The following is a 229,208-nucleotide window of genomic DNA, read 5'->3' as shown; positions in this document are numbered from 1 at the left end:
ATTACGCAACTGCTTCAGCGTATGAATACTGGCGGCGTTCGCGTAGGTAATTACCAAGTCTCGATTGGCGACCAGGATATTGATCGGAGAATTGTCGCTCACCGCCTTCGCAAGAGCCAGTTCACGCTGAAGTTGCTCTCCGGCGACTGGTTTGTTGACGTTGGATTTATTGCGAGGATTCGTAGCTGCCATCACGATTGCTCTCTTGTGCGATTCGGTTGTGTGCGTTGGATTTCAACTTGCATTTAGGCTTGGCGGACCTTCGTCGTTCAAACCAAATTTTTCAACACTTGCGCTACGGCGGCAGAACGCAAATCGCAGAACTAAATCGAGTCGACAATTACGCTTTCGCTGCTGGTCAGGATCTTGTCCATATCCAGCAAAATTAGAAGCCGTTTATCAAGTTTGACCAGGCCGGTCAGATAGTCTCGGCCCAAACCGGCCACCGTCGGCGGAGGCGGAGCAATTTGATCATTTGAGATGCGTAAAACTTCACTCACCGCGTCGACGATGATTCCAATCGTCTTTCCGCCGACGTTCATCACCATGATGCGAGTTTCGTCGCTGCACTTTTCTTCTGGCAACCCAAATCGTCGTCGTAGATCAACAATCGGAATGACCGTATTTCGAAGATTGATCAAGCCTTTGATGAAATCAGGCGTTTGCGGAACCCGCGTGATCTCGCCCATTAGAATGATTTCTTGAACGCGGGTAATCGCGATTCCGTATTCTTCTTGAGCCAGACGGAAGCTAACCAACTGAATCGAGTTGGCGCTTTCGCCGCGTGCTCCGCTCGTAATACGTTCCGAGCTGATGTCTTGAATCGTGGCGGACAAGATTCGTTTCCTTGCATGTTGTTGAAAACTAGCCCTGAAGCGATCGCCACTTGCTCGACTTGAATCATCGGCCGCGCTCGCTCCCTTCGTATTGCCCCTGAAGGCAACCCGTTCGTTGAAGGATTCGGCTTTAGGACTCGCTACAAATTAGCCAAGACAAATACTTTTCCCAGCTTTCGTATTCCCCCGTTGGCCCATGCTAGGCAATCGTCACAACCGGACTTTTCTCGCCCGATGACGCCGGAAATACCAATTACGGCCATTGCGCCACGGACCTGCAAAAAAACCTCATTTTCCGGCTTCTCGGCTCCGCGTCGCTTGACGTGCTGTCGGCGCGACCTATCGTTCGGTAGTCCAAGGTAGGTGGACTGAGACGAGTGCCTGAAAACGCACCCGTTCTAATACACAATTCACGGGTTGAGACTCAGGAGTCACCAGATCTATGTCTACTCGAGTTCTTGTCGCTGACGACTCAAGCACGATGCGTAAAATCATTCTCCGCTCACTTCAAGCGGTAGGCGTACCTAACGCGACCGAAGCGGCGGATGGCGACGAAGCGTTGAAGATTTTCAAGCCGGGCGATTTCGATCTGGTTTTGACCGACTGGAACATGCCGGGCAAGAACGGCCTTGAAGTCGTTCAGGAAATTCGCAAGATCGACAAAGACGTCAAGATCATGATGGTCACGACCGAAGCCGAAAAAACGCGAGTTTTAGAAGCGATTCAAGCCGGCGTTTCCGACTATCTCGTGAAACCTTTCACGGCTGATACGCTCCGCGAAAAATTAGAAAAGCACGGCTGCTAAGCCGATGCTTGCTTGCTGATCCGCCGCCCGATTACGTCGCCAGACGACGTTCGGGCGTTTTTATTTGTTGTTCCGCGTAATCGTTAGCTGTTTGTCTTGCAGCTCAAAACGCAACGGCGTCTCGGCAATCGCAGCTTGCAGCAATTCCACCAAACTGGCGTTCTCGACCGAGAACGAGACGCGCTGTTGCAATGCCGCTTGGGCATCGTCCGCCGTCGTAACATTCAGCGAGAGTGATTTTTCTAAGCTGCTTAACACCGCGCCAAACGGCTGATCTTTCACTGTCAGCGTATAGACCTTTTGGCCTGGGGTTACGCTGGTGCGCCGAACCGTCTCCCCGCGCAACATCCTGCCGGCCAGATCGACCTCTTCAAATCGGCCAGTCACCGTGAGTCCCCCGGTTTGCTTCTCGATCGCGAGCTCTGGAGCAATGGCGTGGATTTTTTTTGCCGCTTCCTCAATATCGCCGCGAAACGGAAAACGCCGCGTAAGCTGCGGATTTTCGGGAAGCGGAGTCAACTGCAATTGCGGCTTGCCCGTAGCATCTTTTGCAAAGCGATAGGTCGCGCCGAAACCGGCCAGCAACAAGGTCAGCGATTCGGCTGTTGACTGCTTGGGAAACTCGCCGGCCCTCCACAAATCGTGCGGCACGGCCATTTCCAAATTGCTGAAAGTCAGCTTGTGCGTTTTCGCCAGATTCGTCAGCAACGTACGCGGCTCGGCCAGTTCGGGCCAAGCAAGAGTGTCCGCTTCAAACAATTCATGAACCGCCGGATCCCGCGATTGGCGGGCAAAGTCGGCCTGAACCGCCGCGATTGTCGCCAGATTATCGGCCGTATCGGTAGGACCGATATAAACGACCGATCCCACATAGCAACTGCCGGCGCCAGCCTTGCGGGCCAATAACTGCACGACCACTCCCAACGGGGTCGCGGCAGCGTTAATCGAAATGGTTTGATCGGGATCGACGCGACGATCGAGAAAAATGGCTATTTCTTGCGATTTAGACATTTGATCGAGCGCTCGGCGTAGCGGAACGTCTTCCCAATTCAGATCCACCTCGGCTTCTAGCTGCTTCTCAAACGCAACGCCGGTCTTCCACGGGGCGGCGGAAACGCAGGATACGAGCAGCCCAGCCATGAGAGGTAGGCAAAATAACTGCCGGAAGTCCATCATTTTCTGCTCCAATCGTCTGGCGACGTTCCTGGGAGAACAGTTTGCCGTTTAGCGTTCGCCCAATTACACTCGAATCTTGTTCGGCGAGCGCGTCAAGTCTCCCCTCGCCGCTATCCTGTTGATGGTAATCCCCCTGTGACTGACCAACCGGAACGTGCGCCCGTCTTATTGAAGGCCTATCGCCAGTATTTGCAGCGAGAAAACACCGCCGTATTTATTCGGGATGTCGCCAATCAGTACCAGATCGGCACCCTAGAGCGTCTAGCCGAAAACACCTCTCCCGAGGTGCGCCGCGCCGCGCTGCTATCGCTCTGTTTTTTGGCCGATTTCTCCGCGAACGCCACGGTGGGTCGCGCCTTGAATGACATCGACCGCGGCGTTCGGCTGATTGCCGAAAATGGCATTCGTAACCTGTGGGTGCGCGCCGGTTCTACTCTCCAACGCCGCCAGCTAGAGCGAGTCGCCGGACACTTGCGTGCGACCTCTTGGCATGACGCTGTGATTGACGCGACCACGCTGATTCACCATGCTCCTTGGTATGCCGAAGCGCACTACTTTCGGGGAGAAGCCTATTTCCGCCGTCAGGTCTGGGAACTTGCCGCTCGAGACAACCACCAGGCTCTCGAAATCAACCCGTACCATTTTCCGGCGGCGATCTGCTTGGCCCAATGCAATCTTCACCAGGGGGAAATCATATTGGCCCTGGAAAACTTCCGTAGAGCGCTTCGATTGAATCCTAACCTGGATGTCGTCCGTAGCCAGGTTGGCTACCTGGAACGTCAGCTCGAAGAAAATTAACCCGCCCCACGACGTGGAGATGCAATGGCGATGGATCGCTTCAAAGTCGGACCAATCGTGGTGCTGGGCGCCGGTATCAATGGCGCCGCGATCGCCCGCGAATTAAGCTTGCAAGGCGCCGAAGTCTTGCTGGTCGACGCCGAGGATCTGGCCGGCGGCACAACCAGCTATTCGTCTCGTCTTATCCATGGCGGCTTACGATATCTGGAATATGCCGAGATCTCGCTGGTTCGCGAATCATTAGCCGAACGTGATCGACTTTTGCGTCTGGCGCCAGAGTTGGTCCAGCCGCTGGAATTAGCGATCCCAGTTGGCAATCGTTTCTCAGGGCTGATCAGCGGCGCCCAGCGATTTTTTTTGAAGTCTGGCGCTGCTCCCAAAAATGGTCGCGGCTCGCTCGTCGTCCGACTTGGCTTGACGCTTTACGATCGATTCGCCAGCGGAGCCGTTCCTGCGCATCGTCGTCTCACTTCAGCTCAGTTCGCAAAGTCAGGCCTGAACTCGCAGAAATTTTTCACCGCGTTCAGTTACTTTGACGGACAGCTCACCTTTCCTGAGCAGTTCGTGTTGGCGCTGGTGCAAGATGCCGAAGCTGCCGCAAAAGAGCAGGGGGGCGCATTTTCTCTGCGAACCTATCAGCATGTCCGCCGCGAAGCCGAGACTCTTTTCTTTTCTTCGATCCATCCCAACCAAACGACCGCCGGCAATGAAGTCGCGATTACGCCGGCCGCGGTAATCAACGCCGCCGGACCATGGGTCGACGCCGCATTGGCCGGGCTGAATGTCCCTTCGCACAAGTTAATCGGCGGCACCAAGGGAAGCCATCTGATCTCGCGTTGCCCCGATTTGCGGAAGGCCTTGGGGCCTCGCGGCGTCTATGCCGAAGCATCCGACGGGCGCCCCATCTTTATTCTCCCTTGGAACAACGCCTGTTTGATCGGCACGACCGACATTCGCTATGACGGCGATCCGGCCGAAGCAGTCGCTGATGATCAAGAGATTGATTATTTGATCGAAGCGACCAATACGATCTTTCCTGATGTCGGCTTCACGCGGGATGACGTACAGCAACATTACTGCGGCGTTCGACCGCTGCCGGCAGTCGGGCAAGGCTCGACCTCCTCGATTACGCGCAGCCATCTCGTGCACCGTCACGACGGCGCGCCATTTCCGCTCTATTCAATCATCGGCGGCAAGCTGACGACCTGTCGCTCGCTGGCCGAAGATACCGTTAAAGTCGTACTACCCGACTTGGGTCAGAATGTTATCCGCAACTCCCGCGACCGCCGTTTGCCTGCACCCTATTTTGGTGAAACGCCGGTCGACGGCAAATTGCTTCCTGACGTGAATCTTCCGGTTGCTCAGGCGGCTTACGTGATTGAGCATCTGTCTGCCAAAACGCTCGCCGACTTGGTCGAACGCAGACTCATGCTGGTCTTCGATCCGAATTTGTCTCGTCAATGCTTGCAGACGCTGGGCGAGCTTTTGGCGACAGCCGGCTGGCTTGAACAATCGCAGATTCATGACGAGGTGGATCACTACGTCGTTCGCCTCCAAAAACGTTTCGGCAAACGAGTATCCTAACGCCCCGACCGAGATACCCCTGTGCAGCAATACATCCTCGCCTTCGATCAAGGCACCACCTCGAGCCGTTCGATCGTCTTTGATCATCATGGCAAAGTGATTGGTCAGAATCAGCAAGAGTTTCGCCAGATTCTTCCCTCGCCGGGACATGTCGAACATGACCCTGAAGAGATCTGGAGCACCCAGCTCGCAACCGCCAAAGCCGCGATCGTCGCTGCGGAGATTGAAATTGAGCAAATCGCCGCAATCGGCGTCACCAATCAACGCGAAACAACCTTGCTGTGGGAGCGCGCTACCGGCAAGCCGGTCGCCAATGCGATTGTCTGGCAAAGTCGCATCACCACGCCAATTTGCCATCAACTAGCGCATGACGGATATGGGGCGACCATCCGCGACAAATCAGGACTGATTATCGATCCTTACTTCTCCGGCACCAAAATCCAGTATCTGCTCGACTCCGAACCCTCGCTCCGCCGTCGCGCCGAAGCAGGAGAGCTGTGCTTTGGAACCGTCGACTCGTTCCTTCTTTGGCGGATGACTGGCGGCAAGCTGCATATTACCGACGTCAGCAACGCGAGTCGCACGATGCTGATGAACCTGCACACGCTGGATTGGGATCCAGATTTGCTGGAAATCTTAAAAATTCCCGCTGCAATCTTGCCTGAGATTCGTAGTTCGAGCGAAGTTTACGGCATGACCGATGCGTCACTGTTGGGACGCGAAATCCCAATCGCCGGCATCGCTGGCGATCAACAGGCCGCCACGTTTGGGCAGACCTGCTTTGACGCCGGCAGCGCGAAAAACACTTACGGCACCGGCGCGTTTTTGCTGATGAACGTCGGTCAGAAACCGGTAGCGTCCGACAACAATTTATTGTCGACCGTCGGTTGGAAAATCGGCGATCAAACCACCTACTGCCTAGAAGGTTCGGTATTTGTCGCCGGAGCCGTCGTGCAATGGTTGCGCGATGGGCTGGGGATTATCGAAACATCCACTGCGATCGAGCCGTTGGCTTCGTCGGTTGCCGATAACGGCGGCGTCTACTTTGTGCCGGCATTTGTCGGCTTGGGCGCTCCGTACTGGGACCCCAATGCGCGCGGCGCGATCTTGGGTTTAACTCGCGGCACGACCGCCGGCCACATCGCCAGAGCAGCGCTAGAGTCGATGGCCTATCAGACGCGAGATCTTGTCGAAGCGATGCAGCGTGACGCTGGCGTGCCGCTTGCGCAACTGCAAGTCGATGGCGGCGCCGCGGTTAACGATGAACTAATGCAATTTCAGGCCGATCTCCTGGGTACAAAAGTCCGCCGCCCTGAAGTTTTTGAAACCACCGCTTTGGGCGCAGCCTATCTTGCCGGCCTAGCAGTCGGCTACTGGGAGGATCTGGCGGCATTGAAACGAAACTGGCTGCTTGGTCGCGAGTTTACTCCCAACGCTGAAGCAGCCCAAGTCAAGCATTTGTATGGTCAGTGGCTCCGTGCGGTTGGACGCAGCCGTGACTGGGCGCAAGCAGAGTAGCGAAACCAGGGGAAATGTCATGCCGTTGCAGCCAAGTCCGGTGATGTTTGCGATTGCGGCGACGATCGGCGTCAGCGCCATTTGGGCGGCTTGGGCCAATCATGACGATGCGTTTGCGCTGCGCAAAGTCGCCTGGGTCGAACAGCGGTGGGGACGACAAACTTCGCGCAGCGTGGTGGCGGCGATCGGCATCTTGATGCTGGTTCTGGCCATCAGCTTTTTAGTCTATCCCTAAATAGCGAACTTCGCCGGACCGCATCGGTTTGATTCGGGCTGCAATCGCTCTTATGCTACCTAGAACGTAGTTTCATTTTTGAGCGAGCGATTTCCGCGCATGATAATTCCCTATTCCACGGACGCTCCTCTATATCATGCGCCGATCGCGACCACATCTTTGATCGTGGTCAACATCCTGATCTTCTTTCTGTGGCCGGTGCATGTGCCCGATCAAAACTATCTAGCCGCTGCAATGTGGGACGAAGCCCAACAAGCTCGTGACGCCGGCGCTATCAGCGACGAAGAGTGGCAAGAATTTACCGAATTGCTAGGCGATTTGCCCGCAGACCAGGTCGAAAACGTAACGGCCGCTGACTTTGACTGGCGCACGCTGCATTACGGCGCCGGAATCAAACCCTGGCAATGGTTGACCGGCAACTTTATGCATGCCGACTTTTGGCAATTGCTGGGCAATACGCTGATCCTTTGGCCGTTTGGGGCGCTGATAGAAGGAAAGCTTGGTTGGAAAAAATTCCTCTTGCTGTATATCGGGATCGGCGTATTTCTCTCGGCAATCGGACAGTTTCTCTTTTTGTTTCTAGAAACGTCCAGTTATTCGCTGGGAGCGACGGGGATCATCTTTGGCCTGATCGCGATCGCGCTGATTTGGGCGCCGATCAACGAAGTAAACTGCTTCTTAATCCTTGGATTTCGCCCGCTTGAGTTCGCGCTGCCGATTTCGGTTTACTGCGCCTTTAGCATTGTCATAGAGCTGTTCGTGACATACTTCACCTCCTCGCCAGACGAAGGAGGCCTGATCAGCAGCAGCTTCCATCTGTTTGGCGCCGTGATTGGCCTGGGAGTCGGCACTCTGATGGTTCGCCGCCAGTGGGTTGATTGCGAAAACTACGACTTTTTCACGGTCTACTTTGGCAACCCCGATGCGCCGCAAAAAGCAGACATTGACACGGCCAGTCTAGATTCCGCCCAGCGGCGATCGACCCAGCTTGGCTTGCAGCAGATTCGCCAAATCCTACAAGAGCAAGGTGATCCCGCCCTGGCGTATCGTGCGCACCAAAAGCTTGGCCACTCAAACACCAACTGGCATCTGCCCGAAGCTGACCTGCTAGAAATCATCCAAGCCTATCTAAAACAAAAGCGCAGCGCTGACGCGCTGCCGGCGATGATTGAATACGTTCGCCGCGGCGGGAGTCGCCAGTTCGCCGTTCGCTTACGCATCGCGCATGTGTTGATCGAAACCGACTCGCGTCCCGGCCAGGCGCTGCAAGTTCTGGCCAAGATTAAACCGGACCAACTCAACTCGCAGGATCGACAGCGCTATGAAACGCTGCGGAAGCAAGCCCAAGAAATGCGAGCCGCCGGTGTGATCGAGCCGACGGCGGAAGAGATCTAATTGGTCAAATTCGCCGAACAAACAACTGCGCAAGGTTAAAAAAACGAATCCTTTGAAAGCCCATACGACCAAGCGGGCATGCTGCGAATCCTCCTCCAGCCCAAAAATGCAGAATTGAGCCGAAGATCTCTTGCCCAAAAAGCAAGGTAATTGAATCTTTGCTTTCACGAGCAGCCCACAGATCTTGCTGGTTTGTACGCCGAGCGGTTTGCAATAACGGGCTAATCTCCTCATCGCTTTCAATCGCCTCCCCATTGCATACTATTCTTGCGCTGCCCCCCCGAGCGTTAATCCGCCCTTACAACCACTAAATCGCAACTAAACGTATTGAAATCGATGTCGGTTTACCGCTGCGCAGCACAATAGAGACCATCATCAAGCTCCAGCACGAACTCTGCATCACATGTTTGATCCATCAGCAGTGACTCATCCATGCGAGTCAGTTTGCACCGATCTCGTCGTAAGGAAGTGATCTTGAAGGGCATCGTCTTTACGGAATTCCTGGAAATGGTCGAGTCCCAATTCGGGCTCGAGATGGTGGATCGGATTATCGACCAATCCTGTCTAGCGACGGATGGCGCCTATACAGCAGTCGGAACTTACGATCATAGCGAGTTGTTGCAACTCGTGAGCAGGCTAAGCGAGCAGACCAACACGCCTGCCTCGGATCTCGTTCGTGAGCTTGGCAAGCACCTCTTTCCTCGCTTTATCCAGCGATATCCTGATTGCCATGGCGGCGAAAACTTGACGTTCGCCTTTCTCTTGAGCGTCGATCGACTTATTCATATCGAAGTGCGCAAGCTTTATCCGGATGCAGAACTCCCGATCTTCACCTACGAGACCAATGAACCTGGTCGAATGACGATCATTTATCGCTCTGCGCGGCCATTCGCCGATCTGGCCGAAGGTTTAATTCTCGCTAGCATTCAATATTTCGGCGAGGAACTTGATATGAAACGAGAGGACCTGGAAGAATGTGATGGCAGAGCCGCTTGCTTCCTGATCTCGCTGCAGGACGGAGGCGCGTAATGACGGATTTAGAAATCCTGACTCGTCAAATTGAACGCGAACGCCGTTCCCGTAAAGAGACGGAAACTCTCTTAGAGCAAAAAAGCTTGGAATTGTATTATGCGCACGAAGAGCTTCGCGCATTTACGAAGCGCCTGCAAGGGCAAGCGGATAAAACGCAAGCGATCATGGATAACGTCGCCGAAGGAATTGTTACGATCGATCAGTATGGCGTGATCGAAGCGTTCAATCCTGCTGCGCAAAAAATCTTTCAATATTCGGCGGAAGACGCGATTGGAAAAAACGTGAATTTGCTCTTCTCCCAATTCGATGAAGTTGACGGACTAGCGCCAACAGGTGAAGACGATTTAGTCTATCCCTTACGCCAATCCCGTGAAATGCTGGGCCGTCGCAGCAATGGCGCGTACTTCCCGCTCGATGTTACATTCAGTGAAGTTCGGTTTGATAATCGGCGCATTTATACCGGTTTGATTCGCGACCTCTCGGTGCGCAAACAACTTGAGTTACAACTCGCCCACGCCCAAAAGATGGAATCGGTCGGTCATCTGGCCGCTGGCATCGCACACGAAATAAATACGCCAATTCAGTACGTTTGCGACAATTCGCGATTTCTGGATCAAGCGCTGCAAGGGCTGAACGATTTCTTAGACAAAGCGGAAGAGTTAGTGGAAAGCTGCCGGCACGGATCGCCATCATCTGACTTGGTTGAACAAGCCATGCAGATCGCGAGTGATGCGGATTTAAATTTTTTAAGAACCGAAGCTCCACAAGCAGTGAAGCAAGTCATAGAAGGCGCCGACCGTGTCGCCAAGATTGTGCGCGCCATGAAGTCGTTTTCACATCCAGGAATGATGACGAAAGCAGCCGTCAACCTCAATCAGGAGATCGAAAACACGATCGTTATTTCACGAAACGAGTGGAGATATGTCGCCGACATGGAGACCGACTTTGATTCCTCGTTACCACTTATCTCCTGCTTTGCCGGAGAGCTTAATCAAGCGATTCTCAATCTAATCGTCAACGCGGCACACGCGATTGGCGACTCTATCAAAGACAAGCCGAACACGAAGGGGATGATTTCCGTTAGTACCCGACATGCGGGTGAATGGGCGGAAATCAAAGTTCGAGATACAGGGCTCGGAATTCCTGCGGATATTCGTTCCAAAATCTTCGACCCATTTTTCACGACCAAAGAAGTGGGAAAAGGGTCCGGGCAAGGCCTTACCATTGCGAGCTCGATAGTAGTGGGAAAACATCGCGGAACGATCGACCATGTATCCTGCCTGGGACATGGTGCGACTTTTATCGTGCGACTCCCTATTAACGAGTGTTCTGCTACTTAATTTGAAGGCCTCCGATGCAAGTTTTGATTGCGGATGACAGTAAGCTTGTGCGCACAATGCTGCAAAACACGCTGGAAGACGCGGGTTACGACGTGATTGCCTGCGAGGATGGAACTCAGGCTTGGGACGCGATCTCTCGTGGAGAATCTCGACTTGCCGTCCTCGACTGGATGATGCCGGGCCTCAGCGGGCTCGATATTTGTCAACGTCTGCACGAGAAAAAAACAACAAACTGGGTCTATGCCATTCTCCTGACTGCTATGGATCGGCCAGAAGATATCGTCCGAGCGTTTCAGGCCGGCGCTAGTGATCACGTCTGCAAACCATTTCGCGAAGCGGAACTGCTGGCTCGCTTGGCGGTCGGTGCTCGCATGATCAATCTGCAAATGGAGCTCGCCCAAGCGCAAAAGCTAGAGTCCGTGGGACAACTTGCGGCCGGCATCGCCCACGAGATCAATACGCCTACACAGTATGTCGGCGACAACACCAGATTCCTCAAAGACGCCTTCAAGGACATCAATGCAGTCTTGGAACAATTCGACCAACTCTTCGATGCAGTCAAGCAAAGTAATGTCAGTCCCGAGCAGTTGAAGAAAGTCGAAGCGGCGCTTCAACAAGCGGACCTCGGATATCTCCGCGAAGAAATCCCTTTGGCGATTGATCAATCATTAAAAGGAGTTGAACAAGTTGCGAAAATTGTTCGAGCGATGAAGGACTTTTCGCATCCCGGCGGAGAAGAAAAAACATGCGTCAATCTCAAAGACACCATTGAAACCACGATTTCTGTTGCGCGCAACGAGTGGAAATACGTGGCCGAGATGACGACCCAATTTTCCCCCGATCTGCAGCAAGTTTTTTGCTTGCCAGGCGAGCTAAACCAAGTCCTACTGAATCTGATCGTGAATGCAGCTCATGCGATCGGCGAGAAGATCGGCGATCAACCGACGATCCTTGGTAAGATTTCAGTGGAGACGCGGCGCGAACAGGACTGGGCGGTAATCTCGGTTCAAGACAATGGCAACGGAATCCCTGAGCACTCGCGACGCAAGATCTTTGATCCCTTTTTTACCACGAAACCGCTGGGAAAAGGGACCGGACAGGGACTGGCGATTTCTTACGCCGTCGTGGTTGAAAAACATGGCGGAACGATAGATTTCGTTTCTGAAGTAGGCGTTGGCACTACCTTCTTTATTCGCTTACCAATCAACCCGACTTGCAATGAAAAACGATGAAAAAACGCATCCTCTTTATCGACGACGAAATCAACGTGCTTGATAGCTATCGGCGCTGGTCACGCAGCTATCAAAACGAATGGGACATTAACTTTTTTGATTGCCCTGCTGCCGCATGGGACCATATTCAGCGTGAATCTTGCGATGCGATAGTTACGGACCTCTACATGCCGAGAATGACCGGTCTCAATCTTCTGAGTCGGATCAAACAGTACAGCGCTACGTGTGACATTCCTGTGATCTTAGTCACGGGTTGCGAAAATGAACGTCTCAAGCGTTTGGCGCTCGATCAAGAAGCGGCCGATGTGCTGAAAAAGCCGGTCGACTTGCATGATTTACGGGCGAGAATCTGCAACTCGCTACGTCAAAAACAGGCGTACGAAAGTATTAAGTTTGAAAATGATGTCCTCGAACTTCTCGTGCAAGCACGAACAGCGGAACTCGCCGCTTCGCGTCTCGACATTGTCTGGCGTCTCGGGAAAGCGGCGGAGTTTCGCGACGAAGAAACTGGTGAGCATGTGATTCGCGTCGGCTGTTACAGTCGCGCAATCGCCATGGCCCTGAAGATGGAAAAGAAGTTTGTCGATACCCTGTTCCTGGCTGCGCCGTTGCACGATCTCGGAAAAATTGGAATTCCGGATTCCATTCTGTTAAATCCGAGAAAACTAAACGCGGAAGAAAGATTGCGAATGCAGCAACATTGCGAAATTGGAGCCGCGATCCTAGCGAACAACTCAAAGTACTTCGATTTCGCGCGTGAATATGGCGTTTCGAGTATCCCAGATCTAGACGCATCTTCCGCTAATCCGCTCCTGGAAATGGCCTCCGATATCGCCCGCTTTCATCATGAAAAATGGGATGGAAGCGGCTATCCATCCGGCCTGTCGGGAGATCAAATTCCCATCTCCGCGCGGATAACGGCGGTCGCGGACGTGTATGACGCGCTTCGCAGCGCAAGACCCTATAAGCAGCCGTTTAGCCTTGAGAAGTCACTGGAAATTATGGAGAGCGAATCAGGTCGGCACTTCGATCCCGCCATTATTGACGCATTTTTCAGCTCACTAGACACCATCCTTGCCATCGAAGAGAAGTTTTCCCGTAGGCCCCACCAAGCCGATTGCCCCAGCGACGACTTAACTCTAGCGTCCACGCTAGGAATGCCGGCTCCGTCGGCAGGAGAAATCCATGCCTAGAATTTTGTTCGTTGACGACCAGGCCAATGTGTTGTCTGCGTTGCGCCGAATGTTGCATGGATTCCGCCAGGAATGGGACATGGAATTTGCGACGAGTGGACACGAAGCGCTTTATCTGTTGGGGGAAAGAAAGTTCGACATCGTGGTTACCGACATGCGCATGCCGTTTATCGATGGAGCCGAACTTCTCAATCGCGTTCGAGATCGCTGGCCTTCGGTCGCAAGAATCGTGCTCTCTGGCCAGTCGGAACTAGAGCGAATATTTCGAGCGATTGGCCCCACTCATATCTATCTTTCCAAGCCATGCGACGCCGCGCGGATCACCGCGACGGTTTCACAATCTTGCGCCTTGCGAGATCGCTTGCCGAATGATGAACTGAAACAAATGGTCTCTAAAATTGACGCTGCTCCTTGCCGATCCGCTTTGCTAAAGCAACTGATCGCTGAACTAGATTCGCCCCATGCAGACATCAATCGAATCGGAAAGATTATCGCTGCGGACATTGGAATGACGGCCAAGATATTGCAATTGGTCAGTTCCTCATTTTTTGGACAGCCCCAGCGAGTCAGCTCGGCATCGCAAGCCGCGTCTATGATTGGGCTCGATATTTTGCGTGAGTTGGTGCTATCCGTCGGCATTTTTCGTCCAATCCTATTAGAAACCATAGGGGACTTCTCGCTTGAAAAGCTGACGCAACATTCGCTTGCGGTCGCCGATTGCGCACGGCAAATCGCCGAGCTTGAGTCGAACGACCCTCAAGTAATCAACGACGCATGGCTGGCTGGAATGTTGCATGACGTGGGCAAGCTGATCTTGGTTGGCTGCTTTCCTGAAGAATACCGAAAAGCCGTGATGCTCGCCAAAGCGAAACAGGTGACCTTGTGGCAAGCCGAAATGGAGACGTTTGGCGCCACTCATGCCGAAGTGGGGAGCTACCTTCTCTGTTTATGGGGCCTGCCGCAACCGATTACCGAAGCGGTGGCCTACTATCGCATGCCGAGCCAATGTCCGCGTGATGACTTTCGTCCCCTGACTGCCGTTCACGGCGCCAATTTATTGCACCGCGAGCAAACCGCTTCGCTCAACTACACCGTTCCGATCGTTTACGCGTCAGAATGCATGAGTGATCCAAATTTCGCGGCAAGTTTTCATCGCTGGTGCGATGCGATTCAATTCCCTACTCATTTGGGAGCGTCGATATGACCAAGCAAATCCTCCTGGTTGATGACGAACCCAACATTCTCAACGGCTACAAACGTCATCTTCGCAAAAACTTTGACGTCGTGTTGGCTGAAGGAGGTCCCAATGCGATCGAATCGATGAAAAACGCTGGGCCTTTCGCTGTGGTTGTTTCGGACATGCAGATGCCCGATGTGAATGGCATGCAGGTGCTGGCGCATGTGGCCAATGAATATCCTGATACCGTTCGCATTATGTTGACAGGAAACGCGGATCAAAAAACGGCCGTCGACGCCGTGAACGAAGGACGCATCTTCCGTTTTCTCAACAAGCCTTGTTTGCCAGAGACATTATCCCAGGCTCTGGATGCCGGACTGCGACAATATCAATTGATCCGAGCAGAGCACGACCTGTTGACCAAAACGCTTGGCGGCAGCGTTAGTCTGATGACCGAAGTTCTCTCACTGGTAAACCCAACGGCATTTGGTCGCGCTGCCCGCGTCCGATCTTTGACCCGCCAAATATGCGTCAAACTCGCTGTCCCCAATGCGTGGGAAGTGGAGATCGCAGCGATGCTTTCGCAAATCGGCTGTGTCTCTATCCCTTCTGCGACGCTAGAAAAGTTATACAGCTCACAAAAATTGACGTCTGAAGAGCAAGCGATGATCAGCGGGCATCCACAGATCGGCGCTGGGCTGGTCCGTAAGATTCCTCGCTTACAGGGAGCAGCCGATATCATCTTAATGCAAAACTGTTGCTTCGATGAAAAGCATACGAGCGGCGTTCCATCCCACGAGATCCCCTTGGGAGCGAGGATTCTTAAAGCAGTGATCGACTACGACAGCCTGCTTTTGGTCTCACCTGCCGACGAGGCCATTTCGATCATCTCGCGGGTTCAGACCGATTGGTACGACCCGCAGGTGCTTCAAGCATTGATAGAAATTGTGGGCGTGGGCTACGTCATCAAATCACTGAAAGTGAACGAACTGGCCTTCGGAATGATCTTCGATGAGCCCGTGGTGACGCTCGAGGGAAGCATCTTGGTCGCCAAAGGACAGGAAGTGAATGAAACGCTCATACGGCGTTTACAAAACTTCGTGAGATCGCCTCAAGGGGTGCAACAACCGATACGAGTTCGCGAACGCACATTACCAACAAACAGTGAAAGCCTCTCCAACCAATTGGCTGCCGTTGTCTAACCAAACAACGGCTCTACTCTGCTTGAGCTCGGCAGCCCAATCACCCATTGGTTAACGCACTTGCTGCGAGTTTCGCAGCATCGCTTGCTGGACTTGAGCGGCGTATCGCTGCGGCGAGTTCCAGAACGTCCTTAAGCTCTCTTCGCTTGAGAAGAGATAAAGCATGCCGTTATAGGTCACTCCAAAAGAACGATTTCCCTCGACCAGACGTCCCTGCTCTAAGTAAGCGACGGGATCGTTGCCGGACAAGACCGGGCTAAAGCGATCAGGCGACGCCAGAAACTGCCGTTGCTGTTCGTCCGAAGCAAACAGATAGACGCGTCCCTGGTGGACGGCGCCCCAACGTGCATCTCCCTTTTGCCATTCCACGCGTTCCGCCAACGTGACCGGGCAATAGCCGTCCAGGGCAAACTGCGGCTGCTGGGGAGCTGGTTGCGCTTGCGAAGCATTCGCCTGATTCGGCTGCGGCATCATCGCCGACTGCGGATTAGCTTGCGGAGCGGATTGACTCTGGCGCATCACAGGCGATTGCTGCGATGCAAAGCGATCTTGCGCCGGCAGAGCTGGTTGAGTCGGCGGTTGATTGCCTTGCGGGGGCGCCGCGCCATACGAAGCTCCACTTGGCTGTGCAGCAAAGCGAGACTGGGCAGGCGCCGAGTTGGCCGCGTATCCGCTCTGATCAGCGGCGGCGAAACTGCTCGGCTGCTGCGGCATGGGTGATTGCGGCAAAGCGGATTGCGACGGCTGCATATTAGTCGGTGCAGCGGCTGTTGCATTGCTTGGCTGACTGTAAGGAGTCGAGAAGCGAGACTGCGGCGCGGTTGCTGCCGGAGCTGCCGTATTCTCTTGAGCGTACGAACCAACCGGAGGCTGGGCTGCAAACCGAGATTGCGGAGCGGCGGCCGTTTCCGTTGGGGTAGGCCCAGCAGCGCCAAATCGCGAGTAGCTGGCGCTGGGAGCAGCAGATTCCCCTGGGTACGATACCGGTTGCGAATCAGGACCGCCGGTCGCAGCAAGTTGCCCCATCCCGGCTGTCTTTGTGGCAACGCCTTGCAACACGGCCAAGTATTGGTCTTTCTCTTTTTCTTGCTTGCTGACCATGCGATAGACCATCTGACCACTGGGCAAAATGATCACATCTTGAGGCCAACGATCAACGCCATATTGACTGGCGAGCGCCGTCTCTTCGGCAGCGTTTACTTTGACGGGTACAAAGTTTTGCGATACCTGGGCGGCGAAGTCTGGATCGCGAAACAAGGTCGCGTCCAACATTCGACAGGGAGGACAATTGGGCGCCCAAAAATGGATCATTACCAATTGATTCTTCTGCGCAGCAAGCTGCTTGGCGGCATCCAAGTTGGCGGCCCAAGGCATTGCTTCCTGGGCGCTCGCAACCGAGCCGATCAACAGCAGAAGAATAACGGTATAAATAGAGCAATGCGCTCTCATTTCGGCGCCTTTCGCTAGCAAGCGTGGTCCAGCCATACTCAACAATCCCTTCTGGTATCGGACATCGACTTTAACGACCGCAGGAAAAAGTTCGATTTTTCCTGTAATTCCCAATTTGCGAGCTGCGGGTTTTGTCCCAAGTGCTTGCAATGCCAAGAAATTGAACAATTTTGCGCTTTCGCCCAAATGGAGCGGCGATGATAGCTTGACATGCCCGATAGAATGTGGATAAGATGCCGAAGGTTTAAGAACGCCAATTCGGCAAAACCCTCACGCCCAATCGTCTAAGATGTCTGCGGGCGAAGTTCGGCGACGCAGTCGCGAGTCTTCAAGCTTAACAGTTGATTTCTCATTGCGCGTATGCGTCCGACGAACCATAGACGCTCTTGAGGTTCGGTTTAGCAACCGTCGTCTCGCTATTACAGCAGCGACTGACGCCAAGCCAGCTTCAAGAAACCTTCCCCCGGCGGCGTTATCGCCAAACAGGGCGGAAGTTTTGATTGGGCGGAAAGGACCTCGGTCTCTGGCTTTATGAACGAGCCAGACTGGACCGTGTGAGTTATCCATCACCGGAAACGGTACGATTATTCGGTGCAGTTAACCTAACTGCCTGAGACGGTCTTTACCGTATGCCATGTGCATCACTACCGACGAGACCAGCGACGATGGCGGACAACATATCCGCAGCGACGTTTGAGCTCTGATGCAATTCGATTCTCCCTGAGAGTGACGCCTAGTTCATCCCTGAACTTCGCATCCTCTCAAACCTAGTTTCAGGAATGCCGCCGAGTCGGCTGGCTCTGTTACTTTCGGTTTCCTACGATCTTCGTTGATTCAAACCAAACGGAAGCGGCGTAAACGATAACGGAATGCCAATCGTTTGCTTCGCATAACTTAGGCGGCGCTGTTCAGCGCTCCACTCTCTACTATCTCGAAGTGCTTCGCGCAACTTAGGTGATTTCGATGGCGAAAAAGAGGCAGGCCCGCTCTCGCTCAGGCGGCGGGCGGCGTCGAGGAGGCCAAAACGACGGCCAACAACAACAAGGCGGCGGCGGTGGCGGCGGACGCTCACGCGGACGCAACCAAGGCGGCGGCGCCAACCACCGTCGCGCTACAGCCCCTAGTTCCAATGTTCCTCGGAACAATCTGGAGCAAGAAGAATTTGAACCAGGCGAGCCGATTCCGTTGGAACCCGGTTATGGCTTGCTCGAAATGCATCCCAACGGCTACGGCTTCCTCCGCAGCCCCGAAAACAATTACGCTCGGGAGCGTACCGATCCATTCGTCCCTGGCACGATGATCGAAAAGTACCAACTGCGCGAAGGTCTGATGCTTCGCGGCATGGTGCAACGTTTTCGCCGCGGCCAAGGCCCGCGACTACGTGAGTTATCTGACGTCGACGGCATGCTGCCCGAGAAATACGCCGTTACTTCACCCTTCGACAAGCTGACGCCGATCAATCCCCGAGAGCACCTAAAGCTCGAACTGGACGGGGGTCCGCTCACTAACCGCATTGTCGACCTGCTGACTCCGCTTGGCAAAGGACAACGCGCCCTGGTCGTCGCTCCGCCGCGAACCGGCAAGACGATGCTGATCCAAAATCTCAGCAAAGGGATCGCGGCAAACTATCCCGGCGTCAAATTGATCGTACTTCTGATCGACGAACGGCCGGAAGAAGTCACCGACATGCAGCGCAACATCAACGGCGAAGTGATTGCAAGCAGCCTGGATCGTGATGTCGAAAGTCACGTCCGTCTGTCGCAGCTGGTCATTGAGCGTTGCAAGCGTCTGTCAGAAATGGGACACGACGTCTTTCTGTTGCTCGACTCGATCACGCGACTAGCGCGTGCGTTTAACAAATGGGTCGGCGACAGCGGCGGCACCATGTCTGGCGGCGTGAATATCAAAGCGCTCGACATTCCCAAAAAGCTGTTCGCCACCGCCCGCGCCTTTGAAGAAGGGGGCTCGCTCACGATCGTCGGCACCGCGCTGATCGATACAGGCAGCCGCATGGACGAGCTCATCTTCCAAGAGTTCAAAGGGACCGGCAACATGGAGCTGGTGCTCGATCGCAAACTGGCCGACCGTCGCGTCTGGCCCGCGATTGATATCTCGCAGTCTGGTACGCGCCGCGAAGAACTGCTGCTCGACGAAGGGACCCTCGGGGCCGTGATCGCGCTGCGTCGCACGCTGACCTCGATGCATCATATCGAAGCGATGGAGCAGCTAACGCGTCAGCTTGGCAAATACAAAACCAACCTAGAATTTGTCAGTCTGATCGCCGGCACGCAAAGCCGCTCTTAACGGCGACTCGCAAGTTGATTTAATCTGCAGCCGCGTCCGCTGGACGCGGCTCTTTTTGTGCGCTCTCTGAATTCAGGATCGCTTGATCACGTCGCCAGAGCCAAACAAAGATAATCGCCAATCCGATCGCTCCCCACTGATATCCTGTCAAACCGACAAACAGCCGTGGTTCGGGGCGAATTAGTTCGGTCAAAAATCGATACCCGAGATAGGTCAAAATATAAAGCTTCATCAGCTGCCCGCGAAACCAACCTTTGCTCCCTAGCCACAGCAGCACGCAGCCCATCGTCAGGTGAAACAGGCTCTCATAGATCTGCGTTGGATGTCGCAGCGCCAGCGGATCATCAATGGCCGTTGGAAATGCGACGCCCCACAGCAAGCTGGTCGGCGTGCCGAAACAACAGCCGCCAAAAAAACATCCCCAGCGGCCGATCGCGATCGAGAACGCCACCGGCGCGGCGAAGGAGTCGCCGGTCTTGAGCCGGATGTTCATCACCCACTTGGCGATCTCCACCCCTAAATAACCGCCCGCTAATCCGCAGACAATTGTCTTGCCGTGCGCAAACCAAGCGCCGCCGCTCCACAGTCCCTCAAGATCGTATAGCACAAACGGCAATTTGGCGCCGATCATCGCGCCGCAAAAGCCCCCTAGTCCCAGCCCAAACTTTTCCTCCGTCGTCAGCGGCAATTTCTGCTGCGAGCGCCGCACTAGCAAACTGCACAGCACGATCGCCGTCGCCATGATCACGATATAGGTCGGGTTGATCATCATCAGGCGAAGACTCTCTGGCAAAAAAGTTGGGAAGCTGTATTCTCTGGCGATTCACGAATAATTGAACACGGATACCACGGAAAGAGCACGGATTTACACGGTAAGAAAGAAAATCCGTAGGGGTACTCTCCCCGTTTCAAATTGCCTTTAATGATGAATCGATCCGGATTTTCCTTTGCCTGCAGACTCATTCTCTTACCGTGTTTATCCGTGCTCTTCCCGTGGTATCCGCGTTCTATTTCTGTTGAACTCACAATAATGCCTGACTTCAAAACGGACGGAGCAGGCTCGTGTCCCAATTAACTCTTCACAGCAACACGATCCAGCGGCGGTAGCGGCACGTGTCCATCGCGATACAGCACGTTATAGGCGCAAAACGGAATCAAATGTCCGCTGGGCAACACATGGTGGATGCAGCACTTCATCACGCGACGAACGTCAAAGTTATAGGCGTCCAAAAACGAAGTCACCATCACGCGAAACACATCCCCTGCGCCCAACTCTTGCCGCATCGCTTTCGTAAAAAAGTCGACCGCAGCGGCGCCGATCTCGGGATCGGTAAACATCTCCGGCGACAGCGCCAACTCCTTCGGCTGACATTCGACCGGATCAAGGATCGCAAATGGATCGTCGCTCGCCGCCGGAGTCGCAGGCCCGCAGCTTCCGCTGCTACAGCAACCTTGCCGCGCTAGATACCGTTCCAGCAGATCACGCACCGCCGGTCGTGTGAAGGAAATTCCGCTCGCCAGCAAATCAATGTGCTGCGTCGCGTCGATAAATCGCATCAGCGGGATCAGCTTCCCTTGATACCGATAGGCGTAGCTCATCTGATGACAGTTGGGATGGGCGCACGGTAGCGGCATGAAATCGCTTTGGCGGAAGCGGCCCGCCGTCTGCTCGTCAATCCCTCGAATCACATCCGGAAAGGTGATCCGCCGCTCCAAGACTTCCGGCAGTACATGCCGCCCGCTATAAGTCGCAGGCTGCAAACTGAGCCCCGTGATCCACGGCTTATCCACGCAAAAGTCGACCAGTGCGCCCAGCTGATCCTGATTGACGTCGGTTTGCAAGGTTGCAACCAGATTGACGTGCAGACCTGCTTCGCCGCAGCGCTCGACCGCTTGGCGTTTGGTTTCGACCAGCGATTCACCCCGTAGCAGCAGCGAAGCTTCGTCACTGAACCCGTCAAATTGCAGATAGATTTCGATCCGATCTCGGTGCTGGGCCAATCGCTCGACTAACTGCGGATCGCGAGCCAAACGAATTCCGTTGGTGTTGATCATCACGTAATCAATCGGCTGCGACAGCGCATAGGCCAAGATCGTTTCAAACTCGGGATGGATCGTCGGCTCGCCGCCCGACAGCTGCAGCACCTCGGGTCGACCTTCAACTTCAACCAGTCGATCGATCGCCGCCTGACACTGGGCCACGCTCAAATGTTTGCCGCCGGGTCCGCTGCCGGCGTAACACATCGGACACTCCAGATTACAGCTCGACGTGATCTCGAGCAGGCCGATGCAGCTATGCTGCTCATGCTCGGTGCACAGCCCGCAGTCCAACGGACACCCTTTCTCAGGCGTCACCCCAAACGCATGCGGCACCTTGCCCGGCACGCTGTATTGCAGCTGATCGTACTGCGAGACGTCCGAACAAACAAAGTCATCGCGCTCACCATGTTGCGGACAACGTTTGCGAAAGTAGACGCGATTCCCCTTGGTGATAATCTTGGCCGGCACAACCGCCAAACACTGGGGGCAAAGACTTTGGGTCACCCCTAGGACGATATAGTCGCGTCGCGTTAATTCGTGTGATTTAAGCATGGGTGGGATGCATTTCAAAAGAAGTACAGACGGTGAATAAGAAAATGAGTCCGCACACGGCGATCAATAGGAAGGTCGCTACAATCGCCATCAACACCAAACCCAGAGAGGCCATAAGGCTACCGCCCACGTGCGTCTCATGAGCGGATCGAGTCCATTTATCTCGAATCGTGATTGCGATCACCAACATCGGCAAGCTGACAAACACGAGGTAGGGGAGAAGAAAGTCCGAATTGAGACGCTCGATACCGAGTCCCATAAGAACCAGCACCGGCATCAATAAAAACAGCGGCAAACTTGTGAGCCACTTCGCTCGGGGACGCGCAAAATCAGGCGACTTCTTCCGCGTACCAGCCGATCGTAGCGCCCCCTGGCAAATCCAACACTTCGTTGCATACTCGGGATTTTCGGCGCCGCACTCCAAACAATCGACCAACATAATTCCATACGATTTTGCTGCTCGTGGTAGTCGCTCTGTGGGTTCATTCATCAATGAAATCTCGTTACCTGAACATCTGCAGACAAAGAGTAAAACACAAAATCCCCACCGAGATCCCCAGCAATCCCGCGACGCTCACAATTACCAGCAGAACGGTTAATCCGCTGGTCGCCGTTGGCTTATCCTTCGCCGCCATAATCTGACGAAGTGAGATCCCGACAGCTAAACAAGGCAGGCAGACCAGGATGCCGTAAAAGATCAAGAGCACCGGATTAATAATCGCGAATCCAGCGCCGACTATCAGCAGCGCAAAAAAGGTCAACAGCAGCAGCACATTGCCTGTCTTAGTATGGATGCCGGCGACGAACCGAGGAGGATCATTCGGAAGCGTTTGCACCAGTTCGGACTCATCCACAAGCGAACGCTGACAGATCCAGCATTTCGCTGCAAACGCGTTATTGTCAGCGCCGCACTCAGGGCAATTCACCAGCGGGATCGCCTGCGGATTTCGCTGGCGATCTCGAGATTCGCCGGTTGGTTTGTTCAATGCCATTTCGGTGCTTCCCCCATGGTCAGACACAGCACCACAAAAGCAACGATAATCGCCAAGAACGCCAGAACCACAACCAGAAAAAGCACCATGGCTGTATAGATCACTCCCCACACCAACTGGATCGTGGACTTATTCTTGTTATGTGGTGTGAAAGCCGATATCGAGCACGCCGCCACAATAATTGTCAGCCCTATCAAAATCAAAAAAAACGGCAACGCGCGAACTTCGAGCCCAACCGCCCCTAGCGTGACGATCACCTGCGCCACCAGGGCGAGAACCCAATAGAGGGTTCGATGGGACTTGCCGACAAAGGTTGGCGATTTGATTGGCGCCGTACTATTCAGCAGATCCTTATCGCTCAGCTTCCGCTGACAATTCCAACAGCTTGCATCCTGCCGGGGACTTACAGCGCCGCAATTTGGACAACGCCGCAAGCAGTTCTCCTGCGATTTCGTTTCTTCTGGTCTTTGTTCTGCAGGATCTTTCATCAATGCCATGTTTGAGGTCCCATGGCTACTGCACACAACGCGAACAGCGCAATAAATATTGAAATCGCGCCTAGCGCACACGCGATGATCATGCCCAAAGTAGAAAGCAAGCTCTTGGCAGTGATCGGATCGGTCTGTGCTTTTTCAGGATTGCGCTGTCGCGATATCCAATAAATGCAGGGGGGAATGGCAATGACCCCAAACCGTACTAACAACAGCGGATCGATCAGCGCTATTCCGATCGCTAAGACAACGATCCCCAGCACCGCTAGGATCAGGATTGGCTTCCCTTCTGGCTGAAAGAGCTTATCGATATAGGACGAGGGTTTGTGCAGATCCATCGCCGGCAACTCAACATTACTCTCCAGCGGCTTACGACAGACCCAGCAGGCCACAGCCGATGCGTTATTATCAGCGCCGCAGTCAGGGCATCTTGTTTGAGAAATCTCGTGCGTCAAGTTGCGTCTCCTCGGTCCAGTCGCTCCGCATACGCGACGGCCAAATCTTTAGCGCGACGTACGATCTGACCGACGACGATCCCGGCGCCTCCCAGACTGACCAGCGTGATCCCCTGACTGATCACCGGCACGGAATGCTCGGCGTCGAACCACTTCTTATCAACCGCGCCGACGCTCGCCATAAATCCAACCATGCAGGCCAACGCAGCAAACCAGACCAGCGGCAGATCAAACCGCAGTCCCGCGAGAATGATAATGAAAAAGTAAAACGTATCGAGCTGCGTCGCTGTGGGACCGCCTGACGCGGCGATCAACGCGGTCAGAAAGGCGATATCGACCGCGGTGCTCACGTAGCTCAGCGCCGGCGGAAACCACTTACGCAGTAAGACAACCCACACGGCAAGCGACAGAAATAACCAGCCGCAAGCGAGCAAGGTCGCCTGCTTGTGGAAATCGGCGTTGGCTGCCCGGCCGGCGTCATCCAGCAAGCCAAAGTGATGCCATAACTGCAGGCCGTAGCAAACGACAATCGCCGCCATCCGCAGCGCGACAACACGCATCTCGGCGACGTACGACTGCCAACGGCGAACGATAAACCAATCACGATCAGGTGCGTTCACTCGATTTGCTTCCTTGGTCAGATAAGGGGGGCGAATTCTGCTGATGAAACTGCTGCCGTAGTTTATCGACCTTAGCAGGCCCCTGGAAATACAAAGTCGTTAAACCCACAGCAAGGCTCACGGCTCCGTCGGCCCAAATCGCTTCAAAGGGACTGAAGACCGTGTGCAGAACGGGCAAATACCAGTAAATCACTGCCGACGGGTAACCCACCGCAAAAAAAGTCAACACGCCGCAGCAGGTCGCAACGACGACCCAAAAGCTAGACCTCACCAAAATCCAACTCGCGGCGCCCCAATTCAATCTCCAGCCGGCCTGCTGCTTGCGAGCAAGTTCGCACCATGCCCGCACCACCACACAACTTGCCAAGCCAGTTCCCACAATACCAGCAACGTCGCCGAGTCGAAACAAACTCAAGCTTGCCGCAATCAGGGCAAAAACGCCAAGCAGAAACTCATTCTCGGCACGGGGATCGGCCGGCGCAATGCAGATGGTATCTGTGGGGGACTGATACGGGTTTTCGTCGCGCCCCTCATTCATGGTTTTCGATTTCCTCTGCCGGCGGAGTCGCCTGCTTTCTCGCTGGATTCGCCGCTTTTAAGTTTTCCAAGGACTCCGGTCTCGAAAACCATGTGATCATGCCCAAAACGGCTAATCCGATGACGCCTGCGATCGAAACAATCACCCTCATTTGGCCCGCGAACTCTCGGGCCATTTCCTCGGGCACTAACCAAAATGGCGTTTTCGTGACGACCGCCAGACTAAGACAACTCATGAAAAAAGCGATAAAACTGGCGACAAAAGCGGCTGATAGCAGAAAGAACGAAGCGGCGATGGCGTGGAACTGAGTTCCAGGCCGGATCGGCCAACCTGCCTGAAATTTGCGATGCAGGACGACTGCCGATCGGCAGCTAACCGCCAACGCACCCATCACCAACATAGCGCCGAAATAAGCATCCACGTACATCCGCGACAACGCGATCGCGACCAATACCAAAGACCCTCCCCACCAAACGCGCCACTTGCGCCACGGCGCCGCGACTTCCGCAGCTGGCGGCGATTGAAACGGGTTTTCATGATCAGAGTCACTCATCGTGTTCTGTTCTCGCCGGTCGCGATTTGAGTTCGCCGATCGCTTCGTTTTTCTTCCGTAAGCCTTCTAGCGTAGGAGGTCCCAGCAGCCATACCAACGCGCCAAAGGTGATGACCATCACGACGTAAGCAGTTCCCCAAACAAGTTGCCACCGAAGTTGGCCATCCGCCATCTCCGCTTCTGTTCCATGCACGGCCAGCGGCACATTGATCACGATCGCCATGCCGGTGCAACTGAGACAAAAAGCGATGAAGCTGCCGATCCCAGCCATCAGCACAATCAGCAGCGATTTGCCGAGCGAAGCAAACTGCGTGAGCGCGGTAATCGTCCAGTCTGCCTGGTGCTTGCGATACAGGTCGAGGATCGAGCGAAGACAGATCCCCAAGGCGGCGAAAAACAACAGCCCGCCTGACCAGCGATCACTAATCAGCACCGGCAGCACCAGCGCAAGCAGCAAGGCCGAAGTTCCCCACCACACGCGCCACCGGCGCCAAGGCGCAGCGATCGCCGATTCGTGGGGGGATTCAAACGGGTTCTCCGTATCTTCCACAGTCATGCCTACGATTTCCTGTCGGCCGCGTCGCGTTGAGTCGACTGCGGGTGACGCTCCCTGTGGCTTTTCAATTGATCGACCCTCCGCGGCCCCAACAGATAGAAGAGCCCCATGACAGCGCCCATACCTATCAGTACGCTGACGCCAAGCAGAACCAACGCGCCGTCGTAGCCAATTTTCAAGGTATCGGCGGCCGCAACACCAGCAAAACAGACCGTTCCCCCTGCGATGCCGCCTGATAACAGGGTGACGCTGGTCAGGAACAGCGAAGTAGCAAAGGACTTCAATTGCACGCTCGCGTCGAGAACCCAACCGGCGGACTGTTTGCGTCCCAAATCAAAGATCGTGCGAAACAAACCAGGAACGCCGACCAACGGAATCAGGAATGTGAAAAGGACCAGCGAATCTGAGAACGCACAGGCCACCGCCAGCACCGCCAGCAGACCAGTCACCGTCCACAGCGCCCACCAAGGACGCTGGTCAATGCCTACCACGGGCGTAATCGGCGACTCAAACGGATTCGCTTCTTCTGGATCGAGGTCCATGGACTTGGCTCGCAGGTTTTGAACTTGCTCAGTTCGGGGAAGCGAAGGATGGAACGTGGTCAAGCAACGGATGATGAACGGTTAAACAGTATTAGGAACGAAGTCAAAAACCTTCACACTAGCCCGCAGCGCCAGCGAGGGAATACGCTTGGTGATGCTAACCCGGCATGAAGTAATGGCCGTATTCCCTCGCTGGCGCTGCGGGCTAGTGTCCAAGTGGTTCGAAATAGTTGCTTGCGCGTCAAGCAGTCATTTTGAAATTGTCTTGGTTAGTAAACAGATTTGACGGTGATGGGAAATTGCAAATCTCCCCTCTAACCGTGTAATTCCGTGATTTAGCCGCGGCATCCTTGTTCCATTCTTGCTTCGTCCTCCAATAGCGCAATTTCACAACTCGTAGGCAACAGCGGAAAGGGCCAAGCTCAGGCGACGATTCTATCCGCAGCAACACCCACTACGCGAGGAATGCTCGCTTGCGGGACAGAAAAAAATTCCCGACGAGAAAAAAAGAGCAGGTCGGGGAGGAGACTAATTGTCGACCGGCGTGATCTCGGTCGCCCAGTTCCACTCAATGCTGTAATCTTCGTCGTCCATGTGCAGGACGCAAATTAGCCGGCGGAATTGGTGGTCTAAACGCAAGAATGTTGCTTCCAACTCGTATTGGGATTGGCCGACGTCCACAAAAAAGCGGTAGCGCTTTCCCTCAATCAGTTGATCAGGATGTTCAATCGTCGTCATAGCGTCCGGTTGCAAATCATCAAAAAACCTCCAGCACGAGATCCGGAAGGGCAACTCCGCTGCGCAGATTACCTATCCAGCCGCTATTTTATATTCAAATTGCACGATGGCAAACCTTGCCGGCAAATTCCTCGACTGCACGTCGGCGTTCGCAGTTCACCGGTCGAGCGCAAAAAAAAGCGGGGCAGCCGCAACTGTCCCGCTTTCAATAAGGCTTGATTCGCCAAGTTCTCAATTATTTGGCGACTTCGATCTCGAAATCAATTGGATTGTCGCCGGAAGTCACTTCGACAATTTGCGTCGTCTCCGAGTTATACTCTTTCGGCAGTTTCTCTTTCATCCCGGGATCGACGACGCGCCCATTATCATCTCGTAGTGCGCCCCGCTCGGTGACCAGCCGCACCTGGTGCTTACCCAAGAGGGCGCCATCGGCGTTTCCTTTATACCGCAGGACGTATCGGCCGTCAGCGTCGGTCATCGCGGTCGAGCTTCGGCCGCCGGCCACCGGTTCAAACATCACCTGACAACCCTCAAGGGGCTCTCCGTTCAACTTGACCTGACCATAAACTTCTCCGACCGGCGGCATATCTCCGTTGCCGCAACCGACTAGGGCGGCGAATAGCATTGTCAGAGCCAACCAATTGCTGGCGTGCGTGATTTGATTCATTTTATTCTCCTGGTGGATTCTATCCTTGTCGAATGCAGCGCAAGCAAAAGGATCTTACGCCGCAGATCGATCCGTGAAATTAGAATTGCCCAACCGGCTGACCGTCGTAGCGATTCATCAATCGCTCATAGGTCGAATCGGTGCCGCCGCCCAGGTTATCGTCGATGTTCTCACTCACAAAATGAACCGAACCGTCACCCAACAAAAACTGCGCTCCGCCGGGATGCATGCTAGAAAAACCTTGGCGACCATCGTTGTCGTTGCATCCTGATCCGCAAGTTTCGATCGTATTCAGGTGCGGCTTGCCACCCCCGACAACCGTGATAAAACCATTCGCGTAATCTGCGTTGTTTTCAATATCTGAGTTCCCGTTGTGACCAAAGACCACGGCGGCGCCGATTTCGACCCCGTTTTGCATCCACGCGCGCTCACCCACCATCGCCGTGTTGCTGGTGCCATCCAAAATGTCACGCATCGCAACTACCCAACGCTTGTTTCCTTGCACGTTGGTGCCTGGCACAAAGATGCCGTTGTGGGTGGTGGCTCGATCAATATCGCCGGCGCTGTTGACGCCGATGTAGTTGGCGGTCGCCAACTCTTTGCGGTTGCCGGCCGTTCCTGATCCGTCGTTGATCTTGTAGTGCGAATTCAGTGCTGGCGCGGTATCCGAAGGGCAGCGCCACGAGGTCAACGGAGTCTGCAGAACTTGCAGTTTGGCCGTATTGGTCACCGCTTCGTGCAAACGATTGGGGCGACTGGGCGCCAAGATATCGTAGGCGGCTCCTTGCTCAATTTGCGGCAGGATCAACGTTCCCCAACTCCAACTGGCATGCCGGGCTTCGTCGCCGCCGTTCACTTCGTGATCGTAGCTGATCGCCGGAAACGCGCCGTAAGTGTCGTGATAGTTGTGCAGCGCTAGACCAAGTTGCTTCATGTGGTTGGTGCACTGCATCCGCCGAGCCGCTTCGCGGGCTTGCTGCACCGCCGGCAACAGCAGCGCGATTAATACGCCGATGATTGCGATCACCACCAGCAGTTCCACCAGCGTGAAACCATGTTTTCGAGATTGAAACATTCAACAAACTTTCTAAACGAATGAAGAGAAAGATGAAAAGGATTGCTGACCCACGAAATGCTGTTACAGGGGACGCGCCACGATACTCGGCACGACCCAGCCTCTGCTCTTGCTTCCGATAGGACCTATCTTCAGTTCGCCCCCTTGCGGGAGATTGGTCTTCCAAACTCGCATGACCTCGTCAATCGAATTGCCTGGCCCGGTCGCTTGCTTTTTTTTGTAATTCAACCCGGTCCGCACGCAGTGGTGATCTCCTTCATCCAGCCCAACCTGCATGCCGGTCTTGGCGAAGTTGCGTCGCAGCCAGATCGGGGGCGTAATCCGCTCATCCACAAGCAGATAAACGACCGCAGGCTGGCCAAAGGTAACGGTCATCTCTAGATCGTCACGCTCATTGATTTGCTCGTCAAACTTCCAATCGTTGACCAGTCGCACATAGTCCAAGCCGATCAGCTCGGCCGGCAATCCGCTGGCATCGACGCCGTTCCATTGATGCCGTCGATCGACGTAAGCCAGCGCCTCTTCGCGAAAGCCGCCGCGAATAATCTGGCATGTGCCAAACGAGACCCGGCTGTTGTTCTGCACGTTACTGATCAGCGTAGAACCCATAGCCTCGCCCGGCTCTTCAAATCGCGACGGATCGATGATCGACAAGTGATCTAATCGCCCCAGTTCGCTGACCGTAAATCCATCGCCCAGCACTAGCGAGCGCTGGGTCTTGCCCGAAGCCAGATCGACGCTTCCTTCAAACACGGTAACGCTGGTGACGCCTGTCGCGTCTACGATCACGCCAAACTCGGTTCCCAAATCGACGATCTCGGCATTTTCGGTCAGCACCGTAAAGCCTTTGGCCGAAGGTGGCGCGTGGACAATCAGCTTGCCGGCAAGCAAGCGCCAAGTCAGATGATCTTCAATTCGAAATCGTACCGGCCCCGCCAGCTTGATCGTCGCTCCTACCGAGGTAGTCGCTTCATACTTGCCGCTGGGCAACTCGATCAGTTGAGCGGCGAATAGTTCACGTTCCACAAAGGGCGCTTCCGCTCCCACACCCGCTTCGACTAGGCGTATCACAGCGGTCGGCGGCACCGGACCGCTGGCCGCGATCGGACGATGATCGAGCGTCGTCGGAACATGCAGGTACCCAATCACTATTGCGCAGGTAATCAGTACGACAGCGACGCCGCAGATCAACGTAGTCAGCGCTTCGGTACTTACGCGGATCAGCGACTGCCGCTCAGGGCGCGGCGACTCGATCCGCTTCACTGGCTCTTGTTCAATCTGTCCGAAAACGCCGTGGTCGTCCTCTTCGCCCAGTTGCAACAAGCTGATCAGTCGCGCGTTAGCCATCGACTGAGCGGCGAAACATGCTCGAACATCCTCGCGATCCACGATCAACTTGCTCAGCCGTAGCCACTGGTCAGGCGTCGCCTGATCGCTGATACAAGCATCGATCAAGTCGCAGATCTCGACATCGGCCACCATCTCGCCGTAGGGCGCTTTCCCAGGACTCATGATTGATCTCCTGCAGGCGAAAGCTGGCGATCAATACAACGATGCAGCAGTTCTCGAATTTTGCGAACTCGTTTGTAAACCGCGTTCGGCGTCATTCCAAAGCTTGCGGCCGCCTGATCAATCGATGCGTTCTTTTGGTACAAAGCTCGCAGCAGCGCTCGGTTGGCCACTTGCAACTTGTTGACGCAATGCTCCAGTGCTGACAACCGTTCATCGATCGCATCACTGTGCTGAATGATCGCGCCGTCCAGCGCTTCCATCGCGGCGTCGCTTAACATTTGTTGGCGACGTCCTTTTTCGGACAGGTATCGCTTCGCTTCGATCCGAGCAACGCCAAACGCCCACGGCAGAAATCCGCGGGCCGCGTCAAACGTCTCCCATTTTCGCCACAGACAGAGACTGGTCCGCTGAAACACCTCTTCGGCGTCGCTCCAGTTGGTCACCAGAGAACTGACGTACCCCCGCAACCGTTCTTGATGAACGATGTACTGTTCGGCAAAGCTGGAATGCTTGCCGGCGTCGTTACCGTCGAGCGATGGAAGCATAAGAATAAGCCGGGACAATAAATTCGGTGCAGCGCGAGGATTGTCAACGTTTCTGAGAAGCACTCGCACGCTAAGCCATAATTTTGGCCTGAATTTTCTTTACTTTTTGACGATTCCCCCTATTTCGCGGATATCCACCCCCAAAAACATTCGTTTGAGGCCCCTCGAACCCCACAAAGGACCTGCGTGTCTGGGAGAAACCGACGCTCTTCGCCAAAAACAAGGCTCCGTTGTCGTATCGCAGATGGCCCGCTAGAATGGGCGACAAGATTTGCCCTTTGGCAAGATCGTGGAGCGGGCAAGTCCCGCTCGCGAGCCTTAGGAGGGTAAGCGAATGGTTAGCGGCTTCATTGGAAATGAAGTGCCCCGTAAGGGGTTGCGAGTTCGAATCTCGTGCCCTCCGCTACCAGAAGCCCTTGGTTTGACTTTTTGTTGAACCAAGGGCTTTTTCGTGCGCGGTTCGATCTTACGTGTAGGTCGGCGGGGTCAACGCATCTTCGATTTTGGATGGGTCCAGCTTTTTGACCTTGGGTTCGCGTTGTTTCCGCGTTTTGATCGGCACCAAGGACTTCATCGATTCGCGTTTGCCGAAGCAGAGCAAGCGGTCGCCTGGTTCAAGTACGCGGGTCGATTTCGGATTGGGGATGACCGATTTGCCGCGGTAGAGGGTCAGGATGTTGATGTCTTGATCGTGGAACGCAGCGTCGGCAATCGACATTCCAATAAAATGGGAGCCTTCCGGAATCACCAGTTCGCAAACGCCGTATCCGCGGCTGACGGTAAGTCGCTGCCGAATATCCATTTCCGGAAAATCGACATGCGCAGCGCAGTAGTCAATGATCGCGCCGGCAATGTCCTGGCCGGTCGCACGTTCGATCCCTTCCAGCCCCGGCGAACTGTTGACCTCCATCACCTGAGGCCCATCGTTCCCCTCTAGCATATCGACGCCGGCGACTTGCAATCCCATGATTTGAGCCGCCCGCACTGCCGTCTCACTATACTTTTCATCCAGTTCCACGCGTTCTACCAAACCGCCGCGATGGACGTTGCTGCGGAACTCGTCTCCCTGGGCGACGCGGCGCATCGCACCAATCACACGATCGCCCACCACAAAGGCGCGGATATCCCGTCCTTTGCTTTCGGCGACAAAACTTTGCAGCAAAACGTTTTGTTTGGCCGTTTGCAGCGTCTCAATGATCGCTTCGGCGACCTTAATGTTTTCGGCCAAGATGACGCCAACCCCTTGCGTCCCCTCGAGCAGCTTAATAATCACCGGCGCTCCGCCCAGCCGCTGGATCGAGGGAATTAGGTCGGCCCGATCGCGGACAAAGGTGGTCTTGGGCATGCCGATATGGTGCCTACTAAGAATCTGCATGCTGCGCAGTTTGTCACGACTATTGGAGATTCCGCCCGAAGAATTCGCGACAAAGACATTCATTTGCTCTAACTGGCGCACAACCGCGGTGCCAAAGTAGGTCACGCTGGCTCCGATTCGCGGGATCATCGCGTCGTAATCGGCAAGTGGTTTCCCCTTGTAATACAGATCGGGTTTGCCCGATTGCAAATCGATCGAACACTTCAGCGTATTGATCACCGAGGCCTTAAATCCACGGTCCTTGGCCGCAGTAACCAGGCGGCGCGTACTGTAGCAGCGGGGAGCGGTGGACAAAATCCCGAGTTTCATCGTGTCATCCGTGTGGGGTATGTATCTTGATTTTTTGAACGGGGCGATCGGCGTTTGAATTGTAGCAACTGTTGCGACTTGTTTCGCTAGATCGTCCGCTTTTGGCGCTTCATCAGACCGAGGCCTGACCTAGCTATACCGTCCATTGCTCTAACCAAGCTCGAATCACCGCTGGAGCCCCCGCCGCGGCGATCGTCGCGTCGGGACGGATCAACAGGCCAGAATTGCTGTGCAAACCAACCGCTTGGCTGAAATGCCGCTGCGGATCTTGAAAATCTTCCCCATATCCAACCACCTGCAGTTGGGGAGATGTTGGCCAAACTTCCCGTTTTGTCTCGCTCATCAAGATTAACGTATATACCGCTTCTGGATTTTGCGGACGCAGCAATCGGATCGAACTACAAAGCTGCCCCGCGATCTCTATCGGTACGTCGGGCAACGTCATCCCCGGCTTCACCTTTCCTTCGCTCTCGCCGGTCAGCGAACTGTGGAGGTAGGCGACATCATCTTCGGCCAGAATCGACGTCACCATCTTACGCACCGCCGGGATGTGGGTGACGATCGCTTGAATAACATCCTGCACGCCGCGCGTCAGACGATTGGTCGACATTGTCATTCGCATCGCGCGGCCGCTCACCTTCAACACGCGCTCGGCTACTGGATGCCGTTCTTCCTGATAGGTTTCTAGCAATGACGGTTCAGCTGCCCCCTTCAAAACCATCGCCACTTTCCATGCCAAATTCACGGCATCCTGAATACCGGTGTTCATCCCTTGGCCACCGGCCGGGCTATGAACATGCGCGGCGTCGCCGGCCAAACAGACCCGACCATGAACGTACTGAGAAACCTGACGTTCATTAATCCGAAAATCGGCCAGCCAATGCGACTGGGTGATCTTCCACTGCAATCGCGTCCTCTCAATGAGTGCGGTTTGCAGATCTTGGATCGTGGGATCTTGCCGCGGCGTAGCGGGATCGGCGACGCCTGCTTCAACAAAGATCCGATAACGGGTATCGGAAATCGGAAACAGCTGCAAACTCCCTTGATCCGAGTTGGTCGAATAGAGCCAACCATGGTCCAAAGTCCGTTCGAAATCGGACTTTGGCGTGTGAGGGTTCACGCCGTCGACAACTTCTACTTCGATATCGCCCAGCAACCACCGGTAGGCGATCGAATCACCAGAAAAAACAACGCCCAGACCATGCCGCACCGTCGAATGCGCGCCATCGCAACCGAACAAATACGCCGTTTCCAACACTTCCGCTCCGTGGGGCGTTTGCAACTGACAAACAACGCGATCTTGCTGTTGAACGAACGACTCTAAACGTGTCTGACGCTCGACCGTGACGCCGCGCTGCTGCAATGCATCAATCAAAGTGGCTTCGATCCGGGACTGTGGAATGAGCAACCCCGGCGGCAAAACGTGCCCACCGTTTTCCAGCGTCATCGTCGCCTGATAAGCGCCTTGGTCGAAAAAACGCAGACCTTGAGGGACTAATCCAAGCTGCCGCCAATATTCGTAAGGGATGACCGGATCCAAGTTAATCATCGATCGCCGCCATAGCACCAACGCCTTCGAGAGGGTCGTTGGCGCCGAGCTGGTGTCGATAATCCGCAGCGGAATATGAAACCGCGCCAGCGAAAGAGCCGCAGCCAACCCAACCGGGCCTGCTCCAACGATCAGGAGGGGAGATTGCATCAAGCGCTCTAGCCTAAGGGAATGCGACGAAATCAGCCGCCGAGCGAAACAAGGCTGCCAAGAGCTGAATTCTACTGCCCGCGGATGAATCTAGAAACGTCGATCTGGGAGCAAATACTCCAGCGCCACTAACTTTGGTTTCACGATGTCGCTTGACCCTAAAAAAAGACGCGGCCAAAACCGCGTCTTGTCTCGATGAAGCCAACTTCTCAATCGTTTAGGGGAAAATCGCTCTCAGCGTGTTCCGGATCGGCTGTCCCGGCACTCGGACTTCGGCTCCTCCATAGGTCGAATAGAACGGATAGGTCGGTCGACCGTACACATAAGGCGCTGCACTATAAGGACTGTAAGCACTGACCGTAGTTGGCGCGTAATAGCTGGTGCGTCCCACGGTCACCGGGCTAGTCGTCCCATACGGCGCGGGGCTGTAATAAGCAGTCTGCGCCGAGTTGTAATACACGGTCGGCGTAGCGCTGTAATAAGGGGTCGGCGCACCGTAGTAATAGGTCGTCACCTGTTGCGCCATGGCCGACGCCGGCAACGCAAGCAGGCCGACTGTGATCAACGTGAGGATGCTGTATCGCATTTTTCGTCTCCAGTACTTTTTTATGGGCAGCGCCGCATTCGCATGCGGCGACAATCATGAGGATCGTCTAGCTTCTCTCAATCAAAGCAAACGACATGCCGTTGGCGGCTTCGCGGGCTCTCCGTCGGCGCCGCCTGGTCAAAATCTCCCCAATCTCTAGGTAGATCCTCAGCCTAGATCACACTTTGCAGCAGCGGAGAACGCTGGAAGCTCGGTTCGTGAACGTTGCTCTGCAAACGAATGTAGCGATTGCAAATCAATCACGTTGATTGAATTGCCGCCACACATTTTTTGGTTTCGCATCTGCCGTTGTCGATTGGATCTGAGAAAGAATTACCGACCATCAAAATCGCAAAAACAGCGTCTGCTCTTATTTTCTTGCGTGATGACTCCCCCGAAACGGCCTGTCCATCTCTACCGCTTGCTCGGTTTCCGTCGTTGTGGCACGCAAATCGCTTTATCTTCTCTTGTAGATTCAAAGCCAACCATCAAGCACCGCAGGGACAACTTGCGAGATACGCGAAGGAGAACCGAAGAATGGACGTTCTAACACGATTATGGAACGATGAAGAAGGTTTCATCATCACCGTCGAATTGATGCTGATTGCAACGATTCTGGTGATCGGAATCTTAGTCGGACTTGTCGCGATTCGTGATTCAATCACCGGCGAACTTTCTGATGTTGGCAGCGCGATCAACGACATGAATCAGTCGTACACGATCTATGGACTTTCTGGACCATCAGCAGCCGTTTCTGGCAGCAGCTTTGGTGATAACAGCGACTCCAATGACACGCCCGGCGATCCGCCAGGCATGATTGATAACTGTATCGTCGTCTCACCCACCTACACCAACGAGTCAGGCGTAGCTCCCGTGCCCAACGGCTAACGCAAGCGCACTTTAAAAGAGGGACAAGTTGGCGATTGGCCAACTTGTCCCTCTTTTTTTTCTTGCTGTTCGCGCACGACTACTTCGCGACCACTCCCCAATCGGGAGCTTCGGCCAACACGGCGTCGTACTTAGCTTGAAGTAGTTTCGCCAACCGCGCAACAACCTGGGGTTGCTCTGCGGAAAGATCATGGGACTCGGCCAAGTCATCCGACAAATTGTAAAGCTCCAGCGTTGACAAGTTCGCTTGCTTGATCATTTGCGACAGCTCCGCCTTAAAATATCCGCCAGCTTTCTTGTCCTCTAGTTTGATATGCGCCACTAGCTTCCAATCGCCATCACGGAGTGCAACTTTGGCAGGCCCAATCGCATTAAAATAATGCCAAAAGAGCGGGGCAGGGCGCGGCACTTTAGCTCCTTGCAGCGACTGCGCAAAACTGGCCCCGTCCAGCGCACGATCGGTCGGCGCGGCGACTCCAGCCAATTCGCACAGCGTCGGCAAGATGTCGAGACCGCAGATCGGCTCGGCGCTTTCGCTGCCTGCGCGGGTATGTCCCGGGAACCGTACGATCCCCGGCACACGAATCCCTCCTTCATAGATATGCAGCTTCATCCCCCGCAGCGGCCCCGGCGAGCCATGCGAACGCCATGCGTTAGGATATCGATCCAGCGTCTCCGGTCCGTTGTCGCTGCTGAAATAAACCAACGTGTTGTCTGACAGCTGCAATTGATCAAGCGCCGCCAGCAATCGACCGACCGCGCTGTCCATGTTCTCGACGTTGGCATAGTAGAGGGCTTCTCCCTTCAGCTTTGCGTCACCGTAGTGAGCGACCATCTCCGACGGCGAAGCGATCGGCTCATGCGGTTCATGAAAGCAGACGAACTGAAAGAACGGCTTGTCAGCGTCACGGCCTGACTTCAGCCAAGCGATCGCTTCCTCCGCGACCACCTGGCACGAGTAGCCAGCTTGCTTGCCAACTGCCTGACCGTTGCGAACAAAGTTGGTCGGATTTGCGTGCGTCGGCGCGGCATTGTTTTGCGTGCTAAACCAATGCGCAAAACCTTGATCGCCGGGCTGCGGTTGCTGGTCGCTATTGAACTTGCCATTCAAATGCCATTTGCCGACGTGACACGTATCGTAGCCAGCCTTTTGCAGTAGTGATGCGATGGTTACTTCGCTGGCTCGCAAGTGCATCACATTGCCGTCCGGGATCCAATCATAGACGCCAACACGACTCGGCGTGCGACCTGTCATAAGTCCCGCACGGGACGAAGAGCAAACCGGCGCCGACGCATAGCAGGCCGTCAGCCGCATCCCTTGCTTGGCCAACGCGTCCAAGCTAGGCGTTTTGATCGTGGGATGGCCGTAACATGCCAAATCGCCATAGCCCAAATCATCGCACAAGATGACCAGAAAATTAGGGAGAGCTGCTTTCTCTGCGGCCCAAGCCGAGGATGCATCCCAAGCCAAACATGCCAACAACAGGGGCAAACTTCTAAGGAACGTACGCATTAGTTCGCTCCTTTTGCGTTTTTTTGTTTCGCTTTCGGTTGCTTGGGTTTCGGCTGCTTCGGTTGCGGAAACTTCCACGTCTCACTGGGCGTGTAAGCCGCGACCATCAACTTGACCAGCTCGGCCACCTTTGCGGGTTGTTCAGCGGCCAGATCGTGCTCTTCTCCCAGATCCTGTTTTAAGTTGTACAGTCGCACCGGCGCGTTGATTGGCTGTTGAATGGCTTTCCAATCCCCTTGGCGAATTGCCTGAGCGCCGCCATGTTCGTAGAAGGCCCAATACAGATAATCGTGCTGCGCTTGCTCTCCCTTGCCGGTGAGGGTTGGCAATAGAGAGATTCCATCGATATCCTCAGGCAAATCCTGGGGATTGCCGGCCACTGCGGCTAATGTCGGCATTATATCCCAAAATGCGGCCGCGAAATCAGACTCGCTCCCCGCTTGCACATGGCCCGGCCAACGGACAATCGTCGGCACCCGAATTCCCCCTTCGTGCAGACTACGTTTGATCCCTTGCAACGACCCGTTGGAATTATTGAAGTCAGGATCGTTCCCGCCTTCTTTGTGCGGGCCATTGTCCGAAGTGAAGATGACCAGCGTGTTGTCATCAATCCCGTCGGCCTTCAGTTTGGAGAACAACGTCCCCAGATCGCGATCCATCCGCGAAATCATGGCGGCATGTCCCTTTTGCGGTTCGGGCCAATCTTTATCGGCGTACTGGCCATAGTCGGGGACCTCCATCCCGGCTTTGCCAGCTTCGTTGTTGGCATGCGGAATGGTCAGCGAGAGATAGAGAAAAAATGGCGAGTCTTGTTTCGCTGCACGATCCACAAACGCAAGCGCCTCTTGCACGCACAAGTCATGCGAATAGTCGATCTTCTCTTTGGCGATCCCATTGCCGTGCGGACCTTCGGAAAGCGGCACGTTCTTCAGCGGCACGCGCTGTTCGTTCCGCATCAGAAAAGTTGGGTAATAGTTGTGGGCATGCGTTTGATCGAGATAGCCAAAAAAGTAGTCAAACCCTTGCCGTGTCGGCACGCCATTGGATCCTTCATGCCCAAGTCCCCATTTGCCGATCAGCGCCGTTTGATAGCCGGCCTGCTTTAAGACTTCGGCGACGGTGACATCGCTGGGGCGCAAATTGTCTTTGGCGTTGCCGCGAATCAAACAATGCCCGGTGTGCAGCCCCGTCATCAAAACGCAGCGTGACGGAGCACAGACGGTGCACCCAGCATAAAAGTTGGTGAGCCGCATCCCTTCGTGCGCCATCTGATCCAGATGGGGAGTCGCGATCCGCTGTTGTCCAAAACAACCGAGATCGCCATAGCCCAGATCGTCGGCCATCACAAAGATAATGTTGGGTTTGTCCGCAGCAACGGCCAACGAGCCGCTGCCCAGCAGCAGCAAGGCGCACAGCGCAGGGATTCTCAATCGGTGCATGCTTCGACTCTCCAAATCGTCGACAAGGGAGGGTAATCGGTGGGTACTACCAAAATAGTCGAAGTTTGAGCCACTTTTTAGTGCCCAAGCAGGATTTCCCCCAGCTTTCGCCCTCTCAAAAAAACCACCCAGACAAGCATTTCCCCGCGCTCGCGCGTGTTGCAGATGCTATATGGCAATTCATGAAGAATGGAACACCGATGCCACGGAAAGGAGAACTGAAAACAGGGTAAGAAGGCGACGTTGGGATTCATTGACTCCGATCAAGCAAACTTTCGATCCAATTTAGAAGGGAAATTTGCAACGCTCATAGATCAATACTTTCTTGCCATGCTCTCCGTGATTTATCCGCGGCATCCCTGGCCGATTTCTTACGGTCCCACCAAATAGCGCAACCTCAAACCTAGTGAGTAGGGCAACAAAGATACGATAGTCCGCTTTCCGCTCAACCCTTTTTTCGGGTCCAATGAATTCGCGCCACATCCGCCATGTAGCTGTTGACGGCTCCTTGGGCTGCAGCTTGCAGCTGTTGGCTGGCCGCTTGTTTCAAATAGGGTTTCGCTTTTTCGTTGTCGCCGGTCGCTTCGAAGTAGAGACCCAGATAGAGTGCTGCGTAGAACCTGCGACCGGCTCTTTCGGTCTCGGTGATTTCGCCGGCTTCGACTTCGATCAAGACTTGCTGCTCGGTTGCTTGACCTTGATAAAAACGATAGAGGGTCATCATGGGGATGCGGCCATCGCCAGTGATCGGCAGCAGTTCGGCTTTGGCTTTGTCGACGCCGTCGGCTTGCGCCATACAGAGAAACCGCCAAGCGGCGTTCTCGACATCGTTGCTGAGATACTTTTGGTACAGCGCAAACTGCTCGGCCCCCTCCTGAAAGCGTCCCGCATAATAGAGGGTAATGCCACGATCCCACAGCTTGGGCTTTTCGGCAGGCTGTGATTTCGCGTATTGGTCAAAGTCGGCGGCGGACTCGGCGATCTTGCCCAAGCGAAACTGCTCTCGTGCCCGAAGGTAGAGCATGCGATCCAGCTGCGGATCCGCTTTCAGGGCGGCCGTCGCGAACTCGACCGCGCGTGCACTTTCGCCGCGCGATGCGGCGAGCTGAGCCTGATAAGCCAACTCGGCTGCCGAATCGTCGGCAGCCATGGCTGGGGAAGTAAACGCGATGCACGCCAGCAAAAGCAACCAACAGAGTTTTCTACGCATCGAACGATTCCAACCAGAAACAGAGAGGGATTAGATTAGGCCCTCGTTTTTTCTAGTTTTCGGACGGCGTTGTCAATCAAGCGCTGAATCGGCTTGCGCCGAACTCGTAGATGCGCTTCGTAGGGTAGGCACCAGCGACGGCGATACTGTGAGCTTTTCCCCCAAACGGCATATTCAACATCGACACGTAATAAAAAGGCATGAATCAGACCAGGCTCTTCATTGCGTGAAGTAGGAAAGGAATCGATCGGATCAGGAAACCGAAACGAACATGCCAAACCGAGATCCTGCGAGCATGCGTGCAGCAGAGCCTCGATATTTCCCTGTACATCGGGGGTCGCATGAAAGCCCCAGCGAGCCCCATTGGAGTTAGAGCTGAGACAAAACAGAGGCCCCCGATTCGTCAGACGAAAAGGGATTCCGCATAGAAAAACTTGCTTCTTAGGCATTCCATCCTTTGGGGCGAAAGAAGAAGAACTCGATTGGTGAGTGATCCTAATTGAGTAGCCCATACCACCCTGTGAGGTTCCCCTCTGAAATAGTAATACCTAAACGGTTGTTTCTACAAGCAGGTGGTCAATTTTCCAGCAGATCCACCTTTTGCCCCCAATTACTCAACCTGCCCTACCTCAACAGGCAAGTTCGCCTAGCGGCATAATCAGTTGCGTAAAAGCGATCCAGAAAGAGGCAATTTTTTTTGAGATTTTCTCAAGTTCGGCTGGCCAAAGCTTCTCACAATGAAGAGCCCGTCTCAGATTGAGACGCCAACACGCCAAGAAATCGGCCGCTTCCGCAATGCTAGCGGACAGAAAAAGTATTCCACAAACCCTTAATTCACAATGACTTGCAAACAAGCGAAGTCTTGGGTTTGAAAATCTTTCTCACTTTGGCCTACCGGTTGCATTCACCTTATGCCAGGTCACCGCAACATGTCGCTTTCTGACCGTTGCGAACCTACTCCCCCTGAATTTGCGATGAACGCACTTATCCAGCGAGACCTGGAAGGAACCCAGACATGTTAATCCTCAGTCGAAAAATTGGCGAAACCATCCATGTAGGCGACAACGTTACGATCGTGATCAATCGGATCTCAGGCAACCGTGTGACTGTGGGGATCGAAGCCCCCAATCAGGTGCGCATCTTACGAGGTGAAGTCCTCGACTCGAACGAGTTGCAACTGGAAGCAACCCATGACTGCCTTTCGGCCCATGACATGCTAACCGGGACGCCCGCGATTAGCGCCGTGGCCCGCTAGATCCGCGATTGACTGGATGGTCTGCGCCACCTGATCTTCGCTGGCTAGTAAGATCGGATGATGCAGTGTGATGGTCCCTTCGGCCGCGCGACGAGCCTGGGCCAAATCGCCCACTTTACGGCACCAGGTCGCAGGCCTTCGGGCAAAGCCGCGAAAGCCTGCGCTGACGGCGATGCCTGCTTGTTGCAGTTGAGCACACGTCGCAGCCCGCGTGGCGGGATCCGCCAACAACCAACCGACTTTGTAATAAACAGGATTTCCTTCGCATGGCGCGGGAGCGATCCACCTGCTAGAACCGGCGGTCGCTGCTCGCAGTCGTGCAACCACCTCGGCCCGCTGCCGATTTCGTGCAGCCAATTTGGCCAACTGCGGAATCAACACAGCCGCTTGCAGTTCGCTAAGCGGAAATGCGTGGTTGCCGCGCTCGCAGTAGGTTTTGGCTCGCTGGTAAATATCCGCACGCGAGGTGATCACGGCGCCGCCGCGACCAGCGGTAAGCAGCTTGCTGCCGCCAAAGCTGAGCGTGCCGACATCGCCCCAGGTTCCGGCCGTGCGATCCCCGATCATCGCACCCGGCGACTGACACGCATCCTCGACAACTTGCAAGCCATGGCGCTGGGCGAACTCCATGATTTGCGGCATCTCGGCCAAATCGCCATGCAAATGCGAAACGAGGATGGCTTTGGTCGCTGGAGTGATCGCCGCCGGCAGTTGAGCGACGTCGATTCGCCAACTATCGGGCGCTAAATCAACCAATACCGGGCGCAATCCGGCGGCTTGGATCGCACGAAAGTTCCCGGCAAAATCATATGCCGCCAGCAACACTTCTGCGCTATCGGGCAAGTTTAACGCACGCAGCGCGATCTCGACCGCGATCGTTCCTGAGGCGCATGAGAGTGCATGCGGCGCCGCGTGATACGCGGCCAATTCCGCCTCCCAACGAGGAACATTCGCTCCATGGTACTTTCCCCAACTACCGTCAACGTACGCGGCCAATAAAGCAGCGCGTACGTCGTCATCGGCTAAGGGCCATAGCAAGGAGGCTGGAGAATCCGCGTCACTCACTGCACCGGCCACCAAGCGTCTAGTTTCGCCTGCAAGCGTTTCACCACTTCTGGCTCTTGTGCGGCCAGTTCGGCTTCTTCCAAGGGATCCTCCACAACGTTGAACAACTCAATCTTGGCTTTCGGCTCGTTAGGAGCGTAGGGGACGATCAACTTCCAAGGCCCGTCGATCACCCAGCGAAAGCGGAGACTAGCGACCGGATCGTCCATCGCGCGGATGTCATGCTCCAGAATCTCGCCGTAGATCGCCTGGCGTGCGGCGACCGCTTGGGCGTCCAGCAGATTGATCCCTTGCATCTCTGGCAGTTTTTTGATTCCGGCGGCCGCCAACACGGTCGGCACAATGTCAATCGAACTGGCCAGATTGGTCGAGTCGATCGCTGGAGTTGCATGATCAGGCCACCGGACCATGATCGGCGTGCGCGTGCCGCCGTCGTATTGCGAACGTTTGGAGCGCGGCGCGTAATGGCTCGAATCTTCGAGATTGATCCAGCCGTTGTCGCAAACGTAAATCAAAATCGTGTTGTCTGCGACCTTTTCGGCTTCTAGAAAGTCAACCAGTTGCCCGCAGGTTTCATCAAACCATTCACACATCGCCCAATACTTGGCGATCGGCAGACTGGGCGTTTTATCGCGATACTTGGCCAACAGCCGCTCTGGCGGCGTATGCGGCGCATGCGGCAAGAAGGGGGCGTACCAAACAAAGAACGGTTTGTTGTCTGCTTTGGCCTGACGCACAAAGTTGTAGATCGGCTCCATTCCTTGTCGACCAATCGTAAGCCCCACGTCGCCGTGACGTCCACCGCGCTTGATGTCGCCGTGAGTCATCCCTTGATCAAAGCCGCCGCGAGAGAAGTTCCCTTCCCACCACTTGCCTGACTGGAAAGAAACATATCCCTTTTCACGTCGCAGAATCTCGCCCAACTTCGGCATCTGATCAACATGCTGCAAATAGTCATTACGCGTGCCGGTTTGATAGCGTTTGTCGCCGCCAGCGGTGCTATCACCTGGGACTTGGCGGGGTGGATCATTTCCCACGATCCCATGCTGGTGCGGATAAAGACCAGAAATAATGGTCGCCAGCGAAGGGCGACATAAACTGTCAGGCACATACCCGCGAGTAAAGGTCAGCGACTCGCGCGCCAAACGATCGAGACTCGGCGTCTGGATGGCTGGATGCCCCATAAAACCATAGTCAGTCCAGGCCTGATCGTCGGACAGAATCAAGACCACATTCGGCGGAGCATCGGCCGCAAGCGACCAGCCGCCCATGCAGATAGCCAACAGCAGCGCTCGATAGCAGTGATAGAAGTGCATGAAAAATCCTCATCGGGGTGGGGAGTTTGCCTTGACGTAGGGCGGGAAGAATTCGTATTGTCCCTCGATAAAAGTGGCGAGTCCAGTTATCTCCTGGAAATTTCGCGATTGCAGGGGGTTGGCAAATCGATGCCAAGACAGAAGCAAACAGCACCATTCATTCGCTTTTCAATCGCATTCAGCCTGGTCGCGGCGCTGCTGCTGTCGACCGGCTGCGCTGGCGATGCGTGGAAATCCGTGCGCAAAACTCCGCGGAATCCGCTCGCCGGTCAACTGCAACTTCTCTCTCGTCAGGGGCCGCAAGCGACCGAACGGACCAAGCAATTACTGCGGCAATATGATCTCGAAAAATATGCCGAAGGCGATCATCGCAAGGCGCTCGAAGAACTTGAGAAAGAACTAGAGCAAGAGCCGACAGCCGAAAAAACCTACGCCTACGCCGAGCTATCCTACATTGCCGGCACGCGTGCTGATGCGCTCGGAAAAAAAGCGACCGCGCTCGAATTGTTCGCAGCCAGCGCCGCCCACTCGTACTTCTATCTGTTTGATCCAAAATTTGCACGACAAGATCACGTCTTCGATCCCCAGTTCCGTGGGGCATGCGACCTGTACAACGGTTCGCTCGAAGCGGCCCTGCGGATCGTCCGCGCCCAAGGCAAGCTAACGCCGGGCTCGGTCTATCGCATCACGACGCCGCGGCAAGAGTTCCAAGTTGCGTTGCAAATCTCGGGACGCTGGGATGCTGATGACTTTGATCACTTTGAGTTTGCATCGGATTACGAAGTCAATGGACTCCGCAACCAGCATCGCCAGTATGGGCTGGGCGTGCCGTTGATCGCGATCTGCAAAGGGGCGAAGACCGGTAGGGCGGAAGACAAATATCTGCCGCCGGGATTGGCCTATCCGCTGACCGCATTCCTCGAGGTAACCCCGCAAAAGCAAGCCGAAGGTTCTTCGGTCCATTTCTGTAAGATTGAGCTTTACGATCCTCTCATGCAAGGCGAGGTGAAGATCGGCAAGCGGACCACTCCGCTCGAAGCCGATATCAGCACGCCGCTGGCCTACTACTTGGATCAGCCGCAGTTTCGCGATACCGATCTAGCGACCTGGGGTTTGCTGCTGCCTGGAAATAGCGAAGCAGTCCAGGGGCTCTACATGCTCGAACCGTACGATCCCCATAAAATCCCGGTCGTCATGGTGCATGGCCTCTGGTCTAGTCCGATCACTTGGATGGAAATGTTCAACGATCTCCGCGCTCAGCCAGAGATCCGTGACAATTACCAATTTTGGTTCTATCTCTATCCAACCGGCGCGCCGTTTTGGATTAGTGCGACGCAGTTTCGCCGCGATCTGCATAATGCGCGAGAAGATCTAGATCCCAATCATCAAGCGCTGGCGCTCGATCAGTCCGTACTGATTGGGCACAGCATGGGCGGCCTCGTCTCGCGGATGCAAACGATCGACAGCCAACAAGATTTTTGGTCTTTGGTCACCGATCAATTGCCAGACAAGCTCCAAGGATCAGAACAAGACAAGCAGCAGTTGATGAGCATGCTCTTTTTTGAGCCTAGCCCGTCGGTCCGCCAAGTGATTACGCTCGGAACCCCACACCGGGGCAGCGATTTCGCGAACTCGGCGACCAAATGGCTGGGGCGACACTTGATCGCGCTGCCCAAGACGCTGGTCAACGCCGAAGAACGGTTGAAAGCAGCCAACCCAGATTACTTCCGTAACGAAATGTTAGCCGTCGCGACCAGCGTTGACTCACTGGCTCCGGACTCTCCGGTTCTGCCCAAGATATTGGAAGCCCCGAAAGCTCCCTGGGTCAAATACCACACCGTGATCGGCGTGATTGATCAAAACACTTGGCTCGGCACGTTCGCCGGCCAAAGCGATGGAGTCGTCGAGTATCAAAGCGCTCACTTAGAGGAAGCGGCGTCAGAGTTGGTCGTTACCTCGGATCACAACAATGTTCACCGACATCCACGTAGCATCTTACGAGTCCGCAACATTCTACGAGATCATGTCGAAGGACTGCGTCAGGAGTATGTCGCTGCAATGCAACAAGGCGCTCCCCTTCATCCAGCGTTTCCAACATCCACCGTGATGCAAGCTGAGCATGTAGCTCCGCTTCAATCCGCTGCCCCACCTGGTGGGATTTACGCACCGCCGTTGCCCGAAACATTCCCGTTGACTCCGTCCAACCAGAACTAGAAATTAGTAAATAGAAAGCAGGGGGACGCCTGGCAAGCTTCGCCAGGCGTCAGCATCGCCGACTAGCGATTCGCCATAAATTCACGCATCGTCTGCATCCGAGCGAGCGGACGCTCAAACTGCTTCGGCTCTTGCTTCGGCTCTTCGGCCGAGATCCGAAACGACAGAACGCGATAATCGTCCGAGTCTTGATGGCTGCTCAGAAAGGGAGAAATGCCGCTTTGGCTATCCTCACTCCTTGGCGAAGCAGGCGACTGTCGCTCAGCAGCCGATTGCTGCGTCGCTGCGGCCTGTTCATGGTCGGCAGTTACCGTGTTGGGTAATTCTCCGCGAATCACTCGCACATCTTTCGGCGCTTCGATCCCAACGCGAATCGAGTTGCCTTTCACCTTCAAAATGGTGATGACAATATCGTCGCCAATCTGAATCTTCTCTTGCTGCTTGCGGGTGAGGACCAACATCGTAAACACTCCTTTGTTTGAAACATATCCGAAGGGAAGCGACTGCGAGAAACATTCTTTGCACTTGCCATGCCAAAAACCATCCACCTTTTCGCAAATAGCGACAAATCATTACCAGATAATCACTTACGCCAATTCCACCCACGATCGCATTCTGGACAGCTGGTGTACAAACTTACAATTTGGCTTGCAGGATTTACCGAATACCTGCTTTTTGGCGTTCAAAATGGCAGTCGAACCGAAGCTAGAAATACATCTAACCGGCCCTCCTTCGATCGAAAATAAACCCACCGCGCATCGTTCCAAAAAACGCCCCGAAAGTGCCACTATCTTCGTCATTAATTTAGAAGTCTAGTAGTCTAGTAGGGTGGGTGCAGCAAGCGATTAGCGGCATCCAATGTCAAACAACATCCCCGCTTGCGTAACCCACCTTTGCCGCCGGATCGTTCGGCGGGGCCGGTGGGTTGCGCAAAACCGGTTACGTTGATTTTTGATGGTGGGATTGGTTTCGGTTTTGCTGCACCCACCCTACGATTGCTATGTTATCGCCGTCGCTTGTTCCGCACTTTCGGTCGTCGTTTTTGTGACTGGCGGGGCGGCTGGACTGGACTCGGCTGCGAATTTTTTTCGAGTGGACTCTCGCCGAACATTTTTTCTGGCGGCTGGACTGGACTCGCAGGCGTTTCTTTTTCGGCGTAGGCGATTAGTTCGGCGGTGGTGAAGGTGGGGAAGACGGTGTCGAGCGGGTCGAACTTTGGCGCATCCGGATCGTTCAATTCCGCCAGATCGACCAAGCGATACCGGGCCTCGCCCTGGCCCCGGAAGGCTTCCGTTTTCGAGACCAGGCGAATTTCTCCGGCGTCGACCATGCGCTGCCAGGCCAAGCCAAAATTGCTTCCGCTCATCCCGCTTTGCTCGCGGATTTTCAGCTTGGTCGCTTTCTCCGGATCGATCTGCGAGATCACGCCGCGCAGCTTCCAGCGCAAGCGTTCGGCCTGTGATTTGGCCGCCAGTTGGGCATTTTCTTCAACGATGGAAGGCTCGTCGCGCAGCTGCACTTCCCATTTGCCGCCGGCGTCCTCTTCGTATTGCCCTTCGTCAATGTCCAGGCCCCATTGGCTGCTTCTCCGCGCGCCGCCGCCGCCGACTGTTAGCCATAACTGATGGCGCCCGGTTCCTGGTTCGAATGTTTGGCGGCGATTCACCAAGAGCCATTGGCGGGCAATGCCGCTACACGCCGAACCGCCCAGATCAGCGGCGGTCATGGCTCGCGGGGACAACTCTCTGCGCGTCGGGCAACAGATGATCGGCGTGGCCCCGGCTTTTTGACAACAGCGAACCAAATCGCGCAGCTGTTTGGCCTGGGCCCGCGGCGTCGCCTCCGCCAAATCGGCGACGTCAATGCATACCACTTCTAACTGATGCTGCTCGATCCAAGCAGTCAGCCGCTGCAAATTGACCGGACTGCCAGGGTCGCCCATGTTCAGGCTCCAGATCAGTCGATCCAGAGTAAGCAAATCGACCTGGGCCGCAGCGCTCCAGCGCGGCGCCAGATCGGCGATTGTTGGCTCAACCTCTTCGCTGCCCACAAAGCCGACGCGAAATGCCCGCTCGGCCGCGAACTGCCCCAAAAATTTGCCCCCGCTGGCCAGCGCGCCGCACAAGTCAACCGCCAGCGAAGTTTTCAGGCATTTCGAAGGCCCCAAAATCACCGCCGCCTGATGCCGGGCGAGTACTCCCGGCAATAGCCAAGCCTGCGGCGTTTGCCGCGCCAACAATTGGACCGTGCTTAGACCCTCCAAAGGTTCATCAGGCCGCAGTTGCCCCAGGTCCAACCGCTGGAAAACAGCCGCTGTCTTCGCAGAATCGGAACGCAACAAACTCGAAAGCTCTGCGGCCGATTCCGCATGGTGGATTGGATTAGCAATAGCCTCAAAAGAAGCAGACTCCATCATGGCCGTTGACATGAAAATTTCTCCCCCAAAGGCTCACACAGGCGCAGCAGAAAAACCTCGCCGAACCAGCGATCACCCGATGCAAACGCCCAGCCCGATCCCCCGGCCAAACGCCCCAAAAACAGCCCCCAACGCATCCCGCAGGCGCCCGATATTATGTAGATAGGCAGAATCAAACCGCAGCTCGATTACCTGTACATACTTATACTAAAAAGCGGCGGCAAGTCAACCTTGTTTTGGAAAGATTGGTGCGGCCGCGGCGGGAAGGTTTTGGCGGCAAAGAGGCAGCACTGGCGCCATGCGAAAAAGAGCCCCGATTTAGCGCTGGGGCTGCAGTTACTTTCGGACGCGTGGTGCTGGTTTGCGACCGGATGGCGCGGCATCTTGTTGCTGTAGACGTCACTCTGCATGAGACATTCGATATTAGAAATTAGTCATTTCCCCATCTTTGTTTTCAACGGACTTCAGCTTTGCTTCGAGTTCTGCGATGCGGCTTTGCAATTGCTCCATCACCGGCGCTATCTGCTGTTGGGAGAAACGCTTGTGAATATGTTGCGGGCAATTTACATCCCACGCTTCGACTTCAAACAGAATGGCCCGCTCGACTTTTCCTGGATAAGACGGATCTCGCAAACTGTCGAGCAGCGCCGGATCATCCTCGACGACCCGCGCGCGGCCCCATAGTTTGATGCGGCTGCTCCGCGCGTAGTCCATCAGAAAGAGGAACGCTTGAGAGTTCTCTGACAAATTACCAAGCGTGATGTACTGCCGATTGCCACCAAAGTCTGCAAAGGCCAAGGTCTTGTCATCCACCGGTTTCAAAAACCCAGGAGGACCTCCCCGGTACTGAATGTAGGGTTGCCCGGCGGCGTTGGCTGTTCCCAGATAAAACATATCGAGCTCTGCGAGCACCGCAGCCAGCTGTGGGGTGACGCTTGTTTCCCAACTGCCTCCCATCTCCATCCGTGCATAGCTAGGTCGAGAGCCTTTTTCGGCTTGAATGCCTTTTACAGCTGGAGTAAACGCGATGTCACTAGAAAACTGACGCATGAAAGTCTCCCTCCGCTCTTGGATTCTATTTCTGGATGTTAGGCGCCGGCTTTAACTTTTCACTTGTTACGACGTGCAGAGCTCATTGGATAGCAGGGATCCCGACGTCATCGGCAGGTCGTGGCCCGGGAGCTGTCCAATGGAACCGGCGCTGTTGTTGGGTGATTGAATAGTCATTGATGCTCGCTTCTCGACGCCGCATTAGTCCTTCGTCATCAAACTCCCAAAGTTCATTGCCGTAGGCGCGGTACCACTGACCGTGGAGATCGTGGTATTCATACTGAAATCGGACGGCGATCCGATTGTCGGTGAAGCTCCATAACGATTTGGTCAGCCGGTAGTCGAGTTCGCGTTCCCATTTGCTGGTCAAAAAGGCTTGAATCTGGTCTCGGCCCTGGACAAACTGATCGCGGTTGCGCCAATGCGAGTCTGCTGTGTAAGCAAGCGATACGCGCACTGGATCACGACTGTTCCACGCATCTTCGGCGGCTCGTACTTTGGCGGTCGCTGTTTCTAAGGTGTATGGCGGTCGAATAACGGTCATCGCAGTTTCCTATTTTAAGGGGGTGATCAAGTAACAACCGGATGCCGGGATCAAACCAAGCATCCGGTGCGAACTTTGAAAGGTCCAAATACCAATCGCAACGCGTCTACTTGGTCTGTTGCTTATCCAAGAAGGCATGGATCCGCGCTGCAATTTCGGCTCCGTCTTCTTCGAGGGCAAAATGGCCTGTGTCGAACAGGTGGAATTCCAAATTCTTCAGGTCACGCTTGTACGGAAACGCACCGTCCGCCGGAAAGATCTGATCGTTCTTGCCCCAGACGATCAGCGTCGGCGGCTGATGCTTGCGGAAGTAGGCTTGCCACTGGGGATAAAGCGGCGGGTTGCTACCGTAGCTATAAAACATGGCGAGTTGAATCTCTTGATTGCCGGGACGATCCAACAACGGTTGCACATGCTCCCACGTATCAGGGCTGATCGTTTCTAGATTGCGGACACCGGTCGTGTACTGCCACTTGGTTCCCGCTAGCGTCAATAGCTTGCGCAGCGAGTCTCCATTTGCGGGGCTGCGATCCTTCCAGTACTCCTTCACCGGTTTCCAAAAACCGTTGTCGAGACCTTCCTCGTAGGCATTGCCATTTTGCACGATTAGCGTGTCGACTCGATCCGGGTGCTTTGCAGCGAGCCGGTAACCGATCGGAGCGCCATAGTCCATCAGGTAGAGCGAATACTGCTTGAGGCCGAGTTGTTCAGTGAACTTCTCGATCACGCTGGCCAAGTTGTCAAAAGTGTAGTCAAACTCGTTCACGGACGGAGCCGAACTATAGCCGTAGCCGGGATAATCGGGAGCAACCACGTGGTACTTGTCGGCCAACGCAGGGATCAGGTTGCGGAACATGTGCGACGAAGTGGGGAACCCGTGCAGCAGCAGAACGGTGGGAGCATCCTTGGGACCAGCTTCGCGGTAAAAAACATCGAGCCCGTCGATATTCACCGTGCGGTAAAAGACCTGCGGAGCAGACGTTTGCGGCTCGGCCGCGGTCGCATCGATTGCGGCCGAGACCAGCAGGACGACAGCCAGGGCAATTTGTTTGTTTCTCAGCGTGTTCACGAATCCAGCTCCTTGATTGAGGTAGTTGACTAATACATACAGACAGGTCTGTCTATTCATCTACAAAAAAATGTTTAACCCGGTCGCTTCCGCTGGGCCTTGGCTGTTTTTTTGGGTTGAGCCATCAACGCCAACGCTGCGTCTCGCGCTACGTCCGCCGGATCAGACGACTGCGTCATCATCGCGGTGATAATTGCCCCTTCGACTAGCAATCCAATCGCTGGGGCCTTGGTTTTCGCCAACTTTGCGCCGCTCGATTCGGCGATGATCGTTTGAATTAACTGGTGAAATCGTTGCTTGTGGCAAGCGGAGAACTGCGAGGCCGGGTGCGCTACGTCAGCCAGTTCGACTCGGGCATTGATAAACATGCAGCCTCGGAACCCGGGTGAATCGAACCAATCTTTGAGTGCGGCGAAAAACGCATTCAGAGGACCCGTGCCTTGGGAGAGATGGTGGTCCATCCACTGCGTAAACATGCCGCCAAAATTCTCCTCCCGATACTGAAGCACCGCAAGGATTAAATCGTCTTTGGAGGGAAAATGGTTGTAAAGCGACATCTTGGCTACTTTCGCCTCGGCGATGATGCGGTCAATCCCCACCGTGCGCACCCCTTCGGCATAAAACAGCCGCTCTGCAGTCTGCACAATCCGCTGGCGGACCTCCGATTTTTGAGTTGGCGTCTTGTTCATGCCTTAAGCATACAGACCTGTCTACTTAATGCAAGCGTCCCAAAAAAAGTAGACGCCATGGCTGTTTGAAGTTGGGCTATTTGGCAGTTCATGATGATGAACACGGAATCCACGAAAGGAGCAAAGGAAAAGGTGATGGTAGCGGAGATGCGGCGATGACGATTGGGCTGTTGCTGGAGCATGCAGGGGATTGGATCGCGACTTGCTTAATGCTTATGGCCAATCTATTTTAGGACCGAGGGTGGCGGAATGCGTTAAGCAGGTTGCGCCTTGCCTTGGTGCTGGACGCGCCTCTCTGGGGTTACCCCAGGGGATCGTGAATGGTTCGACATTCCTTCGCGTGAGCGCCGGTTGCAATGCATGCAAAATGGCTCACGCTAGACCAGACTCGTTGGCGCATTCCGTCACCCGTTTTTCGAATCATGATCACCCACAAATCCATTGCCTGCAGTCTGGCGTCTGCCTTTGTCGCCGGCAGCTTTGACGTCGAAGGACTTGTCAGTCGCGGCAGTCGGTTGTTGGGGAAACGATGGCGCTGGCTGCATCCTTTGGCTAGCCGCGCCGTCCAACATCATGCAAGCCACATCCGCCCGCGCCACTCCTTGGTTGAGCAGTTCCTACTTGGCGATCGCGGCTTTTGGCGAGCCTGCCGGAAGCATGATTTGCAACTGGCTAATCTTGTCGGCCTTCGCCCGCAAATGGCGCCCATCGCAGCGGCGAGCGGTTGGTATGCGAAACGGATCATCGCCACGACCGGCGAACTGGCCGAATGGCTAGACATCAGTGCTGCCCAGCTGGATTGGCTGGCCGATCTGCACCGACTGACAACTCGGCAAACTAATCCCAAGCTGCAACACTATCGCTATCGAGTGCTGGCGAAAAAGTTGGGCCAGTTGCGTTTGATCGAAGCTCCCAAGCCACGCTTGAAAGCCATTCAGCGCAAGATACTGACCGAGATCCTGGATCACATCCCGCCGCATGAAGCCGCACATGGTTTTCGACTGGGTCGCTCGATCGTAACCTTCGCACAGCCACATGTTGGTCAGGCGGTGGTGATCAAGCTGGACCTGCAAGATTTCTTTCCGTCGATCCGTGTGGCGCAAATCCAGGCGATGTTTCGGGCGCTCGGCTATCCCGAAACAGTGGCCGATCTGCTAGCCGGACTCTGCACCACGTCAACACCGGCAGACGTACTGGCCGAACCAACTTGGGCAGCGCAAAGTCAGCAGACGCAGCAGCAAAAACGAAGATACGACCAGCGGCATCTTCCGCAAGGCGCACCAACCTCGCCGGCGATCGCTAATCTGTGCGCCTATCGGATGGATTGTCGCTTGGCCGGTCTGGCCGCAGCATCTGGCGCAACCTACACGCGGTACGCCGACGATCTAGCCTTCTCAGGCGACGCCAACTTTCAACGCGCCGCAAAGCGATTTTCAGCGCACGCCGCCGCGATCATTCTGGAAGAAGGTTATGCCGTGCACCACCGCAAAACGCGCATCATGCGACAAGCAGTGCGCCAGCGAATCGCCGGGATGGTCGTCAATCAGCATCTGAATTTGCCAAGGGCAGATTTTGATCGCATGAAGGCGATCCTCACCAATTGCATCCGCCAAGGAGCGGAGTCGCAAAACCGCGATCGACACGAGAATTTTCGCAGCCATCTAGAAGGGAGAGTCTCGTTTTTTGAGATGGTGACGCCAGCGAAGGGGCGGCGGTTGCGTGAGTTGTTGGAACAAGTAGTCTGGCAATGATTGCGGTCGGCGAGTCGATAGAATTGAAATCCATTTTCAAACCAACTTTACGCGTCCGGTTTGATAACACAAAATCCGATGACGAACTCACGCACATTCGTTGCCACGAAGTGGTGGCAACGGACTTTGTGCTATTTAAGGAGCATCGAATGTCAAAAACACGCTGTAGGTGTGGACATGTCATTATTGACATTGAGGATCCGTGCACAGATTTGCATTGGGTAGTCCAGGACGAAAAAATGTGGAATCTAGTAAAGCAGTTCTCGAGGGCACCGGAGTCAGCGCATCCGACTGATGATATATCTGCTGCTCTCGTCGTTAACGCATCCACTTTTTACAAATGCCCAGAATGCGATCGGTTGCTTTTCTTTTGGAACCCCGAAAACCCCAAGTACATCGCCTATCGCCTCGAGACAGAATAGATTAAACGGCGCCCGTGCTTCGCGAACCGAGTGTCCGTCTCACGGTCCCGGAAAGGCGCCGAGCTGCATCATTAGCCCCAGGGCGTCCATGATGATGCGGGTCTCTTTGATCTTCCCGGCTTCGAACCGGTCGATGACCATGCCCCAGACTTTGACCGATCGGCCGGTGGCTGGCACGCCGAAAAATTCGGCTTGGTGGGTGCCTGTCCACTCGAACCGGGTTACGACTTTGTCGCCTTCGGCAACTTGCTCGGCTGGCTGTCTCGGTGCAGAATGTGTTTGCTGGAGTGTTTTTACATTTGCGACCGGATGACGCCTCGGCAGGTTATCCGGATTTATTTTTAACAAACAATAGTTCTGTTAAACAATGAAACGTTCCTACATTGTCGCCATCGTTGTCCTTGTTGGTTTCGGCGTTATCGTTATCACTAAACGGCCTCAATCGCGTTTGACAATTCTCATCAATGGAGCCCCGGCGGCAAATCGGACCGTGACAGACTTGCAGACCATGAAGCCGCGTAAATTGGACGCGACCGGGTCTGTCATTTATGACTCCAATTCTTTGAAACAAAACGCCATCTTCTTCCCAACAAAGAGCGGAACCCAACAGATGGTTTCGTTACCCGATCGCGGACATCGAACTGTTGATTTGAAAGGGCGGCTGATCGTCTCGAAAACTGTGATGTACAACTTTGGGTTCATTCGAAGTGAGGAAACGAGCGAGCAGTATCACCTAACTGACGCCGAGGTTGCGGCGATGGAAGCTGGCGAAATTACTCTTTCCGAAGTACAGCAATCCATTCAAAATGAATCGGAACCCAGCAATGTACCTGAGTCGTGAAGTCGGGCGTTTTCACAATGGCGAATCTCTCGTAGCGACCGAGTTATGCCAGACGTTCGCTGATGGTACCAAGTAATCCCAACGAACCGGTGTCGGTTGCTTCATGGAAACTGAATTCATGCATGACTCATCATCTGAATTCCAATGCAGCACTTCCGTGCCGAATCGGCTGGTGTTGGGTTTCGTACTTATCACCATCGCGGCGGTACTTTGGTTTGTGGCATTTTACCTGTTTTACTCCATTTCACAGCAGGATCCGTGGGTCGCACACACGGTATGGCGTTGGCGTTTGCTCGTTGGAGCATCGGCAACACTTTCAATCGTAATCGCAGCGATCATTCTGTGGCGCCGTTTACTTCTTGGTCGTCCGCTATCGGCACTTGTAATTGCGATCATCTTTTCGACACTGATTCTTCCGTCAACATCCATGAGCAACCGACGGCGACGTGAAATCGTTTCAGAAGAACCCCTTCACGGTTTCGTTGACACGACAAAACAGTACATTGCTTTCTGCAGTACGCTTATCATCGGATGCGTAGTCGCGTCCGATCGAAAGCGAAGAGTAATCAGCGAACAAGAGGTGCAACCGAGTTGCGATAGCTCCGGTTTTCGTAATGGCAGATCAACCACGTCCCCCCGGCTATCGCCGCCGTTATCCGACTGAAGATAGTCCACTCGAAATGACATCTCGACCACCACAGATCGTTGACGTCAAGCGTGGGTTTGGACGACAAATCCGCGGCTATGTGGTTTCGCGAAACTCCCATTTGATTGTCGTGCGTGAATTCGATGGATTTACGCCAGCCGGTTTTACTGCGTTGCCTGCGTCGACCGTTGCCGAGCTAGTCATCAACGAAGCGTGGACAGAGATGATCGCTTCGGAAGGTCACGCGGAGCTTGCGTCCATCGCTCCTTGGTTTTCCAATCATGGCGTAAGGTTAGCGCTGACGTCGATTTATCGTCGCAACATCAACATCAAGCTGGAATGCGAGAACTGTCCGGGCGCTGAAGAATCTGGATTGCACATTGGACATGTCGCGGCGTTGGGCGACTCTAACCTAGATTTTGTCTTTTTTGACTCTGCCGGCCGTTGGCTGCCAACGCCGTATGCAGTCCCCTACGCTTCAATTACGCAGATTGTGGTTGACGACCCGTATGTCACAACGTTTTCGAGGTACGTGGGGCCATGTCCTTGTACGACCGAGGACGACGAGTAAACTGGGCAGCACACCAAGTCGCAATTCCGGCCCCCGCCGACGCTGTGCGTGCAATTTGCACAAGCGTGCTATTGGATGATGACGCCTGAAAAATGGCTGGAGTCTGGCGGTCCGCATGCAGAGTCCGTCTCATTGCCCCGGAAAGGCGCCGAGCTGCATCATCAGCCCCAGGGTATCCATGATGATGCGAGTCTCTTTGATCTTCCCGGCTTCGAACCGGTCGATGACCATGCCCCAGACTTTGACCGATCGGCCGGTGGCTGGCACGCCGAAAAATTCGGCTTGGTGGGTGCCTGTCCACTCGAACCGGGTGACGACTTTGTCGCCTTCGGCAACTTGCTCTTCGGCGGTCCATTGCATGTCAGGAAATGCGGTCCGCATGCTGCGCAGGACATCTTTGAGACCGGCCAAGCCTGGTCCTTGGCCAGGCAGAGGAACGTGCTCTACTAGATCTTCCCAGAAGAACTGGCCGGCAGCTTCGATCTCTCCTTGGCTGAGGACCGTCTCTAAGAAGTTTTTGACAGTAGTGCAGTTGTCTTGCATCGCGTGGCGCCTTCGACAGACCCTTGATTGCTTTTCCAAGTCATGCAGACGATAGAGACTTGGGATGGGAGCGTCAATCACCAAGCGTCGGATCTGTAGTCCTGCATAAGCCAGCAGCGCTAAGTTTGAACTGGCATCAGCTTCCGCTAGATCGGCTCGACCAAGCGTCCTGCGTGTTCGCCGCGCGGGTCGTAGGTCTCATACTCGGCGACGAGCCACTTGCCGTCGGTCTCTTTGACCAGATCCAGCACCATAAATGCAGCGAAACGCTCGCCGCCGCCGTAGCCACCCTCTTTGAGTCGACCGATGACGACGATGTTGAACTTGGCGTGGCAATGCGTTTGCTGGGGGTCGAAGAAGATCACTTCGATCGGGTTTTTAACGCTGACACTATCGAGCTCGACCAGATCAAGGATATAGCTGGCGCGGCGTTTCATTTCGGGGCGAATGTCGGAGATGACATCCAGCACTTTATCTTTGTCGCCGCTTTGCAATGCGCTGGCGAAGTATTGAACCGAGTCTCGGACGTTTTCGGTCGGCGTCACGACCGACATTTCGATCAGCGACGCGCCGGCAATCAGCGCTACCCAGAGAAAGAAGCCCGGTATGAACACCTTCTTGCCGGTTTGCACCAGACAGCCGGCGATGATCGCGGCGCCGATCAGCCCGATCACCAGAATCGTCGTTTGTTGCTCAAACAGGATGCTCATGCGACGCTCCTTTTTGCTGAGTCAGCGTTTTTGATGTTGCCACCCACCGCGTCCACCACAATCTCGCCCAGCCGATGCTCACCAATACCAACAGCACCAAGTAGACCGGACGAAGATCAATCAGCGTATTGTCGGCGCTCGAAATTTCTCCTGTCGGCGTCACCCCTAGGCGGATCTGCTCGGCCCGCTGGCGAGCCTGATACTGCTTTTCGAGCGTGGCTTGGCGCACCCCGTACTTCGGCGCCATCACCAGTCCGCCGGCCAAGGCGGCCATCGCAAAGAGATAGAGCCAAAACCAGGGCGAATCGGCGATCGGGGACAGCTGTTTTTCCATAAGGGTTGATTATACACGGGTGTGGGGATATTGCGGTGAAATTGCAGGTAATGCTGGCAGGCCCAATCGGCGCTGACGTCGCCAGCCAAATTGCCTACGCTTTCCGCTTCTGCGAAATCCCACCAATCTTGTAGGAACCGCACGATGCGTCCACTGCCGATCGCTGCATGTCTCTTGGCAATACTTGTTATTCCCAGTTTTCTGCTCGCCCAGTCGCCGCAGAAGTACATGATCACGACAAAGTTCTACGATCATGGGTCCGATGGAAATAAATCGAAGGTGCGGGAGGGGCCTACTGTGACCGGCGTCGAAGTCGTCGCCGGCCAGATCATTCGCCTTCGGATGCCGGTTCCACAAGAGAAGTGGAAAACGATCCAACTGGGACGCGATCGTCTGATGGAGATTCAGGTAGTACCTGTGACTTTGGCAGAGCCGCTGTACGAAAAATAGACTTGAGCTCCGAGTCACGCACGTTTTGCATTCACAAGGATATCCTGATCGTTCATTCATGGTTGTTGCGAGTGGCTTTCTTTTGCATGCTGCTGCCAGCAGTTCAGGCCGAAGCCCAGACCACTCCCGACTTCTTCACCCTGGAAGTGAAACTGCTCGAGATACCGCCGTCGCCTGCGAAGCCGATGGTGTTGTCCCAACCCGGTATCGGCTCGATCGTCGGCAAGAAATTCGATATTGTTGTAGGGGGACAAATACCGCCGGACGAGCAATTCGGCGGCGAGCCGATCCAGCTTGGCATGCGACTCGAGGGTATCTTTCTACGCAGTCCCGGCGGCCAGTTTCAATTGCAGATGACCTTGGACGTCGCTCACGAACTTGCGAGCGAGGACACAGATCTCACGATCGTCCATCACGATGTCATCGAAGTGAGGATGAACCTGCCGCAGAAGAAGGTGCAGGTTATTCCGATCTCATCGCAGCGGTATTTGGAACTACGGGTGGAGACGTTGTCCGAGCTGGAAGCCCGTGAGCGAAATGCCGACGGTCTTCGCTGAGGAAAAATCTCCGCGCAGTTCTGCCGCCCAGGGGGACGAAATACTCAACTTGAATATGCTTCTTTGCGACCAGCTTAGATTAATTAATAACTCTCTTCTAATTTTAATTGACTCAACAGCTGCACACGGTCTAAGTTGAAGCGACGCGATAACGATCAGCGATCCCTAGGGATTTCTGACGGAACTCAATCGCAAGCAAGTAATTCGCTCGTTAGCTTTCCTGATTCTCTTCTTATCGACTGCTCGGATGGAGAACGTGTGCATGTCTAAACGACGCATCTTCGCTTGGCGAACCTTCATCAGTATGTCGGTACTGCTTAGCGGCTGCCAAAGTGAAATCCCCTTGCCTCCGGGGATGCCGACGCTACATCCGGTGAAGCTGACCGTTCTTCAAGAGGGGAAACCGCTGCCGTACGCGTCGATTCGCTTAATCCCCGAAGAGAGTAAAAGTTCTTGGAATTCTGGCGGCAGTACCGATGAAGCAGGTGTCGCGGTCATCCGGACGCATGGAAAGTTTGAAGGAGTGCCGGCTGGCAACTATAAGGTCACCGTTTCTAAGATCGAGACAGCACCCCCGGCAAAGACAGACGCCGGTCCGCTGGATCAACCGTCAACCAACAATGACTCAGCTTACGATCTTGTTGCTCCGCGCTACGCCTATCCCAATCAAACGCCGCTGTCACTGGAAGTGATCGCCGGAGATAATCGCCAAGAGTTGGATCTCGGACCAGCTGTTCGCATCAAGCGCAAAGGGCCGCCATCCTAATTCGCTGTACAACCTATTTGACGGTGCGACTCTGTCCATTTCGATCCTACATTCTTATCCAGCAATTCTTATTCATTCAGTCGGAGACTCGGCTATGCGCGCGAGAAAAGTCCCAGGCTTCACCTTGGTGGAGTTGCTGGTAGTAATCGCAATTATCGGCGTTTTAATTGCATTGTTGCTTCCGGCCGTTCAACAAGCCCGCGAGGCGGCTCGGCGAATGCAATGCACCAACAATGTCAAGCAAATCGTGCTGGGGCTGCACATGCACCACGACACCTACAATAATTTTCCGGCAAGTGGTGACGGATTCGCCGGCCGGTTTGATAATCCTGACGGCGCAAATGGAGGCCGTTGCGGTACGATTGTCCATCTACTCCCCTTTATCGAGCAGATGCCGCTCTACAACGCCATCCAAAGCGTGACGCCTTTGTCATTGGGCGCTCCCTGGAATGTTGACGCCGTGTTTACTACGGATCTAGGCAATGTCAAATGCCCTTCCAACTCGGGGACAACGCGACATACGGACGCAACATTTGGCGGCAGAACGGCTCCGCTCAATAACTACGTTTTTTCTCTGGGAGACGGACTCTGGACTCAGGGGCATTTGCCGACAGGCGGTGGGCAACATCGCGAGTCCACTTCGCGCGGCATGTTCTATCGCGAGAAGAAGAACTTTCGGGACTGCACCGACGGCACCAGCAACACCGCCGCCGTCAGCGAATGTCTGTCGCCGGACGTGCGCGATGGTACCGATGTTCGCAGCAATGTCGCGCGTTATGACGGCATTTGGGATGGAACTCCTCATGGAGCTCCCTTTAATTGCACCAACGGTTTGCCGATGGCGTCAGGCAGCATTCGCAACTTCGCGGACTCGCAAAAATCTCCGACTTGGCGAGGAGTTTTATTCACCAGCGGTTGGTCAGCGGTCAACGGCTTCACCACCATGACTCCCCCCAATTCACCAATGTGCCATTACGGGGGCAATCCCAATAACGACTGGGCGGTTCTGCCACCGGTCAGCAATCATCCAGGCGGAGTGAATGTTGGTTTTATGGATGGTTCAGTGCGATTTATTCCTGATACGATTGACTGCGGAAACACCAACGCGCATGCGGTTGGTTCTGGCCCAAGTCCGTTTGGCGTTTGGGGCGCGCTTGGTTCGCCACAAGGTGGCGAAGCGGTTCAGCTGTAGCCGTCTGATGCATAATGCCGTCGCTGCATTTTGCAACTTCGTACTAAACTCTAAGCGGAGTTATCTTGGCAGTGATTGTCGAGTTTGCTTGGGAGCTATGAAAAAAGGCGCCGATCGAATGACCGGCGCCTTTCAATTGTTGATTCGCTGCGAACTTTGCTGCCTGACAGACACGGCCTGCCCAACATGGCGGCTGCCCTACTTGTTGGCAGTTTTACTTGTTCTTCAGCGTCGGGAAGATCGGCCCGCCGTACAGGGCGTTTTCGCCCAGTTCGTTTTCGATCCGGAGCAGTTGGTTGTACTTGGCCATGCGATCGCTGCGTGAGGCCGAGCCGGTTTTGATCTGACCGCAACCCAAAGCAACCGCCAGGTCGGCGATGAACGAGTCTTCGGTTTCGCCGCTGCGATGGCTGGAAATGCTGGTGTAGCCATTGCTATGGGCCATGGTGATTGCGTTGATCGTTTCGGTCAGCGTACCAATCTGGTTGACCTTGATCAGAATGCTATTGGCGATCCCTTCTTGGATACCACGCGCCAGTCGCTCGGTGTTGGTGACAAACAAGTCGTCGCCGACCAGTTGGACCTTGTCGCCGATCTTTTCGGTCAGCATCTTCCAGCCGTCCCAATCATCTTCGTCCAGGCCGTCTTCGATCGAGACGATCGGGTACTTCGCGGCCCAGTCAGCCAAAAAGTCAACCATCGCGGCCGAGTCAAGCTCTTTGCCGTCGATCGTGTACTTCTTGGTTTCTTTGCTATAGAACTCGCTGGAAGCAGCGTCCAGCGCGATGTAGATCTGCTCGCCCGGCTTGTAGCCAGCCTTTTCGATCGATTCCATGATCAGATCCAAGGCTTCGATGTTGCTGCCCAAGTTGGGAGCAAAACCACCTTCGTCGCCGACCGCAGTGTTTAGTCCTTTGCCTTTGAGGACGCTCTTGAGGCTATGGAAGACTTCGACGCCGCAACGCAAAGCGTCACTGAACGTATCAAAGCCTAGCGGCATCACCATAAACTCTTGGACGTCGACGTTGTTGTCGGCGTGCGAACCGCCGTTGAGAATGTTCATCATCGGGGCCGGCAGCATGCGAGCGCCGACGCCGCCCAAGTAACGGTAGAGCGGCAAGCCAGAGCTTTGTGCGGCCGCTTTGGCCGTGGCCAGCGAAACGCCCAAGATCGCGTTAGCGCCCAGCTTGCTTTTGTTCGGCGTGCCGTCCAATTCGATCATCTTGCGATCGAGTTCGGACTGGTTCAGCGCGTCTTCGCCCAACAGTACTTCGGCCAGGACGGTATTGACGTTTTCGACCGCTTTGGACACCCCTTTGCCGCCGTAGACGCTCTTGTCGCCGTCACGCAGTTCGTTCGCTTCGTGGGCGCCGGTGCTGGCTCCGCTGGGCACGGCGGCGCGGCCAATCGCCCCGTCATCCAGGGTCACTTCGACTTCAACCGTCGGGTTGCCGCGGCTGTCGAGCACTTGCAGGCCACGAATGTCAACAATAAAGCTCATGGTTCTCTCTCGTTCTACTGGGGTTGTCGCTAGGAGTGCACTGGCACAGTCGGCCGTAGCAATCGCCGCACATTTTGGGGCCCGGGGACGAAAATGCCCCCGGATGGTTTACGATAGTTCGATTCGAGCCAACATTTTGCCGCGCATAAATCGCATTGACTAGGCAGCCGAGGCTTGGTTGAGGAAAAAATTAACTCGGGATACATTAAATAACCACGAAGCGACGCTCCGCGAGCTGTGACTCTCGCCGCTGCGCTGTGATTGCGGCGCTGTTTTTCCACCTTGATCCCTGGAAGGCGATTGCTCATGTTTACCGGACTTGTCGAAACGCTTGGCTCAATCGTCGCTGTGACGAAGCAGGGCCCCGGCGTTTTGATGCTGCTGGAGTGCGGACCGGTCGCCGAAGGCGCCGCGATCGGCGACAGCGTCGCGATCAACGGTTGCTGCCTAACGGTGATTGAGATCTCGGGATCGCAGTTGGCATTTGAGGCCGGTGAAGAAACGCTGAGCAAAACCAATCTGGGGCAACTCTCAGGCGGTGATCCGGTGAATCTCGAGCGTGCACTACGAGCCGGCGATCGACTCGGCGGACATTACGTCACCGGGCACGTTGACGGAGTAGGGCGGGTCGACCAGCGGCAGGACGACGCCGAGTGGTCCAAGTTTTGGTTCCGCGTATCGCCAGAGCAGGCGTTGCAGATGGCGGCCAAAGGATCGGTCGCCGTGGACGGAGTCAGCTTGACACTGGTCGATGTCGAGGAAGACCGGTTTAGCGTGGCGCTAATCCCACATACGCTGGCGGTCACAACGCTGGGGGGGCGCCAAGTAGGAGATGCTGTAAATATCGAGACCGATTTGCTCGCCAAATATGTCGAGCGACAACTGCGCGGCGCCGCCGCTGGTTAATTAGACGCTACTTTTACTCGGCGGAGATTCCGCCTTATGCATGCCTAAATTTCAGAATCAGACGATCTCGTTTTTGACCAAGCGGTTTCGTGAAGTCGGTCTACGGCCGGTTTCGAAGCATGGTCAAAACTTTTTGATCGACATGAACCTGCTCGACATGATCGTGCGCTCGGCCGAACTGGGGCCGCAAGATGTCGTGCTTGAGATCGGGACCGGCACCGGATCGTTGACCACTCGCATGGCGGCCGAAGCAGGCCACGTGATCACGGTCGAGATCGACGAGCATCTCTACACGCTGGCGTCGGAAGAATTGTTTGAGTTTGAGAACGTCACGATGTTGCAGTTTGACGTCCTGAAAAACAAAAACGCGTTTCGCCCAGAAGTGATGGAGACGATCAAACAGAAGCTGGCCGAAATCCCCGGCAGCCGTCTGAAACTTGCGGCGAATTTGCCGTACAACGTCGCGACGCCGATCATCTCGAACTTGCTTCGTAGCGAGATCACGCCCGTTTCGATGACGGTGACGATTCAAAAAGAAGTCGCCGAGCGGATCATCGCCGTCCCCAGCACCAAGGACTACGGCGCGCTAAGCATCTGGATGCAGTCGCAGTGCCGCTGCGAGATCGTCCGCATTCTCGGGCCAGGCGTCTTTTGGCCGCGCCCCAAGATTGACTCAGCCATCATGCATCTGCAGGTCGACGAAGAGCTGCGCAATCGGATCCCCGATCGAGAATTTTTCCATCAGTTTACCCGCGCGATCTTCTTCCACCGCCGCAAGTTTTTGCGCAGCGTGCTGATTAGTGCGTTCAAAGATCAGCTCGACAAAACTCAGGTCGACGAAGTGATCGAAGCCAACGGCTTGCTCCCAGACGCTCGCGCCGAACAGTTCACGCCGGACGAAGTGCTGGCGATGAGCGAGATGTTCCGGCAGAAGTTGCAAGCGCTCGGAAAATTAGAGAAGTAGTCGGTCACAGCAAAATTATCAAGCGGCAAAACGCTCTGATTGATTAGGGTGGAGTAAGCGCAGACTCTTGCGCGAAACCACCTTTGATTCCACGCTTTAGCCCCGCCTCCTCCGCTCGCCGTCACTTCCCTTGCAGCCAGTAGTAAACATGACATTCAACAATCCTTCTCGACGTTCGTTCCTGGCCTACACCATCGTGATGGCCGGCGCCAGCCAAATGACGGGGCAATTATTTGCCGCGGAAGGCGCCAATGCCGAGCGACCGCTGATCGCTTATGTCGGCACGTTCAGCTCGCCACTGAAGGATGTCTTAGAGACGCAAGTTGATCTTCCCCCCGGCAACGGCCGCGGCATCCATGCCTTTAAGGTGAACCGCACAACGGGAGCGTTGACAGCATCAACTGTGCACGAGATGGGGACGAGCCCTAGTTGTTTAACCATCAATGCTGCCGGGACTCGGCTTTACTCGTCTAACGAAACTGATCGCGTTGGCGACACGCCTGAGGGTACGATTAGTTCGTTCGCCATTGATCCGGCTACTGGCGATTTAAAGCTCCTCAATACGGTTCGATCAGGCGGCGCCGGCCCGACCTATCTAAGCATTCATCCCGCAGGCAAACATCTGTTTGTCGCGAACTACTTTGGCGGCTCGATCGCCGTGTTGCCAATTTTGGAAGATGGGCGACTCGGCAGTCCGACCGATGTGAAGCGTGACAGGGGAAAGATTGGCCCCACGAAAGCGCCGCATGCGCCTCCTGGGAGTTTCGCGATTAGCGGGCACGACACCGCACATGCCCACATGATTCAGGCCGATCCGGCAGGTCGATATGTACTGCATGTCGACTTGGGATTGGATCAGATTTATATCTGGAAGTTTGACGCTTCCACTGGCAAACTAACCGCAAATGATCCTGCGACGGTTTCGTTGCCGCCGGGAGATGGCCCGCGGCATTTTCATTTTCATCCCAACGGTCGCTGGTTCTACTCGATTCAGGAAGAGGGCTCGACCATCGTCTTGTTTGATTACGACGCGAAAGCTGGCCGCTTGTCGCAGCGGCAAACCATTTCGACGTTGCCGCCAAAATTCGCTGGCAGCAACTTTTGCTCAGAGATTCTCGTCTCGGCCGATGGTCGCTTTGTCTACGCCGGCAATCGACTGCACGACAGTATTGGGATCTTTGCGATAGGCCCTGACGGAGAGTTGACTCACCTCGGCGACGAGTGGACGCGCGGCGACTACCCCCGCAGTTTCAACTTTGATCCGACCGGTGACTTTTTGTATTGCTGCAATCAGCGGGCCGATCATGTGACCGTCTTTCAAGTGAATCGCGACACCGGTCTGCTCCAATTTACCGGGCATTACGCGCCGGTCGGAAATCCCTCTAGTATCGTGTTTTTAGAGCTTCCCAATCCAAAGTAAGGGCAGGCCGCTGCGGAGCTTGTAGAAATCAATACAGCAGCCTCTTCGACTTGCCTTTGACGATCGTTACAGTAACGCTGCAACTCTCGTTTCGCCTCGAAAACAGGCGATTTAAGCGATGGCCCCAAGTACTTCCCTCCGCGATCCTTAGTCTGACGGGGAATTTTTATACTGATTCAAGCCGAATCCGTATCTACCAACGGACAAGAATAGATGGCTTCACTTATTAAGCGGTTATTGGATTCCCCAGTCAATCCGCACGCCGAATGGCAAGGCGGAGTTTTTGATTTCAGCGATCTCGCAGGCGAAGCGATCGGTAATACGCCGTTATCAGAAGCGAAAATGATCTTGTGGGTCTCGTGCGAGCGTGACGTTATCCATGGAAATGCGTCGACTGGCAGTACGACGCTAGAGATGTTGATCTTGGAACTGCTTGAATTCATCGAATTGCATCAGTTCGGATATCGGCCGTCATGTATCTATGTAACAGATCAAGCCTTGGCGAGCGAATTGAATCAGCTCTTCGCAGGATCAGGAACCACCGTTACGTGGGACGCAAAACCAGAGTTCTGGTGTTTTATCCAAGCGGACATGATCAAGCACATGCGCAATCAGATCGCGTCAGAGGTTCCGACCCTGGCTGATTCGGGTTGTTCACTGTTGCAAATCCGGGCCTTCGCAGAAGCGTGCGCAGCTTTTTATCGTGCACGCCCTTGGCAGCACATTGGCGACGTTGACTTGCTTCAAATTCAAACTCCCAAGCCGCCCAAGTATTTGAAATATGCGACGATTCTAGGCGCCGGACGGTGTGAATTTGGGCTTGGGTTTCATGAATCAGCGGATTCGCACTGGGATATGCGTGCGCAGCGATTAGATATGGACCTAGTCGAAGTCTTCAGCTTGACCTTCAACCCCATCAGCGAAGCAATCCAAGGTGATTTAAAACTTTGGAAGGAGCACGACCTGCCGTTGGCGACAGGAGACGCATTTCCACAGTTTCTGTTTTACGCGCGCAATAACACACGTGCTCCCAAGCCCAGTGAACTTGAATTTGTCACGGTTCTCTTAGCCGCGCTGGCCGAGACAACCGAAGCCGATTATGACTCTGGCGAATGGTCCAAGCAGGTCTTCGTCCAAGGCAAGAAGAAGCGGTTTAAGATTTCGATCCCCGACTTGCTCGATCCTCCCACCAGAAAAGTATGGCTAGATCGAGGATTGCTCCCCGATCTGCGAGGCAACGAACGACATTTACGGTTGATTCAATCCATCGCCGAGCAGAATGAAGGAATGGAACTAGATCAGCTCAATGCGTTGATAACCAACCAACTTTCTGGTTCCATTGACGATATTTTATATCCCTCGGAAACACCATTTGATCGGGCCGAAAACCTGTGCTACGCGGCAATCGACTCCTTCGGCCGCCGTAGAATTCAACTGGCTCGACAAGCATTACAGGAAGACCCAACCCACCTCGAAGCCCAAGTATTACTGGCGGAAGCGGTTCACGACACGACGCAAAAAATCGCCCTGTTCAGAAAAGCCGTCGAAATTGGAGAGACGCAACACGCCGATCTCTTGAAAACCCAAATCGGTCATTTTTGGGAAATTTCTGAGACGCGACCTTGGATAAGAGCCAAGCAGGGGCTCGCCATCTCTCTGAAGGAAGAGGGTCAAGTCAATGAATCCATAACGCAGATGCTAGATATCCTGCGGCTGAACAGTAACGATAATTTGGGGATCCGCTACGAGATCATCCCTCTGCTACTCAGCCAAAATCGAGAGCAAGCCGCGATTGAGATTCTGGACCGCTATCCAGAAGAAACTGCGAATTGGCTTTACCTTAACGCCCAAATCCAGTTTCGCCGTGAGGGGGAAAATGGTCGTTCAGCAAACAGCGCAATAACCGTCGCGATTCGATCCAATCCCCACGTGATCGAACTGTTGATGGCCGGCAAACCACCCCTGGCGCCGGATTCTTATTTACTGGGAAGCCCAGAAGAAGCAGCGATCGTAATCGAAGAACAACTGGACTCGTGGATAGAAACCGACGGCTTTATCGATTGGATGTTCGAGAGCTTTGCAATCTGGAAACGTAATTCAGACAAACAGAATCGCATTAAACAGCGAAAACGCAAACAGCGCTGACACAAGAGGGCTGACAAAACCGTGACGATCAAACGCCTAACCGCAGCCAGGGCTATATCTTTTCGCATCTGAATGAGATGATGGATGTGCTGCGGAAGTAGAATAAGGGTGGCCAAGATGGTTGCGCAAGAGACGAAGCGATGAAACGGAGCAGGGTGCCGAAGCTGGTCGAGTCTCTGGGGGACTACGATCTCAAAACGTTCTCATCGGACTTGATCGCAGGTCTGACGGTTGGACTTGTCGCCCTACCGCTGGCGATGGCTTTCGCTATTTCGTCCGGCGTCCCGCCGCAAGCAGGGTTGTACAGTGCAGTCGTCGCCGGGTTCCTAATATCGGCTTTGGGTGGTTCCAAGACCCAGATCGGTGGGCCAACCGGGGCGTTCGTGGTCATCGTTTTTGGAATTGTCGCCGAGCACGGGTTGAATGGCTTGCTCGTCTGTACCGTCATGGCTGGCGTTATTCTTGTCGTTTTGGGACTAACCGGCCTCGGCGCGGCGGTGCAGTTCATCCCTCGTCCAGTTGTCGTGGGATTCACCAACGGCATCGCGGTTCTCATCGCCAGCACACAAATCAAGGATTTCTTCGGGCTACAAATCGAGAACATTCCAGGCGACTTCGTGGGTCGGATGAACGCCATCGCAACCCACTTCTACTCCATCGACCTGACCACGACCCTGCTGGCGGTCGGGGCATTGTCCTTAGTGATCATCTGCAGGGTATTCATCAAGCAGGTTCCTGGCGCCATTGCCGCTCTACTGCTGGGCACGGTCGTCGTGACGGCGTTCGGCATCCCGACAGAAACGATCGGCACTCGGTTTGGCGGTATCCCCAGCGGCCTTCCCGCCATCTCTGTACCGCAGTTCCAGCCGGAAATGATGCTGGCCTTACTCTCCCCCGCCTTGACAGTCGCATTGCTGGGAGCCATTGAGTCATTGATGTCAGCCGTGGTCGCAGACCGGATGAGCGGCGACAAACACAACCCGAATGTGGAACTGGTCGCTCAAGGGATTGCCAACATCGCCGTACCATTCTTTGGTGGCATCCCCGCAACCGGAGCCATCGCCCGCACTGCTACGAATATTCGGTCGGGAGCCAAGACGCCGGTAGCTGGCTTGATTCACGCCCTGACCCTGCTTGTTATCCTGCTGTTCGCCGCTCCACTCGCTCGTCACATCCCACTCGCCGTTTTATCGGCAATCTTGATGGTAGTCGCCTACAACATGGGCGAGTGGCGAGAAATCCCCAAGCTGATAAAGATGCCGTGGGCTACGATCGCGGTCTGGTTCGCCACCTTCGCCCTCACCGTCTTCGCTGATCTGACCGTGGCCGTGCAAGTCGGGATCGTGCTCGCTGCGTTGCTGTTCATCCGAGAAGTAGCCAATACAACAACCGTCTCGCGAGTGACCAAGGAGGACGTCGAAGGTGGCCGGCTTCACATCCTCCAAGACAAGTACATCCCCGAATACGTGACCGTGATTCGTATCCACGGCCCCTTCTTGTTCGGAACCACGGAAAAACTGTCACAAGCGACCGAACGCATCGACGAATTTACTCCCGTGGTCATCGTGCGTCTACGAAACATGACGGCCATTGATGCGACAGGACTACTCGCTTTGGAAGACTTCGCAGACAGACTTCACGCGACAGGACGCATCCTGATTCTGTGTGGCGCAAGACCCCAACCTGCCGAGCTCATGCGGCAAGCCGACATCGAGCTACATATCGGCAAGGGAAATCTATGCGCCGATATTGATGCGGCCCTAGCGCGAGCCGTTTTATCCTACAACTCCCTTAACCTTGCGAGCCAGGGAACCATTGACAAGGCGCGGCCCAATGAAATCATGACCGAATAGCAAGCATGTTTTGCTGGCCAGGACCGCTTGCATCGTCCCCAAGCTGAGGGCGAGCACCGCCAATTCGCCCACTACCGGCTATCTCCAATCGCTTCAAGCTGAGGTGTCCGAGTCTGGTTCAGACACCTTCGACGATGAGGCCGCGATAGACAGCGCCGCGATGACGATGCTGGGCGGCCTGCTGATAGGCGGGACTGTCGTACCAATCGCGGGCTTCTTCCAAGGTTGGGAACTCGGCGATCACAACGCCTTCAACGTTTGGCCCTTCCAGCGTGAGATGCTTCCCATAGGCGGCTAGCACCTGAATCGGGCGGCCCTCCAGCGATTCTTTTACTGTTTCCCAATAGGCTTCCAATTCGGATTGGTCAATTGTCTTTTCCCGCATGAACACGACATAGGCTGGCATGGTTTCTTCCTATTGAAGTTTAAGAAAATCAAAGTTAGCGTAATCCGCCAGAAGCGAGAATCACTTCGCCAGTCAACCAGCCGGAATCCTCAGAGGCGAGAAAAGCGACCACTTTGGCGATATCTTCTGGTGTGCCCATTCGTCCCAAGGGAGTTATGGCTACAAGTTGTTTTTCGAGGTCACTGCCGACGCCGTACAGGCCTGCTGTTTTCGTCCCATCGCTGAGCGTGGCGCCGGGGTTTACAGAATTGACCCGAATCTTTCGTGGTGCGAGTTCCTTCGCCAGCACGCCGGTAATCGCATCCAGCCCCGCTTTGCTGGCGGAGTAGATCGAGTAGCCTGGCGGATGCGAACGCGAAGCTCCGGAGCCAATATTGATAATACTGCCGCCATCTGGCCTGAAGTGTCTGAGCGATTCCCGAATAACCAGCAACGGCCCAAGCAGGTTGACATTGAGCTCACGGTGAAACTCTGACTCGGTCAGTTCCGCAATCGGCATCGCCTGAAAGACGCCTGCATTATTGACGAGAATATCAAGCGTGCCGAAGGCTGCTTTTGCCTGCTCGAATAACCGAGCGACATCGGCCGCCAGTGAGACATCCGCTTGAATCGCGGCAGCACGGCTACCAGCGGCGATAATCGCTTCGACGACTGCTTCGGCGGCGGTTCGGTCGCTCGCATAGTTCACCACGACTGCCGCCCCGGCGGCGGCCAGCTCTTTGACAATTCCCGCACCGATGCCTTTGGATGCCCCTGTCACAAGTGCGACTTTGTCTTGTAATTTCGACATAATTTGTCCTCCTGTTTCCCTAGACACCGGAGAAAGGAGGCTGTGACAAGTCTTTTCAATATTTTTCAGTCCAGGCGCAGGGCCTTCCCAAAATCGCCTTTGTTGAGCAATTGCCGCAACCAGCCGATCTGGCACTTTGGCTCGAGAAAAGGATGCTCACGGAAGATCGCCGCGTATTGCTCGTCGACGGTATTCTCGATGGTCTGCACGGCGCCTTCCGCCGCCTCGGTGATACGCAGCAAATGCAACGGAACGAATTGCAGGTGATCCGGATCGACATGCCCAGCGTTGATGAAGCCTTTGGTCTTTTTCGCGCAGCGACAAGGGTTGTTGGCGTTGACCAGACCGCATTGGCCGTGCATGAACTGGTAAAGATCGCGACGAGCGCGAGAGAGGCTTTGTCGGAAGTTGTCGGCCGACATTTCCAGGATTTCGCTGCCGACAGTATCGCTGGCCCCGAAGATTTCGCCGAGCGTGAAAATCAGCCGTTGCTTGCGGTCAAGGCAGAGCAGCATCCCTGTAGTACAGGCGATTTTGGCTTCCTCCACAAGCAGCGGCACATCGACCGGCACGCTCTTTGGATCGGGCAAATCCAGATCCGGCGTCTCGTTAATCGCGTCGGCATAGCTGGAGAAGGTCTGGGTTTCAGTTTCCCCGCCGCGACGCTTCATGTTCAGCACATGGTTGGTCGTGATGCGGTAGAGCCAGGTCCGAAACTGGCTATTTCCCTGGAAAGTACTGAGCCGCGTGATGGCCTTGATCAGCACTTCTTGCGTGACTTCCTCGGCATCCTGCGCGTGAAAGACCATGCGGAGGGCGATGTTGTAGATCCAAGCCTGATGCCTTAGGACCAGCTTTTCCAACGCCTCACGACTGCCGTGCTTCGCTTGTTCGATCAGGCCGCTGTCAGCCGATCCATCGATTACTTCGGTAAAGGGATTGTGCATCGCCGCGTTCCTCGTTCAGAACAGCCCATTCTACTCGATTTATCCGAATGGATATCAGTTCCTTAGACACGCGAAACCAAGGAGTGTGACAGTCGCGTCTCCTTGCACGGCATTTCGTCACTCAGTTCGGCCCTAAGCCGTTGGCTCGTGACGCGATTCGCACTGGCGCACCGTTCTCCGAAGCGACCGGCGGACATCGGGGGAGATCGTCCGGCGAACGGCCCGGCTGCCAGGGCCGGAATTTTGAAGGGTCAGGTTGCGTTTGCCTTAAAGGGCAGTCTTCAACTTTTTAAGATCGAATTCGGGCGGTGGAGGACAAGCGGGATTTACCCACTGAATCACGACAGCCCAACCGGCGCTGTCCGCATCATGTTGCAAGTAACCGTGAATCGGCTTTACCACCGTCCAGCCATCTTTGAGATGGATGCTCAGCACGGGATCAAACTGAGTGCCAGCCATTACAGCAGCTACATAATCTTCGACGCTCGTCTCCAAGCTGTGTTTGCCATAGCCGGGCAAGCGACTGGCTCCCACCATTCGCCAAAGACCTTCGGCTTGCACGAGAAAACGAGCCTGATCCGTCAATGCGTGGGCTAGCCCATGATGTTGATGAGTTGGATGGACCATGATGTCGGCGCCGTAGAGAGTCGGCCCTTCTGCATTATGGTCCAGGAATGATCCGCCCGAGGTGAGAATATCCCACGAGTCATCCAAGTGAAAATCCAGCATCCGTAGTCGAAGCGTAAAGTGGACTCCAGCGACTTCATCACGACCATTTTCGACCGCTACGAACTGTCCTTGCGGGTAGAGCTGCCGATGATCTTCTAGCTCTTCGGCCGTGTAAGGAGTCTCCGAGGGATAAACCAGCTTGCAAATCTCAATGATGGCTTCGTAATCCGCAGGGACAACGTGACGAATGCTGTAGTTGGAAGGAAGCATAGAACGATGTACCCCGAAGGTTTATAAAAGCTCAAAACCGTGGTCGCGTTGGATCAGCGAAACGAATTTCTGCTCGGAATTTTTTTGATTGCAACCAGCATGGCGGCTTCGAAGTCTGCGATAGGTTTTCAGAGCAAGCAAGTCAGAAAAGCGACCTTCTCTAAAGCTGACCATGCGATTAATCCCTACAACCAATCCTAACGTCATTGCAATGCCGCAAGCCGAAGCGACAAAACCGCGATTGAATGCTTCAAGCGTCAGCGGTCACGCGGGATAGCAACGTGCGACTGTCGCTTGAAGTGCATTATTCTCGGCTGCTGCCGGCGTCACACAAGATGACGGTTGAGAGCGTCATCGGCCAACTGCTTTAACGCCACCCGATCCACTTTGCCAACCGCATTGGTTGGCATCTGGCCTAATAGGATGATCTCTTCGGGAGCTTTGTATCCAACACGAGCGCGTGCAAACTGGATGAGCTCGAAGTTGGTGGGGCGTTCGACTTCGGGCCTAAATACGACGTAGGCGCGTACAGTCTCGCCATGGATCAGATCGTAGATGCCGACGATGCCTGCACTCTCGACAGCTGGATGCTCCAACAGCGAGTCCTCGACTTCCTGCGGACAGATATTCGAGCCATCGTGAATAATGATCTGCTTCTTCCGCCCCTGGAACCGGAGATAGTTCTGTTCGTCTACGCTCACAAGATCGCCGGTGTCGAGCCAGCCGTCAACAATTGTTTCTACCGTCGCTTCAGGTCGATCCCAATATCCGATCATGTTGCTAAAAGATTTGATCCATAACCGACCGGTCGTTCCCAAAGTGACTTCGACGCCAACATCATCACGTATCGTCGCTTGAAACCCCGGCGCGAGTTGGCCCATACAGCCAATCCTATTTCCCGCTGCTGTGGGGCTGATGATGGACGTGCCCGACTCGGTCATTCCGTAGATTTCTTCAATGGCAATCCCCGTTAGGTCAACAAACTCGCGTTCTAGTTCTGCCGAAATTTTGTCGCCGCCCGAAATACACCGCCGCAGCGAAGCGAAGTCATCGCGTGACGCTCCATGGTCGCGTACCAAGGCAAACAGCGGCGCCGGCAGCATGCACAATAGGGATGGTCGGGTGCTGCGCAGCAGCGGCAGTAGTTCGTCTCCGTCAAAAGATCGCGCGATCGCAACCTTGGCGCCGACCGCCAGCGCTGCAAACGAAAGCGAAGTGGCCGCCACGTGCGACGCGGATGTCGCCGGTAGAAAAACATCCTCGGCCGTCAACTCAAGGCCAGCAGCGGCGCTAGCCACCAGCCAGCCAAAAGTGCGATGGGAATGCGTCACTCCTTTGGGCTTGCCGGTGCTGCCTGAGGTGAAAAAGATAAACGCTGGCTGGTCGGGCTGCGGCTTTGGTAACTCGCGCGGCGAAGAGTCTACTTGGATGAGATCTTCCAAGTTGCGATCCGTACCGTTCGCGGCGCCATAACGGACGCGGCCCAACCGCAGACGAGCTATCTCTTCGCACGCGGCGATCACCTCATCCCGTTCGGCATGCGCTACCAGCATAGACGCACCACTGACTTCCAAAGCGTGATCGATTTCGGCTGCTTGATATCGATAGTTAAGCGGTGTCGCAATCAGTCCCGCCTTCAGGCAAGCCAAGTAATGAACCAGCAAGATTCCCCGGTTGGGCATCAATGACGCCACACGATCGCCCGGCAACAGTCCCAGCGCCAGGTACTGACCAGCCAGGGAGGTCGACGCTTGTTCCAGTTGCCGCCAAGTCCATGTTCGCTCTCGTGAGACGAGCGCCACTTCGGTCGGCTTCGTCGCTACCCCAATTTCAAGTAGCTCCACAAGCTCGACGGGCCGTTCCAGTGCTGCTCCTACAAGTACCAAAGCTGCCCCTTTCGAGAGCGTGGAGAATGAATCAGATTGGTAGATTCTAGCTTTACTTGCAGCTTGCTTCGCATAAAAATACCGCCGAGTTTGCGATCTTTTATCGACGCGCAGCCAGCGATCTTCGAGCAGTCGCCTCATGGGACGATTAAGAACGTTGGTGGCCGCATGGGACAATGCCTGGCAGACGAATTAAAGCTGCAAAATGCTTGCAAAAAACTTGATATCTGGGAAAACAGATCCGGCGGGGAGCGGCGGCAGTGATTTGGTCGATTGAGTTTTAAGGAGCAGGCGCGTGCACGCACATTTTGGCCTCACGTTGATCGTCAACCATGCGTGCAATCTTCGGTGTTCGTATTGCTACACCGGCGAGAAAATCAAACGCCCCCTCTCGCCAGAAATAGGCCGAAAAGCGATCGATCGAGCGATCAAGTCTTTGGACCACGCCGGCACACTTGAACTGGCGTTCTTCGGTGGCGAGCCGCTCATCGAAGCCGAATTAATCCTGGATCTGGTGCAATATGCTCGGTCGGCGGCCAATAATCAGGATGTACGTCTCGCGTTAAGCATGACGACCAACGGGACAATTGAGTCCGCTGCCGCCTGGGCCGTCATGACATTGCCTGAACTCGAATTGGCAATTAGTCATGATGGCTTGCCAATCACGCATGATGGTCAGCGCGTCACAGACGATGGCCAGCCAAGTTCGCTGCGAGTGCAGAATACGATGGCTCGTCTGATCGAAGCCGGCAAAGAATTCCGCGTCGTCATGGTTGTGCAGCCAAGCAATGCTGAGTCTTTGCCTGCTGGGATGGAATATCTTTACACGCTGGGTGTCCGGCGATTTGATCCGTCACTCGATCTTTGGACCACCTGGACTCGGGGAGACGGTGAACGTTTGAAAGACGCTATCCGCCGCGCCGCAGACTTTTGGGGAGAGCGACTGCCTGAGTGCAGTGTAAGCTGGTTCGACGAGAAGGCTGCAAAAGCCGCTGGGATTCCCTTGAGCGAAACAGCACGCTGCGGATTTGGTTATGCCGAAATCGCGGTCACGCCTGCCGGGAATCTATATCCCTGTGAGCGCCTCGTCGGTGCTGATGAGCCCGCTAATCCGATGCGATTAGCTGGTGATATAATGGATGGCGATGATTTTCTTGGCCACGCTCCGCTTGCAGGAATGTCGCCAGCTGAATGTGCTCCCTGCTCGCTACAATCACTTTGCAGTACAAAAATTTGTCGATGCAGCAATTACATCAGGACGGGCGATGTGAATCGCCCCGATGGATTGCTCTGCTTGCTGGATCAAGCCTGTTATCATGAAACGATCCGCGTCCTTGAGTCGCGGGCACTCTCTTCTGTCGAAGGCGCCTAATGGACGAACACCCTCAATCGAATGAATCACTTGATGATTCGTTGGCAAATGTACCACCGAAACCGGTTACTGCGCCGCAGTCGCCTTCGGCCAGCAGTCGCGCCATGAACGCCGTGACATTCACGATAGCGGCTGCCGGAGCATTTACTCTGATCGCTGGCTTGACGACCCCATGTATGGGAGCCACACGGTCGACCAAATTACAGTGGGAAGCGCGACAGTTACAAATCGAGCAAGCCGAACGCGATGCCCAATCCAACAACTCCTCAGAACAGTAGCGATCCGGCTGGCAGCAGATATTCGACGGCCATTCGTATAAGCCTGCGCTGGCTCGAACGAGGACTGGCGGGTTTCGGCGCCATCGTCGCTTTCTACTGGCTGACGATGGATGTATCGGTCGTCATCTCCCCGTCGATGGCGCCCACGTTGATGGGGACCAACCCGGACAACGGGGATCGCGTGATCACCGAGAAAGTGAGCCGCTGGTATCGCAGCCCTCGCCGCTGGGAGGTAATCACGTTCATTACCGATTCAGGCGAAAAACGCATGAAACGTGTCGTCGGGCTGCCAGGCGAGAGTGTTCAGATGGTTCGCCATGGTGAATTACTGATTGATGGTCAACCGGTTGAATGCCCACCATCGCTCGACCGCAAGTATTTGAGATTTGGCAATCTCATGGATGGAAAGCCGGCGCCGTGCGGTGATGGTTATTATGTACTTGGAGACGACCTAAAAGACTCCGACGATAGCCGCTTCAACGGCCCCGTCCCAGCCCATCGAATCATGGGCCGAGCTTGGTTGATTGCCTGGCCGCTGAAGCGGGCAGGGTGGGTGTACTAAAGTAGTCTTTTGGAGGCCGCCCGCGCAATTCATTTGCCCGGAGACGGCGAGAGTAATGAAAGTTTGCTGGTTGCTCAGGCGTTGAGTAAGATGCCTGGGTCTTTGAAACTGTGCAGGTGAGGGTTGCCAGGGAGCAATCTCAATCCTCACTTAGTAACGCCGGTGTAAACGGCTCTCGCGAAAAGTTTTTTTGTAGTCACAAGTTTACATGCGATGGCAGTCCAATACGCCAAAACTTACGTAGACCATGCTTGCGACTCGCGTGACATTTTCACATTGTATACCATTGTTCGGAGGCTTGATGCCGAGCGTGATCTTCCAGAACCGTTTAAACTACTTATCCGAATGTGGGAATGGTGCTGCTCTAGTCGATCCGGTGTCTGGCAGTACTACGAGAACGTTCCAGTCGATGATTTTAACCAGACAGCCAGCTTAATGGATCGGTTCGGTCTCAATGAGCTCTCAGTTCGATATCGCGCTGGCATGGAGAATTGGGAGGAGCCTGCATACTGTGGTGACCTCGACATATGGATTGATGAAAACTGGATCGCGCTAGAAGATGCGGCGATTTCTCTGGTTGATCACCGCCGTGAATACCTGTATCCGACATTGAAGTAAATCGTCGACTACGGATAACTCAACGTGAGTTGAAGCAAACAATTCCATAAATCGCAGCAGAGAAGTCCTACGCGTTGAAACGGAAGATCAACCGTCGCCACCGAGTGATACGTGATGTTATCAAACTGAAATCCCTCGCTTCTGGTCCTGCTCTGCGATGAAACCATGGCAATACCTTCTGCTTTGGATAGGGACTTCGTTTTTCATCGGCGTCATTTGCTGCGGGGGTCTTTCGCAGCTTCTGGGGCACGAAGAACTTGTCTCGTTTGACGTAGGCGTTCATCGCATCAGCGTGTACGCCGAAGGGGAATTTCATTACGAACCACCAGGCTTCATTTACTTTTCCCTTGAAAAGTGGGGAACAACCGTAATTCCTGAGCGACGATTCATGGGGATTGGTCCTGAACGCACGCCTAACGCACCGTTTTCACTCATCACAACTCCAGACGAAGAGATCGTCGCAATCGTGCTGCGAAACGAAATCCAAATGATCCACGAGTTCTCATCTGGTTTCACTTGGCCCGGTCCTTATACGAACGTGACCGAACATCAATGGGAAGCTGCCGAGCCCATGATCGCAAAACTGTTAGCGGCGAATCAGGGTGTTCGCTGCTCACGGCAAGCTCAGTACCGTCGCGACCTGGATCGCAAAGCAGAGCAGGGCGAGTAACCATCGGATACAACGAAGTACGCCATCAAGCGTGTAGAAATGGAAAATCAATCGGCCCTTACGGCTAACGCTATCCGACGGATACTTAATGGCTGAGACTCGCGACCACGAACGCTGGATCTGGGACGGCGCCAACCATGAGCACTTGTATCCAATCGATACGCAAGGCAAGCTGCTGCGTGCGATTTGTGTGATCGGACCTGACACGATCCATCCAACCTTCGGATTCCATTGGTGGCAGGATCTTCGGCCACAGGATCTCGACGCTGCACGATCGACTCGCGATGCGATCGTCAAACATGTCTACGCAGAGATCAGAGATTCTGAACTCTCGCTATCCGAGGCCACCCAATACATTGACAGCGGCCATAAGTATCGATGCTTGGGACTTTGCACGACGTTTGAGAGTCTGTGCTCTCTGTTTGACTACTGGGTTGCCCTCGGCGGTTCTCCCTACGGCGTCAGCGACTCTGATATATTCACTTTGTCCGACGCGATTGTGACGACCTACGCACCGGATTGCTCAGACATCTGGGCACAAACCGGAGGCGACGGATAGCCATGTCGTGCTTGCCAAGGAAAGAGCGTCTCTCTTTGACTAGTGTCGACTGACGTTATGAATTCAAGCCAATCACAAAACGATTTCCCATGCAGGCCACTACTCTAATTTTCGCAGCCTTGTCGTATCTGGTGGGCGCGGCTGTATCCTACTTCGTCATCCGAGCTATCTCGATGGGCGACCCTGAATTGTCATTTGTCGTCGGCGCCATTCTCGGATCTCAGGTGGGGGTGATCATGCATCATCGCCAGCCAGATGCCCAACCGACAGCCGCGGCGAAGGCCATGCTTGGTGTTGTGCTGGCTGTTTGTGCGATCGTTGTCGGCATCGTTCTCCATTTCACGACGAATCCATTTAAATTTGTAGAGATCAGCGTCCCTTTTGCAGCGGTTGGATCCTTCTTTTTTCCCTTTGTATTGTTCAACATCATGTGGAATGTGTTAGCGAAAAATCGAGCCGACTCCCCACCCAAAGATGGATAATAAACCGTTGCCCCCAGAGATGCGCTGCGAGTATCCTTCTCTGATCTCGTATTTGGTTGGAAGGTCAGCAGTTAGTTGCGTCGAACAGCGTAAAGAGGGCCTGTCCTGAGCACCTGATTCATTTGCTCCAATTTGTATCGGTTCGATGGACCTGAGGTAGCATAGGCATTGAAACACTCAAATCCGCTAACAATCAGCGTGCCCCGATGCGATCTGCCTGCTCCCCCGCCAATAGCGGCAAGCCCATTCGCGGGCTTCCATAAAGCAACGGCTTGGATTTTGACCGTTTATCAATGATAATAGCCCCTTGGAGTGGCGACGCGGTTGCGTGGCCTCCGATCTTCCTGGCGGGTTAGTTGGCGATTCTATGAAATTCATCGAGATGACTGGCGGAACGCTGATTGGCGCTCTGCATGACGACGAACTTAGCCCTGACGAACTTGCCAAGGCTGGCGTCAACGAAAAGACGATTGTTCGCATCAACCAGCAAGGGGATATCGAAGTTCGGCGCCCGGAAGGGTGGGATATCATCGGCGGACTGATCGGCGACTACGAAAAGCGGATGCAAAAAGCGAGCGGGCTGGGTTGGGCGTAAGTGCTCGGCGCAGCGGTTGGGCTAACCGTGACCAGTTGTGCGATGGTGGTGGGGTATTAGGGTTCAGGCAATTTCAATTCTCGGCGCGATCCTAGGCAGTTTCTTGAATTTGTTCCGGTTAAATCAAGTTTCCGGCTTCAATTTGGCTGTCGGCTTCTTCGACAGCGACCAAAAATCCAATAAAATGCCGGTGTAATCTACTCAGCCTGCCTGGCCGTAAGGTTGCGTAGCTTGGTTAAAACAGTTAACTCCCATACGCCGATCTAATCTATATCTTCCGCCAGCGCGGAATCCCGGCAGCGCCGGGGGCAAGACTTTCCCTTACTTACTGCGGAGGCGATAGCCGCGTGACAACCGAATCTGCTGGTTCGTTTTCCCCCCCGACATCAACCGTCGTTGATCGACTGCGTTATCGGGCGGAACATCAGGGCCCGCAAGTCGCCTATGCCTATCTCGTTGACGGGGAGGACGAGAAACTCGAGATGACCTATGCGCAGCTCGATCTGGCGGCTCGTGCGCTAGCGGCTCGCATGCAGGCGCTCAACATGCAGGGAGAGCGCGCGCTGTTGCTGTTTGCACCAGGGATGGAGTTTATCACGGCGTTTTACGCTTGCTTGTACGCCGGCGCAGTCGCGGTCCCAGCTTATCCGCCGCGCCGCAACCGTAATATGGTCCGCATCCAAGCAATCGCCGATGACGCCGAAGCGAAAATCGCGCTGACGACCAGCGACGTCCTAGATCGCGTAACACCGATGCTGGATGAAACGCCGCACTTGAAGCAGATCCATTGGCTAGCAACCGATAGCGAAAAGCTGGCCGAAGCGGATCAGTGGCGCATGCCGGACATCGACGAAAAGACGCTTGCTTTTTTGCAATACACGTCGGGCTCAACCGGAACCCCCAAAGGGGTTATGTTGTCGCATAGCAATATGATGCACAACTCGGCGTTGATCTCGTACGCGTTCGAGCATACCCGCAGCATGCGGGCCGTCTTCTGGCTGCCGATGTATCACGACATGGGGCTCATCGGCGGCGTTTTGCAGCCGATGCAGATCGGGACACCGACAACTTTGATGTCTCCCATGGCGTTTTTGCAGCAGCCGTATCGCTGGTTACGGGCAATCACCAAAAGTCAGGCGACGGTGAGCGGCGGTCCCAACTTTGCTTATGAATTGTGCGTCAACAAGATCACGGCAGAGCAAAAAGACAAGCTGGATCTTTCTAGCTGGGAACTTGCATTCAACGGGGCCGAACCAATCAAGCCGGAAACGCTAGACCGGTTTACCGAAGCGTTTGAGCAATGCGGTTTCCGCAGAGAAGCGTTCTACCCTTGCTACGGCATGGCCGAAGCGACCCTGATCATATCAGGCGGTCTGAAAAAGAGCCCGCCGGTCATTCGCATCGTGGATGGCGACGTGCTTGATCAAGGAGTCGTCGTCGACGCTGATCCCGACGAAGCAGGCGCCAGAGCGATTGTTGGCTGTGGTAATTGCTTGCCGGATCAAGAGATGCTGATCGTTGATCCTGAAACGCTACTCCAGCAACCCGCCAACAAAGTGGGCGAAATCTGGATCGCGGGCCCGAGCGTCGCAAAGGGTTACTGGCGCAACGAAGAAGATACGCAGCGTTACTTTCGGGCGCATCTGGCCGACACGAAAGCTGGGCCGTATCTGCGGACCGGTGATCTAGGATTCATGCGGGATGGCGAATTATTTGTCACGGGTCGCTTGAAAGACTTGATCATCGTCCGCGGCGTCAATCGGTATCCGCAAGATATCGAAGCAACAGTCTGCGCATCCCACGAATTGCTCGAAAATACAACAGCGGCCGCATTTTCGGCCGAGATTGCCGGCAAAGATCGGCTTGTGATCGTCGCCGAAGCGCCGCGACTACGCCAAAAGGATTACGGCGAGATTATCAGCGCCATCCGCAAAGAAGTGGCGCTCGAGCACGAAATGGCGGTCGACGGGGTCGCTTTGATTCGCCGTGGTTCGATCCCCAAAACGTCAAGCGGCAAGATTCAACGACACGCGTGTCGAAATCACTTTTTGCAAAATGTACTGTCGATTGTCGATCGATGGGTCAGTTGGGACGAAGCCCATCTGCTGGATGAAGTCCGCAAAGTTCGCCTACGCCGCTCGCAGTTGGAATTAGCGCGAGCCGACGCCGAAGGAATGGCGGTCTCCGACCCTGAATTGCGCGATCGCACCACCACTTTGGTGCTGGAAAAGATTCATGCCGTCGCCAAAGAGCGCGCGACCAACCTGGATCTGAATACCGACCTGCTAGCGATCGGGCTTGATTCGCTGGAACGGATGGAAATCATCGCGTCGATCGAAGACGCCTATGGAGTTCAGTTCCCGGATCATATTCTGCCGACGCTCAAGACTTGCCGCGAAGTTTCGGAGGCGGTTGAGATCTATCTCGGCGGCGAACCTCGCTCGCAAGCGATTGCTGATGACGTCCCCGCCGAGATGTACAGCTTCTCTGCGCTACCTGAATATCGTCAGGTGAAACAGACCTCGGACGAATTGGAAGCATTAGGGATGCCGAATCCTTACTTCCAGTCGCACGACAAAGCGACCAGCAACATGACCACCATCGACGGCGTCGAACTGGTTAATTTTGCCGGGTACAACTATCTTGGCCTCGCTCAACATCCTCGCGTTTGCGAAGCGGCCAAACGAGCGATCGATCAATATGGCGCAAGTGTTTCGGCTAGTCGCTTGGTCTCGGGCGAACGCCCGATTCACGCTGAGCTAGAGCAAGCAATCGCCAATTGGGTGGGAGTTGACGCCGCCGTCGCAATGCTGGGAGGACATGCGACCAACGAAACGACAATTGGGCACCTGGTCAGAACTGGCGACTTGGTGCTGCATGACTCGCTGGCCCACAATAGCATTATCCAAGGCGCTAGTCTCAGCGGTGCACGTCGCCGTCCTTTCCCGCACAATGACTGGGAAGAGCTAGACCAAATTTTGCAAGACATTCGCCACGATTACCGGCGCGTGTTGATCGTCACCGAAGGGGTGTTTGGGATGGAAGGGGATTTCCCCGACTTGCCCCGCTTTATTGAGATCAAGAAGCGTCACAAGGCCTGGCTGATGGTCGACGAAGCCCATTCGATCGGCACGATGGGCGGCAGCGGACGCGGTATCGCCGAGCATTTCAAAATTGAGCCCAGTAGCGTCGACATCTGGATGGGAACGCTCAGCAAGGCGCTAGGCAGTTGCGGCGGCTATATCGCCGGCAGCGCTGACTTGGTCGAGTATCTCAAATACACCGCGCCCGGCTTTGTGTTCAGCGTCGGGATGCCGCCGTCGAGTGCTGCCGCTGCTTTGGAAGCGTTGAAGATTATCTCCGAAGAACCGCAACGCGTCGCCGCTTTGCATCGCAACGCGGAGATATTCTTACGCATCGCACGCCAGGCAGGTCTCGATACGGGTCGTAGTCGCCAAACGCCGATTGTGCCGGTGATCCTGGGCGACTCGATGATGACCATGTTTGTCGCCCAGCGAATGCTGCTGCAAGGGATCAACGTTCGTCCGATCATCTACCCGGCCGTAGATGAATCAGCGGCTCGATTGCGATTTTTTATCAACTCAGAGCACACCGAAGCTCAGATTCGTAGCACGATCAACATCCTACGTCAGTTGTGCGATGACATTCGCAGCGAAGATTCTGACTTCCTGAGCAACGGGGCAACCTAAGCGACTGACTCTGCGGCGACAAGATTAACTTATCGCACAAAAAAAGGACGACCAAGCGGTCGTCCTTTTTCGTATTTACTTGTGGCCGCAAGCTTTAGCGATGGAAGGTGAAACCAAAGCCGACGCCGCTCATGAAGAGGGCCTCTTCCTGGTTTCCGCTAGAAGTATACGGGTTACGACCCACGCCGCGTCCCATGTAGATCGTGTTCCAGTTGACGTCGACCGCGATATCACGAGTCAAGTAGTAGGCGGCGCCAAAGACAAACTCACCGCCAACCACACCGGTCGAGTAGGTATTGTCTTGCTGCATGCGATAGACCCAGTTGTTACCGGCCATCACTTGAGCTTCGCCGTACAGTTTCCAGTGACCGCGATGCGTGTAAAACCGTCCGCCCAACTGCCCTAGCAACATATTGTTTTCCATGGCCAGGAAATTATCTGTCGCGATGATGCGGTTGAAGAAGGTCGTCGAGTAGGTCACCCGCAACGACTGATCTTTGAACTGGAAGTAGCGAAGGCCGATCATCGGTTCAAACCAGAGGCCGTTATGGAACTGCTCCAAACGCCAGACCTTGTTCAAGCCAACACTGATGGTCGAACCAACGTTACGCTCGGCGACCTGCGGGCCGTCGATGTGTAAGGTCTGAAGCAACCAGCCATGACCTTCTTCCGACATCCAACCGGCGTCGATCTTGTTACCCCAGGTAACGTCCCCTTGGCTATTGTCAGGGGCTTCTTCGCCGCGGTCAACATTGACATAAAACCGGTGATAGTCGAAGAACGGCCCCACTTTGGGATCGACCCCGTCTTGACCGTAAACTTCAGTGATTGGCGGTGCAAACCACTGAAAGTCATAATCTTCTACCGGCATGTCCGTTAACGGCTGGTAGAAACCGGGGTAAACTTCGTCGTATTGGGCAAACGCCGTCGAAGCCGTCAGCGAATATGCTGCGACGAGGAGTCCCCAGAGCATTTTTCGGTTCATCAACATGTTCCGGTTATACCTTGTAAAGTGCTTAAGCGCTCGAGGGCTTGCCTACCGCAATTTGATCGGAAAATTCCTGCTGTGCGGGTAGTATCGGAATTCCCGGAGACAAGAGTTAAGCGAGAATGCCATTCTCTGCCGAAAAACCGTCGCAATCGTCAGACTCACGTAGAACTCATGAAAATATAGGTAATTCAGAAAAGCTTTGACGATTCCAACGATCAGAACCGCGGATTCGTTGAGCCTGAGGTCGGTCGGTTCTATATTGGATAGGGTTAATTTCTTCTTCCCCCGGAGATCGCGATGTCCGCTCGATCCAACTTTTTACTACTACTCGCGGTCGTGTTTCAATTTACCTCTGCTTTGCTAGCGGCCCGCGCCGCCGAAACGCCGGTAGACTCGGCTGAAGAAAAGTCGAGCCCGATCTTTCTGCGCATCCACAAGGACGCTAGCGGCGAACCGCAGGCGCTGCAAACTGCGATCGTCCGCTACGTCGATCCCAAAAATCCCCAGGTCTTTGTCGATCTGGTCGGTGCCGTGCATATCGGCGAGCAGGCCTACTACAACCAACTAAATAAAGAATTCAAAGGCTACGAGGCGCTCCTCTACGAAATCGTGGCTCCCAAAGGGACGCGCATTCCCAAAGGTGGTCCCAAGCAGAACGGCAGCGCCGTGAGCGGCCTGCAAAACAGCATGAAAGATATGCTGGGACTTGAATTTCAACTGGAGCAGGTCGATTATACGCCGGCGAACTTCGTCCATGCCGACATGAGCCCTGACGAGATGGCTGCCGACATGGCCGAGCGGGGAGATGGCTTCCTGCAGATGTTCGCTCGCTTGATGGGCGCTGGCATGGTCCAGCAGTCCAAAGGGGAAGATATGAACACAGCGATGCTGCTAGCGCTGCTGGCCGATGATCGCCAACTGCGGATGAAGCGGATCTTCGCATCGCAAATGGGAGACATGGATGGTCAAATGCGAGCGATCGAAGGCAAGAATGGTTCGACCTTGATTTCGCAGCGCAACGCCAAGGCGTTCGAAGTGCTGCGCGAGCAGCTTGCTGCTGGCAAACAAAAAATTGGGGTCTTTTATGGAGCGGGGCATTTTGCTGATATGCATCGCCGCTTGATCGAAGACTTTGGAATGCAACCCCAGTCAACTCGCTGGCTGGATGCCTGGGATCTAACCAAGTAGTCGACCAGCCGCGTGGCGATGTCAACTTCGCTAGCAATCACCCCAGCCAGCGGCGGTTTACAGGATGATGCGGCTTTCTATACTGGCCGATTACGTTTTGAGACGCAGACCGAAGGATCGGACCAATTCACTTCACGGAGGCAACGCGCGTGCCGCTTCTTGCGATCAATCAACTTACGACATTTCGCTGGTCCTTCGAGACAGATGCTCGCCAAGTGGCCGAAGCCGGCATCCCAGGCTTGCACATCTGGCGACAAAAGTTGGTTGACTACGGCGTGGAAAAAGGCGCCCACTTGCTAGAAGAGTATGGACTGAAACCGGTCGCATTGAGTTGGGCCGGGGGCTTTACCGGCAGCGACGGGAGATCTTTCGCCGACGCGTTAAGCGACGCCAAACTAGCGATCGAACAAGCGGCCGAACTCCAAGCTCCCATCGTCGTCGTCCATAGCGGCTCCCGCGGCGGCCATACCGTGAATCATGCTCGACGTTTGTTTCTGTCGGCGCTGGGCGAATTGTTGCCGTTGGCCGAAGAGCACAATATTCAGCTCGCGGTTGAACCCATGCATCCCGCAGCCGGCGCCGAGTGGACCTTCTTGCAGTCGCTCGCGGATGCGATCGAGCTGACAAGAAAGTTGGAAAGCGATCACCTCAAGATCGTCGCTGACGTCTATCAGTTATTTGGTGAAAAAAATCTGATCGAGCAATTAAAGTCGGCGACTCCTTACTTGGCGCTGGTTCAGCTTGCCGATGCCGACGAAGCGCCGATGGGCGAGCCAGACCGTCGACCGCTGGGCTCTGGCAAACTACCACTTCGCGAGATCGTCACCGCGCTGCGTGCTGCTGGATACGACGGAGCCTTCGATGTCGAACTGATGGGACTCGAAATCGAAAATTCCGACTACGATCAGCTGATCACGCAAACCCGTGGGTACTTTGACGATATCTTCGGCTCAGCGGCATCCAAAGAGTCGCTTCCTGCCAAGTGACAGAAAAACAGAGGCCCCAGGCAACAAGCCGAGAGTTTCGCGGGGCTAATTGAATTCGCCGTGAAACGCGGTGAGAGATCGGTGCTGATTTCTCGCAGCGCGCCGGCTCGGACTTCGATTCAATACGAGTCCCCCAATCACATCTAATTCCGCGATTCAGTGCTGCAGCGACTACTTGAAGCCAAACTGCATTCACCTCTTGCGCAAGGGAAAAGTGAAGAAGAAATTGCGCAAACCAGAGATTTGAACTGCGGAATTCATCATGCTCGCTTGTTATGATGGGAGGTAGCGATTCTCTCGCCAGAACCTAATCCGAGATTCCTCCCCCCCTTCCATGGAGAACACGCCCATGAGTTCTTTCGATGCATCGCGTCGAACTTTCATCAAGACGACTGCTGCAGGCGTCGCCGCGACCACACTCGCAATGCAGGTGAAACAATCGCAAGCTGCCGACGCTAACTCGAAACTTCGTATCGGATTTGTCGGTGTTGGCGGACGCGGCTTTGGCGCGCATGTCAAAAGCCTTTCATCCATTGTGAAAGATGGCGCTAATATCGAACTGGTCGCCGTCTGTGACGTCTATGAACACAACCGCAATCGCGCCGCCGACTACATCGAAAAAGAGAACGGCGGCAAGGTTGCTCGCTATGTTGACTTTCGCGAAATGTACGAGAAAGAAAACCTGGATGCGGTCAGCATCGGCACGCCCGACCATTGGCATGCGATTCAGGCCATCGAAGCGATGAAAGGAGGCATGCACGTCTACTGCGAAAAGCCGATGGTCAAGCAAGTCGAAGAAGCGATCGAACTGGTCAGCGTCTGGAAAGACTCTGGCAAAGTGATGCAAGTCGGCGTGCAAGGTACGAGTCTGCCGATCTGGGACGCCGCTCGCGCGCAGATTGATGCAGGCCTGCTCGGCAAGGTGCTGATGTACCAGACCGAGTACTTCCGCAACTCCGACATCGGCCAATGGCGCTACTACCAACTGTCAAAGGAGATGACCCCCAAGACCATCGACTGGAAGCGGTTCCTGGGCGTCGAGGAAGGACTGGCCGAGGACCAACCGTTTGATCGCGCCGTCTTCGCGCAGTGGCGCCGTTTTTGGCAGTTCGGCAGCGGCATGTTCACCGATCTGTTTGTGCACCGCACAACGCAAATGATGAAAGCAACCGGTCTGCGATACCCCGCTCGAATCACCGGCAGCGGCGGCTTGTACTTAGAATACGACGGACGCCAAGTTCCAGACGTCGCGACCGTGGTGGCCGAGTTCAACGAAGGTTGCCAAGGTTTGGTCACCGCGACGATGGCCGCTTCAGAAACTCCAATTTCGCAATTGGTCCGCGGTCATGACGGCTCGATCGTCTTTGATCGTCCCGAAAGCAGCGGAGAATTCACATTTGTCCCCGAACGTCCGCAGGTCACGCACATCAGCCCGACCGAGCTTCCATTTGAAAAGCAGATCATGAAGGCCGACAAAGAAGCGCCCAAAGATCAAACCAAGGCTCACTTTGAAAACTGGATTGCGGCGATCGAGAACAACGAGCCGAAGTCTTGCAACAATCCGCCCGACTTGGGCGCTGCGGCGATTGTCTTGGTTAATCTCGGCGCTCGCAGCCATCGTGAAGGAAAAATCTTTCGCTTTGACGACGAAACGATGACCGTCAGCGAAGCGGATGGCTCGTGGGCGACGAAGTGGGAAAAAATCTCCGCTGAACGGGGCAAGCCTTCCCATGTCTCCGGCTGGAAAGCAGGCGACAAAGGATCGACCATTAACGAGCCCGACCACCAAAGCCTAGAAGGTCCGTGGATCAACGGGAAAGACCCGGCGAAGTAATCCACACCTTGTAAGATCATTAAAACCAGAACGGCGCCTTGAACGAGGCGCCGTTTTTTGTCGCCAACGACGAAACACAAGTGTTAAAGCTAGCTCGCCGGAATCACTTCCAAACAAACCAATCGATCATCGCCGCGGACATACAACAATCCGTGCGACAAAATCGGCGCCGCCCACGCCGGGTACTTGAGCAATGGCCGGACGCGTTCGCCCAGTTCCGGAGCTTGTCGCAAGTCGGTTTCTGATACCAACTCATACTTCTCTGGGTTCGCTTTAATCAGTCGCAAGACGCCATCTTCGCCCAGGCAGACGAAGTGTCCATCGGCACGGGTGCCGTGGCCACGACCTTGCGTGGCCATGATTGTGCGTGAGCAACAAACTGGAGTATAGCCCAATCAGTCCGGTTAAATTTTCGTGGGAAGCACCGCAACTAATTCTCTGACCGCATTCATTGCCACGAAGACGTGACCACGGCGCCCAGGCTGACGAAACGTCGTTGGCAACGACCACTTGAGTTTGCTACACTAAATCTCCGACCCAAACCACTGCAGCCGCGAGGAATAAAGGCATCCACCGAAGTCCTCGATGACGCCGGTTTTTACATTCCACATCAACCGCTCGGACTGCGGTGACGCCAACGTTCCTGCTGCAAAAGCTGACGCGCCGTTCTTCGGGTTTGTATGACCACGCTGTGCTTTGCGTGCCCTCTGACGTTAGATCGGCATGAGTGGATTGACGGCTGGGATCAGCTTAAAGCCTTCCTGAAATCCTCTTAAATATGCCTACAGTAGCCATCACGCTCGACACGCTACGCCGCTACGCCATCTCACGCAGTTTGTTTTCGCCGACGACGCTGCCCAGAGCGATTGAAAAGCTTGGCTTTGTGCAGGCGGATCCTATTTGTGCGCCGGCTCGGGCGCAGGATTTGACCTTACGGCATCGGGTGAAGAACTACGCGGCGGGGGATTTGGAGCGACGGTATGCGGCGTTATGCGTGGAGGAAGACTTCTTTGTGAACTACGGCTTTTTGCCGCGCAGCACGCAGGTGCTGATGCATCCGCGCACGGCTCGCTTGGCTTGGCCGCAGGCGCGGGTGACACAGGCTCAGAGCGTTTTGGAGTTTGTGAAGGATCGTGGCGTGGTGCATCCTCGCGAAGTGGACGCGCATTTCGCGCATGGCCGGGTGCGCAATTGGTTTGGCGGCTCGTCGAACGCGAGCACGCAACTTTTGCATGGAATGCACTATCGGGGCTTGCTGCGCGTGGCGGGGCGAGTGGGTGGTGTTCGCACTTATGCAGTAGCCGAGCATCTTCCGCAGGTTTGCGATGACGCCGTGCAAGCGATGGACGCGCTGGTGGATGTGATCGTGCAAAAATACGCGCCGTTGCCAGAGCGCAGTTTACGCGATCTCATTCGTTTGCTGCGCGGCGGTGCGCCGCAATGGGATTCGAAGCGCGCAACGGCGTTTGCTCGCGCGAAGGCGCGGCTGCCCAATGTTGAATCGAGTGGAGCTAATTGGTATTGGCCGGAAAGCGAATCACCCAACTCAAAACGCTACGCCATGCAGCCAGAAGATGCCGTGCGGTTGCTCGCCCCCTTCGATCCCGTGGTGTGGGATCGCCGCCGCTTTGAGCTCTTCTGGGGCTGGGCGTATCGCTTTGAAGCCTACACACCCGCCCCCAAACGCATTCGCGGCTATTACGCACTACCCTTGCTTTGGCGAGATCAAGTGATTGGCTGGGGGAATCTCGCGGTGAAAGATGGCAGGCTGGAAGCAAAACTGGGCTATGTAACTGGCCAAGCACCAAAAGGTGCGGTCTTTCGCACAGCACTCGCTAATGAGTTATCCCGCATGGAAAGCTTTCTGCTCCGTAATCAATAGCCTGGGTGCCGTGGCCATGATTGCACGAGAGTGACAGGCTCACATGCGGCCCAATCAATTGGTCGATTTTTCGTGGAGCTAATTTGCCGACTGCATTCGTGGCCACGCAGACGTGACCACGGCACCCGTGCTTAACCGCAGGCCGCATCAAGACTTATTTCTTGGATTGGGAAATCGTTACCAGCGTTGAGTGCCACTCCGCCGCCCGTGCTGTCATTGGTCAATGTTTTCGATCGGTCAAATCGTTAGCTCCGGCCATCGTGTATTTCGTCCATACGTCCTCAAAATATTTGGAATCTATCTCACGCACCTTAAATTGAGGATCAGCCGCAATTTCATTCATGCTGGGTAGCGGCTCGATCGACAACTTTGTCCCTCGCGACGTTTTCGCTGTGTTGGCGTAACCAGCCGTACCGTCGGCATATACCTCGACCTTCCTTACTTCCCACATTTGGTCATTAAGTTCGGAATACAGCTTTATTGGTTCACTCGTAAATGAGTGGGACCAGTCAACTTCGAGATACTTCATTTTTTTGGCTCCTACTGTCCAACCTTCCCGCTACTGATGAGCAAATCCGTGATATCCAAGGGGGAATAGTTTGAAATCACGTACACGCCGTTGCGGCCTTGGATAACATTGAGGCCCGTTACGTCAAGCTCGATGTAGTGCGTGAACCTTCGCCCTTGGAACGGCTGCCGCAGAAATTATCGAGATAACTGCGGCAGCGTGGCACTGGCCAGAGCACGGGTGCCGTGGCCACGGCCTTGCGTGGCCATGATTGTGCGTGAGCGACAGACTGGGGGATAGCCCAATCAGTCGGTAAAATGTTCGTGGGAAGCACCGCAACTAATTCTCTGACCGCATTCATTGCCACGAAGACGTGGCAACGGTACCCTGGCCCATCATGGGGCAATCGCCATGCGGAAGCCCCTGTACACCCATGACTAATTCATCTGCATGAGACACATACAAATCTCCACTTCCCTAACTCCTTAGATCATCCAGTGCCAAAACCATCAAAATCACCTGCCATAGAGCAAAAACACCAATAGCAACAGTGGCAATGCATTGCCAGATCGGCATTTCTGGAAAGGCGTTACTTTTTATCACTCCCAATGCCTTAAACAAGCCGGCAATTCCTGCAAATAGGAACACGACGGCCACGCCAGGACACAGGTACATCCTAATCAAAAGAAGAACTGCTTGATTCATAGCACATTCCCAAAAAGATGCGGGAGAACGCGATACCCGAGCCCTTGCTTCCATTCCACAGTATTAGCCGACTGCATACGTGGCCACGCAGACGTGACCACGGCACCCGTGCGCAAACGTGTCGCGCACTTCCATGGGCTATCGCAGGCACTACTTCTCCGGAATCACTTCCAAGCAAACCAACCGATCATCGCCACGCACATACAACAATCCGTGCGACAATATCGACGCCGCCCAGGCTGGATAGCGGAGCAGGGGACGGGGGCGTTCGCCGGGCTTCGCCGCGTGCAGCAGATTGGTCTCGGAGACCAACTCGTACTTCTCTGGGTTCGCTTTGAAAAGTCGTAAGACCCCATCTTCGCTTACGCAAACGAAGTGGCCGTCGACATACATCAGGGACGATCGCGTCAAACCAGGAACGCTCCATTTCACTTGGCCTGTCTTCCAGTCGATACAGCGCAGTTCAGCGTTGTTGCTGTGACGACCGCTTGAGCCATACAGATACCCCTGATGCTCAACCGCCGTGTTCCAGTGGGTCTGCATCGCTTTGTCCCGCTTGTTGGGATCATCTTGCCAGATCACGTCGTTGCCGCCGGTCTTTACTTTCAGCAAAGCACTGCCTGGCCCATAGGTCTCGGAGATAAAGACTTCGTCCCCTACAATCACCGGCGTACTTGCGTTCACACTGTCGCGTAGTCTGGCGCGCCAAGGGAACTGGAAATCGATAACGCCGGTTTCGGGCTGAAATGCGAGCAAACCTTCGCGAGCAAACGCAAAGGCAAAGGGGCGGCCGCCGATTTGAGCCCAGGTCATGCTGGCGTAGCTGGCCAAGTCATTGCTGATGTGATAGACGACTTCGCCGGTTTGCTTGTTCAGCGCGACGACGCAACTATCCTTGCCGACAACCCGATCCAAATCAAAACGGCCAAAATTGTGTGATTCTGGCGGACTTCCGCCAACCATCACCAGCAACAGATCGCCATAAATCACCGGCGAACTGCCGACGCCAAAAAAGTTTTGCACGACCCCGAACTTTTCGTTGAGATCCACCTTCCATAATAGTTTATGCGTCGAGATTTGCAGACAATGCAGCTTCCCTTCGGCGCCGTAAATATAGACGCGATCGCCATCGATAATCGGCGATGTACGCGGGCCATTGTTGTAGCCCAGCGAATCTTCGTAAGCAGTCGGGTACTCAAACTTCCAGAGGAACTCGCCGGTTTCGGCATTCAGCACGCTCAACCGCTCGACGTCGTCATACCGATCCAATTGAAAAAAACGACCTCGGCTGACCGAGCCGATCCCATAGCTGGTCCCCAGTTCGCGCTGCCAAACAACGCGCGGTCCGGCAGCCGGCCAAGGCGTCGATAAACCGGTCTCGACTGACTTACTGTCGCGCGTGGGACCCAAAAATGTTGGCCAGTCCATCCCTGTGTGACGGGTCGCAAGATCGGGCGGAAGCGTTTCGTCGGCATTCCCAGTCGTCACCTGGGCACACATCCAGCTCGCGAGCACAAGTGTCGCCAGAACGGCGTTTTTACTAATTTTCATGGCAGGATAGTTCGGTAGGAAGGTGTACGAGGAGCGAGAGATTGACTACCAGTCTACAATGACAAGCTGCCGATTGCTTTCCCAGGTGTTCCCATGCCCGATTTACGCGTCAACAACTCGATCCAAATTCCCTTGGCGGAAATAAAGTTTACCTTCTCACGCAGCAGCGGCCCCGGTGGTCAAAACGTGAACAAGGTCAACTCTAAGGCGATGCTGCGCTGGGCATTTGACCAATCCGAGCATCTTGACGAACGCGTGAAAGATCGCCTTCGAACGCGGTGGGGTGGACGCATCAACAAAAACGGCGAAATTATTATCAGTGATGACACCAGCCGCGATCAACGGGCGAACATCGACAGCTGTCTCGAAAAGCTGCGAGTTATTTTGCTCGATTGCGCCGCACGAGAAAAGCCGCGTCGCGCTACGCGACCTAGCCGCGGTTCGATAGAGCGGCGAATTACCGAAAAGAAGCAACGCGGCGAAACCAAACGGATGCGGCGTCGACCGCCGGGCGCAGCTCCTGAGTAAGCCGCGCAAGACCGCAACTCGCTTGGCGACAGCATCCCGGGGGGGCAGGTGTCGGATCGATTTGCACAGGAATCGGCGGCAAGATCCGAGCATTCGGCAAATTCGCGCCGCCTAGCTCAAAACGCGCAGTGTGCGCTATAATTTGACTATGGAAAATCCCGAGCATATCGACTCGATCTTAAATGACTGGCCCTTTGAGAATGGGCATCTCAGCGCGCGCATCGTATCTGGCGATGACGGACGCGATGTCGTCCAGATGCGGATCGAGATGGGTTTAATGCAGATGGAAGTTGACGGGCGCCCTGATGGGGGTGAGCCGTTTGGATTTGTCACCTACGCAGATTACCTCCAGCAACGGATCGACGAAGACCCTGATTACATCCTGACCGACGGCGATTGCACCGAGATCGACCGCGAGTTCATCCAGTTCTATCATCGCCGCATTTGCTGGCTTGGCCTGCGTGAGTACCAACGCGCCGTTCGCGACGCCGATCAAACGCTGCTATTGATGGATATCTGCCGCGACCATTCGGACGACGACGAATGGATCGACTCCCACGAACAGTTCCGCCCCTTCGTGCTCTTCCATCGGATCCAAGCCGCCGCACTGGCGACGCTGACCGACCTGACGCCGGAGCGCGCGATTGAAGTGATCAATCTAGGGCTTGAAGAGCTGCGCGAGGTCTTTATCGAATTCGAGTTAGAGGAAGAATTCGACAACGACGAGTTGGTCAAACGCTTGATCGAACTACGCGAGCAACTTCGTAGTCAGTACGAAGTGGGTCAGACGCTCCAAGAACAACTGTCCGAAGCGGTCGCACAAGAAGAATACGAACGCGCCGCCCAGATCCGCGATCGCATCTCCAAACGCGAACGGTAGTCTTTATGGTCGGCTCGCACTGTTTTATTTGCGCTTGCCACCAGGAATCTCGAAGTTCTGATCCGAGTCCTCCTGCGGCAAATCGCGTTCGATGACGATCTCGGGAAAGAGCGGATTTCCGTCTCCTAAACCATCCGGAGATTTGCCGTCGTAGCCGATGATAACAATGCGGTAAGGCCCCCCGACGACTCCTTTTCCGGATTCTGTCTTGTATCGACCTTGCGTAATTTTTGCACTTGCGCCGGGGCCCGAGTTTCCTGCGGCGCTATTGGGCTCAAAACTGATGTACCCCAACTCCACCGGCTTCCCGTCGAACGTGACGACGCCAGTACACTGATAGGTGCGCAAGCCGGATTGATCCGAAAAGCAGCCGACGCCGATTAAGCAGGGAACGAGGAGGGCGGCAAGCGTCAACGATGGTGCGTGAGAGTTTCTCATTCCGATGTCCTCGCTAAAGAGAGAGTTAGAGAAAAGATCAAGCTGGATGCGATGCGGTTCTCACCGACGATTTGTCGTTGAAACGCGAATTAAACCGCCTGCTGCTAGTTAGAAGCTCGCGACGACTCCTTCATCGCGACTTCCTAACACGCGATGCGTTTCCAAATCCATCGTCTGGCTCATAAAGCGAACAGAACCATCCGCGAAAGTCGCATTGCAGCCCCCGGGATGAAAGCTGCCCATCGTCCCGTTTTGTGCTCCGCGATTCGAGAAAGCAGTGTCGGTCTTCGATCCATCTTGAGCGAGCGAATTAATCTGCCAACGGGACGAGGTCATCACTCCGGCGACGGCGCCGCCGGCATCCACGCTTCGCACGCTCGACGCCCAACCAAAGTAGGCGTTGGGAAAGGTAGAGGAGGCCGCCGCCCGACCGCCAGGTCGCAACTGATACTTTGTTTCGCCGACGAGATAGGTATTTGTCGATCCATCAAGGATATCGCGAAAACTAATCCTGGAATCGACAAAGAGAATGCCTTCGGTAAAAAAATAACGATCGGTCGCCGAAGCGCAGATATCCGGTTTTTGCGTGGCGACATTGCCTATTGCTCCGCCCATGACTCCAAAATAGGTGCTATTGTTCGCATCTGACGCCGAGTTCGGATCGCTAGGGCATTGATAGGCCGGATTGGGCGTTAGAAAGACCGCATGGTTGGCCGCGGAACCGTTTGGATCATCCGACGGACTATGATCGGCCATGCCCGTAAAACGCGCCCCCATTTCGACCTGCGAATGCAAATTGCCTTGCTCTAATTGGGGCAAAATCAGCACCGACCAAGGAGCCCCATTAGCAGCTGTGGAAGCGGGCCATCTGCACCAATTTGTCGGATAGGTCTCTCGCTTTGCTGACATCACGTTGCCTGGTGGAAATATGCGGAAGGTGTCGTGGTAGTTGTGCAGCGCCAGCCCCAACTGCTTCAACTTGTTGGTGCAGCTCATCCGCCGCGCCGCTTCGCGTGCTTGCTGGACTGCTGGCAACAGCAAAGCGATCAGTACGCCGATGATCGCGATGACCACCAACAATTCGACCAGCGTGAATCCGCGGTTTCGAGACGGACGGCATTGATGGATAAGAACATTCATGGCAAATTTCCTGCGGATCGGATGAGATAGAAAAGAGAAGGAATAAGCTCGCATATTGATGAAATAAAGCTGAAACCGTTCGCTGCCACCTAGCTACTCTCGAAATCAATCCTTGTATTTCTTTTTCGGTTTCTGCTTAGAATTTTGAAGTGTCGTCAGGTTCAATCAAACACCTGGCCTGGCAGGTGACCAGCCAATGCGGCTTGAGATGATGTTCGCTTGTTCGATCGTCAACTGGCGGATCGTTTCGAGTGAGGCCTTCTTCAATCGAGCGCTGGGGCCGGTCACCCAGATCGACGCGATAACTTCATTTCTTCGATTTCGAATCGGAGCTGCGATGCAATTGACCCCTTCGACTTGCTCCCCGTGATCGGCCGCGAACCCATGCTGACGAACCCGTTCTAGCTCTTGCATATAGGCTGATCGATCTGTGATCGTGCGGTCGGTATAACGCACGAAATCAATTTGCTCGACAATCGCTTCAATTTCAGCCGCTGAGCGATGGGCGACCATTACTTTTCCCGGCGCCGAAGTGTGCAGCGGAAACTGATGCCCGATCTCGACCATCACTTTGACAGCCTGGGGGCTGAGGAACTGCTCGACCACCACGCCGTGCCCGCTGCTCAGGACGCCAAGCAAGACCGTTTCTTGCGTTGCGTCCCGCAAACAACGCATCGGTCCCATCGCTTTTTCTAGAAGTTGCGACTCATTCACCGCCGCGTACCCCAGCGCCAGCAACTTGGCCGAAGGGCTATACAGCTTCTGGACCGGTTCACGATTGAGATACCCGCAGTCTGCTAACGTGGTGACGATCCGGAAGATGCTGTTCTTCGGAATTCCCAGCCGCGTCGCCATTTCGGACACTCCGAGCGAAGAGGCTTCTCCGGCGATCAATTCCAAGACTTGCAACGCACGAACCAGACTAGGGATGTGGTAACGATTGCTGTCATCGACAATTTCGGCTGTTTTCGTGGTAGCCATGGGGATCTTCTTAAACGGTTGAGCTTCGTTGGCAGCCAATGACTGCTGTTTGACATTTAAACTACCGTTTCATATAACAAACAGCAACTAGAATTCTTATTTTTTAATCCATTTCACTGTTCACCTCGCGTTCCCGATACGAGCGGTTGAGATCGCTGCACTTGGACTCGGGAATATTGGTAATCAAACCTTTGAAATCCCCCTTGGAGAAAGAGCATGTCGCCGACGGCACGACAGCTACTGCATTGCTGCATCGCATTGATTGGGTTATCAAGCGTCGGTCCCGCGATGGCGGACGATCCTGCCTTGCCGGCTGTCATCCAAGCAGACTTGCTTGTGGTTGGCGGCACCGAGTCGGGCTGCGCGGCCGCGGTGCAAGCGGCGCGGATGGGTGTCAAACGCATCGTTCTAGTCAATGATACCGAATGGGTTGGAGGTCAATTCTCGTCGGAAGCGCTTGGAGCAATCGATGAAAATCGCGCCCATGGTTACAACGGCAAAGTCCCGATCCCTCGTTCCGGATTATTTCGCGAAGTGATCGATGCAATCGAGCAAAAAAACAAAGAGCTCTACGGCGTGCCGCGCCCCGGCAACACACTCGTTATCACGACCTGCCGACCGGTGGTCGCCCATCAGATTTTTGCAGAGCTGTTGCAGCCCTACGAAGCGACAGGGCAAATTCAACGCTTTTCTAATCTGCGTGTAAAGTCTGTCGATGTGCAAGAGAGCAAGGTGCAAGCAGTCACTTTTGAATCGAACGCAGCATCTGACGCTTTCTTAAAAGTCCAGGCCAAGTTGACCATCGACGCTAGTGACTGGGGCGACGTAATCAAGCTTTCTGGTGCTGCGTATGATTTCGGTTTGGATGCTCAGTCGGAATATGGGGAACCACGAGCGCAGGCGTCTCCGCAGCCGCAGACCGACATCAATCCGATCACTTGGTGCATGATTCTGGTCGCGCAACCGGAGAACGCACTTATCCCTGAACCGCCTGGCTATGACGAGCAGAACTTTCATGGGATGTGGGCGTGGATCGATGACAAGTTTAACTACACGACGCGTCGCTTGGTCGACGGCAAAGCGCTTAAGGATCGCCAACAGGCGGACATCATCCTGATCAACAATCCGCCGATTGACTATCCGTTAGACGTGCTGCCGGCCCATGTGGCGACCGCGCTCGAAGCGACAGAGCCTGGCGCTTCGACCAAGCTGTTTGTCGAATTAACGCCGGTCCAGCGAGAGATCGTCTTTCAGGATGCGCGCAATCGGACATTGCAATATCTTTACTTTCTGCAGCAGAAGTACCCAAGCTTTCAGAAGTTGTCGCTGAGCGACGAATTCGGTACGCCAAATAATCTTCCGCCCAAGCCCTACATCCGCGAGAGCCTACGGTTGCAAGCGCTGCATATGATCAAGGAACAAGAAGTGGTCGGCGAAGGGGCGCAGTCCAACTATGCGCGGACCATGTTTGAGGATGGGGTATTCTGTTGGCAATTTGAGCTCGACTTCCATCCAACCGCACGGCGTTGGCTGAGTCCCGCCGGCGCCGCAGGGGCTTGGGAAGCGACGTTTCGCGGCAACCGCAAGTTCGGCGTAGGGGGCACCGGAATGTCAATGTTTCCGCTGCGCAGCTTCATCCCTGAAGCGATGGATGGCCTACTCGCTGCCCAGAAAAACCTGGGATATACCAGTATCGTCAGCTCCTCGTGCCGTTTGCACGATCAATCGATGGCGGCCGGTCAGGCCTGTGGGGCGGCAGCCGCAGTCAGCTTGCTGCAAGAGGTTTCGCCGCGTGAGATGTGGCGAGACCCGCAAATGTTGGCGGCAATCTGGACCGGGTTGCTCGATCAAAAAGATGCGGCCCCTGTTGCGATCTGGCCATTTAGTGATGTCGATCCGTACGATGACGGCTTTATCGCGATTCAACAACTAGCGTTGCGTCGCGTGTTTCAGCTTGCTCCCGCTGAAACGAGTTTTCGGCCAGATGCGCCAGCGGAGATCGAATGGGCTTCAAGTTTGGTGAAGCGGATGCAATCGCTAGGCTACCAATGCACGCTGCCCAAGTCCGCATTGACTCGTCGAGCGACTGCGATCGCGCTGTGGGACCAAATCGGCTCTCAACCGATCCCCGCCTATGATTGCAAGTCACCAAGCGATGCGGATGGCGACGGTATCCCTGATTCCGTCGATGCTCTTCCATTTACGCACGGCGAAAATTCATGGCGATAATTCGTGAGCCCTGTTTTCGACAGTTTCGCGAATTTAATCAAGCCTCGAAAGCTTCACGACTAGCGCCATGGCAAACAGGTGATCATCGTCGAGAGCAATTCAGGAATACGAATCGTCGTTCCGCCGAAGGCTTGCCAACCGATTGCGCAACCGCCGACTGCAATAGCGCCGATGGCGAATCCCCCAGCAGCCGCCAAGATGCCGGCCGCGACTCCGCCAGCGGCCATTACGCCAATGGCGACACCGCCGAGCCCAATCGCACCAATCGAAAGACCGCCTAACGATACCAGCCCAATGGCGACTCCTCCGAAAGCGAACATGCCGATTGCGACATCCCCAAATGCGAAGATGCCTCGAGCGATGCCAAACGGAGCAAGATCTTTGGGGCCATACGCGACGCTGACAAGCGGCAATCCCAAGCAAGTCGCTTTCGATTGAAAGCGGAAGGGCATCGTTCGATAAGCGTTGCGCATTTTAAAAGCTCCTGGGGTTCGCCTGTCGATTCGCTGGCCGAGCAGCGATATTAGAGATGTTAGCAAACAATTCCCCAAGAAAATAAAGCGGCGAGATCAGACGATCTCGCCGCTTTTCCAATCGCTCCCAAGTAGCAAGCTTCGTAGTTCTAAGGTATCCAGTACGCGGCTCCGACGACGACGGCGGCTTGAGCGGCGGCGCCTCGCAAGCTGATCGGCACCGGCGGCAACATGTAAGGAGCACAGCTGCCTGGGCGATAATAGCCCAACGCGTACTGACATTCGCCCGGCGGATACATTCCCATCTGGTACGGCAGCACGGCTACACTCGCAAAGAAGTGGGCGCCGGACACCAACGGCTGCGTGATCGGCCCGGTCATGTGACCATAGCGTTCCAACGCACGTTCTTCAAAGTAGAGCGGCTTGTGACACAAAGCTGACGCGGTCCAGTTGACTTCGGTAGGCGTCCAGTGACGGCCCGGGAAGGGAGCGTCGGTCCAACCGCATTCGTACGGCAAGTCCCAGTAGGCGGCGACAAAGCAACGATCGTCGGCACTTAGCGTGCGAAGGTCAACTCGCTTGATCTCGCGACCGGTGTCGATCAACACGCGTTGGTTTTTGAAGTCAAGCATGCGACCTTCGGCCACCACCTGGCCATCCAGCGCTGTCCAACTGCGGCTCGGAGCGGCAGCCAAAGCTTCTACCTTCATCTGCTCGGCCAGTTCCTGGTCTTCTTCATCCGGACGGAAAGCAGGCGTCATATCTAGATTGATCATCGGCAGCTTGAAGGCCTTCAGGCGATCAACCAGCGCGTTGCAGTTGTCTTTATCGTCACAGCAATTGCGGTCATTGTAGACCGTATTGCACGGCGCCGACTTCGGCTGCGATGGCTGAATTGGCAAGCCGTCAGGGCCTAGTTCCATGGGCTCACGATCGCTGGACGAAGGCATCGGGCTCGGCTTAGCCGGAGCATCCATCGGCGGATCGGTCATCGGCAGCGGCTGTTGGGCCTCTGCGGCGGGCGGATCCAGCGGTTGCGGAGCGCCAAAGCGGCTCGGCGGCTGAGTAGGCGCCGCATCGTCTTGTTCTAGCTTGGTCAGCTGATCCCCAAACGGATCATTGAACGGATCGGCTGGCGAGAGCTTGCTCGCACGCTGCACCATTCGCTCGCCGTTCGGCGAGGTGAGCTCGACATGGGCGACCGGTTGAACCCGATTCGGGCTGATCGGCAGCGGGCTCGCATTGCGAACTTGTTTCAGCTCGACAGGAGCATTGACGCCGGCTGGCGTCGCGACTTCTGGAGCCGTCGAAACTTTGGTCGAGCGGCGCCATTGTAGATGGCTTTGCGGCTGACCATCGGCGGCCCACAGATCGGCCGCCGAAAAAAGAATCATAGCTCCGCACAGCGCTCTAGTCGTTGTTTTGATGAACGTCCGGGCTGTAGTTCGGGGCTTCCTGAGTAATTGCGATGTCATGCGGATGGCTTTCCCTAACACTTGCCGGTGTGACCCGGATGAACTTGGCGTCCCTGCGTAGTTCTTCAATCGTTCGCGTACCACAGTAGCCCATCCCGGCTCTTAGACCGCCGACAAGCTGATACACAAACGGACTCAAATTTCCTCGGAAGGGAACTCTCCCTTCGACTCCTTCGGGGACTAACTTGCCCCCTTCGCTGACCTCGCCCTGGCGATAACGCTCTTTGGAGCCTTTCACCATGGCGCCCAGCGAACCCATGCCGCGGTAAACCTTGAAGGTTCGACCTTGGTACAGGATTACGTCTCCAGGGCTTTCGGCCAAACCGGCGAACAATCCGCCGATCATGACCACGCTTGCACCCGAAGCGATCGCTTTGCAAATGTCTCCTGAGAACCGCACGCCGCCGTCGGCGATGATCGGAATCCCATGTTTGGCCGCAACTGCTGCTGCATCGCGAATCGCGGTGACTTGCGGCACCCCCACTCCCGAGACCACTCGCGTTGTGCAGATCGAACCAGGTCCGATCCCCACTTTGACCGCATCGACACCGGCCGCGATCAAGTCGGCACAGCCTTCGGCTGTCGCGATGTTTCCGGCGACAACCTCAATAGGCCAGTTCTTCTTGATCTCGCGAACCGTCTCGATCACGTTCTTCGAGTGGCCGTGAGCACTGTCGACGACCAACACGTCAACGCTGTTATCGATCAGGCTTTGGACTCGTTCAAAATCCATCACTCCGACCGCAGCGCCAACTCGCAACCGCCCCAAGCTGTCCTTCGACGCTTGAGGAAACCGGTTCATCATGTCAATGTCTTTGATCGTGATGAGCCCGGTCAGTTTGTATTCTTCGTCAACCAGTAAAAGTTTCTCCACCTTTTTAGCCGTTAAAATCTGCTCAGCTTCCGCAAGCGTTACGGTCCCTGTTGCTGTCACAAGGTTGTCTTTGGTCATAACCTCTTCTACACGAAGGGTATGCGACTCAAGGAACCGTAAATCGCGGCGGGTCAGGATCCCCACCAGCTTGCCATCAGCTAGCGTGATCGGCATGCCTGAAACGTTGTGCTGCTCCATCACCGCGCGGGCTTCTTGTACCGGAGCGTCCGGCGGCATCGTCACCGGATCGACGATGATGCCGTTGGCCGAGCGTTTCACCTTGTAGACTTCTTCGGTCTGACGCTGGATCGAGAGATTCTTATGAATTACCCCCAGACCACCTTCCTTCGCCAGAGCGATCGCCATCGCGCTTTCGGTGACTGTGTCCATCGGCGAGCTGATCAGCGGAATGTTCAGCTTGATGTTGGCCGTCAACTGCGTCTCGGTCGTCACATCGGACGGCACGAAATCGCTGTAGCGGGGGACGAGCAGAACGTCGTCAAAGGTGATAGCTGTTTTGGCGAAGATCTCGTCCATGGCGCGGCTCCCGAATCTAGCGTGATCGAAGCAGTGGGGGTAAACCCGCAATTATTGCGGGCCGCGGCAATGCTGGCAACGCTCTCACCGGGGATCGCAGCCCGGAAAGCCGACTATTTGCCGACTTTCCGACTTCCCCAGGCTTAGCGACTGCGGCGACTAAAGAGCCCCCGACGCCGAATCGCCGTGGCCGAAGTCTGCTCGGCTGGGGTCGCTTCATAGCTGATTAGGCTGGTCGTCGTGCGATTAATCAGCTTTCCAGACGGGTCGACGGTGGTGCTAGAGCTAGAGACGACAAAGCCCGGCACGTCCGCACAATGAATTTCTACCGAAGTAGTCGAAGTTTTCTCGGGAATGATGATCCGAGTCCGAAAAAACGAGACTGTTTTGTTTTCGGACAGCACCGGAAACGGCATTTCCAATGCGATCGGGTCGGTCGCGATCGTTTTGGTTGTCACTTCCTCGCCGATCGCTTTCGCTTCAAATCGCCGCCGCAGCACCCACGGCGCCGTAGTTGGGCAGTACAAAATGTTGCCGCTGATTTCTTCGGATTGCCCTGTAATCACCACTTTTCGCAGCTGGCAGGGATAGGTAATCCCGTTGACCGACAACGCTTCTTGATCGCCGGGGGTTACCGTCGCCGTGTAGCGGTCGGGCTCGCCGCTTAGCCCGCTACGGAACGACAAAGTCGGTCGATCAAAAACTTGCCCCCCTACTTCGGACTGTGAAGTAGTTTCTAGCACGACATAGTCATCGCCCACTTCTTTCAGACGGATCGTCTGTGTCGAAACGTTGGTCGCACCGGCAACTCCATCCTTGTACACCTGGGTGGTATGACGCAGCTTCTTCCACGAACCAGGGGCAAAGCGCGCCCATTCGTGGTGGTCATGCGGAGTGAGCAGATCCGGAGCATCCTGCACCGCACAAACCGTGACGCTGGCCAGCCAGATCAAAAGCGCTAGTCGTAACATCTCACCCAGTGCTCTAAATTGCCGAAAACCCGAAGGCTGCGAATCCTCCTTAAACTACGCTGAAAGTGTAGCTTTCGCAATGAATCCCCGCCATGCTGCCCATGAAACGGCCTATTGGGAGGGTTCTTCGAGCCCTAAAGGGAACATTCCAGCAATCAAGAAGTCCTGTCTGGGGAAAATTGTCCGCACATCAATCTCCAGATGGCCAGTCGTCGAGCGGACAAACAGGGGATACAAATTTTCCTGCAATCTCCCGCACAGCGCCTCCACATCTCCATCGGCCGGCGTCACCGTCACGCAAAATGAATCGATTGGGATGCTGCCGGGGATCAAGTGCGATTTGCACGGCTCGACTGCGACCGATTCGACCAGCGGTGAAGCGATGATTTGCTCAGCCAGCCGATTGGCTCGCAGTTCTAGGTTGGCCTGCGAGGTCGTCAGTAAAGAGAGCAGGGGGATCTCGTCACTGACCAACTCTCCCATCCGATAAATTTCTAACGTTTCGGTTAACGCTGCCAAAGACAACGGCGCCGCAGCGACCAGCGAAAACAACGCCGATTGACGTACCCGCTCGATCAGCTTCCGCTGACCAACCAACAGTCCCGCATCGGGTCCGCCCAGCAAGTGATTGGCCGCAGCGATCACCAGGTCAGCGCCCAGCGTAACCGCGGTCTGCACACTATCGACGCCAAGCGGTTTGTATTCTTCCCGATTCTGTAAACCGCCAACTCCCACATCGTGCAACAGCGGCACATGACGCGACTTGGCGAGCGCCGCCAGTTCGGCCAAACCGGGCCGCGTGGCGTTGGAAGCGCCGGCAAAGTTACTCGCATCCATCGAAAGAATCAGAGCCGTTTCACCATCAAACGCTTTTTCAAAGTCGGCCAGCGTAGCACAGTTACTTGCACCCACTTCCACCACACGCACTCCCGCGCCGGCGATCAGGTTCGGCAGATGAATCCCGTCAAATGTTTCACCCAAGTCCCCGCGGGCCACAATCACCTTGCGACCAGCCGCCAGCTCGGTCAGCGCCAAGTGCAGCGCCGCGGTCCGCGTGTTGACGATCGCAGCCTCGGGCGCCGCCGCCAAATCGGCGATCAACTTGGCCGTCTCGGCCTGGGAGATGCAAGACTTCGAGGTCGCCGCATCTTGTTGCGTCGTGTGATAATCGCGCAGCCGCGCATAAGCACCTTGAATGGCTCGTTCGGCAATCGCACATTTACCCAGCTGCGGCGCCAACACCACGCCGGTCGCATTGATCGCCGCTCGAATCCCCGGAGGAGCATCGCCGGTAAGCCAGCGCGAGATCGACTCGGCCAAATGATGCAGCTTGGGTGCAGGGAAATCGGCAACGCGGGTTTTGAAGTCGCGTTGATAACGATCCAAATAAGCGCCAACGCTGCTAACCAACGCCTGAGGATTCATCGTCTCGCGCAACTTCTTCAGCGGCGGACGTTCGAGCAGTTCACTAACTGTCGGCAATTTGCCAAAGATATTTGTAGGCATCGGTGTTCTCCCTAGAGGTATTTCTAAATTATTGTCCCTCAGGAAGTTATGGGAAAGGCGCTACTTGCCTGGTAGGGGAAGCGGAGAGCAGTAATTCGTAGCCTGCGGCGCGAATTGAGGGAGTGAGGATGTCCCCAACGAACCTTTCCAATCGTAGCGGAAGGGCGCGAGCCCTCCGGTGGAAATTATCGAAGAACCGGAGGGCTCGCGCCCTTCCGTCACAATTTCAACTTTGCCGCGCATGCTGACTGGCGGCGAAATTTTTTGGCTGTGGGAAATCCTAATGATCGCCCTTTCGATCTGGGACAGCCAATACGGCGATGCAAACCAGGATTGGCGATTTTGGGCGTTAACCGCCTATGCGACCATTTTATTCGTTTTGGTGCTCTGGTCGTACTTTGATACCGCGAAAGCAGCGAAAGAGAAGAGCTCGTAGACAGCTCACGCATCTCCGCTATGAAACGCGCCTTGCGTGCGCTAATCGAGATCAGGCTGATTGTATTACAGTCAGTAGTTTGTCGAGTGACCAACTACCCGCCAGACTCGCCGGCCAGTCTGTTCAAGTCAGACTAGGTTACTTTTCGCCAGCAGGCTTCCGCAAAAAAAATAACAGCGATTCGGAGAGACCTCTTTTCGATAATTCTCTGCGTTGACGCTGCGCCGATCGACTCATTCTTGCCGGCGCCCATAGCTCGGCCGCTTCTCTACCGCCGCTAGAACGGATCCCCACCCATGGAAAGAGGCGTTGCCCCTCTCTGGGCCGAACGGCATTACGGTCTCCCGCACCGCCTCGCATTTCCAAATTTTTAGCATGCGTGGCGATGCATGTATCCTATTTTTGTCGAGGTCGCGGAGCATCCTACGGTCGCCGCCGGATGCTCCATTGGAAATTTCGCAACGCGCGTTCAACAAAACCATAATCTGTTCCTTTGTCTTAAAGCGGTTCTAAAGATGAAACTCGGTAAACAAATCGCCATAGGTGCGGCTGCGCCCCTTTGCTTAACAGTCCTCCTCGCGGGTGTCGCCTTGTGGAGCGTTAGCTTGCTAGCCTCTTCAAACAAATGGGTTGACCATACCCATAATGTGATCGCCAAAGCGAAAGAGATTGAAGCATCCGCGGTCAATATGGAGACTGGAATGCGGGGCTATCTCTTGGCTGGCCAACCTGAATTCCTTGCTCCCTACACGGAAGGAGAAGAGGTTTTCACAAAATTAGTTGCTGAGCTCAAGCAAACCGTTAGCGACAATCCTCCGCAGGTGAAATTGCTAGATGAACTCGAACAGACAATCGTCAATTGGAAAGAGCGTATCACCACTCCAATGATTGCTTTGCGGAAGGAAGTCGGCGACTCAAAGACGATGGACGACATTGCTGAGGCCGTTAGCAAATCGCAGGGCAAACAGTACTTCGACAAGTTCCGCGAACAGATGGCCACTTTCACCGGCCGCGAGAAGGACCTGATGATCAAGCGCCAGGCCAACGCTCAGCAAACGGCGGACTTCACGTGGGTGATCATCATCGTTGCGACGTTGGCCGCGATCACTCTTTCTGCCTGCATTTCCTGGTACTTGATCCGATCGATCACGACGGCTGTGAAGCATACAGTGACGATGCTTCGTGATATCGCTGAAGGCGAAGGCGACTTGACGAAGAGACTGCGAGAAAACCGAAGCGACGAGCTCGGGGAACTCGCAAAGTGGTTTAATGTTTTTATCGCCAAGTTGCAGGGAATTATCGGCAATTTGTCGAAGGATGCCGCCACCCTGAGCAGCTCATCCGAGGAGCTTTCGCAACTCGCGAGCGAATTATCGACAGACGCCGGAGCAGCAAGCGAAAAATCGGCCTCCGCCACGAGCAGCGCTGCAGAGGTTTCTAACAACATGAATAGCATGGCGAGCTCGTCTGAAGAAATGAGTGTGGCTGTCAAGTCTGTTGCTACCATCATTGACGAGTTGACCGGTTCGATCGATGAGATTGCCCGCAGTGCGGAAGCGACGTCAAGCATCGTCAGTGAAGCGGCGGCACTTTCCGAGAAAACCCAAGCGAAGATTGGCGAACTTGAGAAGAGTTCAACAGAAATTGGCGCCGTTATTGAATTGATTCAGGAAATCGCCGATCAAACCAACCTGCTGGCCCTCAACGCAACCATCGAATCGGCCCGGGCCGGCGAAGCCGGCAAAGGTTTCGCCGTGGTCGCGGCGGAAGTCAAGGAACTCGCCCGACAAACCACGGAAGCGACAGTTTCCATCCGCTCTAAAGTGAATGGCATCCAGAACACTACACGCGAAGCGGTGCAGTCGGTCGCAGCGATCGACACCGCGATCGTTAGGGTTCACGAAGGCTCCCAGACGATCGCCGCCGCTGTTGAAGAGCAAAGTGTCGCCGTGAAGAATATCGCAGTGAACATGAACCAGACCACTCTGGCCACCGATGATGTTGCGAAAAGGGTCACCCAATCAGCGGCTGTCACCGAAAAGGTGTCAAGCAATGTCGCCGATGTGAGCGAAGTGCTGAAGAGAACCTCAAGTAGCGCTCAAAAAGCGAAAACCGCGGGAACCGGTTTCCGTGATATGGCGGGAAAAATGAGCGCGATCTTCGCACAATTCAAGACATAGGCAGATGTGTCGTACCCGTCGGTTGCGATCCCCCCTTCGCTCAGGGTTGCCTGGCATGACCGAGAGAAAGTCCGGCGTGCGAAGCAGCCTTGGATGAGACGGGAAGACAACACAAAGCCGGGAGTCGCTGCCGTTCCCAAAGCCCCAGTCTGGCCGCCCTATGGCGGCCAGGCTGATTATCGGGATTAACCCCCTCCCGCATAGGCTCCAACCCGTGCATGAAATCCAGGGCTTTTACTGGCAGGGAAGCAGCGGTGAAAATCGCTCGCTTGACTGCTTTCAGCATACCGGGAGCCAGCTTGCGACCAAGTCGGCATGATCTTCTCGGATCTCCGGTGTGATCGAAGGATCGGCGCCAAGTATCGCAGAGAGTGAAATAGGCCACGGATCCAATTTTTCGACAGCCTGACGGGTCGCTTCTACGGCAGGAGCCGTTTTACCGCTACGATCGATCCGCCTCGGTACTAGATTTACCGTATATCTTGCAAAATGGGAGTTCGCACGCTCCGGTCTTCCTGAGAAATTGCCGAAAGTTGCTTAGCCGACTTCTCTGGGAGGTAGACTTACTTCGAAAGCTAGCGAACTAATCGAGGCTGATCCGCAAACCATGCCGCACGGAATTATCATTGCGTTTTGCGCTCTTTCACTGTTCTGGCCGCTGTTAGTGACAGCGCAAACGATTTCCGAGCAGGGGTTGGGGGGAAGCGCGGGGTTAACAGACGAGGATTTTCTCGGTTCGTCCGGCGTTGATGTGACGTACGGCAACCCATTCGTCAATGGCGAAGCGGCGCGTGATAGTCCCCAGTCAGGATCTCCTAACCTCCTGTCTCCGCTTTTGGACGAAGAAGGTTGGCTTCAATTCGATGCCGCCTATCGTGGCGAAATATTCACGAACACGTTGGGTGGGCTCTCGACGAATAATGCGACCCGCTATACAGGCCGCGTCGACGCATTACTGACGGCGGACCTGGAGCAGTTCCGCATCACTCCCGGCGGCATGTTCGTGGTCCACATGCAATCGCTGCATGGTCAAGGAATTACGGATCTCGACGTAGGAGCGCAACAGCGCATTAGCAACATCGATGGAAACCCCGAAAGAGGCTACTACTTCACCCAAGTTAGCCAATATTGGTGGCAACGTGGATTCGCCGATGACTTAGTCACCCTTAAGATCGGCAAGATCCTCGCCGACACCGAATTTGCCATCACAACATTGGGCGGCGATTACATCAACACTTCTTTCGGTTGGACGCACACGCTACCCCTCGCCGCTTACCCCAATCCGACAGCCGGCGTGGTGACGTATTTGCAACTAACCGAAGCACTTAGCCTCAAAACCGGTATTTTTGATGGCGCCCCGAACGGTCGCAACTGGGGCTTTTCGGGAACAGGTGAAGTCCAGTCCATATTCGAGTTTCGCCGCTATCACTCGTTGGCGAACGATACTCTTAACGGTGACGTGCACTTAGGGCTCTGGTACCATAACGGCGCCTTCCCAAGCGAAGCGGACGGATCCGACTTGTCGGGAGATCACGGCGTTTACGCCGGGATCAGCCAGCAACTTACACGAGAGCACCCCGACGATCCGGATGACGCACAAGGTCTCGGCACATTCGTGCAATACGGTTGGGCCCCCGAAGATCGCAATCGCGTTGAGCAATACTGGGGCGTCGGCCTCGTCTACCGAGGGCTAATCGAAACCAGAGACGCCGACACCTGCGGCGTCGGGCTTGGCTCGATGGCTTTCAGCGGCGACATGCCGACCCCACTGGGTGATGAAACCGTGATCGAACTCTTCTACAAAGCGAGGATCGGAAAACGATTCGCCGTGCAGCCAGACCTGCAGTACTTTAACGATCCAGGAGGACAGTACCGTGATTCCCTCGTTTTCGGCCTGCGATTTGAAGGCGTTTTGTAAGCCTCGCTTCGTAGCGTTTGTCCTGCGTCCAGCGCGGATGCAACAAACCCCGGCGGCCCGTTCAGCGATCTAGCAAGCTAAACCGTTCACGACGCAGGCTTTTCCGCCCACACGACAAGTGCTGAGCACTCTTGACTTAACGCCCTCTCCAAGCGGCACCTGTTCGGGCGTTGCCAGAGGAATACCAATTGCGGAATACGCGGCTCCCTTGTTTGCCGAGAGTCGTTCCGTGCGTACGACTCGATGAGCCCTTGCCAACATAAATCGGCGAAGCGTGGTGCCAAATATACGAACTTGGTGCGGCTTGAATCGTAGTCGCAGACGAAGCGAACAAAGCGCCGGCGAATAGCACAACAAAAAGAGAAAAGCGGTTCATAGGAAACATCTCCTGGCGTACGAACTGAGAAAAGGACTCCAAACAAATTTCGAGAGGAGTTTGGTCATTTAAGGTCATTAAGGAAACAGTCGCTCGCACCGGTCGGATCCCGAAAGATCCCGGACTGGCAATCGCGTTTTCCTAAAACGTTTTTCCGACCGCCTCTTGTTCAGAGCAATCATTGCGCCAATCGCATAAAACAATCGCTTCTGCGAGTGAATAGCGAAAAAAAACGCTGGAAATGGGAATCTCTGGTTCAATCCGATCCATCTCTACGGTGAAACGGTGATGCATTTTTGGAACAAAAATGGCAAAAACGCATCATCCAAATGGCTTCACTCGTAAGCCAGCGCCCTTCCGCTACAATTTCAACTTTGCCGCGCATGCTGACTGGCGGCGAGAGTTTTTGGCTGCGGAAAATCCTAGGCGAGCGTCACGATCGACCAGCGAGTAAGTTTATCCGGGTTCAAACTCATATAGATTCCCCTGACGCCATCCTCGACGCGGACCGCCGCGACGTGAACGACTTTGCCTGCCAAACTAAATACAACGCCCGGATCACCGTTCACGATGGCAGAGTGCATGTCATAGTCACGCCGCTTGAAGTGGAAGACTTTGGCGAGGAAACGAGCGATGCGGGTACGTCCGCGAATCACAACACGCGCGGCAGTCACCTTGCCGCCGCCATCGGAGTAAACTTCAACATCTTCCGTCAAATATTGCTCAACTAGCTTTGCATCACCGGCGCGACATGCAGCGACAAATTGTTCAGCAAGCTGAACCGCTTTCTCTCGCGTGGGACGAAAGCGGGGGACGTCAGCCGTCAAATGCTCCTTCGCTCGACTAACAATTTTTCGCACATACGTCTCTGATTTCTCCAGTGACTCGGCAATTTCGTTGTATTCGTAATCGAAGACCGTCCGCAGCACAAACGCAGCTCGTTCAAGGGGCGAAAGACGCTCAAGCAGTATGAGAAACCCCTGACTCAACGATTCTTGCAAATGCGGATCTTGCGGGCCCGAAGACGTATCAATGGGCTCGGGAACCCAAGGACCAATATAGGATTCGCGTCTGCGCGCGGCTCGCAGCTTGTCGATGCAGCGACGAGTGGTTGTACGAATCAGAAATCCCTCGGGCGAACTGACGTCGCGGGTAGTATGCAAACGAAGAAATGCGTCCTGTACGGCGTCTTCCGCATCCACGACGCTTCCCAGCATGCGATACGCGACAGACATCAGCCGCGGCCGAAGAGATTGAAAACAATCCTGCGCCTCGGCGCCAGATTCAAATCCTATCGAAATCGCCATTGGCTTATCCTTCACGCCGCCTCGGTTTCTGAATCTACCTGAGGTACTCAATCATGGGTTTCGACCGGAACAGCAATCTCATCGTTGTCATGTGGATGGAGCACTACTGCGATCAAGCGAGTGATTCCCTTGGCTGCGGGATTTTTCGATACGCGGTGCAAACATCCCGTCGGTTCATAGAAGGTTTCCCCTGCTTTAAATATCTGGGTTGGCTGGTCATCAATCCCCAGCTCGTATTCGCCTTCCAACACATAAACCAATCCGGGGCCTGGATGACGGTGGGCTAAACCACTTTGGCCTGGCTCAATCGTCACTTCCACGATTGTCGCTTTCGTTTTTTTGCCGTCAAGTTTTTCCTGGATGTCGTGCACCGATATTACGCGAACTTTCTCGCCATCCTCATGACGAGGCCCTCCCAACGCCACGGCGATTCCAACGGCCATGGTAACTGCAACAGCACTTAGCATTCGGTTCATTATTCTTCACTTCGGTTCAGGTAGGCGGCTGCGTCGCGAATTGTGTGACGCATTCAATATAAGGACGTCTGAGAAGGCCGATTTGTGACAGCGACAGCAGAAGTTCGAAAATTCTGCGTGAATTTCGAGGGTCTACGCAGAGCCGGGCTCCCCTTTTCTACTAGGGCCATAACGACAACCGGCCTCAAGCAACCAAAAAACTTTGGGGGCTTGTCACAAATCTAGCGGCTCAGGCGTCCTTGCTGCAGAGATTTGCGACTTACCTCAAAAACGTCGCTTTCCATCCCATTCCTTTGAAGTAATAGGAGCCCTGAAATGGCCCCCCCCACTGACAAGACGAATACAGAAGCCTATCGCGCCATGCTTGGCGTAGAAAAGTGCCTTGCACAATGCAGTATCGAAAAGCCGCTGCGCGAGCTGATCAAAATACGCGTTTCGCAAATCAATGGCTGTGCATTCTGCATCGATATGCACTGGAAGGACGCAAGGGCGTCAAACGAAACGGAGCAGCGACTCTACGGCCTACCTGCTTGGCGAGAAAGTCCTTACTACAGCGAACGAGAACGAGCCGGCCTTCGATTGGCGGAAGAGTGGACGCGTGTCGCCGATCATTTTGTTCCTGAAGAGATTGACGCGTTGGCCAGCGAGCAGTTCAGCTCGCAAGAAATCGCCGATCTTGCTTGGATTATTGCTTCGATCAACGCGTGGAATCGAGTCAACATCGCCTTGAAGACGGTCCCCGGAAACTACCAACCGCCTCGCGTTGGGCATTGATCGAGCTTGCAGAAACACGGTATCTCGATCGCAACGTTTTAACTCTGTCGCACCCAAACGTAAAAGCAACGAACGGAAGAGACGTAGTATGAAAATTCTTATTATCGGCGGAAGCGGCTTGATTGGTTCCAAACTGGTTGCAATCCTGCGCGATCGCGGCCATGAGGTGATCGCCGCTTCGCCTTCATCCGGCGTGAACACGCTTACGGGCGAAGGGCTCCAGCAAGCGATGCAAGGGGTCGAAGTTGTCGTTGACGTGGCGAACTCGCCTTCGTTTGAAGATGAGCCTGTCATGCATTTCTTTAAAACGTCGGGGAAGAACTTGCTTTGCGCTGAGCAAGAAGCTGGAGTTCAACATCATATCGCTCTGTCGGTCGTCGGCACTGAGAGATTGCTGTCTAGCGGCTACTTTCGCGCGAAGCTGGCCCAAGAGGAGCTGATCAAAGCGGCGGGAATCCCTTACACGATTGTTCGCGCTACTCAATTCTTTGAATTTGTCAGTGCGATCGCAGAGTCTGCAACGGAAGGAAATGAAGTTCATTTGCCTCCTGTCATGATGCAGCCCATCGTTTCCGACGATGTCGCCGCTGCGCTTGCCGAGATTGCGACCGAGGCGCCACTTAATGGAACCGTGGAAATCGCAGGCCCTGAACCGATCCCCATGGATGATCTAGTACGCCGGTATTTGGCTGCACACGAGGATGATCGCCGGGTCATCACCGATCCTGAATCTCGTTATTTCGGAACCGACGTGGACGACCGAAGTCTTGTACCTGGCAAAGCATCACGTCTCGGTCCATCACGTTTCGATGATTGGCTCAGACGTGCGATGGTTTAAACCGAACCGGGGCGCCGTCGTCACGACGCGCGCCTTTTGCAGTTGCGCTTTTCGTGGAAGAGAAGAATGGAACGCGGTGAAGCACGGATCAGTCACGGAATTACGCGGCAAGAGGGGAGATTTGCAATTTCCCATCACGTCCAATTTGTTTACTAACCAAGCCAATTTGAAAATGCCAGCTTGCCGCACAAGCAACTATTTCTTGCCGTGAAACACCGTGATTTATCCGCGGTATCCGTGTTCCATTCTTTGTTTACGCTCTTCAGCAGGTTCGTAAGAAATAGAACGCGGAGGACACGGTCAGTCACGGAATTACACGGCAAGAGGGGAGATTTGCATCTTTCCATCACGTCAAATCGTTTTACTAACCAAGCCAATTTAAAAATGGCAGCTTGCCGCACAAGCAACTATTTCTTGCCGTGAAACACCGTGATTTATCCGCGGTATCCGTGTTCCATTCTTTGTCCTCCAATAGCGCAACTTCAAAACCTGCGCCTTGGGCTGGTTTTGCGTTTTTGAGCGCAGGGCGGTATTGACTAGCTTGCCTAGCCGACCGATCGCCCAGCATGGGAACGATCAAATGGATCTCGAACCGCAAGCCAATTCCCAGGAGCCCCCGTTAATTTGCCCACTTTTCGCGGTTACACTCTTATCCGCATGGCGGATCTCCGGCTGGGGACATCCGGGGCGAGTGTCAATCTTTGGGAACTGTTAAAATTTATGGCCGAGTCATCCACCACCAACACCCGGCTTGGTCTCTGCTGCATCTTTCATGATCAGCCGATCAAGTTTCGCAATACCACCGTCAAGTCAATCAGCGGCATGCCGCGTGATGCGGGGCTGGCCAAGTTGTCGGTGCTGGGTTTGGCCAATGCCGATGCGCTGTTGCTGGCTCTGCAATTTTGTGCAGAGCAGGGGATTGGTTGTTTCCGGATCAATAGTCAAATCTTGCCGCTGAAGACGCATGCCGAGTGCGGCTACACGATGCACGAGCTGCCGGAGGGAGACGAGATTGTGCGACGGTTTCGGGAGTGTGGAAAATTCGCCCAGTCGAATGAGATTCGCACTTGTTTTCATCCCGATCAATTTGTGGTGCTCAACTCACCGCGAGCCGATGTGGTGGATCGTTCGATCGCCGAGCTAGAGTATCAGGCCGAAGTCGCCGAGTGGGTTGGCGCCGATGTGGTGAACATTCACGGCGGCGGAGCGTATGGGGACAAGACGGCGGCTCTATTGCGATTTGAAGAATCGTTGTCACGGCTCTCGCAACGTGCTCGCAGTCGGCTCACGGTCGAGAATGATGACGTCACTTATACGCCTAGCGATTTGCTGCCGCTCTGCCGGTCGACCGGCGTTCCACTGGTCTATGACGTGCACCACCATCGCTGCCTTCCCGATGACCTGTCGGTCGAGGAAGCAACCGAGCAAGCAATCGCAACCTGGGATCGCGAGCCGATGTTTCATCTATCGAGTCCCCTGGAAGGTTGGAAAGGCCCCCAGCCGCGGCGCCATCATGACTTCATCAACATCGTCGACTTTCCCGACTGTTGGCGCGAGCGAAAGTTGACCGTCGAGGTCGAAGCGAAGGCGAAAGAGGTCGCCGTGCTAAAGCTGATGAAACAGCTGGTGAAACCATGGACGGTCTATATCGTGCAGTGCGCCGATGGATCGCTTTATACCGGCGTCACCAACGACCTGCCGGCGCGGATCGCCAAACATAACTCAGGCGATGGCGCCAAATACACACGCAGCCGACTGCCGGTGGTGGTGGTCTATCAAGAGACGCACCCGCATCAAAGCGCGGCGCTAAAACGCGAGCTGGCGATTAAAGCTTTGTCGCGGGCAGCGAAGGATGCGTTGATTGCTGGTGGAAGTCTGAAAATCAGGAGTCCCGATCCGGCTCCGAGAAAAGACTAACTTTGCTCGTCGTCTTGATTCTTGACGTCGACGCTCGTCGTGAGTAGCCAAAGCCCAATGACAGTCGAAACCAAGAAAAAATGAAGATGTGCGGCCAGAATCAATCCGAATCCGCATTAACTCAATGCACTAACGGAGAGCCAACTTGAATGCGCCGTGAGCGAAGAAATCCCCAATGCGAACAGAAGCAGAATTAACTCGACAAATGGCAAGGACGACCATACTCGTTTATCTTTGCTGAGCAACATCGCGTAAGGCATACCGAATGACGATAGAAAAAAGCAAGCCACGATGACGAAGGCTCCGCCGCAAGCTATCAGAAAGTAAACGTCGGCGATCATTTTCATCCTCTCACGGCCGAAGGCTAATGCAAAAATCTCTGTCTTCGCGAATTTGCACTACTCAATCGCAACACGATCCGACTATTACTTTGGCGTATCCCTTGCTGGTTCGCTGAAGCGAGTAGGCGTCTGTGGCAAGGGAACGACAGGGCTCTCGTCAGCTTTACGTGGAAGCGGCTCTAACGCCTTCGCATCGGCCTTCCAAAGCTTATCATTTGTCAACAGAATCAGACTGCTCTTGGGTGCAATCGTCACGAACAAAACCTGGACATCCCGTATTCTTTCTGAGCCATCGAGATCCTTTAAGATGTGCCCGCGAATTCGTAGTGCGAGAACGCCGTTAAGCTGGGATGCCGTTTTTTGCAATTCTTCCACAAATTGAGGAAGCGATTTTTCACAGCGAAGTGATCTCGGCAAATCTTTCTTTTCCATCCCTGGCAATATCTCTAGCAGATAATCGTTTCCCTTCCCCTGGGCCTGCGGTGTCGCCCACATCTCCTCGGCCAGGGCGACGTCGGGAATGCAACTTAGCCCAGCGATGGCCATAAGAAAAGCCAGTATGGAGAGCCGTTTGTTACGCGTAGACATTGAATGTTCTCCCAGGCGGGCCAAAATAAGGTCACCGAAACAATGGCGCGAATGATCGAGCTGACTTCACTTCGAGAGAAGCTCACAAACCCTGATCGGAATATCGTACGCTGCGTGACCATTGGCATGATTATCGATAACTTCGAGCCTGAGCACAAAGTCACCAGCGCGATTGAGGGAAAAATAGATACTGAATGGGAGCGGGAGCAGATAGGATTGATTGAAACGAGAGTTGGGCGGTGGAGGGCTGCCATGGATGACTCCTGGCTGGGAGCCGATAGGGCGACCTGCTTTGTCCAATAGCGAAATCTTGGTGGTCAGATCTGACTTTTCTGCCTGGACGCTGTATCCGGCAATTTTGAAAAACAGGAATGGGGTCTGACCAATCGTGAAAACGCCGCCTGAGGAACTCAGACCTCCGGAATCGATGGCCAGATAGATTTCTTGCGCACCAAACGATTCTTTGGAGAGTATCTCGAACTCGGTCTTCAGAGTTTGCTCTTGCTGGCTATTGTGATCCTGTATGAGCGTACGCACAGTATACTTGCCCGGCTCTAAGTCCTCTGAAATCCTTGTCGAGTTCGTTGAGTGAGTCCCTCCGCAGAAGAGATCGTACGTCATCCGGACCGCAGCTAATTTGGCGATCATATCTCCCTGAGCGTTGTCAATTTCCTGACTGATGGAATAGTCGACTTCTCCCTTGTCGTTCTTTTGGAGGCCGGTTGTGGTGATTGTCGCAAAGAACTTTTCTCCCGCAAAGAACGATGCCGAGCGACCTGGGCCCATCGGTCCGTAGGTAAATCGCACCGTGGCTTGGGGCGGGGCAGGGCGATCGCTCTTGCCTATCTCAGCGCCGCTGGCGAAATTAGTTGCGTGCGCCGCAACCGCGATCAGGACGCATAGACAGGGAAACAAGTGCTGGCTCAACATCAGCGGCGATCCTTGCTGAGTGATCGTGACGGGAGATCGCGCCTGCTGGGCGGTGGCGTCGACTGGATGGCTTATTGCCTACCGAGTGAGGGCGGACCAAGATGGGTGCGCCCTAGAAATGCTGCTTGCCTGGTTGCTTAGAACCGAGGGCGTTCGAGCGACATGAAATCGTCGACCGTTTCGGCCGGGGCCGGTTCGCTGCTGCCGAACATCGAGTCCCACCACGAGACCGATTCTTTCTTCGGCTTCTTCAGGCTGGGGACCACCTTTTTCGGTTTGTCTTTGGCGTCGTCAAACGGATTCAAAAAGTCGGCCGTCTTGCTGAAGAACTGCTGCGTGCTGTGATTCATTTTTGACAGCGTGCTTGGTTCTTTGCGTGCTGTCTTCTTGGCCGGTTTGCTGGCAAATGGGTTATAGATTCCCCATTCGGCCTGGGCCGGGCTGCTGGATAGCGCAAGTAGAAACAGACCCATCAGCGCCACACTCATCCATTTTCGGTACATGACTCTCGTTCCTTCCACAGTATGTAGAGACTTGCGGGGGAGACTTTGTCAAAAAGCGGAATCGGCGTCTAGAGCAATCTTTGGCCCCCCGCATAGGCTGCTTTCCGCCGGTGGAGAGCGGCGGACGCATTGTCCCCTAGGGGGCAATTCTTTAGCATTGAGCGTTTCCCAGCACAAACTTGGCAGAAAGTCGGGCTGAAATGAGCAAAATCGGTTTCTTGGGCGCCGGCCAGATGGCGCAAGCCCTCGCTCGCGGCTTCGTGCAGGCCGATCTGGTCCATCCGGCCGATATCATTGCGGTCGATCCCTTTCCGGCGGCCCGAGCCGCATTTGGTCAGTTGGTCCCCGGCGCTAATACGAGCGACAGCGCCGCCAAACTCGCGAGCGAAGTGGGTGTGATCATCCTGGCAGTCAAACCGCAGATGCTGAAGTCAGCGATCGCCGGCCTCGGCGTGATCGGCGACGGGGTGCTGCTGGTATCGATCGCGGCCGGAACCTCCCTGGCTCGACTGGCCGAGTGGACCCGCTCTGACCGAATTATCCGCGTCATGCCCAATACTCCCTGCCTGATCGGCGAAAGCGCCTCGGCATTTTGCACCGGCCCGGGGGCGACGTCTGACGACGTGGCCCTGGTCGAAAAGCTGATGGGCGCCGTCGGCGTGGTTCGCCAAGTCGAAGAGAAACTGATGGACGCGGTGACCGGGCTGTCTGGCTCGGGACCGGCTTATGTGTATGTGCTGATTGAAGCGTTGGCCGACGCTGGAGTGCGAGTAGGCTTGCCGCGCGACGCGGCGCTGCAGATGGCGGCTCAAACAGTCCGCGGCGCAGCCGGCATGGTTTTGCAGACCGGCGATCACCCGGCGGTTTTGAAGGACCGTGTCGCAAGTCCCGGGGGGACCACGATCGCGGGACTTCAAGCGTTAGAAGCAGGCGGTTTTCGCGCGGCCGCGTATGATGCGGTGACGGCGGCGACCGCCAGATCAAAGGAATTGGGAGCGGAATAATTTCGGCGCCCCTTTCCTGCGAAACTATAATTTACACAGGCGGTTACTTGGCGACTTGCGCCGAAGAGGAGATATCGAAATGTCTTCGTTGTTTTGCATGATTGACGACAAGCACGTTCCCTTGTACCGGATCTTATGGATCGCGGACGTACCGCATTTTTGCGGCGCCGAAGATTGCTTGTGTGAAGGCCAGTACGAAGTTCGGCTGGAACAAGGAGAGTCGCTGTGGACGAAGCGAGAAGAGCGGGACACCGTGATTGCAGCCCTGGAGCGTTGGCACGCAGGCGACGACTTTGACGATGTCGAAGGGGGGGAAGAGCCCTGGGATTAGTCACCCGTTTTGTTCGACCAAAAACAGAAAAAACGGCCACCGCGAAAGATCGCGACGGCCGTTTTTTGTTGAATCGAAGTTGGGAGCCGATCTTTCGGCCCCAATCGCTACTTCTTTTTCTTCGCCGTCTTTTTAACGGCCGCTTTGGCCGACTTCTTTTTGGCGGAAGTGTCGCTCTTTTTCGCAGGCTCAGCTTTTTTCGCTGGCGACGCCTTCTTCGAAGGCTCTTTGCCGAACGCAGATTCCCAACCGCTGGAATACTTTTGATTGGAACCAACGCGAATAATAGACACGGCTCAATACCTCGTAGTTAGACAAACGTTTTTGAATGGTCGTAGGTTCAGCAATTGTGTTACCGGATCGCCGCCGCAAGGTCAAGACTCTGCGGCAAGACGAATCCGTTCTCTTACCTCTAGTGTTGCAGCTTTTTGTACTTGAACCGCGGCGGCTGATCGGGGTTGATACCAAGACGCTCGCGGCGTTGACCTTCGTAAGTGCTAAAGTTTCCTTCGCACCAGTGAACGTAGCCATCTCCTTCAAACGCCAGGATATGCGTCGCCAAGCGATCCAGGAACCAACGATCGTGGCTAACCACGACTACGCAACCGGCGTAGTTCATCACCGCTTCTTCCAGCGCTCGCAGCGTGTCGACGTCCAAGTCATTGGTCGGTTCGTCCAATAGCAGAACATTTGAGCCACGACGCAACAGCGCCGCCAGATGAACGCGGTTGCGTTCACCACCAGACAGGACGCCGACCTTCTTCTCTTGGTCAGGACCGCGGAAGTTAAACCGCGAGACGTACCCGCGAGAGTGAACCTTGCGGTTGCCCATCACGATGGTGTCGTGCCCGCCCGAGATCTCTTGGAAGACCGTCTTTTCGGGGTCGAGCGCATCACGCGATTGATCGACGTAACCGAGCTCGACCGTCGGACCGATGCGGAACTCGCCCGAGTCAGGTTCGGTCTGTCCGGTCAGCATTCGGAACAGAGTGGTCTTACCGGCACCGTTGGGGCCTACCACGCCGATGATGCCGCCTGCCGGCAGGTGGAAGCTGAGATTGTCAATCAGCACCTTATCCCCGTACGCTTTGGTGACGTTTTTGGCTTCGATGACCAAATCGCCCAGGTGCTTGCCCGGGGGGATCTGGATTTCGAATTCGTCGTTTCGATCTTCAAACTGCTCGGCCGCCAATTTTTCGTAGGCGTTAATACGGGCCTTGCCTTTGGACTGCTTCGCTTTTTGCGAGCTGCGAATCCATTCCAATTCGTTGGCCAAAAACTTCTGGCGTGCCTCGGACTGTTTTTCTTCCAGCGCCAGACGCTTCTGCTTTTGCTCAAGCCAAGACGAATAGTTCCCCTCGTAGGGGAAGCTGCGACCATGCTCTAGCTCGAGAATCCAACCGGCGACGTTGTCCAGGAAGTAGCGATCGTGGGTAATCGCGACAATCGTGCCGTGATAGGCCTGAAGATGATGTTCGAGCCACAAAATCGACTCGGCGTCAAGATGGTTGGTCGGTTCGTCCAACAGCAACAGGTCAGGCTTCTTCAGCAACAGTTGACAAAGCGCAACACGGCGGCGTTCACCGCCAGAGAGGGTCGAGACTTGGGCGTCCCCCGGAGGCAGATTCATCGCGTCCATCGCGATCTGGATCTCGCGATCAAGCTCCCAGCTGTTGGTCGCCTCGATTTCGTCCTGCAGCTTGCCCATCTCTTCGTACAGCGCATTCATCTCTTCGTCTTCAAGCGGCTCGCCCAGCTTCATGCTGATCTCGTTGAACCGCACCAGCAGATCGCGACGATGGGAGACCGCCTCTTCGACGTTTCCATAAACGTCCTTGTCGGGATTCAGCTGCGGCTCTTGGGCCAGATAACCGACAGTGAACCCGGACGTTAGCTCCGCAACGCCGTCATACTCTTTGTCGATGCCGGCCATGATCTTGAGAATAGTGCTCTTTCCGGCGCCGTTCCGCCCTAAAACGCCGATCTTGGCGCCGGGGTAGAAAGCGAGCCACATCTCTTTGAGGATCTCGCGCTGGCCGAACTTTTTGGTCAAATTCTCGATCGTGAATATATGTTTTTTACCCATGCAGGCTCTCTCTAACGTCTTTCATAGCTAGCGTTTAGTGGTGTTGCGGGTAATGTAGAATCGCAACCGATTATAGCGAGTTTGCGTGTTGGATCTGCCCGCTGATTTACGAGAGGAAGAATTCTTCCCAAAAAAGCGAATTAAGGGTTGTGAGATAAAGGTTCAGTGATATCATGAGTGCATCGAACATCGGTTCGGATCAAAGCTCTTATCTTAACTCCACGCGATCGTTAGCTGTTTCGGCTTCGAGCACCCACCAGCTCGCCCCGCCTGCCGAGACGGTAATACGACCGACTGATCCCGTTCATGGGCGCGACTGTTCCCAACAGTCGCGCCTGTTTTTTTGCGCTGTAAGCAAATCATGGGAATCAGGGTGCGCAAACTCTAGGCGCCATGCTCTTGCCGCGGCTTCGCGGGATGAGCATGTCCTAAGACCTTGTCTAGCCCATCTATTTGTCCGATCGCATCCAAAACATGCTCATTCGTCGAAGACGCCGTAAGAGCATGGCACCCGAAAATTCTCTTGGACGCAATAAAAGAGTCAATGTCTCTATTCGCTCCAGCACGGCTCATACAGCCGTGGCGCCCAATATCAACATTGTAAGGGGAGACAGCCGGCGCTGTCATTCCCCAGCTTCTTTTCGTAGCTGAGCGGGGATTATTCCCACTCAATCGTCGCCGGCGGCTTGGTGCTGATATCGTAGCAGACGCGATTGACCCCTTTGACTTCGTTGATGATTCGCGTCGAGATCCGGGCCAAAACTTCGTACGGCAGATAGCTCCAGGTCGCGGTCATAAAGTCGTCAGTGTTGACGCAGCGGACGGCGACCGCGTTTTCATAAGTGCGAGCATCCCCCATCACGCCGACACTTTGCACCGGCAACAACACGGCAAACGCCTGGGACGTCTGGCGATAAAGTCCCGCCGCTTTGATCTCGCTGACGACAATCGAGTCGGCCTCGCGCAGCACGGCCAGCTTTTCTTCGGTGACGTCGCTCAAGCAGCGAACCGCTAGACCGGGGCCGGGGAAGGGATGTCGCCAGACCAGATCTTCCGGTAGTCCTAATTCGAGCCCCAGTTTGCGAACTTCGTCTTTAAACAAATCCCGCAGCGGCTCGATCAGCTCGAAGCCGAGTTCCTTCGGCAGACCACCGACGTTGTGATGCAATTTGATCGTCGCCGCCGGCCCATCCAGGGCGGCGCCACTTTCGATCACATCAGGATACAGCGTCCCTTGCGCCAAGAACTTGGCGTCTTTGATATTGCGGGCTTCGGCCTTGAAACAATCGACAAATTGATAGCCGATGCGGCGGCGTTTCTCTTGCGGTTCCGTGATGCCGGCCAACTGCTTCAGGAACTCGTCCTTGGCGTCGACCACATGCAGGTCGGTCTTGAAATGCTTGGTGAACTCGGCGATCACCGACTCGGCTTCTTGCTTCCGCAACAGGCCGTTATCGACCAAAATACAAGACAATTGCGGGCCAATCGCTTGATACAGCAGCGCTGCGACCACCGCCGAATCAACGCCGCCCGAGAGACCGCAGATCACGCGGTCGCTGCCGACCCGCTCGCGAATCTCGGCGATTGTCTGCTGGGCGAAGTCGTGCAGTTTCCAACGTCCTTCGCATTCGCAAACCGAGATCACAAAGTTGCGCAGAATCTGGAACCCCAGCGGCGTGTGGGTTACTTCGGGATGAAACTGCATCGCGTAGAGCGGCAGTTCTTTATGTCGCATCGCGGCGATCGGACAGGTTGACGTGCTGGCCAGCGATTCAAACGAATCGGAGACGTTTGCGACCTGATCGCCATGGCTCATCCAAACGTCGGTTTCGCTTGGCAATCCGCCAAACAGGTCTTCGTTGGGCGAAATGCGGATCTTGGCGTGACCATATTCGCGCTGCGACGTGTTTCTTACCTCGCCGCCAAAGGCCTGACACATTAGCTGCATGCCGTAGCAGATGCCCAGGACCGGAATCCCCATCGCGAATAGTCCGGGATCACACTGCGGCGCTCCTTGTTCGTAGACGCTGGAAGGGCCGCCCGAAAGGATAATCCCTCGCGGGTTATGCGCAGCGATCCGCTCGACGGTGATGTCGTGCCGGACGATTTCGCAATAGACGTTTTGTTCACGAACGCGCCGTGCGATCAGTTGGGCGTACTGCGAACCAAAGTCGAGGACGAGAATTTTTTCGTCAGAGATGCGAGAGGCGTCGGAGTTGTTGTCAGTGGCAGGTGCCGTCATCGCCATCCTTCCGTCGAAACCGGAAAACGAAAAAGCCCGCCCAGAAATCGGCGGGTGAAGGAAACCGCGTATTATATCGCGATCGCCAAAGCCTGCAAACTAGCACAGCGGCGCCCCCAACTGCGGCTAGGCGCGATCCGCAGGCTTGCCGCCAGCGTTATCTGGAAGGGCTCTTCCCCGGTTTACCCCTAGCGCGGCGCCGCCTAGCATGAAAGATCGCAACAGAGCCGCGCACCGAAATTGCCACCCTTGCGTTCAAAACGGATCGAACGATGGAAATCTTGCTGACCAATGACGACGGAATTTACGCCCCCGGATTGGCCGCGATGGAGCGCCAATTGCAAAAGCTGGGAAATGTCACCGTCGTCGCCCCCGCGACCGAACAAAGCGGCGTCGGGCACTCGATCACTTTTTTGAGCCCTTTGGTCTGCAAAGAAGCGTATGACGGCGATCGGCTGCGTGGTTACGCCGTCGAAGGGAGCCCGGCCGACTGCGTCAAGATCGGCGTCTTCGAGTTTTGCAAACAGCGTCCTGATTTGATCGTTAGCGGGATCAACGGCGGGCTAAACGCCGGGATCAACGTTCTTTACTCCGGCACGGTCGCAGCGGCGATCGAAGGGGCGTTCTTTGGCATCACCAGCGTCGCGGTCTCGCTCGAATGGGACGAGAACCCGCTATTTGACGTCGCCGCACTCAAAGGCCGCGAGATTATCGAGAAGATCTTGGCCCAAAAAGGAGAGCCGGCGCAGCTGTTTAACCTCAATTTCCCCAGCGCCGCACTGCGGAAAAAATCGATTGTACAGGTTGTACCGATGGGTCTGGCCCGCTACGGCGAACATTTTATCAAGCGAAAAGACCCCCGGGGACGCGACTATTATTGGTCGACCGGCGACCCCAGGCCCGAACATGGCTCGGAAGAAACCGACCTTTCGGCATTGGAGAAGGGGGATATCACGCTGACTCCGCTGCACTTTAATTTGACCGAGAATGCGTATCTTGACCGAATGAAGTCTTGGGATTTGCAAATCGCTGACTAGACTGGAAGTTACCCCCCAGTTCTGCATGGCGAATTTCGCCGTGCCGTACGCTGTTGCAATTGAAGCGACGGCTGTCTGATTTATTCGCCGCAACTCGTAACGGACGCGCGCGGCGATGCGCCGAACTCCCTGTTCGAACCATGAACGTATGCCGCTTTATTGCCGGGCTGTGCCTGGTATTTGCTGCCGTAACCACGACCTATGGTCAAGACTGGCTCACGTCTCCCAGCTTCTTCAGTCATAGTCCCGAGACCGGTGACCGCGTTGCGCAGTACGAGGCCGACCCGGCCGTCAACCAACCGTATAACCCTAGCTATATGAGCTCTGGGTATCGCCAATTCCGTAGCCGCATCGGCGCTGGCAGCAGCGTCGACAACTACCATATCGTTCAAGAATGGGGGCGACCGGTTCGACCTTACGGCGAATGGCTCCGTCCGTTTCGGCCCTACTCGGTTCCGTACCAACTGTGGGGCGCTCCGTTCCAAGGTCTAGGGCCGACCTTTAACAACAACTTCGGCGGTTTTCCCCAACCCTACGGCCCCGGTGGCGGTGGCGGTGGCGGCGGCTACGGCCCCGGTGGTGGCGGCGGTTATGGATCAGGCGATGGCTACCCCGGCTATCTCGAAGGGGACATCTAAAAGAAGGGCAGGCCATGCCTGCCGTCGCTTAACCCCAAACGATCATCGCGTCGATGCCAGGCAAAACTGCGGCATCGGCGCTGAGACGATTCATGCGAGGTACTTCGTCAGGGCAAGGCCTGACCTCGGCTACTCGACACAAAAAACACTCGACGACGCCGCTGATTCCTGCCAAAATAGCCGAGTCAGAATTACGAAGGAAAAAGCCGATGCCCCCGCGCGAACAGATCGCTCAACAAGCCATGGCGTTACCCCCAGCAGACCGACAGTATCTTGCTGATCTACTAGAACGAAGCCTTCCAAGCGGCGACTTTCGGTCACCCGAGATTGCGGATGCTTGGTCGCAAGAGATTGATCGCCGGATTGCCGCTTTTGATCGCGGGGAAACCACCGCAGTCGATTTTGACACAGCTCTTGATAGCATGCGCCAGTCCCTGGAGATGCATCGCTCGAACAAGACGGCCTCATGATTTTTATCGTCTTACCAGAAGCACAGGGAGACGCAATTAACGCGGCGATTTGGTACGACGATCTTCATCCGAGGTTAGGAACGGAGTTTCTAGAGGAAGTCCGCGGGGCATTCGGCAAGATTCGTGACGAAAGTAGTTCCCTCACAAAGTTGGAGACTTACACAGGCAGCTACGACATTCGACGAGTGCTGCTCAAGCGTTTTCCCTATGCAGTGATTGTGTTGTGCCGCGATGATAAGATCTTGGTCGTCGCAATCGCCCACACAAGCCGCCGTCCACTCTATTGGCTGGAGTGATTGAATTAAACGAATACAGGCGTTGCCTCTGAAAACTCAGGCAGCGACTACGTTCGCGGTACTTTGTCAGGGCAAGGCCTGGCCTACCGTTCACCAATCCGATACAGATCGCTCTCGGTTCGTAGAATGATCGCGCCTTCCAGCAGCAGCGGACTGGCCATGATTTGGCCGGCGATTTGGTTTTCGGCCAGTATTTTAAACTCGCGGCCTGGGGCGACGACGATCGTTTTGCCATCTTCGTTGCAAAAGTAGATCCGCCCCTGGGCGATCGCCGGCGAAGCTGAAAAATTGCCGCCGAGCCGTTCGGTCCAGACCGTTTCGCCATTTTCGATATCCACGCAAGTCGCGACTCCGCGGTCCGAAACCATGTAGAGTAAACCTTCCCACAGCACCGGTGAGGGCTTGGTTGGCACCTGTTTGTTCATGGTCCAGCCGACATGCGTATCGGTCACGTCCCCTTGCCCGTCGACGCTCATCGCCCAAAGTTCAGGCCGCGTAAAACCGGTGCAAATATAGACGACGCCATCCTGAAAAACGGGTCTTGGTACGTTCGAGAATCCGTCGCCATGATCAACACGCCACAGTTCGTTGCCTGTGAGTGGGTCGTAGGCGCAGTCCCATTGGGCGCCGGGGATGATCGCCATGGTGCGACCTGCCCAAGTGACGACCAGCGGCGTGGCGTACGCTTTTTGCATGTCGCCATCTTCTTTACGATGCGGGGGTCGATCGGTCTTCCACAATTGTTCGCCGGTGTTGGCGTCCAATCCGCAAACGTACTGCTGGTCGGCGCCGTCACAGGTCAAAATCATCACTCCGCCATGCACCACCGGCGAACTGCCTGGCCCCACGTTGTGTTGCAGCGGTAATTGATTTTTCCAGACAACTTCACCTTTGGTCGTATCGACGCAGCATGTGCCGTAGGTGCCAAAGTGGCAATACAACCGATCCGCGACCAGCACCGGAGAAGGGGAAGCGTAGCTGTTGGTTGCATGAATCGGATCAGGATTTTCAATGTAAAACAGGTCGACCTGCTTCCCGATCTGGCCGGTCGCATAGTCGACTTCGATCGCGCGCAGCTGGATCGACGCCGCCAGTTCACTGGTCATTTGCTGAAACTTTGGTTTCCCTTTCAGCTTTTCGTCAAACGCTTCCTGCGATGCTTTGGTCGTGATCGCGGTGGTCAGCCACAGTTTGCCGTTGCCCAGGACCGGCGACGACCACCCTTTGCCTTCAATTGGCGTTTTCCAGGCGACGTTTTCCTCTTCAGACCATTTCAGCGGCACATTAGTCGCTTCACTGACTCCATCGCCGGCCACGCCGCGAAACTGCGGCCACGACTCTTCCGCCCATGCAGACGCACAGCAGGCCAGTACGCAGATCGTCGCTGCGGCCAGTCGATTGGAGAAGCTCATCAGGAGTGAACCTTTGCGGAATATTTGGCAGGGAGTTGGCGAAGTTAAAATCCGTTTTTCTAATCGAAATGACAGCCGCCGCCGCCACATTGCCCAGCGCCGCATCCGCCAAACGAACTGGGCGGCGCCGCCATCGGCAAGCTTTGCGAAGATCCGCCGGTATGCGCGGCAGGTACGCTCCAAGCTTTTTCTAGTTGGGTAGCCCCGCACGTGGGGCAGGCAGGCGTCTCTTCTCCGCGGACCAACGTCTCAAACTCACAATTACATTTCGTACAGACGTATTCAAACAGCGGCATTGTGATGTGGCTCCTGTTGGATCGATTTCCCACGGCGGGGGGTTTGTCTTATCATAACGGCCGGGGCTTTCTCTCGAATACGCCAAACCGACCGAGCTATTATGCCCAAACCTACCGGTTTTTCGCAAATCACCCGACAACAGGTCCGCGCCGTCGACCAGATCGCGATCGAGCAATTTGGGGTTCCCGGCGCAGTGCTGATGGAAAATGCGGCTCGGGGGTGCGCCGATATTCTAGCTGCGCGCAACGCCCAATGCGTCCGAATCTGCTGTGGAAAAGGGAATAACGGGGGCGACGGGCTGGCGATCGCGCGGCATTTGGACCTGCTGGGGATCCCAGCCCAGACTCTCCTCTTCTGCCGGCCTGAAGAGATCAACGGCGACGCCGCGATCCAGCTAAACATCGTGCAGCAAGCGCGACTGCCGCTACAGATCATTCCAGTCGATGTTACGGACGAGACGCTCAACCAGCTGCTGGCCGGCGCCGACTGGATCGTCGACGCGTTATTAGGAACCGGCATGCAGGGCAACCCGCGTGCGCCGCTGGATCGCGTGATCAGAGCCATCAACCGCAGCAGAGCATCCAAATTGGCGGTCGACCTGCCCAGCGGCTTGGACTGCGACACCGGCACGCCGGGGGATCCGACAGTTCAAGCAACGGTGACGGTGACGTTTGTGGCTCCTAAGGTTGGCTTTGCGGCCGACTCAGCGCAGCCCTACCTGGGAGAAGTGATCACGGTAGGAATCGGAGCGCCGCGCCAGGCGATTGAACTGGCGATGAAGGAGGAAGGTTGAAAGGTATTTATGTCGAAGGGGTCGGGTATACCGGCCCGCCGAATGTCGAGCAGTTGGATGTTCCTGAGCAGCCTTCGCAACCTCCGTCTCTGCGTCAACCTGTGCAGATGAAGCTAAGCGATCTGCTGGCGTTGCCGCTATCCATCGGCGTGGTGTTGTGGCTTTATCTGAACTCACCTCTGATCGAAGGGCTGATCCTCTCGGCGGTTTTACTGGTGATCGGCGGCGTACTTTCGTGTTGGCCCGAGAAGCAGCAAGCCAGCGAAAGCCAGACTACGCCTCCGTCGATTGATTGGCCAACCGCTTGGCTGATGCGAGTGCGATATGGCTTGATCAGTTTTGTCTTTGGATTTGCTTGCTCGCTGGGTTTAGCAGTACTGATATTTTTTGTGCCCAGCTTTCTCCTCCCGTGGAGAGGAGATGGACATGCAACGATTAGTTGGATGGGCAATGAAATTCGCTGGCTCTCATTGGGCTGTGGCGCAATCGGCTTTGGCTTGCCCAAGCTGGGTCAATGGATGGTTCGGCCCGCTCGGTATTTCTCACGGAACTTTGTGCCGGGGCTGCTTCACTTACTTGCTAGTTAGAGATCGCAAATTCCTAATAACAACAAAGCTGCACACTCTAGGCTCTGTCAGAAAACGAAAATTTGACTTCTGCCGTCCAGCCTCGAAGGCTTGAAAGAGACGCGTTTTCTTTCAATTCAAGGAGGTAATCATGGAACGGCATCGACTTACGAATGATCAATGGGAACTGATTCGCGGCATCTTTCCACCTCCGGCGGCGACGGGGCGTCCTCGCGTTTCGCGGCGGCAAGTGGTCGACGGCATTCTGTGGATCTTGCGAACCGGCGCTCCGTGGCGCGACCTGCCCGAGAAGTACGGCAAGTGGGGGACGGTCTATGATTTGTTTACGACGTGGAACGCCGACGGAACGCTCGACGAAATTCTCGATCTGCTGCAGGCCGCGCATGTCGATACCGGCACGATCGACCAAGAATTGTGGTGCGTCGACGGAACCGTTATTCGCGCCGCTCGCTGTGCGGCGGGAGCTAAAAAAGGGGCGTAGCGACGCAGCTAGCGACGAGGCGTTAGGCCGTTCTCGCGGGGGTTTTAGCACCAAATTGCATTTGTTGTGCGACTCGAAAGGGAATCCGTTGCATGCCTGCCTGTCGCCTGGCCAACGGCATGATTCGCAGTTCCTAGAAGAGCTTCTCGACGGCTGCGAAGTCTGCGGCGATGAACGAGACGAAGCGATTTGGCCCGTGTTTCTCGCTGGCGACAAAGGATACCGTGCGGACTGGATTGACGAGTATCTGATCGAAGAAGGAATCTTGCCCGTCATTCCGAGCAAAGAAGACGAAGATCGCTCCGCGCGACTGGTCGAGTTTGATCGCGAAAAATATCGCCGCCGCAACATCGTCGAACGGCTCATCGGCTGGCTGAAAGAATGCCGCCGAGTCCTAACCCGCTTCGAGAAACGCGCCGCGAATTTCCTTGGGATGGTGAAGATGGCGTTCATTCAGCGATACTTAAAAATGATGACTTGTTAGGGTTTTCTGACAGAGCCTAAAGGTTCCACTGCGACATTGGATTTCTCAGCAGTCGCCGGCCAGGTGAACGACACTTCGACCTGTTCGCGGCCAGAATAAGATCGCTTACGAGCAGCGACATCGTTACCACGACAAAAGGGGCACGGCAATCTTATAACGACAGCCATGCCCGCTTCATGTCACTCCGATCTGGATCGGACTACTCCGGCAGCACTTCTAAGGTCGCTGCATAGCTTAGGCGACGACCACTTGCTGCTGAGATTGTCGTTTTGTCATCTTGAGTTGACGTTTCTAACCAGTACATGCCTGGCTCCTCCCACGCGACCGTAAATTCGCCGCTGGCGTCGGTCGTTGCATGAACCTCTTCCTGGGAATTGCGATAACGCGTACCGCCGCGAACGATCTCGACTTTCAAGCCTTCCATCGGCTTACCGTCGACCAGCAAGCGAAACCGACTCTTTTCGCCGGCGTAAAGATCGTTCGGATGCTGAACCGCAATCAATTCAATTCCCTTTCCGCTGGGCTTGAGCGCCGCGCTGCTGGGCGCCCCATTGGTTACGAAAGTCTCAACGCGACCTACGCTTTCGGAGACGCGCAAGTTTTTCGCATCCTGGGGAACTTCTATCGCAAAGTTCTGAGGCGAGCCGCGCCAACGCCGTGGTTGACCATTTTCTTCCCAGTTTGCAAACACGCCCTGGTTCAGTACGGCGATGCGATAGGTTCCTTCCTGCTGCAATTGCAGGTCGAACACGCTCCGATATTTACCGGTTGCTTGATTGGCCGCTTCGACGATCGCGCCATCGGGGGCAACGATTTGCAAGTTATCGAGCGACAATGGAAAGTGATTAAAATAAAACAGATCGTTCGAGACGGCGGCGTCGACTGTTACCCATGGCTCGGCGCCGGACAAGACTGTCTGCGAAGGCAACAGCCAGACTTTATGTGCCGAAGCAGTCACTGAAAACAGGCCGACAAATAGCAGCGACACCCAGAGAGAAATTTTCATCAGCAACTCCTTGATTGGTTTAGCGATATTGGAAGAGCAAGGGGGACAGTTAAGGACGCATGACTAACGTGATACTCCCCAATTCTTCCTTTCCGTGCACTTCGATTGATTTTGCTTCCGTCACCGGCCATGCGAACGGAATCTTGATTAGTTCGCGACCGCCAACTTCGCGAGCCGCTTCGACGATCAGCGTATACTCACCCGATTTTAGTTTGGCGAGTTGATCATCTTGATTGAGCGGCACAAGGTGCTTTCCAGCAGGGCGTGTCGCGCCAGAAACGCCATCGACCGGCAAATCCAGAGCGCGTCCCGATCGACGCCACCACTGTCGCAGGTCAGGCAACCATTTGGTCCCTTGCCCTTCGGTGGTTCCTTTGAACTGATACCAGACGGCTACGTTTTGTACGACCTGATCTTCAGCGTCCTGAATCCAGATCGCCACGTAAGGCCGATGATATTCGGAGACGTTTAAGCGAGGAATCTCGATCGTCAGTTGCAGCTTCTCTTGGGGTTGGTCTGCCCTATTCACGCCGAACGATAACAGCGCCAGAGTCACGGCGATAATCGCGCCAAAAAGACGATAATTGTTCATGGGTAAAACATGCGAGGGGATCAAAGGCGAATCAGTAAAAGCTACGAGGTCAATGCATCAGAAACATTGCGATCAACAGCGGTAATACAAATCCGAGCCCGACCAAAGGCCAGGTCAGTCGCCGCTGCTGCGCATGGAAGTACAACAAATAGAGCCCGGTCAGACAAAAAATGAGGGTCGCAATCGCAAAGATATCAAGGAACCAACTCCAAGCGGTCCCGGTATGGCGGCCTTTGTGCAGGTCATTGAAGTAGGCGACCCAGCCGCGTGTTGTCCGCTCTAGCTCGACGTCGCCGCTCTCGCGATCGATACTCAACCACGCGTCCACACCGGGGCCCTGCATTGAAAGATAGACGTCATCTTCCGTCCACTCGGCCGGCTCCGCTGGGATCGAAACGGCCAACTCGCGGCGAAGCCAGCGGTTCAATTCGACCGGCAAAGGGTGCTCTCCTTCCTCCGGCTGCTGACGCAAGACTTCCATCAGCTTGGCAGGGACCTCTGCAGTTTTATGGAAAACCTGTGGCTCGGTCGTGATCTGGGCCGCGTGATTAAGCGTGATTCCGGTGACAGCAAACGCGATCATTCCAACCAAGCAAATCGCCGAGCTGATCCAATGCCATTTGCGCATCTGCTTATTCCAGAAGGTGCGGCTTTGGCGGCGACGTTCTTGAATAACACGTTTTTGCTGCGTAACTTCGACAGTTTCGGACATCAGGACCAGACCAAGTGGCGAACTAGTGAGACTCAATCTCAACTACCAATCGCCCCATCTTAGATACTCAGCCGCAAGAAAGCAACGCGGCGAAGAGTTTGGATGCGAAGTTTAACGCCGATCGACGCAAGATGGGTTGCAGCACAGCAGAATCGCCGCCAGTTCATTTAGCGATGATCGCCCCACAGCAACGGGGAAAGGCTTTGACTGGTCTGTCAAAAAACGCTCTACCGACGACGCCCTTTGTGCTTGGCCGTGCCTGCCGGAATCTCGAAGTCATACGGCGTCGCGTCGTCTGTCAGATCGGCTTTGGTGTTGTACTCGTAAAACAGCATCGCTCGGGCTGGTTCTCCTTCCATTGGCTGTGGCTCTTCGATCCGTACGGTGTGTGGGCCTGGCTGAACGCCGCGGCCGGTGGCTTGGGTGCTGTAGCGACCTTCGCTGATCTTGGCGAAGCCTTGCGGCCCACCGTTGCCGTCCACCGCGTCAGGCTCGAAATAAATCATGCCTCCCGTGACGGGCTGGCCCTGGAAGGTGACGCTGCCGGTGATCTCAATCTGACCAGGGAGACCACTTTTTCTGCCGCAACCTGGGCTCAACGCAAGCAGCAAGAGAACAGGGAGGCATAGACAATATGCCCGAGGGCGAATCGCGGAGTGAGAGGACATGAGAAGGGCGGTTTCTTGACTGTATTGAAAGTGGGAGCGACGAACCAAAACAATCGCAGCAAGCAGGCAATTCGATTATTCGACAACGACTTCGCCGCCGTCACGACTTGCGGCCGCTTTGTAGGTAGCGATCGCCATATTTTCGCTATAGAACTTGACCGAACCATCGCATTGCACAAACAGGGCGCCGCCGGGATGGTTGCTGCCAAAGCTGATGCTCATCCATTGGCTGGTCGGAACATTGATGCCGACATCGATGTTCTTAAAACCGCCGGTAGCCGACTGCACCGCGCCGCCGTTGCCGCCGCGAAACCAAGGGCGATAGTGGGCTTCGACCCCTTTCCAAGAGATCTCGCCCACCATTAGCGTATTGGACGTTCCGTCCGTAATGTCTCGGAAACCGATGTGCCCCATCTTTTCGTACAAGCCCAGCACTCCCTGCAATGCATAGCCCCCGTAAAAGTCGGGCATGTCGGTCGGGTTCTCGTCATAGCGATAGGCGCCGCCGGTCGCAGCGTTGGTTCCCTTGGGGCCGGCCACGCCGTAGTAGTGAGTGGTCAGTACGCCGGGATTGGCATATTGGGCCGTTCGCTCGTCACTGCTGGGACAGAAGTAGGATTCGACTGGATTGGTTCCGGCCGCGTTATTTGCGCTCCAGCCTGTGGCGCTCATGTTGAATTTCTCGTAGAGAGATCCTTGCTCCAGAAACGGCAAGATCTTCACCATCCACGGCAGGCCGTTGCCGATGTGCATTGCGCCGGCAGGAAACTTGCCATAGGTGTCGTGATAGTTGTGCATCGCCAGGCCGATTTGCTTCTGCTGATTGCTGCACTGCATCCGCCGAGCCGCCTCGCGGGCTTGCTGGACCGCCGGCAACAACAGCGCGATCAACACACCAATAATCGCGATCACCACCAACAATTCGACCAAGGTGAAACCGAGCAGCTTGCGACGGGGGGAGCTGAGCATGAAGAAATCCAAAGCGGGTTGAGCGGTGGGAAATAGTGCAGAATCTCCCTAGTTTAATAGTTATTTCGGGGAGAGGCTAGGATTCTGGCTGAATTTGCAAAAAAAGATGCTATTCAACGAAGCAGAGATCTCTCCCTGCGAGAGCCTAATAGCGGCGGAGCATTATTCTTTAGAGCCGCTTTTTCCAAAACGACATCTCATCACTCGCCGGATCGCCCCCCACAAAACCGCAGCGCTGATAGAGCCGTCGCGCTGGGTTGTCGAAGCGGACTTCTAGGGTGAGATACGAGCAATCGTTGGCTTTGCCGACTTGCGACATCTCGTCCAGAAGTGCTTGACCAATGCCGCGGCCGCGGTGGTTGGGATCGACCGCCAGATCGTGGATGTTGATTACAGGACGAGCCGAGAAGGTGGAGAAGTTGTAGAACGCGTTGGCCAATCCGACAAACTGGCCATCCTCTTCGGCCAGCAGACCGACGAAGGTGGGGAAGTTTTTCAGCCGCTCGATCAGGTTCTGTTGAACCTCAGGCAGCAGCGGTTTGCCGCCCCCCATTACGTCGAGCGCGTATTGCTGAAGCAGACGCATCAGCGCGGCCGCATGTTTGTCATCATACAGATCGACAGCGATGACTCGGCCGGCGAAAGGGGCGGGGCGATCAGAAGCCGACATCGACTACTCTCCCGCGTTGTCGAAGTCGAGATCTTTCCACTTCATGGCGCGGCGGAACGGTTCGATGCGGAGCATCACTTCGCCGTTCTGAAAGACGCGGACGGTGCCGTTCGACTCGCTGACGACAATCGCGATCGACTTTGTCTTTTTGCTGATCGCGGCGCCGGCCCAATGTCGCGCGCCCAATCCCTTGGACAAGGTGACGCTGGCCGAAGAGACATCCACCAATCGGCAAGCCGCTTCGACCACGCCATCGGCGTTGATGATGAATGCTCCGTCCAATTGGGCGATCTCTTTGATCCCTTCACGGACGCGGCCGTCAAAAATGCTGCGCTCTTTGCGGTTGTAGCCCTTGATCGGGTCAAAACCGCTCGCGACGCTGTGATGCAGCACTTTGCGATGATCGCCAACCACAAACATGGTGCCCACCGGCTTGCCTTCGCGCCCTTCACGGCCGATGTCGACCGCCAAGTCGATTACATGCTTGAGAGTTTCCAGCGGGACGCTGGTCTCTAAGCGGCGAAGATCACGCGAGGTGAGTCGCCCGAGATGCTCGGACAAGCGAACCAGACTGATGGTGTCCAATCGCGATTCGTCGAACCCGCTGTACAGCGCGACGACCGAAGCGCCGGTGGCGATAATGTCGTCTGCGACCGATTCGACCAACGCGTGAGTCAGCTTTTCGAGAATGGGACTTTCGTCCAATTCGACAACGATCGGCAACAGGCCAGCTTCTTTAGCGCCTTCGAGCGATTCTTCGTCATCGGCGGCGACAATGGTTTTGGTTTCGCCGGCCCCGGCTTTGATTTGATCCCATTCGCAGATCCCCTCGACGAAGATCAGCAATGCGTCGGCTTCGGCCTGCTTGACCAGCGCAGTACCGATTCGGAGAAACTCTGCAAATTGCTTGGTGAATTTTTGTAGCTTCATCCGTGGCGGTCAGTCCGGCAAAATACCGAGTCAGAAGTGCGCAGTCCCAGGGCCAAGAGCGATCGTGAACGCATCCTAGAAAAGATCGCAGACCGAGGCAACTATGCCGACCGCCGGAAATCGTGATCTGAGCCGCAATTATGGCAATTTTGTCAAGACGTCGGCACTGCGATGCCCTGGAGGCGTATCAAAGACCCGTTGGTCGTAGATCGCCAGCGCGTGCAGTCCGTGTCCTAGCGGCCCAATGCTCCAGTCCATGCGGGGATTTTGCTCTAGGATCGTGGCCAGATAATCGATCGCTTTGACCATCTTGGGTGAGTTCAATTGCTCGTCAGTCAACGAGTAGGCGAGCCATTCAGCGATGTGACCGGTCGTCTGTAGCCGGCGCTGCAAATCAGGTTTTGCGTCACGGCCTTCAAACCATTCGGTGCTGAAGCTGCCGTCAGGATTTTGCAGCCGGAAGGTATAGGCGTAGTAATCATCCAGAAAAGTCTGAGCACGTCCCCAGTGCCCTGACATCGGCTCACCAGAGAGCTCTCGCTTGTGGACCGCGTACGACAGCCCCATCAGACGATGCGTTCCGCCGCAAGCAGCGCCGATCACCGGCTGACGCAATTCTTCATCAATCAGCCGCTCAATGTTCCAGCTTTGGCCATCGTCACTTTTCCACTCGGCGTCGACCGGCAGATAGTAGGCCAAAGAGATCAACTTGAAGGTCAATTCACTCGCCGGACGGCAGGTGTCTTGCTCAAACTTAATCAAGTCCGACAGCTGGAAAGTGTCATTCCCAACCCGAATTTCATAGGATGGTGGAACATAACTTTGGGCGAGCATCGCCAGAAATTGGCCATGGTGCCCTTGCACGCCAGGCCCTTGGCGAGCTCCCAAACGACCATTCTCGACATAAAACAGGTTGTAGCCTTTGCATTTGCCATTCCAGCAGAGCCAGCCGATCGCATTGATCGAGCGGTTCTCACGTCCGCCGGTGCGGACATTCGCGTCAACGCCGTAGGGGAGCATCGCATGCATTGTCGCCCAGGCGTTTTCTTTGGCGACGTCAATCGGCTGCCGGTAGTAGTAGTCCAGGACGCGGCGAATTTTGCTTCGCAGCCGGACCTGATCAGCAGTCAGCTCTTTTTTTAGAGGCGCTGCCGGCTTTTTCTCGACTGGCGCGGCGTCTTGGGCAGGGACCAATTTTTTGGGGGTAGATTCCGACTCGGACGGCGATTCCAGCTTCATTTCGGTCGCCGGCATTTCGAGCTCGATTTTCATCGGCTCAGGCGAGGTTTCGAGCGGCTTGGGTTCGCTTTTCATCGCTGACGCAACGCCAGAGCCGATCTCACCAGATTGCGAGTTCATCGGCAACAGCTTCAGCATCGGCTCTTGGTCTTCTTTCGCTTCGGCCGCTGCACGCTGTTCTTCTGCAGTGAGCGGAGCAATCGGGGCCGGCGCGTCATTGGGGGGAGCAGCGGCTTGAGGCTCCTCTTTTTCTGCTTCAAATCGCAATGCGATTCTTAGCACCGGAGCTTCTAGTTGCAGCGTAGGCGTTACAACCGGCGACGCAGACTCAGCAAAGTTGGCTGGCGATTGTAGCTGCACGCCATCGGCCGCCAAGCAGGAAGCAGAAAAGCCCAAAATGGCCAAAGTTGTCAATACCGTCAAATATAATCGCATCATCCGTGCCCTGAATATCAATCGCTAGTTAACCGCTCGGGCAAACTAAACTTTGCTGCAATCGCCTTATTGCCAGCGTGGCATACTCAGTTTTCGGACGCAACGGCAAATTGAAACCAGATCGATTGGTGACGCGTCCTTGCTTTTCGCATACGAGGGGAGTCTCGTCTGTAGAAACGACACATCCCTAGCTTCCCGGTAGGTTGCCGCAGCCCGAACAAGTGTCGGAATCGGCAGCACACGAAGCAAAATTACCGCATAAAAGAAGGAACCCAACTCATCATACTAGCGCCCTCTGGGGGAGCGGGAGACTCTCCCATCGCATAAGCCTCCCATTTTGACGTGTCACCGCCGTAGTCCACTTGGCTATGCTTTTTCAGAGACTGGATCGCGACGTAACGCAGCGCTGGATCACGATCTTGGACCGCCGGGATCAACGCTTTGCGAGCCTCTGGCGTATCAAACTGTTGCAGCGCCTTGGTGGCGGCAAGCCGAACATCCAGCTCTCGATCACGGACGATCAAGTCTCCCAGCTCTTCCACCGCTTTGGGGTCTTGGCCGACCACTAAGGTTTCGATCGCCATGACGCGGACCCGCGGTTCTGAATCGTACAGCCCGCTGCGCAAGCCTTCGTAAGCGACGGGGCTTTGCAACTGGGCCAAGACTTTTAAGACTTCAATCCGCAGCAGCGGGTCTTGCTCGTCTTTGAGCTGTTGCGTCAGTTTATTGGCCGTCAATTGCTTTTCGGACTCGCTCATCTCTTGAGAGTAGCGGCCTAAACGGCGAATTTCGTCGCGACGCTGCACCGGGTTGGGACCATATTTCGCCAGATCAGCAGGGTCATCTTTGATTCCCCAGCCGAAAGGGCTGCGAATGGCGCCATTTTGGGTACAACCGAGCGCGATTATTAAGAAACAGAGTGCAAGACTGGCCGACTTCATCGTTGCCCTTCGAAGGATTTTCAAGCAATTTCAGGTCGCAAGGACGCGGGACGATAGCAAAAAGAGCAAGCGTCGCCTAGACGAATCCAGCTCCCCCTGCAAAGAACGAAAAGCGGGGCAAAATTGTTCGTCAGGACGCTTCGCATCCCGCAACAAAACGTGGTAGGCTTTCCACTTACGGCTCAAAACAGGCCAAGCAGGACAATATTTCTGCTGCGGCGACGAATACCATACGACATTACCCCTTTATTCGCTCATCTGCCGGAAGGGTTCCTTTGGTCGATCCCAAACAACATGCCAGCAACCGTGGCGCGATCGAAACGATCTTGCGCTATATTCCCGGTTTTAGCGGTTACCTAGAGAAAGAGTATCGGCGCGACGCCGACGCGCTCACCCGAAAATGGCTTGCCGATCGCTTGGATCGTGCGAAATCCCCGCTCGATACGTATGGCCGCATGCTTGTCGATCTAGGCCAGATTGACCAGCTTCCCATGATTGACCGACTTCGCGCCAAATTGGACACGACCATCGGACGCTTGCGAGGCGCGATGCCGGGCTACAGCGGCTTTTTTGATTTTGTGCAGATCGGCGAAGATCAATTGGATGATCTCTACGACTTTGACGGGGGACTGATCTCGGACGTCGACGCCGTCGCAGGTTCGATCGAAAAATTGCCGGCCGCAAGTGATCCGCCGGCAGTCACGATTCCGCCGCTGATCGCTGCAGTCGAAGCGATGCTAGCGAAACTGGACGAACGCGAAAACATGCTGAAGGGGATCGGATCAGATCCGCCGGCCCAATAGCGGAAGCACGGCGCCGAGAACTTCGACAGAACAAGCACCACTGAGGGGGAAACGTAAATGGGTATCCGACTAGAAGTCATTCAATATTTTGACGAGACGAATCGCTCGCTGGTCCATCGCGAACCGCCCAGCGGTTCGGCCGACATCAAATACGGCGCTCAGCTGATCGTCCAGCAAAATCAGGAAGCGATCTTCTTCCGCGACGGCAAAGCGATGGACAGCTTTGATCCGGGTCGCTACACGCTGACGACGCAGAACCTGCCGCTGATCACCAGCATTCTCACCATTCCGTGGGAGAAATCGCCGTTTCAGTGCCAGGTTTACTTCTTTGGCAAACAAACCTTCCTCGATCAAAAATGGGGAACGCGCCAGCCGATCACCGTGCGTGACGCCGACTTTGGCATGGTCCGCTTGCGCAGCTTTGGCAAGTTCTCGTACCGGATCAAAGACGCCGCGCTGCTGCTAAACACGCTGGTCGGCACGCAAGGCAAATATACGACCGACGATGTGACCTCGTTTTTGAAAGATGTCATCGTCTCGCGTCTGACCGATCTGCTTGGTACGGCCAAGGTCAGCATGCTTGACCTGCCGGCCAAGTTTGACGAGATCGCTGCTGGGACGCGCATCAAAGTTGCCGAAGACTTCGCCAAGTATGGGCTAGAGCTGGCCGACTTCTTCATCAACGCGATCACGCCGCCTGAAGAAGTGCAAAAAGCGATCGACGCTCGCAGCAGTATGGGCGCGATCGGCGACTTGCGCGCTTTTACCATGTACCAGGCCGCCAACAGCATGTCAAAAATGGCGGAGCAGGGGGGTGGAACCGGCAACAACGCGATGGGGATGGGCATGGGCGCCGGCTTCGGCATGATGATGCCCGGCATGATCCAGCAAGCGATGCATGGTCAAGCAGCGCCGCCGAGCGCGCCGCCATCTGGTCCTGCGACCAGCGCTATGTCATCACCACAAAACGCTTCGATGATGGCGGCTTCCGGCGCTGGCGCGGCGCTGGGGGGCGCGTTATCCTTTGACGATCTTGCTCCGGCTGCCGCAGCCCACCAGGTCGACCCGCAGCAGTTGGTCAAAGCGGTCGCGCAGTCCAATTCGTGGAGCATGGCCGAGGATGGCGAAGCTTATGTCGTCACCGTACCGATCGGCAGTCTGCGAAAACAGAACGTCCATATTTCGTTCGACCGCAAAGATGACGACGGGCAAAGCCTGATCACATTCCAGTCCTATTGCGGCCCGGCGACCGAACGCAATGCGGTTGCGCTGCTGCGGTACAACACGAAGATGATCCATGGCGCGTTCGCTTTTGTGACGACTCCAGCCGGCGAGATGATCACCGTCCAAGCCAACGAGCTGGCCGATACGGCAGATGTGTTTGGGTTGACGCGCGTCGTCACCGCGATCGCTTGGCAAGCGGACAAAGTCGAAGAAAAGCTGCTCGGCACCGACGAAAACTAACGCGTTCCGCCCTTTGCTTTTGGCCGTCGCGTGAAGTTCCGTTTGTTCGCTTTCATCTTGTTGATTCTCGCCGCCGCTGGCCTGCTTGCGGTCAGCGGCGATGCATTGACGCTGCGTCTGGTTGGCGCTTCGGCGTTGTTGGCGATTGGCGCCGCGGCGATCGCGTTGCCGATCGGATCGCTGTTGGCGATCGCACTGGCGCGATTGGCGTTGCCAGGTCGGTGGATCGCTCAAGGGCTGCTGACCTTGTTGCTGTTTCAACCGCTCTATCTCACTTGCGGCGCGTGGCGCGCCGCTTTCGGCCCACAGGGTTGGTTACAGGATCAAATCGGGTCGGCCGCTAATCCTTGGTTGTTGGATGGCTGGCTCGGCGCGATCGTCCTGCATGGCGTTGCGGCGATCCCGTGGACCTTTTTCTTTGTCCGTTTGCAATTGGCGGCCAGTGCGCCGGAGCTGGAAGAAGACGCGCTGCTGGATAGTTCGACCAGTTCAACCCTGCTGAACGTGACCCTCCGCCGCGCTGCTCCCGGCGTCTTCATGGCGGCCCTGTGGATCGGCGTCGTCGCCTTTGGCGAGATGACCGTTACCAGCATCTGCAACGTGCGCACTTACGCCGAAGTCCTCTTCACTGGAATCACGCTGGGAGAAGCAGTCGACCAAACGTCGTTGCCAATCTGGCCGGCGGTATTGATCACGCTGCTGATGACGCTGGTTGCGACTTCGCTTGCCGCGCAGTTGACGCCGGCCAGCACCAGCAGCTTACCGACGCGTCCCCCCAGCTTTCCGCTGCGACCTGGTTCCAAGTTAGTTATCACCGTCGTCGTATGGCTGACAGTGACTATCTTGTTTGGCTTACCGATCGGCGCGCTTGCGTACAAGTCAGGCCTGATTGTCCATGTCGCCGCTGGCCAAGTCGATCGCAGTTGGTCGGTTTCAAAAGTTGCAGAGTTGCTGCTCACTTCGGCCGACAAATACGCCGGGCTGTTACAATGGACGTTCGCGCTCGGCAGCGTTAGCGCGTTGGTGACATTGCTGCTGAGCGTCAGCATTGCTTGGTTTGCGTCGACTCGCCGATATGGACAAGGCGTGATCGCAACGCTGGCCGGCGTTTTATTTGGCATTCCTGGCCCGATTATCGCGTTGTCGCTGATCTGGTTGTTGAATCGCCGCGGATCTCCGCTGCTGATTTATTTTTACGACCGTACGATTCTTGCGCCGGCGATCGCACTGGTAATGATCAGCTTGCCGATCTGCTTGTTGCTGCTCTGGCACAGCTTTCGCGCCGACGCCGGCGACCTGGACGAAGCAGCCCAGCTCGAAGGTTTCGGCCCGTGGAGAAGACTTTGGCGCGTCGGCGTGATGCGTCGTCCGGCGGTACTGGCCGCTACCTTTTTGTTGGCGTTTGCGCTGGCGACAAGTGACGTTACCGCTTCGTACCTAGTCACCCCGCCAGGCGTGGATACACTCTCGCGGACGATCTTCGAGATGCTGCATTACGGCGCCGAAGACAATGTCGCCAGCTTGTGCCTGATCAACTTGGCTCTCTCGGCGACGTTGGCAATGATAACGATTATGCTGCTCAGACCAGCATTTCGTGCTGCTCAGTCTTGATCCGCCGACGGTTATCGCCCCCCAAAATGATCCTTTTACAGCGATCGTGCGTATACTAAAAGGATGAAAATCGCTCGCCAACTATCGCCGGGACTCACCGCAGTCGCTCTTGTTTTTGCCATCAGCGCCGCTGCGTTGGCGGACGATGCGCTGACGTTTCGTCACAACGATGCCGAAGTAACCAAGTCAGGCCGCGTGATCGCCCAAGCCGACAGCGGTGTGATCCTAGAAACGCCCGACGGCATGATGTGGCCTATCCTAGCCGACGATCTGATCGCGACCCAACAGCAGCCAGGCGAGTTCGCACTGCTCGACAAGCAAGCGCTGACCGAGAAACTGCTGTCCGAGTTGCCGCCAGGTTTTGAGGTGCACGAGACCGCCCATTATTTGATTTGCTACAACACGTCCAAAGCGTACGCCTACTGGTGCGGCTCGCTGTACGAACGGCTCTATCGCGGCTTCATTAACTATTGGAAGCAGCGCGGGGTCAGCCTGGTCGAACCAACTCAACCGCTGGTCGCGGTCATCTTTGACAACAAGCAAAACTACGCCGCCTATGGCAAATCTGAGTTGGGAGACGCAGCCGGTTCAATCATCGGCTACTACAGCATGCACACCAATCGCGTCGCGATGTACGACCTGACCGGGGCAGACGCGGTTCGCTCGGTCGGATCGAGCCAACGCGATATCTCGCGGATCAACAACATCTTGGCCCGTCCCGAAGCGACCTGGCTGGTCGCAACCATCGTTCATGAAGCGACCCACCAGCTTGCCTACAACTGCGGGCTGCAGATCCGTTTGGCCGACAATCCGTTGTGGGTCAGCGAAGGGCTGGCGATCTATTTTGAAATGCCTGACCTCTCCAGCTCACGGGGGTGGCGCGGAATCGGCGAAGTGAATCGAATTCGTCTGCCGCAAGCAAAACGCCTGGCCCAGAGCGCCGATGGCCAACTCATCGCTCAATTGTTGGTCGACGATGATCAATTTCGCAAAGCCGAGACAGCGCTTGACGCCTACGCACTAAGTTGGGCGCTGAACTACTACTTGTTAAAGAAGTACCCCGACGCCTACGTCAATTATCTCAAGCACCTCTCGAAGCGTCGCCCTTTGTACGATCCCCCCCGCGAACAACGCCTGACCGAGTTCCAGCAATTTGTCGCAAGCGACCTGGCCGCGATGGAAGCGGATTTTCGTAAATTTATCGCTGGTTTGCGCTAGGAACGGTAGTTTGTGCGCTGGAGGGAAAGAAACGCGGAAAAACGAACGCCTCCCCCCCAAAATCGAATAGCGATTTCCGGCGCATCGATCTAGAATCGAACACTTACCCACACTCCCATCTCCGAAACGAATTCCGCGATCTCATCCCCAACGAGACGCAGTAGCCTGCCTAAGGAGCTTCTTCTGATGCCTAATGAAAACAGCACTCCCAACTCCGATTCGCGTCGCGAGTTTCTCCGCAAATCGGCCGTGATCGGCGGGGCCGCCGCGGTCGGCAGCTTGAGCCTGGCTCGTAGCGTCCACGCCGCCGGCGATGACACGATCAAAGTCGCGCTAATCGGCTGCGGCGGTCGAGGTAGCGGAGCGGCCAAGAACGCGACAATGGGCGACCCCAATCTAAAGGTCACCGTGCTGTGCGATATCTTCCCAGACGTCCTGGCACAAGCGCGTGAACGACTAAGCCGCGCCCTGGGCGATCGCTTGGAAGTATCTGATGAAACCTGCTTCTCTGGCTTTGACGGTTACAAGCAGGTCATGGAAACAGACGTCGACGTGGTGTTGCTGGCCACGCCGCCTCACTTCCGTCCGGCCCAACTGCGGGCCGCAATCGAAGCCGGCAAGCATGTCTTTTGCGAAAAGCCGGTCGCCGTCGACGGCCCGGGTTGTCGCCACGTGTTTGAGACGGTCGAAATGGCCCGTCAGAAAAACCTGAGCATCGTTAGCGGTCTTTGCTGGCGTTACGCTCCGATGGTTCAAGAGACCATCGCCAAGATCAAGGATGGCGCAATCGGCGATATCATCTCGATTCACGAGACCTATCTGACCGGCACCCTTTGGTATCGCCAGCCGACCTCGGATTGGAGCGAGATGGAAAACCAGGTCCGTAACTGGACCTACTACACCTGGCTCGCCGGTGACATCATCGCCGAACAGCACATCCATAGCCTCGACAAGGCGCTTTGGTTAAACGATGACGCGGCGCCGCTCGCCTGCGAAGCGATTGGCGGTCGCCAGGTTCGTACCGAAGCCAAGTGGGGCAATATTTATGACAACTTTGGGGTCACCTATCAGTTCCCCAACGATGTCAAGACTTACTCCTTCTGTCGTCAAATGGCCGGTTGCTACAACGACGTTAACGACTACGTCTACGGCACCAAAGGGAAAGCGGAAATCCTCAGCGGAACCGTCACGCCGAACGAAGGGGAAGCCTGGAAGTACAGCGGAGCCGGCGGCAACATGTACGACCTCGAGCACAAAGCGCTGTACGACGGGATGCGTTCTGGCAACATCATCAACAACGGCGTCTATATGACCCGCAGCACGTTGATGGCCATCATGGGCCGTATGGCGGCTTACACCGGTCAGAAGATCACCTGGGACATGGCCCTCAACTCGCAAGAAGACCTCAGCCCCAAAGCGTACGAATGGACCGACGTCGCGATTCCGGAAGTCGCCATGCCGGGCAAGACGAAATTCGTCTAATTGCCATTTCACAAAATCGAAACGAAACAGAAAGCGGGCCTCTTGGCCCGCTTTTTTGTGCGCATCCCTCTAATTGCTAGGGAAAACAACAATTTGTGGTTACTCTGCATTATTCGAGGCCGCCAACCGGGGGATTCGAAATCTAGACTAGAGAAGATGCCTTCAACCGCCCTGGTGAACAGAGAGATCGTTATGGCGCAAATCAATCACAAAGTAACGCTCGTTGTTGAACGTAAAGCAGACGACTGCATCCAAGTGGCCCGCAAAAACGGCGTAAGCCGCGTCCGCCTTTGGAAGAAGGTCCGTCCCGGCGATCACTACAAAGTCGAACTGCTCAACCAGACCGACGTCCGCTTTCTGAGCTTTGAAGAGATCAATGAGATGCAGGAAGGGGAGAACGTGCTGGAGTTTGCAGAGCGGAGTTTCTAGTTAGGCTCAACCGGCTCATCCGTTTCAATACTGAACGAGCCAAACCACATCACCGCTTCTTTGAGCGGGACGCGGAACTTGCCGTTGACGGTGGTATAGCCATACTGCAAGCCATCGGGGCCTTTGGGCTTTCGCTCGTTACCGAACGGATTCCAAAACAGGACGGTATCGGTCGCTTCGTCGTACTCCAACACGCCGTACGAGTGCAAGTAAACGATGCCCGGCACGATGGTTTGCGTTCCCTTGGGTCCGCACCCGCCGACGACCATCCGTCCCTCGGCAAAGGCCTGCTTTAGCGCGCTGCGAAGCGGATCGAGATCGGCGGCGCTGGCGGCTTGTTCGTCAAGCGGCTCACGATAGGGCGTGCATTTGTGACGCCGCACAATGTGACCGGTCACAATCTCGACCGGCGTTTTTGGTGCGCCGCCGGATGCGATCGTATTGAGCGGGGTCAGATGCTTGTCGGAAGTCGATCGCTGCAACAGAACCGTCCCGATCGCTTTCTCGTACATGTTGGCCCAGACGCCTGAATTGTGCGACGACGCACCCAGCGCGATCTCACCGTCCGTCGGCAAATCAACGGTTAACGTGGTTCCACAGCCTAGCGAAATCAAGACGCGACCATCTGCGGTCGGCTGCATCATCTGCTTCAAACGTTCTGGCTGACGATGCGCGAACGTGCCGAGTCCCGCCAACAGAAAACAATCGCCGATCTTGCCTTGCTGAATCGTTTCGACCCGCGGAGAGACGTCGACAAACATCCGCTTGTCAGCCGTTTCGATGCGTTTCAGAGCCCACTCATACATCGAATCAAACTTCGGCTGAGGCGCCTGCTTGGTCGACTTGGATTGCATTCGCAGCGCCAGATCTGCTAGCGATAACGGCATGATTTCTTTTTGTGACCGCGAAGCACGACGGAGCGAGACAACAGCGGCGGCCGCTTTGCCGGCGACCAGGGGATCATGGACTGCCAATTCGATTTCACTGGCAGCCAGATCGCCGCTTTGATCGGTGTCCCACGCCGCAAAGTTCGACTTCACCTGATCAAAAAACGGGGTCGAATAACGCTCCACCGCTTCAACGGGCGTCGCTTCCTCTCCCCAAGCCAGCGAGCCGAACAACAACGTCGTCAACAAGAATACAAACTGACAATAACGCATGAGATTCGTTCCAATCAGGCCAGGGAAGGGCAATGTCGTAGAGACAGCCGGCGGCGACTGGCGCAATTATGAACGTTCGCAAGGCGGACTGAAGCAGCGAAGCGGCGCAAGGGAATGATTTTGCGCAGATGGATCAGTTGGCTGCGAAAAAGGTGGGGCGCCCGGCGGTAACGGGGTGCCCCCAGCCCAGGTCTTCGCCGTGAGCCTCGTTTCGCGACGCCAATTTGCGGCCGCGGTTCTGCTGCTTCGCCAGAATTAAAAATCAGGCGCCAAGATTTCATCCGGCGGCACTACTTTTTTCAGCCGGCAGCTTGATGGTAGCGGCTTGGGTTCCAAACTAGCGATCCATTCGGCGACTTCTTCGACCGTCGCAACCGTTTTCACTTCGGAGGGCAGGCCGGGGATTTTGAAGCGGCCTCCCAGCAGGGCGATCACCGGGCGACCATAGCGCAAGGCTAGGCAGACTTCGGCGGCGGTTCCTTTGGTTCCGGGAAGCGCAACGACGATGTCCGAGCTGAGGATATTGATATGGTTGCGGCTGCCGACTTGCATTCCTTCGTAGCCGGTCTGATGCAAGTGCGTGTAGATCGGGATTTCGACAAATTCGTTGGGGTAGTGGAGCCGGCGCGAGTAGGATCCGCCTGATGCGTCGCCGGGAATGATGCCGATCACGCGACCAGGGCGGTCTGCGACGTGATAGAACGACTCGCTGACCGCTTTCATCTCTCCGCCGCCGCCGCCGGTCAGCAGGTTGTACCCTGCTTCGGCAATCCAAGCACCCAGCTCTGCGGCCAGATTACCGTGCACTTTTTTCCCTGATCCCATCACGCCGATGACCGGGATACGACTTTGTCCTTCGCTGCTACTCATACGCTAAATGCTTTCTAGGCGGAGGGGTTTCCTCGGCCGGACCTCAATGTCACTCTGCAACGCTAGAGCTCAAAGATAGCAGCAGTCGGCTTCTATTTCTGCGGGTCTACACAGAAATTCACACAGGGGAGCGAGCGTCCATTTCGGCTAGGCGGGCTGCGAACTACGCGTGTACCGCAGTTGCTCCCGCTCGAACTCGTTTCCCCCCAGCATGTGCGTGTAGGCGTTGCTCATAAAACGGACGAGAAACGAGGTGAACGGTTCAAGGACGATCGCCAACGGATCATCCTCATGCCCATGATAAAGCTGGACAATTCCCCACTGATCTGGTTCGCCCTCGGTCCACCAGCAATAGAGATGGCCGTGAACATCACTGCCCCAGGGAAACAAACCAGGGCATTCAGGATGCAGGATATATTCGTGGTCGTGTGCGGCTTGCAGCTCGGCGTAACGGGCCAAATCGCCGCGGATCATTTCGCGACCGCTGGGGGTCAGCAGATTGGCGATCACCAGCCCCGGCTGAAACTCGCCAGAGCCATAGGTCTCGATAAATTGTTTGTAGTCGCTCGGCAGCGTTAGACCAAACTCTTGTTCTGCGATGGCCCAATCGCCGGTGGTGTCAACCGGCCGCGCGGGAGGCGGGATGAAGTTGAGAAGTTCTTCTAGGGCCATGACCGCGTCTCCACTTGAGAAAGAGGAACCACTAGCCCAGTTTTAACTCCGACTCGCAGCGGCGGATAGCATCAGTAACATGAATCCCCGAATCGCAAAGCTGCAGGCTTTTTGATTCTTTGATCCACTCGTTCACTTTTTTCTCGGCCGAGATCACCGTGCTGTGACTCTTCCGATGAAAGAACTGACAGATGTCCGACAACGCAGCCTTCGTATATTTTCGGGCTAACCACATCGCCAACATCCGAGGATGGCTCGCTTTACGCGATTTGCTGGCGCTACGCAGCATTTTAGCGTCGATCCCGAACGACTTGCAAACCACTTCTTCGATATCGGCCAAACGAACGATCGGCGTGCAAGCACGCACCATGTCGGCCAACGCATTCTCGGCCATTGGTACGTCTACATCCCGTCCCAAGGACATCGATGTCGCCCATAGCCGGTTCATCGCGCCAGACATCATCCGGGCATCGCCGGGTAAATGATCGGCCAACCAATCCAGCAACCCGCGCGAAGCGTTCATATCGCGTGAGGCGCACAGTTTCTCGGCCATTTGCCGCCGCGTGTCTCGATCGATCTCTTGGACTTCACAGACCAAGCCGCCAGAAAAGCGGGCGATCAGTTCTGGGCCGAGGGCCGAAAGTTCGGTCGGACGTTTGTCGGCGGCCAAGACGATTTGCCCACCACGGCGGGTGATCGAATCCAGCGTATGCAGCAGTTCAGTTCGCGTGGCCCGCTTGCCGGCGAAGAACTGAACGTCATCAATGATCAACAGGTCCGCGTCGCGGTACTTGCGACGAAAGTTGGCCACGCCGGTGCCGTTGAGCGCGTCGAGAAAGTAGGTCGTAAATTGTTCGGCCGAGAGATAGACGACGCGTTCAAACTTTTTACTGCGCCGTGCTTCGCCATAGATTCCTTCTAACAGGTGCGTCTTGCCCGAGCCTTGTGGTCCGCAGATAAACAGAGGATTGATCTCGCCAGGGCGATTCATGATCATCGACGCGGCGGTTGACGCAAACTTGTTGCACTCGCCGACAATCAGTTCTTCCAGCGATGAGAACTTGCGGCGACGGCTCAGCTCTTGGCGAGCTTCGACCTTATCGACTGGTGCGACCCCTTCGGCTGACGGCGAAACCTCTTTTTTTCCGACCGCGTGACCAGACGTGTCCGCGGCGACGCGATATTGAATGACAGTGGAGCCAGACATCGTTTCGGCCACAGCAGCGTCAATCTGATCACGAAAATTACGACGGAGAAAATCAATCGTAAATTGGCTAGCCGCTTCAATATAAAGCTGGTCGCGATCCAATCGGAGCTTCGCGCTCGAATTGAACCAAAGGTCGAACCGTTCCTGTCCGATGCGCTCGACTAGCGAGATGCGCAAAGCGGAGAGGGTATCGAGATCGATGTCTTCCATGACCACAGGCTGACTCTTTCAGCAGGCTACAAGTGCAAACCAAAGTAGTTTGCACGACGGGGACTCCACGACCACTGGTCGGAACTCTTAACATTGACTGGAGCACGATTTTAAAGCTGCTAGCACCCCTGTCAAACCACCGAATGGCTGCTTCGAGAGAAAAAAGAGAGGAACGTAGAGCGGGCGATTCCTGCGGTCGTTTTTTTCCGCAGTTTTGACGATCCAGGCGCTGTCGGAACCGCCGATCTTTTTTTCGCCGCTGGGTGGATAACTTGTTAAAGATCTCACGGCGGCGAGCCGGAGAAAACGGAACGCCGATTTTCTCCTGCTTCCAACGTCTGCGAGAGCCGAGACTTACGTCGCAACGTGCGACGTTGCAGAAATGTTGGCTGCCGTTTTTACGCAGTGAACCAGCAATCGTCGCGTTTCATAACCCAGGAAACCACAGGCCGAATAGCTGCGAATCGCCGGCTCGTTGCGCTTATCGACCGCCAAAACGAGACGATCAATTCCCCGTCGCGCTGCTTCAGCTAGCGCCAACTGGACGGCCGCTTTGCCCAATCCGCGATTGCGCATTTCAGGACGTAGGCCCAAGTAGACGATTTCCATCTGTTGGAAGTCAGGAGTAGGAGCCAGGATAATAACGCCGGCTGGCTGGCCGTTAAATTCGAGCCGTTGCCAAAGTGACAACTCGAACGCTCCGGTGTCGCGATATCCGGCGATCACATCCTGTATCGGACGCAACCCGTCAAACTCGGGACAATCGAGCGTGCCGGGATACGTTGCGATCAAATCGGCCGCAGCATCCTCGGTTTGAGCAAATGCAACTCCCTTTAACTCGGCTTGCGCAAGATCGGCACGCTGCTGGGCTGTCTGTAGAAACAGATATTCCAGATTGGTAACCGCCTGAAAACCAATCTCTTCCAACAACAGTTGGTCGGCGCCCCCATCCACGGCGGTTAGGCATTGAGCGATCGAAATGTCGAGTTCGGCTAGAAATTTGGCGACTCTCTGCGTCAACAATTTTGCCACCGCTGGGGATTCGCTCGGCATGACTCGGGCAGGCCAGACAGTCGCAAATCGCCCCGGCTGCTCGGTCCCCCAAATGGCGCCGACAATCCGCTCGCCGCGGCGAGCGACAAATAAACCTTCAAAGCTGACTTTGCCTTGCCTTTCGGCCTGCAAAATCGCCGCCAATCTTCCCGCCATTGACTGGCGCATGCCCCCTCCAAACACCATCCAAATGGCGGCGCCATAACAGGCGGGATCGGCACGTTCAACGCTCAGCAAGTCTGGGGAAGTTTTTTGCATAGGTGCAGAATAACCCAAATGGCCCAAGCGAGTCATTATCGGTTTCAGCGGAAGAAATTCAAAATGCTTTGCCGCAACAGGGACTTGTAGGTAACAATAGGGGATCGGGATAAACCGATTTTACCCCTTTCGATTGACTCTAGCGGTGGGGAGTCCCCATGCGATACGTAGTTCTGACTTTAGCAGCCCTGTTGGCGCTTCCCACTTTGGGACATGCCCAATCTGCTTTTGACCAGTTGCAAAACCTGATTCGCCCCCCCGGCGATCCAGCGCCAACTCCGGCGCCAACCAACCCGGGCTACTTGGGAGCGACGCTCGATAATCTGTCTGAGAATGCTGCGGAAGCCGGCGTGATCGTCTTGAAGGTCAACCCAGGCGGCCCGGCCGAGCAAGCAGGGCTTGTCGCAGGAGATCGCATTGTTTCGCTAGAAACGGTCGCCGTCAGCAGTCTCGACCAATTCGCCCGGTTGATGCGCAATCAGGTTCCCGGTTCGCGAATCAAAATGACAGTAGAACGAGATGGAGAGCCCCAATCGCTCCTGGTGACTTTGGGCAATCGCCCCGCCGCAACAGAAATGTTGCCCCCGCCGGCCAACAACAATCCTCCGGCCAACAGCAATCCGCTTGATCCGCTGGGACTAGAAGGAGACAGTAACTCTCCGCTTCCGTCGCCGAACATGCAACCCCCAGCGCAGCCTGGCAAACTAGGGGTCCGCGTTGTTCCGGTCACCGATCAATTCAGAGAAGCGACCGGCACGTCGGTTCGTCGTGGCGCCGTGGTCGAAAGCGTTGCTCCCGGCAGTGCGGCCGCTTTCGCGGGAATCCCAGTCGGTTCAATCATTGTGGCGCTCAACAATCGCCGCGTGAATGATCCGCAAGATTTGCTGTCGATCTTGGCGATCATGCCCCAAGATCGTGACATCCCAATCAACTACTACGTGAGCAATCGCTTGCTGCAATCGAACGTGCGACTGGATGGGCAACCGCCGGCGCTGGTAAACGAGACGCCAGCTGCGCCGCAACCAGGACCATTCGCCAATCGCCCGGCAATGCAGATGCTAAACCGAGCCTTGTCAGAGCTAGGCGCCAATCCCGTTCCGCCGGTCCAAGATCAAGCCGAGAACGTCCAACTGCGCAATCGAGTCGCCGAGTTAGAAGCCGAAGTCGCTCGCCTGCAGTCGTTGGTCAATCAACTACAAGCGGCGGATAATGGAGCCGATCAATAGGCCCGTGTACAACTTGGGCGCCAGCGCACGCAGAGAAAGAGCCGTTACTCTTTCCCCCAACGCTGCGCTGATTTCGCTTGATCGACCGTTTCGGTCATCTGCGGGCTCAGTCCGTAATAGCGTGAAGGACGATTGATCTCAAGCGTCACATTCAGCCGCGTGTGGGGCTGCGCTGCATTGATGACCGTCGCGTTACGCAGCATCAATACGCTAGTTGGATCGCCGTTCCACTTGACCAAATAAAGTCCAGCGTCAAGCGTCGGCTCATGCTTGAAACCAAAGTTTCGCGTCAGCATCTCGACCAACCGGCGCTCGTCGCCGGTCGTCCCCTGAAACGTAATCCGCTGCACATGGCCATCACGATCAAAATAGTAGGTGATCGAACCGGCCAAGTCATCATACTGCGATCCAGTGACTAACGGCGCGCGCAGACCTTCGAGATTCAGGTCCGCCAGAGCGGTCGAAACCCGCGGCCAACGCGTCGCCACCCAACGCGCATCGGCGCCAAAGTTAAAGACTTCCAAAAAGTCTTGCACCGGGGGGCCGGTCACAGGCTCATTGAGCGCATCGCTGCCGGTCAGTGACGGAACCTTAAACGGGTTCGGCTGATCGGGCGGCAATTCATAAGCCGACGGCGCTTCGATCGACGCGACCGGCTTTTCGGCGGCGCCTTCTTTATCGCCAGTCGGCAGCATGCTGCTCGCCTGGTTCCAGATTGATTCGACGGTCTTCCGCGCTTCGGGATTGTAGAACGAGTAAGGGCCGCCGAAGCCTGCGGCCATAATCGCGGCATAGGTTAAGTTACGGCGGATCATTCGATTCTCTCCTTCAGCAGAGCCGGTTCCTCCTTGACTATCGACGTTTGCTAGCGGCCCTCCCCAGGCGAACGCCGCCCAGGTGCATGACCGTCATTCCCGGCGAAGCTTCCCAGGTTAGAATGTCCGCCACGTCCGTTTCTTTCGTTATCCCCACCAAGCATCCATGTCCGCCGAATCTGCTGAAATCTGTGATCTGCAATGGCTTGTCAGCGACGAGGCGGCCGAAATCTTCGCGCAGTTCCACCAACCAGACCTATCCCTGCCGCAATTGTCACAACTGCGCCGCGAGTTAGGCGCCGAACGCGCCACGCTGATCGCCGAGCAACTAGAACTGCGCCAGCGCGGCCAAACCAAATTCTCGCGGGCCGGCGAAATGTTCTTTACCCGCATCGGGCTCGAACAAGCGACCGACGAAATCATCGCGCAGTACAAGACCACTCGCTTTGCCGCGACCAAGCAAATCGTCGATCTCTGCTGCGGCGTCGGCGGCGATCTGTTGGCGCTGGCCGCCGGACGCTCCGCAACCGGAGTCGACCTTTCGCCGCAATTGGCGCTGCTTGCCCAAGCCAACTGCGCCGCCTATGGCCAGCGGATCACCACCCAAAGCCAAGACGCGGCCACTGTGGATGTGGCCGGTTATGACGCTTGGCACTGCGATCCCGATCGCCGCGCCGGCGACCGACGGTCCACTCAGCCTGATTGGTTCTCGCCGGCGACTGAGCAACTGGTCGAGCTGCTGCAAAAGAACGGGAACGCGGCAATCAAGTTGGCCCCGGCAACGCATGCGCCCGAAGCCTGGCTCGCCGCGGCGGAACTCGAGTGGATCAGCAGTCGCCGCGAATGCCGGCAGTTGGTTGCGTGGTTTGGTAACCTTACACCACACCCAGGCTCGCGCCGCGCCACGCATGTCAGTCGCGAAGGGGTCGCCCACAGCTTTCTCGCAACCGGCGATGCGACCTTGCAAGTCGCGCCGCAAGTTGGCGCCTATGTCATCGAGCCTGGTCCAGCGCTGCTGGCGGCCGAACTGGTCGACGATTTTGCAACCGCGCATCAACTGGGGCGTCTCTTACCTCGCAGCATCTTTTTGACTGGAGACGCGCCGGTCGAGACTTCCCTGGTCGCGACCTTTCGCGTGCGCGAACAAGTCCCGATCGATCGCAAGTCACTCGCGAAAAAACTGAAAGAGCAGGGGATTGGCCGCGTCGAACTGAAAGTTCGCGGGCTCGACATTCGCCCCGAAGATTTTTTGAAAAAGCTCCGACTTTCAGGCGACAACGCGATCACGATTATCCTGACGCCTACGCCTGACGGAAATCGCGCAATTCTTTGTGATCGATTGTGAGTTTGGCTATACTCAGCAGCCTGTTGAAAAAATCATTAGGCTGTTAGGGCGCTGCAAAGTCTTCTATCTCTCCTTACCAACTTGCCTCATGACCGAAAACAAACCGCCTGAGAATCCATTTACATCGCCAGACCTCGATGCCCCAGCCGATGTCCCGCTTGCGGCGGAGCTAGCCGACTTGCCAACACGGTTGGCTCGAGTGGAAGCGGCGATTATTGATTTTTTGGTTGTCGATATTCCTGCGATGATCGTGGGCAGTTTCTTGCTGCCGATGTTTCAAGCGTCGAGCACAACAGCGGATGTTGATGGCAATCTCGTCACATCCGACTGGCCCTTTGTGGGAACGTTTGTCCTTACAACACTCGCTTTTTACTTGTTGTTTGAGAGCTATTTGCTGGCGACACGCAGTCAAACGATTGGCAAAGCAGCGATCGGAATGAAGATCGTTCGCCGCAACGGCCAACCAGCAGGATTCGCGCGACTTGTTTTCGTGCGATACTTCCCGTGGCTCTTCTTTTTCTACGCCCAGATCTTCTCTCTCCAAATTCCGGTCGAAGGACTTTGGTATTTTGTCCGGCTCAGCTTTTCTTTAATCCTGCTCGATCCGCTCTTCTTATTCACGCGTCACCGACGTTGCCTGCATGACTACATCGCTGGCACGATCGTCGTAAAGGCTTGAGATGAGCGAACCTGAACCGCGTAACCCGTTCGTAGCGCCGCCGGCGGATGAATCCGACCTGGTCGAAGCGACGCTGGTCGATGCGCGTCCCCGGCCCGAAGATCTGCCGTCACGGTGGTTACGTCTGGCTGCGGCCAGCTTTGATTTTCTGATTCTGTTTGTCTTGATGATCCCGATCGCAAGTTACACCGACTTGCTCTTTACCACGGCAAATATTGGCGACGCTACCAGCGAGGGCTTTGTGATGCGAATGGTGACGAGCCCGCTTGTACTGATGTTGCTGTACGTGCTGGTGAACGGCTATCCGCTCGCGAAAAAAGGGCAGACTTGGGGGAAGAAAATCTGCGGCATCAAAGTTGTACTTCTTGATGGTCGACCGGCCGATCTATTTCGGCTGACCTGCGTCCGCTTCTTTCCCTTTCTGGTGATGTGGCAATTTCCGCTGATCTCGCTCGTCTGTCTGATCGACCCTCTTTATATCTTCACAAAACAGAAACGTTGCCTACATGACTTGATGGCGATCACGATTGTGGTGAAAGCGTAGATGAGCGGGTCGGTGGAAAGGGGAGACAATTTGCGGTCGGATCAGTCGCTGGATATACTCTGGGACGCCGCTCATTCTTGCTGGCCTTTTCTATCACTGGCGAATCGCATGCACGAGAATCAACAAAGCGAAAATCCGTTCGCCTCTCCACAAATCACCGAAGCGATGTCGATCAGCGAGACGCAGTTCTTCGACACGCAAGGTAACAACGAATTACCTTCACGCTGGTTACGGCTGGCCGCGCACCTACTCGACTCGGTGATTCTTGGAATCATCGGCTTGTCAGCTGGGATGTTGCTTGGAGTCGGAATTTTCTACCTTGAGATTCCCCTTGATACCGTCTTCGCGGAAATTGCGATGGGGGTGATTGGATTTTCGCTCGGCCTCTTCATCATGCTCGCCGTCAATGGTTACCTGCTGGTAAAGCAGGGACAAACGATTGGCAAGTTGGCTTGCGGGCTCCGCATCGTCGCCTACGACGATCGCCAATTGAGACCACTCGGAAAGCTGATGATGCTGCGGTATGCTCCATTCAATTTACTGTTCTCGCTTCCCATCATCGGCACCGGCGTCGGCCTGATCTTCGCATTAATCGACGGACTGATGATCTTTAATGCCGAAAAACGGTGCCTGCATGATTACATGGCCGGCACAATCGTGGTGAAGGCATGACGAGCGGATCCGAACCACAAAATCCGTTCGCGTCGCCAAAAACGGTTTCGTCTCATGAGACGCAGATCACTGCGAATCTGGTAGATCTACCAACGCGTTCGCGACGTTTGTTAGCGGCGATCATCGACTTGGCCATCGTCCAAGTCATCGCCTTTTTCGTGGCACGAAGATTCCAAGGCATTCCCTATAATTTGATTCATTCTTGGTTTTTCGACCATCCAGACGGTCCCTATGAGATGCAAGACTCGGATTTCATCCTCCTTTCCGCAAGCATCTACCTGATGATGGTTATTTTCAGCCTCTTTTTTTATCTGCTTTTGAATGGCTATTTGCTGAACTCTCAGGGGCAAACCATTGGTAAGGCGCTGCTGAAAATGAAGACCGTCCGGCGAGATGGTCAACCAGCCGGTCTGATGCGACTTGTGTTTGGTCGTTACGCGCCGATGATGCTCTATTTCACGTTAATTTTTTTCCTGGGTGGGTGTGGACTGGTAATCCCTGGTTTTGGGATCTTGGCACTATTCGTATTACTCTCATGCCTGATCGATCCCTTGATGATCTTCACCCTAAAGAAACGCTGCCTGCATGATTACATGGCCGGCACCATTGTGGTGAAAGCAGATGCCCCGATTACCGCCAGCGCAGCGTGACGCTTTCGAAATAGAACTGCGGGGCGTGGCTCTTCTGCGTATCAACGCAAACAGTAGCCCGCAGCGCCAGCGAACGACTGCGTCTGGCTATTTCAGACCAAGTTGGAATCGTCAAGACGTGAACCCTAGGCTGCGTCGCCTGCGTGTTCACTGCGGCGGACTGACCCCGGGCTATTTTAGGACAGCCCGTTGGGCTTAAAACCTTGGGCGACTCTCATGATTTTCTGACCCTGTTCCGCCGCGATTTATCCGTGGCCTTGCCGCGTTCTATTCTTTCCTAATCGAATTAACGCAACTTCAAAAAACGCCAGCGAGGGCTAGTGTGCAAATCCTCAGTTCGGCGTCTTGACGCACTCTACGAAAAAAGGGTGCGATTGTACGCACCCTTGATTCAATATTCAGATTTCAAAACCCATTATTCCAAGACTGACTTCTCTTGCTTTGGCTTGGCTGGGGCTGGCGCTTCGGCGGTGCGGACTTCTTCGGTCAGCAGTTCTTCTTGCATGCGGCCCAGGAACTTCATCATGCTGTCTTCTCCCTGGAAGCCGATGACGGTTTCGTCCATTTGCATGTCTTGGCGAATGATGCGGCCGGCGAGGATGTCAAACTTGATTTTGCCGTTGGCCAGCTGTTGAATCAGTTCGACTTTGATTTCTGGGTTTTCGATCGGGGTCAAAATTTGGGTCTGCATGTCGATGGTCGCGACGCCGTTGGAGACCGTTTCTAACGTGAACAGCTGCCGCGTCTTCACCTTCTTCAACTGTTGCTTCGAAGTCCGGATTTGCACGTCGGTTGGCGAATCCCATTTGGCGCCGATCTCGACCGGTTCGGCCGGCAACACGACCGTCACTTGATTGAAGGGAGCCTGAGCGCTTTGCATCAGCTCTTCACGTTCGACCAAAAAGCCATTCTTGCTGATCGTAAACCGGGACAACGGCGTACCGACCGATTTAGCGGCCCGCTCAAAGATCGGCGACGGCGGATCTTGCGAAGCGCTGTCGTAAACTTGCTCAGGGCGATCGGTCACCTTGTTCCACATGTTCAGATCTTCGATCGAGTGGACCAGCGTGATGTTGCCATCGTCGTCGATCTTTTCGACCTTCCAGTTCTTGGTCGATGCGGTCCGCGATTGGGCGGTTTGCTGATTCCCTTGGATCTTGGTCTGCACGTTGACCAGATGGGTCACTTTGCTGCGGAGCACGTCCCCTTCGGCAAACTTGTACTTCAGGTCGTATTTTTCGCCGGCCAGCGCCGAAGCGACGAAAATTGCAGTCAGAACCAGACCGAGAAATCCATTTCGCGTCATCACAAACATCCTTGCGTTGAATCTGCTGTGGGAACGACCACTTAGCGGCCGTTGTCGATTCTCCCTCCCCACCCTAACTTCTCGCGGAGAGTTCGATAGTAATTATGACTAGCGACAGCGATTCGCTTGAATCGCTGTTCGGCTCGATCGACCACGACTCGCAGTTCCGGCGTCAATCGCGCCAAGACGCGACCATCGACCACCACCGAGAGGTTCGCTTCGGCGCCGGTCACCCGAATCTCATAGGTTCGCTCGGCCGTGTCGACCACCGGACGAACCGTCAACGTGTGGGGACTAATCGGCGAAACGACAAACGCGTGCAAGTCGGCTCGCAGGATTGGCCCGCCGGCTGACAGGTTGTGCGCGGTCGATCCCACCGGGGTGCTGACGATCAAACCGTCGCAGTTATAGGTGGTCGCCAATTCTGAGTCAACGTAAAGATCGATGGTCTGAATCTGAAACGGGGGCCCGCCCAAGATCGCCGCCTCGTTCAATCCCAGCGCTTCGCCGATCAACTCTTCCCCTTCAAACACCCGACAGCGGAACATCATATGCTCGATCACCGTACACCTGCCGCTACAAATATTGGGCAGTTCAGCGCAAAACTCCTCGGGCGAAAACTCCGCCAGAAACCCGAGCTTGCCCATATTGACGCCTACGACCGGCACCTGACGATGCCCCATGCTGCGTGCGGCGGCCAACAGCGAGCCATCGCCGCCGAGCACAATCGCAAAATCGGCGTCGATTTCGGAAAGCTCTGACTTCCAATCGAGATCGACGTGAACCAGCTCGGCATATTGCGGGATAATCTTTTGCAGCCGCACTGCCTCTTCGCGCACATGCGCACGATCCCCAGCACCGACCAGCATGACCTGCGGCTTACTGGCGTCAGAAAACCAATCCGGCTTGCCCGGCGATGGAGGTTGAAGATTTGGCATACGGCTATCTTCGACTGCCGCTATGGGAGAAACAAGATGGAAATAGGGGGAATGACAAATGTCGAAATCAGAATATCTAAGGAAAGATGAAGAAAAAAGCGGAAACGGGAAACTGGAAAGCGGAGGGAAAGAACTGAGCAACTCACATTGGCAAGCCACACAATTCAGCTTGACGGTTCCCCCGCTGGCGAAGTATCTCTATAGCACCGGCGAAAATTGAACCCTGCTGCATGGAGATTGAAAGCTGTGATGAAAACATTGATCCTCCTGGCGCTCGTCCTGCTTGGCGCCGTTCCGCCCAGCTTCTCGCTTGGCGCCGAAAAGACCGAAACCCAAACTGCTGCGGATCGGATGCTAGACGCCTACGTCCAGTGCATGAATGCAAAAGATTGGGAGATGGCCGAGATCATTGCGTTGGGCGCCAAGGCCAAATTTGGCGAACAACATGCGATGGTTCGCCGCATGCTGAGCGAAGTCGATAAAGGGATCGCCAGTGAAGAACTTGTAGTAGGGCAGACTCAATTCTATCCCTTGTCGCTGAGCACTCGCCCGCAACCACCGCGTCCGGTCGTAACGAACGTCAACTATCCGCTAGAAGATCAGCTGACCGAAACGGGAGCACGCGGGCGAGCACAAGTCATTGCGATTTGCGATCGGCTTCGAGTAGAAATCGACAAACAGGATTGGCCACTGGGCGAAATTGAGGTGGGCCCCTTTACGACGAATCGGTCGCTCATCGTGGTTGCGACCGTAGAGCGTCACCAGTTTGTCCAAGACTATCTGGCGAAATTGCGGCGTGAAAAACAAATCCAAGCCTCAGAAACCAAGGAGTAATGCCGTGATGAAAAATCTCATCCTACTAGCCATGGTCCTGGCCTGCGGCGTTTCGACAACCAGCGCTCGAGCCGACAACGCTCCAACCGAACAGAAACTTCCCAGTGATCGCGTCATCGATCTCTATGAGCAGGCGATGGATGCCAAAGATTGGGAGGCGGCTGAAGTCATCGCACTGGGGGCTCAGAAGAAATATGGCCCGCATAACGTGATCGCTAGTTGCATGGTAAGTGAAGTAGTGAAAATGAAGAATCGCGAGGCGGCATCCGCGAAGCGATTTTTTATGAAATGGCCGACTCAAACCATTGAAATGAAGCCCCCGGCCCAACGCGCTCATGTTTACGACGCTTGCTATATGGTTGACGACTTGCTTTCGGCCAACGCCGTATCCGCGGACTACGACGCGATTGCCACCAAGTTCGAGACGACGATCGACAATGACATCTATGGCAACGACAAATACTTCGTAACGGTTTTCAAAACCAATCGATCGTTCGTCGTCAGCGCAACGCTGAAACAACACAAACAGATCCAAGTCGCACTGGCTCAGCTTCGCCAGGAAAAGCAGCAAGCGAACGCCCAACCCTAACTCCACAAGCAGAAAGTCGCCGCAATGAAAAACTCGATCTTACTAGCCATGGTCCTGGCCTGCGGCGTTTCGACAACCAGCGCTCGAGCCGACAACGCTCCAACCGCACAGAAACTTCCCAGTGATCGCGTCATCGATCTGTATGAGCAGGCGATGGCGGCCCGAGATTGGGAAATGGCGGATATTATTGCGCTGGGCGCCCAACAGAAATATGGCGAGCACGACAAGATCGTCGCTTGCATGGTGCGCGGCGTCGAGAAGGCGAAGAGCTTTGAAGCGAAACTTGCGCAGAGAATTTCCCCGAACTCGCCGTCCGATTTATCAAATCAGTGGGCAATCCTTCAACAACTGGCCGAGCCCAGGCGCCCGCAGATTTATCAGTTTACTTACAGCGTGGAAGATTTGCTTCCGTCGAAGGCTGTTCGAGCGGACTTTGACATGATCGGCGCCAAATTACAAACGGCGTTAAGCAGCAAAGACAGTAGGTACGACCTTTGCGAAGTACAGCAATTCGCAACGAACCTATCATTCGTCGCCAGCGGTACCCTGAAACAACAGAAACAGATCCAAGCCGCACTGGCTCAGCTTCGCCAGGAAAAGCAGCAAGCGAACGCCCAACCCTAACTCCACAAGCAGAAAGTCGCCGCAATGAAAAACTCGATCTTACTAATGATCGTGATGGCTTGCTTCGCTGGATCGAGCGTTGTGCAGGCGGAAGAAACGCCCCCACAACCAACGCCCGAAGATCGCACGTTCGAGCTGTTCCAGCAGTACATGCTGGCCAAAGATCGGCAGATGGCCGAAGTGATCGCCTATGGCGCCCTCGGCAAGTTCGGGGCTGAGCACCCGTTGATCCAAAAGATGCGCCACGAGGTGGTGAAATCGGCCGAAGGGAACGTCTACATCTCTCGAAGATTTGCGTTTCTACCAGGACCGTCCTATGCTCACCAACACACTCACAAAATGTTAAATTCCGTTTACCGGCTTGACGAGCTTGTCGCTCCAATCGACAACACGGTTGGCGAACGCCTGGAAAAGTTTTGCGAAGAAATGAGAGCGTTGCGCGGCGACCACCTGGAAGAAGAAGCGATCGCCGTTGAGCCGTGGCCTAGTAATTTATCAATCGTCGTGAGCACCACCAAGGAACATCACGAGCGGATTGCGGAATACTTAAAATCAAAGCGTGAGATGAAGTAAACGCATTCCAATACTCGCTTCACTTCCACCCAACGCGATTGGCCAATGCCGACCGAAACCGACAGCGTTGCTGACTTCGCCGTTTACCACAAGTTTTGTGTTGTCTGGCGCATCGTGCTGATAATTGCGCCGGGGATCTTCGTCGCGGTTGCGATCTGGCTGCTTTGGCCAATTGAGTCCGCTTGGCTCTCTGCGGTCTGCTACGGCGTGAGCGGAATTTTGGCGATTGCTACAGCCGCGATACTGAGCAGCGCCTCGCTCTCATTTCCGCTGCATCGCGCGGCGCTACGCAGAGAAGCGAACTTGTTTTTGGGTATCGCACTCACAGCGATCTTCTTTGCCGGCTTCTTTTATTGCCAATGAATCGGCGACGTCGGCGCAGGGAACGCGCCACGTCAATCACTTTGCCCCCTCCCGTTCTGGCGGCGCAACGCGACTGCCCGGCACGCTGGTCGCTGGCGGCGGCTCTTTTTCTCGCGCCGCTTGATACGCTGCGTCGGCTTCTTCTGGGGTCACGATAAACGACTGACCATGCCAAATCCCGTAGGTGTAATAGCGATACGGGGTGCAGCCGCCGCCTGTTGCTAAACCGGCCAATAGGCATGCGACCAATTGTTTGCGCTGCCACATCTTTCGCCCCCTCTTACTAGTGTTTGCTGGTGAGCTGAAGTAGCAGAAATAGAGAGTTGCGGCAAGCGATATGAATGCCGCACACCCTTGTCAGCATGCGCAAATCGGGATCCTTTGCCGTCAACTTCAAGCCGCGAACTCAGGCGATCTGGATGCCTGCCATGCCGTGCAGCGCAGAAAAGGGACTAAATCGCAATAAAACACATCCGAATTGAGAACAACGCCAGTAAACCCCGTAAATTTGACATAAGAGAAGATTATTCCCCTTTGAAGCGAAGAGCCAGCTTATTAGGATAGCTACTCAACAAATTCCTTGACAGTTTCTATCGTCTCGTCGCTTTATTGATTCTTCCTCTTCTATTGAGTCGTCCCATGAATTACCGCAAGCGTCTCCGCCCAGGCTTTACCCTGGTCGAACTGTTGGTTGTGATCGCGATTATCGGCGTGTTGATTGCGTTGTTGCTGCCGGCCGTGCAGCAAGCCCGCGAAGCGGCTCGCCGGATGCAGTGCAGCAACAATCTGAAGCAGTTGGGTCTAACGATCCACAACTTTCACGACACGTTCGGCTACTTGCCGCCGGCGGCGCTGGGCAACGAATACGCCAGCTTCTTCCCGCTGATCATGCCGTACATGGAACAGCAGAACATCGTCGATCAACTCGATCTGAAGCAAAAGATGACGACCGGCGCCAATGATACGTTTATCAAGAGCACCGCGGCCGCTGTCCCCAATTTGCTTTGCCCGAGCCGCCGCAGCGGAACGTCGATCTCGGAGCTGGGTGCGGCGAGTGATTATGCAATCACCGGAAATCGGGAAGGCACGGGCGAGTGCGATCGACTGGACGCCGACGATGCGACGCCAGGCCGGCATTACAGTGCGCTGATCCTGGCCAGGGGTGGCGCCGTTGACGGTAGCGGTAATTTTGTCGGCTGGAGATCGCAAACCACGTTCGCCAGCATTACCGACGGCCTATCGAACACCTCGATCATCGGTGAGAAATATGTGCCGATTAGCCACGTCACAAAACATGCCAGAGACGGAGATGGCACCTTTTACTACTGGTACGTCAACGACTGGAAAACCTGGATGATCATCCGCAATGCGAAGGCAGCCATGCCGCGCGGCGCCGATGTGAAACCCGATGGATATCAAAAGATATTTGGTAGCCTTCACCCTGGCATTAGTCAAATGTTGATGGGCGACGGCAGCGTCAAGAATGTAACCGTCAACGTAAACCCAGAGTTCACGTTGCTGATGGCCGACCGGCGCGATGGCCGTGTGAATAACTACGACCAGTAAGAGTCGCAGCGGTGAGCGGAACCTCTCCGCCGCCAGCGATCCCGTATTTATCACTCACATTCCCCTTGAACATCCGGTCTCAACTTATGCTTCGATCTCATTCACTCTCTGCGCTGCTGACGGCGATGCTCGTATCATGTATTTGTGGTTGCTTTGGCAATGGCAATATGGAGCAAGTCCAAGGAACTGTCACTTTTAAAGATGGAACGCCGGTTCCTGGCGGTACGGTCCTCTTCGCCGCCGTCGAGGGGAACTCCAGCTCGGTCGGCTATTTAAAAGAAGATGGGACTTACCAGCTAGGAACGCTTAGCGAGTCGGACGGCGCCCCCAAAGGCATGTACAAGGTCACCATCACCGGCAGTTCTGGCTACGGGGGTAAGTCTCCCATCGCCAGGAAATATGAAGATATCGGCCAATCACAACTAGAAGCCGAAGTAGTCGACGGCGCCAACACGATTGACTTTCAGGTCGATCGTTCCAAATAACGGCGACCATCCTTCAATCAGCTTTGCTAACTTCCCAGCCCATGCGAAAACTCGCATGGGCTTTTTTATTCCCTCTGGCGTAGCCCGACAAAACCAAATCACCCGCTAAGTCGTCTTCATTCATAGCAGAGGACCAGCAACCTCAAGCAACATTCGCTGCTTTTATCAGGAGTCGATTCATGACGATTCTCACTCCGTGGATCATGCCGATCGCCGTCGCTTGCGTTCTGGGCTCGCCCCTTTGCCTGCTCGCCGATGAGAATGCGAAGTCTCTGACCGACAACAGCAACTCGCTGGTGCGCGAATATCGGGGCAAACTGCAATTCTCGTGTAGTTCCTTCTGGCCCACCTGGGGACCAGAAAAGGCGTTTGACCAGAACCCGCTGAAGAGCTGGTTCACCGCCCGCAAAGACGCGGCCGCCTTGGGGACCAAACCTTGGATTGCAGTCGAGTTTCCGCATGACGTGACCATCCGCCGCGTCACGATCCTGGCCAATCGAGAACCGCCGTGGCAAACCGACTATACGATCCTGGTTGGTCGGCTCGAACTATTGGATGCCCAGGGCCAAGTTCTCTACCAGCGCGACGATGAAGTCGGCGGACAGCGTCCTGACATGGAAGTTCGCCCACGTAATCCGATCGGCAACGTCCGCATGATCCGCTTCACCTCGCACCAAGACGAAGGGGATCAGAATCCGTATGAGGATGTGGCGATTGGGGAGATCCTGGTGGAGTAAGTATTCGCGATTCCCTTGCGTCTACTACAACCCTGCCGTCATCGAATCATCCCCATGCAGGGCGCCGGTCTTGGTCGCCATCTCGCGACAAACCTGGATGATCCCTTCGGTGGTCAAAAAGATCTCGGCCAAGCGTTCTTCGCGTTCACCATGATCGATGAACGTGTCGGGAATGCCTAGTCGTTTGACGCGGCTCGCGTCGACTCCTTCGTCGGCACAGGCTTCCAGCACCGCGCTGCCGAAGCCGGTCATCAGCGCACCTTCTTCGATCGTCACCACAAACGGCGATGTCTTGACGGCGCCGACAATCGTCTCGCGATCGATTGGCTTGCAGAATCGGGCGTTGATCAGCCCGACGCTCAGCCCTTCGCTGTTCAGCGATTCCACAGCGCGCTGCGCGTCGGCCAGTTGGGCCCCATAACAGATCACCGTGCCATCCGCGCCGGTCGAAAGGACTTCGGCTTTGCCAAGCTCCATCGGCGTCCGCTCACGGTCGACCGTTTCGGCGTTGGTCTTGGGATAGCGCAGCGCCGACGGGTGATCTTGCAACAGCGCGAAGTCGAGCATCTCGCCCAGCTCTTCGGCGTCGCCTGGCGCCATGACAATCATGTTGGGGAACAATCGCATGTAGCCGATGTCGTACGAGCCGTGATGCGTCGGACCGTCAGGAGCCGTTAGACCTGCGCGATCCATCGTAAAGACGACCGGCAAGTCTTGCAGCGCGACCTCTTGGAAGATCTGATCGAAGCTGCGCTGCAGGAAGGTGCTGTAAATGTTGACGATCGGGCGCAGGCCGGTCTTGGCTTGGCCAGCGGCAAAGGCGACCGCATGCGATTCGCAAATACCGACATCAAAAAAGCGGTGCGGGAACTCATCGCGAACCGGCTCCATCTTCGTCCCTTGGCACATCGCCGCAGTCAGCACAGTCACTTTGTCTGACTTGCGCATCTGCTCGGCGATCGCGTCGCGAGCATAGTTGGTGTAAGCTTTCGCGCCGCCAGATTTCTTGGTCACTACCTTGCCGTTGTCATCGATAAACGCCGGCGGAGTGTGGAAGAAGACCGGATCAGCAGCGGCCGGTTGATAGCCGTGTCCTTTTTCGGTCACCACGTGCAGCAGCACCGGGCCCGGCAAGGTTTTGACCATCTCCATGTATTTGCGCAGCAGACCGATGTTGTGACCATCGATCGGGCCGATGTAGCTGAAGCCAAGTTCCTCGAACAGCATTCCGCCGTGAAAGCCTGCTTTGACCGCTTCTTTGCATTGGGCCAATAGCCGCTCGGCCGGATCGCCCAACAGCGGAACATGGTTCAAGATCTTCAGAACTTCGCTCTTTACGCCGGTATAAAACGGATTCATCCGCAACCGGTCGAAGTAGTCGGCCACGCCGCCCACCCGCGGACAGATCGACATCTTGTTGTCATTCAAGATCACCAGCAAGTTGGCGTTCATACCGCCAGCGTTATTGAGCGCCTCAAAGACAATGCCCGATGGGAACGCTCCGTCGCCGATCACGGCGACGGCGTGACGATCTTTGTCCCCTTGCAAGTCATCGCCGCTACGCAGGCCAAGCATCGTCGAGACGCTCGATCCGGCGTGTCCGGTAACAAATAAGTCGTAGTCGCTTTCGGCCGGATTGGGATAGCCCATCAGGCCTCCGGTGGTCCGGATCGTGCCGAACTCGTCATAGCGACCGGTCAGCAACTTGTGCGGATAGATTTGGTGCCCGGTGTCCCAGATCAGCCGGTCTCGGCTGAAGTCAAACGTCCGGTGCAGCGCGATCGAAAGCTCGACCACGCCCAGGTTTGACGCAAAGTGAGCCGTCCGCGTGGCCACTAAACTGCAGAGCACGTCCCGGATCTCTGCGGCAAGCAGCTCCAACTGGTCGTTGGAGAGATCGCTCAGATCAGCAGGCGATTCGATTTTTGAAAGGATCTTGTGCATCGCGTTTAGTGGTTCCTTTCCAGGATGTATTGTGCCAACGCTTCCAAGTGGTTGGCCCGCTCGCCGAAGTCGGCCAGCGATTGTTTGGCGCCTGCAATCAGCGCCTCGGCCTGGCGGCGACTTTCTTCGACGCCGATCAGTCCGGGGTAAGTCAATTTTCCGCGTTCGGCGTCTTTTCCCACGCGTTTGCCAAGGGCCGCTTCGTCCCCTGCATAGTCGAGCAAATCGTCGACTATTTGAAAAGCCAGCCCGATTTGCTCACCGTACGAGTCTAATTGGGCAATCTGCGCGTCGTTGGCGCCGGCCGCAATCGCTCCCAGCCGTAGCGAGACGCAAATCATCGCCCCCGTCTTGCGGCGGTGGATCGCTTTCAGCATCTCCACGTGGCCGGTTCCAAATTGTTCGTTTAAATCGTCCGCCTGACCACCCACCAGAGCAGTGGCTCCAGCCGCTTTCGCCAATTCTCGGCAAGATTTGGCCGCAATCAGGGGGTCCGTGTAACCATCCGCAACAATCTCTAAAGCCCGGGCCAGCAGCGCGTCACCCGCCAAAATTGCGGTCGCTTCGTCAAATGCCTTGTGACAAGTAGGGCGACCGCGACGCAGATCGTCGTCGTCCATCGCCGGCAAATCGTCATGGATCAGCGAGTAAGCGTGGATCATTTCGACCGCACAAGCTGACGGCATCGCCACGGCTCTATTACAACCGCAAGTCTCGGCAGCCATTAACGTTAGCAGAGGACGTAATCGCTTGCCGGGCGCCAACAGGCTATACCGGATCGCCGCTTCCAGCCGCTCTGGGCAGCCTTCTCCAAAGCTGCAATAGCCGTCGAGAGCCTGATCGACCTCGTCTCGCAACGTGGCCGAGTATTCATGCAGCGTAGCGAGCGAGGCAGACATCATGTCAAACGGTAGTACTTTTCAGGGAGGGGCGCGAAGTGCGACTTTTCGCCGTAAACCAGTTCGTTTACCGCGATAAAGGTATCTTAAAAAAGTCGGGGGCCGCCGTCTATCTCGTCTCCCTCATCAGTGCGGGCCTTCCCGCCGCGCCGCTTGGTCCGCGACTCGGCCTTTTCGGCCAAAGTGGTCTCTCCTTCATCAAAATCTTCGGTCACCGGCTCTCCATCGGCATTAAACCCCGATAGGACCTCAATCTTGCGTTCGGCTCGCTGCAGCAAGCCATAGCACGATTTCAGCTTGCCAACGCCCTGTTCGTACAGCTTCAGCGACTCTTCCAGGCCTGCTTCGCCTGACTCCAGCCGGCGAACCAAGCTCTCTAGCGTCGCCAACTCTTCCTCAAAGGCGGGGGCATCGGCCGCATCGCTGGTCGTTTTCTTTTTGGCCATTTACTTTGCTTTCTTCCTATCCGATTCAACCGACTCAACGCGACTGGTCAGTCGCCCTGACGGCAAGATGGTTTCGATCTGGTCGCCTACCGCAACATCCTCGGCCGTTTTCATCACCCGGCCCTCCAAGCTGCGCGTCACGCTGTACCCCCGAGCCAAGACCCCCAGCGGAGAAAGGGACTCGAGCCGAGCGGTCGTCTCGCGGACGCGCTGCTCTCGTTGTTGGATTTGTCGCCGGATAGCCGTCAACAAGCGTTCGTCCCAGCCATCCAGCATTCGCTGCGCGTCATGCACCAGCGAGAAGGGCTTGAGAAAGGCCCGTCGTTCGGCCAAAGCATCCAACCGGCGTCGCGCCATCTGGGCACGCTGGCGAAGCGACTGCGTCAGCCGTACCCGATAACCGTCCAGCGCGTCGGTCACTTCGCTTTGCGAAGGAACGCACAGCTCAGCCGCTTCGCTGGGTGTAAGAGCCCGCACGTCAGCCGCCAGGTCGCTGAGGGTCACGTCGATCTCATGCCCAACGGCTGAGATCACCGGAATCTCGCACTCGGCGATCGCGCGAACCACCGGTTCTTCGTTAAAGCACCACAGGTCTTCGATACTGCCGCCGCCGCGAGTAGCGACCAACACATCGGCGCGAGGCCGCAGCTTGCCTGCCTTTTTGATCGCCGCGGCAATTTCGGCCGCAGCGCCAGCGCCTTGCACGCGGGTTGGGATCACCAGCACATCGGCGCCGCGCCACCGCCGCCGCAGCACTTCTAAAAAGTCGCGAATCGCCGCGCCAGTTGGACTGGTCACCACCACAATGCGCCGCGGAAAGCGGGGCAGGGGACGCTTTAGCCCCGGCTCAAACAGCCCTTCGGCCGCCAACTTTTGCTGCAACTTTTGCAAGGCCAGCTGCAAAGCGCCCACCCCTTGCGGCTCGATCTGGCGAATCACCAGCTGATAACTGCCGCGCGGTGCGTAAACATCCAAATCGCCGCGGCAAATCACCTGCTGCCCATCTTCCAGATCAAACGGAAGCTTAGACGCCGCCCCTTTCCACATTACCGCGCGGATCTGGGCGGCGTCATCCTTCAGCGTCAGATAAACGTGCCCCGATCGCGGCTGAGCCAGATTCGAGATCTCACCGCTGACCCAAACCGCCGGAAACGCCATTTCGAGCGTCCCCTTAATGAGCGCCGTCAACTGCGCCACGGTCAAAACCGGCGGCTGATCCCCAACAGCTTCCCAAGCGGGAACGTCAACATCCATGCGGCGTCTTCGGTGAGTAAAAGGGGCTTGAGTGAGAGAACAAATTCCAACCGCCCAAGGTAACAGATTTCACCAAAAGCTTCAGCAGGTCAGGGTGGGTGGGTGGAGCAAGCGAAATGGAGTTGACCATTCTCGATCACCCCAGCCCGCTTGCGCAACCCACCAAAGCTTTGACTCACGATCGCTGGTGCGATAACTTTCAGAGGCGGTGAGACGCCGTAGAACGGGTACCTGGCGCCATGGCGCCCGTGCTTCCCTTTGCCGACGTAAATAACATGGCTGATTTTCAAAAAACACTCTTACGATTGGTCATGCAGCAAGACGGCCTGTTCTCCTCTTGCGTGCTATTGGCAGTTATCGGGCTGGTCCTCTCCACCAAGAAGCGCGAGTTCTTCGTATTGGTGACAGCCGCGACCCTGGCCGCGATCGTCGTAGCGCCGACGATTTCTGGATCTCCAAATGCATGGGCGTTTTACGATGTTGATGAACTGCTACTGCACATGCTTCGGCGACACTGGCCCCTATGGACCGGGATCCTCGCTGGCTGCCTTGTTGGGCAACTTGCGGCGCGTCGCAAAGAAGAGAATTCCCTAGCAACCGCGGTCGCGCTGAGTGCGGGCGTTGCATTCGCGACCTCACTTACTTTTGAAATCGCCAACCGAACGGTCTTCTTCTGATTCGTCCGAGGTTCCCAGTCTGGTAGGGCGGGCGGAGCAAGCGACCTGGTAGATTGCCAGATGTCCGCCACGACGTTGATCCAGTTGTGTCAGCCAATGTTCTTGACGAAGGAAGTCATGTGAAGGGGTGGTGGACTCCGAAAATGTCGAAACCGATAGGTCCAAACGTTGCAAAGTACTACACTGCAAGACCAACGTGGCGCAACGACTGTCCGGCGAACGACGTTTAATCACCAGCGGTCACTGCGATTAGCCCTGACCTCCACTTTCGACGGCTTCCACTTGAGTATACCGGATCAGCTATGTCACTGTGCAGCATCCTACTCAGATTCGCCCCACTTATCCTGCCGCTAGTGGCATTGGTGGGAACAGTGCTAGGCTTAGCGATTCGCCTAAATTCGTTTCCCAACATAGACAATGTTTTTTTTGCAGCCATTGCGACTATGCTTTGTGGCATAGTTGCTGTCTGCTTAGTGATCGGGTGCGTGTTCCTGGCTATTGACCTTTGCTGGGCATCTCTTCGACCAGCCTTGCTCGTGTTTTTCGCGATGATTGCGATTGTCGTTTTTGTGGCAGCCTACTTCTACGGGCGTGGACTCGTCTTTTAAGACTACTCAGTCTGGCATGGGGGGTGAAAACGAACCGAGCGCCATGGCTGCGGCGCCCGGCTATCAGCTTGAAATGCCTCTCTGACAGTGAAACAATCACATACAGCACTTTCAATTGAGGCCAAAGGAAATGAAGAGTGAGCACATTATCGCGGGCGTGGTTTATCCCGGCTGGGAAAGAGATATCGAGGCTCACGTGGAACGACTCTGGACAACTCTCTCGCTCCCCCAAGAGGAATTAACGTGGAGCTACGATAGTCTTGATGCGGTTCAAGTCGCAATCCACACAGGCTGGCTGAATCGTTCGCTTGAAGAAATGCGTTCGGAGCTTTTCGGGCCTCTAACGGCGTACGCTGGTGAAATCATTCGCAGGGACGTGGCGGGAGAATGGCGTATCGTTGAGGATAGAAAACTGCATTGTCTCGTCCCGTGGATCGTTGGCCCTCGGGGAGAGTGGTATAGCGTTTTTAGAGTTGTCATTCCGTTTTATAAAGATCCAACACTGAGTTCGCTGAATGGAGAGGCCCGAGGGATCCGATGGACCGCTGACAGCGAACCGACGTAAGCTTTGTTCAATAGCACGGGCGCCATGGAATATTCATAGCGGAACGAGTCTAGAACTTTCCCGGGGACCAAGCATCAACTACGGTTTTGAGTTCAGCGCTGAATTACGTTTGGCCGCGGTAATTGAAGGAAAGCGTTCGATCGATACGGTTGTTGTTATTGATTAGGGTTGCATCGATATGTTGATTTTGATGATCAGGGGATCGGTATTGCTGTTGTTAGTGCTTGGCTTTTCCTTCGGATGCCAACAGCCAATAAGCTCAACTGGGAATAAGAAAAAAGACGAATTGATATCGAAACTTACGCTGAATAAACCACAGGATGCCGCTCTTGAATTCGTTTCCTCAATCCGCGAGCGAGATCGAGAAAAGTTCTCCGCCGTTACAATTAAGATTGACTCGCATCCGAGAATAACAGACGAATCGTTCGCATACTTTTGTGCAGTCGACGAATTTCAAAAACAATTTGAGAAGCAGATCGGCGCCGAGCATTTTTTTGAACTGGAAAAAACTCATGGCAAACTAACAAAACTGAGAATGAATATTTTGCGACTACCTCATGACTCGTCTGAGATTGAGGATCTTATTCAGCTAATAAGCGATGAAAAAGCTGAGTTTACGGTGCCCGGCGGTACGCAACCCTTATCGATTATTTTTCAGAAGCAATCAACGGACTGGAGAATAAGTTTACTCCCACCCGATCCGACGCCTCAGGAGATGGAGAGCGCTCCACAATTTCTTCACGCTTTTGCTACGAGCTATCGGGATGCGGCATCAGCTATCGCGGGAGGAGAGCGAGACTTTGATGTCTTAATCGACATTATCGGCATGCCTCTACTTACCAGACGCGCCCCTTAATTCTATGCAGCAGCGAGGAGGCATCCATGAGGAAGCCGCCATCAAGTTGAATGACCAGGGCGCCGTGCCCACAACGCCCGATTCTATAGACCAACAACTCACACCGTCGTAGCCAATTCCTTCTGCTTCCCAGCACTAGCCCGCTTCGTCGTCTCCACCGCTGCACGCCTGCGCAGATAAACCTGCGCCGAATCGGCCATCGTGACCAAAGCGGCGCCCATCATGATTGCGTCTTTTATGACCAGCCGCCCTCGGCCGCTGAGGTAGGGGAAACCATGTTGAGCGTCACCCAGGTTCGGCACCCATGACTCCGGCGTGGTGATCAAAAACGACAGCGTGACGATCGACATCACGAACACCAGAAAGCTTCCCACCGCCGCCGCTTGCGGAAACCAAGGGTGCAGGCACAGCAGCAGCCCGTACAGCACAATCACTGATCCAAGGCCATAGGCGAACTCGTAGGTGTGGTTCGCTTCGTGCCAGGCGCGGTTCTCGGCGTTGAGGACACCTTCGGGGTTCATGTGCGACTTGTAGTTGTCACCATCGGCATACAAAAAGCTCATCAGCGGACTGTTGGCGACAAACGGGACGATGCCGTCCGCCTCGTAGGGAAACGCCTTCAGGCCGCCGATCCAGAGCAGCACCACAATCAGGCCGATCCGGGTGATGGTCACGCCAAATTTGTCCATGCGAGCCGCTAATTCAAACAGTTTCACCATCCGACACTTCCTTCTCTCGGTTAGACCGAGAGGTTTTAGATCTCGGTCGGTTTCAGTGGTTGCTTTGTCTGTAAACCAGTATCGGAGTCGGAGTCCGCTGCGAGAATGGTCGAATGGGACAATGTCATGGACAAATTGCTCCCTCCCCGGATTTCCGTTTCAAACTCGCGAAAGAAGGTGGGGGAATAGCCCGTCGACTTCTTGAACAAACGACTGAAATAAAGCTCGTCCTGGAATCCCAACTCTCTCGCGATCTCTTTCACCGGCTTGAGCGTATGCAGCAAATGCCACTTGGCATGCGTCAAGATGCGGCCGCGAATCAGTTCGGTCGGCGTCGTGCCAAAGTTCTCGCGCACCATTCGGCCAAGCGTCTTCGGTGTGATGTGCAACAGCTTGGCGTAGTCGGCGGGCGCATGCAGCGTGTGATAGTTTTGCTCGATCAATTCTCGCAGCTCGACCAGCGTTTGATTGCGACGATCGAAGCCTGCCGGCTCGCAAGCCTCCGGCGTCGACGACTTGTGCCGCGTCGCCAAAACTAACAGCACTTTCAGGTACGAGAGCATCACCTCGTGATAGGCCTTGTGGCATCCCAAAGCTTCGCGGCGAATTCGCGCGACCAGGTCCACCACTTCCGCGCGAGTCTCCTCATCCAGCGAGACGCCCGGCACACCCATCGGATCGTTAAACAACGCGCCGCTGCAACCAACCTCGGCATGAAACGTTTCAACGCACAGGAAGTTGGCATGAAACTGAATCACCGATCCCAGCACCGGCGCCGTCGGCTCTAACCGAATCCGTTGATAAGGCACAAAAAACAACAGCGAGGGAGCATCAAAAGCAAACCGACAAGCATCCGCCCAAAAATGGCCAGAGCCTGACTCCATCAGATAGATCGAAAAATAATTAGTACGTCCAGGCTGAAATGCCTCTCCACTGTGACGCAACTCTTCCAAGCGAATCGCCTGATCGCCGCTGCGAGGATCGTACAGGGTCTCGGTCGGTTTTCGTTTGGTCATGACTCACCAACTGCACTGCTAGATTACATCCTGACCGCGATGACAACCGGGTTGGTCGCGGCTGCCGAGTATCGACTGCTAGTTCAGCGCGTGTTACTTTCGGCCTGGCCTAATAAAAATCGTCTTCGGGATGGGCCAAACGATAGGCGTTTGCCTGTTCTTTTGCGATCGGATGTTCCGAAAGGGATAGCTGATTATAGGCCCATAGACGCACTTCTCGGCAATCGTGGGAGAGCTCCTGGACCAGCAGCGGAACATACTGCTTCAAGTCCGCGTCTCCGACCAGTTCGACAAACTTGGCTCGCATCCGAGGATCGGTCTCCGCTTGTAGCAGCACGACAAGTTCTCTGATGTGCTGATGAAGATTCGGACCTTGAAGCCAATGATACCCCTCTTCATACGTCATTGGATCTGCGCTACGCAGCAGTCGAATCGCTTCTGTAAATTCAGACGGATTCATTGGTTGAGACTCCACACAATTACGTCGGCCGGCTGCCGCTGCCACCTCTTCATGGGGATGATTGTACTGGGCAATTCACTTTGACCGCGTTTGAAGTCGGAGAATACGGATGATAACGTCTGTACCATTTTTCATTCATTAAGAAATGGCATGCCCATTCATGGCCACGCAAGGCCGTGGCCATGGCGCCGGTGCTGAAGATCGCGTCGCTAAATTTCCCCCGCTTGTGGTTGACTTGCTGCTTGCCTTTTGGTATAAATTTGTACAGGCGTCGGCGGCGATGCTTGTTTCTACTCAAGCGATGTTTTTCTCGGTTTACCGGCGCCTGCGGGATGCGTCGGGGTCTGTTGACGTGCGGCGGTTGGTCGGGGGATGGGCCAGGCGCTGGGATTTGGGTTCGCACTTTGGCGGCGGCGTTGTGCTGCTGCGCTGGGGGCGAGCCTGGGGAGATCATCATGTCGATCGTTGTCAGCGAAGCTGGTTTCTACGCAGCAAACCAAGATGCGTTGGACGAAGAGTTTTCGCCTTTGCCGGTGTCGGAGGTTGCGAACAAGTGGGGCGATCGCCGCGAGCAGCCGGGCCCGGCTGTTGATTTGGAAGTAGCTCTCGGCGAGCCGGAAGCCGAGTGCCGGCCGAGCCAGCTGGAAAAACCTTGGGAAGGGCTGACCACCGCCCAACTGTTGGCCCGTCAAAAGCCGCGGGATTGGTTGTTGCCGGGGATCTTGTTGCGGCATCAGGCGGCGGTGATTTTGGGGCCCAGTAAATGTATGAAGAGCTCGTTGGCGATTGATCTGTGTGCGGCGCTCGCCAGCGGGGGCAAGTTTTTGGGGCAGTTCGCGGCCGAGCGGGCGTTTCGCGTTGGCTATGTCGGCGGCGAAGAGGCCGAGCAGACCGTGACCGATTTGGCGCCGCGCTGGAGTGCGGCTTCAGGGGTCGATTTGTCGCAGCTCGATCGACTTGTCTGGGAGCTGAACATCACCGATCCCAGCGATCCGGCCCATTTGCGGCGGATAACCGATTGGATCGAGCGGCACAAATTGGAAGTTGTGTTGATCGATACGGCGAATCTCTTAAACACGACGCCGCGGGCCCAAGCCAAGCGGCAGCGCGAGCTGATTCGTTGCTGCCTGCAAGCCGGCGCGACGCCGATTCTTTGTTGCCCTACCCGCAAGCAACTGCCGCCGCGGGCACTGACCGCCGCCGACTTGGCCAGCGCCGGCTGCGGCGCCGTGGCTCGGCAATGGCTCTTGGTCAATCGCCGGCAAGCGTTCAAACCGGGCACAGGGCGACACCAACTGTGGCTCACCCTGGGCGGCGGCGCCGGGCAAAGCAACCTGTGGGGCGTCGATATTAATGAAGGCCCAACCAGTGAGCGAACCACCGATCTCGCCGGCGGCAAGTGGGAAGTGACCGTGCGCGACGTGCCGTCGATCGCCGAAGAAGTGGCCCAACAGGCGGCCAAATCGCAGCTGGAGCATCTGCGGATGAAGCTGCGCGGCGTGATGTCGCAAATCGATCCGGCTCAGGCGACCAAGCTGAAGATCCGCGAGCAAAGCGGGATGAGCGGAACCAAGTTCGGCCTGGCCTGGGAATATATGGTAGACGCCGGCGAAATCCGCCTCGCCGCCAACAGCAATCCGCACCAGCCAAGGCGGGAGCCCCGCTATCGCTTGGTCAGCTTGGAGGAACTGAACGATCCCAACGCGCCCCAGTATGACCCGCTTGAAACCAGCTTCATCACCCTGACAACAGCCGAGCTATTAGGCCGAGCCAAAAAAGAAACGCCGCCGAGTCCAGTCCAGCCAACCGACCCACTGGCTGACAAGTTGACCGGCCAATCCAGTCGCGAGCCCAGCGAAACAGCAAAATCCGCATCGCCCCAGGCTCAGCCCCAGCCGCCAGAAAAAATTTCCGACGAGAGTCCACCCGAAAAAATTTCACTCTCGAGTCCAGTCGAAAAAATTGCGCAGCCGAGTCCAGTCATCAGCTCCCGGCCGGCGCGGAAGCGGCGAGCGAAAACGAGGAAGCGCAGACGGTGATGGGTGGCCCATCCAGTTCGTCCAGAATTGGTTGGGTTGCGACTGCAACAAGATGCTGCGCCATGGAGTTGCAAGCCTGTTGGACGGTTTGAATCTGATCGGATGATGGGTGGCTAGATTGTTTTTTGGGGTGACGCGGATGGCGCTGGCATCTTGTTGCTAAAGCAACCCAACCAGGTTTAGACAACCTGGTCGGGCCACCCGCTTGGTTGTTCGGTCCGTTTTTGGGTGGCCCATCCAGTTCGTCCAGAACTGGTTGGGTTGCGTTTGCAACAAGATGCTGCGCCATGGAGTTGCAAGCCTGTTGGACGGTTTGAATCTGATTGGATGATGGGTGGCTAGATTGTTTTTTGGGGTGACGCGGATGGCGCTGGCATCTTGTTGCTGAAGCAACCCAACCAGGCCTGAACAGCCTGGTCGGGCCACCCGTCGTGACGCGCGAATGCTTGTCCAGTCCGGGTTTATGAGATCGGCGGCCCAAGTCGGGCGCCGCTCATTCCCCCGGCCGCTCCATCCTGAACAGCTCTTTCACTTCCACATAATCGGCCAGGTACCCGCAGCGTCCAATTGTTCCGGCGGCGGTGATGTCGAACAGGCCATCTTTGAGGAACGCTTTGTCGATGTGGACAGCGACAACTTGACCGAAGACGACCGTGTAGGGAGCCGGGTTCCCGTCGAGATCTTTGAGCGGCAATGTCTGCAGCAGCTTGCATTCGAACGCGACCGGCGTGTCGGAGACGCGCGGCGGTTTGACCAGGCGTGAAGCGGTCATGGTGAGGCCAGCTTCCTCGAACTCGTTGACTCCATGCTCGAACGGGAACGAGGTCTCGTTCATCGCGGCGGCGTGTTTTTTGGTGACCAGGTTAAAGACGAACTCGCCGGTCGCTTCGATGTTCAGCAAGCTGTCTTTGGGGCCGCCGCTGGAGAAGCCGATGATCGGCGGGTCATAACAAAACCCGTTGAAAAAACTATACGGCGCCAGATTCACGCGTCCCTGGGCGTCGCTGCTAGAGATCCAGCCGATCGGCCGCGGCGCGATGATCGCGTTCAACGGATTGTGCGGTAGCCCATGCCCGTGCTGGGGTTCGTAATAGTAGTAGTCGCTCATCAAAAATTTTCTCGGCTGGTGGATCGGTCGGTCTTGGGCAAACTACTGCATTCACCCAGATTGGCATACCCCCGCGGGCAAAGATTGTCTGCTGATCCACTCAACCGATTGGTGGTCGAGTATTTGTCTGGCCCGGCTCATGCCGCTTTGCGGATTTGCGTGGCAAGCGGTGCGGGAAATAAACAGGCTTCGCTTAGATCAATCGTTCCGGCGGCGGCGTTGGTCCAAAAGGGATCGTGCAGCGCTGCTTCGCGATGCCCGAGAAGCGGGACGCTGCGTGGCCGAGCGGCGATTTCACCTTCTAGACGTAGGCCTGACTCGGCCCAGTCTTCGGCGATGGTGGTGATTTGGTTCAGGATGCGTTCGACACGTTGGCGATGTTGTTCAAGCTGGTCGCGGGTTTGATTGGGTGGAATGGTGATGCCGGGGCCCATCAGACCACGACCGCGGGAGAAGAGACGCGGGATCGCGAACTGGTCCCAAGTTTTGGCGCGTTTGGGGCGATCAAAACCAAACCCCATCGGGATAAGCGGCAGGCCAAGTCGCGACGCTAAAAAGATAGCGCCCGGCGCCAAACGGCGACGCGGACCACGCGGTCCATCGGGGGTGATGGCCAAGTGCATGCTTTTGGATTTATCGAGCAGCTCTAACAGCGCGGTCGCGCCGCCGCGCTGCGACGATCCGCGGACGGTGTCAAAGCCCATCATCGTGGCGGTGTGGGCGAGCCACTCGGCGTCACGATGTTTGCTGAGCAGCATCGCGATGTTGCAAAAGGGGCGCAGGTAAAGCGGGAAACTGATGTACTCGTGCCAGAAGATATAGATGCGCGGGCGATCATTCAGCGGATGAGCTGGATCCAATTGCGGATCGTGATAGGCGACGCGCAAGTCGAGCGTATCGAGCCAATGGCGAATCGTCTCGTGCAGCGCAAAGCCGCCGAGTCGAAGCATCCAACGATTTTCCAGCGCCATGCGAGCATCCCTCTCTCGCGATCCGCTGAATACGGATCCGATTATTTCAGCGACGCCGGCAACATCCACTCGCCGGTAAAGACCTCCGTCGCACCGCCAGTCTTATACACACAATTATCGGCTTCGTTCCACTCCAATTGCAGGTCGCCCCCTAGCAAATGGTTCAAAATCTTCCGCTCGGTTCTTCCCGTAAGGACGCCAGCCACGCAGACAGCCGAGGCGCCAGTACCGCACGCTAGCGTTTCGCCAGAGCCACGCTCCCAGGTTCGCTGACGAACTTCGGTCGGCGAGATGACTTCGACAAACTCCACATTCACGCGAGCCGGGAAGTAAGTAGAGCGTTCGATCTGCGGGCCGATTTTCAAAACCAGCTCGTCGGTCGCTTTTTCGACAAAGATCACGCAATGAGGATTTCCCATCGAGACGCAAGTCACGTCGAAGGTTTGCCCGGCGATCTCTAATTTTTGATTGACGACGGGGTTCGCGTCAAAGATGGTCGGGATTTTGGTCCCCTCCAAAATCGGCTGGCCCATGTTAACACGGACCTGGCGGGCCAGGCCGTCTTTGGCTTCGATCTGCACGGTCAGCACGCCGGCGCCGGTTTCAAGCTGCAGCGTCTCTTTTTTGGCGATGTCATGATCAAACACATACTTGGCGACGCAGCGAAGGCCGTTGCCGCACATTTCGGACTCGCTGCCGTCGGCGTTGAACATCCGCATTCGCGCGTCGGCGACTTCCGAAGGCGTAATCAGGATCAGCCCATCGCCGCCGATCCCAAAATGGCGATCCGAGACGAGCGGCGCGATCACCTCGGGCGCGGCCGGCAGTTGTTCGGCAAAGCAGTTGACGTAGACGTAGTCATTACCGATGCCGTGCATCTTGGTGAATCGCATTCGCTTCTATCCATCGCAGGGTTTTAGGGGGTTCATGCCGTATTTTATCGGCTAGACGCCAAACAGGGTACGCCGTCGAGGAAAATGTCGAAACCAGAAGGTCGAATATTCGCCGGGTAGGCGCAGACGGCATTTCCCCCACCATCGGCGCAACAGGACCTTTCCTCGAAAAAGCGATTCGCTCTCTACCATTTTAAAAGGTAAATGAAATTGGTAGGCCGTTTGCATCGGCCGAGATTCGCCATCCAAGCGGACCGTCCAACCGGCCACTTTCCTGAACCCACGAGCACAAATATGGTCCCAGCCCACGACGCTGTCTTGCAACAACATTCGCACGACGTTGACTATCACATCATCGGCGACGACATGCAGTTGGTCGAGATTGAGCTTGATCCCGGCGAAACCGTAATCGCCGAAGCAGGCGCGATGAACTACATGCAAGAAGGGATCACCTTCTCGACCAAAATGGGGGACGGCAGCGATCCTGATCAAGGAATCATGGGCAAGCTGTTTAGCGCCGGCAAACGGATGGTCTCCGGCAATTCGCTCTTCATGGGGCACTTCACCAACGAATCGTCGATCAAGCGTCATGTGGCGTTTGGGGCGCCGTATCCCGGCAAGATTGTGCCGATCGAACTGTCACAAATTGGGGGCTCGATCACCTGTCAGAAGGATTCGTTCCTTTGTGCAGCGATGGGAACGCGGCTGGACATTGCCTTTCAAAAACGGCTGGGGGCCGGCTTTTTTGGCGGTGAGGGCTTTATCCTGCAACACCTACGCGGAGACGGCAACGCGTTTTTGCATGCCTGCGGCGCGATCATCACGCGCAAGCTAGAAGGAGAAACGCTGCTGGTCGAAGCAGGAAGCTTGGTCGCGTTTACCGAGGGAATTGAATACGACATTGAGCGCGCCGGCAATTTAAAATCAATGCTGCTTGGTGGAGAAGGGCTCTACCTAGCGAAGCTGAGCGGCCACGGCACGGTGATGATGCAAAGCTTGCCGTTCTCACGCATGGCCAACCATATATTGTCCCGCGCGGGTCAAAAAGAGTAAGCGAACCCAACAAGGTGTTGCCCGACCAGTCTGCCAGAGACTGGTTGGGTTGCTTCAACAACCCATTGGGGCGCCAGCAGATTGCACGGTTGATTAGCCGCTGATATCCAGCACGCCGCCGGTTTGGCCCGATGGATCAAGTCCCTTGTGGTTCTTCGGCGGCTCTTCGGTAGGATGCTCGGTGTCTTCCAGCAGCTCTTCCGCTTCGTCCATGATTTCCCACAGACGGCGGCCATCGGCATCGCGATCGCTGACCTCTTGGCTTTCGTCGGGGTCACCGACGCCGGAAGCTTTGATCGCTTTTTTGTCAGAGTCCGCTTTGCGAGCCTGATTGTTGACAGCTTGGCGGTTTTGATCGACTTCGCTGGACGCATTTTGCGCCAGCGGCGAGGCGGCCAACGAACTGACGATGGCGGCGCCTGTGGGTCCAATGCTCATCGCTCGTCTCCTTAGGCGGAAGGAGTCAGGGATCGAGATATCCCTGCTAATGCGTTTTTCCCAGCGGTCTAGGGAGAGAAGATCGCCGGAAATATCTCATCTGAAATGTAGGTCGCGAGTCTCTGTTGTCAAAAGCCTTGCGCGCCGATTGTTGCCCATATTTATCTTTCGGCAGAATTCACCCCAAAATGCCCCCATTCCGGGGAATTAATCTATATTAACCTCGATAGCCGGCTGATATATTTACTTAATTACCTGCTTTTTTCTGCACCTGCCTAATTATCCTTCCTCCGTTGTACTTCCTACCAAAGGCCATTCATGTCTTCAACTCACACTCAAAATTCAATAAGGCGACCTGCGTTTACGCTGGTCGAATTGCTGGTTGTCATCGCCATCATCGGCGTGCTGATCGCACTGCTGCTTCCGGCAGTCCAACAGGCTCGCGAAGCGGCACGGCGGATGGATTGCACCAATCGATTAAAGCAGTTTGGACTGGCCATCCACAATTATCATGATACGCACCAGGTTTTCCCCAGCGGCTATCTAGTGCTGGGACAAACCGGCGGTTGCGTTGATCGCCCGCAAGATCAGCAACGCGCTCCCTGGTCGGTGCTGATTTTGCCGTTTTTGGAACAACAAAATCTGCACGATCAATTTCGCTTTGGCGAACGTTTTTCGTGCAACCAAGAACATCGGGGAACTACTTGGAATCATGGGCTGCAAACATCCACCAACACCGCGTTCCATTGTCCCAGCGATCCGGTGGCGACCGGCTATCACCCCAGCTATGTGGTTTGCGCTGGCGGCGGTCCACCGACTCCTCCCTCGGCGACCCAAGGTTGCGTTGCGAGTAGTACTTCCAACTTCATTTTGTACTACAACGGCGTTTTCTTTGTGAACTCGAGCACCAAGTTTAGCAGCATGCTCGACGGCACGACCAATTCTTACATGATGGGCGAAAGCAAGTATGTGCTGCATCCCGACGCCAGCGCTTTTGCGGCCAGCAAGTATGGTTTTTGGGCAAGCGGCGTTTATACCCAGGCTTCGTGGCGCTATTACACCAACACCGCAGCCGCCGTCGAGCCGATCAACTTGCCGTATACCGGCGTGGATGTCAAAGGACCCAACGGCAACGAAGCGATGGTCGGCCGGACCTTTGGCAGCTTTCATCCCGGCGGTTGCAACATGCTGTATGGAGACGCCAGCGTTCACTTCCTACCGCAAACGCTTGACATCAACACGCATCGATCGTTAGGCGCGATCGCAGACGGCGGTCCCGTCGGAGGATTGCCCTAATGAGATCCATCTTCCAAGCTGCGATTGTCACGATCGTCTCCCTAGTCACGCTGGTCGCCTGCGGTTGCGGTCCAGCCAAAGAAGGATTGCAAATCCGCGGAACCGTCACCGTCAACGGCGAACCCTTGCAGAACGCGAGCATTTCGTTTGAGCCAGATCCCAGTCAACAGACAACCGGGCTCACTACTTATGCTCCCATTGCTGATGGCAAATTTGAAACCAGTCCAGAACGAGGAGTCAGCGAAGGCGCCTACATCGTCCGGATCATGCCGCCAACGATCGGATCGGAACAAAAGGTGACCTCTCCGATGAAGAAGGTTTTTGAGACCAAAACCGTCATTTCAACCGAGCAGCAGTCTTACAACTTTGATGTGCCTGTGGGCAAATAGGCGCCGGTCGCAGAGAGCAATTCAGCACCGGGGCTTTCTTTAGGAAAGCCTCGGGCTTTTTAACGTGGCGTTCCGCCGCTATAGGCTGGCGATTGGCGTGCGGCCGAGCTGTCGCCGCCGTCACCCAAATTGCCGACCGGAAAGCGAATCGGCTGATTGGGGAAGAGCTGCTCCAGCGTTTCGTTGACCGCCGGGAAGATCTCTTGCTGCGTCTCGGGATGATCCAAGGTTCCGTTGACGTGAATCACCATCAGGTTGCGACCTGCTTCACCCAGCAGCGGGCGAATGATCGGGATTTGATAACGATTGTTCCCTAACTCACTGTAAAACCGCATCGAGATCCGGCCATCCATATCCACTTCGCCGGCTCCGGTCAACGAGATCGCATCGCCGCTGAGCGTCATCCGGTTCAGATAGACATATTTCCCTTTAATCTGAAAATCGATATCGCTGGTATGAAATGCCGTATTGTCTGGCGTACGCGCCGCGAACACCTTCAGCAGCGAAACGGCGAGCGGCAGCTGATAGAGATTGCCATCGCGCAGTTGAACACGTCCGTTGCCCTGAAAGGTATCCCTCCCTAATGCACTGCCGGCCAAACGCATCTCGGCGAAGACTCGGCCTGTGTTTCGTCCCGGGTTGGCTTGCCCCAAGTCAAGCAACGTCTGTTCTAGCTTTCCTTCGCTCAGCCGCAACTGCAGACTGAACGGCTGGTTCTCTTGCAGCGCTACACTGCTATCGATCGCGAGCTGCCCGCCAAAGGTCGTCCCCAAAATGCTTTGCGGAGTATGACCTTCGCGGCGCGGAACCTGCGATCCGATGACGGCATGGTCGGAGCTAATGAACATCGGCCCGGTGACCTTGGTCAGCGGAATGTCATTGTAAAGGAGCGAATCCAGCGAGAACTCGCCAAAGGTAAACGCCCCTTCGGCCGTCGCTTCGCCGGTCAGGCGAATCGCGCCATAGACCCGCTTCAATACGACTCCGGCGGTCACATCACAACCGGCCAAAAAGAAATCCAAATCCCAATAAGCGTCAGGCGGAGCGTTCTCTGCGGCGCCGCCGATCAATGTAAATGCGCCGCGCATGTTGATCGGCGTGGATGGCTTCAATCGGCGTACCGACGCAGACAACGACGCCGGCAATGCCGTCAGCAGATCACGCTCAGGGAAGAGGCGATCGACTTGCACATCTTGAAAGCGAAGTTGCCAACGGCCATCCGCCAATTCCTGGCAATCGCCGCCGGTGGCGATCTGCACATTGCCATGTCGCGCCGTGACCCCCAACAACTGCACAACGCCGCGGCGAAACAGAATGGTGCCAACCACTTCATCCATCAGCCAGGGGAAGCTGCGCGGCTCGATCGAGATCGTGCGGCCTGCGGCGCTATACTTGCGTTCGCTTTGCAGCAGCTCGTCGCGACGCCATTTTTGGGCGCGAATCTCGACGTCCAACTTGCCGTTTTCATCCGGAAAAACGACCGCGATATCCATGTGGTCGATCGTGCCGCGAGGACGCAATTCGTCCCAAACTTTCTGAGATGTCGGGGGCAACGCTTTGTGCAACTCATCTTCTAGCGGAATATCGGTGCAGGTGAAGTTGAGCTTTAAATCGCCGCGTGGATCGTCCGAGCGCGTCCAAGTTCCGCCGCAGAGGACATAGCCTGAGTCATTGACCCCTTCCAGCCGTTCAATCGTCGTTTTGTGGTCGGTCCAGACAACGCGCCCATGGATCTTTTGAATGGGATAGCGGAACTCATCGTAGATAACTTGGGCGTCCACAATGTCTAATGTCAGCCGCTTATCCTGATCGGATTCTCCCTTGTAGCATTGCACGAGGAAGTCAAAGTTGGTCGTGCCGCTCGGCTGTAATTTTTGCGCAATCTCGCTTGCTTTGGGGCTCGCTGCGGCCAGCGCGTCCATCAACACATCGTCGCATTGGATGGGTTCGACCGAGGTAAACCGAGCGAACCCTTTGGCTTCGGGGCCCAGGTCTCGCAAGCTGGCGATGATTTTGATCGGCGCTTTGCCAGCCTTGGCCGACAAATTCAAATCAAGGACGCCGTTCTTAAAATCGATCCGCCCTTTGGCGCCGTGCACAGGATAGGGAAACTTATGATAGACAAAGCCCGAATTCAAACAGGTCACATGCAATTCCGGCTTCCAATTGACTCCGTCAAAGTCGGCAATTACCTGAGCGTCGACGGCGCCGGATGGTTGGTAGTGATCCCAATGGTCACGCAAACCGGCGGGAATCGCCTCGGCGAGGCGCTCGTGCAGCACATAGTTGCAGAGATTGGACTCAAAGTGAATCGGCGCTTTGTCGCTCCAGCCTTGTCGCACTAGCGATGCGACGATCGAACCTTCGCCAACATTGGCCGACATGCGCTCGATGTTCACACCCGACGCGTTCGCGACAAACGAACCAAAGATTTCGGAGACCGGGAAGGGGAGTGAAGGATCTTTCCAGCGACCTTCGCTGACGTTGCCGCTAATCTCAAATTGGAACGGCGTATCCTTGCTTGGTGTCGCCACCGAAAACTTTAAATCGGCCCGCGCTTCCAGCGGCGCCATCTTAGCCGCCTTCGTTTGAACCGATTGCGGCAACACACGAAACAACTCCGGCGAGATCCGCAAACGTCCAATATTCCCTTGGATGAGCCCAAACTGCGAATCCGGCTCCAGGACGCCTGAGATCTTCGCTTCTTCAAAATGCTCGCTCCGCAGCGTCCCTTCTACCGCAAGCCGCTTCTTGCCGGCAGCAGCCAATTGCGGATCGTGGATCGGTTGGATCGTCAGGTCGATGGGATCCAAACGTAACCGCGCGCCGTTCACGGGGTCATACAATTCAAACAAGCCGTCATGCACTTCAATCAGCGGATCGCTGTCTCCGAACTTGGGAAGCGGAAACAGCGATTGCAGATTGAGACGACCATCGGCTTGCAGAGCGGCGGAGATCCGGACGCGCTTCACTACAATCCGGGCAACATCCAGCTTGCCGGCGACCAAGTCACGCGGGTCGGTGTTGCAGTAGACGAATAGCTCGTCAATGTCGAGCAACTCGCCGCTATGTCCGACGGCATTCTTCTCGGCGAAACGGAGCCCGCGGATTTCGACTCCTTGTCCTTCACGAAATTGCGCCGACGCAACCGAGACGTCCAGATGAGAATAGTGCTCGGCAAAACGACGTTCAACGCGAATCCGAATTTCGTCGTTCAGGTTGTGGTACAGATACAAGCCGATCGCCACGGCGACCATCACTGCGGATAGCGCCGTCCATTTGCAAAAGAGCCAGCTTGTATGAACCAACCGTTTCAACGGCGTCCGGATTCCTTTCCCGCGAGCAGCTTTTAAGCCGCAAGTCGTGTCGTGGGCGATCGTTCCATGATCGCCGCTTTGGACAGCTATCTTGGCAAAAATCGCCCGCAGGGTAAAGCGAAGCTTTCGTGATAGCTTCAGCAATTGGCGCGATGGTTGTGTGGGAACTGTGAAGCTGGGTAACGTCCCCAATTGCTCCAGCACGGCTCACAGAGCCGTGGCACACAACCTCACTACGACGTCGAGCCCGGTTCGGCCGGAGAATCTTTCTTTCGCCAGCGACAAATCAGCCAAACGGCGGCGCCAGCAGCCAAGACGGTCAGCGGCAGCATCGCCGGTTGGCGATAACGGATCGAACTGACAAAGATGATGTGGAGCAGCGAAAAGTAGAAGATAGGCAATCCACACAGCCAAATGCCCAGGTTTAGCCGCCGATAAATCACGAGCCCCGTCAGCCCCAACAGTAAAATAGGCAAGTAGCCCACGGCGATGATGAGGCGAAACTTGACGCTTTGAAAACTGGCCTCGTTGGGCCAGAAGTTCCAATACCGTAATAACTTGCGCGCCGCCAGCTCGATCACTTCGTCCGGATGCTGTTGGCCCCACGCGATCGACGCCGCTTTCATACGATCATCCAACCGCGTCTCGAAAGTGCCGGCTTGCGGACCTTCGCTGGCGGCATCGGCCGCTAGTTGCTCAGCCCGGAAAGTCTCGACAAACGCCATATCGCTGCCGCCATCGGCGCCGGGTCGGATTCCGTCGTACAAGCTGGCTCCAACCTGCAGCGAAGTCGGGACAAATCGCCCGGCGATCTGATAATTGCGAACCCACCAGGGAGACATCGCCGCCATAAAAGTGAGGCCGAGCACCAGCATGACTTCCAACTGACGTCGCCGCTGCGACACCAACAGCAAGCAGATCGGCAGCGCAAAAAAGGGAAACAGCATCCAACTAGGCCGCGTCAGCACGGCCGCCGCCATCGCACCACCGGCCGCGATGGCCCACAGGAGTGAGCTTTTTCGCGACTTCGCCGTATAAGCTTCGTTCCAACACCAGATTTGCAGCAACATCCAAGGGCAAAACGCAACTTCGCTCAGCACAAAGGCGCTCATCGCCAATCCGCCGGGGTAGAGCGCCGCCAAGAGAGTCGCGATCAACCCGGCTTCGGTCGAGAAAAACCGAGCCGCGATCAGCCCGCACAGCGCAACAGTTAGGGTCCCCAGCACAACGCCCAACATCCGCAGCATCATGGGATGGGGCTCATCGCTGAACCAATACAGAGGAGCGAGCAGCGCCGGATAGCCGGGCGTGCGGAAAATAAACGAATCGCCGTAGCGATAATCGGCGCCCTGGGCGAGCTGCCGGGCGAGCGTTTCGTACGAGAGACTATCGCCGAAAAAGAAGCGATCTTCGGCCGGAATACGACTTTGCCACCAAACGGCCGCTCCGATGCGCAACCCCAACGCCAACAGCAAAATCACCCAAAACCAGCGGCTAGCGAATAGTTTTGACATCAGGCAAGCGGCTCGGCGGGTGAATCGTGGAAGGCTCCACGCTCTGGCGGCGTCTTCGACGGAAGAGCATATCTTCAGAGCGAGGTGCAACTTAATTGGATGATGCCATGGTTACAAGACATGCTCTTTCCGCGAAGACGCGGTAAGAGCATGGCGCCAAGCAGGCGCCCAATCCCAGTCAGCAAGGGGAACATCACGAGCTTTAAACTAGCAAATTCTGAGAATTTGCGCACTCTCTGTTGATTTTGCGCTCCTGGAAAAAAAACGCCCGAAATCTCAACGCAGTAATGGTTTACTTACCGCTAGCACTCGCTATACTCTGAATTTTGCTATACACTCGCCCAGCGACCGGTATTTTTTTGCCGGACGCCGATAAGCTGTTGCCCCCGGCATTCGTCCTGTGGCTGCCGCGCGATTCCCCCCATCACCTCCCATTATGCACTGAAGCGAAGAGGAGCCTCCCCGCTATGAATGAAAAGTCGGCGCCAACTGAAGGAGAAAAGAAGTTTCTCTTTTGGGCCTGTTTTGTCTCGCTCATTACGACCGCGTTCGGCTTTATCATTCGTGCGATCATCATGGATGAATGGAGAGTCGCATTTAATCTGACAGAAACGCAGAAAGGTGAAATATTCAGCGCCGGACTTTGGCCGTTCGCGATCAGCATCATTCTGTTCAGTCTGGTGATCGACAAGATTGGTTATAAGACAGCGATGTACTTCGCTTTCGCTTGCCATGTGTTGTCGGTCATTCTTACGATCGTTTTACCAACTTACTGCGGCGAGTATATCGATCCCTACTGGAGTCTCTATCTCGGTACGTTCATCGTCGCGCTGGGCAATGGAACGGTCGAAGCGGTCGTGAATCCTGTTGTTGCGACCCTCTTTACCAACGAGAAGACTAAGTGGCTCAATATGTTGCATGCCGGCTGGCCGGGCGGGTTAGTCCTTGGCGGCATCATCACGATCGGCATGGGTCCCGAAGGCTTCCTCTCCAATATTTTCAGTGGTGGCGCGTCGATGGCCTGGCAATACAAGGTTGCATTGATCTTGCTTCCGACCATTGTCTACGGCCTGATGATGCTTCCTTGTAAATTCCCGGTCAATGAACGAGTCGCCTCAGGCGTTTCTTACCGAGACATGTTGGCCGAGTTCGGTATGGGTGGAGCATTAATCGTCGGTATCTTGATGTTTATTGAGCTTGGACGCGTGGCAACCTTACTACTCGGCAAAGCGGGAGTCGACGCTAGTGACTGGATGATCTATGTCATCGCGACTTGTATCGCACTTGGCACAATCGGTATGGGTGTTCTCACCAAATTTGCGATTGGCAAACCGCTCTTTCTATTCATGCTATTGATCATGATTCCCTTAGCGACCACGGAACTGAGTACTGACAGCTGGATCACTTCGCTGATGGAACCTGTCATGACGAAGAACAATCTGGCCGCCGGCTGGATCATCGTCTACACCTCACTGATTATGATGATCCTGCGATTTTTCGCGGGCCCGATCGTTCACAAGCTTTCGCCACTAGGTCTTTTGGCCGCTTGCTCGGTAATCGCAATCGTCGGACTCACCTTCTTGTCGAAGGCGGAGAGTTTGGCGTTAATCTTTATTGCAGCGACAATCTACGCTTTGGGCAAAACGTTCTTCTGGCCCACCATGCTCGGCGTGGTCGCAGAACAATCCCCTCGTGGCGGTGCACTAACGTTGAACGCCACCGGCGGTGTCGGCATGCTCGGGGCTGGTGTGGTCGGCGCCATGTTCCTCGGATACTTCCAAGACAATACCCAAGTTGCAATCCTGAGAGAAAATCCAGCAATCCTGGAGCAAGTCGAAGAAGAAAAGCACTGGGCATTCGGCGCCTATAACGCCGTCAACGCCGATGCCGTTAAAGAACTGCCAAAAGAAGACCAGGAAATAGTAACCAGCGCCAGCGAGCAAGCAAAAAAAGACGCCCTTTTCACCGTGGCGATCTTCCCCAGCATCATGCTCGTCTGCTACATCTTGCTGATCATCTACTTCGCCAGCCAAGGCGGTTATAAGGCCGAAGTCTTGGTCGGGCACGCCGCCGAAGATGGCAAGTTCACCGGCGGTCTTGAAGGACCAGCAGACGCCTAGCCGACTGCAAAAACTTGATCCTACGAAGGGGGAGTCAGCAATAGCTGCTCCCCTTTTTTTTGGGCCCGGATCTTGCCGGGTAACTCAAGCGGGGCAGGGGAGTCGCTGGTGATCAGCGACAACAATGCGTCCCATTTTTCGCGACTCATCGCCTGACGTGACCAGTTGCGATCGCGCCACAGCAGTACGCAGGCCTCTTTCGCCAAAAATGGAGCAGCCGCCGCCAGTTTCGCTGCGTTCAGCGTCACTTGTTGGCTTGTCTGCTGCAGCAAACTGGCTTCTAGCAGCTGGCTGGCCTGAGTCTCGACATATTCGCGGCATTCGGCGGCACCGATCGCCAACCGCAGCAGCGACTGATCGACTTGCGGCAGATAGGCGTCACGCAGCAGCGGCAACAGCTCGTTGCGGAGACGATTCCGAAAAAAAACAGACTCGTCGTTGGTCACGTCGTGCTGATAGCCCTGGCCTAGATCGGCCACATAGGCTTCGACCTCGGATCGACGAAGCGATAACAGCGGCCGCAATAGACTGATGCCGGGGGCAAATTCGCGAGCACGCGGGATTCCCGCGAGCCCCGCGATGCTTGTTCCCCGCAAAATCCGCTGCAAAACCGTTTCGATCTGATCATCGGCGGTATGCGCGGTGACGACATAGCGAGCGCCATATCTCATCGCGAAGCTACGCAGAAAGTCATACCGCGCGTCGCGAGCCGCCGCTTCTAGGCCATCGGGGCCGCTTAGCTCGAAGTCCACCAGCCCGATAACGGCTTCTACCCCCAATCGATCGGCGAGAGCTTGGACAAATTGAGCATCCTGGCCCGATTCGGCGCGTAAATTGTGATCGACATGGACGGCGACCAGCCGACCTCTTGCCGCAGAATTTCGGATCGCCGCGAGCGAGCGCAACAGCGCCACACTATCGGCGCCACCGCTAACCGCGACCAAAACGGTGCAATCGGACCAGCTTTCAACTGGCCAGCTTGCGGCGACGGCATTCTCAAACGGATGCATCCCGAGCGGTTTTCCGGAAAGGGGGATGAAATGGGGGGAAGGCAAATCTTCCCACCGTGGCTTCAGTCTGCTAACATACCTTAAACGGTTTCGCAGCGTTAAGTTGCGGCGAGCCGTTACCGACGACAATTACCCATCGCACCAAGCGACTTTTTCGGCCAGCCCCGCTTGCCGATTAACCGCAGCGCGACAGGCGGAAATTGCCTTCGAGCCACCTGGATCTGGTTCCGGAAATCTAGTCCCAGCGAACAGCGAGACGAACCGATGCAACCACTACTTCTACTCTTTCTGCGTCTGGTGATGCAAATCTGCCCGAGCAAGTGCTACGTGCTTGGGGCAGCCAGCGCGCTGAAAAGAAGCGGTCGCAAGTTCAATCCGCACTCGCCTTCCAAGCTGGTCGTGGCTCTGCCGCTGCTAGGTTGGCTAGAAATTGACGCCGAAACATTGCCGACCGAATTTCTAGCTCGATGCGGCAAATGCCATATCGAGCGCGGCAGTCCGCCGCGGTCAGCATCTGGTCACCATCCTGACCGCCAGCGAGCGGATCGTTAACCAACGATCGCTTGTCGCTCGACTGTTGATTTCTCTCTGAAAGCGCGTGGCCGACGCCGCAGCGGCGCATTATGCGCTTAAGCGTTCGCCGGAGTCGCTCCCATTTCCATTGAGGGAGATATACTACGTGCCTGACGCCATTTCCTATTCGATCTTCGCCGTCGTGGGCTTTGTGCTGGCGATCATACTGGTCAAGATTATTGATCGGTTGCGGAAAAAGGATGCCGAAACCGAAGCGCACCAAATTCTGGAGCGCGCCAAGCAAGACGCCGAAAACTTGCTAAAAGAAGCCAAGATCGAGGCCAAAGAAGAGGCCATCGATCTGAAAGCGAAAGCCGAATCCGATCTCAATCGCGCTCGTGACGAATTCCGCGAACGCGAAAAGTCGCTCGATCGCCGCGAAGAAGCGCTCGAACAGCAAGCGACCCATCTCCGCAAACAAGAGCATATGGTCGAGACCAAAGAACGACGGCTCACCGAAAAAATTGAAGAGACCGGCCGCAAAGCCGAAGAGCTGAAATCGATCACTCGCGAGCAGCAAGAACGCCTGCACAAAATGAGCGGGCTCAATCGAGACGAAGCCAAGGCCGAACTGCTGCGTCTACTGGACCAAGAACTGCAAGGCGAAACCGGCGCGCTGATCCTGAAGCACCAGCGCCGCATTGAAGAAACCTGCAAGCAGCAAGCCCAAGACATGCTGTTAACAGCAATCCAACGCTTTGCCGCAGCCCACACCGCCGAATCAACCACCAGCTCGATCGATATTCCGAGCGATGACATCAAGGGCCGCATCATCGGGCGAGAAGGGCGCAACATCCGTTCGTTCGAGAAAGAGACCGGCGTCGACGTCATCATCGACGATACGCCAGGCGTGGTGATCGTTAGCGGCTTTGACCCGGTTCGCCGCGAGATTGCTCGCATTTCGCTCAACAAGCTAATCGCCGATGGCCGTATCCATCCGACTCGGATCGAAGAAGTCGTCAAAGAAACGCAAGGCGAAATCGAAAACGTCATCAATAAAAAGGGAGAAGAAGCGGCCGCCGAAACGGACGTGATGGGGCTCCACCCACGCTTGATTCACATGCTCGGCCGACTCCACTTCCGCACCAGCTACAGCCAAAACGTGCTGCGGCACTCGATTGAAGTGGGATTTATCGCCGGCATGCTGGCCGAAATGATCGGTCTGGACGCTCGCATCGCGCGGCGCGCCGGATTGCTGCATGACATCGGCAAAGCGGCCGATCATGAGCTGGAAGGGGGCCATCCCAAAATTGGCGCCGACCTGCTGAAACGACACGGCGAATCGCCGGAGGTCGTGCATGCTGCGTTTGGCCATCATGACGAGATCATTACCGAGTATCCCTACACCATGTTGGTGGCGACTGCCGACGCCACCAGCGCTTCGCGCCCTGGGGCGCGCCGCGAAACGTTGGAACGCTACATCAAACGGATGGAAGAGTTGGAATCGATTGCACGCGGTTTCAACGGCGTGGAACAGGCGTTCGCGATTCAAGCAGGTCGCGAACTCCGCGTGATCGCCAGCAGTCGCGACACCGACGACGAAAAAGCGGCGAAGATCTCCCGCGACATCGCCAAGGCGTTTGAAGACCAACTCACTTATCCTGGCGAAATCAAAGTGACCGTCGTGCGTGAGTCACGCTTCACCGAGTTCGCTCGCTAAAAGAAGTTGAAGGAGAGACCGTGCGGATATTGCACATTGGCGACATCGTCGGCAAACCGGGACGCGACATCGTACGCATGGCCAGTTACGGCTTGCGCCGGCGCGAAGGGCTCAGCTTGATCGTGGCCAATGCCGAAAACGCCTGCGGCGGCTCGGGATTAACTCCGGCCGCCTACAAGGAATTGATCGAATGCGGCGTTGACTGCATCACGATGGGAGATCATATCTATCGTCGCAAAGAGTTGTTCCAGACGTTGCAATCGCAGAACAACATCGTCAAACCGGCCAACTTTCCGAAAACAGCCCCCGGCAAAGAATTTGCCATTGTCGAGTCGCAAAGCGGCGTCCGGGTCGCCGTGATCAGCATCATGGCCCGGGTCTTCATGCGGCCGGTCGATTGCCCCTGGGAAGCAATTGATCGCGTGCTGTCATTGATCCCCGCTAGCGTCAAAGTCCGCTGCGTCGACTTCCATGGAGAAGCGACCAGCGACAAGCAAGTCATGGGACGCTACCTCGACGGTCGGGTCTCCTACGTCCTCGGAACGCATACCCATGTGCCGACTGCTGACGAGCAGATCTTCAAAGGAGGAACCGCTTTCCAGTGCGATGTGGGGATGACCGGGCCGCACGAAAGCATCATCGGCCGCAATATTGAGCGGGTCACCGAAACAACCATCACCTTCCGTCCTACCCAGTTTGACGTCGCGCGCGACGATGTCCGACTGACAGGATCGATTGTGGATATCAATCCCGAAACCGGCAAAGCGACCGCGATTCGAAGAATTCAGATTCGCGAAGACGAAGCGAAAGCCCTGCAAGCTGAATATCCGCAAGATGCGTCGCCGCGCTGACGTTTTGATCTTGTCCCCATCGCCACAGTCCGTTAACCTCCGCCGCTTGATAGCTTTATGAGCGTTACGTCGCCGTCGTCCGGTTCGCTGGGCTGGTTTCGCAGAACACTGCTGGGACTAGTAGGGCTAATTGTCGCCGGACTCCTGGTTACGGCCACGATGCTGACTCCAAGCTCAAAGGGATTAGGAACGCACCAACAACTTGGTTTGCCTCCTTGTTCTTCGCGAGTTTGGTTTGGCGTTCGCTGCCCAGCCTGCGGCATGACCACCTCATGGGCTTACCTGACCAAAGGAAACGTCGTCGACTCGATTCGCTCGAACGCCGCCGGTTTTTTGCTCGGGCTCACTGCGATGGCCAGCTCTCCATGGATGCTGATTACGGCGCTGCGTGGACGACCTCCACTAGGTTATCCCAATGAGATTGCCGCGTTAGTGGTGGTGAGCAGCATTGCTGCGGTGATGGTCGCAGAGTGGCTTTACCGAGTGCTATGAAGAGACGACTGTAGTTTGAAATCACGCGTCAGGATGACGCCCGACTTATTATTTCGCTGGAAGACATTCGATGGATCGAACCAACAACTTCCGACGTTCAATCGCTTTGTTGATTCTGCTGACCCTGGTTCCCTCGGTCGGTTGCATCAATCTTGTCTCGACCCTGTTGTATCCGACCAACGAAATTCCGGCTCGGTACAAAGGGATGAAAGAAAAGAAGGTGGTGGTGGTTTGCATCGCTTCTCCTTCTTTCCGCGCTGAGACCGACACTTCGCGCAATCTGGCCACCATGGTCGAGAAACTGCTCGGCGCCAATGTTCCGGACGTCGAGATCATTTCGCAGCAGAAGATCGCCGACTGGCAAGACACTTCCAACTGGGACCGCTTGGATGCTCGCAAGCTGGGCAAAGGGGTCGGCGCCGATCTGGTGGTGGCGATTGACTTGGCGCACCTTGAAGTCCAGGAACACCCGTCCATGTACAAGGGCAAAGCGGACTTCTCGGTGACGGTCTACGACATGAACAACAAAGGGACGGCCGTTTTTGAATCGATCGATCAGACGCTCGAATTTCCCGCGAACGGGACCTATTCGTCCGCCAGTTTGACCGAAGACAAATTTCGCCGCAAATTTATGCAGTCGCTCTCGGTCTGGATCGCGCACGATTTCTACAAACATCACGCCCATGACTATCTAGCGATGGACGAAACTTTCGTCACCAGCGGCAACCGGTAATTCGCACGAAAGATTGACCCCAGTGCAGCGTGGGCTTAGGATTGAGGTAAGTATCTACAAGGTATCTACTTAAAACACTAACCCCGCCAACCCATGACCAATCCTATGCCGCTCATCCGATCTGTCGCCGCACTGGCGCTGGTTTTTGGTTTTGCCCTGAATTCGTTTGCGCAAGCTCCGGCCGGTGCGAAATCCAAGATTCCGCAGCCCGAGAACGTCTCACTGCCAACCAAAGATGGCCTGGCCCTGCGGGCGACCTATTACCCCAGTCCCAATGAGAAGAAAGCGGTTCCAGTCATCTTGCTGCATGGCTGGAAGGGGAAAAAGGAAGACGTCACCGGTCTGGCCGCCGTCTTACAAAAGCAAGAAGGCTATGCGGTCATTGTCCCCGATCTGCGCACGCACGGCGCCAGCCAATGGACGTACCAGCTGAATGATCGCGTGAGCAAGACGATCGATACGGACGACATCAAACGTCAGCAAATGGCGCTGTTCATGGATCAAGACATGGAAGCGGTGAAGCGTTTTCTGATGGACGAAAACAACAAAGGCAAGTTGAATATCGATCTGCTGACGATCATCGCCGCTGACGATTTCAGCAGCGTGCTGGCCGCCAACTGGGCCGCCAAAGATTGGAGCTGGCCGGTTTTAGCCGGATTGAAACAAGGCCAAGACGTCAAAGCGCTCGTTCTGGTTTCGCCCGAAACTACGTTCAAAGGCTTTAGCGCCGTTCAGGCGTTCAATCACTTTTCACTCCAGAGCAAGATCTCGATCATGTTGATCGCCGGCCAAGAGTCACGCAGCTACAACGATGTGAAGCAGTTAGAACGACAACTGGCCCGGGGTCGCTTGAACGCGTCTGCCACGGATCGCGATCTGTTTCTCGCTGGCAAACCGACCGAGGCCAAAGGGACCGCACTCTTAATGAACCCCGCCTACAACTCGCTGCGGGATATCAAATTTTTGATTGATACCCGCGTTATCGCACGGGCTAATGACTTCCCTTGGACCGATCGCTCGAGCCCGCTCAGCAAGTAAAGCATAGGGATCCCTCCACCCCTCCCAGCAACCCGCGGCGAAAGCCGGGGAAATAGAGGCGGAACCTAAGACAGAATTCAAAAAAAAGACGCACGAGATTCTCGTGCGTCTTTTTTTTGTTGCGGCAGCCAAACAGGGGCGGATAACTAGAGCGGCGTCATTCGCAGATGCGCACTGCCGCCAAGCGGTTGGAGCGGCTGCATGGACGTGGGAGCGACGTTATTGGTCCCACGGCCAAGTGAATCGAGTTCATTGGTCGCAGGTATCGTGATTTCGACTCGTAGCGGCAAGATTTGCGGATCGCTCAATAGGTCGCGATTCGCCTCGAAGATCGCCCAGTCGAGATCGGCTCGGCCCAAATATCGCTCGGCCAGCTTCGGCAGCGTATCGCCATCGACCAATCGATGACTTCGACGCGGCTGGGCAGGAGCAGACGACTGCCGTTGCTCAGGCGGCGCTGCATACGCTGGCTGCCTGGCTGTTGGTTGAAAAGCTGCTGGCTGATAAGCCGAAGGCTGCGGGGCTGATTGCGGCAGGTCTGCTTCAGGCATGATCGGCTTGCTGACCACAACCGTCGTCGCTGTAGGCTGCCGACGAGGCTGCAATTGGCGACTCGACGGCTGCTGGACCATCGCCGGCTCGGCAGGGATGCTAACTTGCCGCGGCTCTGGAGCTCGGTAAACGTCGCCTGGCGGCATTTCTACCGGAATAGCGATCGACTCTACCGAATTGGCAGGAACCTCACGACGAGCGATGGAGACCCGCTGATAACCTTGAGGGCTCAGATCGACCAACTGCTGAGGAGTAGCACTGGACGAAATTGGAGCCGGGTACTCATCGGCCAGCCGGGGCGCAGCAGCGGCAGTCGTATCGAGACCGCCGGAGGTAGGCTCCAGCGAAACGACCCTTTGGATCGTAGGTAACTCGAATTCAGGCTGCGGTTCGGTAGGATCTTGTCCAATGAACGCATCCACACGCGGCGTCGAACCATCACGGCCCGCCGAAGCGGACTGGGGGGAAGAAAGTTCGGATTGTGACCAATATGGCATCGCAGCGCCAACGCCGATTACGCCGATGGCGGCCATGGTGAGTAGTTTCGAATTGCCCAGCATGATGACTCCCAAGTTTGGGGCCTACATGAAATTTCGAGCGCAATCCGTCGCTACAAATCCTGATGTATCCGTCTAGCAATAGATTATCGACCAACTGCTAGCACCGATGCGGCGATTTCTCCTCGGAAATCGAAAATCTCAGAAACGGCGTTCTTCGCCTAGCGTTTGCGTAGACTTTGCCGTGGCAAACCCTCCCGGTTCTGCGATTCGATCGCAACAGGAAAGCTAGGCCACGCGGTCAGTCGCGTCTCGCCAAGCTTTGGTACGGCGCCGGGATCTCACCAGGTCGGACAAAAAAAAGGGGGAAGCCGAAGCATCCCCCTTTTATCTGTGAAAGTTTAACGCTTACGGGACTTAGGCCGCGGCGCCACGCTTCTTCTCGCGATTCATCAACCAGACCAACACCGGCGATGCGATGAAGATCGAGCTGTAGGTACCGACAAAGATGCCAACCACCAAAGTAAACGAGAAGCTATGCACTCCTTCGCCACCCAGGAAGAAGAGGATCACAACCACAATAAAGGTCGTGAACGAGGTCAAAATCGTACGACCAAGCGTCTGATTGATCGACGCATTCACCATGTCAATCGTCAAATCATGGCTCTTGCCGCGAACTTCACGAATCCGGTCAAAGACCACGATCGTATCGTTCAACGAGTAACCGATCAGCGTCAGGAACGCAGCGACGACCGGCAAGCTGATCTTCATCTCGTCAATCTGCATAAAGCCAAAGACGTACTGCAACCAGGTGGTCAAGGCGAGTGCTCCGAGCGTGATCAGCACGTCATGCACCAACGCCACGACAGCCGCCAGGCCGAAGGCCAGGTTCTGAAAGCGGAACCAGATGTACGCGACCACGCCAACCAAGCTTAGCAGCAAGGCGAAGATCGCCATTTGTTGCATGTCGCCGGCGACCTGGGCGCCAATATTGCTGGACGAGGGCCACACTGGCGTGCTCGACAATTCACTGCGGATCTCGCCAAAAATCTTGCTGGCGTTTTCTTTGCTACTCGACAGCTGAACCGTCCACTCGGTGCCGCTCACGCTGCTATCAAGCGGAATCGCCAGACCATCCCGAAGCAGATGGATTTGTGGCCGTTCGACCCCCAACTGGTCAGCCGCCTGCAAAACCAGGCTCTGTAACGTTTGGGCCGTGATCTTTTCGTCAAACGAAAGAGTCGACTCAAACTGCAGCGGGGCGATCTTGGTACCAGCATCGATAATCGGTTCTTCATCCGGATCGGTTTCTTCCGCAGGAACTTCCGTCGCCGGGGTCTCAGCGGCAGGAGCCTCGGCAGCAGGAGTCTCGGCCATCGGCGCCGGCTCTTTCATCTCTGCTGCCGGAGCATCAGGCGTCGGCTCTTCTTTGGCTGGCTCGGCCGGGGTTTCCGGTTTGGGTTCTTCCTTGACTGGCTCGGCCGGCGCTTCCGGTTTCGGGGCTTCTGTCATAGGAGCTTCTGCTTCCGGAGCTGGCGTTTCAGCCGGTGGCTGAGCTTCCTCATCCTGAGCAAGCGCCAGCAGTTCTTCCCCTGGCAAATCGGTGCGACGCGTACGATAGCTCGATTGCGCGTCGGTAGCCGGTTGTTCGGGAGTTGCTTCTTCTGTCGCCTTGGGAGTTTCCGTTGCTGCAGGCTCGGTCGATCCGCTGATCGCGCCTACATCGCTTACCGAGACGTTATGCATGACCAACATGCTTTCGCCGCTTTCGGTGCGGAAGATGCGTTCTAGTTCTGCCTGAACAACTTCCACTCCTTCCGCGATATCTCCGGTGACATAGCGAGGTCCATCGACCGCAAATTTGAGGTTAAGTCGTTCGGCCGACTTCAAATCGCCAGCGCTTTCGATCGACATCGTGCCGGTGGCCGCGTTGGAATTATCACGAATGACGATTCCACCACGATCGGCGGTCAGGTCAGCTTCTAGCTGCGTACCTGCTTCGTTGATTGCGACGGTAACTCCACGCAACGAGTCGACGTTGCTGAGATCAACCGTAGCCGACTTACCGCTTCGATCAGTCACTTTGAGCGAACCGAGCTTGCCGAGTCCGGTCAACGACGTGTCGATCTTGTAGATCTGATTTTCTTTTCCTTCCAACGTCACCGAGCTGATCGAGACGTCGGGCAGTTTCTCGCTGACCATTTGGCGGACCTGCGAGATTGGCATTCCTTCTTTCAGGTAAACCTGAACTGACGAACCGCCGTTGAAGTCAATGTCAAAGATCGTCTTACCGCGGGCGCCAACAGCGATGATGCCGATGACGATCATGATCAAAGAAACCGCCATCGCAGTCTTGCGTTTTCCCAGGAAGTCAAACTTCGCTCCGCTGGCGGTCGGCATCATCGTCAGCGTGGTCAACCACTTCTTCTTTTCGGCGATGTCAAAAAAGACCCGCGAGCAGAAGATCGCCGTGAACATGCTCATCGCAATACCGAGAATCAAAGTTACCGCGAATCCGCGAACCTGATCGGTGCCGATGCGATACAAGACAAGGGCGGTGATCAACGTCGTCAAATTCGCGTCGACGATCGTCGTTGTCGCTTTACTAAAACCGTTCACCAGCGCCATTCGTAAAGACGCGCCGTGGTTAAGCTCTTCGCGGATACGCTCGTAAATCAAAACGTTGGCGTCGACTGACATACCGACGGTCAGCACCAAACCGGCGATCCCTGGCAACGTCAAGTCTGCGTTGAACAAGATCATCGCCGCCAAGATTAACACCAGATTCATCAGCACCGCAACGCACGCGACGAGACCGGCGACGTGATAGTAGACGGCCATAAACAGCAGCACCAGCACCAAGCTGATCCCGACCGCCCAGGCGCCTTTACGAATGGTGTCGTCCCCGAGAGTAGCGCTGATGGTTTGTTCGCTGATCGGCTCTTTGCGAAGCACGACCGGCAACTTGCCTGCCTGCAGCACGCCGGTCAACGATTCAACTTCGGCATCCGTAAATTTGCCGGTGATAATACCTCGATCGCCGATCACCCCTTGGACCGTTGGCGCCGAAACCAGATAGTCATCCATCACGATGCCTAAATGCCGAGCACGATCGCCAACCGGCAGATTGTCGCGTGTCAGCTTGGACATCAGCGAGGCGCCGGTGCTGTTCAATTGGAACTCAACCGACAACGCGCCCCCTTCATCGTAGGTGCGACGAGCGGCGGTCAAATAACCACCGGTCAGCGGTTTTGGCTCCATCTTCATCAAGATCTGCAGCGGTTGCCCCGTGTTCTGGCCCCCCCGCACGAGAAAGTTAGACGGCGAAGTCTGAACCGGCGTTCCGTCCGGAGATGCGGCAAACGCACCAACATCAAATTGGTATCCCCCATCATCGTCTTTGCGAACGCCGACCCATTTACCCTCGGCGCGTCCAGTCGAATTGACGACATAGCGTTCGCCACGCTGTTTGGGATCAATCGCGCGACTGAACAGCGACGCATGATCGTCAGCATTGGCCACGATCATAAATTCGAGCATACCGGCCGTCGTGATCTTATCTTTGATCACCGCCAGGTCGGCCGACTCGGCGTTGGGGATAATCACTTCGACTTGCTTGCTGCCGTAAGCGCGGATGATCACTTCACGGACGCCGGACGGATTGACGCGATTTTTCAGGTTCGCGATCAACTCGTTCATGCTATAGGCCATCCCGCCGTCTTGGTCGGGAGCCGATTCCAGCGCGTCACCCTGCTCGTCGTTGACCTTTTTTTGTTCGGCCAGGTAGATTTTGGTTTCATCCTCGTCAATTTCATAAATCAGGATCACGCCCCCTTGCAGGTCGATCCCAAACTTGGGCGGCCAGTAGCGGGCCACCGCTGTAATGCCGATGACCATCGTGCAGAAGATCACCGCCAAACGCCAACCATAGGTGGGCATCCGCAGCGTATTGGCGAGCAAGATCCCGGCTGCGATCGGCAGCCCCAAGATCGCCAGCGCTATCGCCAGCTTTAACAGGGATGAGCCATCTTCGCCGCTCGCCGCGGCAGGGGCATCCGACGGGGTGACCGTCGGCGCTGGAGCTCCAGGAGCGGTAAGTGCTGCGTCCTGCGCTGACGCAGATGCGGTCAGCGAGATGTCCCCGAGCCAGCTTTCTGAGTTGACGTCTGGGCCCCATGCCATGGCCGCAGCCGTCAATACCAACGCGAGCGTCATTGCCACGTATTTTTGCATCTTCGATAACTCCAGTATCGCACGACGACCGATTTGTCGCCGCATTCGTGTTTTATGATTCAGCCGAAGCTTTGTCTTCGTCTTGCTGATCGCTTTTGCCGCTTTTATCACTCTTGTCCAGCACACGCGCGATCGCGCGCATTTTCAATCGCATTTCGGCGTTCGTCTTTTCGTCGATTCGGACAACGAGTTCGCCTTGATCTTTTTTCACGCTCACCACGGTCGCCACGATGCCGCCGATCGTTTCGATCCGATCGTTCTTCTTCAAGCTCGAGATCATATCTTCCGTTTCTTTGCGCTTCTTTTGCTCTGGGCGCATCAAAAGGAAAAAACCGATCAGCAACAACGCCGCCGGAGCCAACCACATCAGCGATTCGAATACGCTCGCTTCTGGCTTTGCCGCAGCTTGAGCGAGTAGTGCGAAGTAGGTTGTCGTTAAATCCACAGCGTTATCACTTTCCCGTGGTTTTCGCACTCCCCAGCTTTGGGCAGGCGCGGCGTCGCCCTTTCTGCAGAAAGTTTGATCACCTCAAGGCATGGTCCGATTAAGGACGTGAAACTCAACATAATAAGACTTCACAAAAATGACGGCAATAGCAGCAATGCCGTCGGCGCTCGACGAGACGGCTCATTCATCCCGGTTTCGCCAGGCGTTCATCTTCTGCTCATAAAAGGCTTCAAAGCGATCTTCTTCGATCGCCTGCCGTGCCCCAGCCATTAATTGCTGATAGTAAGCGAGGTTTTGCAGCGTCAATAAAATCGGCCCCAGCATTTCTTTGGCCGCAAATAAATGTCGGATATATCCCCGGCTATGCTGGCGAACTCGCTCGGGAGAGGTCGGCGAAATTGGTCGCTTATCGGTCTGATACTTGGCGTTACGCAGTCTTAGCGTCCCTTCGTCGGTGAACGCCAGCGCATTGCGGCCGTTGCGGGTAGGCATCACGCAGTCGAACAAGTCGACTCCCCGCCGGACCCCTTCCAGCAGATCCTCAGGACGCCCGACCCCCATCAAGTAGCGCGGCCGATCGGCCGGCAACACCGGGCAAGTCGCATCCAAAATGCGATACATCTCCGGAGGCGGTTCGCCTACGCTGAGTCCGCCGATCGCGTATCCAGGAAATTCCAGCTTTCCTAATTCTTCCGCACAATAAACCCGAAGTTTTTCGTCGAGCCCCCCCTGAACGATCGCAAACTGCGCCTGATCGTCTCGCGAAGCGGCCTGTTGGCAGCGTGCGGCCCAGCGAATCGAACGATCGCAGGCTTCGCGAATCACCTGCGGCTCGTTCGGCAACGCAACCACGTGATCCAGCACCATCGCCACATCGCTGCCGAGCGCCTCTTGGATCTCGATCGAGCGTTCCGGCGAGAGGGCAACCTTCGAGCCGTCAATATGCGACCGAAAAACAGCCCCTTCTTCCGTAATTTTCGCCATCTGGGCCAGGCTGAAGATTTGGAATCCGCCGCTATCAGTCAGGATCGGCCCACTCCAGCCAGAAAACTCGTGCAACCCGCCCAACTCACGGACAATCTGCTCTCCGGGACGCAGCGAGAGATGGTAGGTATTCCCCAGGATCATCTCGGCCCCGGTCTCACGAACCAGACCGATCTCTAGCCCTTTGACCGTTCCTTGCGTACCCACCGGCATGAACGCCGGCGTTTGTACTTGGCCATGCGGCGTATGAAACACGCCGCGTCGCGCTTTGCCGCTTTGCTGCAGCAGTTCGTAGCGAAATGAACGTTCGCTCACAGATGTCACCGGCCGACTCTTCTCTTCGAGGCTTGCTAAATCATCGCAGCCCGAAGTGCAAGCGAGGGAAATGCGGTGGCAGAAAAATGACGAGGTTCTCCATCTTGTTGAATGACCAGATCACTTCGGCCTGCGGTCCCTGTTCGACATCAGGCCGGCGACACTAGACATTCAAATGGAGGCCGCATTTCCCTCGTTTGCGCATCGGGCTACGAAGAAACTGCGACCAACGCTGCCGCGATACTAGTCGCCACGCAGCTTCAAATTGGCCTCGGTCAACTTCTCGCGCACTTCGTTCAAGCTGGTCACGCCAAAGTTCTTGCACTCCAGCAGCTCGTCGCCGGTACGACGGACCAGTTCGCCGATTGTGGAAATCCCCAAGCGAACCATGCACTTGCGAGCACGAACCGACAGGTTGAGTTCCGAGATCGGGCGATCGAGCAACGCTTGCTCGTCCGGCGATAGTCCGGCGACTTCGATGGTCGGCTCCGGCTGTCCCTTGTCGGTCGAAAACTGGCCGAGCTCTAACCCCTTCGAGTTGAGCATCTCACGAATTTCGACCAGCGAGGTCTCACCAAAGTTCTTGCTGGAGAGCAGTTCTTGCTCAGAACAACGCGACAGATCGCCGAGGGTCTGAATCCCCATCTTTTGCAGGCAGTTGCGGCTGCGAACCGACAATTCAAAGTCGGTGACCGGAATGCTGAGCACCTGAGCAATCCGATCACGTTTCTTCTGGGCTTCTTCGTCGTAGAACATGTCGCTCGACGCCTGGGCGTCTTTCAGAAACATGCTGGCGCGAGGTTCGTTCGGATAGGCGTCCAGAATGCGCGAATAGCAATGAGCCGCACGCTCGTACTCGCCACGATCTTCGGACAGGATACCCAAGTTGAGCAGCGTGCCGACATGCGTGGGAAAGCAAGAAGCCGCTTTCTGATAGTAGCCGAGCGCTTCTTCATCGTTGCCGCGACGATCATTTTCGAGCGCCAGGCCAAACAAAGCGCCGGCATGCGTCGAATCGGACTCGACCGCTCGTTCGTACAACGCGACAACTTCGGAAGGATTGCCACCCAACGCGGCGACCGTAGCCCCACGTTGATACAAATAATCGGCGGTTTGTTCGATCGGACCAAACAGATCGTCCAGTTGCTTCATCGCCACGTCGTACCGATTGGCGGCGCGATGGGCTTCGACAATCGCCAATTGGCAATCATCACGGTTGTAACCGGCGATTTGAGCCGCCTGGTAACCTTCGATCGCTTTATCAAATCGGTTCAAAGCGTAGTTCGCTTTGCCGAGATAAAAGTGGGCCAATGCTCCACCATCGGCGTTCGACAACACGTCGATCGCGCGGACATTGCGGCCCAGAATGTACATGCAGACGCCGAGGCGAACATTGGTCGCAGGCGATCGCTCCGGCTGGCTCGACTCCAACTCGGCTATGCTGTCACGCAAGACGGCGAAGCTGGCGTAGTCTTTCGACAGGAGGCGGATGATCTGGCGAATTTCTTCGGGACCGAATGTCGTGTTTGCAAGGACGACATGTTTTAAGTCAAATTCCAAACCTTGAACCATCCGTCGATTCTCCCAAATCAAGTGGTCGGCGAAACGCATCGTCGTCCGAGACGAGCGACCGAAATGCCGAAGAGCCCCGAACTATCGCGGGTTGTTCCATGGCGAGCGGCATAAGAAGCAACGCTTCGAGGGGGAAGCCCTCACCATGTTCTCGGCGAATAACTAGCGGAGCGTGCGATCACAAAAGAGCCAGCGGTGGGAGTTGAACCCACAACCTCAGCATTACGAATGCTGCGCTCTGCCAATTGAGCTACGCCGGCAATGCCGGAAACGAATAATAGTGCCACAAAAGAGACGATTCGTGAAGGGGGGATCCGTCTGATAAGAATTTTTCGTGCCAAGAAAGGTTTGCTTGGCAAAAAAACTGCAATTTCATGCCCCGGCCAGATCGGCGGCCAAGAAAAAAAACTGGGGCCAACTGCCGCGCCAACACGTGTCAGCACACTGGATCGTCAGGGGCAAGGCAAACCATCCAGTGCAGAACGACAGCGGCCCCACGGGCCAGCTTGCCACCTCCTCCGAGGAGATGGCGACAAACCCTAATTGCAACCGCTGGACCAATTCGATGAAATTCACCTCAACAATCACCATAAACCCTTTAACCATAGAGACATAAAATATTTATCGCCCGCCAAAACGGGACTTCTCAATTTGAGACGCACCAAAAAGCGTTGGACCTTGCAACACACGAACAATACAGGCCACCCACTTGGGTTAATTTTGGTCGTGAGAGCATTCGAGATCGATTTCAAAACACGACGTAAACCATTTAGATAAAGAGGTTTACAACAAAACAAGCCTGTTTCATTTTGAGAATTTTTCCCATTTCGGTCGAAATCCAACCAAAATCTGTCTCAATCTGAAACAACATTCAGCGAAAAACCCGCCTATCTCTATAAGTGGCAATCGATACCATGGAGAAAACGTAATTCCGCTACTTCTCCCGCTGCGAGCCGACGTGAATTTTCAGCCGTTCCATACAGGCGAACCCGGGAGGATCGTCTTGTTCCACAATCCGATTGCAGGGCCTTTGCATCGGCATGACAAAATCGCTCGCTTGCAGACAAAGCTGCAAAAGCAGGGGTATGATGTCGCCAGTGCGACGACGCTGGCCGAACTGGAAACGATTGTTGATGCCTCGGTCCGCTTGGTAATCTCGGCCGGGGGTGATGGAACCGCAGCAGCGGCGGTCGCGAGGATTGGCCCCGATGTTCCGCTGGCGATCTTTCCGACCGGCACCGAAAACGTCTTTGGAAAATATCTCGGGATCAGCAATTCAACCGATGCGTTTCTCAACTTCCTCTCCAGCGCTGTCGTCTGTCAGTTGGATGCGGCGACTGCAAATGATCAGATTTTTCTGTTGATGCTGGGGGTCGGCTATGACGCCGAAGTCGTCCATCAAGTTGCCGCCCAGCGGAAAGGGCACCTGACGCAATCGGCCTATTTTGGCCCAATTTTGCAAACTTCCTGGCGATACCCGTTTCCTGACTTGCAACTAGAACTGGAAAACGAGTCAGGCGATATCGAGCACCACACCGGCAAGTGGGCGTTTGTCGTCAATGTGCCGCGGTATGCCTGGGGGATGAGTTTTGCGCCTCAGGCGATTCCGTGGGATGGCTTGCTTGACATTTGCATCTTGCGGCAGGGGGGGCTGAGCCGTGGAATCGGCTATCTTTATTCGCTACTCCGCGGCGGCTGGAACGCACGCGAAGATGTGACCTATCGACGTTGTCGCCGAGTGCATATCTCCAGCGACGCCGCGGACGTGCGGTTTCAAACCGATGGGGACCCGGGAGGCGCATTGCCGATCGAGATCGCGGTCGCGCCGGCTCGCTTTCGCTGCTTGGTACCACGAGAATTTGCCGAAATTCAACGACAAATTACGGCCGGTGCGACGGTTTTATGAAGTTCTCGCGCGGCCCTGGGCAGCTGTTCCAACTAGAATCAAACTGAGACTTATCCGAAGGAGCGAATGTGGGCGGAACGGCTAAAATCAACAACCTCACGTGCGGTGACGGTCAACCCTTACTGGTTGTCGCCGGACCTTGCGTGATCGAGAGTCTGGATCTGACGCTGGCAATCGCCGAGCGACTGAAGCAAATCGCCGCTAACTTGCCGATCCAGTTGGTCTTCAAAGCGTCGTTTGATAAGGCGAATCGGACTAGCGGCAGCGCCTTTCGCGGCGTCGGCCTCGATGAAGGACTCCGCGTCTTGGACGAAGTCCGCAGCCGTCTAGAACTGCCGGTCACCACCGACATTCACGAATCAACCCAAGCGGCCACGGTCGCCCAGGTCTGCGATTTGCTGCAAATCCCGGCTTTTTTGGCTCGACAGACCGATTTGCTGCTTGCCGCGGCGAACACCGGCAAAGCGATCAACGTAAAAAAAGGGCAGTTCATGGCCCCCTGGGACATGCGGCATGTGGTCGCCAAGCTGAAAGAAGCAGGCAATCCCGACATCATGCTGACCGAACGCGGCACCTTTTTTGGCTATGGTCGCTTGGTCAATGACATGCGTGCGCTGCTAGAAATGTCGGCGCTCGGCGTGCCGGTCATTTACGATGCGACGCATAGCGTGCAAGAGCCCGGCGGCCTTGGCGCCGCGACCGGCGGCAATCGCGCGATGGTTCCGCCGATGGCGCGAGCCGCAGCGGCGGTCGGAATCGATGGCCTCTTTTTTGAAACTCATCCCGATCCTGATCAATCGCCCAGCGACGGACCGAACATGGTTCCTTTGGATGCGGCGGAAAAACTACTCCGGCAGGTGCTCGCCGTTCGCGAAGCTGTCTCTTCCAACCAATAGCCCACGATTCGACAATCATGCGTTTCTCTTCCTTATTCGCTCTGCTGGCGCTGACTTGGCTGCTCACCGGCTGCGGCGGCTCAAAACCGCCAGCGAAATCAACGACCGCTTCCACTTCCAAGCCCGCTGTCACGGCCACCGCACGACAAGCGTCTAGCGAAGCGACCGCAGATGTGCTGCAACAGGCGCTGGTGCTGCTCGAAGATCTCGATCAGTTCAACGCCGAAGTGGTCCAGCGCGAAGTCCTGCAATCGCTCAATCGCTGGTTGCATCATCGCACGCTCAATCCAGAGTGGCGCGCAGATGCAATGATCGATGCATTGCCAGCAGAGGTTCGCAACCTGTCGCACATGCAGAACCTGGCGACCACCTATTTCCGCGACCCCAAATATCCGATGACATTTCGCGGCAGCGATTTCGACTACATCGAAGGGTGCGTCTGGGCTTTCTCACTCTCTGAGTATATTCGCGAGAACGGCCATCTGCCGGCCGACATGGCGGAGTGGTTGAAGACGCAAACCAAGCCGTTATCCAACAACGAGCGCGGCGACCTAAAGACCGCCTATCTGCTGTTTGATTGGACTGTCCGCAACATCCAACTGCGGAGTGAAGCTCCTCAGTTCGCGCCCGGCACGGCCCGCGAGCCGTGGGAAGTTCTGCAGATTGGGTATGGAGATGCAGTCGAGCGCGCGCGTGTTTTTATCAATCTGGCGCGGCAACAAGGGCTGAACGCTTTTGCACTAGAACTAGCCGACGGTGAAGGAGAACTCTCGGCCAGCGTGGTCGGAGTCGAAATTGCTGGTCAGGTTTATCTGTTTGACGCCGCGTATGGATTGCCGATTTCTGCCGGCACAGGCATCGCCACACTTGCCGCCGCGAGCGAAGGGGACGCTATCCGCCAAGGGATGACTTCGTCGAAGTACGCCTATCCTTACAATGCCGAGAGCTTTCAAAATGCGACGGCGCTGATTGACGCGTGCAGCACTTCGCTGCTTCAGGCTTCTTCTCTGCTCGAATCGCAATTGACTGGCAAACTGCGACTTCGGCTGGCGGTTGAACCGACCAAAGTGGCCGAAAGCTTGAAGCATGCCGGCGTCAAAAAATCGCGACTCTGGGAGGCGCCGATCCTGGCCGAAGATGGCCTGCGGTTACGACTTCGCGATGAGCCAGCCCCCGACTCCACCGGCCCGACGTTGGCGCAACAGTTTTACATGGAGCGTCAACTTTACGATCAAAGCTCGCCGCTGGCGACTGGCCGCCTGTTGCATCTGATGGGACGATTCAGCAACGAAGTGCAACGCCCAGGTGCTCGAAAGATGTACCTGTTTGCCCGCAGCTTTGAGCTCCAAGTGCAGAAGCTGACCTTCCGAGAACAGGTCGAAGCAATCGCCTCGCAGGGGATGCGACTGCCGCGCGATGTTGAGCAACAAAGGTTCTATGTTGAACAGATGATTAACAACGCTAAAACGATCAAGATGATCGCCAGTTATCAGCTGGGCCAGATCGCGCTCGACAGCGCCCAGTACCCGTCCGCGATTGACTACTTCGAGATTCGCACGCTCAAAGAATTTCCCCAGATTCCGTATGCGTCGCAAGCTCGGTATGGTTTAGGCCGGGCCGATATGGGGATCGCTCAAAATGCTAAACTGTCGGCGGAAGATCAGGCCGCCGCACGACAGACGGCAGTGGAATGGCTGACCCATGTAGACGACCTCGCGTCTCCCCAGCGCCGCGGCAATACGCTGCTGGCCGAACGTCTGATTCCGCCTGAAAAACCAGCGGAAACAGCGTCCGAGAAGGAGCCGGACAAGGAAAACGAAAAGTAGCGAATCGCAGGATCCGCGATGTGGACCTCTGCCGAATCGCGCTGATCTCCCGAATCGTGAACACTTTATGGCCCACACGGCGGCCCCTGACTTCTGTCGTCTGGTTCGCTGTGCGAACCAGACGACGATTACCTCTTCGCTATTTCCAGGGGAACGATTGGCCAGTCAATTCCTCATACGCTTCGATATACTTCGCGCGGGTCTGACTGACGATCTCTTCTGGCAATTGTGGAGGCGTGCTGTTCTTATCCCAGTCGGTCGTTTCGAGATAATCACGCACAATCTGCTTGTCGAACGACGGAGGACTGACCCCGACTTGGTACTGGTCTTCGGGCCAGAATCGTGAGCTGTCGGGAGTCAAGACTTCGTCGATCAGCAGCAGTTCGCCGTTGACGATTCCCCACTCAAACTTTGTGTCTGCGATGATGATCCCTTTTTCGCGGGCAAAAGCGGCGCCGCGCGTGTAGATATCGATGCTCTTGTCACGCAGCGTTGACGCCAACTCTTCGCCGACGATTTCGCACATCCGCTCATAGGAGATGTTGATATCGTGGCCCGACTCTTCTTTTGTCGCCGGCGTAAAGATCGGCGTTTCTAATTGGGCGCTTTGATCCAGTCCGGCAGGCAAGGGGATGCCGCAGACGGTGCCGCTTTTGCCGTATTCTTTCCAACCTGATCCGGCGAGATAGCCGCGGACCACGCATTCGATCGGCACGACTTCGGTCTTGCGGACCAGCATGCTGCGGCCTTCGAGTGGAGCCAGTTCGGTTCCGCTCGGCAGTCCTGCGGTGGCCACATCCAACGAAATCATGTGATTCGCGACGCCCAGCTTCTCAAACCAGAAGCGGCTGATTTGGGTCAAAACCCGACCTTTGTCCGGAATCACCGACGGCAGCACGTAGTCAAACGCACTGGTTCGATCAGAAGCGACCAGGAGCAATTTGTCTCCCAAATCGTAGATGTCTCGGACTTTGCCATGCCGAACAGGTAGATCAATAGTCATTTCGAGTCACTTGCTATTAAGTCAAAAACGAGTTTTGTCCTTTTGAAAAACCCCTCCCTGCATTTTTCAACCTTGACTTACTTCGAGCATTGCTGGTCGCGGCTCACAAAATAAACGGCTTAGGCCGCAGTTCTGACGCCTCGTCCCTGAGACGCAGCAGTCGGTCGATAAGCTCTACAAACTGCTTAAGCCCGGCAATCTTAACAGACCTGCAAAAGGATTGGCTAGTACGCGACAATAAGCGTAGATGCACGATTTCCGTAAACCGATTAGACTAGGGAGCTTACGTGCCAGTGTCTGCGGCTTTTCCTGACTCCGCTTCATGCAAGAGGTTTGCGCCCCGTGGGAGCATTGCGATTCTATTCGCCGCCGATCGATCAACTGTCGCGGCGCTACGACACTGCCTATGTAGTTGATTACGATCAGGTTCCGCGCCGTTCCAACGTGCATCATGACGGCTCGATCCTCTCGCTCACGTTCGAGGGAGACGATTCGGTCAAACTGCGCATCCCCTGGAATGTCGACGAATTTCAGTCGTACTTTTTAGCAACCTGTTCACTCCGTCCTCGCACCGAGCCGTATCATCTGGCGCTGGAAGTCGCGCGAGGCGTCCTCTCGCGGCTTAAGTCGTTAGTCGCTGTTTGCGACGCAGCCGATATCCAGCAGACCGCAGCGTTCCACATCGCCATCGGCAAAGCGATCGATGCGTTTACGATTGCGGCGACTTCTGATCACCACGGCCAAGCTTCGCAAGCCGCCGCCCAAAAATGCATCAGCCATACCGCCGTCGCCTTTGCACATCTCACTAGCGTCTATCGAGACGCTGCGATCGATTTTATTCAAGAGCATGCTCCTCACCGCACGTTTTTGTACGGCGTGAACATCCGCAATTCTCATCCTTCAGCCGATGCGTCGGCCCTGTTGCGGCCGACATTTAACACCGCGGTGATTACTCCGGTCTGGAAAGACTGCGAACCAATCGAAGGTCGCTTCGATTTTGAACATGTAAGAGAACAGATCCGCTGGTGTCGCAGTCAAGGAATGCGCGTGGTCGCCGGCCCCATTGCAAGCCTGGACGACTTGAATGTCCCCGACTGGCTCTATTTGTGGGACAATGATTTTCCGAGTCTGCTCAGTTTTCTATTGCAGTACGTCGAAACGGCGACTCGCAATCTAAACGGCATGACCGATCTTTGGTATTGCTCCGCCGGCATCAACACGACGCGCGAGTTTCATCTCTCCGAAGAGCAGCAATTGCGGATGCTGGTCGGCTCGATTGAGACGATGCGTCGCAATGATCCGCAAACGCCGGTCCTGGTCAGCTTTGACCAACCCTGGGGCGATTATCTAAGTCATACGCACCGCGATTTGTCACCCATCCACTTTGCCGAAGAAATCGTGCGGGCCAATCTTGGCGTCACCGGGATCGGCGTAGAGTTGAATTTTAACGATTGTGACGGCGCCATTTTTCCGCGAGATCCGTTTGAGGTGATTCGCCTACTCGATCAATGGGGAATGTTAGGGCTGCCGCTCTTTGTGACGCTGACTTTTCCTAGTTCACGGCGTTTTGATAAGCGAGCCGCTTTTCAGATCTCGGACCATGATTCGCCTACTTTCCCAATCAGTCGCCGTCGCCAGCGACAATTTGTCGAGTCGCTGGTCCCCTTAATTATCTCGCATCCCCAAACGCAGGCAATCTTCTGGAATCAATTTACCGACGCGTCGGCACACGCTTATCCGAATGCCGGTTTGTTCGATCGTGGGGATCATCCTAAGTCAACGCTCCGAAGTTTACGAGAAATTCGTCAGCACTATTTGACTTAACTCCCGCGCCGGGTTCCACTAACAGTAAGACTCGCCCCCAGGAAGCTAGGCCCACCTACTATGTTCAAGTCCTCACTCGCCTCAGGCATCCTCTGCCTGACTGCTGTTTCAATCTGCGTCGCTGAGCCGATCGCCGGAATTGGTCCTGTGGGCGAAGTCCGCACTCTGCAAAAGGACTTTGCGTTTACCGAGGGGCCCTCTGCGGACGAAGTCGGAAATCTATACTTCAGCGATATCCCCAACGATCGCATTTATCGCCGGACTCCCGATGGCAAGATCGCCGTCTTTCTAGAACCGGCAGGTCATACCAACGGCACGATGGTTCGCGGCGATCGGTTGCTGATCTGTCAGATGGATGGTCAATTGGCGAGCGTCTCGCTCAGCAGCGATGACTTGCAAGTTTTGGCCGGCAAATACAACGGCGAACGTTTTAACGCACCCAACGACCTGGTTTGTGATCATACTGGCGGCGTTTACTTCACCGATCCGCGCTATCGAGCACCAATGCCGTGGCCGCAAAAGATCGAAGCGGTTTATTATCTCTCGGCTGATGACGTGGTGACTCGCTTGATTGATGATATTCAAGCGCCCAATGGCGTCATCCTTTCACCCGACGAAAAAACACTGTACGTCGTACCTTCGATGGAATCGAAACTGTACGCCTATGACATCTTGAGCCCCGGAAAAATTGGGGAAAAACGGGTTGTATGCCAATTTCGTCAACCCGCAGGCGAAGACAATCAAGGCGGTGACGGTCTCACGATCGACGAACATGGCAATCTGTACGTGACGACCAAGCTCGGCGTACAAGTAATCAGCCCGCAAGGGAAGATCTTAGGAATCATTGAATTTCCTGAACAACCGGCGAACGCAACGTTCGGCGGTCCGTCAGGGAAGACATTGTTTGTGACGGCCCGCACAGGGCTTTACTCTGTGGAAATGAGCGTTCGGGGACATCAATTCCCTGGCGAATAACGCACGCTCAGTTTTAGTTTCTATATTTTTTGGGGGATTTACGTATGAAGATGTGGATTTCTGCTGCATTGTTTTGCGGCGCTGCTTCGCTGATCGGTTGCACCAAAGCGGAAGATAAGACGACTCCTCCGGCCACCGAACCGGAAGTAACGATGCCGGCCGAATCGACCGACGCTCCGGCGACTCCTGCTGCCGAAACGCCGGCCGCTGAAGCCCCGGCCGAAGATAAGCCGATGGAAGAATCCAAGCCCGAATAAGGCGACGTTTCTATCCAAGCTCAGATGACAAAAGAGGCTGCTACTCCACCCGGGGTTGCAGTCTCTTTTTTTAGCCCAATCGGGACCGATACGGCCACAATTTTCAGGAATTCTCGCAAGCAGGCTCTATCGTCTTGCAATCGGTCTCGAAGCAAAGCAGACTATTCTAAGCTTTTTGCCTAACCCTCCCGTGCACCTTGATCGCTATGTCCGCCTCATGCTTCGCAATATTACATCGCTCGTCCTGTTGCTGACGCTCTCATCGCTCTGTCTGGCTGCCGACACCGACCCGCGTGTCTTTGTCGACCCCGACAACGTCAACGATCCTGACTTCGTCTATCAAGGCGAATACTATGGGCCGCTACGCTTGCCCAGCGGCAGCTACGAAATGACCGGCCTGCAAGTGGTCGCGATGGGCGACGGCAAATTCTCGGCGCTGCAATACAAAGGAGGACTGCCGGGTAACGGTTGGGACAACGGCCCCAAGCTGGCGCTGAAAGGGGAGATGCAAAATGGCCTGATCCATTTGCAGCATGACGCATACACGATTGCCGTCGATCCCAATCATGCCGTCGTGACCAACACGGCGGGACAGCAGCTAGGCGATCTTCCCAAGGTTCGCCGCAAAAGTCTGACGCTCGGGCACCGCCCGCCGCGTGACGCCCGCGTCTTGTTTGACGGGACGTCGACCGAGTACTTCCAAGATGGGAAGCTAACCGCCGAAGGGCTGCTGAAAGCCGGCACGATCACCACATTTCCGGTCTCGGACTTCCAGTTGCATCTAGAGTTTCGCACTCCTTTCATGCCTGACCGCGGCTCGCAAGCGCGCGGCAATAGCGGCGTCTACATTCAAGAGCGTTACGAAGTGCAGATCTTGGACTCGTTCGGCAAAACGCCAGAGTTCAATGACTCGGCGTCGATCTATCGGACCAAGCCGCCCGAAATGAACATGTGCTTCCCGCCGCTGCAGTGGCAAACCTACGACATCTACTTCAATGCCGCGCGCTTTGACGACGCCGGCAACAAGGTGAGCGACGCGCGACTAACGGTCTTTCACAACGGGATCGCCGTTCAGCGAGATGAACGCCTAAAGAACAAAACTGGCGCCGGCAAAAAAGAAGGCGCCGAGCCGCTGCCGATCAAGCTGCAAGACCATAACGATCCGGTCGTCTTCCGAAACATCTGGATCATCGAGCCATCAGCGCCGATGAATTTTGACGCGACAACTTGCGTTTGCCAGTAGAAATGACGAATGAAACACCAATGACGTTGGTTTCGTCATTGGCCGATTGCGCCGTTACGAAGCAACACGGCGGCCCATAGTTATTCCAGCCGCTCGTAGCAAACCAAACACATGTCGTCGAACTGCGAGCCCATGAACTCGCGGACGTCTTGGACGATCGCTTGGCCAAGCTGGGCGACGGAAGGGAACTGCTGTTGGGTACGCTCGCGGACACGGGGAATGCCAAACTGCTCTCCCTCGGCGTCCATCGCTTCGTTGATGCCGTCGGTGTACAGAACAATTCGCTCGCCCACGGCGATCGGGATGGTGACCTTCTCGTATTCCAAATCCGGAAACACCCCCAGCGGCAAGCTGATTTCGGCCTCTCCGATTTCTTCGACAGTACCATCGTTACGGCGTAGCATCGGCGCCATGTGACCGGCGTTGAGCACCGTCATCTCATGCGTCTCAAAATTCAAGATATTCAGGACCAGCGTCACAAACTGATCGTCCGGAATGCTCTCACTGAACGTGTTATTGAGCGTTGCAAAAGCAACTGCCGGATCCGGGATTGAGGCCAGCGTATAACGAGCGTCGGCTGACAGTTTGGCCATCAATAGAGAAGCGGCGACGCCGTGTCCCACCACATCCCCCAGCAAAATCGCCATCCGGTTGCCCGGCAGCGGAATATAGTCGTAATAGTCGCCGCCGACTGAATTTGCGGCGCGATAATAGTCAAAGAAATCATACCCCGGAGCTGCCGGCTTCCCCTTTGGCAAAAAGCCGATCTGTACTTGGCTGGCCAGCTTCAGGTCACGTTCCATTTCCTGCTGCTTCATCGCTCGCAGGTGCAACTGGGCGTTGTCGATCGAGATCGCCGCTTGCGACGCGACGCTCATCAGCACTTCTAGATCTTCCTGCTGGAAACGCTTGCGTTGATCCAGCGTGTCGATCTGCAGCGCGCCAAACGCCTTGCCGTTACTGTCCACCAGCGGGGCGCACATGATTGAGCGAATCTGAAAATCGGTGATGCTCTGACTCATCTCAAACCGTGAGTCCGCCGCAGCGTCGGCCGAGAGGATCGCCTGCTTCTTCTCGATCACATGATTGATGACCGTGCGGCTGATCCGGATATTTTCGTCACCAGGGCGGCGAGTCTTGGTCCAGCGCGGAGCCAGCTTCCCTTTGTCATCCTGCAGGATGATAAACCCGCGATCGGCCTGCAAAAATATTTTGAATAGGCTGTTAAGCACCTGCGGAAAAACGTCCTCCGGAGCGATCACGCCGCCGAGATTTTTCGTAATTTCCAGCAAAGCGGCCAATTTCACTTCGGCGCTGGCCTGTAGCGTCACGCCACCGGTTTGCGACGAGACCTCCAACTGCGACATGATGGTCGAGGGCGCCGAGTCATCGTCCACCATGATCGTGCCGTAAGCGCCGGCTCCGGTGTGCCCTAGATTACGGGCCGAAGGGGGGGCGAACGGCTGATCCAAATGAAAGGTAAAGGTCACGTCGCAAACGCGGATCGAATCCCCGTCCTTCAACTTTTGCAGCGAGTTTACCGCCGTGTCGTTGACGAAGGTTCCATTCCGGCTCCCCAGATCCTCGATCAGTAGGTCCTGGTTTTTGCGCGTAATTTGGGCGTGATGGCGGCTGACAGCGCCGGCGTCCACCACAATATCACACTCGGGATGACGCCCCATGACGAACTTTTCGCCCGCCAAATAGATTTTTTTTCCGGCGTCGGATCCGTTGACCGCTACTAGATAACTGCTCATCGGCGTGGCTGCGTCAGTGGATTAGCGAACAGGGCGGAAGGAGCTGCGCGAACCACTCGCTCTTTTCCCCCACTAGTTTTGTGATAGTTTATCAGCAGCGGCGGTAGATAGCCAGCGGCTGAATCCCTTGACGACAAGCGACTTACGCAATACTCTTTACAAACCGATTGGGGAATAGTGTAACGGTAGCACTACAGATTCTGAATCTGTCAGTCTAGGTTCAAATCCTAGTTCCCCAGCTTCTTTCCATAAGCGGCGGCGAGTCCCCTCGCCACCCAACGCCTAGAGAGGCCCCATGAGCACTGGAATGCCGCCAGAGCAGCGGGCGCAGCCGAGTGCGATCGCGTTTCTACGACTGTTCGTTTTCTGCTTTGCTATCGCCCTAGGAGTCTCTTGGGTCGTCAGCAGTTTTATGCTTTCGGATCCGCTTCCCACAATTAATCCCGACGCCGTCCCGCGCAATGTCACCGCTAGGGGGGACTTGGCTGCCGATGAAACGTCGACAATCGAGCTGTTTGATTCGGCCTCGCCGTCGGTCGTCTTCATCACTACCACGGCGATCTCACGCCGCGCAATGAACGTCAACCCTGTCGAAATCCCCGCCGGCGCCGGCAGCGGCTTTGTCTGGGACGAAAAAGGACATATCGTCACCAACTACCATGTCATCCGTGAACTAGAACAGGGCAACGGAGGGCGTGCGATCGTCACCTTTGCGGATCACACCTCGCACGAGGCGAAAGTCCTGGGCGGGTCGCCTGACAATGATCTCGCCGTGCTGCAGTTGATCAATCCACAAGCGGCCACGTTGATCCCAATTCGTGTCGGCTCTTCAAAAAATCTGAAGGTCGGCCAAAAAGTGTTCGCGATCGGCAATCCGTTTGGCTTTGACCAAACCCTGACCACCGGCGTGATCAGCGGCTTGGGACGCTCGATCCGCAGCGAATCAGGACAGCCGATCAACGACCTGATACAGACCGATGCGGCGATCAACCCCGGTAATTCTGGCGGCCCCCTATTGGACAGCAGCGGCCTGTTGATCGGCATGAACACCGCGATTTATAGCCCCTCTGGCGCCTACTCCGGCATCGGTTTGGCGATTCCGATCGATACGGTCAACGCCGTCGCAACCGAGATTTTACGTACCGGCAAGGTCTCCAAGCCCTATTTGGGCGTAGCGCTATTACCGATGTCGGCCATCGCCCAACTCAATCTCCAGGGCGCACTGATCGGCGAAGTGCTGGATGGCAGTCCAGCCGCCCAAGCAGGGCTGATGCCGACCGTGATTACTGAACAAGGGCTCGACCAGCTTGGGGATGTAATCATCGCCATCGATGGCGAACCGGTCAGCAGTCACTCGGACGTCGTGACTCAGCTGATCAAGCATAAAGTGGGCGATACGATCAAAGCCACTATCATTCGTGGAGCGGGAACCGCCAATCCAGAGCAGCTGGACGTAGACATTATTTTGTCCGAAGCTCGCTAAGGCTCGCCGCGGTTCCTCTGGTCCTCTTTCCCCTACGCGACTTTAAAGCAATCCGCATGAAAATCTGTTTGTTCGACATCGATGGAACCCTGGTCAACACCGCAGGCGCCGGCAAGGACGCGATGATTGACTCGTTTCTAGCGACCGCCGGCATTGATGTGCTGACAACCGAAGTGCGCGTCAGCGGTAAAACCGATCGCGGCATCGCCCAAGAATTGTTTGACGCGCATCACATGCCGCTGACCGACGAAGCGTGGAACAAGTTCCTCAACAGTTACATGGCCGGTTTGGCTCGAAATCTGCCGCTGCGCGATGGACGCGTGCTGCCCGGCATCGAAGTGCTGCTCAATCAATTGGCCGAGCGCGATGACATTATCCTGGGGCTGCTGACCGGCAACGTCGCCCAAGGCGCCTATCTGAAGCTGACCCATTATGACTTGATGCACCACTTCGAGTTCGGCGGCTACGGCGACCTGCATCCCGATCGCAATGATGTCGCCCAAGCGGCGAAAGAAGCTTGTGAGGCGCATCTAGGCCACGCCGTTAGCGGCGATCAAATCTGGGTCATCGGCGACACAGCCAACGATGTCCGCTGCGCCCGAGCCATCGGCGCCAAAGCGGCCGCCGTAGCCACCGGTGTGTTCATGCGCGAAGAATTGGCGATGTGCGAGCCCGATTTATTGTTTGATGATTTAGAAAACGCCGATGCGTTTTTGGCGGAATTAACGGGGTGAGTGAGAGAGAGACTTAACTCTATTTCATTGCGGCGCCGAAGTTGCTGCCCCTGAATAGTTCGTAATATTGCATTTTTCGATCAGTTCCGGCAACTATTGATTGATCCGCTCACTACGCTATTCCAAAATAGGCCCAACGGGCCGTTCTAAAATTGCCCAGGGTCAGTCGCTTCCAGCGACGCAGCCCTGGGTCGAGGCGCCTTCCATCAACAAGCCCCAACGGGGCGATCTAATCGCAACCCGCCAGAGGTTCGCAATGCCGCAATCGTTCGCTCGCCTTTGGTGTCATCTAGTTTTTTCGACCAAACATCGACATCCCTTCTTCAAAGATCTCGCGATCCGTAATGAACTCTACGCCTATCTGGCGAGATGTTTAAAGAACCTAGAATGTGATGCAAAAATAGTCGGCGGATTTCATGACCATGTCCATTTGCTATTCTGTCTTTCTAGAACAAAAACAGTCGCCGAGGTCGTTATTGATCTAAAGACATCTTCCTCCAAGTGGTTGAAGTCTAAAGGGCATTCGTATCAAGAGTTTTATTGGCAAGCTGGCTACGGCGTCTTTTCGGTAAGCGAATCCAAAACCCCCGAAGTATTCGAGTACATCAGCCAGCAAGACGAGCATCATCGCAGCTTTGATTTTAAGAGCGAATTCCGAATAATTTGCCAGCGGCACGGCGTTGTTTTGGATGAACGTTATGCGTGGGACTAGATTAGCTCGCCCCGCTGGGGCTTTCACGCTTCATTGGATCGCTTACCTAGGGCTTCGCCCTAGGCTATTTTAGCTTTACCCCTTTGGGGTTCCAAAGATCCAACGAAGTTCGCTGCTCTAAAACAATAATTGTCGACGTTTGGGCGCACCGCAGTTAATACAACGCCGTCGCCAATTTACGCCGATAATCGTTCACCAATTCGTCCTCATCCGGCAATTGTCGGAAGACATCGACCATCAATTGTCGCGCCGTCTCGCCGTGACCGGCGCGGTCTTTACGGACAACCGCCAGGGCCGTTTCTAGCGATTCTTCAAACTGGCCTGCGGCGGCCAGCGCTTCGGCCAGCTTGAGCATTTTCTCGGCAGCTTCCGGCGACTTGGCCAGATCGGCGCGGCATGACTCAACTCCGCCAGCCGCGTCGCCCAGCTTGCGTAGTTCGAGCGCTGCTTTTACTTTTTCGGCTTCCGGCTCTAAAAATCCACGCTCTTCCAAAGCTGCGATCATCGACGCCGCTTCTTCATTGCGTTGCTGATCGTAGTAATGCTCGGCCAACATGATCTTGGCGACATCCAGTTTGGGATCCAGTTCGATCGCTTGTTGCAACTTTGCTTCCACATCGGCTGGGTCCGCTCCTAGAGTGTTGCGGACCTCATAAAGCAACGCTTCGGCTGCACTCGGAAATTGCCGCTCGATCCAGCCGCGAACAAATTCTTCGGGACGCATTCCGTCAAAGAAATCGATCACACCGCCATCACGAACCGCAAAGACCGCTGGAACCCCTTGAACGTTGAACTGAGCCGCCAATTGCGGCAAATCCTCGATATTGGCTTTGGCCAGGGTAAACTTGCCTGCCATCTCGATGGCCAGCTTCTCTAAGATCGGCATCAACAACTGACACGGCTGACACCAGGCGGCCCAAAAATCAACGATAACCGGCATCTCGCGAGAACGCTCCAGCACTTCAGTTTCGAAGTTGTCCAGCGTTACTTCTACAATCCAAGGGCTTTGCTCAGGCATATTCACTCTTCACATTTCAAAAAAAGGTGAGAATAGTCGCCGATTGATCGGATCGCCATTCTTGCGGAACAACGAAAAACGAGAAAAATCGTAGTGAGAGCTAACTGCTCCTGAGCGAGTTTACACCAATCTCTCTAGTCCGCCGAATTACCGATGCCGCCTGCAGACCATGATCGCTTTGCCGCTCGACGCAACAAACTGCGCAAGTTGCTCAAAAAAGCAGGTGCAGGCGCGATCCTGGTGTCCAACCTCTACAACGTCTCTTACTTGACGGGATTTACAGGGCACGATAGTTATCTGCTGATTACCCCCGACTCGGAGGTACTGCTGAGCGATCCGCGCTACACGCAGCAGCTCGAAGAAGAATGCCCTGGATTAAACCTCGAGAGTCGCGCTCCCGGCAAAACGATCCTGACGTCGGTTCACAAAATGGTCAAAGCGGCTGGCGTCACCCAACTGGCGTTTGAGTCGACCGCGGTCACCGTCGATCTGCGAGACCGCTTGGCCGACAAATTGACTGGCGTCACGCTGCTTCCAGCAGCGGGACTAGTCGAATCGCTACGTGAAATTAAAGATGCTGAAGAAATCGTTGCGATCCGCCACGCGATCTCCGTCGCCGAGAAGGCCTTCGCCGTGATTCGCGCTGCGCTGCACCCAACGCAAACCGAACGCCAGATCGCCGCCGACCTGGAATATCAGGTCCGCCGCTTCGGTGGAAAGGCGCTTAGCTTTCCGCCGATTGTCGGAGTAGGGGAGCGAGCCGCGCTGCCGCATGTAGTCCCCAGCGAGAAGCAAGTGGGCGAAGATGCCTTCGTGCTGATCGACTGGGGCGCGCTTGCAGGGGGGTATGTAAGCGACTTGACGCGTGTTGTAGCGACCGGTAAAATTTCGCCAAAAATCAAGCGAATTTACGATATTGCTTTAAAAGCCCAGTTCCGTGCGATCGACGCAATCCGGCCAGGCGCGTTGATGTGCGACGTGGATAAAGCGGCTCGCAGTATCATTGCAGACGCTGGTTTCGGCAAGCGATTTGGTCATGGTCTGGGGCATGGAATCGGCCTCGAAGTCCATGAGGCGCCCCGATTTAACAGTTCTCAAACCCGCCCCCTACAAGTAGGCATGGTGGTCACCGTGGAGCCGGGCATCTATATTCCTGGGTTTGGCGGAGTCCGCATTGAGGACGATGTGCTGGTGACAAAACAGGGACACGAGGTTTTGACCAGCGTCCCCAAAGATTTCGACGAGCCCTAAAATTTCGACACAAGCGTCATCGGCTGATCGTTGACGCTTCCTTTCCCACACGACTAAGCGGCACGAGCGCCGCGCTTCGGAGACCTTCGATCCATGGCCAAGTCTGAGCCCGCTACGAGCGGCGTCTTTGATCTCGATCGGTTGCGAGAAATCATCGAATTGATGAAAGAACACGAGCTGTCAGAGATCGATCTCCGGGAAGGGGAACGCCAAATCCAAATGAAACGGGGCGCAACGGTCGCTTATGCTCCCGCTCCGCAAGTCGCCGCGCCGGCTCCTATGGCCGCCGCCGCTGCTGCTCCGACTGAAGATTCGCATCTGGTGACGATCAACAGTCCGATGGTCGGCACGTTCTACGCCAAGCCGAAACCTGATTCTGAGAATTTCGCCAAAGTTGGCGATCACATCGGGGAAGAGTCGGTAGTTTGCATCATCGAAGCGATGAAGGTCTTCAACGAGATCAAAGCTGAGTTGACCGGCAAGATCGTCTCGGTCTTGGTGAAAAACGAAGATCCGGTCGAGTACGGCCAGCCCATGTTCAAGGTCGATCCGCGCGGTTAATAGCGCACCACCGTCCCGCACCCGGACCAACTCAATGTACAACCGCATTCTAATTGCGAATCGCGGCGAGATCGCCCTGCGAATCATCCGCGCTTGCAAAGAACTTGGCGTCGAAACGGTCGCTATTTTTAGCGAAGCCGATCGCGGCGCTTCCTATCTAGAACTCGCCGACGAAGCGTATTGCGTTGGCCCCGCCAAAAGCGCTCAAAGCTATTTGAAGATTGATCGCGTTATCAGCGCCGCCGAAGTCGGCAATGTTGAAGCGATCCATCCCGGCTATGGCTTTTTGGCCGAAAACGCCCAGTTCAACGAGATCTGCCGCAGCTGCAACATCGACTTTATTGGTCCCTCGCCAGAAGCGATGCTCCGTCTGGGCGACAAAAACGAAGCTCGCAAGATGGCCCGCGCAGCCAACGTGCCGGTCGTGCCAGGCTCTGACGGACTGATCGAAGATCCCGAAGAGGCGTTAAAGACGGCGCACGAGATCGGCTTTCCAGTCTTGATCAAAGCAACCGCCGGCGGCGGCGGCAAAGGCATGCGCGTCGCGGCCAACGATCTGGTGCTGAAGACAGCGCTGCAGCAGGCCCAGAACGAAGCCCAAGCGGCGTTCGGTAACGGCAGCGTCTATCTTGAGAAGTATGTTGAACACCCGCGGCACGTCGAAGTTCAGGTCATCGCCGATCATCACGGCAACGTGGTTCACTTGTTTGAGCGCGAGTGCTCGACCCAGCGTCGCCATCAAAAGTTGATCGAAGAGAGCCCGGCGCCGAATTTGTCGCCGACCACGCGCGACGCAATCTGCGCCGCGGCCGTTCGCATGATCCAAGGCGCCGACTACACCAACGCCGGTACGGTCGAGTTTATCGTCGACAAGGACGAGAACTTCTACTTCATCGAAGTCAACGCGCGCATCCAGGTTGAGCACCCCGTCACCGAAATGGTCACTGGGATCGATCTGATTCAAACGCAAATTCGCGTCGCTGCCGGCGAGCGATTGCCGTTTACGCAAGACGACATTCAGGTCACCGGCGCTGCGATCGAATGTCGCATCAATGCTGAGGATCCCGATCGCAACTTCATGCCGTGCCCCGGCAAGATCGAGCGTTTTATCGCTCCCGGCGGGCCCGGAGTGCGATTTGATTCGCACGTTTTCAGCGGCTACACGGTGCCGCCGCACTACGACTCGATGATCGGCAAGCTGATCGTCCATCGGAAAACGCGCGAAGACGCAATCCGCTGCATGCAGCGAGCGCTGGACGAAATCCGGGTCGATGGGATTCGCACAACGGCGTCGTTCCATAAAAAGCTGTTAAGCCATTCGGCGTTTGCCGAAGGGAAAATCGACACGACATTTGTCGAACGAACCTTTTTGCAGTCGTAGCGTCAAACGGCGCAAGTCAGTACGTCGAAAAAATATTACGTTTGCGTAGATCAGCAACGTGCGATGCAGCGCCTCACATGCTCTGTTGCGGCGTTCGGTTTACCATACCGCCGACAATGCGTCCGTAGATTGGCATTGTCGGCCCTCTGGCCAAAGTGAGTAAACTTGTGGCTCACGCGGTGCTCAATACAATCAGATCTTTACTCGCTATGCCGATTATCCGGCAGTAGTTTCCCAAAAGCGCCGATACGCATCCGCGTTATCCGGTCTGTCAGGAGTCACCCCATGTCGAACACGTTGGCCCGCCCTCCGAAAAAGCAACATAATTTCCGCCGAGTGGCGATCCTGTTCGCCGGTGGTCCGGCGCCTGCCGCAAATGCGGTGATTTCGACAGCGGCGGTTTCGTTTCTGCGGAACGATGTCGAAGTGCTGGGAATCAAGCATGGCTACTCAAACCTGATGCAGTTTGGTCCCGATCGCCCGATGGAACTGGGCCGCGACTATATCATGCTGGATCATCAGGCCCTCGCGCGTTCGCGTGCTCAGCAGGGCATCATGATCGGCACCGCTCGGGCGAATCCCGGCAAGCAAGTGTCGCATCCTGACCACCTGAAAGATAAAGAGCGTTCGGCGCCGCTGCAAACCACCTACGACGCACTCTGCTCGCTGGGCGTCGATGCGTTGATCTCGATCGGCGGCGACGACACGCTGAAGACGGCCAACAAATTCAAGCTGTTCCAAGAGACCCTGCCGGAAGGCAGCCACAAGATCCCGGTCGTTCATCTGCCCAAGACGATCGACAACGACTACATGGGGATCGACTTCACCTTTGGTTACTTCACCGCGGTCGACTTTCTGGCCAATGAAGTTCGCAACTTGCTGTACGATGCGGAAGCGGGCCAAGCTTACTTCCTAGTGGAGTGCATGGGACGCAGCGCTGGTTGGCTGCCGTACGGCACCGCAATCGCCGGCGAAGCAAGCCTGGTGGTGAGCGTCGAAGACATCACAGGCGATTACGTCGCCAAAGAGGAAGAAGTCAACGGCCGCACCAAAAAGGTGATGAACGTCGAGAAGGTGGTCGACCGCATCGTCAAAACGATGCTCGCCCGCGAAGCCGAAGGTAAAAAATTCGGCGTGATCATCCTGGCCGAAGGCCTAGCGGAAATGCTGCCGCCGGAATACCTGGAAGGAATCAAACGGGACGACCACGGACATATCTCGATCACCGAAGTGAGCTTGGGCCGCCAGTTTGCTAAATGGATCTCGAAGCGTTACGAAGAACAAACCGGCCGCGGCCGCAAAGTCACCGGTCTGCAATTGGGCTATGAAGCTCGCTGCTCAAAGCCGCACGCGTTTGACGTGATGCTCGGCAGCCAACTCGGCGTCGGCGCCTATCGCGCCCTGGTCGAAGAAGGCTTGAACGGCGTGATGGTCTCGGTCTCGGGCCAGCTGAACCTGCACTACGTCGCGTTCGAGAACCTGGTCGATCCAGAAACCTTGGTCACGGTCGTTCGCTACATCAACCCGATGAGCGACTTCCATCGCCTGGCTAGGTTCCTAGAAACGTACATCAACGACTAACCCGTGGTTGATATCTCTAAATACAAAAAGAGCTGGCGGTTCAGATGAACCGCCAGCTCTTTTTTTTTTCTAACCTACTGACCGCTTACACCTGAAACTGACCGACCAGCGATTGCAGTTTCTTCGAGATGTCAGCCAATTGATCGCTGGAGACTTTCGTCCGTCCGGCGTCATCCGAAACCTTGCGAGCCCCTTCGTCAACCGAGATCACATTACGTGAAATCTCTTCGCCGGCGGCGGCCGATTCGGTCACGGCTTGCGACACCTGTCGTGCCGCCGTGCTCGACTGCGAAACATTGTTGGCGATCTCGTGTGTGGCGGTCGATTGCTGCTCGACTGCGGCGGCGATCCCGCGCGAGATCTGACTCAGGTTGCTGACCACTTTGCGAATCGAATCAATGGATTCAATTGATTCGTACGAAGCGGACTGCATTCCGTCCACTCGCTTCCGAATATCTTCGGTCGCATTGGCGGTCTGGCGGGCAAGTTGTTTGACCTCTTCGGCGACCACGGCGAATCCCTTACCAGCGTCTCCGGCTCGGGCAGCTTCGATCGTCGCATTCAAGGCCAGCAAATTGGTTTGTTCGGCGATATCCTGGATTAGCTCCACGACCTTGCCGATCTCGCTGGCCGCATCGCCCAACTGCCCCAATCGCACGCGGCTCCCTTCGGCCAAATGATTGGCTTCATCGGCGACTTGGTTGGCCTGTTCGGTGTTGCGGGCAATCTCGTTAATGCTGATTGACATCTCTTCGACCGCACTAGCGACCGAATCCATGTTGGAGGACATCTGCGTAGCCGAAGCGGAAATGGTCCGCATGTTGGCCGACATCTCTTCCGAAGCGGCGGCGGCCGAAGTCGACTGCGACTTGGTATCGGTCGAAACCAAAGCCATGCTGTCGGCAGTTTGATTCATGTCGCCGGCCGAACGAGCGATGTCATCCGCATTGGCCGACAGTGCAATCATCGCCGTCTGCAATTGCTGGACAACCGTGTTGAGAGAATTCGACATCGCTCCAATTTCATCCTGGCTTTCCACTGTCAAACGTTGACGCAGATCCCCTGCGGCGACACTATTAAGAATAGTCATCACTTTGCGGATCGGCTTGATAATCGCACGGCTTAACAGGACGGCGATTGCGATCCCAAGCACTAGACCAAAAACGCTCACCACGGCGACGGTAAGCTGTGTCGCTTGATTCGAGGCTTTGACTTGCGGACCTAACTGGTCTTGATCCGCGCTCAGCGACCCAATCAATTCCTCGCCAACCTTGCCAATCGCAGGACCAATCACGTCAATTTGCGTCAACGTGAGTGATTTTTCCGTATCGACCGACTTCTTGATCGCAGTAAACGCGTCGGCATAGGCTTTGACCGAGGTTTGAGCTTGTAGGTACGCTTCGCGAAGTTCTGGCTTGGTGACCAATGAGTCCAACCGAGCCATTTGTTCGTTCAGTTCTGTGAGAGCCTTCGAGACACGAGCGCCATCTTCTGGACTGGTGGGGTCAAAAAAATCGTACAAGCCTATTTGGGCATCCATCATTTTGTTGAGTGACACACTGGCGCGAACAGCCACGGCAGTGTCGTCATCCGCCTCCGCAGAGCGGACGATCGTTTCCAGGTTTTTTGTAACCTTGGGGCCCTCAACATCCAGCACGTCATTTTTCAATACAATCCGCTGCTTGCGACTCTTCACGATTTCAGCAAACGCTCCGGCGAAGCTGCTAGAAGAGGCTTGAATTTGGTCGATCAGTTCTCGCCGTTTGGGATCGACAAACTGCGATTTCGCATTCTCTATCGCGGCGGTCACCTTGCCATAATGATCGTCAAATGTCGTTAGAGATTTATCGTCGGCATAGATCGCAAAATTTCGGACCGCCAGACGGGATTGCAACATCGCCATCCGCATCTCGGAACCCAAATTCGAGTCCCGGGCCAACTGGCGATAGCGATTAAATCCATCAGCCGAACTGTTAATCCCTCGCCAAGCAACGCCAGCGACGATCAGCATCAGAAAGAGCACTACCGAAAAACCCAGGATCGTCTTTTTTGTCAGACTCAAGCGATTCAACATCTGCCCACCCCTCGTTACTTACAATTTTGTAATCTGGTTCATTTTGAGTCGCGTCCGCCCACAAATTTGCACCTGCAAAATTGGGGGGCGACTTGCCCAACATTAGGCCGTAAATAGCGGCAAAGCGGGAAAGATCTTTTGCTTCCGAATGACTTGCGCAAGTCCGCACAACTGCGCAAAACAGGCATTAACCTTGGGACTCCCTCAACGATTCCTAAAGAGGGAGTTTCGCTCTCTAAGCAGAATGGCGACGAAAGCGGACCGCGGAGATAGGGTTTTTCCCTCTACGGTCAAAACCATGGCTGGGGAGAAAAAGCCAAGCGCATCCGACAGGACCGGGCACTATCTGCGGCCCTAATCCCAATCTCTTCGTAGAAACGTATTATTCCCAGCGAGAACGGTGCGGGGGCTACTCCGACAGCGTTCCCTTGGTGCTGGGGACGCCCGGCATGCGGGGATCGTGCTCGACCGCCATACGCAGCGCTCTCGCAGCCGATTTGAAGATTGCTTCGGCGACGTGGTGGCTGTTGCGACTGTAGAAGACATTGACGTGCAGATTGCACAGCGCGTTGGCGGCGGTCGATTGCCAAAAGTCTTCGACCAGTTCGCTATCGAACTCGCCGATTTTTGGGGAATGAAACTCAGCGTTGAAGACCAGAAAATAGCGGCCTGACAGATCGATTGCGGTGGTGCAGAGGGTTTCTTCCATCGGCAGCGTGAAGTGGCCGTAGCGGCGGATTCCCTTCTTGTCCCCAATCGCCTGACGAATCGCTTGCCCCAAGCAGATGCCGACATCCTCGACCGTGTGATGCTGGTCGACATGCAGGTCCCCTTTGGCTTTGACCTTCAGATCAAAGCAGCCATGTCGCGTGAACAGTTCTAGCATGTGATCGAAAAAACCGACTCCGGTGGCGATCTCGCTTTTGCCTTCGCCGTCGAGGTTCAGTTCTAAATCGATTTGCGTTTCAGCCGTTTGCCGGCTGATTTTCGCGGTGCGCGACATATTAAGCAATTCCTTGAGCCAAAGCGGTTTCGATCAACATCAGACAAGCGTCAATCTGATCTTCACCCCCCACCGAGATCCGGATCCCCGGTTGGTAATCTTGATAGTGCATGTATCGGACCAGCACTCGATTCTGTTTGAGAAACTCGTACAGCGCCTTCAGATTCTTCCCGGGATAGGTTCCCCAGACAAAATTTGCCTGCGAGTCAGGTACGGTGAATCCGATTTCTCGCATTTTATCGATCATCCGCTGACGCGTTTTGATCACCTTGGCCCGATTGGTCTGCAACCACTGCTGATCATCAATCGCCGCCGTCGCGCCGGCGATCGACAGCGCATCGCAGTTATAAGAGTCTTTGACCTTCAACAGCTGCGCGATTATCTGCGGCTGCGCGACGATATAACCAAACCGCAGTCCGGCCAGCGCGTACGACTTGCTGAGCGTTCGCGAGACCATGACCTTGTCGTTTTGCTTCACCAGATCAATGCAGTTTTCTTCGGCAAAGTCGACATACGCTTCGTCGACCAACAAAGGGCAGGGGAGTGCGTCAGCCGCCGCTGCGATTTGCGACTTCGGCACGACGGTGCCGGAGGGGCTATTCGGATTCGGCAAAAAAGCGAGCCGCAATTGATTGCTGACCGCCGAGAACTCTGCAGGCAATGACCAGTCCTCTTTAAATGCGATCTCCTCGCTGTCCGAACCTTGAATCTCGGCCAATGTTTTGTACAGGACATAGCTGGGGGTCGGCAGCCGCAACCACTGACCGGTTCCGACAAAGGCTCGCGTGACAATCGTCAAAATGTCATCGCTGCCGTTGCCGCACAAAATCCAATCTGGCTCGACTCCCAGCACTTCGGCGGCCCGCATGCGGAACGAAGTCGCCATCGGATCGGGATAGCGTTCGAGCCCCTGATCCAAGCGTTCTTTGATCGCTCGATTGACGGCCGGCGACGGCGGATAGGGGTTCTCGTTGGTGTTCAGCTTGATGAACTTGCCGGCCTGCGGCTGTTCGCCGGGAACATAGCCGGCCATCGCGTCGATCTCTGGTCGCACGAAAGACATAGCGAAAGCTCGAGTTGAGGAAATTAGGAAACGCGAATATCAACGCTGCGGCGATGGGCGGTCAGCCCTTCCTTGTCGGCCATCCGTTGCACATGCGGCGCGATGGCTCGGATGCCTGCTTCGCTGTAATGAATCACGCTGCTAGAGCGGAGAAAGTCATTCGCCGACAGACCACTCGCCCAGCGGGCTGTGCCGCCGGTTGGCAATACGTGCGAAGGTCCAGCGGCATAGTCGCCCAATGCAACCGGAGCGTAATTGCCCAAGAAGGTGGCGCCGGCATTGGGAATGCTGTCCAACAACGACTCGGCGTTCTCGGTCGCAATGTGCAGATGCTCCGGCGCGATCTCGTTGGTCAATCGGCAAGCTTGCTCGGCGTTTTCGGCCAAGATCAAACAGCCAAACGCTTCGAGACTTTGCACCGTCAGATCGCACCGTTCGAGCAGCGCGACCTGGCGATTCAGCTCGGCGTAGGTCGCTTCCAACGTCTCGGGGCTCCATGTGATCAAGATGCTGGCGCCAGGCGCGTGTTCGGCCTGGGCTAACAAATCGGCGGCAGTGTAATCGGCACGCGTCGTCTCGTCGGCAATGACCACCACTTCGCTGGGACCGGCAATCGAATCGATATCGACCTCGCCGTATACATGCTTTTTGGCAAGCGCGACAAACAAGTTGCCGGGGCCCACGATCTTGTCGACCTGCGGAATTCCTTCGACACCATACGCCAGCGCAGCGACGGCTTGAGCGCCCCCCATCCGATAAACTTCGGTCACGCCCAACTCATGGCAAGTCGCCAATAGATCAACGTTGTACGAACCAAACGGAGTCGGCGGTGCGACCACGACCAGCTCTTTGACGCCTGCGGCCAAGGCCGGCACGGCGGTCATCAAGACGGTCGACGGATAGGCGGCGGCGCCGCCGGGGACGCACAACCCAACTCGCTGTAGCGGCAGATAACGTTGCCGCAAAAAGACGCCGTCAGCG

At 55.5% G+C, this 229,208-nt stretch carries 221 protein-coding genes, 3 tRNA genes and 1 pseudogene (2 of these 225 cut by a window edge); 111 read left to right on the top strand and 114 right to left on the bottom strand.

Annotated elements, in window-relative coordinates:
- A protein-coding gene (locus SH421x_RS11105; RefSeq protein WP_488855639.1) for a methyl-accepting chemotaxis protein crosses the window boundary here: on the bottom strand, positions 1-192 show its 5' portion. 1,908 nt of this gene lie to the left of the window's left edge; 192 of the gene's 2,100 nt are visible here — the first part of the coding sequence; its start codon is at positions 190-192; the stop codon falls past the left edge of the window.
- 131 nt (positions 193-323) lie between these two features.
- A complete protein-coding gene (locus SH421x_RS11100; RefSeq protein WP_488855637.1) occupies positions 324-836 on the bottom strand; it encodes a chemotaxis protein CheW in 513 nt (170 codons plus the stop codon).
- A gap of 442 nt (positions 837-1,278) precedes the next feature.
- Here SH421x_RS11100 and SH421x_RS11095 point away from each other — a divergent pair, with 442 nt between their 5' ends.
- On the top strand, positions 1,279-1,641 hold the full coding sequence (locus SH421x_RS11095) for a response regulator (protein ID WP_081444812.1): 363 nt from the start codon (positions 1,279-1,281) through the stop codon (positions 1,639-1,641).
- Positions 1,642-1,701: 60 nt separating this feature from the next.
- On the opposite strand, the gene SH421x_RS11090 is transcribed toward SH421x_RS11095, so the two are convergent.
- Complete coding sequence (locus tag SH421x_RS11090; protein WP_488855636.1) at positions 1,702-2,817, bottom strand: hypothetical protein; 1,116 nt, start codon at positions 2,815-2,817, stop codon at positions 1,702-1,704.
- A gap of 135 nt (positions 2,818-2,952) precedes the next feature.
- Here SH421x_RS11090 and SH421x_RS11085 point away from each other — a divergent pair, with 135 nt between their 5' ends.
- The 11 genes from SH421x_RS11085 (at position 2,953) to SH421x_RS11035 (ending at position 15,523) form a co-directional block, all read left to right on the top strand.
- Positions 2,953-3,615, top strand: a complete 663-nt coding sequence (locus SH421x_RS11085; protein WP_488855635.1) for a hypothetical protein — start codon at positions 2,953-2,955, stop codon at positions 3,613-3,615.
- A 30-nt stretch (positions 3,616-3,645) separates the two neighbouring features.
- A complete protein-coding gene (locus SH421x_RS11080; RefSeq protein ID WP_488855633.1) occupies positions 3,646-5,199 on the top strand; it encodes a glycerol-3-phosphate dehydrogenase/oxidase in 1,554 nt (517 codons plus the stop codon).
- A 21-nt stretch (positions 5,200-5,220) separates the two neighbouring features.
- A complete protein-coding gene (gene glpK / locus SH421x_RS11075; RefSeq protein WP_488855632.1) occupies positions 5,221-6,717 on the top strand; it encodes a glycerol kinase GlpK in 1,497 nt (498 codons plus the stop codon).
- Between the two features lie 19 nt (positions 6,718-6,736).
- Positions 6,737-6,952: a hypothetical protein gene (locus SH421x_RS11070; RefSeq protein ID WP_488855631.1), complete on the top strand. Its 216-nt coding sequence runs from the start codon at positions 6,737-6,739 to the stop codon at positions 6,950-6,952.
- A 99-nt stretch (positions 6,953-7,051) separates the two neighbouring features.
- On the top strand, positions 7,052-8,347 hold the full coding sequence (locus SH421x_RS11065) for a rhomboid family intramembrane serine protease (RefSeq protein WP_488855629.1): 1,296 nt from the start codon (positions 7,052-7,054) through the stop codon (positions 8,345-8,347).
- Between the two features lie 474 nt (positions 8,348-8,821).
- The gene (locus SH421x_RS11060; protein ID WP_488855628.1) at positions 8,822-9,376 is read left to right on the top strand and encodes a heme NO-binding domain-containing protein; all 555 of its coding nucleotides are present in this window, start codon (positions 8,822-8,824) and stop codon (positions 9,374-9,376) included.
- On the top strand, positions 9,376-10,719 hold the full coding sequence (locus tag SH421x_RS11055; RefSeq protein ID WP_488855626.1) for a two-component system sensor histidine kinase NtrB: 1,344 nt from the start codon (positions 9,376-9,378) through the stop codon (positions 10,717-10,719). Before SH421x_RS11060 ends, SH421x_RS11055 begins: the two co-directional genes overlap by 1 nt.
- A 14-nt stretch (positions 10,720-10,733) precedes the next feature.
- On the top strand, positions 10,734-11,951 hold the full coding sequence (locus SH421x_RS11050; protein ID WP_488855624.1) for a hybrid sensor histidine kinase/response regulator: 1,218 nt from the start codon (positions 10,734-10,736) through the stop codon (positions 11,949-11,951).
- Complete coding sequence (locus SH421x_RS11045; RefSeq protein WP_488855623.1) at positions 11,948-13,144, top strand: HD domain-containing phosphohydrolase; 1,197 nt, start codon at positions 11,948-11,950, stop codon at positions 13,142-13,144. The genes SH421x_RS11050 and SH421x_RS11045 overlap by 4 nt, the downstream gene beginning before the upstream one ends.
- Positions 13,137-14,348 (top strand): HDOD domain-containing protein, encoded by a 1,212-nt coding sequence (locus tag SH421x_RS11040; RefSeq protein WP_488855621.1) that lies wholly within the window; start codon positions 13,137-13,139, stop codon positions 14,346-14,348. Before SH421x_RS11045 ends, SH421x_RS11040 begins: the two co-directional genes overlap by 8 nt.
- Positions 14,345-15,523: an HD domain-containing phosphohydrolase gene (locus SH421x_RS11035; protein ID WP_488855620.1), complete on the top strand. Its 1,179-nt coding sequence runs from the start codon at positions 14,345-14,347 to the stop codon at positions 15,521-15,523. Before SH421x_RS11040 ends, SH421x_RS11035 begins: the two co-directional genes overlap by 4 nt.
- Before the next feature lie 51 nt (positions 15,524-15,574).
- On the opposite strand, the gene SH421x_RS11030 is transcribed toward SH421x_RS11035, so the two are convergent.
- Positions 15,575-17,008 carry a thioredoxin fold domain-containing protein gene (locus SH421x_RS11030; RefSeq protein WP_488855619.1) on the bottom strand — a complete coding sequence of 478 codons (1,434 nt, stop codon included), beginning with the start codon at positions 17,006-17,008 and terminating at the stop codon, positions 15,575-15,577.
- Positions 17,009-17,935: 927 nt separating this feature from the next.
- Between SH421x_RS11030 and rho the strand changes: the two genes are divergently transcribed.
- On the top strand, positions 17,936-19,276 hold the full coding sequence (gene rho, locus SH421x_RS11025) for a transcription termination factor Rho (protein ID WP_488855618.1): 1,341 nt from the start codon (positions 17,936-17,938) through the stop codon (positions 19,274-19,276).
- Positions 19,277-19,295: 19 nt separating this feature from the next.
- On the opposite strand, the gene SH421x_RS11020 is transcribed toward rho, so the two are convergent.
- The 16 genes from SH421x_RS11020 to SH421x_RS10945 all read right to left on the bottom strand — a co-directional run bounded on the left by SH421x_RS11020 (position 19,296) and on the right by SH421x_RS10945 (position 31,152).
- Complete coding sequence (locus tag SH421x_RS11020) at positions 19,296-20,048, bottom strand: prolipoprotein diacylglyceryl transferase (RefSeq protein ID WP_488855617.1); 753 nt, start codon at positions 20,046-20,048, stop codon at positions 19,296-19,298.
- A 299-nt stretch (positions 20,049-20,347) separates the two neighbouring features.
- The gene (locus SH421x_RS11015) at positions 20,348-21,868 is read right to left on the bottom strand and encodes a radical SAM protein (protein WP_488855616.1); all 1,521 of its coding nucleotides are present in this window, start codon (positions 21,866-21,868) and stop codon (positions 20,348-20,350) included.
- Positions 21,861-22,358 carry a hypothetical protein gene (locus SH421x_RS11010; protein WP_488855615.1) on the bottom strand — a complete coding sequence of 166 codons (498 nt, stop codon included), beginning with the start codon at positions 22,356-22,358 and terminating at the stop codon, positions 21,861-21,863. The genes SH421x_RS11015 and SH421x_RS11010 overlap by 8 nt, the downstream gene beginning before the upstream one ends.
- Before the next feature lie 13 nt (positions 22,359-22,371).
- Complete coding sequence (locus tag SH421x_RS11005) at positions 22,372-22,860, bottom strand: hypothetical protein (RefSeq protein ID WP_488855614.1); 489 nt, start codon at positions 22,858-22,860, stop codon at positions 22,372-22,374.
- Positions 22,851-23,357 (bottom strand): hypothetical protein, encoded by a 507-nt coding sequence (locus SH421x_RS11000; protein WP_488855613.1) that lies wholly within the window; start codon positions 23,355-23,357, stop codon positions 22,851-22,853. Before SH421x_RS11000 ends, SH421x_RS11005 begins: the two co-directional genes overlap by 10 nt.
- The gene (locus SH421x_RS10995; RefSeq protein WP_488855612.1) at positions 23,348-23,806 is read right to left on the bottom strand and encodes a hypothetical protein; all 459 of its coding nucleotides are present in this window, start codon (positions 23,804-23,806) and stop codon (positions 23,348-23,350) included. Before SH421x_RS10995 ends, SH421x_RS11000 begins: the two co-directional genes overlap by 10 nt.
- Complete coding sequence (locus tag SH421x_RS10990; RefSeq protein WP_488855611.1) at positions 23,803-24,426, bottom strand: hypothetical protein; 624 nt, start codon at positions 24,424-24,426, stop codon at positions 23,803-23,805. Before SH421x_RS10990 ends, SH421x_RS10995 begins: the two co-directional genes overlap by 4 nt.
- Positions 24,413-24,964: a hypothetical protein gene (locus SH421x_RS10985; protein WP_488855610.1), complete on the bottom strand. Its 552-nt coding sequence runs from the start codon at positions 24,962-24,964 to the stop codon at positions 24,413-24,415. The genes SH421x_RS10990 and SH421x_RS10985 overlap by 14 nt, the downstream gene beginning before the upstream one ends.
- Complete coding sequence (locus SH421x_RS10980; protein ID WP_488855609.1) at positions 24,957-25,517, bottom strand: hypothetical protein; 561 nt, start codon at positions 25,515-25,517, stop codon at positions 24,957-24,959. Before SH421x_RS10980 ends, SH421x_RS10985 begins: the two co-directional genes overlap by 8 nt.
- A complete protein-coding gene (locus tag SH421x_RS10975; RefSeq protein WP_488855608.1) occupies positions 25,510-26,073 on the bottom strand; it encodes a hypothetical protein in 564 nt (187 codons plus the stop codon). Before SH421x_RS10975 ends, SH421x_RS10980 begins: the two co-directional genes overlap by 8 nt.
- 2 nt (positions 26,074-26,075) lie before the next feature.
- The gene (locus tag SH421x_RS10970; protein WP_488855607.1) at positions 26,076-26,615 is read right to left on the bottom strand and encodes a hypothetical protein; all 540 of its coding nucleotides are present in this window, start codon (positions 26,613-26,615) and stop codon (positions 26,076-26,078) included.
- Positions 26,616-27,143: 528 nt separating this feature from the next.
- A complete protein-coding gene (locus SH421x_RS10965; protein WP_488855605.1) occupies positions 27,144-27,353 on the bottom strand; it encodes a hypothetical protein in 210 nt (69 codons plus the stop codon).
- Between the two features lie 235 nt (positions 27,354-27,588).
- Positions 27,589-28,020, bottom strand: coding sequence for a carboxypeptidase-like regulatory domain-containing protein (locus SH421x_RS10960; RefSeq protein WP_488855604.1), 432 nt, complete (start codon positions 28,018-28,020; stop codon positions 27,589-27,591).
- A gap of 79 nt (positions 28,021-28,099) precedes the next feature.
- Positions 28,100-29,095, bottom strand: coding sequence for a DUF1559 family PulG-like putative transporter (locus tag SH421x_RS10955; protein ID WP_488855603.1), 996 nt, complete (start codon positions 29,093-29,095; stop codon positions 28,100-28,102).
- Between the two features lie 63 nt (positions 29,096-29,158).
- Positions 29,159-30,607 (bottom strand): FecR domain-containing protein, encoded by a 1,449-nt coding sequence (locus SH421x_RS10950; RefSeq protein ID WP_488855602.1) that lies wholly within the window; start codon positions 30,605-30,607, stop codon positions 29,159-29,161.
- Positions 30,604-31,152, bottom strand: a complete 549-nt coding sequence (locus SH421x_RS10945) for a sigma-70 family RNA polymerase sigma factor (RefSeq protein ID WP_488855600.1) — start codon at positions 31,150-31,152, stop codon at positions 30,604-30,606. The genes SH421x_RS10950 and SH421x_RS10945 overlap by 4 nt, the downstream gene beginning before the upstream one ends.
- Before the next feature lie 321 nt (positions 31,153-31,473).
- Between SH421x_RS10945 and SH421x_RS10940 the strand changes: the two genes are divergently transcribed.
- A tRNA-Ser gene (locus SH421x_RS10940) sits at positions 31,474-31,555 on the top strand.
- A gap of 63 nt (positions 31,556-31,618) precedes the next feature.
- On the opposite strand, the gene SH421x_RS10935 is transcribed toward SH421x_RS10940, so the two are convergent.
- The 3 genes from SH421x_RS10935 to SH421x_RS10925 all read right to left on the bottom strand — a co-directional run bounded on the left by SH421x_RS10935 (position 31,619) and on the right by SH421x_RS10925 (position 35,121).
- A complete protein-coding gene (locus tag SH421x_RS10935) occupies positions 31,619-32,836 on the bottom strand; it encodes a RimK family alpha-L-glutamate ligase (RefSeq protein ID WP_488855598.1) in 1,218 nt (405 codons plus the stop codon).
- Between the two features lie 133 nt (positions 32,837-32,969).
- Positions 32,970-34,535, bottom strand: coding sequence for an FAD-dependent monooxygenase (locus SH421x_RS10930; RefSeq protein WP_488855597.1), 1,566 nt, complete (start codon positions 34,533-34,535; stop codon positions 32,970-32,972).
- 217 nt (positions 34,536-34,752) lie between these two features.
- On the bottom strand, positions 34,753-35,121 hold the full coding sequence (locus SH421x_RS10925) for a hypothetical protein (protein ID WP_488855595.1): 369 nt from the start codon (positions 35,119-35,121) through the stop codon (positions 34,753-34,755).
- A gap of 537 nt (positions 35,122-35,658) precedes the next feature.
- Between SH421x_RS10925 and SH421x_RS10920 the strand changes: the two genes are divergently transcribed.
- Positions 35,659-36,009: a Flp family type IVb pilin gene (locus SH421x_RS10920; protein ID WP_488855593.1), complete on the top strand. Its 351-nt coding sequence runs from the start codon at positions 35,659-35,661 to the stop codon at positions 36,007-36,009.
- A gap of 79 nt (positions 36,010-36,088) precedes the next feature.
- On the opposite strand, the gene SH421x_RS10915 is transcribed toward SH421x_RS10920, so the two are convergent.
- The 4 genes from SH421x_RS10915 to SH421x_RS10900 all read right to left on the bottom strand — a co-directional run bounded on the left by SH421x_RS10915 (position 36,089) and on the right by SH421x_RS10900 (position 40,620).
- On the bottom strand, positions 36,089-37,522 hold the full coding sequence (locus SH421x_RS10915) for a sulfatase-like hydrolase/transferase (RefSeq protein ID WP_488855591.1): 1,434 nt from the start codon (positions 37,520-37,522) through the stop codon (positions 36,089-36,091).
- Positions 37,522-38,961 carry an arylsulfatase gene (locus SH421x_RS10910; RefSeq protein ID WP_488855589.1) on the bottom strand — a complete coding sequence of 480 codons (1,440 nt, stop codon included), beginning with the start codon at positions 38,959-38,961 and terminating at the stop codon, positions 37,522-37,524. Before SH421x_RS10910 ends, SH421x_RS10915 begins: the two co-directional genes overlap by 1 nt.
- 445 nt (positions 38,962-39,406) lie before the next feature.
- Entirely contained in the window at positions 39,407-40,171 is a 765-nt protein-coding gene (locus tag SH421x_RS10905) for a hypothetical protein (protein ID WP_488855587.1), read from the bottom strand.
- A gap of 35 nt (positions 40,172-40,206) precedes the next feature.
- Positions 40,207-40,620 (bottom strand): NUDIX hydrolase, encoded by a 414-nt coding sequence (locus tag SH421x_RS10900; RefSeq protein ID WP_488855586.1) that lies wholly within the window; start codon positions 40,618-40,620, stop codon positions 40,207-40,209.
- 566 nt (positions 40,621-41,186) lie between these two features.
- Between SH421x_RS10900 and SH421x_RS10895 the strand changes: the two genes are divergently transcribed.
- Entirely contained in the window at positions 41,187-41,426 is a 240-nt protein-coding gene (locus SH421x_RS10895) for a carbon storage regulator (protein WP_488855584.1), read from the top strand.
- On the opposite strand, the gene SH421x_RS10890 is transcribed toward SH421x_RS10895, so the two are convergent.
- Together SH421x_RS10890 and SH421x_RS10885 are read right to left on the bottom strand one after the other, a co-directional pair.
- Positions 41,388-42,464: a DegT/DnrJ/EryC1/StrS family aminotransferase gene (locus SH421x_RS10890; protein WP_488855582.1), complete on the bottom strand. Its 1,077-nt coding sequence runs from the start codon at positions 42,462-42,464 to the stop codon at positions 41,388-41,390. The two genes, SH421x_RS10895 and SH421x_RS10890, sit on opposite strands and share 39 nt — an antisense overlap.
- Positions 42,465-42,487: 23 nt before the next feature.
- On the bottom strand, positions 42,488-43,807 hold the full coding sequence (locus SH421x_RS10885) for a sulfatase family protein (protein WP_488855580.1): 1,320 nt from the start codon (positions 43,805-43,807) through the stop codon (positions 42,488-42,490).
- A 129-nt stretch (positions 43,808-43,936) separates the two neighbouring features.
- Here SH421x_RS10885 and SH421x_RS10880 point away from each other — a divergent pair, with 129 nt between their 5' ends.
- Positions 43,937-46,021 (top strand): esterase/lipase family protein, encoded by a 2,085-nt coding sequence (locus tag SH421x_RS10880; protein WP_488855579.1) that lies wholly within the window; start codon positions 43,937-43,939, stop codon positions 46,019-46,021.
- Positions 46,022-46,083: 62 nt separating this feature from the next.
- On the opposite strand, the gene csrA is transcribed toward SH421x_RS10880, so the two are convergent.
- The 6 genes from csrA to SH421x_RS10850 all read right to left on the bottom strand — a co-directional run bounded on the left by csrA (position 46,084) and on the right by SH421x_RS10850 (position 51,789).
- Positions 46,084-46,482 (bottom strand): carbon storage regulator CsrA, encoded by a 399-nt coding sequence (gene csrA / locus SH421x_RS10875; RefSeq protein ID WP_488855578.1) that lies wholly within the window; start codon positions 46,480-46,482, stop codon positions 46,084-46,086.
- 542 nt (positions 46,483-47,024) lie between these two features.
- The gene (locus SH421x_RS10870) at positions 47,025-48,449 is read right to left on the bottom strand and encodes an AAA family ATPase (RefSeq protein ID WP_488855577.1); all 1,425 of its coding nucleotides are present in this window, start codon (positions 48,447-48,449) and stop codon (positions 47,025-47,027) included.
- A 411-nt stretch (positions 48,450-48,860) separates the two neighbouring features.
- On the bottom strand, positions 48,861-49,487 hold the full coding sequence (locus tag SH421x_RS10865; RefSeq protein WP_488855576.1) for a pyridoxamine 5'-phosphate oxidase family protein: 627 nt from the start codon (positions 49,485-49,487) through the stop codon (positions 48,861-48,863).
- 82 nt (positions 49,488-49,569) lie between these two features.
- Positions 49,570-50,031, bottom strand: a complete 462-nt coding sequence (locus SH421x_RS10860) for a nuclear transport factor 2 family protein (protein ID WP_488855575.1) — start codon at positions 50,029-50,031, stop codon at positions 49,570-49,572.
- A gap of 106 nt (positions 50,032-50,137) precedes the next feature.
- Positions 50,138-51,040 (bottom strand): alpha/beta fold hydrolase, encoded by a 903-nt coding sequence (locus SH421x_RS10855; protein WP_488856427.1) that lies wholly within the window; start codon positions 51,038-51,040, stop codon positions 50,138-50,140.
- 134 nt (positions 51,041-51,174) lie between these two features.
- Positions 51,175-51,789: a TetR/AcrR family transcriptional regulator gene (locus tag SH421x_RS10850; protein WP_488855574.1), complete on the bottom strand. Its 615-nt coding sequence runs from the start codon at positions 51,787-51,789 to the stop codon at positions 51,175-51,177.
- A gap of 422 nt (positions 51,790-52,211) precedes the next feature.
- On the opposite strand from SH421x_RS10850, the gene SH421x_RS10845 reads away from it, so the two are divergent.
- Both SH421x_RS10845 and SH421x_RS10840 read left to right on the top strand, forming a co-directional pair.
- The gene (locus tag SH421x_RS10845; RefSeq protein WP_488855573.1) at positions 52,212-53,540 is read left to right on the top strand and encodes a reverse transcriptase family protein; all 1,329 of its coding nucleotides are present in this window, start codon (positions 52,212-52,214) and stop codon (positions 53,538-53,540) included.
- Complete coding sequence (locus SH421x_RS10840; protein WP_488855572.1) at positions 53,537-53,962, top strand: hypothetical protein; 426 nt, start codon at positions 53,537-53,539, stop codon at positions 53,960-53,962. Before SH421x_RS10845 ends, SH421x_RS10840 begins: the two co-directional genes overlap by 4 nt.
- Before the next feature lie 39 nt (positions 53,963-54,001).
- Here SH421x_RS10840 and SH421x_RS10835 read toward each other — a convergent pair whose 3' ends face one another.
- Positions 54,002-54,310 (bottom strand): ester cyclase, encoded by a 309-nt coding sequence (locus tag SH421x_RS10835; protein WP_488855571.1) that lies wholly within the window; start codon positions 54,308-54,310, stop codon positions 54,002-54,004.
- 262 nt (positions 54,311-54,572) lie between these two features.
- Between SH421x_RS10835 and SH421x_RS10830 the strand changes: the two genes are divergently transcribed.
- Both SH421x_RS10830 and SH421x_RS10825 read left to right on the top strand, forming a co-directional pair.
- Entirely contained in the window at positions 54,573-54,803 is a 231-nt protein-coding gene (locus SH421x_RS10830) for a hypothetical protein (RefSeq protein WP_488855570.1), read from the top strand.
- A gap of 614 nt (positions 54,804-55,417) precedes the next feature.
- Entirely contained in the window at positions 55,418-56,020 is a 603-nt protein-coding gene (locus tag SH421x_RS10825; RefSeq protein WP_488855569.1) for a hypothetical protein, read from the top strand.
- Between the two features lie 129 nt (positions 56,021-56,149).
- On the opposite strand, the gene SH421x_RS10820 is transcribed toward SH421x_RS10825, so the two are convergent.
- The 3 genes from SH421x_RS10820 to SH421x_RS10810 form a co-directional block, all read right to left on the bottom strand.
- A complete protein-coding gene (locus SH421x_RS10820; RefSeq protein WP_488855567.1) occupies positions 56,150-56,563 on the bottom strand; it encodes an ester cyclase in 414 nt (137 codons plus the stop codon).
- A gap of 146 nt (positions 56,564-56,709) precedes the next feature.
- A complete protein-coding gene (locus SH421x_RS10815) occupies positions 56,710-57,273 on the bottom strand; it encodes a hypothetical protein (RefSeq protein ID WP_488855566.1) in 564 nt (187 codons plus the stop codon).
- Complete coding sequence (locus tag SH421x_RS10810; protein WP_488855564.1) at positions 57,257-57,607, bottom strand: hypothetical protein; 351 nt, start codon at positions 57,605-57,607, stop codon at positions 57,257-57,259. The genes SH421x_RS10815 and SH421x_RS10810 overlap by 17 nt, the downstream gene beginning before the upstream one ends.
- Positions 57,608-57,751: 144 nt before the next feature.
- On the opposite strand from SH421x_RS10810, the gene SH421x_RS10805 reads away from it, so the two are divergent.
- From SH421x_RS10805 to SH421x_RS10790, 4 genes are all read left to right on the top strand, one after another.
- Entirely contained in the window at positions 57,752-58,057 is a 306-nt protein-coding gene (locus SH421x_RS10805; protein WP_488855563.1) for a hypothetical protein, read from the top strand.
- Between the two features lie 86 nt (positions 58,058-58,143).
- Entirely contained in the window at positions 58,144-58,614 is a 471-nt protein-coding gene (locus SH421x_RS10800; RefSeq protein ID WP_488855561.1) for a hypothetical protein, read from the top strand.
- A gap of 262 nt (positions 58,615-58,876) precedes the next feature.
- Positions 58,877-59,380 carry a carboxypeptidase-like regulatory domain-containing protein gene (locus SH421x_RS10795; protein WP_488855560.1) on the top strand — a complete coding sequence of 168 codons (504 nt, stop codon included), beginning with the start codon at positions 58,877-58,879 and terminating at the stop codon, positions 59,378-59,380.
- A gap of 94 nt (positions 59,381-59,474) precedes the next feature.
- Positions 59,475-60,572: a DUF1559 family PulG-like putative transporter gene (locus tag SH421x_RS10790; protein ID WP_488855558.1), complete on the top strand. Its 1,098-nt coding sequence runs from the start codon at positions 59,475-59,477 to the stop codon at positions 60,570-60,572.
- 214 nt (positions 60,573-60,786) lie between these two features.
- Here the strand turns inward: SH421x_RS10790 and eno are convergent, their stop codons facing one another.
- Complete coding sequence (eno, locus tag SH421x_RS10785; protein ID WP_488855557.1) at positions 60,787-62,073, bottom strand: phosphopyruvate hydratase; 1,287 nt, start codon at positions 62,071-62,073, stop codon at positions 60,787-60,789.
- A gap of 306 nt (positions 62,074-62,379) precedes the next feature.
- Between eno and SH421x_RS10780 the strand changes: the two genes are divergently transcribed.
- The 5 genes from SH421x_RS10780 to SH421x_RS10760 all read left to right on the top strand — a co-directional run bounded on the left by SH421x_RS10780 (position 62,380) and on the right by SH421x_RS10760 (position 69,361).
- Positions 62,380-62,979 (top strand): riboflavin synthase, encoded by a 600-nt coding sequence (locus SH421x_RS10780; RefSeq protein ID WP_488855555.1) that lies wholly within the window; start codon positions 62,380-62,382, stop codon positions 62,977-62,979.
- Positions 62,980-63,019: 40 nt separating this feature from the next.
- Positions 63,020-63,943: a 16S rRNA (adenine(1518)-N(6)/adenine(1519)-N(6))-dimethyltransferase RsmA gene (gene rsmA, locus SH421x_RS10775; protein ID WP_488855554.1), complete on the top strand. Its 924-nt coding sequence runs from the start codon at positions 63,020-63,022 to the stop codon at positions 63,941-63,943.
- A gap of 148 nt (positions 63,944-64,091) precedes the next feature.
- On the top strand, positions 64,092-65,363 hold the full coding sequence (locus tag SH421x_RS10770; RefSeq protein ID WP_488855552.1) for a lactonase family protein: 1,272 nt from the start codon (positions 64,092-64,094) through the stop codon (positions 65,361-65,363).
- Between the two features lie 213 nt (positions 65,364-65,576).
- Entirely contained in the window at positions 65,577-67,508 is a 1,932-nt protein-coding gene (locus tag SH421x_RS10765; protein ID WP_488855550.1) for a tetratricopeptide repeat protein, read from the top strand.
- A 155-nt stretch (positions 67,509-67,663) separates the two neighbouring features.
- Positions 67,664-69,361 carry a SulP family inorganic anion transporter gene (locus SH421x_RS10760; protein WP_488855549.1) on the top strand — a complete coding sequence of 566 codons (1,698 nt, stop codon included), beginning with the start codon at positions 67,664-67,666 and terminating at the stop codon, positions 69,359-69,361.
- Between the two features lie 118 nt (positions 69,362-69,479).
- Here the strand turns inward: SH421x_RS10760 and SH421x_RS10755 are convergent, their stop codons facing one another.
- The 5 genes from SH421x_RS10755 to SH421x_RS10735 form a co-directional block, all read right to left on the bottom strand.
- Complete coding sequence (locus tag SH421x_RS10755) at positions 69,480-69,767, bottom strand: DUF1330 domain-containing protein (protein ID WP_488855548.1); 288 nt, start codon at positions 69,765-69,767, stop codon at positions 69,480-69,482.
- A 34-nt stretch (positions 69,768-69,801) separates the two neighbouring features.
- Positions 69,802-70,557, bottom strand: a complete 756-nt coding sequence (locus tag SH421x_RS10750) for a glucose 1-dehydrogenase (RefSeq protein WP_488855546.1) — start codon at positions 70,555-70,557, stop codon at positions 69,802-69,804.
- Between the two features lie 65 nt (positions 70,558-70,622).
- Complete coding sequence (locus tag SH421x_RS10745) at positions 70,623-71,420, bottom strand: RNA polymerase sigma factor (protein WP_488855544.1); 798 nt, start codon at positions 71,418-71,420, stop codon at positions 70,623-70,625.
- A 351-nt stretch (positions 71,421-71,771) separates the two neighbouring features.
- Entirely contained in the window at positions 71,772-72,443 is a 672-nt protein-coding gene (locus tag SH421x_RS10740; protein WP_488855543.1) for a GNAT family N-acetyltransferase, read from the bottom strand.
- A gap of 326 nt (positions 72,444-72,769) precedes the next feature.
- Positions 72,770-74,470 (bottom strand): class I adenylate-forming enzyme family protein, encoded by a 1,701-nt coding sequence (locus SH421x_RS10735; RefSeq protein ID WP_488855542.1) that lies wholly within the window; start codon positions 74,468-74,470, stop codon positions 72,770-72,772.
- 154 nt (positions 74,471-74,624) lie between these two features.
- On the opposite strand from SH421x_RS10735, the gene SH421x_RS10730 reads away from it, so the two are divergent.
- From SH421x_RS10730 to SH421x_RS10695, 8 genes are all read left to right on the top strand, one after another.
- Positions 74,625-75,701: a radical SAM protein gene (locus SH421x_RS10730; protein WP_488855541.1), complete on the top strand. Its 1,077-nt coding sequence runs from the start codon at positions 74,625-74,627 to the stop codon at positions 75,699-75,701.
- Positions 75,701-75,979 (top strand): hypothetical protein, encoded by a 279-nt coding sequence (locus tag SH421x_RS10725; protein ID WP_488855540.1) that lies wholly within the window; start codon positions 75,701-75,703, stop codon positions 75,977-75,979. The genes SH421x_RS10730 and SH421x_RS10725 overlap by 1 nt, the downstream gene beginning before the upstream one ends.
- Complete coding sequence (gene lepB, locus SH421x_RS10720; RefSeq protein ID WP_488855539.1) at positions 75,948-76,541, top strand: signal peptidase I; 594 nt, start codon at positions 75,948-75,950, stop codon at positions 76,539-76,541. The genes SH421x_RS10725 and lepB overlap by 32 nt, the downstream gene beginning before the upstream one ends.
- 775 nt (positions 76,542-77,316) lie before the next feature.
- Positions 77,317-77,829 (top strand): hypothetical protein, encoded by a 513-nt coding sequence (locus tag SH421x_RS10715; protein WP_488855537.1) that lies wholly within the window; start codon positions 77,317-77,319, stop codon positions 77,827-77,829.
- An 88-nt stretch (positions 77,830-77,917) separates the two neighbouring features.
- Positions 77,918-78,388: a hypothetical protein gene (locus SH421x_RS10710; protein ID WP_488855535.1), complete on the top strand. Its 471-nt coding sequence runs from the start codon at positions 77,918-77,920 to the stop codon at positions 78,386-78,388.
- Positions 78,389-78,477: 89 nt separating this feature from the next.
- Positions 78,478-78,870, top strand: a complete 393-nt coding sequence (locus tag SH421x_RS10705) for a hypothetical protein (protein ID WP_488855533.1) — start codon at positions 78,478-78,480, stop codon at positions 78,868-78,870.
- Positions 78,871-79,237: 367 nt separating this feature from the next.
- Positions 79,238-79,465 carry a hypothetical protein gene (locus SH421x_RS10700; protein ID WP_488855532.1) on the top strand — a complete coding sequence of 76 codons (228 nt, stop codon included), beginning with the start codon at positions 79,238-79,240 and terminating at the stop codon, positions 79,463-79,465.
- Between the two features lie 347 nt (positions 79,466-79,812).
- A complete protein-coding gene (locus SH421x_RS10695) occupies positions 79,813-83,175 on the top strand; it encodes an aminotransferase class I/II-fold pyridoxal phosphate-dependent enzyme (protein ID WP_488855530.1) in 3,363 nt (1,120 codons plus the stop codon).
- Between the two features lie 94 nt (positions 83,176-83,269).
- Here the strand turns inward: SH421x_RS10695 and SH421x_RS10690 are convergent, their stop codons facing one another.
- Positions 83,270-84,160, bottom strand: coding sequence for a hypothetical protein (locus tag SH421x_RS10690; protein WP_488855529.1), 891 nt, complete (start codon positions 84,158-84,160; stop codon positions 83,270-83,272).
- A 303-nt stretch (positions 84,161-84,463) separates the two neighbouring features.
- Between SH421x_RS10690 and SH421x_RS10685 the strand changes: the two genes are divergently transcribed.
- From SH421x_RS10685 to SH421x_RS10675, 3 genes are all read left to right on the top strand, one after another.
- A complete protein-coding gene (locus SH421x_RS10685; protein WP_488855527.1) occupies positions 84,464-85,354 on the top strand; it encodes a hypothetical protein in 891 nt (296 codons plus the stop codon).
- A 149-nt stretch (positions 85,355-85,503) separates the two neighbouring features.
- Positions 85,504-86,340 (top strand): sugar phosphate isomerase/epimerase family protein, encoded by an 837-nt coding sequence (locus tag SH421x_RS10680; protein WP_488855525.1) that lies wholly within the window; start codon positions 85,504-85,506, stop codon positions 86,338-86,340.
- 349 nt (positions 86,341-86,689) lie between these two features.
- Positions 86,690-88,174: a Gfo/Idh/MocA family protein gene (locus tag SH421x_RS10675; RefSeq protein ID WP_488855523.1), complete on the top strand. Its 1,485-nt coding sequence runs from the start codon at positions 86,690-86,692 to the stop codon at positions 88,172-88,174.
- A gap of 89 nt (positions 88,175-88,263) precedes the next feature.
- Here SH421x_RS10675 and SH421x_RS10670 read toward each other — a convergent pair whose 3' ends face one another.
- Positions 88,264-88,533 carry a hypothetical protein gene (locus tag SH421x_RS10670; RefSeq protein ID WP_488855521.1) on the bottom strand — a complete coding sequence of 90 codons (270 nt, stop codon included), beginning with the start codon at positions 88,531-88,533 and terminating at the stop codon, positions 88,264-88,266.
- Positions 88,534-89,009: 476 nt separating this feature from the next.
- Here SH421x_RS10670 and SH421x_RS10665 point away from each other — a divergent pair, with 476 nt between their 5' ends.
- Entirely contained in the window at positions 89,010-90,056 is a 1,047-nt protein-coding gene (locus SH421x_RS10665; protein ID WP_488855520.1) for a DNA glycosylase AlkZ-like family protein, read from the top strand.
- Positions 90,057-90,276: 220 nt separating this feature from the next.
- On the opposite strand, the gene SH421x_RS10660 is transcribed toward SH421x_RS10665, so the two are convergent.
- From SH421x_RS10660 to SH421x_RS10645, 4 genes are all read right to left on the bottom strand, one after another.
- Positions 90,277-90,585: a DUF6881 domain-containing protein gene (locus SH421x_RS10660; RefSeq protein ID WP_488855518.1), complete on the bottom strand. Its 309-nt coding sequence runs from the start codon at positions 90,583-90,585 to the stop codon at positions 90,277-90,279.
- An 11-nt stretch (positions 90,586-90,596) separates the two neighbouring features.
- Positions 90,597-90,758, bottom strand: a complete 162-nt coding sequence (locus SH421x_RS10655; protein WP_488856425.1) for an HYD1 signature containing ADP-ribosyltransferase family protein — start codon at positions 90,756-90,758, stop codon at positions 90,597-90,599.
- 283 nt (positions 90,759-91,041) lie between these two features.
- Positions 91,042-91,269, bottom strand: a complete 228-nt coding sequence (locus SH421x_RS10650; RefSeq protein ID WP_488855517.1) for a hypothetical protein — start codon at positions 91,267-91,269, stop codon at positions 91,042-91,044.
- A gap of 150 nt (positions 91,270-91,419) precedes the next feature.
- Positions 91,420-92,820 (bottom strand): PQQ-binding-like beta-propeller repeat protein, encoded by a 1,401-nt coding sequence (locus tag SH421x_RS10645; RefSeq protein WP_488855516.1) that lies wholly within the window; start codon positions 92,818-92,820, stop codon positions 91,420-91,422.
- A 93-nt stretch (positions 92,821-92,913) separates the two neighbouring features.
- On the opposite strand from SH421x_RS10645, the gene arfB reads away from it, so the two are divergent.
- Both arfB and SH421x_RS10635 read left to right on the top strand, forming a co-directional pair.
- Entirely contained in the window at positions 92,914-93,348 is a 435-nt protein-coding gene (gene arfB / locus SH421x_RS10640; protein ID WP_488855515.1) for an alternative ribosome rescue aminoacyl-tRNA hydrolase ArfB, read from the top strand.
- 148 nt (positions 93,349-93,496) lie between these two features.
- On the top strand, positions 93,497-94,228 hold the full coding sequence (locus SH421x_RS10635; protein ID WP_488855513.1) for a UvrB/UvrC motif-containing protein: 732 nt from the start codon (positions 93,497-93,499) through the stop codon (positions 94,226-94,228).
- A 24-nt stretch (positions 94,229-94,252) separates the two neighbouring features.
- On the opposite strand, the gene SH421x_RS10630 is transcribed toward SH421x_RS10635, so the two are convergent.
- From SH421x_RS10630 to SH421x_RS10620, 3 genes are all read right to left on the bottom strand, one after another.
- Positions 94,253-94,666: a hypothetical protein gene (locus SH421x_RS10630; protein WP_488855511.1), complete on the bottom strand. Its 414-nt coding sequence runs from the start codon at positions 94,664-94,666 to the stop codon at positions 94,253-94,255.
- A 108-nt stretch (positions 94,667-94,774) separates the two neighbouring features.
- On the bottom strand, positions 94,775-95,806 hold the full coding sequence (locus SH421x_RS10625) for a DUF1559 family PulG-like putative transporter (protein ID WP_488855509.1): 1,032 nt from the start codon (positions 95,804-95,806) through the stop codon (positions 94,775-94,777).
- 165 nt (positions 95,807-95,971) lie between these two features.
- Positions 95,972-96,787, bottom strand: coding sequence for an IclR family transcriptional regulator (locus tag SH421x_RS10620; protein WP_488855507.1), 816 nt, complete (start codon positions 96,785-96,787; stop codon positions 95,972-95,974).
- 216 nt (positions 96,788-97,003) lie between these two features.
- Between SH421x_RS10620 and SH421x_RS10615 the strand changes: the two genes are divergently transcribed.
- A complete protein-coding gene (locus tag SH421x_RS10615) occupies positions 97,004-99,016 on the top strand; it encodes an FAD-dependent oxidoreductase (protein WP_488855505.1) in 2,013 nt (670 codons plus the stop codon).
- Between the two features lie 59 nt (positions 99,017-99,075).
- On the opposite strand, the gene SH421x_RS10610 is transcribed toward SH421x_RS10615, so the two are convergent.
- From SH421x_RS10610 to SH421x_RS10590, 5 genes are all read right to left on the bottom strand, one after another.
- Positions 99,076-99,489 (bottom strand): hypothetical protein, encoded by a 414-nt coding sequence (locus tag SH421x_RS10610; RefSeq protein ID WP_488855504.1) that lies wholly within the window; start codon positions 99,487-99,489, stop codon positions 99,076-99,078.
- A gap of 149 nt (positions 99,490-99,638) precedes the next feature.
- A complete protein-coding gene (locus SH421x_RS10605) occupies positions 99,639-100,883 on the bottom strand; it encodes a hypothetical protein (protein WP_488855503.1) in 1,245 nt (414 codons plus the stop codon).
- 16 nt (positions 100,884-100,899) lie between these two features.
- A complete protein-coding gene (gene guaB / locus SH421x_RS10600) occupies positions 100,900-102,375 on the bottom strand; it encodes an IMP dehydrogenase (RefSeq protein ID WP_488855502.1) in 1,476 nt (491 codons plus the stop codon).
- 143 nt (positions 102,376-102,518) lie between these two features.
- On the bottom strand, positions 102,519-103,346 hold the full coding sequence (locus SH421x_RS10595; protein WP_488855501.1) for a hypothetical protein: 828 nt from the start codon (positions 103,344-103,346) through the stop codon (positions 102,519-102,521).
- 111 nt (positions 103,347-103,457) lie between these two features.
- On the bottom strand, positions 103,458-104,852 hold the full coding sequence (locus SH421x_RS10590; RefSeq protein WP_488855500.1) for a hypothetical protein: 1,395 nt from the start codon (positions 104,850-104,852) through the stop codon (positions 103,458-103,460).
- 178 nt (positions 104,853-105,030) lie between these two features.
- On the opposite strand from SH421x_RS10590, the gene SH421x_RS10585 reads away from it, so the two are divergent.
- From SH421x_RS10585 to SH421x_RS10575, 3 genes are all read left to right on the top strand, one after another.
- The gene (locus SH421x_RS10585; protein ID WP_488855499.1) at positions 105,031-105,288 is read left to right on the top strand and encodes a hypothetical protein; all 258 of its coding nucleotides are present in this window, start codon (positions 105,031-105,033) and stop codon (positions 105,286-105,288) included.
- Between the two features lie 389 nt (positions 105,289-105,677).
- Positions 105,678-107,468, top strand: a complete 1,791-nt coding sequence (locus SH421x_RS10580) for a methyl-accepting chemotaxis protein (RefSeq protein WP_488855498.1) — start codon at positions 105,678-105,680, stop codon at positions 107,466-107,468.
- 607 nt (positions 107,469-108,075) lie between these two features.
- A complete protein-coding gene (locus SH421x_RS10575) occupies positions 108,076-109,386 on the top strand; it encodes a carbohydrate porin (RefSeq protein ID WP_488855497.1) in 1,311 nt (436 codons plus the stop codon).
- A 798-nt stretch (positions 109,387-110,184) separates the two neighbouring features.
- Here the strand turns inward: SH421x_RS10575 and sigJ are convergent.
- Both sigJ and SH421x_RS10565 read right to left on the bottom strand, forming a co-directional pair.
- On the bottom strand, positions 110,185-111,069 hold the full coding sequence (sigJ, locus tag SH421x_RS10570; RefSeq protein ID WP_488855496.1) for an RNA polymerase sigma factor SigJ: 885 nt from the start codon (positions 111,067-111,069) through the stop codon (positions 110,185-110,187).
- Between the two features lie 47 nt (positions 111,070-111,116).
- Positions 111,117-111,545, bottom strand: a complete 429-nt coding sequence (locus SH421x_RS10565; RefSeq protein WP_488855495.1) for a cupin domain-containing protein — start codon at positions 111,543-111,545, stop codon at positions 111,117-111,119.
- Between the two features lie 315 nt (positions 111,546-111,860).
- On the opposite strand from SH421x_RS10565, the gene SH421x_RS10560 reads away from it, so the two are divergent.
- The 3 genes from SH421x_RS10560 (at position 111,861) to uvsE (ending at position 115,074) form a co-directional block, all read left to right on the top strand.
- Positions 111,861-112,319 carry a carboxymuconolactone decarboxylase family protein gene (locus tag SH421x_RS10560; RefSeq protein WP_488855494.1) on the top strand — a complete coding sequence of 153 codons (459 nt, stop codon included), beginning with the start codon at positions 111,861-111,863 and terminating at the stop codon, positions 112,317-112,319.
- Between the two features lie 88 nt (positions 112,320-112,407).
- Complete coding sequence (locus tag SH421x_RS10555) at positions 112,408-113,157, top strand: SDR family oxidoreductase (RefSeq protein ID WP_488855493.1); 750 nt, start codon at positions 112,408-112,410, stop codon at positions 113,155-113,157.
- A 720-nt stretch (positions 113,158-113,877) separates the two neighbouring features.
- Complete coding sequence (uvsE, locus tag SH421x_RS10550) at positions 113,878-115,074, top strand: UV DNA damage repair endonuclease UvsE (RefSeq protein ID WP_488855492.1); 1,197 nt, start codon at positions 113,878-113,880, stop codon at positions 115,072-115,074.
- A gap of 425 nt (positions 115,075-115,499) precedes the next feature.
- Here uvsE and SH421x_RS10545 read toward each other — a convergent pair whose 3' ends face one another.
- The 3 genes from SH421x_RS10545 to SH421x_RS10535 form a co-directional block, all read right to left on the bottom strand.
- Complete coding sequence (locus tag SH421x_RS10545; RefSeq protein WP_488855490.1) at positions 115,500-116,027, bottom strand: hypothetical protein; 528 nt, start codon at positions 116,025-116,027, stop codon at positions 115,500-115,502.
- Positions 116,028-116,069: 42 nt separating this feature from the next.
- On the bottom strand, positions 116,070-116,933 hold the full coding sequence (locus SH421x_RS10540) for a hypothetical protein (protein ID WP_488855489.1): 864 nt from the start codon (positions 116,931-116,933) through the stop codon (positions 116,070-116,072).
- 137 nt (positions 116,934-117,070) lie between these two features.
- Entirely contained in the window at positions 117,071-117,436 is a 366-nt protein-coding gene (locus tag SH421x_RS10535; protein ID WP_488855488.1) for a hypothetical protein, read from the bottom strand.
- A gap of 200 nt (positions 117,437-117,636) precedes the next feature.
- Here SH421x_RS10535 and proC point away from each other — a divergent pair, with 200 nt between their 5' ends.
- Positions 117,637-118,440 (top strand): pyrroline-5-carboxylate reductase, encoded by an 804-nt coding sequence (gene proC / locus SH421x_RS10530; protein WP_488855487.1) that lies wholly within the window; start codon positions 117,637-117,639, stop codon positions 118,438-118,440.
- Between the two features lie 79 nt (positions 118,441-118,519).
- On the top strand, positions 118,520-118,771 hold the full coding sequence (locus SH421x_RS10525; RefSeq protein WP_488855486.1) for a hypothetical protein: 252 nt from the start codon (positions 118,520-118,522) through the stop codon (positions 118,769-118,771).
- 107 nt (positions 118,772-118,878) lie between these two features.
- Here SH421x_RS10525 and SH421x_RS10520 read toward each other — a convergent pair whose 3' ends face one another.
- The 3 genes from SH421x_RS10520 to guaA form a co-directional block, all read right to left on the bottom strand.
- On the bottom strand, positions 118,879-119,064 hold the full coding sequence (locus SH421x_RS10520) for a hypothetical protein (RefSeq protein WP_488855485.1): 186 nt from the start codon (positions 119,062-119,064) through the stop codon (positions 118,879-118,881).
- A gap of 119 nt (positions 119,065-119,183) precedes the next feature.
- Positions 119,184-120,857, bottom strand: coding sequence for an energy-dependent translational throttle protein EttA (gene ettA, locus SH421x_RS10515; protein ID WP_488855483.1), 1,674 nt, complete (start codon positions 120,855-120,857; stop codon positions 119,184-119,186).
- A gap of 658 nt (positions 120,858-121,515) precedes the next feature.
- Positions 121,516-123,099, bottom strand: a complete 1,584-nt coding sequence (guaA, locus tag SH421x_RS10510; protein WP_488855482.1) for a glutamine-hydrolyzing GMP synthase — start codon at positions 123,097-123,099, stop codon at positions 121,516-121,518.
- A 272-nt stretch (positions 123,100-123,371) separates the two neighbouring features.
- Between guaA and surE the strand changes: the two genes are divergently transcribed.
- The 4 genes from surE (at position 123,372) to SH421x_RS10490 (ending at position 125,540) form a co-directional block, all read left to right on the top strand.
- Complete coding sequence (gene surE / locus SH421x_RS10505) at positions 123,372-124,136, top strand: 5'/3'-nucleotidase SurE (RefSeq protein WP_488855480.1); 765 nt, start codon at positions 123,372-123,374, stop codon at positions 124,134-124,136.
- A 140-nt stretch (positions 124,137-124,276) separates the two neighbouring features.
- The gene (locus SH421x_RS10500) at positions 124,277-124,774 is read left to right on the top strand and encodes a hypothetical protein (RefSeq protein ID WP_488855478.1); all 498 of its coding nucleotides are present in this window, start codon (positions 124,277-124,279) and stop codon (positions 124,772-124,774) included.
- A gap of 53 nt (positions 124,775-124,827) precedes the next feature.
- Positions 124,828-125,244 (top strand): addiction module protein, encoded by a 417-nt coding sequence (locus SH421x_RS10495; protein ID WP_488855477.1) that lies wholly within the window; start codon positions 124,828-124,830, stop codon positions 125,242-125,244.
- Entirely contained in the window at positions 125,241-125,540 is a 300-nt protein-coding gene (locus tag SH421x_RS10490) for a hypothetical protein (RefSeq protein WP_488855476.1), read from the top strand. Before SH421x_RS10495 ends, SH421x_RS10490 begins: the two co-directional genes overlap by 4 nt.
- 83 nt (positions 125,541-125,623) lie before the next feature.
- On the opposite strand, the gene SH421x_RS10485 is transcribed toward SH421x_RS10490, so the two are convergent.
- Together SH421x_RS10485 and SH421x_RS10480 are read right to left on the bottom strand one after the other, a co-directional pair.
- Positions 125,624-126,952, bottom strand: coding sequence for an outer membrane protein assembly factor BamB family protein (locus SH421x_RS10485; RefSeq protein WP_488855475.1), 1,329 nt, complete (start codon positions 126,950-126,952; stop codon positions 125,624-125,626).
- A gap of 59 nt (positions 126,953-127,011) precedes the next feature.
- The gene (locus tag SH421x_RS10480) at positions 127,012-127,248 is read right to left on the bottom strand and encodes an FmdB family zinc ribbon protein (protein WP_488855474.1); all 237 of its coding nucleotides are present in this window, start codon (positions 127,246-127,248) and stop codon (positions 127,012-127,014) included.
- Positions 127,249-127,349: 101 nt separating this feature from the next.
- On the opposite strand from SH421x_RS10480, the gene SH421x_RS10475 reads away from it, so the two are divergent.
- The 4 genes from SH421x_RS10475 to SH421x_RS10460 all read left to right on the top strand — a co-directional run bounded on the left by SH421x_RS10475 (position 127,350) and on the right by SH421x_RS10460 (position 129,594).
- Positions 127,350-128,042 (top strand): NAD(P)H-hydrate epimerase, encoded by a 693-nt coding sequence (locus SH421x_RS10475; protein WP_488855473.1) that lies wholly within the window; start codon positions 127,350-127,352, stop codon positions 128,040-128,042.
- A complete protein-coding gene (locus tag SH421x_RS10470; protein ID WP_488855472.1) occupies positions 128,039-128,629 on the top strand; it encodes a hypothetical protein in 591 nt (196 codons plus the stop codon). The genes SH421x_RS10475 and SH421x_RS10470 overlap by 4 nt, the downstream gene beginning before the upstream one ends.
- Positions 128,630-128,759: 130 nt before the next feature.
- The gene (locus tag SH421x_RS10465) at positions 128,760-129,110 is read left to right on the top strand and encodes an IS5 family transposase (protein WP_488855470.1); all 351 of its coding nucleotides are present in this window, start codon (positions 128,760-128,762) and stop codon (positions 129,108-129,110) included.
- On the top strand, positions 129,013-129,594 hold the full coding sequence (locus SH421x_RS10460; RefSeq protein WP_488855468.1) for an IS5 family transposase: 582 nt from the start codon (positions 129,013-129,015) through the stop codon (positions 129,592-129,594). The genes SH421x_RS10465 and SH421x_RS10460 overlap by 98 nt, the downstream gene beginning before the upstream one ends.
- Before the next feature lie 199 nt (positions 129,595-129,793).
- Here the strand turns inward: SH421x_RS10460 and SH421x_RS10455 are convergent, their stop codons facing one another.
- The 9 genes from SH421x_RS10455 to SH421x_RS10415 all read right to left on the bottom strand — a co-directional run bounded on the left by SH421x_RS10455 (position 129,794) and on the right by SH421x_RS10415 (position 137,756).
- Positions 129,794-130,600, bottom strand: coding sequence for a DUF4198 domain-containing protein (locus SH421x_RS10455; RefSeq protein WP_488855467.1), 807 nt, complete (start codon positions 130,598-130,600; stop codon positions 129,794-129,796).
- A gap of 49 nt (positions 130,601-130,649) precedes the next feature.
- Positions 130,650-131,192, bottom strand: coding sequence for a DUF2271 domain-containing protein (locus SH421x_RS10450; RefSeq protein WP_488855466.1), 543 nt, complete (start codon positions 131,190-131,192; stop codon positions 130,650-130,652).
- Between the two features lie 49 nt (positions 131,193-131,241).
- On the bottom strand, positions 131,242-131,904 hold the full coding sequence (locus SH421x_RS10445) for a PepSY-associated TM helix domain-containing protein (RefSeq protein ID WP_488855465.1): 663 nt from the start codon (positions 131,902-131,904) through the stop codon (positions 131,242-131,244).
- A gap of 227 nt (positions 131,905-132,131) precedes the next feature.
- Positions 132,132-132,572 (bottom strand): hypothetical protein, encoded by a 441-nt coding sequence (locus SH421x_RS10440; protein ID WP_488855464.1) that lies wholly within the window; start codon positions 132,570-132,572, stop codon positions 132,132-132,134.
- Between the two features lie 75 nt (positions 132,573-132,647).
- On the bottom strand, positions 132,648-133,541 hold the full coding sequence (locus tag SH421x_RS10435; protein ID WP_488855463.1) for a DUF1559 family PulG-like putative transporter: 894 nt from the start codon (positions 133,539-133,541) through the stop codon (positions 132,648-132,650).
- A gap of 169 nt (positions 133,542-133,710) precedes the next feature.
- Positions 133,711-134,211, bottom strand: coding sequence for a GNAT family N-acetyltransferase (locus SH421x_RS10430; RefSeq protein WP_488855461.1), 501 nt, complete (start codon positions 134,209-134,211; stop codon positions 133,711-133,713).
- A 3-nt stretch (positions 134,212-134,214) separates the two neighbouring features.
- Positions 134,215-135,141: a DNA integrity scanning protein DisA nucleotide-binding domain protein gene (locus SH421x_RS10425; RefSeq protein ID WP_488855460.1), complete on the bottom strand. Its 927-nt coding sequence runs from the start codon at positions 135,139-135,141 to the stop codon at positions 134,215-134,217.
- Between the two features lie 138 nt (positions 135,142-135,279).
- On the bottom strand, positions 135,280-136,818 hold the full coding sequence (locus SH421x_RS10420; RefSeq protein WP_488855458.1) for a hypothetical protein: 1,539 nt from the start codon (positions 136,816-136,818) through the stop codon (positions 135,280-135,282).
- Between the two features lie 248 nt (positions 136,819-137,066).
- On the bottom strand, positions 137,067-137,756 hold the full coding sequence (locus SH421x_RS10415) for a HEAT repeat domain-containing protein (protein WP_488855456.1): 690 nt from the start codon (positions 137,754-137,756) through the stop codon (positions 137,067-137,069).
- A 275-nt stretch (positions 137,757-138,031) separates the two neighbouring features.
- Between SH421x_RS10415 and SH421x_RS10410 the strand changes: the two genes are divergently transcribed.
- From SH421x_RS10410 to SH421x_RS10385, 6 genes are all read left to right on the top strand, one after another.
- Entirely contained in the window at positions 138,032-138,559 is a 528-nt protein-coding gene (locus SH421x_RS10410; protein WP_488855455.1) for a hypothetical protein, read from the top strand.
- Between the two features lie 57 nt (positions 138,560-138,616).
- Positions 138,617-140,023, top strand: coding sequence for an SPFH domain-containing protein (locus tag SH421x_RS10405; RefSeq protein ID WP_488855453.1), 1,407 nt, complete (start codon positions 138,617-138,619; stop codon positions 140,021-140,023).
- 42 nt (positions 140,024-140,065) lie between these two features.
- Positions 140,066-141,634 (top strand): ABC transporter permease, encoded by a 1,569-nt coding sequence (locus SH421x_RS10400; RefSeq protein WP_488855452.1) that lies wholly within the window; start codon positions 140,066-140,068, stop codon positions 141,632-141,634.
- Positions 141,635-141,697: 63 nt separating this feature from the next.
- Entirely contained in the window at positions 141,698-142,852 is a 1,155-nt protein-coding gene (locus SH421x_RS10395) for a DUF1570 domain-containing protein (protein ID WP_488855450.1), read from the top strand.
- Between the two features lie 186 nt (positions 142,853-143,038).
- Entirely contained in the window at positions 143,039-144,334 is a 1,296-nt protein-coding gene (locus SH421x_RS10390) for a Gfo/Idh/MocA family protein (protein WP_488855449.1), read from the top strand.
- Between the two features lie 192 nt (positions 144,335-144,526).
- A complete protein-coding gene (locus SH421x_RS10385) occupies positions 144,527-144,763 on the top strand; it encodes a hypothetical protein (RefSeq protein WP_488855448.1) in 237 nt (78 codons plus the stop codon).
- Here SH421x_RS10385 and SH421x_RS10380 read toward each other — a convergent pair.
- The 5 genes and pseudogenes from SH421x_RS10380 to SH421x_RS10360 form a co-directional block, all read right to left on the bottom strand.
- The gene (locus SH421x_RS10380) at positions 144,760-145,923 is read right to left on the bottom strand and encodes a C2 family cysteine protease (protein ID WP_488855447.1); all 1,164 of its coding nucleotides are present in this window, start codon (positions 145,921-145,923) and stop codon (positions 144,760-144,762) included. The genes SH421x_RS10385 and SH421x_RS10380 overlap by 4 nt on opposite strands.
- Before the next feature lie 480 nt (positions 145,924-146,403).
- Positions 146,404-146,748, bottom strand: a pseudogene (locus SH421x_RS10375) (SLOG cluster 4 domain-containing protein); the annotation flags it as partial.
- A 192-nt stretch (positions 146,749-146,940) separates the two neighbouring features.
- Positions 146,941-147,465, bottom strand: coding sequence for an SMI1/KNR4 family protein (locus tag SH421x_RS10370; RefSeq protein ID WP_488855446.1), 525 nt, complete (start codon positions 147,463-147,465; stop codon positions 146,941-146,943).
- A gap of 31 nt (positions 147,466-147,496) precedes the next feature.
- A complete protein-coding gene (locus SH421x_RS10365) occupies positions 147,497-148,882 on the bottom strand; it encodes a DnaA ATPase domain-containing protein (RefSeq protein ID WP_488855445.1) in 1,386 nt (461 codons plus the stop codon).
- Between the two features lie 354 nt (positions 148,883-149,236).
- Positions 149,237-150,193 (bottom strand): GNAT family N-acetyltransferase, encoded by a 957-nt coding sequence (locus SH421x_RS10360; protein WP_488855443.1) that lies wholly within the window; start codon positions 150,191-150,193, stop codon positions 149,237-149,239.
- A 158-nt stretch (positions 150,194-150,351) separates the two neighbouring features.
- Here SH421x_RS10360 and SH421x_RS10355 point away from each other — a divergent pair, with 158 nt between their 5' ends.
- On the top strand, positions 150,352-151,419 hold the full coding sequence (locus SH421x_RS10355) for a PDZ domain-containing protein (RefSeq protein WP_488855442.1): 1,068 nt from the start codon (positions 150,352-150,354) through the stop codon (positions 151,417-151,419).
- A gap of 44 nt (positions 151,420-151,463) precedes the next feature.
- Here SH421x_RS10355 and SH421x_RS10350 read toward each other — a convergent pair whose 3' ends face one another.
- Positions 151,464-152,234 (bottom strand): DUF6690 family protein, encoded by a 771-nt coding sequence (locus SH421x_RS10350; RefSeq protein WP_488855440.1) that lies wholly within the window; start codon positions 152,232-152,234, stop codon positions 151,464-151,466.
- 166 nt (positions 152,235-152,400) lie between these two features.
- Between SH421x_RS10350 and SH421x_RS10345 the strand changes: the two genes are divergently transcribed.
- From SH421x_RS10345 to SH421x_RS10325, 5 genes are all read left to right on the top strand, one after another.
- The gene (locus tag SH421x_RS10345; RefSeq protein ID WP_488855439.1) at positions 152,401-153,579 is read left to right on the top strand and encodes a class I SAM-dependent methyltransferase; all 1,179 of its coding nucleotides are present in this window, start codon (positions 152,401-152,403) and stop codon (positions 153,577-153,579) included.
- An 88-nt stretch (positions 153,580-153,667) separates the two neighbouring features.
- Entirely contained in the window at positions 153,668-154,258 is a 591-nt protein-coding gene (locus SH421x_RS10340; RefSeq protein WP_488855437.1) for an RDD family protein, read from the top strand.
- Between the two features lies 1 nt (position 154,259).
- Entirely contained in the window at positions 154,260-154,802 is a 543-nt protein-coding gene (locus SH421x_RS10335) for an RDD family protein (protein WP_488855436.1), read from the top strand.
- A 108-nt stretch (positions 154,803-154,910) separates the two neighbouring features.
- Positions 154,911-155,474 carry an RDD family protein gene (locus SH421x_RS10330; RefSeq protein WP_488855435.1) on the top strand — a complete coding sequence of 188 codons (564 nt, stop codon included), beginning with the start codon at positions 154,911-154,913 and terminating at the stop codon, positions 155,472-155,474.
- Positions 155,471-156,124: an RDD family protein gene (locus SH421x_RS10325; RefSeq protein WP_488855434.1), complete on the top strand. Its 654-nt coding sequence runs from the start codon at positions 155,471-155,473 to the stop codon at positions 156,122-156,124. The genes SH421x_RS10330 and SH421x_RS10325 overlap by 4 nt, the downstream gene beginning before the upstream one ends.
- A 415-nt stretch (positions 156,125-156,539) precedes the next feature.
- Here SH421x_RS10325 and SH421x_RS10320 read toward each other — a convergent pair whose 3' ends face one another.
- Positions 156,540-157,430: a DUF6263 family protein gene (locus SH421x_RS10320; RefSeq protein WP_488855432.1), complete on the bottom strand. Its 891-nt coding sequence runs from the start codon at positions 157,428-157,430 to the stop codon at positions 156,540-156,542.
- Between the two features lie 41 nt (positions 157,431-157,471).
- Entirely contained in the window at positions 157,472-158,368 is an 897-nt protein-coding gene (locus tag SH421x_RS10315; protein WP_488855431.1) for an NAD(+)/NADH kinase, read from the bottom strand.
- Positions 158,369-158,426: 58 nt separating this feature from the next.
- On the opposite strand from SH421x_RS10315, the gene SH421x_RS10310 reads away from it, so the two are divergent.
- From SH421x_RS10310 to SH421x_RS10285, 6 genes are read left to right on the top strand one after another with little or no spacing between them, the layout of a single operon-like run.
- Complete coding sequence (locus tag SH421x_RS10310; protein ID WP_488855430.1) at positions 158,427-158,588, top strand: hypothetical protein; 162 nt, start codon at positions 158,427-158,429, stop codon at positions 158,586-158,588.
- 29 nt (positions 158,589-158,617) lie between these two features.
- Positions 158,618-159,202, top strand: coding sequence for a hypothetical protein (locus SH421x_RS10305; protein WP_488855429.1), 585 nt, complete (start codon positions 158,618-158,620; stop codon positions 159,200-159,202).
- Positions 159,203-159,209: 7 nt separating this feature from the next.
- Complete coding sequence (locus SH421x_RS10300; protein WP_488855428.1) at positions 159,210-159,791, top strand: hypothetical protein; 582 nt, start codon at positions 159,210-159,212, stop codon at positions 159,789-159,791.
- Between the two features lie 24 nt (positions 159,792-159,815).
- A complete protein-coding gene (locus SH421x_RS10295) occupies positions 159,816-160,415 on the top strand; it encodes a hypothetical protein (protein ID WP_488855427.1) in 600 nt (199 codons plus the stop codon).
- Positions 160,416-160,439: 24 nt separating this feature from the next.
- The gene (locus tag SH421x_RS10290) at positions 160,440-160,988 is read left to right on the top strand and encodes a hypothetical protein (RefSeq protein ID WP_488855425.1); all 549 of its coding nucleotides are present in this window, start codon (positions 160,440-160,442) and stop codon (positions 160,986-160,988) included.
- 45 nt (positions 160,989-161,033) lie between these two features.
- On the top strand, positions 161,034-161,351 hold the full coding sequence (locus tag SH421x_RS10285) for a hypothetical protein (RefSeq protein ID WP_488855424.1): 318 nt from the start codon (positions 161,034-161,036) through the stop codon (positions 161,349-161,351).
- Between the two features lie 36 nt (positions 161,352-161,387).
- Here the strand turns inward: SH421x_RS10285 and SH421x_RS10280 are convergent, their stop codons facing one another.
- Positions 161,388-161,618 (bottom strand): hypothetical protein, encoded by a 231-nt coding sequence (locus SH421x_RS10280; protein ID WP_488855423.1) that lies wholly within the window; start codon positions 161,616-161,618, stop codon positions 161,388-161,390.
- Between the two features lie 372 nt (positions 161,619-161,990).
- Here SH421x_RS10280 and SH421x_RS10275 point away from each other — a divergent pair, with 372 nt between their 5' ends.
- The 3 genes from SH421x_RS10275 (at position 161,991) to SH421x_RS10265 (ending at position 164,139) form a co-directional block, all read left to right on the top strand.
- A complete protein-coding gene (locus tag SH421x_RS10275) occupies positions 161,991-162,917 on the top strand; it encodes a DUF1559 family PulG-like putative transporter (protein WP_488855421.1) in 927 nt (308 codons plus the stop codon).
- Positions 162,918-163,003: 86 nt separating this feature from the next.
- Positions 163,004-163,402, top strand: coding sequence for a carboxypeptidase-like regulatory domain-containing protein (locus tag SH421x_RS10270; RefSeq protein ID WP_488855420.1), 399 nt, complete (start codon positions 163,004-163,006; stop codon positions 163,400-163,402).
- A gap of 179 nt (positions 163,403-163,581) precedes the next feature.
- The gene (locus SH421x_RS10265) at positions 163,582-164,139 is read left to right on the top strand and encodes a hypothetical protein (protein WP_488855418.1); all 558 of its coding nucleotides are present in this window, start codon (positions 163,582-163,584) and stop codon (positions 164,137-164,139) included.
- A gap of 24 nt (positions 164,140-164,163) precedes the next feature.
- Here the strand turns inward: SH421x_RS10265 and dxs are convergent, their stop codons facing one another.
- The 4 genes from dxs to xseA form a co-directional block, all read right to left on the bottom strand.
- Positions 164,164-166,083, bottom strand: coding sequence for a 1-deoxy-D-xylulose-5-phosphate synthase (gene dxs, locus SH421x_RS10260; RefSeq protein ID WP_488855417.1), 1,920 nt, complete (start codon positions 166,081-166,083; stop codon positions 164,164-164,166).
- Positions 166,084-166,088: 5 nt separating this feature from the next.
- Positions 166,089-166,985: a polyprenyl synthetase family protein gene (locus tag SH421x_RS10255; protein WP_488855416.1), complete on the bottom strand. Its 897-nt coding sequence runs from the start codon at positions 166,983-166,985 to the stop codon at positions 166,089-166,091.
- A gap of 83 nt (positions 166,986-167,068) precedes the next feature.
- On the bottom strand, positions 167,069-167,428 hold the full coding sequence (gene xseB, locus SH421x_RS10250) for an exodeoxyribonuclease VII small subunit (RefSeq protein ID WP_488855414.1): 360 nt from the start codon (positions 167,426-167,428) through the stop codon (positions 167,069-167,071).
- The gene (gene xseA / locus SH421x_RS10245) at positions 167,429-168,682 is read right to left on the bottom strand and encodes an exodeoxyribonuclease VII large subunit (RefSeq protein WP_488855413.1); all 1,254 of its coding nucleotides are present in this window, start codon (positions 168,680-168,682) and stop codon (positions 167,429-167,431) included.
- Between the two features lie 239 nt (positions 168,683-168,921).
- On the opposite strand from xseA, the gene SH421x_RS10240 reads away from it, so the two are divergent.
- Both SH421x_RS10240 and SH421x_RS10235 read left to right on the top strand, forming a co-directional pair.
- Entirely contained in the window at positions 168,922-169,359 is a 438-nt protein-coding gene (locus tag SH421x_RS10240; RefSeq protein WP_488855411.1) for a hypothetical protein, read from the top strand.
- A gap of 1,351 nt (positions 169,360-170,710) precedes the next feature.
- Positions 170,711-171,388: a hypothetical protein gene (locus tag SH421x_RS10235; RefSeq protein WP_488855409.1), complete on the top strand. Its 678-nt coding sequence runs from the start codon at positions 170,711-170,713 to the stop codon at positions 171,386-171,388.
- 98 nt (positions 171,389-171,486) lie between these two features.
- Here the strand turns inward: SH421x_RS10235 and SH421x_RS10230 are convergent, their stop codons facing one another.
- From SH421x_RS10230 to SH421x_RS10220, 3 genes are all read right to left on the bottom strand, one after another.
- Positions 171,487-172,107, bottom strand: coding sequence for a DUF417 family protein (locus SH421x_RS10230; protein ID WP_488855408.1), 621 nt, complete (start codon positions 172,105-172,107; stop codon positions 171,487-171,489).
- Between the two features lie 35 nt (positions 172,108-172,142).
- A complete protein-coding gene (locus SH421x_RS10225) occupies positions 172,143-173,123 on the bottom strand; it encodes a helix-turn-helix domain-containing protein (protein WP_488855406.1) in 981 nt (326 codons plus the stop codon).
- A 109-nt stretch (positions 173,124-173,232) separates the two neighbouring features.
- Complete coding sequence (locus SH421x_RS10220; protein ID WP_488855405.1) at positions 173,233-173,583, bottom strand: HEAT repeat domain-containing protein; 351 nt, start codon at positions 173,581-173,583, stop codon at positions 173,233-173,235.
- Between the two features lie 455 nt (positions 173,584-174,038).
- On the opposite strand from SH421x_RS10220, the gene SH421x_RS10215 reads away from it, so the two are divergent.
- Positions 174,039-175,622, top strand: a complete 1,584-nt coding sequence (locus SH421x_RS10215; RefSeq protein WP_488855404.1) for an AAA family ATPase — start codon at positions 174,039-174,041, stop codon at positions 175,620-175,622.
- 493 nt (positions 175,623-176,115) lie between these two features.
- Here the strand turns inward: SH421x_RS10215 and SH421x_RS10210 are convergent, their stop codons facing one another.
- The 3 genes from SH421x_RS10210 to dapF all read right to left on the bottom strand — a co-directional run bounded on the left by SH421x_RS10210 (position 176,116) and on the right by dapF (position 178,594).
- Entirely contained in the window at positions 176,116-176,730 is a 615-nt protein-coding gene (locus tag SH421x_RS10210) for a flavin reductase family protein (RefSeq protein ID WP_488855403.1), read from the bottom strand.
- Between the two features lie 137 nt (positions 176,731-176,867).
- Positions 176,868-177,701: a lysophospholipid acyltransferase family protein gene (locus SH421x_RS10205; RefSeq protein ID WP_488855402.1), complete on the bottom strand. Its 834-nt coding sequence runs from the start codon at positions 177,699-177,701 to the stop codon at positions 176,868-176,870.
- 41 nt (positions 177,702-177,742) lie between these two features.
- Positions 177,743-178,594 carry a diaminopimelate epimerase gene (dapF, locus tag SH421x_RS10200; protein WP_488855401.1) on the bottom strand — a complete coding sequence of 284 codons (852 nt, stop codon included), beginning with the start codon at positions 178,592-178,594 and terminating at the stop codon, positions 177,743-177,745.
- Positions 178,595-178,888: 294 nt separating this feature from the next.
- Here dapF and SH421x_RS10195 point away from each other — a divergent pair, with 294 nt between their 5' ends.
- Entirely contained in the window at positions 178,889-179,647 is a 759-nt protein-coding gene (locus SH421x_RS10195) for a TIGR00266 family protein (protein WP_488855400.1), read from the top strand.
- Between the two features lie 93 nt (positions 179,648-179,740).
- On the opposite strand, the gene SH421x_RS10190 is transcribed toward SH421x_RS10195, so the two are convergent.
- The gene (locus tag SH421x_RS10190) at positions 179,741-180,085 is read right to left on the bottom strand and encodes a hypothetical protein (protein ID WP_488855399.1); all 345 of its coding nucleotides are present in this window, start codon (positions 180,083-180,085) and stop codon (positions 179,741-179,743) included.
- A 318-nt stretch (positions 180,086-180,403) separates the two neighbouring features.
- Between SH421x_RS10190 and SH421x_RS10185 the strand changes: the two genes are divergently transcribed.
- The gene (locus tag SH421x_RS10185) at positions 180,404-181,381 is read left to right on the top strand and encodes a DUF1559 family PulG-like putative transporter (RefSeq protein ID WP_488855398.1); all 978 of its coding nucleotides are present in this window, start codon (positions 180,404-180,406) and stop codon (positions 181,379-181,381) included.
- On the top strand, positions 181,381-181,770 hold the full coding sequence (locus tag SH421x_RS10180; RefSeq protein WP_488855397.1) for a hypothetical protein: 390 nt from the start codon (positions 181,381-181,383) through the stop codon (positions 181,768-181,770). The genes SH421x_RS10185 and SH421x_RS10180 overlap by 1 nt, the downstream gene beginning before the upstream one ends.
- 59 nt (positions 181,771-181,829) lie before the next feature.
- Here SH421x_RS10180 and SH421x_RS10175 read toward each other — a convergent pair whose 3' ends face one another.
- Both SH421x_RS10175 and SH421x_RS10170 read right to left on the bottom strand, forming a co-directional pair.
- Positions 181,830-185,087: a hypothetical protein gene (locus SH421x_RS10175; protein ID WP_488855396.1), complete on the bottom strand. Its 3,258-nt coding sequence runs from the start codon at positions 185,085-185,087 to the stop codon at positions 181,830-181,832.
- Positions 185,088-185,320: 233 nt separating this feature from the next.
- Positions 185,321-186,601, bottom strand: coding sequence for an ArnT family glycosyltransferase (locus SH421x_RS10170; RefSeq protein WP_488855395.1), 1,281 nt, complete (start codon positions 186,599-186,601; stop codon positions 185,321-185,323).
- Between the two features lie 467 nt (positions 186,602-187,068).
- On the opposite strand from SH421x_RS10170, the gene SH421x_RS10165 reads away from it, so the two are divergent.
- The gene (locus tag SH421x_RS10165; RefSeq protein WP_488855393.1) at positions 187,069-188,721 is read left to right on the top strand and encodes an MFS transporter; all 1,653 of its coding nucleotides are present in this window, start codon (positions 187,069-187,071) and stop codon (positions 188,719-188,721) included.
- A 20-nt stretch (positions 188,722-188,741) separates the two neighbouring features.
- Here SH421x_RS10165 and tilS read toward each other — a convergent pair whose 3' ends face one another.
- Entirely contained in the window at positions 188,742-189,731 is a 990-nt protein-coding gene (gene tilS / locus SH421x_RS10160; RefSeq protein WP_488855392.1) for a tRNA lysidine(34) synthetase TilS, read from the bottom strand.
- 264 nt (positions 189,732-189,995) lie between these two features.
- On the opposite strand from tilS, the gene SH421x_RS10155 reads away from it, so the two are divergent.
- The 6 genes from SH421x_RS10155 (at position 189,996) to SH421x_RS10130 (ending at position 195,078) form a co-directional block, all read left to right on the top strand.
- Positions 189,996-190,283 carry a hypothetical protein gene (locus tag SH421x_RS10155; protein WP_488855391.1) on the top strand — a complete coding sequence of 96 codons (288 nt, stop codon included), beginning with the start codon at positions 189,996-189,998 and terminating at the stop codon, positions 190,281-190,283.
- Between the two features lie 127 nt (positions 190,284-190,410).
- A complete protein-coding gene (gene rny / locus SH421x_RS10150; protein WP_488855390.1) occupies positions 190,411-191,964 on the top strand; it encodes a ribonuclease Y in 1,554 nt (517 codons plus the stop codon).
- A 20-nt stretch (positions 191,965-191,984) separates the two neighbouring features.
- Positions 191,985-192,815: a TIGR00282 family metallophosphoesterase gene (locus tag SH421x_RS10145; protein WP_488855389.1), complete on the top strand. Its 831-nt coding sequence runs from the start codon at positions 191,985-191,987 to the stop codon at positions 192,813-192,815.
- Between the two features lie 57 nt (positions 192,816-192,872).
- A complete protein-coding gene (locus SH421x_RS10140; RefSeq protein ID WP_488855388.1) occupies positions 192,873-193,307 on the top strand; it encodes a DUF2752 domain-containing protein in 435 nt (144 codons plus the stop codon).
- A gap of 70 nt (positions 193,308-193,377) precedes the next feature.
- The gene (locus SH421x_RS10135) at positions 193,378-194,040 is read left to right on the top strand and encodes a hypothetical protein (protein ID WP_488855387.1); all 663 of its coding nucleotides are present in this window, start codon (positions 193,378-193,380) and stop codon (positions 194,038-194,040) included.
- 105 nt (positions 194,041-194,145) lie between these two features.
- Positions 194,146-195,078, top strand: a complete 933-nt coding sequence (locus tag SH421x_RS10130; protein WP_488855385.1) for an alpha/beta hydrolase — start codon at positions 194,146-194,148, stop codon at positions 195,076-195,078.
- A gap of 146 nt (positions 195,079-195,224) precedes the next feature.
- On the opposite strand, the gene SH421x_RS10125 is transcribed toward SH421x_RS10130, so the two are convergent.
- From SH421x_RS10125 to SH421x_RS10100, 6 genes are all read right to left on the bottom strand, one after another.
- Entirely contained in the window at positions 195,225-196,190 is a 966-nt protein-coding gene (locus SH421x_RS10125) for a LysM peptidoglycan-binding domain-containing protein (protein WP_488855383.1), read from the bottom strand.
- A gap of 354 nt (positions 196,191-196,544) precedes the next feature.
- Positions 196,545-200,360 carry a protein translocase subunit SecD gene (gene secD / locus SH421x_RS10120; protein WP_488855381.1) on the bottom strand — a complete coding sequence of 1,272 codons (3,816 nt, stop codon included), beginning with the start codon at positions 200,358-200,360 and terminating at the stop codon, positions 196,545-196,547.
- Positions 200,361-200,412: 52 nt separating this feature from the next.
- Positions 200,413-200,805, bottom strand: a complete 393-nt coding sequence (gene yajC, locus SH421x_RS10115; RefSeq protein ID WP_488855379.1) for a preprotein translocase subunit YajC — start codon at positions 200,803-200,805, stop codon at positions 200,413-200,415.
- A 183-nt stretch (positions 200,806-200,988) separates the two neighbouring features.
- Positions 200,989-202,107: a tRNA guanosine(34) transglycosylase Tgt gene (gene tgt, locus SH421x_RS10110; RefSeq protein ID WP_488855377.1), complete on the bottom strand. Its 1,119-nt coding sequence runs from the start codon at positions 202,105-202,107 to the stop codon at positions 200,989-200,991.
- Between the two features lie 243 nt (positions 202,108-202,350).
- Entirely contained in the window at positions 202,351-203,679 is a 1,329-nt protein-coding gene (locus SH421x_RS10105) for a tetratricopeptide repeat protein (RefSeq protein ID WP_488855375.1), read from the bottom strand.
- Between the two features lie 187 nt (positions 203,680-203,866).
- Positions 203,867-203,939: transfer RNA gene (locus SH421x_RS10100), tRNA-Thr, on the bottom strand.
- 92 nt (positions 203,940-204,031) lie between these two features.
- Between SH421x_RS10100 and SH421x_RS10095 the strand changes: the two genes are divergently transcribed.
- The 4 genes from SH421x_RS10095 to SH421x_RS10080 all read left to right on the top strand — a co-directional run bounded on the left by SH421x_RS10095 (position 204,032) and on the right by SH421x_RS10080 (position 208,307).
- Complete coding sequence (locus SH421x_RS10095) at positions 204,032-204,295, top strand: hypothetical protein (RefSeq protein WP_488855374.1); 264 nt, start codon at positions 204,032-204,034, stop codon at positions 204,293-204,295.
- 387 nt (positions 204,296-204,682) lie between these two features.
- On the top strand, positions 204,683-205,585 hold the full coding sequence (locus tag SH421x_RS10090; RefSeq protein ID WP_488855372.1) for a diacylglycerol/lipid kinase family protein: 903 nt from the start codon (positions 204,683-204,685) through the stop codon (positions 205,583-205,585).
- A gap of 68 nt (positions 205,586-205,653) precedes the next feature.
- Entirely contained in the window at positions 205,654-206,481 is an 828-nt protein-coding gene (gene kdsA / locus SH421x_RS10085) for a 3-deoxy-8-phosphooctulonate synthase (protein ID WP_488855371.1), read from the top strand.
- A gap of 17 nt (positions 206,482-206,498) precedes the next feature.
- Positions 206,499-208,307: a tetratricopeptide repeat protein gene (locus SH421x_RS10080; protein ID WP_488855369.1), complete on the top strand. Its 1,809-nt coding sequence runs from the start codon at positions 206,499-206,501 to the stop codon at positions 208,305-208,307.
- Between the two features lie 139 nt (positions 208,308-208,446).
- Here SH421x_RS10080 and SH421x_RS10075 read toward each other — a convergent pair whose 3' ends face one another.
- Positions 208,447-209,310 carry a phosphoribosylaminoimidazolesuccinocarboxamide synthase gene (locus SH421x_RS10075; protein WP_488855367.1) on the bottom strand — a complete coding sequence of 288 codons (864 nt, stop codon included), beginning with the start codon at positions 209,308-209,310 and terminating at the stop codon, positions 208,447-208,449.
- Positions 209,311-209,652: 342 nt separating this feature from the next.
- Here SH421x_RS10075 and SH421x_RS10070 point away from each other — a divergent pair, with 342 nt between their 5' ends.
- From SH421x_RS10070 to SH421x_RS10055, 4 genes are all read left to right on the top strand, one after another.
- Entirely contained in the window at positions 209,653-211,134 is a 1,482-nt protein-coding gene (locus tag SH421x_RS10070) for a hypothetical protein (RefSeq protein ID WP_488855365.1), read from the top strand.
- 60 nt (positions 211,135-211,194) lie between these two features.
- The gene (locus SH421x_RS10065) at positions 211,195-212,109 is read left to right on the top strand and encodes an SMP-30/gluconolactonase/LRE family protein (RefSeq protein WP_488855363.1); all 915 of its coding nucleotides are present in this window, start codon (positions 211,195-211,197) and stop codon (positions 212,107-212,109) included.
- Between the two features lie 44 nt (positions 212,110-212,153).
- The gene (locus tag SH421x_RS10060) at positions 212,154-212,366 is read left to right on the top strand and encodes a hypothetical protein (protein WP_488855361.1); all 213 of its coding nucleotides are present in this window, start codon (positions 212,154-212,156) and stop codon (positions 212,364-212,366) included.
- A gap of 217 nt (positions 212,367-212,583) precedes the next feature.
- A complete protein-coding gene (locus SH421x_RS10055; protein ID WP_488855360.1) occupies positions 212,584-213,609 on the top strand; it encodes a 3-keto-disaccharide hydrolase in 1,026 nt (341 codons plus the stop codon).
- An 80-nt stretch (positions 213,610-213,689) separates the two neighbouring features.
- Here SH421x_RS10055 and SH421x_RS10050 read toward each other — a convergent pair whose 3' ends face one another.
- On the bottom strand, positions 213,690-215,366 hold the full coding sequence (locus tag SH421x_RS10050; protein ID WP_488855359.1) for a SpoIIE family protein phosphatase: 1,677 nt from the start codon (positions 215,364-215,366) through the stop codon (positions 213,690-213,692).
- Between the two features lie 168 nt (positions 215,367-215,534).
- Between SH421x_RS10050 and SH421x_RS10045 the strand changes: the two genes are divergently transcribed.
- From SH421x_RS10045 to tnpA, 4 genes are all read left to right on the top strand, one after another.
- A tRNA-Gln gene (locus tag SH421x_RS10045) sits at positions 215,535-215,605 on the top strand.
- Positions 215,606-215,661: 56 nt separating this feature from the next.
- Positions 215,662-216,849 carry a S1C family serine protease gene (locus tag SH421x_RS10040; protein WP_488855357.1) on the top strand — a complete coding sequence of 396 codons (1,188 nt, stop codon included), beginning with the start codon at positions 215,662-215,664 and terminating at the stop codon, positions 216,847-216,849.
- A 56-nt stretch (positions 216,850-216,905) separates the two neighbouring features.
- The gene (locus SH421x_RS10035) at positions 216,906-217,583 is read left to right on the top strand and encodes an HAD family hydrolase (protein ID WP_488855356.1); all 678 of its coding nucleotides are present in this window, start codon (positions 216,906-216,908) and stop codon (positions 217,581-217,583) included.
- 256 nt (positions 217,584-217,839) lie between these two features.
- Entirely contained in the window at positions 217,840-218,295 is a 456-nt protein-coding gene (gene tnpA, locus SH421x_RS10030; protein WP_488855355.1) for an IS200/IS605 family transposase, read from the top strand.
- 154 nt (positions 218,296-218,449) lie between these two features.
- Here tnpA and SH421x_RS10025 read toward each other — a convergent pair whose 3' ends face one another.
- Positions 218,450-219,313: a tetratricopeptide repeat protein gene (locus SH421x_RS10025; RefSeq protein ID WP_488855354.1), complete on the bottom strand. Its 864-nt coding sequence runs from the start codon at positions 219,311-219,313 to the stop codon at positions 218,450-218,452.
- Positions 219,314-219,466: 153 nt separating this feature from the next.
- On the opposite strand from SH421x_RS10025, the gene SH421x_RS10020 reads away from it, so the two are divergent.
- The 4 genes from SH421x_RS10020 (at position 219,467) to SH421x_RS10005 (ending at position 224,087) form a co-directional block, all read left to right on the top strand.
- On the top strand, positions 219,467-220,564 hold the full coding sequence (locus tag SH421x_RS10020) for a M24 family metallopeptidase (protein WP_488855353.1): 1,098 nt from the start codon (positions 219,467-219,469) through the stop codon (positions 220,562-220,564).
- Positions 220,565-220,657: 93 nt separating this feature from the next.
- Positions 220,658-221,125 carry an acetyl-CoA carboxylase biotin carboxyl carrier protein gene (gene accB, locus SH421x_RS10015; RefSeq protein WP_488855352.1) on the top strand — a complete coding sequence of 156 codons (468 nt, stop codon included), beginning with the start codon at positions 220,658-220,660 and terminating at the stop codon, positions 221,123-221,125.
- Between the two features lie 34 nt (positions 221,126-221,159).
- Entirely contained in the window at positions 221,160-222,506 is a 1,347-nt protein-coding gene (accC, locus tag SH421x_RS10010) for an acetyl-CoA carboxylase biotin carboxylase subunit (protein ID WP_488855351.1), read from the top strand.
- A gap of 285 nt (positions 222,507-222,791) precedes the next feature.
- Positions 222,792-224,087, top strand: coding sequence for a 6-phosphofructokinase (locus SH421x_RS10005; protein WP_488855349.1), 1,296 nt, complete (start codon positions 222,792-222,794; stop codon positions 224,085-224,087).
- An 85-nt stretch (positions 224,088-224,172) separates the two neighbouring features.
- Here the strand turns inward: SH421x_RS10005 and SH421x_RS10000 are convergent, their stop codons facing one another.
- The 4 genes from SH421x_RS10000 to hisD form a co-directional block, all read right to left on the bottom strand.
- On the bottom strand, positions 224,173-226,161 hold the full coding sequence (locus tag SH421x_RS10000; protein WP_488855347.1) for a methyl-accepting chemotaxis protein: 1,989 nt from the start codon (positions 226,159-226,161) through the stop codon (positions 224,173-224,175).
- 409 nt (positions 226,162-226,570) lie between these two features.
- On the bottom strand, positions 226,571-227,164 hold the full coding sequence (gene hisB, locus SH421x_RS09995; RefSeq protein ID WP_488855346.1) for an imidazoleglycerol-phosphate dehydratase HisB: 594 nt from the start codon (positions 227,162-227,164) through the stop codon (positions 226,571-226,573).
- Between the two features lies 1 nt (position 227,165).
- The gene (hisC, locus tag SH421x_RS09990; RefSeq protein WP_488855345.1) at positions 227,166-228,227 is read right to left on the bottom strand and encodes a histidinol-phosphate transaminase; all 1,062 of its coding nucleotides are present in this window, start codon (positions 228,225-228,227) and stop codon (positions 227,166-227,168) included.
- Between the two features lie 23 nt (positions 228,228-228,250).
- Positions 228,251-229,208 carry the 3' portion of a histidinol dehydrogenase gene (hisD, locus tag SH421x_RS09985; protein WP_488855344.1) on the bottom strand. 404 nt of this gene lie beyond the right edge of the window, so only the last 958 of its 1,362 coding nucleotides appear in the window; its start codon lies beyond the right edge, outside the window; its stop codon occupies positions 228,251-228,253.

The sequence above is a fragment of the Blastopirellula sp. SH421 genome, from assembly GCF_057808535.1.
The sequence above is the reverse complement of the archived record's forward strand: the minus strand, read 5'-3'. Positions and strand labels throughout refer to the sequence as shown.

What these genes read in the sequence shown, in the direction of transcription:
- SH421x_RS10190 (WP_488855399.1), bottom strand. Translation starts at nt 180,085, where the DNA reads ATGAGCATTGGACCCACAGGCGCCGCCATCGTCAGTTCGTTGGCCGCC.
- SH421x_RS10465 (WP_488855470.1), top strand. Translation starts at nt 128,760, where the DNA reads ATGGAACGGCATCGACTTACGAATGATCAATGGGAACTGATTCGCGGC.
- SH421x_RS10325 (WP_488855434.1), top strand. Translation starts at nt 155,471, where the DNA reads ATGACGAGCGGATCCGAACCACAAAATCCGTTCGCGTCGCCAAAAACG.
- secD (WP_488855381.1), bottom strand. Translation starts at nt 200,360, where the DNA reads ATGCAAAAATACGTGGCAATGACGCTCGCGTTGGTATTGACGGCTGCG.
- SH421x_RS10035 (WP_488855356.1), top strand. Translation starts at nt 216,906, where the DNA reads ATGAAAATCTGTTTGTTCGACATCGATGGAACCCTGGTCAACACCGCA.
- SH421x_RS10365 (WP_488855445.1), bottom strand. Translation starts at nt 148,882, where the DNA reads ATGGAAGACATCGATCTCGATACCCTCTCCGCTTTGCGCATCTCGCTA.
- SH421x_RS10905 (WP_488855587.1), bottom strand. Translation starts at nt 40,171, where the DNA reads ATGCGTAGAAAACTCTGTTGGTTGCTTTTGCTGGCGTGCATCGCGTTT.
- SH421x_RS10490 (WP_488855476.1), top strand. Translation starts at nt 125,241, where the DNA reads ATGATTTTTATCGTCTTACCAGAAGCACAGGGAGACGCAATTAACGCG.
- SH421x_RS10285 (WP_488855424.1), top strand. Translation starts at nt 161,034, where the DNA reads ATGCCGACCGAAACCGACAGCGTTGCTGACTTCGCCGTTTACCACAAG.
- proC (WP_488855487.1), top strand. Translation starts at nt 117,637, where the DNA reads ATGAGCAAAATCGGTTTCTTGGGCGCCGGCCAGATGGCGCAAGCCCTC.
- SH421x_RS11010 (WP_488855615.1), bottom strand. Translation starts at nt 22,358, where the DNA reads ATGAATGAACCCACAGAGCGACTACCACGAGCAGCAAAATCGTATGGA.
- SH421x_RS10575 (WP_488855497.1), top strand. Translation starts at nt 108,076, where the DNA reads ATGCCGCACGGAATTATCATTGCGTTTTGCGCTCTTTCACTGTTCTGG.
- SH421x_RS10565 (WP_488855495.1), bottom strand. Translation starts at nt 111,545, where the DNA reads ATGAACCGAATGCTAAGTGCTGTTGCAGTTACCATGGCCGTTGGAATC.
- SH421x_RS10820 (WP_488855567.1), bottom strand. Translation starts at nt 56,563, where the DNA reads ATGCAAGACAACTGCACTACTGTCAAAAACTTCTTAGAGACGGTCCTC.
- rsmA (WP_488855554.1), top strand. Translation starts at nt 63,020, where the DNA reads ATGCCTAAATTTCAGAATCAGACGATCTCGTTTTTGACCAAGCGGTTT.
- hisB (WP_488855346.1), bottom strand. Translation starts at nt 227,164, where the DNA reads ATGTCGCGCACCGCGAAAATCAGCCGGCAAACGGCTGAAACGCAAATC.
- rho (WP_488855618.1), top strand. Translation starts at nt 17,936, where the DNA reads ATGGCGAAAAAGAGGCAGGCCCGCTCTCGCTCAGGCGGCGGGCGGCGT.
- SH421x_RS10415 (WP_488855456.1), bottom strand. Translation starts at nt 137,756, where the DNA reads ATGAAGTCGGCCAGTCTTGCACTCTGTTTCTTAATAATCGCGCTCGGT.
- SH421x_RS10155 (WP_488855391.1), top strand. Translation starts at nt 189,996, where the DNA reads ATGCAACCACTACTTCTACTCTTTCTGCGTCTGGTGATGCAAATCTGC.
- SH421x_RS10005 (WP_488855349.1), top strand. Translation starts at nt 222,792, where the DNA reads ATGTCGAACACGTTGGCCCGCCCTCCGAAAAAGCAACATAATTTCCGC.
- SH421x_RS10485 (WP_488855475.1), bottom strand. Translation starts at nt 126,952, where the DNA reads ATGAGCTTCTCCAATCGACTGGCCGCAGCGACGATCTGCGTACTGGCC.
- SH421x_RS10265 (WP_488855418.1), top strand. Translation starts at nt 163,582, where the DNA reads ATGACGATTCTCACTCCGTGGATCATGCCGATCGCCGTCGCTTGCGTT.
- SH421x_RS11050 (WP_488855624.1), top strand. Translation starts at nt 10,734, where the DNA reads ATGCAAGTTTTGATTGCGGATGACAGTAAGCTTGTGCGCACAATGCTG.
- SH421x_RS10800 (WP_488855561.1), top strand. Translation starts at nt 58,144, where the DNA reads ATGCTGCTGCCAGCAGTTCAGGCCGAAGCCCAGACCACTCCCGACTTC.
- uvsE (WP_488855492.1), top strand. Translation starts at nt 113,878, where the DNA reads ATGGCCGAGTCATCCACCACCAACACCCGGCTTGGTCTCTGCTGCATC.
- SH421x_RS10425 (WP_488855460.1), bottom strand. Translation starts at nt 135,141, where the DNA reads ATGAAGCTACAAAAATTCACCAAGCAATTTGCAGAGTTTCTCCGAATC.
- lepB (WP_488855539.1), top strand. Translation starts at nt 75,948, where the DNA reads ATGCCCAATCCAACAACTCCTCAGAACAGTAGCGATCCGGCTGGCAGC.
- SH421x_RS10955 (WP_488855603.1), bottom strand. Translation starts at nt 29,095, where the DNA reads ATGTTTCAATCTCGAAAACATGGTTTCACGCTGGTGGAACTGCTGGTG.
- SH421x_RS10395 (WP_488855450.1), top strand. Translation starts at nt 141,698, where the DNA reads ATGAAAATCGCTCGCCAACTATCGCCGGGACTCACCGCAGTCGCTCTT.
- SH421x_RS10405 (WP_488855453.1), top strand. Translation starts at nt 138,617, where the DNA reads ATGGGTATCCGACTAGAAGTCATTCAATATTTTGACGAGACGAATCGC.
- SH421x_RS10205 (WP_488855402.1), bottom strand. Translation starts at nt 177,701, where the DNA reads ATGGCGCTGGAAAATCGTTGGATGCTTCGACTCGGCGGCTTTGCGCTG.
- SH421x_RS10850 (WP_488855574.1), bottom strand. Translation starts at nt 51,789, where the DNA reads ATGAACAAGACGCCAACTCAAAAATCGGAGGTCCGCCAGCGGATTGTG.
- SH421x_RS10630 (WP_488855511.1), bottom strand. Translation starts at nt 94,666, where the DNA reads ATGAGAAACTCTCACGCACCATCGTTGACGCTTGCCGCCCTCCTCGTT.
- SH421x_RS10965 (WP_488855605.1), bottom strand. Translation starts at nt 27,353, where the DNA reads ATGACGACGATTGAACATCCTGATCAACTGATTGAGGGAAAGCGCTAC.
- SH421x_RS10025 (WP_488855354.1), bottom strand. Translation starts at nt 219,313, where the DNA reads ATGCCTGAGCAAAGCCCTTGGATTGTAGAAGTAACGCTGGACAACTTC.
- SH421x_RS10610 (WP_488855504.1), bottom strand. Translation starts at nt 99,489, where the DNA reads ATGCGCAACGCTTATCGAACGATGCCCTTCCGCTTTCAATCGAAAGCG.
- SH421x_RS10140 (WP_488855388.1), top strand. Translation starts at nt 192,873, where the DNA reads ATGAGCGTTACGTCGCCGTCGTCCGGTTCGCTGGGCTGGTTTCGCAGA.
- SH421x_RS10525 (WP_488855486.1), top strand. Translation starts at nt 118,520, where the DNA reads ATGTCTTCGTTGTTTTGCATGATTGACGACAAGCACGTTCCCTTGTAC.
- SH421x_RS10370 (WP_488855446.1), bottom strand. Translation starts at nt 147,465, where the DNA reads ATGGCCCTAGAAGAACTTCTCAACTTCATCCCGCCTCCCGCGCGGCCG.
- SH421x_RS10075 (WP_488855367.1), bottom strand. Translation starts at nt 209,310, where the DNA reads ATGACTATTGATCTACCTGTTCGGCATGGCAAAGTCCGAGACATCTAC.
- SH421x_RS10445 (WP_488855465.1), bottom strand. Translation starts at nt 131,904, where the DNA reads ATGTCCGAAACTGTCGAAGTTACGCAGCAAAAACGTGTTATTCAAGAA.
- SH421x_RS10240 (WP_488855411.1), top strand. Translation starts at nt 168,922, where the DNA reads ATGGCGCCCGTGCTTCCCTTTGCCGACGTAAATAACATGGCTGATTTT.
- SH421x_RS11040 (WP_488855621.1), top strand. Translation starts at nt 13,137, where the DNA reads ATGCCTAGAATTTTGTTCGTTGACGACCAGGCCAATGTGTTGTCTGCG.
- SH421x_RS10625 (WP_488855509.1), bottom strand. Translation starts at nt 95,806, where the DNA reads ATGAATGTTCTTATCCATCAATGCCGTCCGTCTCGAAACCGCGGATTC.
- SH421x_RS10280 (WP_488855423.1), bottom strand. Translation starts at nt 161,618, where the DNA reads ATGTGGCAGCGCAAACAATTGGTCGCATGCCTATTGGCCGGTTTAGCA.
- sigJ (WP_488855496.1), bottom strand. Translation starts at nt 111,069, where the DNA reads ATGGCGATTTCGATAGGATTTGAATCTGGCGCCGAGGCGCAGGATTGT.
- SH421x_RS11055 (WP_488855626.1), top strand. Translation starts at nt 9,376, where the DNA reads ATGACGGATTTAGAAATCCTGACTCGTCAAATTGAACGCGAACGCCGT.
- guaA (WP_488855482.1), bottom strand. Translation starts at nt 123,099, where the DNA reads ATGACGGCACCTGCCACTGACAACAACTCCGACGCCTCTCGCATCTCT.
- SH421x_RS10315 (WP_488855431.1), bottom strand. Translation starts at nt 158,368, where the DNA reads ATGCCAAATCTTCAACCTCCATCGCCGGGCAAGCCGGATTGGTTTTCT.
- SH421x_RS10815 (WP_488855566.1), bottom strand. Translation starts at nt 57,273, where the DNA reads ATGAGCATCCTGTTTGAGCAACAAACGACGATTCTGGTGATCGGGCTG.
- SH421x_RS10605 (WP_488855503.1), bottom strand. Translation starts at nt 100,883, where the DNA reads ATGATTCTTTTTTCGGCGGCCGATCTGTGGGCCGCCGATGGTCAGCCG.
- SH421x_RS10350 (WP_488855440.1), bottom strand. Translation starts at nt 152,234, where the DNA reads ATGATCCGCCGTAACTTAACCTATGCCGCGATTATGGCCGCAGGCTTC.
- SH421x_RS11080 (WP_488855633.1), top strand. Translation starts at nt 3,646, where the DNA reads ATGGATCGCTTCAAAGTCGGACCAATCGTGGTGCTGGGCGCCGGTATC.
- eno (WP_488855557.1), bottom strand. Translation starts at nt 62,073, where the DNA reads ATGAGCTTTATTGTTGACATTCGTGGCCTGCAAGTGCTCGACAGCCGC.
- SH421x_RS10125 (WP_488855383.1), bottom strand. Translation starts at nt 196,190, where the DNA reads ATGCTGGGCAATTCGAAACTACTCACCATGGCCGCCATCGGCGTAATC.
- SH421x_RS10065 (WP_488855363.1), top strand. Translation starts at nt 211,195, where the DNA reads ATGTTCAAGTCCTCACTCGCCTCAGGCATCCTCTGCCTGACTGCTGTT.
- SH421x_RS10460 (WP_488855468.1), top strand. Translation starts at nt 129,013, where the DNA reads ATGTCGATACCGGCACGATCGACCAAGAATTGTGGTGCGTCGACGGAA.
- SH421x_RS10925 (WP_488855595.1), bottom strand. Translation starts at nt 35,121, where the DNA reads ATGCGATACAGCATCCTCACGTTGATCACAGTCGGCCTGCTTGCGTTG.
- SH421x_RS10435 (WP_488855463.1), bottom strand. Translation starts at nt 133,541, where the DNA reads ATGCTCAGCTCCCCCCGTCGCAAGCTGCTCGGTTTCACCTTGGTCGAA.
- SH421x_RS10275 (WP_488855421.1), top strand. Translation starts at nt 161,991, where the DNA reads ATGAATTACCGCAAGCGTCTCCGCCCAGGCTTTACCCTGGTCGAACTG.
- SH421x_RS10735 (WP_488855542.1), bottom strand. Translation starts at nt 74,470, where the DNA reads ATGAGGCGACTGCTCGAAGATCGCTGGCTGCGCGTCGATAAAAGATCG.
- SH421x_RS10255 (WP_488855416.1), bottom strand. Translation starts at nt 166,985, where the DNA reads ATGATGTCTGCCTCGCTCGCTACGCTGCATGAATACTCGGCCACGTTG.
- SH421x_RS10840 (WP_488855572.1), top strand. Translation starts at nt 53,537, where the DNA reads ATGATTGCGGTCGGCGAGTCGATAGAATTGAAATCCATTTTCAAACCA.
- SH421x_RS10500 (WP_488855478.1), top strand. Translation starts at nt 124,277, where the DNA reads ATGAACGTATGCCGCTTTATTGCCGGGCTGTGCCTGGTATTTGCTGCC.
- SH421x_RS10390 (WP_488855449.1), top strand. Translation starts at nt 143,039, where the DNA reads ATGCCTAATGAAAACAGCACTCCCAACTCCGATTCGCGTCGCGAGTTT.
- SH421x_RS10830 (WP_488855570.1), top strand. Translation starts at nt 54,573, where the DNA reads ATGGTTTCGTTACCCGATCGCGGACATCGAACTGTTGATTTGAAAGGG.
- SH421x_RS10725 (WP_488855540.1), top strand. Translation starts at nt 75,701, where the DNA reads ATGGACGAACACCCTCAATCGAATGAATCACTTGATGATTCGTTGGCA.
- SH421x_RS10580 (WP_488855498.1), top strand. Translation starts at nt 105,678, where the DNA reads ATGTATCCTATTTTTGTCGAGGTCGCGGAGCATCCTACGGTCGCCGCC.
- SH421x_RS10455 (WP_488855467.1), bottom strand. Translation starts at nt 130,600, where the DNA reads ATGAAAATTTCTCTCTGGGTGTCGCTGCTATTTGTCGGCCTGTTTTCA.
- SH421x_RS10675 (WP_488855523.1), top strand. Translation starts at nt 86,690, where the DNA reads ATGAGTTCTTTCGATGCATCGCGTCGAACTTTCATCAAGACGACTGCT.
- SH421x_RS10300 (WP_488855428.1), top strand. Translation starts at nt 159,210, where the DNA reads ATGAAAAATCTCATCCTACTAGCCATGGTCCTGGCCTGCGGCGTTTCG.
- SH421x_RS10750 (WP_488855546.1), bottom strand. Translation starts at nt 70,557, where the DNA reads ATGTCGAAATTACAAGACAAAGTCGCACTTGTGACAGGGGCATCCAAA.
- SH421x_RS10975 (WP_488855608.1), bottom strand. Translation starts at nt 26,073, where the DNA reads ATGACTGTGGAAGATACGGAGAACCCGTTTGAATCCCCCCACGAATCG.
- xseB (WP_488855414.1), bottom strand. Translation starts at nt 167,428, where the DNA reads ATGGCCAAAAAGAAAACGACCAGCGATGCGGCCGATGCCCCCGCCTTT.
- SH421x_RS10320 (WP_488855432.1), bottom strand. Translation starts at nt 157,430, where the DNA reads ATGACGCGAAATGGATTTCTCGGTCTGGTTCTGACTGCAATTTTCGTC.
- SH421x_RS10650 (WP_488855517.1), bottom strand. Translation starts at nt 91,269, where the DNA reads ATGAATCAAGCAGTTCTTCTTTTGATTAGGATGTACCTGTGTCCTGGC.
- SH421x_RS10440 (WP_488855464.1), bottom strand. Translation starts at nt 132,572, where the DNA reads ATGTCCTCTCACTCCGCGATTCGCCCTCGGGCATATTGTCTATGCCTC.
- SH421x_RS10230 (WP_488855408.1), bottom strand. Translation starts at nt 172,107, where the DNA reads ATGGTGAAACTGTTTGAATTAGCGGCTCGCATGGACAAATTTGGCGTG.
- SH421x_RS10915 (WP_488855591.1), bottom strand. Translation starts at nt 37,522, where the DNA reads ATGCGTACGTTCCTTAGAAGTTTGCCCCTGTTGTTGGCATGTTTGGCT.
- dapF (WP_488855401.1), bottom strand. Translation starts at nt 178,594, where the DNA reads ATGCGATTCACCAAGATGCACGGCATCGGTAATGACTACGTCTACGTC.
- SH421x_RS10380 (WP_488855447.1), bottom strand. Translation starts at nt 145,923, where the DNA reads ATGCGTTATTGTCAGTTTGTATTCTTGTTGACGACGTTGTTGTTCGGC.
- SH421x_RS10795 (WP_488855560.1), top strand. Translation starts at nt 58,877, where the DNA reads ATGTCTAAACGACGCATCTTCGCTTGGCGAACCTTCATCAGTATGTCG.
- SH421x_RS10130 (WP_488855385.1), top strand. Translation starts at nt 194,146, where the DNA reads ATGCCGCTCATCCGATCTGTCGCCGCACTGGCGCTGGTTTTTGGTTTT.
- SH421x_RS10360 (WP_488855443.1), bottom strand. Translation starts at nt 150,193, where the DNA reads ATGCAAAAAACTTCCCCAGACTTGCTGAGCGTTGAACGTGCCGATCCC.
- SH421x_RS10960 (WP_488855604.1), bottom strand. Translation starts at nt 28,020, where the DNA reads ATGAATCAAATCACGCACGCCAGCAATTGGTTGGCTCTGACAATGCTA.
- SH421x_RS10050 (WP_488855359.1), bottom strand. Translation starts at nt 215,366, where the DNA reads ATGAGCAGTTATCTAGTAGCGGTCAACGGATCCGACGCCGGAAAAAAA.
- SH421x_RS10770 (WP_488855552.1), top strand. Translation starts at nt 64,092, where the DNA reads ATGACATTCAACAATCCTTCTCGACGTTCGTTCCTGGCCTACACCATC.
- SH421x_RS10210 (WP_488855403.1), bottom strand. Translation starts at nt 176,730, where the DNA reads ATGAGCGACTACTACTATTACGAACCCCAGCACGGGCATGGGCTACCG.
- SH421x_RS10040 (WP_488855357.1), top strand. Translation starts at nt 215,662, where the DNA reads ATGAGCACTGGAATGCCGCCAGAGCAGCGGGCGCAGCCGAGTGCGATC.
- SH421x_RS11015 (WP_488855616.1), bottom strand. Translation starts at nt 21,868, where the DNA reads ATGCTTAAATCACACGAATTAACGCGACGCGACTATATCGTCCTAGGG.
- SH421x_RS10845 (WP_488855573.1), top strand. Translation starts at nt 52,212, where the DNA reads ATGATCACCCACAAATCCATTGCCTGCAGTCTGGCGTCTGCCTTTGTC.
- SH421x_RS11020 (WP_488855617.1), bottom strand. Translation starts at nt 20,048, where the DNA reads ATGATGATCAACCCGACCTATATCGTGATCATGGCGACGGCGATCGTG.
- SH421x_RS11000 (WP_488855613.1), bottom strand. Translation starts at nt 23,357, where the DNA reads ATGGCATTGATGAAAGATCCTGCAGAACAAAGACCAGAAGAAACGAAA.
- SH421x_RS10910 (WP_488855589.1), bottom strand. Translation starts at nt 38,961, where the DNA reads ATGCACCGATTGAGAATCCCTGCGCTGTGCGCCTTGCTGCTGCTGGGC.
- SH421x_RS10450 (WP_488855466.1), bottom strand. Translation starts at nt 131,192, where the DNA reads ATGAACAATTATCGTCTTTTTGGCGCGATTATCGCCGTGACTCTGGCG.
- SH421x_RS10780 (WP_488855555.1), top strand. Translation starts at nt 62,380, where the DNA reads ATGTTTACCGGACTTGTCGAAACGCTTGGCTCAATCGTCGCTGTGACG.
- SH421x_RS10290 (WP_488855425.1), top strand. Translation starts at nt 160,440, where the DNA reads ATGAAAAACTCGATCTTACTAATGATCGTGATGGCTTGCTTCGCTGGA.
- SH421x_RS10055 (WP_488855360.1), top strand. Translation starts at nt 212,584, where the DNA reads ATGCTTCGCAATATTACATCGCTCGTCCTGTTGCTGACGCTCTCATCG.
- SH421x_RS11090 (WP_488855636.1), bottom strand. Translation starts at nt 2,817, where the DNA reads ATGATGGACTTCCGGCAGTTATTTTGCCTACCTCTCATGGCTGGGCTG.
- SH421x_RS10225 (WP_488855406.1), bottom strand. Translation starts at nt 173,123, where the DNA reads ATGACCAAACGAAAACCGACCGAGACCCTGTACGATCCTCGCAGCGGC.
- SH421x_RS10970 (WP_488855607.1), bottom strand. Translation starts at nt 26,615, where the DNA reads ATGGACCTCGATCCAGAAGAAGCGAATCCGTTTGAGTCGCCGATTACG.
- SH421x_RS10615 (WP_488855505.1), top strand. Translation starts at nt 97,004, where the DNA reads ATGTCGCCGACGGCACGACAGCTACTGCATTGCTGCATCGCATTGATT.
- SH421x_RS10430 (WP_488855461.1), bottom strand. Translation starts at nt 134,211, where the DNA reads ATGTCGGCTTCTGATCGCCCCGCCCCTTTCGCCGGCCGAGTCATCGCT.
- xseA (WP_488855413.1), bottom strand. Translation starts at nt 168,682, where the DNA reads ATGGATGTTGACGTTCCCGCTTGGGAAGCTGTTGGGGATCAGCCGCCG.
- SH421x_RS10475 (WP_488855473.1), top strand. Translation starts at nt 127,350, where the DNA reads ATGCCCAAACCTACCGGTTTTTCGCAAATCACCCGACAACAGGTCCGC.
- SH421x_RS10885 (WP_488855580.1), bottom strand. Translation starts at nt 43,807, where the DNA reads ATGCACTTCTATCACTGCTATCGAGCGCTGCTGTTGGCTATCTGCATG.
- SH421x_RS10555 (WP_488855493.1), top strand. Translation starts at nt 112,408, where the DNA reads ATGAAAATTCTTATTATCGGCGGAAGCGGCTTGATTGGTTCCAAACTG.
- SH421x_RS10980 (WP_488855609.1), bottom strand. Translation starts at nt 25,517, where the DNA reads ATGAGTGACTCTGATCATGAAAACCCGTTTCAATCGCCGCCAGCTGCG.
- SH421x_RS11045 (WP_488855623.1), top strand. Translation starts at nt 11,948, where the DNA reads ATGAAAAAACGCATCCTCTTTATCGACGACGAAATCAACGTGCTTGAT.
- SH421x_RS10220 (WP_488855405.1), bottom strand. Translation starts at nt 173,583, where the DNA reads ATGAATCCGTCTGAATTTACAGAAGCGATTCGACTGCTGCGTAGCGCA.
- SH421x_RS10270 (WP_488855420.1), top strand. Translation starts at nt 163,004, where the DNA reads ATGCTTCGATCTCATTCACTCTCTGCGCTGCTGACGGCGATGCTCGTA.
- SH421x_RS10215 (WP_488855404.1), top strand. Translation starts at nt 174,039, where the DNA reads ATGTCGATCGTTGTCAGCGAAGCTGGTTTCTACGCAGCAAACCAAGAT.
- SH421x_RS10985 (WP_488855610.1), bottom strand. Translation starts at nt 24,964, where the DNA reads ATGAATGAGGGGCGCGACGAAAACCCGTATCAGTCCCCCACAGATACC.
- SH421x_RS10755 (WP_488855548.1), bottom strand. Translation starts at nt 69,767, where the DNA reads ATGCCAGCCTATGTCGTGTTCATGCGGGAAAAGACAATTGACCAATCC.
- SH421x_RS10540 (WP_488855489.1), bottom strand. Translation starts at nt 116,933, where the DNA reads ATGTTGAGCCAGCACTTGTTTCCCTGTCTATGCGTCCTGATCGCGGTT.
- SH421x_RS10710 (WP_488855535.1), top strand. Translation starts at nt 77,918, where the DNA reads ATGGCTGAGACTCGCGACCACGAACGCTGGATCTGGGACGGCGCCAAC.
- SH421x_RS10340 (WP_488855437.1), top strand. Translation starts at nt 153,668, where the DNA reads ATGACCGAAAACAAACCGCCTGAGAATCCATTTACATCGCCAGACCTC.
- SH421x_RS10310 (WP_488855430.1), top strand. Translation starts at nt 158,427, where the DNA reads ATGTCGAAATCAGAATATCTAAGGAAAGATGAAGAAAAAAGCGGAAAC.
- SH421x_RS10020 (WP_488855353.1), top strand. Translation starts at nt 219,467, where the DNA reads ATGCCGCCTGCAGACCATGATCGCTTTGCCGCTCGACGCAACAAACTG.
- SH421x_RS10305 (WP_488855429.1), top strand. Translation starts at nt 158,618, where the DNA reads ATGAAAACATTGATCCTCCTGGCGCTCGTCCTGCTTGGCGCCGTTCCG.
- SH421x_RS10660 (WP_488855518.1), bottom strand. Translation starts at nt 90,585, where the DNA reads ATGAAGTATCTCGAAGTTGACTGGTCCCACTCATTTACGAGTGAACCA.
- SH421x_RS10330 (WP_488855435.1), top strand. Translation starts at nt 154,911, where the DNA reads ATGCACGAGAATCAACAAAGCGAAAATCCGTTCGCCTCTCCACAAATC.
- SH421x_RS10740 (WP_488855543.1), bottom strand. Translation starts at nt 72,443, where the DNA reads ATGCTTCCTTCCAACTACAGCATTCGTCACGTTGTCCCTGCGGATTAC.
- SH421x_RS10295 (WP_488855427.1), top strand. Translation starts at nt 159,816, where the DNA reads ATGAAAAACTCGATCTTACTAGCCATGGTCCTGGCCTGCGGCGTTTCG.
- SH421x_RS11030 (WP_488855619.1), bottom strand. Translation starts at nt 17,008, where the DNA reads ATGGCTGGACCACGCTTGCTAGCGAAAGGCGCCGAAATGAGAGCGCAT.
- SH421x_RS10635 (WP_488855513.1), top strand. Translation starts at nt 93,497, where the DNA reads ATGGAAAATCCCGAGCATATCGACTCGATCTTAAATGACTGGCCCTTT.
- SH421x_RS10700 (WP_488855532.1), top strand. Translation starts at nt 79,238, where the DNA reads ATGAAATTCATCGAGATGACTGGCGGAACGCTGATTGGCGCTCTGCAT.
- SH421x_RS10810 (WP_488855564.1), bottom strand. Translation starts at nt 57,607, where the DNA reads ATGGAAAAACAGCTGTCCCCGATCGCCGATTCGCCCTGGTTTTGGCTC.
- SH421x_RS10920 (WP_488855593.1), top strand. Translation starts at nt 35,659, where the DNA reads ATGGACGTTCTAACACGATTATGGAACGATGAAGAAGGTTTCATCATC.
- SH421x_RS10705 (WP_488855533.1), top strand. Translation starts at nt 78,478, where the DNA reads ATGCAGGCCACTACTCTAATTTTCGCAGCCTTGTCGTATCTGGTGGGC.
- SH421x_RS10620 (WP_488855507.1), bottom strand. Translation starts at nt 96,787, where the DNA reads ATGGCTACCACGAAAACAGCCGAAATTGTCGATGACAGCAATCGTTAC.
- SH421x_RS10385 (WP_488855448.1), top strand. Translation starts at nt 144,527, where the DNA reads ATGGCGCAAATCAATCACAAAGTAACGCTCGTTGTTGAACGTAAAGCA.
- SH421x_RS10645 (WP_488855516.1), bottom strand. Translation starts at nt 92,820, where the DNA reads ATGAAAATTAGTAAAAACGCCGTTCTGGCGACACTTGTGCTCGCGAGC.
- SH421x_RS10865 (WP_488855576.1), bottom strand. Translation starts at nt 49,487, where the DNA reads ATGCGTCAGTTTTCTAGTGACATCGCGTTTACTCCAGCTGTAAAAGGC.
- hisC (WP_488855345.1), bottom strand. Translation starts at nt 228,227, where the DNA reads ATGTCTTTCGTGCGACCAGAGATCGACGCGATGGCCGGCTATGTTCCC.
- SH421x_RS10690 (WP_488855529.1), bottom strand. Translation starts at nt 84,160, where the DNA reads ATGAACCGAAAAATGCTCTGGGGACTCCTCGTCGCAGCATATTCGCTG.
- SH421x_RS11005 (WP_488855614.1), bottom strand. Translation starts at nt 22,860, where the DNA reads ATGGCATTGAACAAACCAACCGGCGAATCTCGAGATCGCCAGCGAAAT.
- SH421x_RS10860 (WP_488855575.1), bottom strand. Translation starts at nt 50,031, where the DNA reads ATGACCGTTATTCGACCGCCATACACCTTAGAAACAGCGACCGCCAAA.
- SH421x_RS10765 (WP_488855550.1), top strand. Translation starts at nt 65,577, where the DNA reads ATGGCTTCACTTATTAAGCGGTTATTGGATTCCCCAGTCAATCCGCAC.
- SH421x_RS10105 (WP_488855375.1), bottom strand. Translation starts at nt 203,679, where the DNA reads ATGGTTCAAGGTTTGGAATTTGACTTAAAACATGTCGTCCTTGCAAAC.
- SH421x_RS10180 (WP_488855397.1), top strand. Translation starts at nt 181,381, where the DNA reads ATGAGATCCATCTTCCAAGCTGCGATTGTCACGATCGTCTCCCTAGTC.
- SH421x_RS11095 (WP_081444812.1), top strand. Translation starts at nt 1,279, where the DNA reads ATGTCTACTCGAGTTCTTGTCGCTGACGACTCAAGCACGATGCGTAAA.
- SH421x_RS10345 (WP_488855439.1), top strand. Translation starts at nt 152,401, where the DNA reads ATGTCCGCCGAATCTGCTGAAATCTGTGATCTGCAATGGCTTGTCAGC.
- SH421x_RS10165 (WP_488855393.1), top strand. Translation starts at nt 187,069, where the DNA reads ATGAATGAAAAGTCGGCGCCAACTGAAGGAGAAAAGAAGTTTCTCTTT.
- SH421x_RS10805 (WP_488855563.1), top strand. Translation starts at nt 57,752, where the DNA reads ATGCGTCCACTGCCGATCGCTGCATGTCTCTTGGCAATACTTGTTATT.
- SH421x_RS10590 (WP_488855500.1), bottom strand. Translation starts at nt 104,852, where the DNA reads ATGCCTACAAATATCTTTGGCAAATTGCCGACAGTTAGTGAACTGCTC.
- SH421x_RS10825 (WP_488855569.1), top strand. Translation starts at nt 55,418, where the DNA reads ATGGCAGATCAACCACGTCCCCCCGGCTATCGCCGCCGTTATCCGACT.
- SH421x_RS10060 (WP_488855361.1), top strand. Translation starts at nt 212,154, where the DNA reads ATGAAGATGTGGATTTCTGCTGCATTGTTTTGCGGCGCTGCTTCGCTG.
- SH421x_RS10560 (WP_488855494.1), top strand. Translation starts at nt 111,861, where the DNA reads ATGGCCCCCCCCACTGACAAGACGAATACAGAAGCCTATCGCGCCATG.
- SH421x_RS10135 (WP_488855387.1), top strand. Translation starts at nt 193,378, where the DNA reads ATGGATCGAACCAACAACTTCCGACGTTCAATCGCTTTGTTGATTCTG.
- tilS (WP_488855392.1), bottom strand. Translation starts at nt 189,731, where the DNA reads ATGCATCCGTTTGAGAATGCCGTCGCCGCAAGCTGGCCAGTTGAAAGC.
- accB (WP_488855352.1), top strand. Translation starts at nt 220,658, where the DNA reads ATGGCCAAGTCTGAGCCCGCTACGAGCGGCGTCTTTGATCTCGATCGG.
- SH421x_RS10185 (WP_488855398.1), top strand. Translation starts at nt 180,404, where the DNA reads ATGTCTTCAACTCACACTCAAAATTCAATAAGGCGACCTGCGTTTACG.
- SH421x_RS11035 (WP_488855620.1), top strand. Translation starts at nt 14,345, where the DNA reads ATGACCAAGCAAATCCTCCTGGTTGATGACGAACCCAACATTCTCAAC.
- SH421x_RS10900 (WP_488855586.1), bottom strand. Translation starts at nt 40,620, where the DNA reads ATGCCTAAGAAGCAAGTTTTTCTATGCGGAATCCCTTTTCGTCTGACG.
- SH421x_RS10195 (WP_488855400.1), top strand. Translation starts at nt 178,889, where the DNA reads ATGGTCCCAGCCCACGACGCTGTCTTGCAACAACATTCGCACGACGTT.
- SH421x_RS10080 (WP_488855369.1), top strand. Translation starts at nt 206,499, where the DNA reads ATGCGTTTCTCTTCCTTATTCGCTCTGCTGGCGCTGACTTGGCTGCTC.
- SH421x_RS11070 (WP_488855631.1), top strand. Translation starts at nt 6,737, where the DNA reads ATGCCGTTGCAGCCAAGTCCGGTGATGTTTGCGATTGCGGCGACGATC.
- SH421x_RS10000 (WP_488855347.1), bottom strand. Translation starts at nt 226,161, where the DNA reads ATGTTGAATCGCTTGAGTCTGACAAAAAAGACGATCCTGGGTTTTTCG.
- SH421x_RS10495 (WP_488855477.1), top strand. Translation starts at nt 124,828, where the DNA reads ATGCCAGGCAAAACTGCGGCATCGGCGCTGAGACGATTCATGCGAGGT.
- accC (WP_488855351.1), top strand. Translation starts at nt 221,160, where the DNA reads ATGTACAACCGCATTCTAATTGCGAATCGCGGCGAGATCGCCCTGCGA.
- surE (WP_488855480.1), top strand. Translation starts at nt 123,372, where the DNA reads ATGGAAATCTTGCTGACCAATGACGACGGAATTTACGCCCCCGGATTG.
- SH421x_RS10685 (WP_488855527.1), top strand. Translation starts at nt 84,464, where the DNA reads ATGTCCGCTCGATCCAACTTTTTACTACTACTCGCGGTCGTGTTTCAA.
- SH421x_RS10335 (WP_488855436.1), top strand. Translation starts at nt 154,260, where the DNA reads ATGAGCGAACCTGAACCGCGTAACCCGTTCGTAGCGCCGCCGGCGGAT.
- SH421x_RS10235 (WP_488855409.1), top strand. Translation starts at nt 170,711, where the DNA reads ATGTTGATTTTGATGATCAGGGGATCGGTATTGCTGTTGTTAGTGCTT.
- guaB (WP_488855502.1), bottom strand. Translation starts at nt 102,375, where the DNA reads ATGGACGAGATCTTCGCCAAAACAGCTATCACCTTTGACGACGTTCTG.
- SH421x_RS10945 (WP_488855600.1), bottom strand. Translation starts at nt 31,152, where the DNA reads ATGCTTCCATCGCTCGACGGTAACGACGCCGGCAAGCATTCCAGCTTT.
- SH421x_RS10595 (WP_488855501.1), bottom strand. Translation starts at nt 103,346, where the DNA reads ATGTTACGACTAGCGCTTTTGATCTGGCTGGCCAGCGTCACGGTTTGT.
- SH421x_RS10880 (WP_488855579.1), top strand. Translation starts at nt 43,937, where the DNA reads ATGCCAAGACAGAAGCAAACAGCACCATTCATTCGCTTTTCAATCGCA.
- SH421x_RS10790 (WP_488855558.1), top strand. Translation starts at nt 59,475, where the DNA reads ATGCGCGCGAGAAAAGTCCCAGGCTTCACCTTGGTGGAGTTGCTGGTA.
- SH421x_RS10535 (WP_488855488.1), bottom strand. Translation starts at nt 117,436, where the DNA reads ATGTACCGAAAATGGATGAGTGTGGCGCTGATGGGTCTGTTTCTACTT.
- SH421x_RS10870 (WP_488855577.1), bottom strand. Translation starts at nt 48,449, where the DNA reads ATGTCAACGGCCATGATGGAGTCTGCTTCTTTTGAGGCTATTGCTAAT.
- SH421x_RS10670 (WP_488855521.1), bottom strand. Translation starts at nt 88,533, where the DNA reads ATGGCCACGCAAGGTCGTGGCCACGGCACCCGTGCCGATGGACACTTC.
- SH421x_RS10935 (WP_488855598.1), bottom strand. Translation starts at nt 32,836, where the DNA reads ATGAAACTCGGGATTTTGTCCACCGCTCCCCGCTGCTACAGTACGCGC.
- arfB (WP_488855515.1), top strand. Translation starts at nt 92,914, where the DNA reads ATGCCCGATTTACGCGTCAACAACTCGATCCAAATTCCCTTGGCGGAA.
- SH421x_RS10170 (WP_488855395.1), bottom strand. Translation starts at nt 186,601, where the DNA reads ATGTCAAAACTATTCGCTAGCCGCTGGTTTTGGGTGATTTTGCTGTTG.
- SH421x_RS11065 (WP_488855629.1), top strand. Translation starts at nt 7,052, where the DNA reads ATGATAATTCCCTATTCCACGGACGCTCCTCTATATCATGCGCCGATC.
- ettA (WP_488855483.1), bottom strand. Translation starts at nt 120,857, where the DNA reads ATGGGTAAAAAACATATATTCACGATCGAGAATTTGACCAAAAAGTTC.
- SH421x_RS10420 (WP_488855458.1), bottom strand. Translation starts at nt 136,818, where the DNA reads ATGATGCGATTATATTTGACGGTATTGACAACTTTGGCCATTTTGGGC.
- SH421x_RS10930 (WP_488855597.1), bottom strand. Translation starts at nt 34,535, where the DNA reads ATGCAATCTCCCCTCCTGATCGTTGGAGCAGGCCCGGTTGGGTTGGCT.
- dxs (WP_488855417.1), bottom strand. Translation starts at nt 166,083, where the DNA reads ATGCACAAGATCCTTTCAAAAATCGAATCGCCTGCTGATCTGAGCGAT.
- csrA (WP_488855578.1), bottom strand. Translation starts at nt 46,482, where the DNA reads ATGTTGGTCCTCACCCGCAAGCAGCAAGAGAAGATTCAGATTGGCGAC.
- SH421x_RS10715 (WP_488855537.1), top strand. Translation starts at nt 77,317, where the DNA reads ATGAAACCATGGCAATACCTTCTGCTTTGGATAGGGACTTCGTTTTTC.
- tnpA (WP_488855355.1), top strand. Translation starts at nt 217,840, where the DNA reads ATGCCGCAATCGTTCGCTCGCCTTTGGTGTCATCTAGTTTTTTCGACC.
- SH421x_RS10355 (WP_488855442.1), top strand. Translation starts at nt 150,352, where the DNA reads ATGCGATACGTAGTTCTGACTTTAGCAGCCCTGTTGGCGCTTCCCACT.
- SH421x_RS10480 (WP_488855474.1), bottom strand. Translation starts at nt 127,248, where the DNA reads ATGCCGCTGTTTGAATACGTCTGTACGAAATGTAATTGTGAGTTTGAG.
- SH421x_RS10895 (WP_488855584.1), top strand. Translation starts at nt 41,187, where the DNA reads ATGTTAATCCTCAGTCGAAAAATTGGCGAAACCATCCATGTAGGCGAC.
- SH421x_RS10950 (WP_488855602.1), bottom strand. Translation starts at nt 30,607, where the DNA reads ATGAGTCCTGGGAAAGCGCCCTACGGCGAGATGGTGGCCGATGTCGAG.